This window comes from Shinella sp. Sh6, from assembly GCF_055392685.1.
The window spans coordinates 3,431,934-3,605,000 of sequence record NZ_AP044005.1 but is presented as its reverse complement, the minus strand read 5'-3'; the positions used below and the strand labels follow the sequence as shown (position 1 = coordinate 3,605,000).

Annotated in this window: 148 protein-coding genes, 1 tRNA gene, 3 pseudogenes and 1 riboswitch (2 of these 153 running past the window's edge); of the genes and pseudogenes, 70 read left to right on the top strand and 82 right to left on the bottom strand. The window is 66.1% G+C overall.

Annotation, left to right across the window (positions count from 1 at the left end; all coding sequences use genetic code 11):
- The 3 genes from hrpB to ACZ5TO_RS17195 form a co-directional block, all read left to right on the top strand.
- Positions 1-1,085, top strand: partial view of an ATP-dependent helicase HrpB gene (hrpB, locus tag ACZ5TO_RS17205; protein WP_464798958.1) — the final stretch only. The gene continues 1,384 nt to the left of window position 1, outside the view; only the last 1,085 of its 2,469 coding nucleotides appear in the window; its start codon lies beyond the left edge, outside the window; it ends in the stop codon at positions 1,083-1,085.
- An 18-nt stretch (positions 1,086-1,103) separates the two neighbouring features.
- Positions 1,104-2,405: an ActS/PrrB/RegB family redox-sensitive histidine kinase gene (locus ACZ5TO_RS17200; protein ID WP_464798957.1), complete on the top strand. Its 1,302-nt coding sequence runs from the start codon at positions 1,104-1,106 to the stop codon at positions 2,403-2,405.
- A 76-nt stretch (positions 2,406-2,481) separates the two neighbouring features.
- Complete coding sequence (locus tag ACZ5TO_RS17195; protein WP_464798956.1) at positions 2,482-3,051, top strand: ActR/PrrA/RegA family redox response regulator transcription factor; 570 nt, start codon at positions 2,482-2,484, stop codon at positions 3,049-3,051.
- 10 nt (positions 3,052-3,061) lie between these two features.
- Here the strand turns inward: ACZ5TO_RS17195 and ACZ5TO_RS17190 are convergent, their stop codons facing one another.
- Positions 3,062-3,592: an MmcB family DNA repair protein gene (locus ACZ5TO_RS17190; protein ID WP_464798955.1), complete on the bottom strand. Its 531-nt coding sequence runs from the start codon at positions 3,590-3,592 to the stop codon at positions 3,062-3,064.
- 373 nt (positions 3,593-3,965) lie between these two features.
- Here ACZ5TO_RS17190 and ACZ5TO_RS17185 point away from each other — a divergent pair, with 373 nt between their 5' ends.
- On the top strand, positions 3,966-4,628 hold the full coding sequence (locus tag ACZ5TO_RS17185; RefSeq protein ID WP_184145583.1) for a L,D-transpeptidase: 663 nt from the start codon (positions 3,966-3,968) through the stop codon (positions 4,626-4,628).
- A 201-nt stretch (positions 4,629-4,829) separates the two neighbouring features.
- On the opposite strand, the gene ACZ5TO_RS17180 is transcribed toward ACZ5TO_RS17185, so the two are convergent.
- The 3 genes from ACZ5TO_RS17180 to ACZ5TO_RS17170 form a co-directional block, all read right to left on the bottom strand.
- Positions 4,830-5,759, bottom strand: coding sequence for an IS110 family RNA-guided transposase (locus tag ACZ5TO_RS17180; RefSeq protein ID WP_464798050.1), 930 nt, complete (start codon positions 5,757-5,759; stop codon positions 4,830-4,832).
- Positions 5,760-5,981: 222 nt separating this feature from the next.
- Positions 5,982-8,150 (bottom strand): malate synthase G, encoded by a 2,169-nt coding sequence (locus ACZ5TO_RS17175; protein ID WP_464798954.1) that lies wholly within the window; start codon positions 8,148-8,150, stop codon positions 5,982-5,984.
- A 126-nt stretch (positions 8,151-8,276) separates the two neighbouring features.
- Complete coding sequence (locus ACZ5TO_RS17170) at positions 8,277-10,283, bottom strand: hydantoinase/oxoprolinase N-terminal domain-containing protein (protein ID WP_464798953.1); 2,007 nt, start codon at positions 10,281-10,283, stop codon at positions 8,277-8,279.
- A gap of 124 nt (positions 10,284-10,407) precedes the next feature.
- Between ACZ5TO_RS17170 and ACZ5TO_RS17165 the strand changes: the two genes are divergently transcribed.
- Positions 10,408-10,959 carry a hypothetical protein gene (locus ACZ5TO_RS17165; RefSeq protein WP_464798952.1) on the top strand — a complete coding sequence of 184 codons (552 nt, stop codon included), beginning with the start codon at positions 10,408-10,410 and terminating at the stop codon, positions 10,957-10,959.
- Here the strand turns inward: ACZ5TO_RS17165 and ACZ5TO_RS17160 are convergent.
- From ACZ5TO_RS17160 to hslV, 4 genes are all read right to left on the bottom strand, one after another.
- The gene (locus ACZ5TO_RS17160) at positions 10,904-12,313 is read right to left on the bottom strand and encodes a cytochrome P450 (RefSeq protein WP_464798951.1); all 1,410 of its coding nucleotides are present in this window, start codon (positions 12,311-12,313) and stop codon (positions 10,904-10,906) included. The genes ACZ5TO_RS17165 and ACZ5TO_RS17160 overlap by 56 nt on opposite strands.
- Positions 12,314-12,366: 53 nt before the next feature.
- Complete coding sequence (locus ACZ5TO_RS17155; protein WP_184145588.1) at positions 12,367-13,314, bottom strand: DUF1402 family protein; 948 nt, start codon at positions 13,312-13,314, stop codon at positions 12,367-12,369.
- Between the two features lie 170 nt (positions 13,315-13,484).
- Complete coding sequence (gene hslU / locus ACZ5TO_RS17150) at positions 13,485-14,792, bottom strand: ATP-dependent protease ATPase subunit HslU (RefSeq protein WP_184145589.1); 1,308 nt, start codon at positions 14,790-14,792, stop codon at positions 13,485-13,487.
- Positions 14,793-14,901: 109 nt separating this feature from the next.
- A complete protein-coding gene (gene hslV, locus ACZ5TO_RS17145) occupies positions 14,902-15,462 on the bottom strand; it encodes an ATP-dependent protease subunit HslV (RefSeq protein ID WP_184145590.1) in 561 nt (186 codons plus the stop codon).
- A gap of 172 nt (positions 15,463-15,634) precedes the next feature.
- On the opposite strand from hslV, the gene hisB reads away from it, so the two are divergent.
- Genes hisB through coaA form a run of 7 tightly spaced genes read left to right on the top strand, consistent with a single transcriptional unit; the run spans position 15,635 to position 20,196 of the window.
- Positions 15,635-16,228, top strand: a complete 594-nt coding sequence (gene hisB / locus ACZ5TO_RS17140) for an imidazoleglycerol-phosphate dehydratase HisB (RefSeq protein WP_184145591.1) — start codon at positions 15,635-15,637, stop codon at positions 16,226-16,228.
- A gap of 20 nt (positions 16,229-16,248) precedes the next feature.
- Positions 16,249-16,719 carry a DUF2628 domain-containing protein gene (locus tag ACZ5TO_RS17135; protein WP_464798950.1) on the top strand — a complete coding sequence of 157 codons (471 nt, stop codon included), beginning with the start codon at positions 16,249-16,251 and terminating at the stop codon, positions 16,717-16,719.
- Positions 16,720-17,361 carry an imidazole glycerol phosphate synthase subunit HisH gene (gene hisH / locus ACZ5TO_RS17130; protein WP_464798949.1) on the top strand — a complete coding sequence of 214 codons (642 nt, stop codon included), beginning with the start codon at positions 16,720-16,722 and terminating at the stop codon, positions 17,359-17,361.
- 1 nt (position 17,362) lies between these two features.
- Positions 17,363-18,097: a 1-(5-phosphoribosyl)-5-[(5-phosphoribosylamino)methylideneamino]imidazole-4-carboxamide isomerase gene (gene hisA, locus ACZ5TO_RS17125; protein WP_464798948.1), complete on the top strand. Its 735-nt coding sequence runs from the start codon at positions 17,363-17,365 to the stop codon at positions 18,095-18,097.
- The gene (gene hisF / locus ACZ5TO_RS17120) at positions 18,094-18,870 is read left to right on the top strand and encodes an imidazole glycerol phosphate synthase subunit HisF (protein WP_464798947.1); all 777 of its coding nucleotides are present in this window, start codon (positions 18,094-18,096) and stop codon (positions 18,868-18,870) included. Before hisA ends, hisF begins: the two co-directional genes overlap by 4 nt.
- Before the next feature lie 10 nt (positions 18,871-18,880).
- Entirely contained in the window at positions 18,881-19,201 is a 321-nt protein-coding gene (locus tag ACZ5TO_RS17115; protein WP_184145596.1) for a phosphoribosyl-ATP diphosphatase, read from the top strand.
- Positions 19,201-20,196, top strand: a complete 996-nt coding sequence (gene coaA / locus ACZ5TO_RS17110) for a type I pantothenate kinase (protein WP_184145597.1) — start codon at positions 19,201-19,203, stop codon at positions 20,194-20,196. Before ACZ5TO_RS17115 ends, coaA begins: the two co-directional genes overlap by 1 nt.
- A 5-nt stretch (positions 20,197-20,201) precedes the next feature.
- Here the strand turns inward: coaA and ACZ5TO_RS17105 are convergent, their stop codons facing one another.
- The 4 genes from ACZ5TO_RS17105 to ACZ5TO_RS17090 form a co-directional block, all read right to left on the bottom strand.
- Complete coding sequence (locus ACZ5TO_RS17105; protein ID WP_464798946.1) at positions 20,202-20,825, bottom strand: alpha-ketoglutarate-dependent dioxygenase AlkB family protein; 624 nt, start codon at positions 20,823-20,825, stop codon at positions 20,202-20,204.
- Positions 20,826-21,338 (bottom strand): peptidoglycan-binding protein LysM, encoded by a 513-nt coding sequence (gene lysM, locus ACZ5TO_RS17100; RefSeq protein WP_464798945.1) that lies wholly within the window; start codon positions 21,336-21,338, stop codon positions 20,826-20,828.
- 107 nt (positions 21,339-21,445) lie between these two features.
- Positions 21,446-21,880, bottom strand: coding sequence for an alternative ribosome rescue aminoacyl-tRNA hydrolase ArfB (arfB, locus tag ACZ5TO_RS17095; protein ID WP_464798944.1), 435 nt, complete (start codon positions 21,878-21,880; stop codon positions 21,446-21,448).
- A 115-nt stretch (positions 21,881-21,995) separates the two neighbouring features.
- Positions 21,996-23,606, bottom strand: coding sequence for a phosphoenolpyruvate carboxykinase (locus ACZ5TO_RS17090; RefSeq protein ID WP_464798943.1), 1,611 nt, complete (start codon positions 23,604-23,606; stop codon positions 21,996-21,998).
- A 315-nt stretch (positions 23,607-23,921) separates the two neighbouring features.
- On the opposite strand from ACZ5TO_RS17090, the gene ACZ5TO_RS17085 reads away from it, so the two are divergent.
- The 12 genes from ACZ5TO_RS17085 to trxA all read left to right on the top strand — a co-directional run bounded on the left by ACZ5TO_RS17085 (position 23,922) and on the right by trxA (position 41,439).
- Positions 23,922-24,650, top strand: a complete 729-nt coding sequence (locus ACZ5TO_RS17085) for a response regulator transcription factor (RefSeq protein ID WP_184145602.1) — start codon at positions 23,922-23,924, stop codon at positions 24,648-24,650.
- A gap of 147 nt (positions 24,651-24,797) precedes the next feature.
- Positions 24,798-26,528 carry a sensor histidine kinase gene (locus ACZ5TO_RS17080; protein ID WP_246434348.1) on the top strand — a complete coding sequence of 577 codons (1,731 nt, stop codon included), beginning with the start codon at positions 24,798-24,800 and terminating at the stop codon, positions 26,526-26,528.
- The gene (locus tag ACZ5TO_RS17075; protein ID WP_464798942.1) at positions 26,525-26,980 is read left to right on the top strand and encodes an HPr kinase/phosphorylase; all 456 of its coding nucleotides are present in this window, start codon (positions 26,525-26,527) and stop codon (positions 26,978-26,980) included. Before ACZ5TO_RS17080 ends, ACZ5TO_RS17075 begins: the two co-directional genes overlap by 4 nt.
- A gap of 150 nt (positions 26,981-27,130) precedes the next feature.
- Entirely contained in the window at positions 27,131-27,532 is a 402-nt protein-coding gene (locus ACZ5TO_RS17070; protein WP_184145605.1) for a PTS sugar transporter subunit IIA, read from the top strand.
- A 15-nt stretch (positions 27,533-27,547) separates the two neighbouring features.
- Positions 27,548-27,820: an HPr family phosphocarrier protein gene (locus ACZ5TO_RS17065; RefSeq protein ID WP_184145606.1), complete on the top strand. Its 273-nt coding sequence runs from the start codon at positions 27,548-27,550 to the stop codon at positions 27,818-27,820.
- A gap of 96 nt (positions 27,821-27,916) precedes the next feature.
- Positions 27,917-29,317 (top strand): adenosylhomocysteinase, encoded by a 1,401-nt coding sequence (ahcY, locus tag ACZ5TO_RS17060; RefSeq protein ID WP_464798941.1) that lies wholly within the window; start codon positions 27,917-27,919, stop codon positions 29,315-29,317.
- A gap of 294 nt (positions 29,318-29,611) precedes the next feature.
- Entirely contained in the window at positions 29,612-32,062 is a 2,451-nt protein-coding gene (locus ACZ5TO_RS17055; RefSeq protein WP_464798940.1) for a sensor histidine kinase, read from the top strand.
- Positions 32,063-32,067: 5 nt separating this feature from the next.
- Positions 32,068-33,564 carry a tRNA (adenosine(37)-N6)-threonylcarbamoyltransferase complex ATPase subunit type 1 TsaE gene (gene tsaE / locus ACZ5TO_RS17050; protein WP_464798939.1) on the top strand — a complete coding sequence of 499 codons (1,497 nt, stop codon included), beginning with the start codon at positions 32,068-32,070 and terminating at the stop codon, positions 33,562-33,564.
- 13 nt (positions 33,565-33,577) lie between these two features.
- A complete protein-coding gene (locus tag ACZ5TO_RS17045) occupies positions 33,578-34,312 on the top strand; it encodes a nucleotidyltransferase family protein (RefSeq protein ID WP_464798938.1) in 735 nt (244 codons plus the stop codon).
- Positions 34,309-37,485, top strand: a complete 3,177-nt coding sequence (gene addB, locus ACZ5TO_RS17040; protein WP_464798937.1) for a double-strand break repair protein AddB — start codon at positions 34,309-34,311, stop codon at positions 37,483-37,485. The genes ACZ5TO_RS17045 and addB overlap by 4 nt, the downstream gene beginning before the upstream one ends.
- Positions 37,478-41,023 carry a double-strand break repair helicase AddA gene (gene addA / locus ACZ5TO_RS17035; protein WP_464798936.1) on the top strand — a complete coding sequence of 1,182 codons (3,546 nt, stop codon included), beginning with the start codon at positions 37,478-37,480 and terminating at the stop codon, positions 41,021-41,023. The genes addB and addA overlap by 8 nt, the downstream gene beginning before the upstream one ends.
- Before the next feature lie 95 nt (positions 41,024-41,118).
- Positions 41,119-41,439, top strand: coding sequence for a thioredoxin (trxA, locus tag ACZ5TO_RS17030; RefSeq protein WP_184145613.1), 321 nt, complete (start codon positions 41,119-41,121; stop codon positions 41,437-41,439).
- 53 nt (positions 41,440-41,492) lie between these two features.
- Here the strand turns inward: trxA and ACZ5TO_RS17025 are convergent, their stop codons facing one another.
- The 14 genes from ACZ5TO_RS17025 to ACZ5TO_RS16960 all read right to left on the bottom strand — a co-directional run bounded on the left by ACZ5TO_RS17025 (position 41,493) and on the right by ACZ5TO_RS16960 (position 55,721).
- Positions 41,493-42,836 carry a bifunctional folylpolyglutamate synthase/dihydrofolate synthase gene (locus ACZ5TO_RS17025; RefSeq protein ID WP_464798935.1) on the bottom strand — a complete coding sequence of 448 codons (1,344 nt, stop codon included), beginning with the start codon at positions 42,834-42,836 and terminating at the stop codon, positions 41,493-41,495.
- A gap of 1 nt (position 42,837) precedes the next feature.
- On the bottom strand, positions 42,838-43,743 hold the full coding sequence (gene accD, locus ACZ5TO_RS17020; RefSeq protein WP_464798934.1) for an acetyl-CoA carboxylase, carboxyltransferase subunit beta: 906 nt from the start codon (positions 43,741-43,743) through the stop codon (positions 42,838-42,840).
- Between the two features lie 39 nt (positions 43,744-43,782).
- On the bottom strand, positions 43,783-44,622 hold the full coding sequence (gene trpA, locus ACZ5TO_RS17015; protein ID WP_184145616.1) for a tryptophan synthase subunit alpha: 840 nt from the start codon (positions 44,620-44,622) through the stop codon (positions 43,783-43,785).
- A 4-nt stretch (positions 44,623-44,626) separates the two neighbouring features.
- Positions 44,627-45,847, bottom strand: a complete 1,221-nt coding sequence (gene trpB / locus ACZ5TO_RS17010) for a tryptophan synthase subunit beta (RefSeq protein ID WP_184145617.1) — start codon at positions 45,845-45,847, stop codon at positions 44,627-44,629.
- Complete coding sequence (locus ACZ5TO_RS17005) at positions 45,844-46,518, bottom strand: phosphoribosylanthranilate isomerase (RefSeq protein ID WP_464800414.1); 675 nt, start codon at positions 46,516-46,518, stop codon at positions 45,844-45,846. Before ACZ5TO_RS17005 ends, trpB begins: the two co-directional genes overlap by 4 nt.
- 70 nt (positions 46,519-46,588) lie before the next feature.
- On the bottom strand, positions 46,589-47,350 hold the full coding sequence (locus tag ACZ5TO_RS17000) for a M48 family metallopeptidase (RefSeq protein WP_464798933.1): 762 nt from the start codon (positions 47,348-47,350) through the stop codon (positions 46,589-46,591).
- A gap of 192 nt (positions 47,351-47,542) precedes the next feature.
- The gene (locus ACZ5TO_RS16995) at positions 47,543-47,980 is read right to left on the bottom strand and encodes a DUF2852 domain-containing protein (protein WP_464798932.1); all 438 of its coding nucleotides are present in this window, start codon (positions 47,978-47,980) and stop codon (positions 47,543-47,545) included.
- Between the two features lie 128 nt (positions 47,981-48,108).
- Entirely contained in the window at positions 48,109-49,398 is a 1,290-nt protein-coding gene (gene phaZ / locus ACZ5TO_RS16990; protein ID WP_464798931.1) for a polyhydroxyalkanoate depolymerase, read from the bottom strand.
- Positions 49,399-49,558: 160 nt separating this feature from the next.
- Positions 49,559-50,290 (bottom strand): SDR family oxidoreductase, encoded by a 732-nt coding sequence (locus ACZ5TO_RS16985; RefSeq protein WP_464798930.1) that lies wholly within the window; start codon positions 50,288-50,290, stop codon positions 49,559-49,561.
- An 81-nt stretch (positions 50,291-50,371) separates the two neighbouring features.
- A complete protein-coding gene (locus ACZ5TO_RS16980; protein WP_184145622.1) occupies positions 50,372-51,346 on the bottom strand; it encodes an ABC transporter permease in 975 nt (324 codons plus the stop codon).
- A 35-nt stretch (positions 51,347-51,381) separates the two neighbouring features.
- Positions 51,382-52,935, bottom strand: a complete 1,554-nt coding sequence (locus ACZ5TO_RS16975; RefSeq protein WP_464798929.1) for a sugar ABC transporter ATP-binding protein — start codon at positions 52,933-52,935, stop codon at positions 51,382-51,384.
- Between the two features lie 100 nt (positions 52,936-53,035).
- Positions 53,036-54,022: an ABC transporter substrate-binding protein gene (locus ACZ5TO_RS16970; protein ID WP_184145624.1), complete on the bottom strand. Its 987-nt coding sequence runs from the start codon at positions 54,020-54,022 to the stop codon at positions 53,036-53,038.
- Positions 54,023-54,232: 210 nt separating this feature from the next.
- Positions 54,233-54,679, bottom strand: coding sequence for an RbsD/FucU family protein (locus ACZ5TO_RS16965; protein WP_464798928.1), 447 nt, complete (start codon positions 54,677-54,679; stop codon positions 54,233-54,235).
- A 22-nt stretch (positions 54,680-54,701) separates the two neighbouring features.
- Positions 54,702-55,721 (bottom strand): aldo/keto reductase, encoded by a 1,020-nt coding sequence (locus ACZ5TO_RS16960; RefSeq protein ID WP_464798927.1) that lies wholly within the window; start codon positions 55,719-55,721, stop codon positions 54,702-54,704.
- Between the two features lie 177 nt (positions 55,722-55,898).
- Here ACZ5TO_RS16960 and ACZ5TO_RS16955 point away from each other — a divergent pair, with 177 nt between their 5' ends.
- Positions 55,899-56,777 (top strand): GntR family transcriptional regulator, encoded by an 879-nt coding sequence (locus ACZ5TO_RS16955; RefSeq protein ID WP_464798926.1) that lies wholly within the window; start codon positions 55,899-55,901, stop codon positions 56,775-56,777.
- Between the two features lie 19 nt (positions 56,778-56,796).
- On the opposite strand, the gene ACZ5TO_RS16950 is transcribed toward ACZ5TO_RS16955, so the two are convergent.
- Together ACZ5TO_RS16950 and gabD are read right to left on the bottom strand one after the other, a co-directional pair.
- The gene (locus ACZ5TO_RS16950) at positions 56,797-57,597 is read right to left on the bottom strand and encodes an aldolase/citrate lyase family protein (RefSeq protein WP_464798925.1); all 801 of its coding nucleotides are present in this window, start codon (positions 57,595-57,597) and stop codon (positions 56,797-56,799) included.
- A gap of 61 nt (positions 57,598-57,658) precedes the next feature.
- Complete coding sequence (gabD, locus tag ACZ5TO_RS16945; RefSeq protein ID WP_464798924.1) at positions 57,659-59,110, bottom strand: NADP-dependent succinate-semialdehyde dehydrogenase; 1,452 nt, start codon at positions 59,108-59,110, stop codon at positions 57,659-57,661.
- A gap of 120 nt (positions 59,111-59,230) precedes the next feature.
- On the opposite strand from gabD, the gene ACZ5TO_RS16940 reads away from it, so the two are divergent.
- Entirely contained in the window at positions 59,231-59,824 is a 594-nt protein-coding gene (locus ACZ5TO_RS16940) for a nitroreductase family protein (protein ID WP_464798923.1), read from the top strand.
- Positions 59,825-59,866: 42 nt separating this feature from the next.
- Here ACZ5TO_RS16940 and gyrB read toward each other — a convergent pair whose 3' ends face one another.
- The 6 genes and pseudogenes from gyrB to ACZ5TO_RS16910 form a co-directional block, all read right to left on the bottom strand.
- Complete coding sequence (gyrB, locus tag ACZ5TO_RS16935) at positions 59,867-62,299, bottom strand: DNA topoisomerase (ATP-hydrolyzing) subunit B (RefSeq protein ID WP_184145631.1); 2,433 nt, start codon at positions 62,297-62,299, stop codon at positions 59,867-59,869.
- Between the two features lie 135 nt (positions 62,300-62,434).
- Positions 62,435-62,815 (bottom strand): helix-turn-helix domain-containing protein, encoded by a 381-nt coding sequence (locus tag ACZ5TO_RS16930; RefSeq protein ID WP_184145632.1) that lies wholly within the window; start codon positions 62,813-62,815, stop codon positions 62,435-62,437.
- A pseudogene (locus ACZ5TO_RS16925) lies at positions 62,812-63,156 on the bottom strand (Smr/MutS family protein); the annotation flags it as partial. The gene ACZ5TO_RS16930 and the pseudogene ACZ5TO_RS16925, both read right to left, overlap by 4 nt.
- A 119-nt stretch (positions 63,157-63,275) precedes the next feature.
- A pseudogene (locus tag ACZ5TO_RS16920) lies at positions 63,276-63,378 on the bottom strand (Smr/MutS family protein); the annotation flags it as partial.
- Positions 63,365-64,480, bottom strand: a complete 1,116-nt coding sequence (gene mltA / locus ACZ5TO_RS16915) for a murein transglycosylase A (RefSeq protein ID WP_464798922.1) — start codon at positions 64,478-64,480, stop codon at positions 63,365-63,367. The gene mltA and the pseudogene ACZ5TO_RS16920, both read right to left, overlap by 14 nt.
- A gap of 11 nt (positions 64,481-64,491) precedes the next feature.
- The gene (locus ACZ5TO_RS16910; RefSeq protein WP_184145635.1) at positions 64,492-65,193 is read right to left on the bottom strand and encodes a Tim44/TimA family putative adaptor protein; all 702 of its coding nucleotides are present in this window, start codon (positions 65,191-65,193) and stop codon (positions 64,492-64,494) included.
- A gap of 143 nt (positions 65,194-65,336) precedes the next feature.
- On the opposite strand from ACZ5TO_RS16910, the gene ACZ5TO_RS16905 reads away from it, so the two are divergent.
- Both ACZ5TO_RS16905 and secB read left to right on the top strand, forming a co-directional pair.
- Positions 65,337-65,795 carry an FxsA family protein gene (locus ACZ5TO_RS16905; RefSeq protein WP_464798921.1) on the top strand — a complete coding sequence of 153 codons (459 nt, stop codon included), beginning with the start codon at positions 65,337-65,339 and terminating at the stop codon, positions 65,793-65,795.
- 71 nt (positions 65,796-65,866) lie between these two features.
- Positions 65,867-66,343 carry a protein-export chaperone SecB gene (gene secB / locus ACZ5TO_RS16900; RefSeq protein WP_184145637.1) on the top strand — a complete coding sequence of 159 codons (477 nt, stop codon included), beginning with the start codon at positions 65,867-65,869 and terminating at the stop codon, positions 66,341-66,343.
- 80 nt (positions 66,344-66,423) lie between these two features.
- Here secB and dnaQ read toward each other — a convergent pair whose 3' ends face one another.
- Genes dnaQ through ACZ5TO_RS16875 form a run of 5 tightly spaced genes read right to left on the bottom strand, consistent with a single transcriptional unit; the run spans position 66,424 to position 70,013 of the window.
- Positions 66,424-67,128, bottom strand: a complete 705-nt coding sequence (gene dnaQ, locus ACZ5TO_RS16895; protein ID WP_464798920.1) for a DNA polymerase III subunit epsilon — start codon at positions 67,126-67,128, stop codon at positions 66,424-66,426.
- Complete coding sequence (coaE, locus tag ACZ5TO_RS16890; protein WP_464798919.1) at positions 67,128-67,718, bottom strand: dephospho-CoA kinase; 591 nt, start codon at positions 67,716-67,718, stop codon at positions 67,128-67,130. Before coaE ends, dnaQ begins: the two co-directional genes overlap by 1 nt.
- Complete coding sequence (locus tag ACZ5TO_RS16885; RefSeq protein WP_464798918.1) at positions 67,715-68,575, bottom strand: shikimate dehydrogenase; 861 nt, start codon at positions 68,573-68,575, stop codon at positions 67,715-67,717. Before ACZ5TO_RS16885 ends, coaE begins: the two co-directional genes overlap by 4 nt.
- On the bottom strand, positions 68,568-69,167 hold the full coding sequence (locus tag ACZ5TO_RS16880; RefSeq protein ID WP_464798917.1) for a Maf-like protein: 600 nt from the start codon (positions 69,165-69,167) through the stop codon (positions 68,568-68,570). Before ACZ5TO_RS16880 ends, ACZ5TO_RS16885 begins: the two co-directional genes overlap by 8 nt.
- Before the next feature lie 24 nt (positions 69,168-69,191).
- Positions 69,192-70,013, bottom strand: coding sequence for a pyruvate, water dikinase regulatory protein (locus ACZ5TO_RS16875; protein WP_464798916.1), 822 nt, complete (start codon positions 70,011-70,013; stop codon positions 69,192-69,194).
- Between the two features lie 406 nt (positions 70,014-70,419).
- On the opposite strand from ACZ5TO_RS16875, the gene hemE reads away from it, so the two are divergent.
- The 8 genes from hemE (at position 70,420) to ACZ5TO_RS16835 (ending at position 79,195) form a co-directional block, all read left to right on the top strand.
- The gene (gene hemE, locus ACZ5TO_RS16870) at positions 70,420-71,454 is read left to right on the top strand and encodes a uroporphyrinogen decarboxylase (protein WP_464798915.1); all 1,035 of its coding nucleotides are present in this window, start codon (positions 70,420-70,422) and stop codon (positions 71,452-71,454) included.
- The gene (gene hemJ / locus ACZ5TO_RS16865; protein WP_464798914.1) at positions 71,451-71,990 is read left to right on the top strand and encodes a protoporphyrinogen oxidase HemJ; all 540 of its coding nucleotides are present in this window, start codon (positions 71,451-71,453) and stop codon (positions 71,988-71,990) included. The genes hemE and hemJ overlap by 4 nt, the downstream gene beginning before the upstream one ends.
- A gap of 186 nt (positions 71,991-72,176) precedes the next feature.
- Entirely contained in the window at positions 72,177-73,442 is a 1,266-nt protein-coding gene (rho, locus tag ACZ5TO_RS16860) for a transcription termination factor Rho (protein WP_184145645.1), read from the top strand.
- A 120-nt stretch (positions 73,443-73,562) separates the two neighbouring features.
- Positions 73,563-74,888: a tRNA uridine-5-carboxymethylaminomethyl(34) synthesis GTPase MnmE gene (mnmE, locus tag ACZ5TO_RS16855; RefSeq protein ID WP_464798913.1), complete on the top strand. Its 1,326-nt coding sequence runs from the start codon at positions 73,563-73,565 to the stop codon at positions 74,886-74,888.
- Between the two features lie 69 nt (positions 74,889-74,957).
- On the top strand, positions 74,958-76,844 hold the full coding sequence (mnmG, locus tag ACZ5TO_RS16850; protein ID WP_464798912.1) for a tRNA uridine-5-carboxymethylaminomethyl(34) synthesis enzyme MnmG: 1,887 nt from the start codon (positions 74,958-74,960) through the stop codon (positions 76,842-76,844).
- On the top strand, positions 76,841-77,476 hold the full coding sequence (gene rsmG / locus ACZ5TO_RS16845; RefSeq protein ID WP_464798911.1) for a 16S rRNA (guanine(527)-N(7))-methyltransferase RsmG: 636 nt from the start codon (positions 76,841-76,843) through the stop codon (positions 77,474-77,476). The genes mnmG and rsmG overlap by 4 nt, the downstream gene beginning before the upstream one ends.
- A gap of 11 nt (positions 77,477-77,487) precedes the next feature.
- Positions 77,488-78,282: a ParA family protein gene (locus ACZ5TO_RS16840; protein WP_464798910.1), complete on the top strand. Its 795-nt coding sequence runs from the start codon at positions 77,488-77,490 to the stop codon at positions 78,280-78,282.
- Between the two features lie 22 nt (positions 78,283-78,304).
- A complete protein-coding gene (locus ACZ5TO_RS16835) occupies positions 78,305-79,195 on the top strand; it encodes a ParB/RepB/Spo0J family partition protein (RefSeq protein WP_464798909.1) in 891 nt (296 codons plus the stop codon).
- A 15-nt stretch (positions 79,196-79,210) separates the two neighbouring features.
- Here ACZ5TO_RS16835 and holA read toward each other — a convergent pair whose 3' ends face one another.
- From holA to leuS, 3 genes are read right to left on the bottom strand one after another with little or no spacing between them, the layout of a single operon-like run.
- The gene (gene holA, locus ACZ5TO_RS16830; protein WP_464798908.1) at positions 79,211-80,245 is read right to left on the bottom strand and encodes a DNA polymerase III subunit delta; all 1,035 of its coding nucleotides are present in this window, start codon (positions 80,243-80,245) and stop codon (positions 79,211-79,213) included.
- 7 nt (positions 80,246-80,252) lie between these two features.
- Complete coding sequence (locus tag ACZ5TO_RS16825) at positions 80,253-80,777, bottom strand: hypothetical protein (RefSeq protein ID WP_464798907.1); 525 nt, start codon at positions 80,775-80,777, stop codon at positions 80,253-80,255.
- Entirely contained in the window at positions 80,764-83,394 is a 2,631-nt protein-coding gene (gene leuS, locus ACZ5TO_RS16820) for a leucine--tRNA ligase (protein WP_464798906.1), read from the bottom strand. The genes ACZ5TO_RS16825 and leuS overlap by 14 nt, the downstream gene beginning before the upstream one ends.
- Before the next feature lie 171 nt (positions 83,395-83,565).
- Between leuS and ACZ5TO_RS16815 the strand changes: the two genes are divergently transcribed.
- Positions 83,566-84,225: a YggS family pyridoxal phosphate-dependent enzyme gene (locus tag ACZ5TO_RS16815; protein ID WP_464798905.1), complete on the top strand. Its 660-nt coding sequence runs from the start codon at positions 83,566-83,568 to the stop codon at positions 84,223-84,225.
- A 122-nt stretch (positions 84,226-84,347) separates the two neighbouring features.
- Positions 84,348-86,246: a propionyl-CoA synthetase gene (locus ACZ5TO_RS16810; RefSeq protein WP_464798904.1), complete on the top strand. Its 1,899-nt coding sequence runs from the start codon at positions 84,348-84,350 to the stop codon at positions 86,244-86,246.
- A 169-nt stretch (positions 86,247-86,415) separates the two neighbouring features.
- Here the strand turns inward: ACZ5TO_RS16810 and ACZ5TO_RS16805 are convergent, their stop codons facing one another.
- Entirely contained in the window at positions 86,416-87,117 is a 702-nt protein-coding gene (locus ACZ5TO_RS16805; RefSeq protein ID WP_464798903.1) for a DUF1013 domain-containing protein, read from the bottom strand.
- 233 nt (positions 87,118-87,350) lie between these two features.
- Here ACZ5TO_RS16805 and acs point away from each other — a divergent pair, with 233 nt between their 5' ends.
- Complete coding sequence (gene acs / locus ACZ5TO_RS16800; protein WP_184145656.1) at positions 87,351-89,306, top strand: acetate--CoA ligase; 1,956 nt, start codon at positions 87,351-87,353, stop codon at positions 89,304-89,306.
- 270 nt (positions 89,307-89,576) lie between these two features.
- Here acs and ACZ5TO_RS16795 read toward each other — a convergent pair whose 3' ends face one another.
- On the bottom strand, positions 89,577-89,774 hold the full coding sequence (locus ACZ5TO_RS16795; RefSeq protein ID WP_464798902.1) for a DUF1674 domain-containing protein: 198 nt from the start codon (positions 89,772-89,774) through the stop codon (positions 89,577-89,579).
- Between the two features lie 138 nt (positions 89,775-89,912).
- Between ACZ5TO_RS16795 and htpX the strand changes: the two genes are divergently transcribed.
- The 4 genes from htpX to purH all read left to right on the top strand — a co-directional run bounded on the left by htpX (position 89,913) and on the right by purH (position 95,793).
- Complete coding sequence (gene htpX / locus ACZ5TO_RS16790; RefSeq protein ID WP_464798901.1) at positions 89,913-90,878, top strand: zinc metalloprotease HtpX; 966 nt, start codon at positions 89,913-89,915, stop codon at positions 90,876-90,878.
- A complete protein-coding gene (locus tag ACZ5TO_RS16785; RefSeq protein ID WP_464800413.1) occupies positions 90,869-92,284 on the top strand; it encodes an RsmB/NOP family class I SAM-dependent RNA methyltransferase in 1,416 nt (471 codons plus the stop codon). Before htpX ends, ACZ5TO_RS16785 begins: the two co-directional genes overlap by 10 nt.
- A 114-nt stretch (positions 92,285-92,398) precedes the next feature.
- On the top strand, positions 92,399-94,081 hold the full coding sequence (locus tag ACZ5TO_RS16780) for a heparinase II/III family protein (RefSeq protein ID WP_464798900.1): 1,683 nt from the start codon (positions 92,399-92,401) through the stop codon (positions 94,079-94,081).
- A 101-nt stretch (positions 94,082-94,182) separates the two neighbouring features.
- Positions 94,183-95,793, top strand: a complete 1,611-nt coding sequence (gene purH, locus ACZ5TO_RS16775) for a bifunctional phosphoribosylaminoimidazolecarboxamide formyltransferase/IMP cyclohydrolase (RefSeq protein ID WP_464798899.1) — start codon at positions 94,183-94,185, stop codon at positions 95,791-95,793.
- A 52-nt stretch (positions 95,794-95,845) separates the two neighbouring features.
- Here the strand turns inward: purH and ACZ5TO_RS16770 are convergent, their stop codons facing one another.
- Both ACZ5TO_RS16770 and ACZ5TO_RS16765 read right to left on the bottom strand, forming a co-directional pair.
- On the bottom strand, positions 95,846-97,231 hold the full coding sequence (locus tag ACZ5TO_RS16770) for an MFS transporter (RefSeq protein ID WP_464798898.1): 1,386 nt from the start codon (positions 97,229-97,231) through the stop codon (positions 95,846-95,848).
- A gap of 82 nt (positions 97,232-97,313) precedes the next feature.
- Positions 97,314-102,092: an NAD-glutamate dehydrogenase gene (locus ACZ5TO_RS16765; protein WP_464798897.1), complete on the bottom strand. Its 4,779-nt coding sequence runs from the start codon at positions 102,090-102,092 to the stop codon at positions 97,314-97,316.
- A gap of 273 nt (positions 102,093-102,365) precedes the next feature.
- Between ACZ5TO_RS16765 and pdxY the strand changes: the two genes are divergently transcribed.
- Both pdxY and ACZ5TO_RS16755 read left to right on the top strand, forming a co-directional pair.
- Positions 102,366-103,241, top strand: a complete 876-nt coding sequence (pdxY, locus tag ACZ5TO_RS16760; protein WP_464798896.1) for a pyridoxal kinase PdxY — start codon at positions 102,366-102,368, stop codon at positions 103,239-103,241.
- A gap of 98 nt (positions 103,242-103,339) precedes the next feature.
- Positions 103,340-103,984 (top strand): carbonic anhydrase, encoded by a 645-nt coding sequence (locus tag ACZ5TO_RS16755; RefSeq protein ID WP_184145664.1) that lies wholly within the window; start codon positions 103,340-103,342, stop codon positions 103,982-103,984.
- 63 nt (positions 103,985-104,047) lie between these two features.
- On the opposite strand, the gene ACZ5TO_RS16750 is transcribed toward ACZ5TO_RS16755, so the two are convergent.
- The 3 genes from ACZ5TO_RS16750 to ACZ5TO_RS16740 all read right to left on the bottom strand — a co-directional run bounded on the left by ACZ5TO_RS16750 (position 104,048) and on the right by ACZ5TO_RS16740 (position 106,478).
- A complete protein-coding gene (locus tag ACZ5TO_RS16750; RefSeq protein ID WP_184145665.1) occupies positions 104,048-104,869 on the bottom strand; it encodes a lytic murein transglycosylase in 822 nt (273 codons plus the stop codon).
- A 185-nt stretch (positions 104,870-105,054) separates the two neighbouring features.
- A complete protein-coding gene (locus ACZ5TO_RS16745; RefSeq protein WP_184145666.1) occupies positions 105,055-106,089 on the bottom strand; it encodes an aspartate-semialdehyde dehydrogenase in 1,035 nt (344 codons plus the stop codon).
- A 113-nt stretch (positions 106,090-106,202) separates the two neighbouring features.
- Positions 106,203-106,478, bottom strand: a complete 276-nt coding sequence (locus ACZ5TO_RS16740; protein ID WP_464798895.1) for a hypothetical protein — start codon at positions 106,476-106,478, stop codon at positions 106,203-106,205.
- Between the two features lie 86 nt (positions 106,479-106,564).
- Here ACZ5TO_RS16740 and ACZ5TO_RS16735 point away from each other — a divergent pair, with 86 nt between their 5' ends.
- Entirely contained in the window at positions 106,565-108,454 is a 1,890-nt protein-coding gene (locus ACZ5TO_RS16735; RefSeq protein WP_464798894.1) for an MFS transporter, read from the top strand.
- Between the two features lie 55 nt (positions 108,455-108,509).
- Here the strand turns inward: ACZ5TO_RS16735 and ACZ5TO_RS16730 are convergent, their stop codons facing one another.
- From ACZ5TO_RS16730 to ACZ5TO_RS16710, 5 genes are all read right to left on the bottom strand, one after another.
- The gene (locus tag ACZ5TO_RS16730) at positions 108,510-109,205 is read right to left on the bottom strand and encodes a phosphatase PAP2 family protein (protein ID WP_464798893.1); all 696 of its coding nucleotides are present in this window, start codon (positions 109,203-109,205) and stop codon (positions 108,510-108,512) included.
- Positions 109,206-109,320: 115 nt separating this feature from the next.
- Positions 109,321-110,433, bottom strand: coding sequence for a 3-isopropylmalate dehydrogenase (leuB, locus tag ACZ5TO_RS16725; RefSeq protein ID WP_184145669.1), 1,113 nt, complete (start codon positions 110,431-110,433; stop codon positions 109,321-109,323).
- 97 nt (positions 110,434-110,530) lie between these two features.
- Positions 110,531-110,911: a RidA family protein gene (locus ACZ5TO_RS16720; RefSeq protein WP_464798892.1), complete on the bottom strand. Its 381-nt coding sequence runs from the start codon at positions 110,909-110,911 to the stop codon at positions 110,531-110,533.
- Between the two features lie 4 nt (positions 110,912-110,915).
- Positions 110,916-111,521, bottom strand: coding sequence for a 3-isopropylmalate dehydratase small subunit (gene leuD, locus ACZ5TO_RS16715; protein ID WP_184145671.1), 606 nt, complete (start codon positions 111,519-111,521; stop codon positions 110,916-110,918).
- 149 nt (positions 111,522-111,670) lie between these two features.
- On the bottom strand, positions 111,671-111,919 hold the full coding sequence (locus ACZ5TO_RS16710) for a hypothetical protein (RefSeq protein WP_184145672.1): 249 nt from the start codon (positions 111,917-111,919) through the stop codon (positions 111,671-111,673).
- Positions 111,920-112,026: 107 nt separating this feature from the next.
- Here ACZ5TO_RS16710 and ACZ5TO_RS16705 point away from each other — a divergent pair, with 107 nt between their 5' ends.
- Positions 112,027-112,938: an HpcH/HpaI aldolase/citrate lyase family protein gene (locus ACZ5TO_RS16705; protein WP_464798891.1), complete on the top strand. Its 912-nt coding sequence runs from the start codon at positions 112,027-112,029 to the stop codon at positions 112,936-112,938.
- A complete protein-coding gene (locus ACZ5TO_RS16700; protein WP_184145674.1) occupies positions 112,935-113,141 on the top strand; it encodes a DUF1737 domain-containing protein in 207 nt (68 codons plus the stop codon). Before ACZ5TO_RS16705 ends, ACZ5TO_RS16700 begins: the two co-directional genes overlap by 4 nt.
- A gap of 138 nt (positions 113,142-113,279) precedes the next feature.
- On the opposite strand, the gene ACZ5TO_RS16695 is transcribed toward ACZ5TO_RS16700, so the two are convergent.
- Positions 113,280-113,714, bottom strand: a complete 435-nt coding sequence (locus ACZ5TO_RS16695; RefSeq protein ID WP_184144925.1) for a metallopeptidase family protein — start codon at positions 113,712-113,714, stop codon at positions 113,280-113,282.
- Between the two features lie 356 nt (positions 113,715-114,070).
- Here ACZ5TO_RS16695 and ACZ5TO_RS16690 point away from each other — a divergent pair, with 356 nt between their 5' ends.
- Together ACZ5TO_RS16690 and bfr are read left to right on the top strand one after the other, a co-directional pair.
- A complete protein-coding gene (locus ACZ5TO_RS16690) occupies positions 114,071-114,382 on the top strand; it encodes a (2Fe-2S)-binding protein (RefSeq protein ID WP_184144924.1) in 312 nt (103 codons plus the stop codon).
- The gene (gene bfr / locus ACZ5TO_RS16685) at positions 114,348-114,833 is read left to right on the top strand and encodes a bacterioferritin (RefSeq protein ID WP_184144923.1); all 486 of its coding nucleotides are present in this window, start codon (positions 114,348-114,350) and stop codon (positions 114,831-114,833) included. The genes ACZ5TO_RS16690 and bfr overlap by 35 nt, the downstream gene beginning before the upstream one ends.
- Positions 114,834-114,975: 142 nt before the next feature.
- On the opposite strand, the gene ACZ5TO_RS16680 is transcribed toward bfr, so the two are convergent.
- From ACZ5TO_RS16680 to obgE, 10 genes are all read right to left on the bottom strand, one after another.
- Positions 114,976-115,503, bottom strand: coding sequence for an RNA pyrophosphohydrolase (locus ACZ5TO_RS16680; RefSeq protein ID WP_464798890.1), 528 nt, complete (start codon positions 115,501-115,503; stop codon positions 114,976-114,978).
- A gap of 9 nt (positions 115,504-115,512) precedes the next feature.
- Positions 115,513-116,703: a divergent polysaccharide deacetylase family protein gene (locus ACZ5TO_RS16675; protein ID WP_464798889.1), complete on the bottom strand. Its 1,191-nt coding sequence runs from the start codon at positions 116,701-116,703 to the stop codon at positions 115,513-115,515.
- 73 nt (positions 116,704-116,776) lie between these two features.
- The gene (locus tag ACZ5TO_RS16670) at positions 116,777-118,099 is read right to left on the bottom strand and encodes a S41 family peptidase (protein WP_184144920.1); all 1,323 of its coding nucleotides are present in this window, start codon (positions 118,097-118,099) and stop codon (positions 116,777-116,779) included.
- Positions 118,089-119,519 (bottom strand): murein hydrolase activator EnvC family protein, encoded by a 1,431-nt coding sequence (locus tag ACZ5TO_RS16665; RefSeq protein WP_464798888.1) that lies wholly within the window; start codon positions 119,517-119,519, stop codon positions 118,089-118,091. The genes ACZ5TO_RS16670 and ACZ5TO_RS16665 overlap by 11 nt, the downstream gene beginning before the upstream one ends.
- 114 nt (positions 119,520-119,633) lie before the next feature.
- Positions 119,634-120,116: a 23S rRNA (pseudouridine(1915)-N(3))-methyltransferase RlmH gene (gene rlmH, locus ACZ5TO_RS16660; RefSeq protein WP_184144918.1), complete on the bottom strand. Its 483-nt coding sequence runs from the start codon at positions 120,114-120,116 to the stop codon at positions 119,634-119,636.
- Between the two features lie 48 nt (positions 120,117-120,164).
- Positions 120,165-120,623: a ribosome silencing factor gene (rsfS, locus tag ACZ5TO_RS16655; protein WP_184144934.1), complete on the bottom strand. Its 459-nt coding sequence runs from the start codon at positions 120,621-120,623 to the stop codon at positions 120,165-120,167.
- A 51-nt stretch (positions 120,624-120,674) separates the two neighbouring features.
- Positions 120,675-121,280 (bottom strand): nicotinate-nucleotide adenylyltransferase, encoded by a 606-nt coding sequence (locus tag ACZ5TO_RS16650; RefSeq protein ID WP_184144933.1) that lies wholly within the window; start codon positions 121,278-121,280, stop codon positions 120,675-120,677.
- A gap of 37 nt (positions 121,281-121,317) precedes the next feature.
- Entirely contained in the window at positions 121,318-122,598 is a 1,281-nt protein-coding gene (locus ACZ5TO_RS16645) for a glutamate-5-semialdehyde dehydrogenase (RefSeq protein WP_464798887.1), read from the bottom strand.
- Positions 122,591-123,760 carry a glutamate 5-kinase gene (gene proB, locus ACZ5TO_RS16640; RefSeq protein ID WP_464798886.1) on the bottom strand — a complete coding sequence of 390 codons (1,170 nt, stop codon included), beginning with the start codon at positions 123,758-123,760 and terminating at the stop codon, positions 122,591-122,593. Before proB ends, ACZ5TO_RS16645 begins: the two co-directional genes overlap by 8 nt.
- Before the next feature lies 1 nt (position 123,761).
- Positions 123,762-124,766 (bottom strand): GTPase ObgE, encoded by a 1,005-nt coding sequence (obgE, locus tag ACZ5TO_RS16635; RefSeq protein ID WP_464798885.1) that lies wholly within the window; start codon positions 124,764-124,766, stop codon positions 123,762-123,764.
- An 85-nt stretch (positions 124,767-124,851) separates the two neighbouring features.
- On the opposite strand from obgE, the gene ACZ5TO_RS16630 reads away from it, so the two are divergent.
- The gene (locus ACZ5TO_RS16630; RefSeq protein WP_464798884.1) at positions 124,852-125,712 is read left to right on the top strand and encodes an endonuclease/exonuclease/phosphatase family protein; all 861 of its coding nucleotides are present in this window, start codon (positions 124,852-124,854) and stop codon (positions 125,710-125,712) included.
- Positions 125,713-125,745: 33 nt separating this feature from the next.
- Here the strand turns inward: ACZ5TO_RS16630 and ACZ5TO_RS16625 are convergent, their stop codons facing one another.
- The 4 genes and pseudogenes from ACZ5TO_RS16625 to rplU form a co-directional block, all read right to left on the bottom strand.
- Positions 125,746-126,336 carry a GNAT family N-acetyltransferase gene (locus ACZ5TO_RS16625; protein ID WP_464798883.1) on the bottom strand — a complete coding sequence of 197 codons (591 nt, stop codon included), beginning with the start codon at positions 126,334-126,336 and terminating at the stop codon, positions 125,746-125,748.
- Positions 126,333-126,965, bottom strand: a complete 633-nt coding sequence (locus ACZ5TO_RS16620) for a GNAT family N-acetyltransferase (protein WP_464798882.1) — start codon at positions 126,963-126,965, stop codon at positions 126,333-126,335. The genes ACZ5TO_RS16625 and ACZ5TO_RS16620 overlap by 4 nt, the downstream gene beginning before the upstream one ends.
- Before the next feature lie 127 nt (positions 126,966-127,092).
- Positions 127,093-127,362, bottom strand: a complete 270-nt coding sequence (gene rpmA, locus ACZ5TO_RS16615; protein WP_184144911.1) for a 50S ribosomal protein L27 — start codon at positions 127,360-127,362, stop codon at positions 127,093-127,095.
- A gap of 88 nt (positions 127,363-127,450) precedes the next feature.
- Positions 127,451-127,762: pseudogene (gene rplU / locus ACZ5TO_RS16610) on the bottom strand (50S ribosomal protein L21); the annotation flags it as partial.
- 339 nt (positions 127,763-128,101) lie between these two features.
- Here rplU and ACZ5TO_RS16605 point away from each other — a divergent pair.
- The 4 genes from ACZ5TO_RS16605 to ACZ5TO_RS16590 all read left to right on the top strand — a co-directional run bounded on the left by ACZ5TO_RS16605 (position 128,102) and on the right by ACZ5TO_RS16590 (position 131,716).
- Positions 128,102-128,191 (top strand) — tRNA-Ser (locus ACZ5TO_RS16605).
- A gap of 115 nt (positions 128,192-128,306) precedes the next feature.
- Complete coding sequence (locus tag ACZ5TO_RS16600; RefSeq protein WP_464798881.1) at positions 128,307-129,929, top strand: ABC-F family ATP-binding cassette domain-containing protein; 1,623 nt, start codon at positions 128,307-128,309, stop codon at positions 129,927-129,929.
- 51 nt (positions 129,930-129,980) lie between these two features.
- Entirely contained in the window at positions 129,981-130,445 is a 465-nt protein-coding gene (locus ACZ5TO_RS16595) for a hypothetical protein (RefSeq protein ID WP_464798880.1), read from the top strand.
- A gap of 65 nt (positions 130,446-130,510) precedes the next feature.
- Entirely contained in the window at positions 130,511-131,716 is a 1,206-nt protein-coding gene (locus tag ACZ5TO_RS16590; RefSeq protein WP_464798879.1) for a TIGR03862 family flavoprotein, read from the top strand.
- On the opposite strand, the gene ACZ5TO_RS16585 is transcribed toward ACZ5TO_RS16590, so the two are convergent.
- Positions 131,713-132,504, bottom strand: coding sequence for an IclR family transcriptional regulator (locus ACZ5TO_RS16585; protein WP_184144897.1), 792 nt, complete (start codon positions 132,502-132,504; stop codon positions 131,713-131,715). The genes ACZ5TO_RS16590 and ACZ5TO_RS16585 overlap by 4 nt on opposite strands.
- A 152-nt stretch (positions 132,505-132,656) precedes the next feature.
- Between ACZ5TO_RS16585 and ACZ5TO_RS16580 the strand changes: the two genes are divergently transcribed.
- The 8 genes from ACZ5TO_RS16580 to ACZ5TO_RS16545 are packed head-to-tail and all read left to right on the top strand — an operon-like array spanning position 132,657 to position 140,847.
- Complete coding sequence (locus ACZ5TO_RS16580) at positions 132,657-133,790, top strand: substrate-binding domain-containing protein (RefSeq protein ID WP_464798878.1); 1,134 nt, start codon at positions 132,657-132,659, stop codon at positions 133,788-133,790.
- A 21-nt stretch (positions 133,791-133,811) separates the two neighbouring features.
- Positions 133,812-135,320 (top strand): sugar ABC transporter ATP-binding protein, encoded by a 1,509-nt coding sequence (locus tag ACZ5TO_RS16575; protein ID WP_464798877.1) that lies wholly within the window; start codon positions 133,812-133,814, stop codon positions 135,318-135,320.
- On the top strand, positions 135,317-136,282 hold the full coding sequence (locus ACZ5TO_RS16570) for an ABC transporter permease (protein ID WP_464798876.1): 966 nt from the start codon (positions 135,317-135,319) through the stop codon (positions 136,280-136,282). The genes ACZ5TO_RS16575 and ACZ5TO_RS16570 overlap by 4 nt, the downstream gene beginning before the upstream one ends.
- A complete protein-coding gene (locus ACZ5TO_RS16565; RefSeq protein WP_464798875.1) occupies positions 136,279-137,220 on the top strand; it encodes an ABC transporter permease in 942 nt (313 codons plus the stop codon). The genes ACZ5TO_RS16570 and ACZ5TO_RS16565 overlap by 4 nt, the downstream gene beginning before the upstream one ends.
- Positions 137,217-138,152 carry an amidohydrolase family protein gene (locus tag ACZ5TO_RS16560; protein ID WP_464798874.1) on the top strand — a complete coding sequence of 312 codons (936 nt, stop codon included), beginning with the start codon at positions 137,217-137,219 and terminating at the stop codon, positions 138,150-138,152. Before ACZ5TO_RS16565 ends, ACZ5TO_RS16560 begins: the two co-directional genes overlap by 4 nt.
- Entirely contained in the window at positions 138,145-139,458 is a 1,314-nt protein-coding gene (locus ACZ5TO_RS16555; RefSeq protein WP_464798873.1) for an alanine racemase, read from the top strand. Before ACZ5TO_RS16560 ends, ACZ5TO_RS16555 begins: the two co-directional genes overlap by 8 nt.
- Before the next feature lie 28 nt (positions 139,459-139,486).
- Positions 139,487-139,831 (top strand): RidA family protein, encoded by a 345-nt coding sequence (locus ACZ5TO_RS16550; RefSeq protein WP_184144890.1) that lies wholly within the window; start codon positions 139,487-139,489, stop codon positions 139,829-139,831.
- 2 nt (positions 139,832-139,833) lie between these two features.
- Complete coding sequence (locus ACZ5TO_RS16545; RefSeq protein ID WP_464798872.1) at positions 139,834-140,847, top strand: succinylglutamate desuccinylase/aspartoacylase family protein; 1,014 nt, start codon at positions 139,834-139,836, stop codon at positions 140,845-140,847.
- Here the strand turns inward: ACZ5TO_RS16545 and ACZ5TO_RS16540 are convergent.
- On the bottom strand, positions 140,837-142,024 hold the full coding sequence (locus ACZ5TO_RS16540; RefSeq protein ID WP_464798871.1) for a hypothetical protein: 1,188 nt from the start codon (positions 142,022-142,024) through the stop codon (positions 140,837-140,839). The two genes, ACZ5TO_RS16545 and ACZ5TO_RS16540, sit on opposite strands and share 11 nt — an antisense overlap.
- A gap of 248 nt (positions 142,025-142,272) precedes the next feature.
- On the opposite strand from ACZ5TO_RS16540, the gene purU reads away from it, so the two are divergent.
- Positions 142,273-143,157, top strand: coding sequence for a formyltetrahydrofolate deformylase (gene purU, locus ACZ5TO_RS16535; RefSeq protein ID WP_184144887.1), 885 nt, complete (start codon positions 142,273-142,275; stop codon positions 143,155-143,157).
- A gap of 184 nt (positions 143,158-143,341) precedes the next feature.
- On the opposite strand, the gene ACZ5TO_RS16530 is transcribed toward purU, so the two are convergent.
- The 5 genes from ACZ5TO_RS16530 to ccmA all read right to left on the bottom strand — a co-directional run bounded on the left by ACZ5TO_RS16530 (position 143,342) and on the right by ccmA (position 146,479).
- The gene (locus ACZ5TO_RS16530; protein ID WP_464798870.1) at positions 143,342-143,950 is read right to left on the bottom strand and encodes a DsbE family thiol:disulfide interchange protein; all 609 of its coding nucleotides are present in this window, start codon (positions 143,948-143,950) and stop codon (positions 143,342-143,344) included.
- Positions 143,947-144,114, bottom strand: a complete 168-nt coding sequence (gene ccmD, locus ACZ5TO_RS16525; protein WP_184144885.1) for a heme exporter protein CcmD — start codon at positions 144,112-144,114, stop codon at positions 143,947-143,949. The genes ACZ5TO_RS16530 and ccmD overlap by 4 nt, the downstream gene beginning before the upstream one ends.
- The gene (locus ACZ5TO_RS16520; protein ID WP_464798869.1) at positions 144,111-144,881 is read right to left on the bottom strand and encodes a heme ABC transporter permease; all 771 of its coding nucleotides are present in this window, start codon (positions 144,879-144,881) and stop codon (positions 144,111-144,113) included. The genes ccmD and ACZ5TO_RS16520 overlap by 4 nt, the downstream gene beginning before the upstream one ends.
- A gap of 91 nt (positions 144,882-144,972) precedes the next feature.
- Entirely contained in the window at positions 144,973-145,632 is a 660-nt protein-coding gene (gene ccmB / locus ACZ5TO_RS16515) for a heme exporter protein CcmB (RefSeq protein WP_464798868.1), read from the bottom strand.
- A 205-nt stretch (positions 145,633-145,837) separates the two neighbouring features.
- On the bottom strand, positions 145,838-146,479 hold the full coding sequence (ccmA, locus tag ACZ5TO_RS16510; protein WP_464798867.1) for a heme ABC exporter ATP-binding protein CcmA: 642 nt from the start codon (positions 146,477-146,479) through the stop codon (positions 145,838-145,840).
- Between the two features lie 267 nt (positions 146,480-146,746).
- On the opposite strand from ccmA, the gene acnA reads away from it, so the two are divergent.
- The 3 genes from acnA (at position 146,747) to ACZ5TO_RS16495 (ending at position 151,071) form a co-directional block, all read left to right on the top strand.
- Positions 146,747-149,440, top strand: coding sequence for an aconitate hydratase AcnA (gene acnA, locus ACZ5TO_RS16505; protein ID WP_464798866.1), 2,694 nt, complete (start codon positions 146,747-146,749; stop codon positions 149,438-149,440).
- Positions 149,441-149,602: 162 nt separating this feature from the next.
- Complete coding sequence (locus ACZ5TO_RS16500) at positions 149,603-150,358, top strand: DUF1223 domain-containing protein (protein WP_184144880.1); 756 nt, start codon at positions 149,603-149,605, stop codon at positions 150,356-150,358.
- Between the two features lie 338 nt (positions 150,359-150,696).
- The gene (locus tag ACZ5TO_RS16495) at positions 150,697-151,071 is read left to right on the top strand and encodes a DUF2794 domain-containing protein (RefSeq protein WP_184144879.1); all 375 of its coding nucleotides are present in this window, start codon (positions 150,697-150,699) and stop codon (positions 151,069-151,071) included.
- Positions 151,072-151,274: 203 nt separating this feature from the next.
- Here ACZ5TO_RS16495 and ACZ5TO_RS16490 read toward each other — a convergent pair whose 3' ends face one another.
- The 3 genes from ACZ5TO_RS16490 to ACZ5TO_RS16480 form a co-directional block, all read right to left on the bottom strand.
- A complete protein-coding gene (locus ACZ5TO_RS16490) occupies positions 151,275-151,826 on the bottom strand; it encodes an N-acetyltransferase family protein (protein WP_464798865.1) in 552 nt (183 codons plus the stop codon).
- A gap of 83 nt (positions 151,827-151,909) precedes the next feature.
- A complete protein-coding gene (pyc, locus tag ACZ5TO_RS16485; protein ID WP_464798864.1) occupies positions 151,910-155,368 on the bottom strand; it encodes a pyruvate carboxylase in 3,459 nt (1,152 codons plus the stop codon).
- 114 nt (positions 155,369-155,482) lie between these two features.
- The gene (locus ACZ5TO_RS16480) at positions 155,483-156,223 is read right to left on the bottom strand and encodes a helix-turn-helix transcriptional regulator (protein WP_184144876.1); all 741 of its coding nucleotides are present in this window, start codon (positions 156,221-156,223) and stop codon (positions 155,483-155,485) included.
- Between the two features lie 298 nt (positions 156,224-156,521).
- Here ACZ5TO_RS16480 and ACZ5TO_RS16475 point away from each other — a divergent pair, with 298 nt between their 5' ends.
- Positions 156,522-158,279: a glucan ABC transporter ATP-binding protein/ permease gene (locus tag ACZ5TO_RS16475; protein WP_464798863.1), complete on the top strand. Its 1,758-nt coding sequence runs from the start codon at positions 156,522-156,524 to the stop codon at positions 158,277-158,279.
- Between the two features lie 5 nt (positions 158,280-158,284).
- Here the strand turns inward: ACZ5TO_RS16475 and ACZ5TO_RS16470 are convergent, their stop codons facing one another.
- Entirely contained in the window at positions 158,285-159,457 is a 1,173-nt protein-coding gene (locus ACZ5TO_RS16470; protein ID WP_464798862.1) for an OpgC family protein, read from the bottom strand.
- 24 nt (positions 159,458-159,481) lie between these two features.
- On the bottom strand, positions 159,482-167,962 hold the full coding sequence (locus ACZ5TO_RS16465) for a glycoside hydrolase family 94 protein (RefSeq protein WP_464800412.1): 8,481 nt from the start codon (positions 167,960-167,962) through the stop codon (positions 159,482-159,484).
- A gap of 403 nt (positions 167,963-168,365) precedes the next feature.
- Positions 168,366-168,582, top strand: a riboswitch (cobalamin riboswitch).
- A 98-nt stretch (positions 168,583-168,680) separates the two neighbouring features.
- Here ACZ5TO_RS16465 and ACZ5TO_RS16460 point away from each other — a divergent pair.
- Both ACZ5TO_RS16460 and metH read left to right on the top strand, forming a co-directional pair.
- On the top strand, positions 168,681-168,896 hold the full coding sequence (locus ACZ5TO_RS16460; protein ID WP_464798861.1) for a hypothetical protein: 216 nt from the start codon (positions 168,681-168,683) through the stop codon (positions 168,894-168,896).
- 82 nt (positions 168,897-168,978) lie between these two features.
- The gene (metH, locus tag ACZ5TO_RS16455; RefSeq protein WP_464798860.1) at positions 168,979-172,767 is read left to right on the top strand and encodes a methionine synthase; all 3,789 of its coding nucleotides are present in this window, start codon (positions 168,979-168,981) and stop codon (positions 172,765-172,767) included.
- A 6-nt stretch (positions 172,768-172,773) separates the two neighbouring features.
- Here the strand turns inward: metH and ACZ5TO_RS16450 are convergent, their stop codons facing one another.
- A protein-coding gene (locus ACZ5TO_RS16450; protein ID WP_464798859.1) for a YeiH family protein crosses the window boundary here: on the bottom strand, positions 172,774-173,067 show its 3' end. 741 nt of this gene lie beyond the right edge of the window; the window shows 294 of its 1,035 coding nt (coding positions 742-1,035); the start codon falls outside the window, past its right edge; the stop codon is at positions 172,774-172,776.

Below are 173,067 nucleotides of genomic sequence, written 5' to 3'. Positions count from 1 at the left end.
TCGATATAGAGGAGCGACTGCGGCGCTTTACCGGCGAGCGCGGCGAGCGGGCCGAGGCGGCGCGGCGGCTGGCGCAACGCATGGCGGACGGCTTCGGCAAGTCGGCATCCGCATCAGCAAGCGCGCCCGGCGCATTGCTGATGCATGCCTTTCCGGACCGCGTCGCCCTGCAGCGCGGCGGGCGGGGGCGCTTCGTCATGGCCAACGGGCGCGGCGCCGAGCTACCGGAGACCGAGCGGCTGGCCGGCGCCGAGATGATCGTCGTCGCCGACCTCACCGGACAGGCCGGACGCCAGCGCATCCTTGCCGCCGCCGAGATCGACCGCGCGGCGGTGGAAGCCGGCCTTGCGGACAATATCGTGCGCGAGGACCAGTGCGTCTTCGACCGGGCGAGCCGGCAGGTGCGGGCGCGCCGCGTCGTCCGGCTCGGCGCGATGATCCTGGAGGAGACACCGCTGCCCCGGCCGGCCGGGCCGAAGGCGGCCGCGGCGCTTGCCGACGGCGTGCGCCAGCTCGGCCTGCAGGCCCTCTCCTTCTCGCGCGAGGCGGCGCAGTTGCGCGACCGCATCGGTTTCCTTCACCGCTCGATCGGCGAGCCTTGGCCGGATACGAGCGAGGCGGCACTGCTGGCGCGGCTCGGCGACTGGTTCGTGCCGTTCCAGGAGAACACGCGCGGCCTCGACGATGTTTCCGCCGCAAGCCTTCACGAGGGGCTGATGGCGCTGGTGCCCTACGAGGCGCAGCGCGATCTCGCCCGCCTCGCGCCCACCCATTTCGAGGCGCCGACGGGCCAGCGCCATCCGATCCGCTACGACGGCGAGGAGCCGGTGCTGGCGATCCGCGTGCAGGAGCTCTTCGGGCTGAAACAGCACCCGGCCGTCGCGGGCGGACGCCTGCCGCTGCTGCTGGAGCTGCTCTCGCCGGCGCACCGGCTCATCCAGACGACGCGGGACCTGCCGGGCTTCTGGGCGGGTTCGTGGCGGGACGTGCGGGCGGACATGCGCGGGCGCTATCCGAAACACCCCTGGCCGGAAGACCCGGCCGCGGCCATGCCGACCACGCGCGCCAAGCCGCGCGGCACCTGATCAACGAAAGGGCGAGAGATGACGGGCTATCAGGACATCGACTTCGAGGGCACCGGCCGGCGCCTGCGCCTCGAAACGCTCATCCGCCTGCGCTGGCTGGCAGTGGCCGGGCAGACGATCAGCGTCCTCGTCGTCGCGCTGTGGCTGAAATTTCCCCTGCCCTGGCTGCCGGCGGCGGTGCTGATCGCGCTGCTGGCGGCGGTGAACTTCTTCCTCGCCATGCGCTTTCCGCCGGCCCACCGGCTGACGCCGACGTCGGCCTTCCTGCTGCTCGCCTTCGACCTCTGCCAGTTGACGGCGCTGCTCTTCATTACCGGCGGCCTTGCCAATCCCTTCGCGCCGCTCGTCTGCGTGCCGGTGATCATCTCCTCCTCGCTGCAGCCGATCCGCCTCAGCCTGCCGCTCGGCTTCCTTTCCTTCATGGGCATCACCGCCCTTGCCTTCACGCCGTTTCCCCTGCCGTGGTTTCCCGGCACGCTGCTCGTCGTCCCGCCGATCCTGACGGCCGGTTTCTGGTTCGCCATCGTCTCGACCACGGCCTTCGCCGCCTTCTATTCCTACCGCGTCTCGCGCGAGGCGACCGAGCTTTCCAACGCGCTGCAGGCGACGGAACTCATCCTCCAGCGCGAAAAGCACCTTTCGCAGCTCGACGGGCTGGCGGCCGCCGCCGCGCACGAGCTCGGCACGCCGCTCGCCACGATCAGCGTCGTCGCGCGCGAGATGGAGCGCGAGCTCGGCAGCGACGACCGCTTCCGAGAGGACGTGCAGCTCCTGCGCAGCCAGAGCGAACGCTGCCGCGACATCCTGCGCCGGCTCACCACGCTCTCCACCGAGGAGGAGGCGCACATGCGCGTGCTGCCGCTCTCCTCGCTGATGGAAGAAGTGCTGGCGCCGCACCGCGAATTCGGCATCCGCCTCAACCTCGTGGAAAACGGCGAGCGGGAGAACGAGCCGGTCGGCAACCGCAATCCCGGCATCCTCTACGGTCTCGGCAACCTGCTGGAAAACGCCGTCGACCATGCCCGCGAGGAAGTGACCGTCACCGTCAGCCACACGCCGGAGCGCGTCAGCATCGTCATCGAGGACGACGGCGACGGCTATGCGGCCGATATCCTCCAGCGCATCGGCGATCCCTATGTCACGCGGCGCCAGAAGGACGACCGGGCCGGGGGCCTCGGCCTCGGCCTCTTCATCGCCAAGACGCTGCTGGAGCGCTCGGGCGCGAAACTGACCTTCGGCAACCGCACCGGCGACCGGCCGGGCGCGCGCGTCTCAGTCGATTGGCCGCGGGCGCGCATGGAAGCCAGGGGCGCAAAATGACTTTACCCGCCCTATGTAAAGGGCGATAAGCTGATCCCGATCAAGAATGGACGAAAATCCGCCGCGGAAGATGACAATGGCAGAAAATACCGAACCGCATACGGCCGCCGACGAAATCGGGCCGGATCCCTCGCTTCTCCTCGTCGATGACGACGGACCGTTCCTGCGCCGCCTTGCGCGCGCCATGGAGACGCGCGGCTTTGCCGTCGACACGGCCGAATCGGTCGCCGAGGGCATCGCCAAGGCCAAGACCACCCCACCGAAATACGCGGTCGTGGACCTTCGGCTCGGCGACGGCAGCGGCCTCGACGTCATCGCCGCCATCCGCCAGCGCCGTGACGACACGCGCATCATCATGCTGACCGGCTACGGCAATATCGCGACGGCCGTGAACGCCGTGAAGCTCGGCGCGGTCGACTACCTCGCCAAGCCGGCGGACGCCGACGACATCTTCGCCGCGCTGACGCAGCGGCCGGGCGAGAAGGTGGAACTGCCGGAAAACCCGATGTCGGCCGACCGCGTGCGCTGGGAGCATATCCAGCGCGTCTACGAGATGTGCGACCGCAACGTCTCCGAGACGGCCCGCCGCCTCAACATGCACCGCCGCACGCTCCAGCGCATCCTCGCCAAGCGCGCACCGAAGTAACGGGGCCCGATCAGGCCGGCTCGTCGCGCCGGCCGGAGACGATGGCCGAGATATCCGGGCCGTCGCGCCGGGCATCCATCGAGAATTCGGCAAACAGCAGCCGGCCCGCGGCAACACGGGCGAAGGCGAAGGTCACGGCCTTGCGCGTCGGCGCCGGCAGCTTGTGCTCGGGCGCCTCGCGGATGATGTGCGCGCCGTAGCCGTCGGAGAGGATGAGGCCGCAATCTTCCGGGAAGATGTCGAGCGGCACGTCCTTGTGCGTGGCGAAGAACAGGCGGTCCGAGTGGCGGCGATAGTCCGGCCATTTGCGGTCCACGCGAAAATCCTCGATCGACGTCTTGATCTCGACGATCCAGACCTCGCCCTTGTCGGAAAGGCTGATGAGGTCGGCGCGCCGGCCGCTCGCCAGCGTCAGTTCCGGCAGCACGGCATGGCGCATCTCCATCAGCATGCGCTGCACGCCGCGGCGCACCATCATGGCGCGGTCGGACTGGCGGCCGTCGATCAGCGGATTGTCGTTGTGGAGCGAAACGATCGTCATGGGAAACCTCGGCGAATCGCATTCTATCGCGAAACGGGCCAGCGGCCGGGCAAAAGTTAAGGACGGGCGGCGGCAAGCTCGGCGTTCAAGACTCTATTAACCGCGCGGCAAGCTTCCTGTGCGGCTTCGGGCCGGCGGGCGGCAAGGCCATTGAACGGCCGGCGGCGGCGTGCTTGGCATGGATCGGGCGCGGCGAGAAGCGGCAGGCGGCCGGGCATTGCTGTTGCAAAAAAACACTTCCCCGGCTTTTTGCTTCAACGCAAGCCCATGCCGCAGCGCACGCGCTTGCATTGATCGGTTTAATCGAAAATAAACCATGATCGATGAAAGTTCTGCGTCACGGAACTTCTTAATTCCTTATCAAGAGAATCTCATGCGCTTCCGCAATGCCCTCCTTCTGTGCGGCCTCGCTGCGGCCGTCACGCTCGCCGGTTGCTCTTCCTCTTCGACCTCCCTTCCGGGCGAAAAGGTGGCGACGAATGCCATCTTCACATCGGAATACGGCCCTGTTGAGGACAACGGCTACGCCCTGCCGGCGATCCCGATCAACAAGGTGAACACCAAGTTCCACCGCCAGATCGTCGATTACGCGACCAAGGAAAAGCCCGGCACGATCATCGTCAACACGCCGAACCGCTTCCTTTACTACGTGCTGCCCGGCGGCAAGGCCGTGCGCTACGGCATCGGCGTCGGCAAGTCCGGCTTTGCATGGCAGGGCGAGGCCTATATCGCCTGGAAGCAGGAATGGCCGACCTGGCACCCGCCGAAGGAAATGGCGGACCGCAAGCCCGACGTCGCCCGCTACGTCAAGGACGGCATGGGCCCGGGCCTGAAGAACCCGCTCGGCGCGCGCGCCATGTATCTCTTCAACGACAAGGGCCAGGATACGCTCTTCCGCCTGCACGGCACGCCGGAATGGGCCTCCATCGGCACGGCCGCCTCCTCGGGCTGCATCCGCCTGATGAACCAGGACATCATCGACCTCTACAAGCGCGTGCGCCCCGGCCACGATGCCCGCGTCATCGTCCAGCAGTAAGCGGACGGCAACGCTATCGTTCATAAGGCCGCCGGTCACTCCGGCGGCCTTATGCTTTGGTGCGATGCCCCTCATCCCGCTGCCGCGACCTTCTCCCCGCAAGCGGGGAGAAGGAGGATGGAGCGAAGGCTTCCCTAAATTCGCGAGGCCGTGCGGCACGTCCCTTCGCCCCGCTTGCGGGGAGAGCGACTGTCTTTGTGGTCAAGCGTTTTTCCATGGTTTACCGTCGCGGATGATTGCGTTGAGGATGGTGAGGAGTTTTCGCATTGTCGCGACGATGGCGACGATCTTCGGCTTGCCGGCAGCCACGAGCCTGTCGCGGAAAGCCTTGAGGACCGGGTTGTGACGGGACGCCACGAGGGCGGCCATGAAGAGCACGGCGCGCACCTTGCCGCGACCGCCGCCGATGAAGCTCCTGCCTCGCCATTTGCCCGATTGCCGCGTGAACGGCGCGATCCCCGCCAGTGAGGCGATCTGGCGCCGATCGAGCGTGCCGAGTTCGGGCATCTCGGCAATCAGCGTGCGGGCGGTGGTCGGCCCGACACCCGGCACAGACGTCAGAAGCGCCTCGCGCACCCGCCACAAGGGCGACTTGCGAATACGGCCGTCGAGCTCGTCGTCCAGGCTTGCAAGTTCGTGCCGGAGCGCGGCAAGCAGGCGCTTGATGCTCTTCTGTGTCTCCTTCGTCTGCGCCATCCGTGCCCGGTTCTCTTCCGCCGTGATCATCTGCACGATCTGGCGGCGGCGCGACACGATGGCCGAGAAGGCTTCACTCTCCTCATCGCGCAACGGCCGGATATCCGGTTTCGTCGCCGCCACGAAGGCTGCGATCACCGCCGCGTCGATCGGGTCGGTCTTGGCACGTTTGCCCAGCGCATTGGCATAGGAACGAACCTGCGCCGGATTGACCACGACAACGGCAAGGCCGGCCGATGACAGGCCCGCAGCCGCAAGCATCTCGTAACCGCCGGTCGCTTCCAGCGCCACGACATCGGCCTTTGCCTCTCGCAGCCGGGTGATCAGTCCATCCACGCCGGCATGGTCGTTGCCGACAAGGAAACTGTCACCGGCCGGAAGAACATGCACATCCAGCCGGTCCTTCGAAACATCAATGCCAACGATCACGTCCATCCTGTCCCATCCTTGCCTAAGCGGGCTTCGCATGCGCGAGCGGCCCTGGCGACTGTTCGGGTTCGATGGAACGGCGGATGAAGACCCAGGCTCTCCCACGGGCTTGGTGTCCCAAAGGTGCTGCGGTCTCTCATCCGCCACCGCAATCGGCAGTACAACGCCAATCCCGGGCAAAGGGAAGTTACAAAGGTGCCGGCAGGCGGATGAGGGGCAGCTACTCTTTCAGCCCTCGGCAGCCTTCAGCTCCAGCCGGCGGCGGTGCAGGACCGGCTCGGTGTAGCCGTTCGGCTGCTCGCGGCCCTTGAGCACGAGGTCGAGGGCGGCCTTGAAGGCGATCGACGTGTCGAAATGGCCGGCCATCGGGCGGTAGAGCGGGTCGCCGGCATTCTGGCCGTCGACCACCGCGGCCATGCGCTTCATCGTCTCGACGATCTGGGCTTCCGTGACGACACCGTGGTGCAGCCAGTTCGCCATGTGCTGGGCGGAAATGCGCAGCGTCGCACGGTCTTCCATCAGGCCGACATTGTTGATGTCCGGCACCTTGGAGCAGCCGACGCCCTGGTCGATCCAGCGCACGACATAGCCGAGGATGCCCTGCGCATTGTTGTCGAGCTCGCGCTGGATCTCCTCCGGCGTCCAGTTCGGGCGCACGGCGACCGGCACCGACAGGATGTCCGACAGCTTCGCGCGCGGGCGCGAGCGCAGCGAGGCCTGCACGGCGGCGACATCGACCTTGTGGTAGTGCGTCGCATGCAGCGTCGCCGCCGTCGGGGACGGCACCCAGGCGGTGTTGGCGCCGGCCTTCGGATGGGCGATCTTCTGCTCCAGCATGGCGGCCATCAGGTCGGGCATGGCCCACATGCCCTTGCCGATCTGCGCATGGCCGGAAAGGCCGCATTCGAGGCCGATATCGACGTTCCAGTTCTCGTAGGCGGAAATCCAGGCGGCCTGCTTCATGTCGCCCTTGCGGATCATCGGGCCCGCTTCCATCGAGGTGTGGATCTCGTCGCCCGTGCGGTCGAGGAAGCCGGTATTGATGAAGACGACGCGGTCCTTGGCCGCACGGATCGCCTCCTTGAGGTTGACCGTCGTGCGGCGCTCCTCGTCCATGATGCCCATCTTCATCGTGTTCGGCGCCATGCCGACGGCGGCCTCGACGCGGCCGAAGAGCTTGGAAGCGAAGGCGACCTCTTCCGGCCCGTGCATCTTGGGCTTGACGACATACATGGAGCCGGCGGGCGAGTTCTTGCGGCGGCCGTTCGGGCCGACGTCGTAAAGGGCGATCAGCGCCGTGACCATCGCGTCCATGATGCCTTCCGGCACCTCGTTGCCGTCGCGGTCGCGGATCGCCGGATTGGTCATCAGGTGGCCCACATTGCGCACCAGCATCAGCGAGCGGCAGCGCAGCGTGAAGGTCGAGCCGTCCGGCGCGGTGTATTCCCGGTCGGGATTGAGCTTGCGCGTGAAGGTCTTGCCGCCCTTCACGACCTCCTCGGAAAGGTCCCCCTTCATCAGGCCGAGCCAGTTGCGGTAGACGACGACCTTGTCCTCGGCATCGACGGCGGCGACGGAATCCTCGCAGTCCATGATCGTCGTCAGGGCCGATTCGATCACGACGTCGGAGATGTGCGCCGCGTCGTCCTTGCCGGTCGGCGTCGAGGCGTCGATGCGGATCTCGATATGCAGGCCGTTGTTGCGCAGGAGGACATGCGTCGGCGCGGCGGCATCGCCGAGATAGCCGGCGAACTTCGCCTCCTCAGCAAGGCCGGTCTTGCCGCCGCCCGTGAGCGCGACGACCAGCTTGCCGCCGTCGACGGAAAGACCCGCCGCATCGCGCCAGGAGGCGCCGGCGAGCGGCGCGCTCTCGTCGAGGAAGGCGCGTGCCCAGGCGATGACCTTGGCGCCGCGCCTGGGGTTGTAGCCCTTGCCCTTTTCAGCGCCGTCCGTTTCCGCAATGGCGTCCGTGCCGTAAAGCGCATCGTAGAGCGAGCCCCAGCGCGCATTGGCCGCGTTCAGCGCATAGCGCGCGTTCATGACCGGAACGACGAGCTGCGGGCCGGCGACGACGGCGATTTCCGGGTCGACGTTCTGCGTCGTCACCTTGACCTCGCCCCCTTCCGGCAGGAGATAGCCGATCTCGCGCAGGAACGCCTCGTAGGCCGCCATGTCGGACGGCGCGCCGTTCTTGCGATACCAGGCGTCGATCTTTTCCTGCAGCGTGTCGCGCTTTGCCAGCAGCGCGCGGTTTTCCGGCGCGAGGTCGTGCACGATGGCGGAGAAATCGGCGAAATAGCGCTCGGCATCCACGCCGGCGCCGGGAAGGGCCTCATTGACGAGGAAATCGTAAAGGGCGCTGTCGATCGAAAGACCGGCTTTTTCGGTATAGGTCATTTGAAAAGGCTCCGAATGGCGGGACGAAGGGGGAGTATCCCGAATGGTCCCACTTTCCGGAGCTTTCACGCATAGTCAATTCGGCATTAGCATAAAGAATTTATTCCGACCGGGATAAAATCGTACTTATGCCTCTTCCGCAATACGCGGCCGGCCGCTTGCCGTTGCCCGGAAACGGGCCTCGATGAGCTTGCGATGACCTTTGATCTCCGGCGCGTCGATTTCCTCCGACAGGGTGACGACCGGCTCGTCCGCGCCGCTCGCGCGGGCCGAGGCGAGCGCCGCGGCCATCGCCCGTTCCCTTGCGACGGAGAAGGCTTCGGCCTCCTCTGGAAACCGCACGCTCTCTCCCCCGCCGGCAACGACGAAGACGTCCTCCTCCGGCATGGTCACGAAGGTCGTGACGACGGAGCGCACCTGGCCGACCACAGCGCCGACGGCATTGGCGACGCCGGCATCGGCCGGAATGGCCGGCTCGGCGCCCAGCATCGCGGCGATTGCCGGATAATAGACCGGCGCCGACGCGCCGAGGCCGACGAGCGGCCGGTCGAGCGCGATGGAGAAGCGTACGATGCCCTCCACCCGATGCAGCGCATGGTCGACGGAAACGGAATTGGTGGGATCGATCGCCCCTACCCCGTCATCGGCAAGACAGGCGGAAAGGACCGCATCGGCCGACTGGCGGGTGAGCCGGTCGACGATGAGGCGGGCCATCGTTTCCGGCCCGTCGGCGACCGGATGACCGGAACCGTCCTTGGAGCGGGCGGCGATCTCGATGCCGAGGCGGGCCGCGACCGCATCCCATTGCCCCTGCCCGCCGAGCACATGCATGGCGTCGGACGGCGTGACGGCGCAGATATGGACGAGGCCGCGCGCGACGAGGCGGTCGAGCGTGACGCGCTGCAGCGTGCTGACCAGCAGCCGGTCCAGCGGCAGCGGAACGGCGCCGATCTTCTCATAGAGCGCCTGCTCATGCGGCTGGAGGCCGCTTGCCAGACGCTCCGGCACGCCGGTGCGCACGGCGAAACGCCCGTCGTAACGGCCGAGATGCGGCGCGCGCAACTGGCGCTCCAGCACGGGCACGATGGCCTCCGGATGCAGCGCCGAGGCAAGGCTGAGCGGCATGAAGCGGCGCGGGCCGAGATCGATCCTCGCCGCAAGGCCGCGGTCGTCGATGCGCACTTCCGAATCGCCGCCGAGGCCGAAGGTGCGCATGGCGACGGCTTCCACCATGGTGCGGTAGCCGCCGACGACGGCGCCGTCCGCATCGAGCTTCGGCCGCCCGCCGTCGAGCACCGCCACGTCCGTGGTCGTGCCGCCGATGTCGGAGACGACGGCGGCGTCGAGCCCTGTCAGGTGGCGCGCGCCGACGAGGCTTGCCGCCGGGCCGGACAGGATCGTCTCGATGGGCCGGCGCCGCGCTTCGGCTGCGGAGATCAGCGCACCGTCGCCGCGCACCACCATCATCGGCACATGGATGCCGCGGCGGTCCAGGAAGTCCTCGCAGGCGCCGATCAGCCGGTCGATCATCGAGACGAGGCGGGCATTGAGCAGCGTCGTCAGCGCGCGGCGCGGGCCGCCGAGCCGCGAGGAAAGCTCATGGCTGCAGGTGACGGGAAGCCCGGAGACCGCGCGGATACGGTCGCGCACCGCTTCCTCGTGCGCCGGGTTGCGCACGGCGAAATAGCCGGCGACGGCAAAGGAGGAGACGGTCTGTGACAGGGTCGGCAGGGCTTCCTCGAGCGCCGTCATGTCGAGCGGCGTTTCGGTGCCGTGCACGTCATGGCCGCCGGGAAGGAACAGCACCGGATCGTTGCCGAGCGCCTCGCCAAGTCCGTCGCGCCTGAGATCGTCCGGCGCAAAGCCGATCATCACCAACCCGGCCCGGCCGCCCTGCCCTTCCACCAGCGCGTTGGTGGCGAGCGTCGTCGAAAGGGAGACGAGGCCGATGGCGGAGACGGGCACGGCCGCCTGCGAAAGCACCGCCTCGACCGCGCCGGAAATACCGACGGCAAGATCGTGACGGGTGGTGAGGGCCTTGGCGCGGGCGACGACGCCCACCGTTTCGCTGTAGAGCACGGCGTCCGTATAGGTGCCGCCGGTATCGATGCCGAGTAATAAATGGTCTGCCACGAGAATTCTTCCGGAGGTCCCGCCGTCTCTTTTCAAGGCGGGTCTACAATTGTGTTATTGCATGTCCAGGCCGATTGCCACCGTTCCAACGGCGACATCTGCGGTGAAGAGCGAGGAACTTTCCGTGAACGATCTGCGCGACCGAAAGCCGCTTGCGGCAATGGGCCTGCTGGGTGCGGCGTTTCTCGCCTGCATCCTGCCCGCCCATGCCGAGGAAGAGGGCGAAGAGCAGTACAGGGCGCAGATCCCGGCCGTCTCCATCTACAAGGCGATGCTGGACGCCAACAAGCAGACGGGCTGGGTGCAGTTCCGCAGCTTCGCCGGCCGGCAGCTCATCTATTTCACGGCGCTGCAGACCATGCATTGCCGGCTGTCGGAAATCCGCTACTCGATCAACGACGATACGCTCGACAAGCGCTTCCCGCTTGCCGCATGCGACCCGGAGCTGCCCTTCAACCTGCCCTCCGACGATACGCAGAACTGGCTCTATCTCGGCCTTAAGCCCGGCGAGGCGAAGACCGTCGCCGTGCAGGCGGTCTGGGACGACGGCAGCGGCAGCGAGATCGTCGTCTACCAGCCGTGCAGGAACCCCGAAGCGACCTGCGCGGCGATCAGGACCATCAAGAAATCGAAGAAGCGGGCCGACGAGCCGTCACCCTCAACGCCAGCCCGTTAGCCGGCTGCGTCGTCAGGCGCTGCACCGGCCAGGGGCGCGTCTCCTCCGTCATGTCGAAGCGGAAGCGGTGCATCAGCACGCCGAGCGCGATGATCGCCTCCTGCATGGCGAAGGTCGCGCCGATGCAGATGCGCGGGCCCGCGCCGAAGGGCAGGTACTGAAAGCGATGGATGGCATCGCGGTTTTCCGGCAGGAAGCGTTCCGGCATGAAGGCGCGGGGCTTGTGCCACAGCGCCTGATGCCGGTGCAGCGTCCAGGGCATGACGAGGATGGTGACGTCCTTCGGGATCTCCACCGTCTCGCCGGAGGGGCTGGTCCAGACATCGTCGGCAATGGCCGCGCGGTTGATCGAGGGGGCCGGCGGATAGAGCCGGAGCGCCTCCTCGAAGGCGGCGCGCGTCCAGGGCATCCGGTCGAGCCAGTCCACCGGATCGGCGCCGCTTTCGAGCACCCCGTCGATCTCCTCTTCCATCGCGTCGCGCACATGCGGGCTGTTGGCGACGCAAAAGAGCGTCCAGGCGAGCGCGCGGGCCGTCGTCTCGTGACCGGCGCCGATGAAGGTGAGGATATTGTCCTCCACCTCCTCGACGGTAAGACCGTCGGGGCCTGCGGCTTTCAGCAGAAGGGTCAGGAAATCGGCCGGCGCGTTCTCGCCGTCCGCATCGAGGCGGGCACGGCGCATGTCCATCGTGTTGCGCACGATGCGGCGGAATTTGGCGAGCACCCGCATGCCGCCGAGACGCGTGAGGCGCGGCACCCAGCCGGGCGCGCGCAGGAGATCCATCGGGTCGACGCGGCCCATCGTATGCAGGAGATCGTCGACGTCGTCGGCAAAGCTGTTCGATTCGGTGGCGATCTCGCCGGAAAACAGCGTCTCGGAGAGGATGGCGAAGGCAAGCTCCGTCATGTCGTTGCCGATGTCGAAGGTCCTTCCCTCCGCGCCCTCGTATTTTTCGGCATAGGACTGCGACTGGGCCAGCATCTGGTGGGCGAAGCCCCTCGCGTGGCGCGGCGTGAAGATCGGTGCGACGGCCTTGCGCGAGCGGCGCCAGACCGCGCCTTCCGCCGTCAGCAGCCCGTCGCGCAGGATCGGCCGCAGCACGAGCTGGCGCACCACGGCCATCTTGTAGTTGGCGGCATTGTCGACCAGCACATGCCGGATGAGGCCGGGATCGTTGACGATCAGCGTCTTCTCCGTGAAGAAGCTCGTCATGATCCAGGGCAGCGTGTAGGAGGGCTCGCCCCACAGCTCCAGCGGATTGCGGAACACCGTGCGGATGATCTCGAGCTTCGACGGCGGCACCGTGCGCGGGACCGGGGCCGGCGGCTCGAAGGGCTCGGGGCGCACATCCATCGTCTTCTCCTTTCGACCGATGCGCCAAGCGTGCACCGGCAGGAAGGCGGAAGTTAGAGCAGCGAGCGGAGCTCTTCCAGCTTGTCGTTGATCAGCCAGCCGTAATAGTTCTCTTCCGGCCAGGTCGCCTCGCCGGCCGCGCGGCGCGCGGCAAAGGCAGCCGCACGCGCATCGGGATTGCCGATATTGTAGAGCGTCGCCGTCAGGCCGGGATTCTTCGAGATGTCGACGCCGGCGATCTTCCGGTAGGCATCGATCGAGCGGCGTATCGCGGCGGCCATGTAGGCAAGTGACGTGTCGGGATCCATGATCGCCTGGTAGACGCCCGCCGCGTCGTTCTCGTCGAGCCGGTCGTAGCCGGAGATGCGGGCGACGTCGTCGGTCAGCGTCAGCGCCGTCAGCGGGTTGATCTGGCCGAGGCCGAAGGTCTGGCCGGCATAGAACGGCTGGAAGAACACGGCGCTGAAGCGGTTGTCCGGGAAGGACGTGCCGCCGACGCTGTGGCCGCGGAACGTCCGGTTCCAGACGCCTTCGCGGCAGGTCCACAGCGCATAGGACCCCTTCTTGCCGGCGCAGGCGGCAAATTCGGGCCGGGCGAGGAAATCGCCGATCGATTCGCCGTCATAGGCGAAGCGGAAATTGCCGGTGTAGGACGCCGCCTTCACATAATAGCTCTGCAGCCGGTCGTAGGCGTCCACATTGTAGGTGTGCTCGCCGACGATGGCGCCGACCATGTGGATCGGATCGATGCCGTACTTTCCGGCGACCGACTTGATCTTGCCGGTGAGCTGCCGGTCGTTGGCCAGGAGGTCGCGCACCTTCTCGTATTTCGCGTCGAAGGAGGTCCTGCCCGCCTTGGTGCGGCGCACGGAGGCACCGGGGATGGCCGGCTGCTCGGCATTGCGGTTGCCGGCGGGCACCACGTCGACCGCCAGCGCCGCGGTCTGGCTCTGGATCAGGAGGGCGGCTGCAAGGGCAAGCGCAGAAAGGAGCTGTCGCACGGTTCCGGTTCCGTCTGGTCAAAAGGTCGGCGATGGCGATGCCGGACAATCGTGTCGGAATGATGCCGGGCGCGGCAAAGGCCTAGGCCGCGCGGCCTTTCCTGTCGAGAGGCCACGCCATCAAAAATCCGGCACCGGCGGCCGCAAAGCGGGCCGCCGGTGCGGAAAGGTCACAGGATATAGCGCGAAAGGTCGGTGTTGGCCGCGAGCGCGCCGACATGCTGGCGCACATATTCGGCATCGACGACGAGCCGGTTGCCGCCCTTGTCCGGCGCCTCGAAGGAGATCTCGTCGAGCACGCGCTCCATCACCGTCTGGAGACGCCGCGCGCCGATATTCTCGACGCTGGCATTGAGCTGCACGGCAACGTCGGCAAGCGCATCGATGCCGTCCTCGGTGAAGTCCAGATCGACATTCTCCGTCGCCATCAGCGCCTTGTACTGGCGGATGAGGCTTGCTTCCGTCTCCGTCAGGATGCGGCGGAAGTCCTCCTTCGTCAGCGCGCGCAGCTCGACGCGGATCGGCAGGCGGCCCTGCAATTCCGGCAGGAGGTCCGAGGGCTTGGAGACATGGAAGGCGCCCGAGGCGATGAAGAGGATATGGTCCGTCTTCACCGGCCCGTATTTCGTGGCGACCGTCGTGCCCTCGACGAGCGGCAGGAGGTCGCGCTGCACGCCCTCGCGGGAGACGCCCGCGCCCATGCCGCCGTCGCGCGCGGCGATCTTGTCGATCTCGTCGATGAAGACGATGCCGTCGTTCTCGGCCGAGCGGATCGCCTCGCGCTGGATCTGCTCGTTGTCGAGCAGCTTGTCGGATTCGTCGTCGATCAGGAGCTTGTAGCTGTCCTTGACGGTGGTCTTGACCTTCTTCGTGCGCCCGCCCATCGCCTTGCCGAACATCTCGGACAGGTTGAGCACGCCGATATTGGCGCCCGGCATGCCGGGGATCTCGAAGCCGCCGGGCATACCGCCGGTATCGGCGACGTCGATCTCGATCTCCTTGTCGTCGAGCTCGTTGCCCCGCAGCTTCTTGCGGAAACTGTCGCGCGTCGCCGGCGAGGCGGTGGCGCCGACGAGGGCGTCGAGCACCCGTTCCTCGGCGTTCATGTGGGCCTTGGCCGTCACCTCGGTGCGCTTCTTCTCGCGCACGAGGCCGATGCCGACCTCGACGAGGTCGCGCACGATCTGCTCGACGTCGCGGCCGACATAGCCGACCTCGGTGAACTTGGTGGCCTCGACCTTGACGAAGGGCGCACCGGCAAGTTTCGCAAGGCGGCGGGAGATCTCCGTCTTGCCGACGCCGGTGGGGCCGATCATCAGGATGTTCTTCGGCATCACCTCGTCGCGCAGGTCCGGCTCGAGCTGGTGACGGCGCCAGCGGTTGCGCAGCGCGATGGCGACAGCGCGCTTGGCATCGTGCTGGCCGATGATGAAGCGGTCGAGTTCGGAGACGATCTCGCGGGGGGAAAAGTTCGACATGGATTTTCCGTTTCTGGCAACGGTCCCGGGCCATGGTCAGCGCCGGGCCGTCCCGTTCTGATTGTTCGTCCTGTCCGCCGGTCCGCCCGAAGGCACGGACCGGACGGGCTCAGCGGTCGGCGTCCAGCGTCTCCACCACGACATTCTGGTTGGTGTAGACGCAGATGTCGCCGGCGATCTGCATGGCCCTGCGCGCGATCTCCTCGGCCGACTTGTCGGTGTCCATCAGCGCGCGGGCCGCAGCATAGGCATAGTTGCCGCCCGAGCCGATCGCCATGGTGCCGTGTTCCGGCTCCAGCACGTCGCCGTTGCCGGTGAGCGCCAGCGTGACCGACTTGTCGGCGACCAGCATCATGGCTTCGAGGCGGCGCAGGTACCGGTCGGTCCGCCAGTCCTTGGCAAGCTCCACGGCGGCGCGCATCAACTGGTCGGGATATTGCTCGAGCTTGGCTTCGAGCCGTTCGAGCAGCGTGAAGGCATCGGCGGTGGCACCGGCAAAGCCGGCGATCACGTCGCCCTTGGCAAGGCGGCGGACCTTGCGCGCATTGCCCTTCATCACCGTCTGGCCAAGGCTCACCTGGCCGTCGCCCGCCATCACCACCTTGCCGTCCTTGCGGACGGTGATGATCGTCGTGGCGTGCATGGAAGCGTAAGGATTGTGTTCACTCATTCGATAGACCTCTGGGGCCCGATCGGGCCGGTTGCCGCCGGCGCGGCGGCGTCGTCGGTTCCTATGTAAGCAGCGCTTGCGCAATTGCAAACGGGTGGAGACACTGGCCTTTTCGCGGCGGCCCTGTTAAGGAGCGGCGGTTAAATTGCCGGAGAAACCCCAAGGGAAACCGATGAGCCGCACAGCCAGCGTTTCGCGCAAGACCAACGAGACCTCCGTTTCGGTCACCGTCGACATCGACGGCACCGGCACGTCGACGATTTCGACGGGCGTCGGCTTCTTCGACCATATGCTCGACCAGCTCTCGCGCCATTCGCTCATCGACATGGAGATCAGGACCGAGGGCGACCTTCACGTCGACGATCACCACACCGTCGAGGACACCGGTATCGCCATCGGCCAGGCCATCGCGAAGGCGCTCGGCGACCGGCGCGGCATCACCCGCTACGCCTCGCTCGACCTTGCCATGGACGAGACGATGACGCGCGCCGCGGTGGATGTCTCCGGCCGGCCGTTCCTCGTGTGGAACGTCGCCTTCTCGGCGCCCAAGATCGGCACCTTCGACACGGAGTTGGTGCGCGAATTCTTCAACGCGCTCGCCCAGCATGCCGGCATCACGCTGCATATCCAGAACATCTACGGCGCGAACAACCATCATATCTCGGAGACCTGCTTCAAGGCCGTCGCACGCGTGCTGCGCACCGCGACCGAGATCGATCCCCGCCAGGCGGGCCGCGTTCCCTCGACGAAGGGTTCGCTGGCCTGAGGGCATAGCTGGAGGCCGTCATGGCCACGTTCCTCGTTCTGATACCGCCGGGCGGCAGGCCCGGAGACGAAAGAGCCCGCTTCGTCCGCGACCGTTTCTCCTGGATCGCCTTTCTCCTGCCGGTCCTCTGGCTGCTCTGGCACCGGGCATGGCTCGCCGCCGCACTCGCCTTCGCCGTCCAGGCGCTCGGCCTTGCCGCTGCCGGCCATCCGGCCTTCGGCCTTGCGGGCGCCGGCCTCTGCCTTGCCACCCATAGTCTCGTCGCCCTCGAAGGCCCCTCGATGGTCGTGGCCACCCTCACCCGCCGCGGCTGGACGGTGGATGCGGTGATTGCCGCCGGGGACCGCGGGACCGCCGAAGAGATTTACGACATGGAAACCCCGGCCGGCGAGGCGGAGGCGCGCGAGCGCGCCCTTCTGCCGGCATCCGAAACCTCCCCGCGCCGGCACGCTCCCATGCTCGGCCTCGTCGGTTTCAAGGAAGGACGCTAGATGCGCGTTGCAATCATCGACTACGGCTCGGGCAACCTGCGCTCGGCCACCAAGGCCTTCGAGCGCGCCGCCCGCGAGGCCGGCATTCCGGCCGAAATCGACCTCACCGACAAGGCCGAGCGCGTCGCAACCGCCGACCGGATCGTGCTGCCCGGCGTCGGCGCCTATGCCGACTGCCGCCGCGGCCTCGATGCCGTGCCCGGGATGGTGGAGGCGCTGCGCGAGACGGTCGAGAAGAAGGCCCGCCCCTTCCTCGGCATCTGCGTCGGCATGCAGCTCATGTCCTCGCGCGGGCTGGAAAAGACCGTGACCGAGGGCCTTGGCTGGATCGAAGGCGACGTCGTCCTGATGTCGCCGAACGATCCCACCCTGAAGATCCCGCAGATCGGCTGGAACACGCTCGACCGCAAGCGCGCCCACCCGCTCTTCGACGGCATCCCGGAAACGCTGCACGCCTATTTCGTGCATTCCTATCACCTCGCCGCCAAAAAACCGGAAGACGTGGTCGCGACCGTCGACTATGGCGGGCCGATGACGGCCTTCGTCGCCCGGGAGAACAAGGCCGGCGCGCAGTTCCATCCGGAAAAGAGCCAGACGCTCGGCCTTTCCCTCATCACCAATTTCCTGCGCTGGAACCCCTGACATGATCCTCTTTCCCGCCATCGACCTGAAGGACGGCCAGTGTGTTCGCCTGAAACTCGGCGACATGGACCAGGCCACCGTCTACAATCCCGACCCGGCCGCGCAGGCGAAAGCCTTCGAGGACCAGGGCTTCGAATGGCTGCACGTCGTCGACCTCAACGGCGCCTTCGCGGGGGAAAGCGTCAACGGCGCCGCCGTCGACGCCATCCTCAAGGCGACGCGGAACCCGGTGCAGCTCGGCGGCGGCATCCGCACGCTGGCGCATATCGAAAGCTGGCTTGCCCGCGGCCTTTCCCGCGTCATCCTCGGCACCGTCGCCGTGCGCGACCCGGCACTCGTCATCGAGGCCTGCAAGGAATTCCCCGGCAGGGTCGCCGTCGGCATCGACGCCAAGGGCGGCAAGGTCGCCGTCGAAGGCTGGGCGGAGGCCTCCGAGCTCGGCGTGATCGAGCTTGCGAAGAAGTTCGAAGGCGCGGGCGTCGCCGCGATCATCTACACCGATATCGACCGCGACGGCATCCTGACGGGCATCAACTGGGCCTCGACGCTGGAACTTGCCAACGCCGTCTCCATCCCCGTCATCGCCTCCGGCGGCCTTGCCTCGATGGACGATATCCGCCGCCTCGTCGCCCCCGACGCCCGCAAGCTGGAAGGCGCCATCTCCGGCCGCGCGCTCTATGACGGGCGCATCGATCCCGCCGAAGCGCTGGCCCTTATCCGGGGAGAGGCAGCATGACCCTCAAGGCCCGCGTCATCCCCTGCCTCGACGTGAAGGACGGCCGCGTCGTCAAGGGCGTCAGCTTCGTCAACCTTATCGATGCCGGCGATCCGGTCGAATCGGCCAAGGCCTACGATGCGGCCGGGGCTGACGAACTCTGCTTCCTCGACATCACCGCCTCTTCCGACAACCGCGACACGATCTTCGACGTCGTGGCGCGCACGGCGGAGCATTGCTTCATGCCGCTCACCGTCGGCGGCGGCGTGCGCACGGTCGCCGACATCCGCAAGCTCCTGCTTGCCGGGGCCGACAAGGTGTCGATCAACTCGGCCGCCGTCGCCAATCCGGATTTCGTGGCGGAAGCGGCCGACAAGTTCGGCAACCAGTGCATCGTCGTCTCGATCGATTCGAAGAAGGTCTCGCAGGAAGGCGAAGAGGACCGCTGGGAGATCTTCACCCATGGCGGGCGCAAGCCGACCGGCATCGACGCCGTCGCCTTCGCGGAGAAGATGGTGGAGCGCGGGGCGGGCGAACTGCTGCTCACCTCCATGGACCGCGACGGCCAGAAGGGCGGCTACGACATCGCGCTGACGCGCACGATCGCCGACCGCGTGTCCGTGCCGGTCATCGCGTCCGGCGGCGTCGGCAATCTCGACCATCTCGTCGAGGGCGTGCGCGACGGCCATGCGACGGCGGTTCTCGCCGCCTCGATCTTCCATTTCGGCACTTATACGGTGGGCGAAGCCAAGCGCTACATGGCCGACCACGGCATTGCCATGCGGCTCGACTGAGGAGATCACGATGACCGATTTCACCCTTGCCGATCTCGAGCGCATCGTCGAGGCCCGCGCGGCGGCCGACCCGTCGGAAAGCTGGACGGCCAAGCTTGTCGCCGCCGGCCAGCCGCGGGCGGCGAAAAAACTCGGCGAAGAGGCGGTCGAGACCGTCATCGCGGCCATCGAGAACGACAGGGCGGCGCTGACCGGCGAAGCCGCCGACCTCCTCTATCACCTGATGGTCGTATTGAAAATCGGCGGCATCCGGCTACAAGATGTGCTGGGAGAGCTGGAAAGACGCACGGGCCAATCGGGCATCGCGGAAAAGGCCAGCCGGAAGAGCTGATGATCCAGGCAGTGCGTGACAAGGACCAGGCGGATATTCCGGACGATTACGGCAACCGCGACTATTCCCCCTACCGCTTCTTTTCGGCCGAGGAATGGGCGCATTTCCGGGCCGACACGCCGCTGACGCTGACGGAGAACGAGGTGCAGCGCCTGCGCTCCCTCAACGACCCGATCGACCTCGACGAGGTGCGGCGCATCTATCTTTCGCTCTCGCGCCTGCTTTCGGCCCACGTCGAATCCTCGCAGATGCTCTTCGAGCAGAGGAAGCAGTTCCTCAGCCTCTCCGACGAGGCCAAGACCCCCTTCGTCATCGGCATCGCCGGCTCCGTCGCCGTCGGCAAGTCGACCACGGCGCGCATCCTGATGGAACTCCTCTCGCGCTGGCCTTCCAGCCCCAAGGTCGATCTCGTGACGACCGACGGCTTCCTCTATCCGAACGCCGTGCTCCAGCGCGAGAAGATGATGGACCGCAAGGGCTTTCCGGAGAGCTACGACATCGGCTCGCTGCTGCGCTTCCTCTCGGCCATCAAGGCCGGAAAGAAGGACGTCAAGGCGCCGGTCTATTCGCACCTGACCTATGACGTGCTGCCGAACACCTTCCGCACCGTCGACCGGCCGGACATCCTGATCTTCGAGGGCATCAACGTCCTGCAATCGCGCGACCTGCCGGCGGACGGCAAGATCGTGCCGATGGTCTCGGACTTCTTCGATTTCTCGATCTATATCGACGCGGAAGAGACGCAGATCCACAACTGGTATGTCGAGCGTTTCATGCGCCTGCGCGAAACGGCCTTCCAGAACCCGGATTCCTACTTCCACCGCTATGCGACGATCAGCGAGACGGCGGCGCTGGCCATTGCCGAAGGCCTCTGGCACAACATCAACCTGAAGAACCTGCACCAGAACATCCTGCCGACGCGCCCGCGCGCCGACCTGATCCTGCAGAAGGGCCGCAACCACCTCATCGAGACGGTGGGCCTGCGCAAGCTCTGAGCCGGCTATGGATTGACCCGGCGCAGCGTGAGGTTGATGCGCCCGCCGTTCTTCAAAAGCGTCGAGGTGCCCGGATAGATCCGGTCGACGCCATGGAAGATCAGCCGGCTTTCCCCGCCGAAAACGAAGACGTCGCCGCTCGAAAGGCGGAAGGACCGTGTCGGGTCGCTGCGTGAAACACCACCCACGCGGAACAGGCACTGGTCGCCGAGCGAGACGGAGACGACGGGTGCCGCGAACTCATTCTCGTCGCGGTCCTGATGCAGGCCCATCTTCGCGTCGGGATCGTAGAAATTGACAAGGCAGGCTTCCGGCGGCTTGTCGTAGCCGGAGACCGCGTCCCACAGCGCGAGCAGCGGATCGGGAATGGCCGGCCAGGGGCGGCCGGTTTCGGGATGCGTCGGCTGGTAGCGGTATCCGCCGTCCTTGTCCGTCACCCAGCCGAGCGATCCGCAATTGGTCATGCGGACCGACATGGGCTTTCCCGTCTTCGGCATGCGCGGCATGAAGAGCGGCGCCTCGGCCACAACCGCGCGGATCGCGGCGACGAGGGCCTCCTGTGCCGCCCGGTCGAAACGGTCCGGGAAGTAGCGCAGCCCCGGGGCGAGGCCGCGCTCGGCCGGTGTCACTTACGCTTCCGCCAGATCCGGGATGCGCAGCACCTGGCCGGGATAGATCTTGTCCGGATGGGAAAGCATCGGTCGGTTGGCGTCGAAAATCACCGTATGCTTGGCGCCCTTGCCCTTGCCGTAGTGGGCCTCGGCGATCTTCCAGAGGTTGTCGCCCTTCTTGACGGTGTAGAGCACCGGCTGCCTGGCGGGCGTCGCGGCCTTGACGAGCTCGGTCATGTCCGCCTGGCCGAGCTTGAGGCCGGAATCGGGCGCGACGACCTTGAGGTCGGCGGCTTCCACCTTGGAGATGCCGAGCGTGTTGCCGACGGCGATGACGGCCTTCTCGAAGGCCGTCTGGTCGGCCACCACTCCCTTCAGCACGCATTTGTCGCCGTCGACGGAGACCTCGACGTTCTGGGTGCCGAGATCGAAGGAATCGAGTTCCTTCTTCACCGCCTCGGCTTCCGGCGGCTCGTCGTCGCCGATGCCGAGTTTCTTGCCGGCGTTCTTGATGAAGCTGAAGAGACCCATGGCTTACCTCCCTGGTTTCCTGATCCGTTTTCCGGACTAAAGCAGAGCCTTCCTGCAAAGGGAAGGCATCGTTTCATTCCCATCCATAAACGGCCAAGTTGCGGCAGTCATTCGCCGTTCGGCTTGGCGCGCATGCGCTTGACGTCGGACCGGCCGGATTTTGCCTTGAGCCGGCGTTCGATCGAGCCTTTCGTCGGCTTGGTCTTGCGGCGCGGCGGCGGAGGCGGCTCTGCGGCCTTGAGGATCAGTTCCTTCAGCCGCTCGCGCGCATCCTCGCGGTTGCGCTCCTGGCTGCGGAAGCGGTTCGCCTCGATCATCAGCACACCGTCCTTGGAGACCTTGCGGCCGGCAATCTTTTCCGCATTCGCCTTGACGCGCTCGCTGAGCGACGGCGAATTGCGCAGGTCGAAGAAGAGCTGGACCGCCGTCGAGACCTTGTTGACGTTCTGCCCGCCGGGACCGCCCGCCAGCACGAACTGCTCGGTCAGTTCCCAGCCGGCGATCGTGATCGCGCCGCTGACGTAAAGAGGATCGCTGGCCATGGAATTTCCTTTCCCGGCCGTTTTAGGGGGGCGGACTGCAAACGGGAAGCCGTCCGCCGGAACGAAAAACCCGGCCTCAGGGAGACCGGGTTTCACGTGAATCATTACCGAAACCTTACTCGGCGGCGATCTTCAGGCCCGGGGCGGCATCGCGCACGCCGCCGTCCACATGGTCCTCGAACTTCTCGAAATTCGCGATGAACATGTCGACCAGCTTGCGGGCTTGCCGGTCATAGGCCGCACCGTTTGCCCAAGTCGAGCGGGGATCGAGGATCTTCGTGTCGACGCCCGGCACCGAGACCGGCACCTGGAAGCCGAAATTGTCGTCGCGGCGGAAGAGCGCGTCCTTGAGCGACCCGTCGAGAGCGGCGGCAAGCAGGGTGCGCGTCGCCTTGATCGGCATGCGGCGGCCCTCGCCGTAGGCGCCGCCGGTCCAGCCGGTGTTGACCAGCCAGCAATCGACGCCGTGCCCGGCGATAAGTTCCTTCAGGAGGTTGCCGTAGACCGTCGGGTGGCGCGGCATGAAGGGTGCGCCGAAGCAGGTCGAGAAGGTGGCTTCCGGCTCGGTCACGCCGCGTTCCGTGCCGGCGACCTTGGCGGTGTAGCCGGAAAGGAAGTGGTACATGGCCTGGTCGGGCGTGAGCTTGGCGATCGGCGGCATCACGCCGAAGGCGTCGGCCGTCAGCATGATGATGGTCCTGGGATGCGGCGCGCGGCCGGTCTCGCTGGCATTCGGGATGAAGTGCAGCGGATAGGCGCAGCGGGTGTTCTCCGTCAGCGAACCGTCGTTGAAGTCCGGAACGCCGCTAGCGTCGAGCACGACGTTTTCGAGCACGGTGCCGAAACGCTGGGTCGTCGCGTAGATTTCCGGCTCGGCCTCGGCCGACAGGCGGATCGTCTTGGCGTAGCAGCCGCCCTCGAAGTTGAAAATGCCGTTTTCGCCCCAGCCGTGCTCGTCGTCGCCGATCAGCGTGCGCTTCGGGTCGGCCGAGAGCGTCGTCTTGCCGGTGCCGGACAGGCCGAAGAAGACGGCTGCGTCGCCGTCCGGGCCGACATTGGCCGAGCAATGCATCGGCATGACCTTTTCCGCCGGCAGCAGCCAGTTGAGCACCGTGAAGACCGATTTCTTCATCTCGCCGGCATAGTAGGTGCCGGCGATCAGCACGATGCCGCGGGTGAGGTCGCAGGCGATCATCGTCTCGGTGCGCGCGCCGTGGCGGGCAGGATCGGCCTTGAAGGTCGGCAGGTCGATGATGGTGAGCTTCGGCGCGAAACCGGCAAGGTCCTTCTCTTCCGGGCGGATGAGCAGGTTGCGGATGAACAGCGAATGCCAGGCAAGTTCCGTGACGACGCGGGTCGGCAGGGCATAGTCCGCATCGGCGCCGCCGACGAGGTCCTGCACGAAGAGGTCGCGGCCGGCCGCATGGGCCAGCATGTCGGCGTGGAGCGCGTCGAAATGCGCGCGCGACAGGGCCTTGTTGTTGTCCCACCAGATGGCGCCGTCGGTGTTTTCGTCGCGAACGACGAACTTGTCCTTGGGCGAGCGGCCGGTGTGCTGGCCGGTCAGCGCGCGAAGGGCGCCGTGGGCGGTCTTGACGGCCTCGCCGCGGCCGAGCGCCTCTTCGTAAAGGGCCTCCGCTGCAAAATTGTACCGGACCGTGCCGTCGGTGTGGATGCCCATTTCGGTGAGCCCGAGAGCGGGATTGCGAACGCCAAGTTCCTGCATGGTCCAGTTTTCCTCCGTGGACGAAGACCCGGTGAAGTTTTGCGGAAGCTAATGCGCAATTGTTGCAAAAACAAGAGAGGAATCAAAATTAGGCAATGATATCAATTAATTAATCGATTTAAATACTTGTCTTACTTTTTTAATCGGTTGAATAATCGATTTAAAAGTGACTCGAAAAGCCGCCCTGAAACGTCTCCCTTTATCTTCGCCACAATTTGTTCCACCTTTACCCCCAGGGAAGGCGCATCATTCCTCCAGGACAGGAACTCGGATCCGAGGTCGGGAAAGGCGCCTATGAATATGGAGACAAGCAGGATGCAGACGATCGCACTCGTAGACGACGACCGGAATATCCTTACATCCGTGTCGATCGCCCTTGAGGCGGAGGGCTACAAGGTCGAGACCTACACGGACGGCGCGTCCGCGCTCGACGGCCTTCTCGCCCGCCCGCCGCATCTTGCGATCTTCGACATCAAGATGCCGCGCATGGATGGCATGGAGCTTCTGCGCCGGCTGCGCCAGAAGTCGGACATCCCGGTCATCTTCCTCACCTCGAAGGACGAGGAGATCGACGAGCTGTTCGGCCTGAAGATGGGCGCCGACGACTTCATCACCAAGCCGTTCTCCCAGCGCCTCTTGGTCGAGCGCGTCAAGGCGATCCTGCGCCGGGCCTCGAACCGCGAGGCCGCCGCCTCGGGGGCCGCCACCGGCGGCGCGAAGGCGGGGGAAGTGGCGGCGCGCTCGCTGGAGCGCGGCCAGCTCGTCATGGACCAGGAACGCCATACCTGCACCTGGAAGGGCGAGCCGGTGACGCTGACCGTTACCGAATTCCTCATCCTCCATTCGCTCGCCCAGCGTCCCGGCGTCGTCAAGAGCCGCGATTCGTTGATGGACGCGGCCTATGACGAACAGGTCTATGTCGACGACCGCACCATCGACAGCCACATCAAGCGGCTTCGCAAGAAGTTCAAGATGGTCGATACCGACTTCGACATGATCGAAACGCTCTACGGCGTCGGCTACCGCTTCCGCGAGACCGCCTGAGGCGCGATTTTTCTTGCAAGGACCGCGGCGGGGGTGCAATGCCGCGGTCGGCGGCGGCTGCCGCCCGCTTGAAGGATAACCCACTTGCTGCAGAACGTGCCGGAAAGGGATGGAGACGATAGCGAGGGCCGGCCCGCGCCGCGCTCGCTGCGCCGCCGCTGGACCCATCCCTTCACGCTGGCCCGCCGCATCTTCGGCAACGCCGTCTTCTCCAGCCTGACGCGCCGCATCCTCTTCTTCAACCTCGTCGCGCTCGTCGTGCTCGTCTCGGGCATCCTCTACCTCAACCAGTTCCGCGAAGGCCTGATCGACGCGCGCGTGGAAAGCCTTCTGACCCAGGGCGAAATCATCGCCGGCGCCATCTCGGCCTCGGCGACGGTCGACACCAACTCGATCACCATCGATCCGGAAAAGCTGCTGGAGCTGCAGGCCGGCCAGAGCATCACGCCGCTGCCGAACGACGAGGACCTCGAATTCCCGATCAATCCCGAGCGGATCGCCCCGGTCCTTCGCCGGCTGATCTCGCCGACCCGCACGCGCGCGCGCATCTACGACACCGACGCCAACCTGCTGCTCGATTCGCGCCACCTCTATACGCAGGGTCAGGTGCTGCGCTTCGACCTGCCGCCGGTGGATCCCGAAAGCCCGAGCCTCGTCGACCGGCTGAATTCCTGGTTCAACCGCATCCTCCAGCCGAGCAACCTGCCGCTCTACAAGGAAGCGCCCGGCGGTGACGGATCGATCTATCCGGAAGTGATGAACGCGCTGACGGGCGTGCGCGGCGCCGTCGTGCGCGTCAACGACAAGGGCGAGCTGATCGTCTCCGTCGCCGTACCCGTGCAGCGTTTTCGCGCGGTGCTCGGCGTGCTGCTGCTATCGACGCAGGCGGGCGACATCGACAAGATCGTCCATGCCGAGCGCCTTGCCATCATGCGCGTCGCGGGCGTTGCCGGCCTCGTCAACATCGCGCTGTCGCTGCTCCTCTCCAGCACCATCGCCAATCCGTTGCGCCGGCTTTCGGCGGCGGCGATCCGCGTGCGCCGCGGGGCCAAGGAGCGCGAGGAGATCCCCGACTTCTCCGTGCGCCAGGACGAGATCGGCAATCTTTCCATCGCGCTGCGCCAGATGACCAACGCGCTCTACGACCGCATCGACGCCATCGAGAGTTTTGCCGCCGACGTCAGCCACGAACTGAAGAACCCGCTGACCTCGCTGCGCAGCGCCGTGGAGACGCTGCCGCTCGCCCGCACGGACGATTCGAAGAAGCGCCTCATGGACATCATCCAGCATGACGTGCGCCGCCTCGACCGCCTGATCAGCGACATTTCCGACGCTTCGCGCCTCGACGCCGAGCTTGCCCGCTCGGATGCGCGCACCGTCGACCTCGAAAAGCTGCTCGGCGACCTCATCGACATTTCCCGCCAGGTGAACACCCGCAAGAAGCCCGTCGTCCTCGACTTCGTCGTCGACCGGAAGGACAATCCGAAGACGCGGTTCGAGGTCAGCGGCTACGAGCTGCGCATCGGCCAGATCGTCACGAACCTCATCGAGAACGCCCGTTCCTTCGTGCCCGATCCCGGCGGGCGCATCGTCGTGCGCCTGTCGCGCGGGCGCGGCGACCGCTGCCTCATCCAGGTCGAGGACAACGGACCGGGCATCCAGGCCGAGGATATCGACCGCATCTTCGAGCGTTTCTACACGGACCGCCCGGCGAGCGAGGGTTTCGGCCAGAATTCGGGCCTCGGCCTTTCCATCTCGCGGCAGATCGCCGAGGCCCACGGCGGCACGCTCAAGGCCGACAACGTCGTCGACAAGAAGACCGGCGAGATGCTCGGCGCCCGCTTCACCCTCTCCCTTCCCGCTGGCCCGCAGAAATGACCGGCCCCGCCAACGTGCACGGAACGGCGATCGTCATCGGCGAGACGGGGCTTCTGTTCGTCGGCCCCTCGGGCGCCGGCAAGAGCGCCGTGGCGCTCCACTGCATCATGGAGGCGCGCTGGCGGGGGCTGTTTTCCGCCCTCGTCAGCGACGACCAGGTGCTGGTGACGGAAACGGACGGGGAGTTCGTCGCCCGGGCGCCGGCCAGCATTGCCGGCCTTCTGGAAGTGCGCGGGGCGGGCATCGTCAGGATGGCGACGGTGGAGACGGCGGTGTTGCACCGGGCCATCCGGCCGATCGAGCCGCCCTTTGCCGAGCGCCTGCCGCCGGAGGGCGAAACCGCCGAAATCCTGCCCTCGCGCAGCCTGCCGCTCACCCGCCTGCCGCTCTTTGCCGGCTGCACGGCCTTCGCGACGCTTGCGGCCCTTCACCCGGAAATCCTGAAAAGCTGACCGCAAAAGCCCCGGCAAAACACGAAATCGGCCATTTTGGGCTTGCACTTGGCCTTTTCATTGACAAGATGGCCTCCCCAACGGTGGACGGAATTGTTGCATTGCGGTATTCCACCGGCCGTTTGAGTTGGGAAACTGGAGCGTCTGCTGATGATCGGACTGGTGCTTGTCACCCATGGCAAGCTGGCGGAGGAATTCCGTCACGCCCTTGAACATGTCGTCGGTCCGCAAAAGGCGATCGAGACCGTCTGCATCGGCCCCGAGGACGACATGGACCAGCGTCGCCAGGATATCCTGGAAGCGGTCATGAAGGCCGACCAGGGCCATGGCGTCATCATCCTCACCGACATGTTCGGCGGCACGCCGTCGAACCTTGCCATCTCGGTCATGACCGGCGAGGGCATCGAGGTGATCGCGGGCGTCAACCTGCCCATGCTGATCAAGCTCGCCGGCATCCGGGGCGAGAACGACATGGAGAAGGCGCTGGTCGACGCCTCCGAGGCCGGACGGAAATATATCAACGTGGCAAGCCGCGTTTTGAGCGGCAAGTAAGGTCTTCTGCCCTCCATGACCGCCTCGAAAGAGCTTCTCATCATCAACAAGCGCGGCCTGCACGCCCGCGCCTCGGCGAAATTCGTCCAGACGGTCGACGGCTTCGACGCGGAAGTCACCGTCTCCAAGGACGGCATGACGGTGGGCGGCACCTCGATCATGGGCCTGATGATGCTGGCCGCCAGCCCCGGCTGCAGCGTGTTCGTCACCGCGACGGGGGCTGAGGCGCAGGAAGTGCTCGCCGCCCTCGACGCGCTGGTGGCAGACCGCTTCGGCGAGGAGATGTAGCCTTCCGTTAATATAAGGATATAAAGACTTCTTTATGTCCGGTTGCTCCAGCGGGCATTTCCTGATAGGAAGCGCCATCACGACTGGAGATTTTTGATGACCACCACGCAGGACTACCACGTCGCCGATATCGGGCTTGCCGATTTCGGCCGCAAGGAAATTCAGATCGCCGAGACCGAAATGCCGGGCCTGATGGCCTGCCGCGAAGAGTTCGGCGCCGCAAAGCCCCTCAAGGGCGCGCGCATCACCGGCTCGCTGCACATGACCATCCAGACCGCCGTCCTCATCGAGACGCTGGTCGCGCTCGGCGCCGAGGTCCGCTGGGCCTCGTGCAACATCTTCTCCACGCAGGACCATGCCGCCGCCGCGATCGCCGCCGCCGGCATCCCGGTCTATGCCGTCAAGGGCGAGACGCTGACGGAATACTGGCAGTACACCGACAAGATCTTCCAGTGGACCGACGGGGGCCTGTCCAACATGATCCTCGACGACGGGGGCGACGCCACCATGTACATCCTGCTCGGCGCACGCGCCGAGGCGGGCGAGAACATTCTGGTGAACCCGGGCTCGGAAGAAGAGGAAATCCTTTTCGCGCAGATCAAGAAGCGCCTTGCCGCTTCCCCGGGCTGGTTCACGAAGCAGCGCGACGCCATCAAGGGCGTGACGGAAGAAACGACCACCGGCGTCAACCGTCTCTACCAGCTCCAGCAGAAGGGCCTCCTGCCCTTCCCGGCGATCAACGTCAACGATTCGGTCACCAAGTCGAAGTTCGACAACAAGTACGGCTGCAAGGAATCGCTGGTCGACGGCATCCGCCGCGGCACCGACGTGATGATGGCCGGCAAGGTCGCCGTCGTCTGCGGCTATGGCGACGTCGGCAAGGGCTCTGCGGCATCGCTGCGCGGCGCCGGCGCCCGCGTGAAGGTGACGGAGATCGACCCGATCTGCGCCCTGCAGGCGGCCATGGACGGCTTCGAGGTGGTTCAGCTCGAAGACGTCGTCTCCTCGGCCGATATCTTCATCACCACGACCGGCAACAAGGACGTCATCCGCATCGAGCACATGCGCGAGATGAAGGACATGGCGATCGTCGGCAATATCGGCCACTTCGACAACGAGATCCAGGTCGCCGCGCTCCGCAATCTCAAGTGGACGAACATCAAGCCGCAGGTCGACATGATCGAGTTCCCCAAGGGCAACCGCATGATCCTGCTCTCGGAAGGCCGCCTGCTGAACCTCGGCAACGCCACCGGCCATCCGTCCTTCGTGATGTCCGCCTCCTTCTCCAACCAGGTCCTGGCGCAGATCGAGCTCTTCACCAAGGGCGATGCCTACAAGAACGAGGTCTACGTCCTGCCCAAGCAGCTCGACGAGAAGGTCGCCCGCCTGCACCTCGCCAAGCTAGGCGCAAGGCTCACGGAACTCTCCGAGGAGCAGGCCGGCTATATCGGCGTGACGCCGCAGGGCCCCTACAAGGCTGAACACTACAGGTACTGATCCTTACCCGGATTATCCACAACATCTAGAGGCGGCGCGCTTGACACGAGCGCGCCGCCTCTTTTTTGGCCCCGTCCCTTCCCGACGATTCGGGAAGCAGGTATCGTTTAAGACATTGATTCGGCGGAAAGATGCGGACCCTTCGCGCCGAATTGGGATGTCTTGTCGATCAGGCGGCAAACGGACGGAGACATACCGGGGATGATGGCGGAAGAAAAACGAGGCCGTTCCGGGCAGGCTTTTGGCATGCCGGAACGGGAATGCGCGCATTCGCTCGCGCTGCAAGATGGCTTTATGGTTAACAGATGGTTTACAGGCGGCAGGCGCCGTCTCGTATCGGCACTTTCGGCCGGCTCGGCGCTGGCCCTGCTTGCCGGCCCGGCCCATGCGAGCGGCCATCTCGCCACACCGGAAATCGTCACCGGCTCCATGCTGCTCGGCGTGATGTCGGCGGCGATGGTCTCCGCCATCTGGATGATCCGCCAGCGCGGCCGCATGGAAGCGGAGAACCGCGGGCTGAAGGCGCACCTTTCCGAGGCCCGCCACGACATTTCCCGCCTGCAGGCCCTCATCGGCGACAAGAACCGCCGCATCGTCGTGTGGGACGGGCTTTCCGGCAAGCCGGAATTCCTCGGCCAGCTTCCGCCGGAGACCGGCGCCCCGCAGGCCGACCGCGATTTCCTCGCCTTCGGGCGCTGGATGAAGCCGACATCGGCCGCCGAGATCGAACGCGCCGTCGAACGGCTGCGCTCGCAGGCCCAGAGCTTCGACCTCGTCGTGGAAACGAACCGCGACGAGGTGCTGGAGGCGCAGGGCCGCGTTTCGGGCGGACAGGCCTTCGTGCGCTTCGTGGCGCTCAACAACCTGCGGGCGGAAGCCGCCGGGCTGAAACTCGAACGCGACCGGCTGGTCGCCGCGCTCACCACGCTGCAGGGCCTTCTCGACCAGATCGACCTTCCCGTCTGGCAGCGCGGCGCCGACGGTGCGCTCGCCTGGGTGAACGAGGCCTATGCCGAAGCCGTCGAGGCGAAGGATGCCACTGAAGCCGTGCGCGAGAGCCGCGAGCTGCTGCCAACCATCGCGCGCGAAAAGATCCGCGCCACCGCGACCTACGACACGCCGTTCCGCGACAAGATTTCCACCGTCGTGCGCGGCAACCGCGGCTTCTTCGACGTGGTCGATACGCGGAGCCCGACGGGCTCGGCCGGCATCGCCGTCAACGTCTCCGATGTCGAGGCCGTGCGCGAGGAGCTGGCCCGCACGCTGAAGAGCCATGCCGAAACGCTCGATCACCTGGCAACGCCCGTCGCCATCTTCGACGGCGACCAGCGCCTGCAATTCTACAATCAGGCCTTCCAGCGCATGTGGGAGGTCGACACCGCCTTCCTCGAGGGCAAGCCCGGCAACGGCGAGCTGCTCGACCGCCTGCGCGCCGCCGGCAAGCTGCCGGAACAGCTCAACTGGAAGCAATGGAAGGAAAACGCCCTTTCCGTCTACCGCGCCATCGACACGCAGACCGACCTCTGGCACCTGCCGAACGGCCAGACGCTGCGCGTCTTCGCAACCGCCCGCCCGCAGGGCGGCGCCACCTGGGTCTTCGAGAACCTGACGGAAAAGGTCGACCTCGAAACGCGTTACAACACGCTGGTGCAGGTGCAGGACGAGACGATCGACCACCTGGCCGAGGGCGTTGCCGTATTCAGCCCGGACGGGCGCATCCGCCTCTCCAACCCGGCCTTCCGGGCGCTCTGGGGCATCAGCGAGGCCGAGGCGAAATCCGGCACGCATATCCGCGCCATCGAGCAGGCCTGCGCGCCTTCCTACGACAAGCCGGACGGCTGGAAGCGTTTTGGCCACATGATCACCAGCTTCGATGACGAGCGGCCCTCCTGCCAAGGCGTGCTGGAGCTGCGCACCGGCCTCGTGCTCGACTATGCGGTCATTCCGCTCTCCAACGCGCAGACGATGCTGACCTTCGTCAACATCACCGACAGCGTGCGCGTCAGCCGGGCACTCACCGAGAAGAACGAGGCGCTGCGCAAGGCGGACGCCCTGAAGAACGATTTCGTCCAGCACGTCTCCTACGAACTGCGCTCGCCGCTCACCAATATCATCGGTTTCGCCGATCTCCTGAAGACGCCGACCATGGGCGAGCTCAACGACCGGCAGGCCGAATATGTCGACCATATCGCGACGTCCTCGGCGGTGCTGCTCACCATCGTCAACGACATCCTCGACCTTGCGACCGTCGATGCCGGCATCATGGAACTCGACTATGCCGACATCAACCTGACGGACCTGCTCGACGACGTCTCCATGCAGTTCGCCGACCGGCTGCACGACGCGCAGGTGACGCTGGAGATCACCGCGCCGGACAATCTCGGCACCATCGTCGCCGACCAGCAGCGTCTCAAGCAGATCCTCATCAAGCTCCTCGCCAATGCCGCGAATTTCGCCCCGGCGGGCAGCGCCATCGGCCTTCGCTGCTGGCGCGAGGGCGCCGATCTCGTCTTCACCGTCTCCGACCGCGGGCCGGGCATTCCGCAGGACGTGCTGAAGACGGTGTTCAACCGCTTCGAAAGCCACGGCCGCCATGGCGGCGCGGGCCTCGGCCTTTCCATCGTCGAGAGCTTCGTGAGCCTGCACCACGGCACCGTCACCATCGACAGCCACGAGGGGCGCGGCACCGAGGTCACCGTGCGCATCCCTTCCGCGACGATGACGGCCTTCGCGGCAGCGGAATAGGACCCATGGCGCTCGACGTCTTCCTTGCCGACGAGGCCGCTACCCTCCGCTTCGGCGAGGACATGGCGCTCGCCGTGCGGCGCGGCGACTATCTCGCGCTCAACGGCGATCTCGGCGCCGGCAAATCGACCTTCGCCCGGGCGCTGATCCGCGCCATCGCCGACGATGCCTTCCTCGAAGTGCCGAGCCCGACCTTCACCCTGGTGCAGAGCTACGACCTCCGGATTCCCGTCGCCCATTTCGATCTCTACCGCATCGCCGACGCGGCCGAGATCGACGAACTCGGCTTCGACGAAGCCCTTTCCGACGGCATCTGCCTCGTCGAATGGCCGGAAAAGGGGTTTGGCGCGCTGCCGGCGGACGGGATCGCCCTCACCTTCACGCAGGAGGGCGAAGGACGGCGCGTCACCGTCGACGGGCCGGAACCGGCGCTCGCGCGCATTCGCCGCTCATTATCGATCCGCGCCTTCCTGGAAAAAGCCGGCTACGGCAATGCGGCGCGCCGCCACCTCACGGGCGACGCCTCCGTGCGAGCCTATGAACATATCCATGCCGGCGGGGACCGCTTCGTGCTGATGGATGCGCCGCGCCATGCGCCGGGGCCGATCCTCGCCCACGGCAAATACTACCAGCAGATCGCCCATATCGCGGAGGACGTGAAACCGTTCATCGCAGTCGGCCGGCATCTCGTCTCACGCGGCTTGCGTGCGCCGGCCATCCACGCGACGGATATCGACGCGGGCATCCTGCTGATCGAAGACCTCGGCAGCGACGGCGTGCTCGACGCAAACGGCGCGCCGGTCGCCGAGCGCTACCGCGAAAGCGCCGCCTGCCTTGCGCATCTGCACGGGCAGGCCTTCGAGCGCGACCTTCCCGTGGCGGACGGCATCGTCCATCCTGTGCCGGACTTCGACCGGGATGCGATGCAGATCGAGGTCAGCCTTCTCACCGACTGGTACCTACCCTTCAAGCGCGGCACGCCGGCAAGCGAGGAGGAGCGCGGCGCCTATATTGCCATCTGGGACGGGCTGATCGAGAGCCTCGGCGGCGCCGAACACAATCTCCTGCTGCGCGACTTCCATTCGCCGAACATCATCTGGCGGCCGGAAGCCACCGGCACCGACCGGGTCGGCATCATCGATTTCCAGGATGCGATGATCGGGCCGTCCGCCTATGACGTCGCCTCGCTGGTGCAGGATGCGCGTGTCGACATGCCGGACGGCCTCGCCGAGGGCGTTTTGGTGCACTATCTCGCCCTTCGCGAAAAGCAGGGCGGCTTCGACCGCGAGCGTTTCCTGCGCGACTGGCACGTCATGGCGGCGCAGCGCAACTGCAAGCTCGTCGGCATCTGGGTGCGGCTGATGCAGCGCGACGGCAAGCCCGGCTACATGCGCCACATGCCCCGCACCTTCCGCAATCTCACCCGGGCGCTCTCCCATCCCGACCTCGCCCCCTTGCGCGCATGGTGCGAAAAGGCTGGAATCCTCGCGACCGAATCATGATCGCGAGCGCCCGATGAAGATCGAAGACGCCATGGTGCTGGCCGCGGGCCTTGGAACGCGCCTGCGCCCCATCACCGACACGATGCCCAAGCCGCTGGTGCCTATCGCCGGAAAGGCGATGATCGACTACGGGCTCGACGCGCTGGCCGAAGCCGGCGTGAAGCGCGCCGTCGTCAACATCCACCATTTCGCCGACCAGATGAAAGCGCATCTTTCGCACCGCAGCGCGCCGGAAATCCTCCTGTCCGACGAGACGGACCGGCTGATGAATTCCGGCGGCGGCCTCGCCAAAGGCCTGCGACTGCTTGGCGGCGGCCCCGTGCTGGTGATGAACGCGGATCTCTTCTGGATCGGCGAGAAACCCGGCGAAAGAACCAACCTGCAACGGCTTGCCGAGGCCTTCGACCCGGCGCGGATGGACATGCTCATGCTCTGCGTGAAGCTGGAGGACACGACGGGCCACAACGGCAAGAAGGATTTCTCGCTCGGCGAGGACGGCCGCCTCACCCGCTATGCCGAAGGGCTCGGCACGCCGGTCGTCTATGCCGGCGCGCTCGCCCTGATGCCGTCGCTCCTCGACGACGCGCCGGACGACGCCTTCAACCTCAACCTCTATTTCGACCGCGCCATCGCGGCAGGCCGGCTCTTCGGCCTGATGCTGGAGGGCCACTGGATCACCGTCGGCACGCCTGAGGCGATCGGCGCGGCGGAGGCGGTGATCGGCGCCTTCCGCGAGGCGGCGGCGTGACGGGCTCCCGGGGCGGGCGCATCCTGTCGATCCCCGCGAGCCTGCCCTTCCTGAAGACGGTTGCGGCAAGCCTCATCAAAGGCCGGCTGGTGCCCGGCTTCAGCTACGACCCTGCCGACCCGCTGGCGCTTTCGGACGTGACGATCTACGTGCCGACGCGGCGCGCGGCGCGCGTTCTGCGCTCCGACTTCGTCGACCTTCTCGGCGGGCGCTCGGCCATCCTGCCCGTCATCCGCGCGCTCGGCGAGACGGACGACGACGCCGGCTTCTTCGACGAGGTGGCGCCCGCGCTCCTCGACATGGCCGAGCCGCTTTCCGGCCCGACGCGCCTCCTGGAGCTTGCCCGCCTCGTGCTCGCCTGGCGCAACCGGCTGCCCGCCGCCGTCACCGCCGTCCATGCCGAAAGCCCGCTCGTCGCGCCCGCAAGCCCCGCCGATGCGGTCTGGCTTGCCCGCAACCTCGCCGAGATCATCGACGCGATGGAGACGGAGGAGCTCGACTGGTCGGCGCTCGAAGCGCTCGACACCGCCAACCATGCGCTCTGGTGGCAGCTCACCGCCGAATTCCTGAAGATCGCCAGCGACTACTGGCCGGCGCGGCTCGCCGAGCTCAACCGCTCCTCTCCGTCGCTGCGCCGCAACGCGACGCTGCATGCCGAGACGGAGCGCTATCGCCACGCGCCGCCTGCCGGGCCCGTCATCATCGCCGGCTCGACGGGCTCCATTCCCGCCACCGCCGGGCTCATCGCGGCGGTGGCGAACCTGCCGAACGGCATCGTCATCCTGCCGGGGCTCGACCGATTCATGTCGGACGCCGACTGGATGCTCGTCGGTCGTCAGGACGGCGCCGGCAAGGCGGATGCGGCCGCGCGCAGCCATCCGCAATACGGCCTCCACCGCCTGCTCGCGCGCATGGGCTGCACGCGTGACGACGTGGAAACGCTCGGCGATCCGCCCGAGGCGCTGGAATACCGCGCGAAGATTCTCTCCAGCGCCTTCCTGCCGACGCAGGCGACGGCCGGCTGGGGCGAGGTACGCGGCACGCTCGATCCGCAACGCATGGCGGCCGCCTTCCGCGACGTCTCGCTGGTGGAGGCGGCAAACGAGCGGGAGGAGGCGCTTTCCATCGCGATCGCGCTGCGCCTCGCGCTGGAGGAGAGCGAGGACGCACAGGCCGCGCTGATCACGCCCGACCGCAAGCTCGGCCGGCGCGTGGCGGCGGAGCTTGCCCGCTGCGGGATCGAGGCGGACGATTCGGCCGGTACGCCGCTGCTCTCGAGCCCGCAGGGCACGCTCCTGCGCCTCCTTGTCGAGGCGGCGTTGCGCCCCGGCGACCCGGTGCCGCTCGCCGCGCTGCTGAAGCATCCGCTGGCCCGCTTCGGCCTTTCCGCCGATGACAGGCGCGCGGCCGTTGCCGCGCTGGAACTGACGGCGCTGCGCGGCGGCACCGCCGAGATCGACATTTCCACGCTCGAACCCCTGCTGGAGGCGGCGCTCGCCAAACAGGCGGAGGACCGCCATCCGCCCGTCTGGCGCACGGCGCTGCCGGAACCTTCGCTTGCCCTTGCCCGCGATCTTGCGCGCCGGGTCGCCGCCGCCGCCGAGCCGCTGGCCGGCGTGCTGGTCGGGCAGAGCCGGACGGGACGGCGCCTTTCCGGCCGGCTCGCGGTCTCCGACTGGGCTGAGCGGACGGGGCGGGCGCTGGAGGCCGTCGCGATGGACGAGCGCGGCGACCTAGCGGCGCTCTGGTCCGGCGAGGCGGGCGACAGCCTTGCGAACCTCCTTGCCAGCGTGATCGCCACGGACGGCGAGATCGAAGCCGACGGGCCGCAATGGTGCGATATCGTCGAGGCGCTGGCGGCGAGCGAGAGCGTCAAGCCGCGCGCCATGCGCCATCCGCGCGTCTTCATCTTCGGCGCGCTGGAATCGCGCCTGCAGAGCGTCGACACGGTGGTGATCGGCGGGCTCAACGAGGGCACATGGCCGGGACAGGCGGCAAACGACGCCTTCCTCTCGCGCGTCATGAAGATCGACATCGGCCTCGAACCGCCGGAACGGCGTATCGGCCAGCTCGGCCACGACCTGCAGATGGCCGCCGGCGCGCCGAAGCTGATCCTCACCCGCGCATTGCGCAGCGGCACCGCACCGACCGTCGCCTCGCGCTGGCTGCAACGCCTCCTCGCCGTCGGCGGGCCGGCGCTGGCCGAAGACCTGCGGGCACGCGGCAGGGAACTTCTCGGCTGGGCGAATGCCGTGGACGAGAGCGCGAGCGTGCCCACCGCCCGCCGCCCCGCGCCGCACCCGCCGGCCGAGCTGCAGCCGAGGAAATATTCCTTCAGCGAGATCGGGCGCCTGCGCCGCGACCCCTATGCGATCTATGCCCGCCATATCCTTCGGCTCGACCCTATCGCGCCCTTCAACCTCGATCCTGGACCGGCCGAGCGCGGATCGCTCTATCACCGGATCGTCGACCGCTTCGTGCGCGAGGAGAGGACCGGCGAGCCCTTCGCCGTCATCGGCCGCATCCTCGGCGAGGAATTCGACGCGGCGCGCCTGCCGCCGCATATCGATGCCGTCTGGCGGCCGCGCTTTGCCGCCGTCGCCCGTGCCTTCGTCGAGTGGCATCTTGCCCGCGCCGGCGAGATTCGCGAGAGCCTGACGGAGGTGCCGGCCTCGCTCGATCTTTCCGTCGCCGGCATCCGCCTCACCGGCATTGCCGACCGCATCGACATCCTGCCCGACGGCAGGGCGGACATCCTCGACTACAAGACCGGCAGCACGCCCTCGCCGAGGGTGGCGCACGCGCTGCTCGACCCGCAGCTCGCGCTGGAGGCGGCGGCGCTCCGCCGCGGCGCCTTCCGCGGACCGGGGATTCGTGAGCCGGCGAACCTTCTCTATGTGCGCCTCAAGCCCGGCCATCGCTTCAAGCCCGAGCAGGTCAACAACGAAGAGGCGAAATCCGCCAATGCGACGCCGAAATCCGCGCTGGAGCTGGCGGAGGAAGCGCTGGCGGAACTGGAAAAGCTGCTGACGGGGCTGATCGAGGGCCGCTTCGGCTTCGCATCCCGGCTCATCCCCGAAAAGGAGCGCGACTATGGCGGCGAATACGACCATCTGGCGCGCGTCGCCGAATGGTCGTCGGCCGAAGAGGGCGAGGAGAGCGACGATGCTTGACGAGGAGCGCCCTGCCTCCGCCGATCCGGCTGCCTGGTTGAGCTGGACGTCGCAGAAACAGGCGACGGCCTCCGATCCCGGCCGCTCGGCCTGGGTTTCGGCCAATGCCGGCTCGGGCAAGACCCATGTGCTGACGCAGCGCGTCATCCGCCTGCTGCTCGCCGGCTGCCGGCCCTCGGCCATCCTCTGCCTCACCTATACCAAGGCGGCGGCCTCGGAAATGTCGAACCGCGTCTTCGAGCGGCTGGCCGAATGGGCAACGCTCTCCGACGCGGAATTGTCCGGACGCGTGGCCGCCATCGAGGGCAAGGCGCCGGACCTCTTCAAGCTCGCCGAGGCGCGCCGGCTCTTCGCCCGGGCGCTCGAAACGCCGGGCGGCCTGAAGATCCAGACCATCCACGCCTTCTGCGAGGCGCTGCTGCACCAGTTCCCGCTGGAGGCGAACGTCGCCGGGCACTTTTCGGTGCTCGACGACCGGGCGGCGGCCGTGCTCCTCGCCGATGCCCGCCGCACGCTCCTGACCGCCACGGCCAGCGAGGATGACGCGGCGCTGGCCGACGCCTTCGCCACCGTGCTCGACATCGCCGACGACACCGGGCTGGAACGGCTGATCTCGGAGATCGTCGCAAGCCGTGGGCCGATCCGCGACTTCCTCGACGGTGCCGCGAAGGCGGGCGGCGTGGACGCCGTTCTGCGCCGGGAAACCGGGCTCGACCCGCAGGAGACGGCGGAGGATATCCTTGCCGCCTTCTGGCCGCTCGACGGGCTGCAGGGCGACGTGCTCGAAGCCTATCTCTCCGCTGCCGAGACATTCGGCAGCGACACGGTGAAGACATCGGCGGCCGGTTTCCGCTCCGCAAGCGGGCTCACCGATGCCGAAGCGCGCCGCACCCTGCTTCATTCCCTGTTCTTCACGAAGGACGGGGCACCCAGGAAGATCGGCACCGCCTTCTTCTCCGCCGCGTTAAAAAAGCAATTCCCGCATTTCGAAACGCCGCTTCTCACCGCACAGGCCCATGTGATCGCCTGCACCGACCGGCTACGGCGGTTTCGCATGTATGAGGCGACGCGCGCGGCGCTCACCATCGCCGAGCGGCTGATCGGCGATTACGAGGACCTGAAGCGCACGCGCAGCCTGCTCGACTTCGACGACCTGATCGACCGCACGGCGCGGCTCCTGACGCGTGACCGGGTGAGCGCCTGGGTGCACTACAAGCTCGACCAGGGCATCGACCATATCCTCGTCGACGAGGCGCAGGACACGAGCCCCCGGCAATGGCAGATCGTCAGGGCGCTGACCGACGATTTCTTCGCCGGCGAAACGGCGAGGGTCGCCGGGCGAACGATCTTCGCCGTGGGCGACGAGAAACAGTCGATCTACTCCTTCCAGGGCGCCCGGCCGGAGCGCTTCGCGGAAGAAGGACGCGAGGTCGCGCGACGCACGCGGGCGGCCGAAGCCGTCTTCAGCCCCATCCGGCTCCTTCTCTCCTTCCGCTCGACGCGGGACGTGCTTTCGGCCGTCGACCGGGTCTTCCTCGATCCCGCCAATGCGCGCGGCCTGTCGCCGGACGGCGGCGAGATCGTCCATGCCTCCAACCGCGGGCGCGAGCCGGGCGCGGTCGACATCTGGGACGTGATCGCCGCCCCGCCGGGCCTCGACGAGGAGGACTGGACAGCGCCCTTCGACGCGGTGGCGGAAGAGGCGCCGATCAACGTTCTCGCCCGGCGCATCGCCGATACGCTCGCCGCCTGGATCGGCCGCGAGACGGTGACGGAAAAGGGCGAGGCGCGGCCGATGGAGGCCGGCGATATCATCGTGCTGGTGCGCAAGCGCGACGCCTTCGTCAATGCACTGACGCGCACCCTGAAGCAGCGGCATAACCTGCCCGTCGCCGGTGCCGACCGGCTGGTGCTGACCAAGCACATCGCCGTGCAGGACCTCGTGGCGCTCGGCCGCTTCGCCGTCCTGCCGGAGGACGACCTGTCGCTGGCCGCGCTCCTGAAAAGCCCGCTCTTTTCCCTTGACGAAGATACCCTCTTCGACCTTGCCGCCCGGCGCGGCGCGCGCCAGAGCCTGTGGGCGCGGCTGCGCGAGACGGCCGAGCTCGCCTCCGTCGTCCGCCGGCTGGAGGAAATCCTGCGGGATGCGGAAGGCCAGTCCGTGCACGATTTCTACGCCCGCATCCTCGGAGCCGGCGGCGGGCGGCGGGCCTTCCTCGCCCGGCTCGGCACGGAGGCCGGCGAGATCATCGACGAGTTCCTGACCTTCGCGCTGGACCAGGAGGAGAACGGCCTTCCGGGCCTGCAGGCCTTCGTCTCGACGCTGGAGCTGGAAGCCCCGACCGTCAAGCGCGAGCAGGACAAGGCGCGCGGCGAGATCCGCATCATGACGGTGCATGCCGCCAAGGGGCTGGAGGCGCCGGTCGTCTTCCTCGTCGACGGCGGGGCGAAGCCGTTCAGCCACAGCCACATGCCGCAGTTGCGCTTCCTCGCAACGCCCGGCCTTGCCGGCGGCCTGCCGGCCTGGCTGCCGCTCAAGGATTTCGCCAATGCGCTGACCGAGGCGGACGCCGAGCGCATCAAGGCCGGCGCGGAGGAGGAATATCGCCGGCTGCTCTACGTGGCGATGACCCGCGCGGCCGATCGGCTGGTCGTCTGCGGCTATCGCGGCAAGCAGGAAAACAAGGACACCTGGCACCAGATGATCGCCGCGGCGCTTTCGGCCGACGCGGAACGCTGCATCGCGACGACCTTCTCGACGCGCAGCGAGAGCTGGCAGGGTTTCGCCTGGCGCGAGGCGGGTGCGGCAACGGCGGGCGAGGTCACGGCGGCGGCCGTTGCGGAGAAGCCGGAGGTGCAGCTTCCCGAAGCGCTCGGGCGGCCGCTTCCCCCGCAGCGCGCGCTACCGCGGCCGCTCAGCCCCTCGGGTGCGGCGGCGGTGATCGAGACGGATGCGGCGGACCTTCTCGTGCCCTCGGCGCTCTTCGGCAGGAAGGGCGGCGCCCCCGGCGCCGGCCTTGCGTTGGAGCGCGGGCGCATCCTCCACCGCTTCCTGCAGGTGTTGCCGGCCTTCGATCCCGCGGAACGGCCGGCGGCGGCGCGGCGCTATCTCGAGCGCGCGGCCGCAGCCTGGCCGGAGAGCGCGCGGGCCTCGCTGGTTGCAGCCGCGCTTGCGGTGATCGACGACGGGAACCTTGCCGCGATCTTCTCGCCGGCCGCGCGGGCGGAAGTGTCGATCATGGGCACGCTGCGGCTTGGCAGCCGCGAATTCGCGGTGTCGGGCCGCATCGACCGGATGGTGGTGACGGACAGCGCCGTGGAGATCGTCGACTTCAAGACGAACCGCGTGCCGCCCGCCTCGCCCGGCGACATCCCCTTCGAGCACCGGGCACAGCTTGCGATCTACCGGGCGATCCTCGGCCCGCTCTATCCGGACAGGGAAATCCGCTGCGGGCTGATCTATACGGAGGCGGCGAAAACCTACTGGCTGGAGCCTGCCCGGATGGACGCGAGCCTTGCCGAACTCACGGCAAAGTGAGATACCGGACGGGACGATCCGCTATCGGCCGGGGTTGAAACCGGGGGCCGGCGGCATCACATTTCAGGTAACAATCACCGTTCAAGGAGAGCCTCATGGCTACCGTAAAAGTCGACCAGTCCAATTTCGAGGCCGAAGTGCTGAATTCCGCGGAGCCGGTCGTCGTGGATTTCTGGGCCGAATGGTGCGGCCCGTGCAAGATGATCGCGCCCGCCCTGGAAGAAATCTCCTCGGAGCTTGCCGGCAAGGTGAAGGTCGCCAAGCTGAACATCGACGAGAACCCGGAACTGGCCGCCAAGTTCGGCGTACGCTCGATCCCGACGCTCGCCATGTTCAAGGGCGGCGAAGTCGCCGACATCAAGGTCGGCGCCGCGCCCAAGACGGCCCTCTCTTCCTGGATTTCCAGCGCCGCCTGATCGACCGGAACCGGACCAGATCAAGCCCGGCCTCGTGCCGGGCTTTTTGTTTGTCAGGTCGGCGGCGTGCCGTTGTCGGCAAGGACGTCGCCGACGAGGTAGAGCGAGCCGCCGATCAGGATGCGCGGCGGCACCGCGTCTTCGGCGGTGATGCGGCCGATCTCGGCAAGGGCGTCGGCGACCGACGACAGGGGCTCGACGTCGAGCCCGGCGCGGGCGGCATCGCCCGCCAGCGCCACCGGGTCGAGCCCGGCATCGGAGCCGCGGATCGGCACGGTGAAGACCCGCTCGGCAAGACCGCCGAATGGCTCGAAATAGCCGACCGGATCCTTCGTGTTGATCATGCCCGTGACGAGGAAGAGCGGACGCGCATCGCGCTCCTCGAAACTCGCCATGGTCTCGGCGATCACCTGGCCGGCGCCGGGATTGTGGCCGCCGTCGACCCAGATCTCGCTGCCGCGCGGGGCAAGCCGCGCCAGGGCGCCGTCCGTCAGCCGTTGCAGGCGGCCCGGCCATTCGACATGGGCAAGGCCGATTTCCATAGCATGCTCTGTAACCGCAAGGCCGGCCGCCTTGACCGCGCGGATCGCCGCGGCGGCGTTGGCATATTGATGGCGGCCCGGCAGGCGCGGCAGGGGCAGGTCGGCAAGGCCGAACTCGTCCTGGTAGACGAGGCGGCCATATTCCTCATGGGCCATGAAATCCTGGCCGTAAACCGTATAGGGGCAGCCGAGCCGCTCGGCGGTCTCGATCAGCACGTCGCGGGCGGCATCCTCCGTCTGGAAGCCGATGACGACGGGCACGCCGCGCTTCATGATGCCGGCCTTTTCGGCGGCGATCAGCTCCACCCGGTCGCCGAGATAGGCCTGATGGTCGAGCGAGATCGGCATGATGATGGAGACGGCGGGATGCGGAATGACGTTCGTCGCGTCGAAGCGCCCGCCAAGGCCGACCTCGATGACCGCGACATCCGCCGGATGCTCGGAAAAGAGCAGGAAGGTGACGGCCGTCAGGATCTCGAAGACGGTGATCTTCTGCCCGCCATTGGCCGCCGCCACGCGGCGCACGGCATCGGCAAGGACCGCGTCCTCCACGAACTGCCCGCGCCCGCCCGCAACGCCGAGGCGGTAGCGCTCGTGCCAGTTGACGAGATGGGGCGAGGTGTGGACGTGGACGGCAAGGCCCGCCGCTTCGAGGATCGAGCGGCAGAAGGCCGAGACCGAACCCTTGCCGTTGGTGCCGGCCACATGGATGACCGGCGGCAGCTTGAGGTGCGGATCGCCGAGCGCGGCGAGCAGCCGCGTGATGCGGTCCAGCGAAAGATCGAACCCCTTGGGATGGAGCGCGAGAAGCTTCTCGATCTCCGTTGCCGCTTCGCTGGCCGCTACGCTTACCATCTCACTGGGCCGCGATGGCGATGACGTCGTTCGTCGCCGGGGCCGCAGCCGCCGGCTTCTTCATCAGGATCTTCAGAAGGCGGGCGAGCGTATCGGGAATGTCATGGCGCTTGACGACCATGTCGACCATGCCGTGCTCCTGAAGGTATTCCGAGGTCTGGAAGCCCTCGGGGAGCTTTTCGCGGATGGTCTGCTCGATGACGCGCTTGCCGGCAAAGCAGATTTCCGCGCCCGGTTCGGCAAGATGGATATCGCCCAGCATGGCGTAGGAGGCCGTCACGCCGCCCGTCGTCGGGTTGGTGAGAACCACGATATAGGGCAGGCCCGCTTCCTTCAGCATCTCCACGGCGACCGTGGTGCGCGGAAGCTGCATCAGCGAGAGGATGCCTTCCTGCATGCGCGCACCGCCCGAGGCGGGGAACATGACGAGCGGGCACTTTTCCGCGATGGCGCGCTCGAAGGCCTTGATGATCGCCTCGCCGGCGGCGATGCCGAGCGAGCCGCCCATGAAGGCGAATTCATGCACGACGGCGACGAGCTTGACGCCGCGCACCTTGCCGACGCCGGCGACGATCGTGTCTTCCAGCTCCGTCTTGGCGCGGCTGTCGCGCAGGCGATCGGTGTATTTCTTCGAATCGCGGAACTTCAGCGGGTCCTGCGCCACCTTCGGCTGCTGCAGGGCCTCGTAGACGCCGTCGTCGAAGAGGTCCCGGAGGCGGGCCTTCGCCGGCATCTTCATGTGGTAGCCCGAGGCCGGGATGACCCACTTGTTCTCCTCGAGATCGCGGTGGAACACCATCTCGCCGGTTTCCGGGCACTTGATCCAGAGGTTTTCCGGTACATCCCGGTTGGGACGGCCAAGCATCGAGTTGATCTTCGGCCGAACGTAGTTCGTGATCCAGTTCACGGTCTAGACTCCCGTTCCAATCGTTCCCATGTGGGAACTTTACTCCGCCGCCGCAAGGCGCGACGCACGCACGCCCGATGCGAGGCTCATGACCAGCGTTTCGACACCGGCGACGGTGGCGGCGCTCGCCTTGCCGTCCGCCGTCAGGCTGGAGGCGATCTGGTTGACGATGGCGGTGCCGACGACGACGCCGTCCGCCGAGGCGCCGATGGCCCGCGCATGCTCGGCCGTCTTGACGCCGAAACCGACGCAGACCGGCAACCCGGTGTGGGCCTTGATGCGCCCGACCGCGCTGCCGATCACCGACGGATCCGGCAGGGCCGAGCCGGTGATGCCGTTCATCGAGACATAGTAGACGAAGCCGGAGGTGTTCTTCAGCACGGCCGGCAGGCGCTTCTCATCGGTGGTCGGCGTGGCAAGACGGATGAAGTTGATGCCCTTTGCGACGGCCGGGATGCACAGCTCGTCGTCCATTTCCGGCGGCAGGTCGACGACGATAAGGCCGTCGATGCCGGCTTCCAGCGCATCGTCGAGAAAGCGGTCGACGCCGTAGATATAGATCGGGTTGTAGTAGCCCATCAGCACGATTGGCGTCGCGTCGTCGTCCTTGCGGAAGTCACGGGCCATCTGCAACGTCTTGGCGAGCGTCTGGCCGCCGGCAAGCGCCCGCTGGCCGGCAAGCTGGATCGCCGGGCCGTCCGCCATCGGGTCGGAGAAGGGCATGCCGAGCTCGATGACGTCGGCGCCGGCCTTCGGCAGCGCCTTCATGATCTCCAGCGAGCTGGCATAATCCGGATCGCCGCCCATGAAATAGGTGACGAGCGCCGGGCGACCTTCTGCCGCGAGATCCGCGAAGCGTTTGTCCATGCGTGCGGTCATAGTCTCAAAGCTCCATGCCGAGGATCTTGCCGACGGTGAAGATATCCTTGTCGCCGCGGCCGGAGAGGTTCATCACGATGATCTGGTCCTTGCGCATCTTCGGCGCGCGCTTGATCACCTCGGCGACGGCATGGCTCGGCTCCAGCGCCGGGATGATGCCTTCGAGCTTCGTCAGGAGCTGGAAGGCTTCCAGCGCCTCGTCGTCCATGATCGGCACGTATTCGGCGCGGCCGGTATCGTGCAGCCAGGCGTGCTCGGGGCCGATGCCGGGATAATCGAGGCCGGCGGAGATGGAATGGCCTTCCTTGATCTGGCCGTCCGCGTCCTGCAGCAGGTAGGTGCGGTTGCCGTGGAGGACGCCCGGGGAGCCGGCAGTCAGCGAGGCGCAATGCTCCTCGCCGTCGAGGCCCTTGCCGCCCGCTTCGACGCCGACGATCTGAACGTCCTTGTCGTCGAGGAACGGGTGGAAGATGCCGATGGCGTTGGAGCCGCCGCCGACGGCAGCGATTACCATGTCCGGCAGGCGGCCTTCGGCGGCGAGGATCTGCTCGCGGGCCTCCTGGCCGATCACCGCCTGGAAATCGCGCACCAGCTCCGGATAGGGATGCGGGCCGGCGGCCGTGCCGATCAGGTAATAGGTGTCGTCGACATTGGTGACCCAGTCGCGCAGCGCCTCGTTCATGGCGTCCTTCAGCGTGCCGCTGCCGGCCGTGACGGGCTTCACCTCGGCACCGAGCAGCTTCATGCGGAAGACGTTCGGCGCCTGGCGCTCGACGTCCGTCGCGCCCATGTAGACGACGCAGGGCAGGCCGAAGCGGGCAGCGACGGTGGCCGAGGCCACGCCATGCTGGCCGGCGCCGGTTTCCGCGATGATGCGCGTCTTGCCCATGCGCCGGGCAAGCAGGATCTGGCCGATGCAGTTGTTGATCTTGTGCGAGCCGGTGTGGTTCAGCTCCTCGCGCTTGAAATAGATCTTCGCGCCGCCGAGATGCTGCGTCAGGCGTTCGGCATAATAAAGCGGGCTCGGGCGGCCGATATAGTGGGCGCCGAGGTCCTTCAGCTCCGCCTGGAAGGCGGGATCGGTCTTCGCCTTGTTCCACTCGGCCTGCAGGTCGAGGATCAGCGGCATCAGGGTTTCGGCAACGAAACGGCCGCCGAAGATGCCGAAACGGCCGTCCTCGTCCGGGCCTTCGCGGAACGAATTGAGGTTGATTGGCTGGTTCACGTATCGCTCCCTGCGGCGGCGGCCTCGAATTCCGCCTTTCGTGCCGCTTCAAAAAACGCTTCCATCAGGCCGGGGTCCTTGACGCCCGGTGCGCTCTCGACGCCGGAACTGACGTCGATGCCCGGTGCGCCGGTGAGCCGGATGGCTTCGGCGATGTTATCCTTGTTCAGCCCACCGGAAAGCATGTAATCGACGCTTCCGTCAAGCAGATGCATGAGTTTCCAGTCGAAGGAGACGCCATTGCCGCCCGGAAGCTCGGAGCCCGCCGGCGGCTTGGCATCGAAGAGGAAACGGTCAGCGATGCCGATATAGGGATCGACCCTCTTCAGGTCGTCCGCCTCGCGCACCGAAAAGGCCTTCATGACGGGCAAGCCGTAGACCGCCTTGACTGTCAAAAGCCGCTCCGGGCTCTCCTTGCCGTGCAGTTGCAGGATATCGGGCGAAACCTCGTGGACGATCTCATCGAGCAGGTCGCTGTCGGCATCCACGGTGACGGCAACGACCTTCGCACGGCCGCGAATGCGCGCAGCAAGGCGGCCCGCGTCGGACGGCTCGATATTGCGCGGGCTTTTCGGAAAGAAGATGAAGCCGATATGGCTCGCGCCGAGCGCGACCGCCCTGTCGACGGCCTCCTCGGTCTTCAGCCCGCAGATCTTGATGTCCAGTCTCATGGCGGAGGAAGTTGCACGAATCACCGGAAGAGTCGAGCCGAAAGACGGCGGCAATAGGTCCGTCGCCGCCTCAGCCGAAATCCACGGCATGCAGCAGGCTGCCGTTGCGCTTCAGCCAGCGCTTGGCCTCCTCCGTCGCCGGGCAGAGCCTTTCGCAGAGCGCCCAGAAGGCAGGGCTGTGGTTCATTTCGGTGAGATGCGCCACCTCATGGGCGGCGAGATAGTCGATGACATGGGGCGGGGCCATGGCGATGCGCCAGGAGAAGCTGAGCGCGCCATCGGCCGAGCAGGAGCCCCAGCGGCTGCGCGTATCGCGCAGCGTCAGGGATTTCACCTTCCTGCCGCTGCGGCCGGTATGGACGGCGACGAGCCGTTCCAGCTCCAGCCGCGCCTCTTTCTTGAGGAAATCGCAGATGCGGCGGGGGATGCTCTCCTCCATGCCACCGACACGCAGCACCGCCTCGTCGTCGACGACGACGGCCTCCGTCAGCCCGCGCAGCCGGCCCGTCGCCTCGATGCGGTGGGCGACGCCGCGGATCATCACATAGCCGCCGTCGGCCAGTTCGTTCGTCGTGCGGAATTTCGCAAGCTTCGTCATCAGCCAGCCCTGATGGCGGTCGAGGAAATCGCGGATGTCGCGCTCGGCAATGCCGTTCGGCACCGTCATGCGCAGCGCCCGGCCGCCCGGCTCGATGCGCAGCGTCAGGCGCGTCGCGCGAAAATCCCGCCGGATAGTGAGCGGCAGGCGCCGGCCGTTGACGTCGATCTCGCGCCTCTCCGGCGGAGGCGGCGTCTTCAGGGCCTTTCGGGGCTTGCGAAGGGACGGGAACATGCTGCCTTTCATAGCCGATTCGATGACGGCTGAAACGCTTCAACGAAAAACCGGCGCGGGAAGGCGCCGGTTGATCTTCCGTGGTTGCCCGCTTCCCTCTCCTCGTCATGGTCGGGCTTGACCCGACCATCCATGCCGCGGGTGAGGCGGTGGATCCTCGGGTCAAGCCCGAGGATGACGGAGAGGGCGGGATTAGTTCGCCGGGAAACCCGGGACGTCGCCTTTGCCTTCGGCCCGGCGTTCGCGCATGAAGCGGTCGAACTCCTCCTGGTCCTTGGCGCGGCGCAGTTCGCGGACATAGGCGTCGAATTCCTCGCGCATCTCGTCCAGCTTGCGGCGCTCCTCGTCGAGGCGGGCGAGCTCGGCGTCACGCCAGTCGTCGAAGGCACCATTGCCGGTGGCGTTGCGGAAGGGATGACGGCCGCGACCGCCGCGGAACCTGCCGCGGCAGGAGGCGAACATGCCGTCCATGGTGTCGTTGGCGTCTTTCTTGAAGGTTTTCAGGCGGTCGCCGAAGATGATGTAGGCAAGCATGGCAAGGCCGAGCGGCCAGAACACCACGAAGCCCAGCACCATCAGGGCGATGGTCGCAGGCGTCCAGTCCGGACGGATCAGTGCTGACTGGTTCATGTGCAATCTTCCTCACGATCGGCGGAAACCACCCCGGTTTCCGGTGAATCCGATGTGGGCAGAGCGCCGGGCACGTTCAAGGCAAGACGCCCGGAATTCGGGCAAGTGCCTGAAACGGGCCCGGAAAATCAGGCGGCGCTGCCGGCCTTGCCGCCCCTGATGACGCGCGGCGCCGGCTTTGCCTTGCCGGTGCGGGCATGCTCCTCGATGAAGGAGAGGATGCGCGGGGCGATCTCCTTGCGGAAGCGCGAGCCGTTGAAGACGCCGTAGTGGCCGACATCGGGCTGCATGTAGTGCAGGCGCATGTGATCGGGGATGTTGGTGCAGATGGTCTGCGCCGCCTCGGTCTGGCCGACGCCGGAAATGTCGTCGTTCTCGCCCTCGACGGTGAGCAGCGCCACCTTGCGGATCGCCGTCGTGTCGACGGGGCGGTCGCGGTGCATCATCTCGCCCTTCGGCAGGGCGTGGCGCATGAAGACGGTCTCGACCGTCTGGAGGTAGAATTCGGCCGTCAGGTCCATGACGGCGAGATATTCGTCGTAGAAGTCGCGGTGCTTCTCCGCCGCGTCGCCGTCGTTCTTCACCAGATGGGCGAAGAACTCCTTGTGGGCGATGACGTGGCGGTCGAGGTTCATCGACATGAAGCCGGAGAGCTGCAGGAAGCCCGGATAGACCATGCGCATGAAGCCGGGCTGCGGCCACGGCACGGGCATGACGACATTGTCGCGGAACCACTCGATCGGCTTTTCCTTGGCGAGCTGGTTGACGGCGGTCGGGTTGATGCGCGTATCGATCGGCCCGCCCATCAGCGTCATGGTGGAGGGCGAGAGCGGATCGTTGTCCGCCTCCATGACAGAGACGGCGGCCAGAACCGGCACCGCCGGCTGGCAGACGGCGATCACATGGGTATCCGGCCCCAGCGCATGCAGCATCTCGATGACGTAGTCGATATAGTCGTCGAGGTCGAAGCCGCCTTCGGCGAGCGGCACCATGCGCGCGTCGACCCAGTCGGTGATGTGCACTTCCGCATGGGGCAGCAGCGCCTCGACGGTGCCGCGCAGGAGCGTCGCATAGTGGCCGGACATCGGCGCGACGATGAGGATCTTCGGATCGTTGCGGTGGCCGGCCGGCAGACAGCGCTCGAAATGGATGAGATTGCAGAAGGGCTGCTGCCAGACGATCTTCTCGTGCACCGAGACCGTCCTGTCGCCGATCACCGTCTCGGAAAGGCCGAATTCCGGCTTGCCGTAGCGCCGGGTGGTGCGCTCCAGCACCTCGAAGCCGGCGGCGACGGTGCGCCCGAAATAGGTGTGCGACAGCGGATTGAGCGGGTTTCGGAAGGCGATGCGCATCTGGTCGGCCATGGCATGCCAGGGGGCCATGGCGGCATGATTGAATTCATAGAGCTGATAATACATCGGACGCGTATCCCATTTTCCGGTGCGGGGCCTTGCGCCCCCTGCACCGCCTTCACCCGGTTTCCGCAGATGCGAAAAGAGTAAGCATCTTTTCGCTGCGTGGCAACATGCCACACCGCCATCCTAGTCCTGCGGACCTTTCGCGAACATGAACGCGCCGTCAGCCCGTCCAGCCGCCGTCGATGACATAGGCCTGGCCGGTCGTGTAGCTGGCGCCGGCAAGGTGCACCGCGAGATCGGCGACCTCCTCGGGGGTGCCGATGCGGCCCATCGGCTGGCGGGATATGAAGGCGGCGCGGGCGGCATCGTAGTCGCCGCCGGCCCGCATGCGGTCCTGCAGCGAGGGGCTTTCCACGGTGCCGGGGCAGATGGCGTTGCAGCGGACGCCCCTGGCCACATAGTCGGCCGCGACGGACTTGGTGAGGCCGATGACGGCCGCCTTGGTGGTGCTGTAGGCGAAGCGGTTCGGCACGCCCTTCACGCTGGACGCGACCGAGGCCATGTTGATGATGGCGCCGTCGCCGCGCTCCAGCATGCCGGGCAGCACGGCCTGGATGGTGCGCACCATGGCGAGCACGTTGAGGTTCCAGGCGAAGGCAAGGTCGTCCTGCTTCATGTCGAGGATCGTGCCGCCGTGCACGACGCCGGCGCAGTTGAAGAGCACGTCGATCAGGCCGGCTTCGCCGATGACGGCGGAGACGGCCGCGTCGTCCAGCACGTTGAGGATGCGGGTGGCGATGCCGCTCTCGTCGGCAAGGCTCGCGAGGGCCCCCGCGTTGATATCCGTGGCAAGCACCGTCGCGCCGGCGCGCTGGAAGGCGAGCGCGGATGCCCGCCCGATGCCCTGCCCCGCCGCCGTCACCAGAACGGTCTTGCCTTCGAGATTGCTCATGATGTCACTCCAGTCTGCGCATGATGGCCTCGAAAGGCCGGATTCGGCCCGCGGGTATCCCCGCAGGCGATGGGTTTCGTTCTAACGGGTTCCGCGGCGGCGCAACTGGTCGAAATAGACGATGACGATGATCAGCAGGCCCGTGATGATGCGCTGCCAGAACGAATTGACGTTGAGCAGGTTCGCGCCGTTGTTGATCGTCGCCAGGATGAAGGCGCCGAGGAGCGGCCCGTGCACCGAGCCGACCGCGCCGAACAGGCTGGTGCCGCCGATCACCGAAGAGGCGATCGCCTGGAGTTCCCAGCCTTCCGCCTGCGTGGCGTTGCCGATGCCGATGCGCGAGGCGAGCAGCACGCCGACGAGGGCCGCGCAGGTGGCCGAGAGGATATAGGCGAGATAGATCGTGCGGTTGACGTTGACGCCGGAAAGGCGCGCCGCCTCGCTGTTCGAGCCGACCGCGAAGAGATAGCGGCCGAAGCGGGAGAGGTGCAGGTAGACGAAGGCGGGGATCGCCACCAGGATCACCATCCAGAAGAGGCTCGGCACGCCGAGGAAATCGGCCCGCGAGAAATTGGTGAAGCCCTCGTGGCTGATCGAGATGGTCGAGCCGTTGGTGATGAGCAGGCCGATGCCGCGCAGCGAGGTCAGCGTCGCCAGCGTGATGATGAAGGGCGGCAGGCCCATGCGCACGATGCCGAAGCCGTGGAAGGCGCCGATGGCGACGCCGATCAGCAGCGTCAGGAGGATCGAGAGCCACAGCGGCACCCCGGCCTGCAGCAGCCAGGCGACGATGACGCTGGTGAAGCCGACGATCGCACCGACCGAAAGGTCGATGCCCGCCGTGATGATGACGAAGGTCTGGCCGACCGCCAGGATCGCCGTCATCGCCCCTTGGCGCAGGAGGTTCGAGATGTTGTTCGGCGACCAGAAGGCATGGGTCGCAAGGCCGAGCGCCAGCCATAGCGCCAGAAGAAGCCCGAGCAGCGTGAGTCCGAGCAGGATGTTCGTTCCCTTTTTCGGCGCCGGTGCGCTTTCCGTGGTGGTTTCCACGCTCATGTGTTTCTCCCTCTTCTTTTTCTTTGCGCGGCGGCTCAGGCGCCGATGGCCTGGGTCAGGACGTCCTCATGGGAAGCGGCCCGGTGATCGTGGCTGGCGACGAGCCGGCCGCCGCGGAAGACGTGCAGCCGGTCCGACAGTTCGTAGACTTCCGGCAGGTAGGACGAAATGAGGATGATGCCGGCGCCCTGTCTCAGGAGTTCGCCGAACAGGCGGTAGATCTCCGCCTTGGTGCCGACGTCGACGCCCACGGTCGGCTCGTCGAAGATGAAGAGGCGGGCGCCGTGGCTCAGCCACTTGCCGATGACGATCTTCTGCTGGTTGCCGCCGGACATGGCCGAGGCGAGCACGGCCCGCGACGGGGTCTTGATGGCGAGGTTGCGGATCTGCCGGTCGGCGTTCTCCGCCTCGTCGCGGCGGCGGATCACCGGCCCCGAACTCAGCCTGCGGAAGACCGGCAGGTTGATGTTGAGGCCGATCGGCAGGTTGAGGCAGAGCCCCTGGTCGCGGCGGCTTTCCGGCGCGAGCGCGATACCGAGGTCCATGGCCGTGCGCTCGTTGGGGATGGCGACCTTCTTGCCGTCCCAGAAGATCTCGCCCGCGGTGACGGGCTGGCGGCCGTAGAGGCCGAGCGCGAATTCGCTGCGCCCCGCGCCGATGAGACCGTAGAGGCCGACGATCTCGCCCGACCGCACCGAAAGGGAGATGTCCTCGAAGCCCGGCCCCGAAAGGCCGCGGGTCTCGACGATCACATCGCCGGCCGGCACCTTCTCCTTGTGGTAGATCTGCTCGATCGAGCGGTTGATCATCAGGGCGATCAGCTCGTTCTCGTTCGTCTCGCCGATGAGGCGCGTGCCGACATGGGTGCCGTCGCGCAGCACCGAGACGCGGTCGGCAAGCTCGAAGACCTCTTCCATGCGGTGGCTGATATAGACGATGGTGACACCTTCCTCGCGCAGCCGGCGGATGAGCCGGAAGAGCTGGGCCGATTCCTGGCGCGTGAGATAGGCGGTCGGCTCGTCGAAGATGAGGAAGCGGATGCCGCGCATGGCGGCCCGTGCCGTCGCGACAAGCTGCTGCTGGCCGATGGTGAGGCTGCTGAGCACGGCGGCGGCGGGAAGCTGGAAGCCGAGATCGTCGAGAACGGCCTGGGCGGCGCGCTCCATGGCGCGCTTGCGCATCAGCCCGTTGCGGTTCAATTCGTCGCCGAGGAACATGTTGGCCGCGACCGAAAGGTGCGGGCAGAGCACGACCTCCTGGTGCACGGCATTGATGCCGCGGGAAATCGCCTCGGTCGGCGTTGCAAGCTGCACGGGCTTGCCGCACCACAGCACCTCGCCGGCCGTGCGGCGGATGACACCGGTGAGCAGCTTGATGAGGGTGGACTTGCCGGCGCCGTTCTCCCCGACGATGGCGTGGATCTCGCCGGCAAGGAAGGTGATCGTCGCCGGCTTCAGCGCCTCGACGAAACCGTATTTCTTCTGCAGGCCGCGCATTTCGAGGATCGGGGCGCCCCGCGGCACCGTTTCGGATTCGGCGAGCTTGGCCTCGTCCTCATGCCGGTGACTTAGCTCCTGAAGGCTGCTCATCGCCCTCTCCTCCCTGACTTAGACGGCCTGACTTAGACGGAAAACGTCCGCCCGGATCATGCGGCCCGGGCGGGTGATCGTCAAACGTGACCCGATGCGATCAGATCTTCGGGTTGAGAAGCGCGTCGATCTTCGGGTCGGACATGTTGTCCTTGGTCACGAGGTTCGCGCCGGTGTCGACGAAGGCTTCGACCTTCTCCTTCTTGGAGGCGGCGAGCGCCGTCTTCACGCCGTCGTAGCCCATGCGGTAGGGGTCCTGCACGACGAGGCCGGCCAGCACGCCTTCCTTGAGGAAGCCGACCGTCTTTTCATCCGAGTCGAAGCCGATGACCTTGATCTTGTCGCCGAGCTTGTTCTCCGCGATCGCCTGGCCGACGCCCTGCGCCATGATGAGGTTGGAGGCGAAGACGCCGACGAGGTCGGGATTGGCGGTGATGAGGTCGGTCATCATGTTGAGGCCGGTGGTGGCCTGACCGTCCGCATACTTGTCGGCAACCACTTCGAGGCCCGGATACTTGGTCTTGACCTGGTCGAGGAAGCCTTCGCGGCGCTGGTCGAGCGATCCGACGCCCGGAAGGCTGGTGATGATGGCGATCTTGCCCTCTTCCTTGCCGGTCGCGGCCTTGATGGCGGCGGCAAGGCCGTCAGCGGCGATGCGGCCGCCCTGGACGTTGTCGGTCGTCAGGAACGAGGTGAAGGCCTTGGAATCGGCCGCCGAGTCGATGCCGATGATCGGAACGGACTTGGCCGCCTCGTCGACCGGCTTGCCGAGCGCCTTGAATTCCGTCGGCGAGATGACGACGGCGGCAGGGCCGCCGGCCACGGCGTTTTCAAGGATGCTGATCTGGCCGTTGATGTCGGATTCCGACTGCGCGCCGAGTTCCGGCACGTTGACGCCGAGGTCCTTGCCGGCCTGGCGCGCACCGGCGAGCACGATCTGCCAGTAGAAGGACGTCGTGTCCTTGACGATGATCGGGATGGTGACATCCTGAGCCATGGAGGCGGCAGGGGTCATGGTTGCGAGGACTGCGGCACCTGCAAGCGCGGTGAAGGCGCGGCGGGTCAGAAGCGATCTTACAATGCTCATTTATGTTCTCCTCTCAGGTGCTTCCTGTCCTCCTTTGGGGATCGGGTTGCAGGAAGCGGACAACTCGATCTTTTATCGATAAAAAACATTTCTATCGCAGGCTACACCCGCTCCTTTCGCTTGGCAAGCGGGTGGATTCTCGAAAAAACGCTGTCTTTACAGGCATTCCCGTCCATTCGCACCGTCCTCCCAAACGGTGGCCGCCGGGGTTCAGACCCGGTGGACCTCCTGCGGAAGCACGACACCTTTCTTCAAAATGAGGTTGCCGTAAAGCCGGAATTCCGTCGTGGCGACGATAACGGCCGCTGCCTTCGCCCGCTCGTAGAAGGCAAAGCGCTCCAGCGAATGGACGGTGAAGTCGCCCGCCAGCCGATGGACGAGATCCTGGAAGGTGGCGCAGACCTCCGGCACCGCCGCCGGATCCCCCACCACCTCCATGCGCCAGGCGGCCTCGGGCACGAACGTGTCGAGCGGCATGTGCGCCAGCACCGCCTCTGTCATGGCGACGGCATCGACACCATCCGCGCGGATGACGTCCGGGCCGAGAAAGCTCGACGGGAAATTGGCGTCGGCGATGACGATCTCGTCGCCGTGGCCCATGGTTCTCAGCGCATGCAGGAGATCCGGACCGAGCAGGGGGTGAATGCCTTTCAACATGCGGATACGATCCTCCTCGAAACTATTGCCGGACGGCGTCGAGCCCCAGTTCCGGCGCGACCAGCGTGTGGGGCTCGAAGGCCGGGTAGATGTCCGCCGGCAGCGGCTCTCGCGCGAGCGCCATGTTGCGGCCGAGGCTGTCCGGCCTAGCCGTGCCGATCAGCACCGAGGCGACGGCCGGATTCTGCAGCGGAAACTGCAGGGCGGGCGCGGCGAGCGGCACGCCCCTCTCCCGGGCGATCTCCACCATCGCGCCGACCTTGCCGGCGATCTCCGGTGTTGCCGGCATGTAGTCGAAGTGGGCGCCCGCCACCGGGCCGGTCGCCAGGATGCCGGAATTGAAGACGCCGCCCACGACGAGCGAGGTCTTCTTGCGTTCGCAGAGCGGCAGGAGCTCGGCGACGGCCGAGCGGTCGAGCAACGTATAGCGGCCGGCAAGCAGGATGCAGTCGAGATCGGCCTGCCGCAGCACGTCGAGGCAGACCGGCACCTCGTTGACGCCGAGGCCGTAGGCGCGGATCGCGCCCGAGGATTTCAGCGCATCCAGCGCCTTGAGGCCCGAATCGAGCAATTGGCGCAGATGGAATGCATTGCGCTCGGCGCCGTGCGTATAGACGCCGATATCGTGCACATAGAGGATATCGATGCGGTTGAGGCCGAGGCGGGCATGGCTGAGCTCGACCGAGCGCATGATGCCGTCATAGCTGTAGTCGTAGCGCACGTCGAAGGGCAGCGGATCGACATAGCCGTAGTCCGGCACCTTGTCGTCGGCGACCGGAACCATGATGCGGCCGACCTTGGTGGAAAGCACGTAGCTTCCCTTCGGCTTCCCGCGCAGGAAATCGCCGGTGCGCCGTTCGGCAAGGCCGAAGCCGTACCAGGGCGCCGTATCGAAATAGCGGATGCCCTCGTCCCAGGCGGTCTCCAGCGTCGCCATCGCAATCTCGCGCGGGCAGGCCCGGTAAAGCCCGCCCAGCGCCGCGGTGCCGAAACTGAATTCGGTCACGGCAAGGCCCGTCGTCCCGATGGTCCGCGTCTTCATGCTTCCTCCCGGCCGGCGTCCTCTCACCGGCTTTTTGTCTTTTATCGACAATAGACAGAATGCCGTCAATGGGTAATATGAAGGAAGGAGGAAACGGGAGAATGACGGGAACGGCGCGTCTGGTCATTTGCCCGGTCAGCCATTAAGGGACGCGAACCCCAACAACCGGCGGCACCCATGGCCAAGCAGAACAACGTCTTCAAGGATGCCTTCAATCGCTGCGTGAAGCTTCTGGAGCAAACGGCGAGCCTGCCGTCCGAGCCGGAGCTCGGCGCCGCGCTCGGCGTCAGCCGCACAACCGTGCGGGCAATCCTGACCCGGCTGGAGGACGTCGGCCTGCTCGCCTGGGAGAAGCGGCGTAAGATCGTGCTGCGCAAGCCCGTGCCGGCCGACTACTTCCCGACGGAAGAGACCGATTCCCTCTCGGAGATCATCGAGCGCAGCTTCATGCGCCGGATCCTTGCCGGCGGGGCGCAGCCGGGCATGCAGATCAACGAGCTGGAGCTTGCCCGCGAGATCGGCATCGGCACCACGAGCGTCCGCGAATTCCTCATCCGTTTCAGCCGCTTCGGCCTCATCGAGAAGCGGCCGAACAGCCATTGGGTGCTGAAGGGTTTCACCCGGGAATTCGCATTGGAGCTGACGGAAGTGCGCGAGATGTTCGAGCTGCGCTCGGCCGCCGCCTTCGCCCACCTGCCGGAGGACCATCCGGCCTGGCGCGAGCTCGACGCGATCGAGGCCGTGCACCATGAGATCCTCGCCGATATCGAGGCCCGCTATCCGGATTTCTCCGAGCTCGACGAGCGCTTCCACCTCCTGGTGCATCGCGCCTCGAAGAACCGCTTCATCGTCGATTTCTACGACGTGATCGCCATCGTCTTCCACTACCATTACCAGTGGAACAAGACGAATGCCCGCGCACGCAACGCCCGGGCTCTGGAAGAGCATCTCGCCTATATCGCCGCGTTGCGCTCGCGCGATGCGGCCGGCATCGAGACCGCCTGCCGGCAGCACCTGAAATCCGCGCGCGAGACCCTGCTGCAATCGATCAACTGACCGCTGCGGTGCCGGCGGCTCAGTAGCCGCCGCCGGAGCCTGTCGCCGGCGCCTCGCCGAGGAAGCGTCGGCGCAGGTCGTCCACCGCCGCAACCAGACAGTTGACGTCGGTGCCGATCGCCATGAAATCCGCGCCGAGATCGCGATAGACTTCCGCCTGCGCCAGCGAGACCGTCATGATTCCCCGTGCCTTGCCGTGGGCCTTGATCCGCGCGAAGGCGTGGGTGACCGCTGCCAGCACCTCCGGCGCGCCGGGGTTGCCGAGATGACCCATGTCCGCGGCAAGGTCCGAGGGGCCGATGAAGACGCCATCGACCCCGTCCACGGCGGCGATCTCGTCGATCGCGGCAAGGCCTGCCCGGCTCTCGACCTGCACGATCAGGCAAATCTCCGCATTGGCGGTCGTCACATAGTCCGGCACGCGGTTGAAATCGCTCGCCCGGCCGAGCCCCGCGCCGACGCCGCGGATACCGTGCGGCGGATAGCGGAGCGCGCGCACCAGCGCCTCGGCCTGCGCAGCCGATTCGACCATCGGGATCAGGAAGGTCTGGGCGCCCTGGTCGAGCAGTTGCTTCAAAAGCCAGGCCTCGCCCATCGGCGGGCGCACCATGGCATGGGCCGGCGCATGGCGGAGCGCCCCGATCTGCGCGCCCATCGACGGCAGGTCGTTGGGCCCGTGCTCGCCGTCGATCAGCAGCCAGTCGTAGCCGCTGGTCGACAGGATTTCGGCCGCATAGGCGCTGCCGAGCGCCACCCACAGGCCAAGCTGGAACCGGCCTTCGGCAAGGGCGGCCTTGAAGGCATTTTTCGGTGCTGCCACGATCTTCCCCTCGAAATGAAAAGCCGGCCGGAACGCCCGGCCGGGTCATTGCAGAATTGCCTCAGGCGATGCCGCCGAGGCAGACATATTTGATCTCGGTGAATTCCTCGATGCCGTAGCGCGAGCCCTCGCGGCCGAGACCGGAGAGCTTTACGCCGCCGAACGGGGCTTCCGCCGTCGAGATGAGGCCCGTGTTGACGCCGACCATGCCGTATTCCAGCGCCTCGGCGACGCGGAACACCCGCGACAGGTCCTTGGCGTAGAAATAGGAGGCAAGGCCGAATTCCGTGTCGTTCGCCTGTGCGATGACGTCGTTCTCGTCCGAAAAACGGAAAAGCGGCGCGACGGGACCGAAGGTCTCCTCGCGCGTCACCGCCATGTCCTTGGTCACGTCGGCGATCACCGTCGCCTCGTAGAAGGTGCCGCCGAGCGCATGGCGCTTGCCGCCGGAGATGACCCGCGCGCCCTTCTTCACCGCGTCGGAGACATGCTCCTCGACCTTGTCGAGCGCCGCCTGGTCGATGAGGGGCCCAAGCACCACGCCCTCGTCGAAGCCGTTGCCGGTCTTCAATTTGCCGACGGCGGCGGCGAGCTTTTCGGAGAAGGCGTCATAGACGGCGTCCTGCACATAGAGCCGGTTGGCGCACACGCAGGTCTGGCCGTTGTTGCGGAACTTGGCGATCAGCGCGCCTTCCACCGCCGCGTCGAGATCGGCATCGTCGAAGACGATGAAGGGCGCATTGCCGCCGAGCTCGAGGCCGAGCTTCTTGATGGTCGGGGCGCATTGCTTGTAGAGTTCCGCGCCGATCTCCGTCGAGCCGGTGAAGGTGAGCTTGCGCACGATGGGATTGGCCGTCAGTTCCGCGCCGATCTCGCGGGCCGAGCCCGTGACGACCGAGAAGAGGCCGGCGGGAAGGCCGGCGCGCTCGGCGAGCACGGCGATCGCGATGGCGGAGAAGGGCGTCTGCGAGGCGGGCTTCAGCACCATGGCGCAGCCGGCGGCAAAAGCGGGGCCCGCCTTGCGGGTGATCATGGCGTTCGGGAAGTTCCAGGGTGTGATCGCCGCGACGACGCCGACCGGCTGCTTCATGACGAGGATGCGCTTGTCCTTCTGGTGGCCGGGCACGATGTCACCGTAGAGGCGGCGGGCTTCCTCGGCGAACCATTCGACGAAGCTCGCGCCATAGACGATCTCGCCGGTGGCCTCGGCAAGCGGCTTGCCCTGCTCCGCCGTCAGGATGCGGCCGAGATCGTCCTTGTTCTCGATCATCAGCTCGAACCACCTGCGCAGCACGCCGGCGCGTTCCTTGGCCGTGCGGGCGGCCCAGCCCTTCTGCGCCTCGGCGGCGGCCTCGATGGCCTCGCGCGTCTCCTTGCCTCCCAGTTTCGGCACATGGCCGATCAGCTCGCCCGTCGCCGGGTTCGTCACCGCTATGCCGGCACCATCGGCTTCGATCCAGCGCGTGCCGACAAGGGCCGCCTCCCGCAACAGGCTCGGGTCTTTGAGGTTCATCGCATCTCTCCCATTTTCGCAATGCCGTTCCAAGACGTGTCCAAGCGGTTATATTGCCTGCGCCGCCCCTTCGACAATGGCGTCGAAGGCCGGGCGGCGACAGGAAATTCGAGGCTTGCAATGACCGAGACGACCGGCCGTATCGCCGACCACCCCATAGACCCCATCTTTCTCGACCGCTGGTCGCCCCGCGCCTTCACGGGCGAGGCCATGCCGCACGAGACGCTTCTTTCGCTGTTCGAGGCCGCGCGCTGGGCGCCTTCGGCCGCCAACGGCCAGCCCTGGCGCTTCATCTACGGCCATCGCGGCACCGAGGCCTTCGACCGGATCTACGCCACGCTGGACGAGGGCAATCGCCGCTGGGCGGACAAGGCTTCCGTCCTCGCCGTGATCGTCTCGCAGACCCACCGCAAGAGCGCCGACGGCGAGATGCGGCCCGCCTATACCCACGCCTTCGACACGGGTGCCGCCTGGGCCTGCCTCGCCCTCCAGGCGATCCATGCCGGCTATCACGCCCACGGCATGGGCGGCATCGACCGCGCCAGAGCCATGGAGGTGCTCGGCATTCCGGAAGGTTTTCGCGTGGAGGCGGCCGTCGCCATCGGCAAGATCGCCCCGAAGGAGACCCTGCCGGAAGACCTGATGAAGCGCGAGGTGCCGAGCTTGCGCAAGCCGGTTACGGAGTTCGTTTCGGAAGGCCGCTTCGCTTCCTGAGCCGGCTAGCAAAAAGAAAGCCGCCTTTCGGCGGCTCTCTCGTCAGATGTCGAGGTTGGCGACGCTGAGGGCGTTTTCCTGGATGAAATCGCGGCGAGGCTCCACCTCGTCACCCATCAGGCGGGCAAAGAGGCCGTCGGCATCGGTCGCATCCGTAACCTTCACCTGCAGCAGCGAGCGGACGTTCGGGTCGAGCGTCGTTTCCCAGAGCTGCTCGGCGTTCATCTCGCCGAGGCCCTTGTAGCGCTGCATGGAGAGGCCCTTGCGGCCGGCGGCGAAGATCGCATCCAGCAGGGCGCGCGGACCGGTGATCTCGGTCTGCCCGTCCTTGCGGCGCAGGACCGGCGGCATCGCATAGGTTTCCTTGAGGCGGGGAGCGAGCTGGTCGAGATGGCGCGCGTCGGACGAGCCGATCAGCGCCATGTCCAGATGGGCGAATTCCTTGACGCCGCGCACCATGCGCTCGAAGCGCAGGCCGCCATCCGCCGCGACGGAGCCCTCCCAGCCGCGTTCCGTCTCCTCGGCGATGAGGTCGAGGCGGCGGGCGACTTCCTGCGCCATCGCCGCATAGCCTTCGCGGTCGTGACTGAGCTCGAGGTTCAGCGCGCCGGCGATCGCCGCCTGCTCGACGATGGAACGGTTGTAGCGAGAATGCAGGCCATCGAGCAGCGTGCGCAGGCGCAGCGCGTCCTGGATCAGCTCGAGGATATCCTGGCCGGCACGCACCTCGCCGGAGGAAAGCTCCAGCGCCGCATCGTCGAGGCCGGCGCCGATCAGGTAATCTTCCAGCGCCTTCTCGTTCTTCAGGTACTGGCTCGATTTGCCGCGCGAGACCTTATAGAGCGGCGGCTGGGCGATATAGAGATGGCCGCGCTCGATCAGCTCCGGCATCTGCCGGAAGAAGAATGTGAGCAGCAGCGTGCGGATATGGGCGCCGTCGACGTCGGCGTCCGTCATGATGATGATCTTGTGGTAGCGCAGCTTGTCGGCGTTGAACTCGTCCTTGCCGATGGAGGTGCCGAGCGCGGTGATCAGCGTGCCGATCTCCTGGCTGGATAGCATCTTGTCGAAGCGCGCCCGCTCGACATTGAGGATTTTCCCGCGCAGAGGCAGGATGGCCTGGTTCTCCCGCGAGCGTCCCTGCTTGGCCGAACCGCCGGCCGAATCGCCCTCGACAAGGAAGACTTCGGACTTGGCCGGGTCGCGCTCGGAGCAGTCTGCGAGCTTGCCGGGAAGCGAGGAGATGTCGAGCGCGCCCTTGCGCCGCGTCAGTTCGCGCGCCTTGCGGGCGGCCTCACGCGCCGCGGCGGCCTCGACGACCTTGCCGACGAGCGTCTTCGCATCGGCCGGATGCTCTTCCAGCCAGGTGGAGAGCGCCTCATTGACGAGGCTTTCGACGACCGGGCGGACTTCGGACGAGACGAGCTTGTCCTTGGTCTGCGAGGAGAACTTCGGATCCGGCACCTTCACCGAGAGAACGGCGGTGAGGCCTTCACGGCAATCGTCGCCGGTCAGCGAGACCTTTTCCTTCTTCATGATGCCGGTGGTTTCGGCATAGGAGACGACCTGGCGCGTCAGCGCGCCGCGGAAGCCCGCCATATGCGTGCCGCCGTCGCGCTGCGGGATGTTGTTGGTGAAGCAGAGCACGTTCTCGTGGTAGCTGTCGTTCCACCACATGGCGACTTCGACGGTGATGCCGTCCTTCTCGCCACGAATGGCGATCGGCTTTTCGACCAGCGGCTTCTTGGCGCGATCGAGAAAGGCGACGAAGGCTTCGAGGCCACCTTCGTACATCAGCTCGTCCTGCCTGATGTCCGAATGGCGGCGGTCGGTAAGGAGGATGCGCACGCCGGAATTGAGGAAGGCGAGCTCGCGCAGGCGATGCTCCAGCGTCGCATAGTTGAATTCGATGTTGGAGAAGGTGTCCGTCGAGGGCAGGAAGGTCACTTCCGTGCCGGTCTCCCCACCCGCCTCGCCCGTCACCGCCAGTGGGCCGTCGGCAACGCCGTGCGTGAAGCTCATCTCGTGGATCTTGCCGGCGCGGCGGATCTTCAGCTTCAGCTTGACGGAAAGCGCGTTCACCACCGAGACGCCGACGCCGTGCAGGCCGCCGGAGACCTTGTAGGAATTCTGGTCGAACTTGCCGCCGGCATGGAGCTGGGTCATGATGACCTCGGCCGCCGAAACGCCCTCTTCCTTGTGGATGTCGGTCGGGATGCCGCGGCCGTTGTCCGTCACCGTGACCGAACCGTCCGCATTGAGCGTCACCGTCACGATGTCGGCATGGCCGGCCAGCGCCTCGTCGATCGCGTTGTCGACCACCTCGTAGACCATGTGATGCAGGCCCGAGCCGTCGTCGGTATCGCCGATATACATGCCGGGGCGCTTGCGCACCGCATCGAGCCCCTTCAGGACCTTGATCGAATCTGCGCCATACTCGGCCGGGCCGTTTTCGGTCTCGGGTGTGTCAGTCATTCAAACGTCTTTCCAGGGTTCTCACGGAAGGCGGAGAAGCCAGGCGAATCACGGCTTTCCGGGTCTTTCGAATATAGGGATTTTGCCCTCAAGTTCCAAACCGCAGAGCAGGCAAACACGGCAGAAATCCGGGGATCAACCGGGTTTTACCCGGTTATTGCACGCTTTTTCCAGAATGCCGGCAAGACGGCGCACCGTCTCGGGCGGAAGGCTTGCGATTTCGGCCGAAAGCCGGTTGGCGAAGGCCGTGTATTCCGGCGGCAGGCCGGCAGTATCGACCACGACGCGCGGGTCGGAGATCTGCGCGATGCGCAAGAGTTCCTCGGCCTCGTCCCAGATGACGTTGAAGTACCCGGCGACGCGCTGGAGGAAATCGAAGCTCGGCATGCCGCGCTTGCCGTGCTCCAGCGCCGAGAGATAGGCCGGGCTGACGCCGAGGGCCTTGGCCATCTCCTTCTGCGAGACGCCCTTGCGGTCGCGCAGGTGCCGCACGGCCTTGCCGAAGGGCGTCGTCATCGCTTCTCCCCCGGCTGGCGGGCGAGCCGCACGTAGAGCGCGCCCTCGCCGCCGTGGTTGCGCGCCGCCGGCTCGTAGGAGGAGATCAGCGGGCGGAATTCCGGCAGGGCGAACCAGAGCGGCACCGCCCGCTTCAAGGCGCCGTCGCTGCCGAGCGACGTGCCCTTGCCGGTGATGACCAGCACATGGCGAAGGCCCCGCTCGTGCGCCTTGATGAGGAAGCCGAGCAGGAAGCCGTGCGCCTCGCTCTGGATCATGCCATGCAGGTCGATGCGTGCCTCAAGGGCAAGCCGCCCCTTGGCGATCTTGCGCTTGACGGGACGCTCCAGCGGATGGTGCCGGGTCTCCTTGCCGCGGCCGACGGTGAGCGCGATGCCTTCGGAAACCGGCTTGCCGGCCTTTGTCTTCGTCGGCTCCGGCGCCTTTTCCTCCTCGACCTTCTCGGTGAAGGCGGCTTCGAACTCTGTCAGCGCATCGAGCTTGCCGGGCATGGCCCGCGTGCTGCGCGCCACCTTGCCCCAGAGGATGCGGTCCTCGCTCGAAAGCGCCTTATCCCTGGGCATGGAGATAGCGCTCCGCCGCAGCGCGCGGGATGAGGATATGGAAGGTCGCCGCGTTGCGGACATGGCCCGCCAATGCGCCTGCCGCATCGCCCGATCCGGTGAAGATGTCGCCGCGGGCCGGGCCGACGATGGCCGTGCCGGTATCGAGCGCCAGCATCAGCCGGCGGAAGGGCTTTTCGCCGTCCATGTGGGTGAGTGTCTCGCTCGAAATGAAGAAGGGCAGGCCGAAGGTGTGGATTGCCCGGTCGACCGCGAGCGAGCGGCCGGCAACGAGCGGCACCTTGGCGGCGGCAATCGGCCCGAGCGCGCCGTCGTCGACCGCGGCCTCCTTGAAGAAGATGAAGGAGCGGTTGTGCCAGAGCACGCCGTCCACCTGATCCTCATGCTGCGCCAGCCAGTCGCGGATCGAGGCCATGGAGACGGTCGCGGCATCGATCTCGCCGCGGTCGATCAGCAGCTTGCCGATGGCGGAGAAGGGATGGCCGGATTTCGCCGCATAGGTGATGCGCCTTACCGATCCGTCCGGATAGACGAGCCGCGCCGCGCCCTGCACATGGGCAAAGAACACATCGACCTTCGAGCGGGCATAGGCGATCTCCAGCCCACGGCCGGCAAGACAGCCACGCTCGATCTCGCCGCGGTCGGGATGCTCGACGATCTTGCCATCCCTCTCCAGCCCGAACGCGTAGCCCGCCGGAAAGCCGGCCGGGCGGTTGATGTCGTCGATGTCGACGAGATCGTCGGGGCGGCGATAGAAGGGGTAGCGGTACTCCGCGTCCGGCGCCGCCTTCACCGCCACTTCCGGCTCGTAGAAGGCGGTGACGAAGCCGCCGGAGCCGTCCGTCTTCTCGATGCGGAAGGGCACGCAATGGGTCTCGAAGAAGGCACGCACCGCGCCGGCGCCTTCCGGCTTTTCCACGTCTGCCGCATCCAGCAATACCAGAAGCTCGCCGGCGGTGATGCCGAGCGAGCCTGTCCTGTAGGGCTTGACGGTGCGGATATGCGCGCGGCAGCGGGCCATCGCCGCCAGAAGCGGCGTCGGATCGTCCTCGTCCCAGCCGGGAAGCGCCGAAAACCGGGCCGGAACCAGGCGGTAGTCCATGGGAGCCTCGCTCAGCCTTCCGACTCGGTGGCGATCAGCTTCCAGTTCGGATCGCGCGAGCGGATGTCGCGGGCGAAGGTCCAGAGATCATTCACCTCCGCGACGCTTTCGGCATCGCCCTCGACCAGCGCGCCGGCCTTGTCGTAGGTGGCGGAAATGAGCTGGCTGACGATGCGCAGCGTGACATTCGCCTCGCTGTCCTTGACCTCCGCGCCGACGATATCGGCCTTCTCGATGCCGACGAAGCTGGAGCGCACGACCTCGCCCTTGCTCTCGCGCTCGGAGATCGCGGCATCGAAGCCTTCGTAGACCTCGCGCGACAGAAGGTTCTTCAGCGCCTTGCGATCACCGTCGGCGAAGGCGACGACGATCATCTCATAGGCCATGCGGGCGCCGGCGACGAATTCCTTCGGGTTGAAGGAGGGGTCGGCCTTGACGATCGCACGGAGCTGGTCGTTGAGCGGCGTTCCGGCCGGGGCGAAGCTGTCGACGGCGGCGAAGGGGTTCTCCTCCTCGTCCGCATCGCGCCGGGGCAGGGTCACCACCTTGCCGCGGTCGGCCGAATCGGCCGGCTCGACCGTTTCGCGCTTGGAATAGGGATCGAAGGGCGGGCGCTCGCTGCCGGTGCGCCGGCCGAGCACGCTGCGCAACTGCAGGAAGATGACCACCGCAGCCACGAGGAAGAAAATCGTTACGAAATCGAATGAGCCCATTATGATCCGCTGCCGGTTTCTGTTTTTTGTTCCTTTCCATATAGTCCGCAAAGCCGGATCATTCAAATAGCGATCCTGCGAATAGGACGAAGGGTCTCGGGGGGCGGTATCGGGCGGCGCGAATCTGTGCGACACTCGCAGCCATGCCGAGACGCCTTCTTGCCTTCTTCTTCCTCGTCCTGCCGCTTGCGGAAATCGCCTGTTTCATTCTCGTCGGGCGGCGCATCGGCCTTCTTGCGACACTTTCGCTGGTGGTCCTCTCGGCCTTTGCCGGCCTCTTCCTGATGCGCATGGCCGGCTTCGGCGCGCTGGCAAGGCTTCGGCAATCGGGCCGGGACGGCCAGGCGCCCGGCAAGGAACTGGCCGATGTGACGATGATCTTCATCGCCGGCGCCCTGCTCCTCGTGCCCGGCTTCCTCAGCGACGTCATCGGCCTTGCGCTTCTCCTGCCGCCGGTGCGGCGCTTCCTCTGGAACCGGCTGGTGCGCAATGTCGTTGTCGTGGATATCGGCGGCGTGCCGCCGGGCCAGGCGCCGCAAACCGGGCCGCAACGCACCATCGACCTTGACGAAGACGACTTCCATCGCGACGGTCCGCGCTGAGGGCCCAGGGTTGTAAGCCCCCGGCCGAAATGCTAGATGGCCTGACTTTCCAGAGTCCCGAGGATATCTCCATGACCGACGCAGCCACCGAGAACAACGCCGCGAGCCCTTCGCTCAATATCCTGGCGCAGTATGTGAAGGATTTTTCCTTCGAAAATCCGGGTGCGCCGCGCTCGCTTCAGGCCCGTGAAAACGCGCCGGCGATCAATATTAGCGTCAACGTCAACGCCAACCCGCTCTCCGACACGGACTTCGACGTCATCCTTTCGCTGAACGCGGAAGCCAAGGACGGCGACAAGATGCTCTTCAACGCCGAGCTCGCCTATGGCGGCGTCTTCCGCGTCACGGGCTTCCCGCAGGAGCACATGCTGCCGGTCCTCTTCATCGAGTGCCCGCGCCTGCTCTTCCCCTTCGCCCGCCAGATCATCGCCGACGCCACCCGCAACGGCGGCTTCCCGCCGCTGATGATCGACCCGATCGACTTTGCCCAGATGTTCACCCAGCGCATGGCCGAGGAACAGGTCAAGGCAAAGGTCCAGGCCAACTAAGCCCAACGGCATTCCAGACAACGACGCCCGGTCACGATGTGGCCGGGCGTTTTCTTTTGTCGATGGATCGTGAGCCGGATTCAGGCGCCGTATTTCGCCCAGATCGCCTTCGCGCCCATCTTCTCCACCATGGCGGCATGGGCAGCGCGGTCCTCCTCCGAAAGCCGGGGCGCGAGCGGACGCGGACGCGCGCCGAGCGGCAGGACGACCTCGTCTTCCACCTCGACCAGCGTCTTCCGCCCGGCTTCGGCCGTGCCGAGACCGAGGGCCGCCTGCCGGCCGCCGATCATCTCGATATAGACCTCGGCGAGCAGTTCGGAGTCGAGAAGCGCGCCGTGATGGGTGCGGCGGGAATTGTCGATGCCGTAGCGCCGGCAGAGCGCGTCGAGCGAATTCGGCCCCATCGGATGCTTGCGGCGGGCGAGCGCCAGCGTATCGGTTACCCGGTCGGGCGCCACCGGCGGCAGGCCGATCCGCTCGAATTCGGCATTGATGAAACCCATGTCGAAGTTGGCATTGTGCGCCACCCAGCGGCCATCGCCGAAGAAATCGACGATTTCCTGCGCAACGTCGGCGAAGGAGCGCTTGTCCTGCAGAAACTCGTCCGTGATTCCGTGCACCGCGAGCGCATCGGGGTGCACCTTGCGGTCGCCGGGGTTGATATAGATGTGCAGGAACCGGCCGGTCGGGAAATGGTTCTCCAGTTCCACGCCGCCGATTTCGATGACGCGGTCGAGCTTGCTGTCGAGGCCCGTCGTTTCCGTATCGAAGATGATCTCGCGCATCAGACTTTCCGTTCCGTCAGCTTCCCTACGATCTCTTCCACCTGTTTGCGCGCCGCTTCAAGCCCCTTTCCGGTGTCGATGAGGAAATCGGCCCGGCGGCGCTTTTCCGCATCCGGCATCTGGCGCGACAGGATGAGCCGGAATTTTTCCTCCGTCATGCCGGGCCGGGCGAGCACGCGTTCCCGCTGGATCTGCGGATCGCAGGTGACGACCACCACCTTGTCCACCCGTGCCTCGCCGCCCGTCTCGAAGAGCAGCGGGATATCGAGGAGAACGAGGGGAGAGCCGTTCCGGCGCTCGGCTTCGAGGAAGGCCTGTTCGCGTGCCCGCACCAGCGGATGGATGACGGCTTCCAGTTCCGCGAACCGTTCCGGCGCGCGGGCAAGCGCGGCGGAAAGCGCCTTTCGGTCGATCACACCATCGGCCAGCGCCTCGGGAAACAGGGACGCGACGGGCGCCACGGCATCCGTCCGGTAAAGATCGTGCACCGTCGCATCGGCATCGTGAACCGGCACGCCGAGACCCCCGAACATGGCGGCCGTCGTCGACTTGCCCGTTCCGATCGATCCGGTGAGGCCGAGCACGATCATCCGTGCGCCTCCATGTCGGCAAGGATGATGTCACGCAGTGCCGCATCGACCTGCGGCCGCACGCCGAACCATTTCTCGAAGCCGGGCACCGCCTGGTGCAGCAGCATGCCGAGACCGTCGACCGTGACGAAGCCCTGGTCGATAGCCTGGCGGAGAATGGGCGTGACGAGCGGCACATAGACGATATCGGTCACCACCGCGCCGCCGGCAAGCGGCGAGAAATCGATGGCCGGCGCCGGCGCACCGTCCATGCCGAGCGACGTGGTGTTGACGAACAGGCCGGCGTCCTTCGTCACCTCCCCGAGCGCTTCCATGGGATGGGCGTGGACCTTCGGCCCGAAGCGGTCGGCAAGCTCCTGCGCCCGCGACATCGTGCGGTTGACGACGTGAATTTCGCCGACACCCCGGTCGCGCACCGCCTGGATGATCGCCCGGCTGGCTCCACCCGCACCGAGGATGACGGCGCGGCCCGTCCTGTTCCAGCCCGGTGCCGCGGCATCGAGATTGGCAAGGAAGCCGTAGCCGTCCGTGTTGGTCGCATGAAGGCGCCCGTCCTCCAGCCAGAGCGTGTTTGCCGCGCCGAGCTCGGCGCTGAGTTCGTCCGGCCGGTCGGCCAGCGTGAACGCCGCCTCCTTGTGGGGGATGGTGACATTGCCGCCGACAAAGCCGGATTCACCGCTCTTCAGCCGGGATATGAAGCCGGCGAAATCCTCGGGTGCGACGGCCTGCCGCGTGTAGGACCCGGCAAGGCCCGCCTTTTCTAGCCAATGGCCGTGGATCAGCGGCGAGCGCGAATGCTTGATCGGATAGCCGACGACGAAGGCGTGGCGGGCGGATGTTTCACGTGAATCATGCATCGATGGCACCGAGATTACGAAGTTTGGCCAGCAGCGGCAGGAGCGGAAGGCCGAGAATGGTGAAATAGTCGCCGTCGATCCGCTCGAAGAGCTGCACGCCCTCGCCTTCAAGCTGGTAGGCGCCGACGCTTGCCAGCACCCGCATTCCGACACGGGCAAGATGGCGATCGACGAAATCCTCCGAAAGCGGCCGCATTGTCAGGCGGGCGATGGACACATGGTTCCACAGCGTTTCACCGTCGCGGACGAGCGCGACGCCGCAGTTCAATTCATGCGTCCGCCCGGACATGGAGAGGAGATGGGATTTCGCCTCCGCCATGTCGGCCGGCTTGTGGAACACGCGTCCTTCCAGCGAAAGCGTCTGGTCGGAACCGATGACGAGGGCGCCGGGATTGCGCCCGGCAACGTCCCGCGCCTTCTCCACGGCCAGCGTCTCGGCCACCTCCTGCGGCGTCGGGTTTCGCTCCGACAGGGCCGCCTCGACGGCACGCTCGTCGATGGCCGCGGCTTCGGCCGAAAAGGCGAGGCCGGCATTTTCCATCAGCATGCGGCGGAAAGGGCTTTGCGAGGCAAGGATCAGCGGCGGCGTCATGACGATCTCCATTCGCCTTCCGCGTTAACGGAGCTTGGGGCGAAGAGCAACGATAGCGGCGGCCGTTTCCTCGATGGAGCGGCGCGTGACGTCGATCACCGGCCAGTTGTTGCGCGAGCAGAGCGCCCTTGCATATTTCAGTTCCTCGGAGATTTGCGCGCGGTCGATATAATCGTCGCCGCGGAAATCCTGAGTCTGGCCGAGCACGCGGTTCTGCCGGACCTGGGCGATCCGGTCTGTCGTGGCGACAAGGCCGACGATCAGCGGCCTTACCGCTGCCGAGAGCCGCTCCGGCAGCGGCACGCCCAGCACGATCGGCACGTTCGCGGTCTTGATGCCGCGGTTTGCAAGATAGATGCTGGTCGGCGTCTTGGAGGTGCGGCTGATGCCGATCAGGATCACATCCGCCTCATCGAGATCGGCCGGCAATTGCCCGTCGTCATGGTCCATCGTGAAATTCAGCGCCTCGATACGCGCGAAGTAATCCGCATCCATCACATGCTGCGCGCCGACCCGCCGGCGCGAGGGCGCACCGAGATAGGACTGGAAAAGATCGATGACCGGCTCCAGCACGGAAACGCAGGGCACGCCCATTTCCCGGCAGCGCTGGTCGATGATGCCCGAAAGTTCCCGGTCGACGATCGTATAGAGCACGATGCCCGGCGCCCCGTCGATGGCATCGAGCACCGGCATGAGCTGCCTGCGGTTGCGGATCAGCGGATAGACATGCTCCAGCGCCTGCGAGGACTGGAACTGCGCCGCTGCCGCCCGGCCCGCGGCGATCAGGGTTTCGCCCGTCGAGTCCGATATGAGGTGCAGATGGAAGTAGTTTCTGGTGCTTTCCACAATATCCTCCGCCCCCTGTTGATGGCCCGGGAGAACCGGGAGCTAAAAACGGGACGGGGCCGGAGGCAAGAGGATAAGTGCCGACTTTTCCACAATCGGCAAATGGCGGGAAAGCGATTCACCACCCATGTGGATAAGACTCGCGGTCACGGCAAAGTGTCGCGCCTTCCCACAGCCTGTCCACAGGAAGCGGCTTTCCCGACCGCTTCGAACCGTCTTGATTCCAAAAGGAGAATCCGGTTTTCCGAGTTTTCACTTCGCAAAAGCCGATTGCCGGTCGCCTTTTCCCGGTCCCTCGTGCTTCTGCCGGGATTTTGTGGAAAGGATTTAATCCTTGATAGTCACCGACTCTAAGAAATAGAAACCTTTTCAAAGAGATTATTTCTTTATTGGGAGAAGCCCCCGCGTGTCTGAGAAAAGCCGGAAGATCGTCGAGGTCCTGAACGGGAAGACGGTTTCTCCCCCTCCCCTCTGGCTGATGCGTCAGGCAGGCCGTTACCTGCCGGAGTATCGGGCAACGCGTGCGGAGGCGGGAAGCTTCCTCGATCTGTGTTATTCGCCGGAGCTGGCGACGGAAGTGACGCTCCAGCCGATCCGCCGCTACGGCTTCGATGCGGCGATCCTCTTCTCCGATATCCTCGTCATCCCCGATGCCCTGAAGCGGAACGTGCGCTTCGAGGAAGGCCATGGACCGCGGCTCGACCCGATCGACGTCGACGGCATTCTCGCGCTGAAGGAGGACGGCGTTCTGGATCACCTCCGGCCCGTCATCGAGGCGGTCGGGCGCATTCGCGAGGCATTGCCGGATGAAACGGCGCTGCTCGGCTTCTGCGGCGCGCCCTGGACGGTGGCGACCTACATGATCGCCGGCCACGGCACGCCGGACCAGGCGCCGGCGCGGCTCTTCGCCTATCGCGAGCCGAAGGCCTTCGCCCGCCTTCTCGATGTGCTGGCCGATCTTTCGGCCGACTATCTCGTGGCGCAGATCGATGCCGGCGCCGATGCCGTGCAGATCTTCGATTCCTGGGCGGGCGTGCTCGGCGAGACGGAATTTGCCGACTATGCCCTCCGCCCCGTTCGGCGCATCGTCGATTCGGTGAAGGCACGCCGGCCCGGCGCCAAGATCATCGCCTTCGCCAAGGGCGCGGGCCTTCTCCTCAAGTCCTACCGGCAGGAGACGCGCGCCGATGCCATCGGCCTCGACTGGTCGGTGCCGCTGTCCTTCGCGGCCGAGCTGCAGAAGGACGGCCCGGTGCAGGGCAATCTCGACCCGATGCGGGTGGTGGCGGGAGGCGTCGCGCTCGATACCGGCGTGGATGCGATCCTTCAGGCGCTCGGCAACGGCCCCCTCATCTTCAATCTCGGCCACGGCATCACGCCGCAGGCCGATCCCGATCATGTGACGCGCCTCGTCGCGCGGGTGCGTGGGGAAAACCCGTGAGCGAGAAACAGACGGGCGCGGGCGCCGGGCGCCGGGCGCAGATACGGGCGGCGATCGCCATCGCCGTCTTCGCGCTGGTTGCCCTTCTCGTCATCCTCCATCCGCCGGAAGACCCCGTATCGTGGATCAAGGCGCTCCACGTCGTTGCCGTGATTTCCTGGATGTCCGGCCTTCTCTACCTGCCGCGGCTCTTCGTCTACCATACCGACGCGCCGGCCGGTTCGGCCCTTTCGGAAACCTTCAAGGTGATGGAAAAGCGGCTCTACCGGGTCATCATGCAGCCCGCCATGGGCCTTTCCTGGCTGCTCGGCCTTTATCTAGCCTGGTCCGTCTATGGTTTCCAGGGCGGTTGGCTGCATGCCAAGCTCGCCTTCGTCGTGCTTCTGACCGGCGTGCATCAGTTCTACGGCCGTGCCGTGCGGGCCTTTGCCGAAGACCGCAACACCCGCACCGGCCGGCAATGGCGCATCTGGAACGAGGCGCCGGCGCTGCTGATGGTCCTCATCGTCATCATGGTGATCGTCAAGCCGTTCTGAGGCCATCCGCGACAAATCGGACGAAATGCATCGCCCCCCTTGCGGGCCTCGGCCGGAATCGCTATTTTCCGCCCATCTCATCTTCATGGCATGTGTATTCGTTCAGTGGACTGCACCGAATCCCGCGCAGTTCGTCCTTGACCCGCACGCCTTTCCCCACCCGATGACCCGCAGCATGGACCATTCATGGCCGAAATGAAGCTACAAGACCTCAAGAACAAGACTCCGACCGACCTCCTCGCCTTTGCCGAATCGCTCGAGGTCGAGAACGCGAGCACGATGCGCAAGCAGGAACTGATGTTTGCCATCCTCAAGATGCTGGCCTCGCAGGATGTCGAAATCATCGGCGAAGGCGTCGTGGAAGTGCTGCAGGACGGTTTCGGCTTCCTGCGTTCGGCCAATGCGAACTACCTGCCGGGCCCGGACGACATCTACATCTCCCCCTCGCAGATCCGCCGCTTCTCGCTGAAGACCGGCGACACGGTGGAGGGCCCGATCCGCGGCCCCAAGGAAGGCGAGCGCTATTTCGCCCTCCTCAAGGTCAACACGATCAATTTCGACGATCCGGAAAAGATCCGCCACAAGGTCCATTTCGACAACCTGACGCCGCTCTACCCGAACGAGCGCTTCAAGATGGAGCTCGACGTCCCGACGTCGAAGGACCTTTCCCCGCGCGTCATCGACTTGGTGGCGCCGCTCGGCAAGGGCCAGCGTGCGCTGATCGTCGCGCCGCCGCGCACGGGTAAGACGGTTCTCCTGCAGAACATCGCCCATTCGATCACCGCCAACCATCCGGAATGTTACCTCATCGTCCTTCTTATCGATGAGCGTCCGGAGGAAGTGACGGACATGCAGCGCTCGGTGAAGGGCGAGGTCGTCTCCTCCACCTTCGACGAACCGGCGACGCGCCACGTCCAGGTCGCCGAGATGGTCATCGAGAAGGCTAAGCGCCTCGTCGAGCACGGCCGTGACGTCGTCATCCTGCTCGATTCGATCACCCGCCTCGGCCGCGCCTACAACACCGTCGTTCCGTCCTCCGGCAAGGTGCTGACGGGCGGTGTCGACGCCAACGCCCTCCAGCGTCCGAAGCGCTTCTTCGGCGCGGCGCGGAATATCGAGGAAGGCGGCTCGCTGACGATCATCGCGACGGCGCTCATCGATACCGGCAGCCGCATGGACGAAGTGATCTTCGAAGAGTTCAAGGGCACCGGCAACTCGGAAATCGTGCTCGACCGCAAGGTCGCCGACAAGCGTATCTTCCCGGCGATGGATATCCTTAAGTCCGGTACCCGCAAGGAAGACCTGCTCGTGCCGCGCCAGGACCTGCAGAAGATCTTCGTGCTCCGACGTATCCTGGCTCCGATGGGCACGACCGACGCGATCGAGTTCCTCATCGACAAGCTCAAGCAGACGAAGAACAACGGCGACTTCTTCGACTCGATGAACACCTGATTAAGGCATCGCCAACGCCTTTTCCATGGTCCCGCCGACGAGGCGGGGCCATTTTCGTTTGATCCACCACTATCGATTCTTGTCCGAAACGACAGAATCGGTTCGTATCCGGAACGCCAGATGACGCACGGCTCGGACACAATCTTCGCGCTTTCGAGCGGCGGCCTGCCGTCGGGCGTGGCGGTTGTCCGCATAAGCGGACCCGCGACGCGAAATGCCTTGGTTTCTCTCTGCGCAGGCGTTCCGGCGTCCCGCCGCGCTACGCTACGCCCGATTCGGTCCCGGAACGGTGAGGAGCTGGATAAGGGCCTTATCCTCTTTTTCCCCTCTCCGAATTCCTTCACGGGTGAAGACTGCGCGGAACTCCAGATTCATGGCGGGCGGGCGACCGTGCGCGCCGTCCTGGCGACGCTGGGGGAGTTGGAGGGACTGCGGCCGGCTGAGGCGGGAGAATTCTCCCGGCGGGCCTTCCTGAACGGTCGCATGGATCTCGTCGAAGTGGAAGGCCTCGCCGACCTGATCGCCGCCGAGACGGAGATGCAACGCCGGCTGGCGGCTGAACAGGCCGCCGGCGGTCTCTCCCGCCTTTACGATTCGTGGGCGAAACGACTGACCCATGCGCGGGCAATGATCGAGGCGGAGTTCGATTTTGCCGATGAAGACGATGTACCGGGTTCCGTTGCTGCGTCGATCTGGGACGACATGCGCGTCTTGCAGAAGGAAATCGTTAACCATCTGGACGAAGGCCGAATTGGCGAGATCGTTCGCGATGGTTTGAAAGTCGTCATCGCCGGCCCGCCGAACGCCGGAAAATCCAGTCTTCTCAATTACCTTGCGCGTCGGGAGGTCGCCATCGTCACGGACGTTCCCGGGACGACACGTGATGTTCTCCACGTCGATCTCGATCTTCTCGGTTTTGCTGTCCGGCTTTTCGATACGGCGGGCCTGCGGGAGACGGAGGACGTGGTCGAGCGCGAGGGCATTCGACGGACTCAGCTCTCGATGGCGGAAGCGCATCTCGTCCTTCTATTGTCGGATCGACCGGACGAGGATTGGTTGGCGCTTACTCGCGGCTATGAAGGTCCGATCATTCGAGTTCTGACGAAATCCGATACGCGAGTCACGGCGTGGCCTTCCGTTCATTCCAATGTTATGATTTCGACAAGGACGGGAAGTGGCATTGACGATCTGCTTAGAGCTGTCGCGGGTTATCTTCCGAATATCGAGGTTGGAAGTGCGTTGGCCCTGCCGACACGGCAGCGGCACATGGAGAGCTTGGCGGAAGCCCGGATCCAGATCGAGCGGGCCCTTGGATGTGTGGATGGACTGGATATTCAGTCCGAGTATCTTCGCTTGGCGGGACAGGCTCTTGGACGCGTGACGGGTCGGGTTGATGTCGATAATCTGCTCGATATCATCTTCTCGGAATTCTGCATTGGCAAATGATTCACGTGAAACACTACAACGCATGCGAGTCGAAGCGAGCGTTTCACGTGAAACAGGTGGAAAAATAGAATGAGCAACTTTACCTATGATGTCGTTGTCATCGGCGGCGGTCATGCGGGCGTTGAAGCTGCGGCCGCATCGGCTCGTTGCGGCGCCAAAACCGCGCTCGTAACGCACAAGGCGGCGACGATCGGCGTTATGTCGTGCAATCCCGCGATTGGCGGGCTTGGAAAAGGTCATCTCGTCCGCGAGGTGGATGCGCTGGATGGTTTGATGGGTCGGGTCGCGGATCGGGCCGGTATCCAGTTCCGTTTGCTCAACCGACGCAAGGGACCGGCCGTACGGGGGCCGCGGACGCAAGCCGACCGCAAGCTTTATCGCGAGGCGATGCAGGAGGAGATTACTGCCATCGCCGAGCTCGATGTCATTGAAGGCGATGCCTTCGATCTCAGCTTTGAGGATGGAAGGGTTGCGGGCGTTATCCTGAAGGATGGAAGGCATCTGGCTTGCCGCTCTGTGGTGGTCACGACCGGTACCTTCCTGCGGGGCCTCATTCATATCGGCAACGAAAAGATTCCCGCCGGCCGCGTCGGTGAAGAGCCCTCGCTTGGCCTCTCCGCGACGTTCGAGCGTCTTGGCCTTCGTCTCGGCCGTTTGAAGACCGGGACCCCGGCCCGCCTGGATGGCCGCACGATCGACTGGCAGTCGGTCGGCAGGCAGGCTGCGGATGAGAACCCGGTTCCCTTTTCCTTCCTGACGGATCGGATTACCACGCCGCAGATCGAATGCGGCGTGACCCGGACGACGCCCGCCACGCATCGTATTATCGAGGAGAATATCGGCAAGTCGGCCATGTATTCCGGCCAGATCGAAGGTGTGGGTCCGCGTTATTGCCCTTCGATTGAAGATAAGATCGTAAAGTTCGGCGAGCGGGATGGCCATCAGATTTTTCTCGAGCCCGAAGGGCTGGATGATCCGACCGTCTATCCGAACGGTATCTCCACCTCCCTGCCCGCCGACGTGCAGGATGCATTCATACGGACGATCCCCGGCCTGGAGAAGGTCACCATCCTTCAGCCGGGCTATGCGATCGAGTATGACCATATCGACCCGCGCGAGCTCTGCGCTACCCTCGAAGTCAAACGGCAGCCCGGCCTGTTTCTTGCCGGGCAGATCAACGGCACAACCGGTTATGAGGAAGCCGCGGCCCAGGGTCTGGTCGCCGGCCTGAACGCCGCGCGTCGCGCCGCAAACATCGATGGTCATATCTTCAGCCGGACGGACAGCTATATCGGTGTGATGATCGACGACCTGACGTCGCGAGGCGTCGCCGAACCCTACCGCATGTTCACCTCTCGCGCGGAGTACCGCCTTTCCCTGCGCGCAGACAATGCCGATGTTCGCTTGACGCCGCTAGGGATGGTGTTGGGTCTTGTTGGCGCGGATCGCCGGCAGCGTTTTTCGGCATGGTCTTCCGAGATGGATGCCGCGCGAGACCGACTTCGCTCCCTGCAACTATCGCCGAACGAAGCCGCCAGTCACGGGATTCAGATCAACCGCGACGGCGTGCGGCGCAGTGCTTACGACTTGCTTGCCTACCCCGCCATCGATTATGCGCGCCTGGCCGAAATCTGGCCTGTGGAGTTGAAAGCCTTCTCGTCTCGCACATGTGAGGCCATCGAGATCGAGGCGGGATATGCGGTTTACATGAATCGGCAGGAAACGGATATCGCCGAGGCGCGCCGGGAAGAGGAACGCCGTATCCCGGACGATTTCGATTTCAGCATGCTGCCGGGCCTTTCCATTGAACTGCGCCAGAAGTTGACGACTGTACGGCCTGCCAACCTCGCGCAAGCGGCACGTATCGATGGGATGACGCCGGCGGCCTTGACCCTTCTCCTGGCCTATCTCAAGCGATTGCCACTTGAGCAATCTCGCCGGGTCGCAACCGCATGAATTCCCTTCCCCGCGAGTTGAGCGCCCTGGATGTTTCACGTGAAACGATGGGACGGCTTGAAACCTTTATCGCGCTTTTTCAGAAATGGGCGAAGGCGATCAACCTCGTCGCGCCATCGACGCTTGCCGAGGCATGGAAGCGGCATGTCGTCGACAGCATGCAGATCTATTCGCTGCATCCCGGCCCGCGAACCTGGGTCGATCTTGGCAGCGGCGGCGGTTTTCCCGGGATCGTGACCGGGATTCTTCTTGCCGGTAAAGGGGCTGGCTGGGTTCATCTTGTCGAGAGCAACAACAAGAAGGCGGCATTCCTTCGCACCGCCATTCTCGAAACCGGCGCCCGCGCATCCGTCCATGCGATCCGGATCGAGGATGCACCGGCGGAGATCCAGCGTTGCGACGCCATTTCGGCGCGAGCTCTCGCCGATCTCGATCTATTGATGCAGTTTGGCCTGCCTTGGGCCGAGCAGAACCCTTCGCTCCGCTTTTTCCTGCACAAAGGCCGGGATTACCAGCGCGAGGTCGATAAAGCGCTTGGTCGGTGGAGATTCGATCTGGTAAAACATGCCAGCATCGTCGAGCCCGACTCCGTTGTGCTCGAATTGTCGAATCTTTCGCGCAAACTCCAGTGAACGGCACGTCCATGATAGGCGAGAAGAACCGGATCATCACCATTGCGAACCAGAAGGGCGGCGTCGGCAAGACGACGACCGCGATCAATCTGGCGACTGCGCTTGCCGCAATCGGCGAACGCGTCCTGATCGTCGATCTCGATCCGCAGGGCAATGCCAGCACCGGCCTCGGCATCGACCGGCGTAGCCGTGAGCTTTCCTCCTACGATCTTATGATCGGCAGCCATGGCGTTGCCGAGACGGCGCTGGAGACGGCGGTTCCGAACCTTTCCATCATTCCGTCCACCATGGACCTTCTCGGGATAGAGATGGAGATCGCGCAGCAGAGTGATCGCGTCTTCCGCCTCAAGCGCGCCCTCGCCTCGGCCGAGGCGCTGTCTTACTCTTACGTTCTCGTCGATTGCCCGCCGTCGTTCAATCTCCTGACAATGAACGCGCTTGCGGCGGCGCATTCCGTTCTCGTGCCGCTCCAGTGCGAGTTCTTCGCGCTCGAGGGCCTGAGCCAGCTTCTGGAAACCGTCGACCAGGTGCGCCGGACGGTCAATCCGTGCCTCGATATCCAGGGTATCGTGCTGACGATGTTCGATTCGCGCAACAACCTGGCCCAGCAGGTCGTCAACGACGTGCGCACCCATCTCGGCGAGAAGGTCTACCACACACTCATTCCGCGGAACGTGCGCGTTTCCGAGGCGCCGTCCTACGGCAAGCCGGCCATTCTCTACGACCTCAAATGCGCCGGAAGCCAGGCCTATCTTCAGCTCGCTTCCGAGGTGATCCAGCGTGAAAGGCAGCGGAAGGCTGCGTAAACCGTATCCGTGAGTAGAACCGATGACTGACGACAACTCCAAGCGGCGCCTTGGCCGTGGCCTTGCTGCCCTGATCGGTGAAATGGACCAGCTTCCTGCTGCCGATATCGGCACCCGATCGGCCGTCAACCCGGACCGGCTGGTGCCGATCGAATTCGTCGGCCGCAACCCGCGCAACCCGCGCCGCTATTTCGACGAATCGGAACTGCAGGATCTGGCGTCCTCTATTCGCCAGCACGGCATCGTCCAGCCTGTCGTCGTTCGCACCACGGCCGACAATCGCTTTGAGATCATCGCCGGCGAGCGGCGCTGGCGCGCTGCCCAGCTTGCCGGCCTTATCGAGATTCCCGTGATCATCCGGGATGTCGACGACCGGACGGCGCTGGAGATCGCCATCGTGGAAAACGTCCAGCGCTCGGACCTCAATCCTCTGGAAGAGGCGATGGGGTACGAGCTGCTGATCGCCGATCACGGCTATACGCAGAACGATCTCGGCGAGATCATCGGCAAGAGCCGCAGTCACGTCGCCAACAGCCTCCGTCTTCTGAAGCTGCCGGAGCCGGTGCGTGAAATGCTTGCCTCGGGCACGCTTTCCGCAGGCCACGCCCGTGCGCTCATTCCCACGTCCGATCCCGTGGCATTGGCGCGGTCGATCGTCGCCAAGGGCATGTCCGTGCGCGATGCCGAGCGTCTCGCGCAGAACGACATAAGGGCGCAGAGCGATCCGGGCCTGGGTCAGGCATCGCGGAAGGAAGAGAAGGACGCCGATACCGTGGCGCTGGAGCGCACGCTGTCCGACGTTCTCGGCCTTGACGTGACGGTCAATCACAAGGGTAGCGGCGGCCACCTGAAGATCGCCTACAAAACCCTGGAACAACTGGAAGAAATCTGCCGGCTCCTTGAGCGGAGATAATCTCCTTAGCCGGATTCAGCGGCGAGCGGATTGAAGAACGGTCGCCAGCATCGTCTGCATGGCGATGGTATCCTCCAGGGCCGGCCGCTGCCGGCTTTGCAGGATGGCGGCCTGGAGGCGCTGGGTTTCACGCCGGATGGCGGGGCCGGTCCAGGTTCTCAACGCATTCTCGACGATCGGCTTGCGGCGGAAATGCAGGTGCCGCCCGAGGCTCGCCATCGCCTGCGCGGCGGGCAGGCGCTTCTCGTCCATCTCGGCGCGCATCAACTCCAGGAGCTGGAACTGCCTGAGGCAGCCCTGCAATACCAGGAAAACCGGGGTCTTGGACGAGACGATCTTCTGGATTGCATGGAGAAAGCCGTCCCGGTCCCCCTTGAGAATGGCGTCGACAGCGTCGTCCGTCGAAATTGCGCTGGCATCCCCGACGATCTCAGCAACATCCTGCTCCTCGACCATTTCCTTACCGCGGCAATAGAGAGCGAGCTTGCGCACCTCGTTACGCGATGCGAGGCGGTCACCGCCGATCGTTTCGACCAGGCGCTCGCGCGCGGCGGGGGAAATCCTGAGATTCTCGGCGGAAAGCTCCTGATCGATCAGTGCCTGGAGGGCGCGGCCGTCATCGGCATAGCAGGGGATCGCGACAGCGGCGGAGATGGATTCGGCAGCCTTGCGCAGGGCGGCGCCCTTCTTGAGGTCCCCCGCCTCGATGATGAGCGTAGAGGGGCCGGCCGGCATGCCGGCAAGGATATCGAGGCCGTCGGAAAGACCCTTCTCGCTGCCGGCGTTGCGAATCCAGATAAGGCGCTCGCCGCCGAAAAGACCGATGGCGTTCATCTCGTCGATGAGCCGGCCCGGTTGGCTACCGATATCGCCGGCGTCGAGCTTTACGACGGAGAAGGCATCGTCGAGGGCAACGCCGCTTGCTGCCGCCAGTGCCGCCGCGCGCTCGGAAACCAGGCCACGGTCGGGGCCGTAGATGAGAAAAAGCCGCACGGGCAGCGGCTTCCGTTTCAGGAAAGCGTCGAATTCGTGCGACTTGACTTCCGCCATGGCCGGATCAGCGACGGGCGAGCGCCGCCGCCACGTCCGCACGCACGAACTCGGCCGCTTCGCGCGCCGCCCGCTCCTCGGCCTCGCGGATGGCACGAAGCTTGGCGAACTGCTGCGCCGGGAAATCGACCATGGCCGAGGCCGTCCGTTTTCCCGAAGCCAGCGTTTCGCCGGTGTCGGCGCGGGCAAGGTTGTAGTCCGCCGAAACGATGATGCGGCCGGCACGCATCGTATCGCTCGCAACGTCGGCGAGGACGCCGAGCGACCGGCTGGTGACGTGGAGTTCCAGGCGATAGGCCGCGTTCTGCGGCTCGCCGGCGCCGCCCCCGAACAGGAAGACGAGCTGGTTGCGGACCTGCTGTTCCACGCGGTCGTCTGCTTCCGAAATGGAAACGGACGCGAGCTTGTCCTCCACCACGCCGGGCGTGGAATAGAGCGGCCGTACCTGGCAGCCGGCGACAGCGCCGAGAATGGCGATGCCGGCTATCGTCTTCACAAGCCGCGAGAAGCCGGTTCCGTCAGACAACAACATTCACGATCCTCTGCGGTACGACGATGATCTTCTTGGGACGCTGGCCGCCGAGTGCGGCCTGAACCGCCTCGAGCGCGAGCACGGCCTCTTCGACCGCACTCTGGTCCGCGTCGCGGGCGATTGTCAAATCGGCGCGCTTCTTGCCGTTGATCTGCACCGGCAGCGTGATCTCGTTCTCGGCGACCAGCCGTTCGTCATAGGCCGGCCAGCCCGAGGTTGCCACGAGGCCTTCGCCGCCGATCTCGCGCCAGCATTCTTCCGAAAGATGCGGCGTCATGGGCGCGACGATGCGGATCAGAATGCCGACAGCTTCCCGCAGCGCGCCCGCAAGCTCGGGCGAGGCCTTGCCGGAGGCCGCCGTCGCCAGCGGAGCGGCGAGCGCGTTGACGAATTCGTAGATGCGCGCGACGGCCTTGTTGAAGGCAAGCTTGTCGTAGTCCGCCTGCACCGCCTTCAGCGTCTTGTGCGCGGCCTGCGAGACGGCAAGCGCCTCGCCTTCCGTGCCCGGGCGGCTTTCGGCGGCCTTGAGGGCGGGAGCGGCTTCCGAAACGAGGCGCCAGACGCGCTGGACGAAGCGGTGCGCGCCTTCGACGCCGGCTTCCGACCAGATCACGTCACGGTCCGGCGGGGAGTCGGAGAGCACGAAGAAGCGGGCGGTATCGGCGCCGTAGGAGGCGATGATATCGTCCGGATCGACGACGTTCTTCTTCGACTTCGACATCTTCTCGATGGAGCCGATGGCAATTTCTTCGCCGGATTCGAGATGGGTTGCGCGGCGCTGGCCATCCACTTCCTCGATACGGATTTCCGCCGGCATCACCCATTCGCGCTTGCCGTCGATGCTGCGGCTATAGGTCTCGTGCACGACCATGCCCTGCGTGAAGAGGCCCTTGAAGGGTTCCTTCAGGTCGAGATGGCCGGTCGCCTGCATGGCGCGGGTGAAGAAGCGCGAATAGAGAAGATGCAGGATCGCATGCTCGATGCCGCCGATATACTGGTCGACGGGGAGCCAGGCATTGGCGGCCGCCGGATCCGTCGGGGCATCTTCCCACGGCGCGGTGAAGCGGGCGAAATACCAGGACGAATCGACGAAGGTGTCCATCGTGTCCGTCTCGCGGCGGGCATCCTTGCCGCAATGCGGGCAGGCGACGTGCCGCCAGGTCGGGTGGCGGTCGAGCGGATTGCCCGGCTTGTCGAAGGTAACGTCGTCGGGCAGCTTCACCGGCAGGTCCGCCTTCGGCACGGGAACCACGCCGCAAGCCTCGCAATGGATCACCGGGATGGGGCAGCCCCAGTAGCGCTGGCGCGAGATGCCCCAGTCGCGCAGGCGGAAGTTCACCTTGCGCTCGCCCACCGGCGCATTGCCGAGCGTTGCGGCGGTGAGGCGCCTTGCGACCTCCTCGAAGGCTTCCTCGGTGGAAAGGCCGTCGAGGAAGCGGGAATTGATCATCACGCCGTCGCCGACATAGGCCTCGTCGCCGGTCGCGAAGGTGGCGGCATCCGCTTCCTTCGGCATGACGACGGGCACGACCGGCAGGTCGTATTTGCGGGCGAAGTCGAGGTCGCGCTGGTCGCCGGAAGGGCAGCCGAAGATGGCGCCCGTGCCGTAATCCATCAGCACGAAGTTCGCGACATAGACCGGCAGCTCCCAGCTCGGATCGAAGGGGTGGCGGACGCGGATGCCCGTATCCATGCCCTTCTTCTCCGCCGTTTCGAGGGCGGCGAGCGAGGTCCCGGCGCGGCGGCACTCCTCGCAGAAGGCCATGATCTCGGGGTTCCTGGCGGATGCATCCTTGGCCAGCGGATGATCGGCGGAAATGGCGAGGAACGAGGCGCCGAACAGCGTGTCGGGACGGGTCGTGTAGACCGTCACGTCCTTCTCACCCGTCAGGCCTGCGCCGTCGGAGACTTCCCAGCGCACCAGCATGCCCTCGGAGCGGCCGATCCAGTTCTTCTGCATCAGCCGGACCTTTTCCGGCCACTGGTCGAGCGCTTCCAGCGAATCCAGCAGGTCCTGGCTGAAATCGGTGATGCGGAAGAACCACTGCGTCAGCTCGCGCTGTTCGACGAGCGCGCCCGAGCGCCAGCCGCGACCGTCGATCACCTGCTCGTTGGCAAGCACCGTATGGTCGACCGGGTCCCAGTTCACCTTGGACTGCTTGCGGTAGACGAGGCCCTTTTCCAGGAAATCGAGGAAGAGGTACTGCTGGCGGTGGTAATAGTCGACGTCGCATGTAGCGAATTCGCGCGACCAGTCGAGCGACAGGCCCATGGACTTGAGCTGCTTGCGCATCGCCGCGATATTGTCATAGGTCCAGCCCTTCGGGTGGACCTTGTTCTGCATGGCGGCGTTCTCGGCAGGCATGCCGAAGGCGTCCCAGCCCATCGGGTGCAGCACATTGTAGCCGCGGGCGCGCTTGTAGCGGGCGACGACGTCGCCCATCGCGTAGTTGCGCACATGGCCCATGTGGATGCGGCCCGACGGATAGGGGAACATCTCGAGGACGTAGTACTTCTCGCGCGGGTCGTCGTTCCTGGTCAGGAAGACGTTCTCGTCGTTCCATTTTGCCTGCCAGCGGGGCTCGGCATCGCGCGGATTGTAACGTTCGGTGGCCATGTCTTTGATGTTCCGGGGGTCTTTTGGGAGTCTTGGCGGGCGGTCCGCCCATGCGAATATGGTGCCGAGACCTTCATCATGAAACCGCCGAAGCGTCAAGTTTTCCGGGCTGCGCTTGGCAAGCGCCGCCGATTTCGCTAGTGCGGGAGAGGATTTCGACGGAGAGGGACCATGGATTTGCAGGATCGTCTTGCGGACGTTCGCAGCCGGATCGCCAAGGCGGCGAAGGAAGCCGGCCGGCAGCCGGATGCCGTCACGCTCGTGGCCGTGTCGAAGACCTTCGACGCGCAGGCGATTCGCCCCGCGATCGCCGCCGGCCAGCGCGTCTTCGGCGAGAACCGCGTGCAGGAGGCCGAGGGCAAATGGCCGGAACTGCGCACCGGGACGAAGGGCATCGAGCTGCATCTGATCGGCCCCCTGCAGTCCAACAAGGCCGCCGAGGCCGTCGCGCTGTTCGACGTCATCGAGACGGTCGACCGCGAGAAGATCGCACGGACGATCGCCGCCGAGATGACGAAGCAGGGCCGCGCGCTCCGGCTCTATGTGCAGGTCAATACCGGGCTCGAGCCGCAGAAGGCTGGGATCGCGCCGGACGACACGGTCTCCTTCGTCGCCTTCTGCCGGGAGGAGCTCGGCCTTGCGATCGAAGGGCTGATGTGCATTCCGCCGGCGGACGAGAATCCCGGGCCGCATTTCGCGCTGCTCGCCAAGCTCGCCGCACGGTGCGGTCTCGACCGGCTGTCGATGGGCATGTCCGGCGATTATGAAACGGCCGTCGGCTTCGGCGCGACGAGCGTGCGGGTCGGCTCGGCGATCTTCGGGTCGCGCTGACACTATTTTTCCGCGCGATTTTCGCCTCAGGCTTTCGTCTGGCTTTGCGGAAAGCCCGCCCTCTCCTATTCTTCCCGTCGAGGAGCCGGCCGCTTGCGGCCGGGCGCATGCGGGAGGAAGCAATGCAAGGGACCTATGCCGAGATTTATCGCGCCTGGAGGGACGACCCCGACGGGTACTGGGCGGAGCTGGCGCGGGACATAGACTGGTTCACGCCGCCGTCGCGGATTTTCGACGGCAATGACGGCGTCTACGGCCGCTGGTTTCCCGACGCGGCGGGCAATACCTGTCACAACTGCGTGGACCGGCATGTGGCGGCGGGCCGCGGTGATACGACGGCCCTGATCTACGACAGCCCCGTGACGGGCCGGAAGGCGCGCTATAGCTATGAAGCGCTTCTGGCGCAGGTGAACGCGATGGCGGCGGTGCTCGCCGACGCGGGTGTCGTCAAGGGCGACCGCGTGATCGTCTACATGCCGATGATCCCGGAAGCGATCTTCGCCATGCTTGCCTGCGCGCGCATCGGCGCGATCCATTCCGTGGTCTTCGGCGGTTTCGCCGCCAGCGAGCTTGCGGCGCGCATCGACGATTCGGCCGCAAAGCTGGTTGTCACGGCAAGCTGCGGCGTGGAGCCGAACCGGGTGGTGGCCTATAAGCCCCTGCTCGATGCGGCCATCGACCTTACCCGCAACAAGCCGGAGCGCTGCCTCGTCCTGCAGCGGCCGGAGCTTGCGGCAGACCTCGTGCCCGGTCGCGATGTCGATCTCGGGCAGGCGCTTTCGGCGGCTGCGGGGCGTATGGTGCCCTGCGCGGCGCTTGCGGCCACCGATCCGCTCTATATCCTCTATACATCCGGCACGACGGGACAGCCGAAGGGCGTCATCCGCGACAATGGCGGGCATATGGTGGCGCTCGCCTGGACCATGCGCGCGCTCTACGGCGTGGAGCCCGGCGAGGTCTATTGGGCGGCGTCGGATATCGGCTGGGTCGTCGGCCATTCCTACATCGTTTATGCGCCGCTGCTCAACGGCAGCACCACGGTGCTCTACGAGGGCAAGCCGGTCGGCACGCCCGATGCCGGGGCTTTCTGGCGCGTGGTGGAGGAATACAAGGTCTCGGTCCTCTTCACCGCGCCGACCGCCTTCCGCGCGATCCGCAAAGAGGATCCGGAAGGGCGCTTCGTGAAGCGCCACGACATTTCCAGCCTGAGGGCTCTCTTCCTTGCCGGCGAGCGGGCCGATCCGGATACGATCCGCTGGGCGGAGGCGGTGCTGGGCGTGCCGGTCATCGATCACTGGTGGCAGACGGAGACGGGCTGGGCGATCGCCGGCAATCCGCTCGGGCTCGGCGCGCTTCCCGTCAAGCACGGTTCGCCGACCGTGACCATGCCGGGCTACGATCTGCGGGTGCTGGACGATGCCGGCCATGAGGTGCCGCCCGGCACGCTCGGCAATATCGCGCTCCGCCTTCCCCTTCCCCCGGGGTGCCTGACGACGTTCTGGAATGCCGACGAGCGCTTCCGCTCGGCCTGCCTTTCGGAGTTTCCCGGCTATTACAAGACGGCCGATGCCGGCTATGTCGACGAGGACGGCTATGTCTTCGTCATGGCGCGCACCGACGACATCATCAATGTCGCAGGCCACCGCCTGTCGACGGGGGCGATGGAGGAGGTCTGCGCCAGCCATCCCGACGTTGCCGAATGCGCGGTCATCGGCGTCGCGGATGCCGTGAAGGGCCAGGTGCCGGCCGGTTTCCTCGTGCTCAAGAGCGGTGTTTCACGTGAATCATCGGTGGTGGAGCTGGAGGTGGTGGGCCTGGTGCGCGATCGCATCGGTCCGGTTGCGGCCTTCAAGACGGCGATCTGCGTGAAGCGCCTGCCCAAGACACGGTCGGGCAAGATCCTGCGCGGCACCATGCAGAAGATCGCCGACGGGCTCGACTGGAAGATGCCCGCGACCATCGACGATCCGGCGATCCTCGACGAGATCGCAGGGGTCCTGTCGGAGCGGCGGATCGGTTGAGCAAGAAAAAACCCGGCCGAAGGGCCGGGTCGGGTAGGCAGGCAAAACCCGCCAGCTTCTCCTCCGTCATGGTCGGGCTTGACCCGACCATCCACGCCCCACCTGCGGCCTGGATCCTCGGCTCAAGGCCGAGGATGACGGCAGAGTGCGGGGCGGGCGGGAGCCCCCCTCAGAACTGGTCGTCTTCGTCGTCGTCCGGCGTGGAGGACTTCAGCGACTTCAGCTTGGCGAAGACGGCGTCGGCATCGATTTCCTTCTCTTCCTCGCGGTCGGTGCTGTAGGGCAGCTTTTCCGTTTCCTGCGCGGATTCGAGCGTGGCACCGAGCTCGGCGGCGGTCGGCAGCGGACGGCCCTTCGATGCGCGTTCGACTTCGAGGTCGAGGTCGATCTGCGAGCAGAGGCCGAGGGTGACGGGATCCATCGGCGTCAGGTTCGCCGAGTTCCAGTGAGTGCGTTCGCGGATCTGCTCGATCGTCGACTTGGTGGTGCCGACGAGACGCGAGATCTGCGCATCCTTCAGTTCGGGATGGTTGCGCACGAGCCAGAGGATGGCGTTCGGGCGGTCCTGGCGCTTGGAGACCGGGGTGTAGCGCGGGCCCTTGCGCTTGGATTCCGGCACGCGGACCTTGGGTTCGGAAAGCTTCAGCTTGTGGGCGGGGTTGGCTTCGGCGCGGGCGATCTCCTCGCGGGAGAGCTGGCTGGTCGAGATCGGGTCGAGGCCCTTGATGCCCTGCGCCGATTCGCCGTCGGCGATGGCCTTCACTTCGAGGGGATGCAGCTTGCAGAACGTGGCGATCTGGTCGAACGACAGCGCCGTGTTGTCGACCAGCCAGACCGCTGTCGCCTTTGGCATGAGAAGCTGTTGAGCCATGGATATAATCCTTCTGTCCGTCCGCGCCGGTGTCGCGGGCCGTGGGGTGTAACCACTATATTTCCGGGAATTCGGCCCTCTATAACCTCACTGTCTCAGAAATGCAATTCTTCAAGCGCAAATGACCTTTTGTCTAATTGCCCGGGGGGCCTGACCTGTTATGTATGGCGACGGAGCCGCGTGGGGCCGGAGGAGATCGGCCTTGCGCCTACATGCGCAGTGAGGAGGAAACCATGTCCGCAAAGACCTATCCGGTCCTGAAATCCGCGAAAAGCCGCGCGCTGATCGACAATGCCACCTACCAGAACTGGTATCGCGAGAGCATCGAGAACCCGGAGCGTTTCTGGGACAAGCACGGCATGCGGATCGACTGGTTCAAGCCCTATACCAAGGTCAAGAACACCTCGTTCAACGGCAAGGTCCCGATCAAGTGGTTCGAGGACGGCATCACCAACGTTTCCTACAACTGTATCGACCGGCACCTGAAGGCGCACGGCGATCAGGTCGCCATCATCTGGGAAGGCGACAACCCCTATATCGACAAGAAGATCACCTATAACGAGCTTTACGAGCACGTCTGCCGCATGGCGAACGTGATGAAGAAGCACGGCGTGAAGAAGGGCGACCGCGTCACCATCTACATGCCGATGATCCCGGAAGCGGCCTATGCGATGCTCGCCTGCGCGCGCATCGGCGCCATCCATTCCGTCGTCTTCGGCGGCTTCTCGCCGGATGCGCTGGCCGGCCGCATCGTCGACTGCGAATCCACCTTCGTCATCACCTGCGACGAGGGCGTGCGCGGCGGCAAGCCGATCCCGCTCAAGGAGAATACCGACACGGCGATCGACATCGCCGCCAAGCAGCACGTCATCGTCGACAAGGTGCTCGTCGTGCGCCGCACCGGCGGCAAGACCGGCTGGGCGCCGGGCCGCGACATCTGGTACCACAAGGAAGTGCTGACGGTGCCGCGCGATTGTCCGCCGGCCCGCATGAAGGCGGAGGACCCGCTCTTCATCCTCTATACGTCCGGCTCGACCGGCAAGCCGAAGGGCGTGCTGCACACGACGGGCGGCTATCTCGTCTATGTGTCGATGACCCACCAGTACGTCTTCGATTATCACGACGGCGATATCTACTGGTGCACGGCCGATGTCGGCTGGGTGACCGGCCATTCCTACATCGTCTACGGCCCGCTCGCCAACCGCGCGACCACGCTGATGTTCGAGGGCGTGCCGAACTTCCCCGATGCCGGCCGCTTCTGGGACGTGATCGACAAGCACAAGGTCAACATCTTCTACACCGCGCCGACCGCGATCCGCGCGCTGATGGGTGCGGGCGACGAGTTCGTCAAGCGCTCCGAGCGCACCTCGCTGCGCCTGCTCGGCTCCGTCGGCGAGCCGATCAACCCGGAAGCCTGGGAATGGTACTACCACACGGTTGGCGAGGACCGCAGCCCGATCGTCGATACCTGGTGGCAGACGGAGACCGGCGGCATCATGATCTCGCCGCTTCCCGGCGCGACGGACCTCAAGCCGGGCTCGGCGACGCGGCCCTTCTTCGGCGTCAATCCGCAGATCGTCGATGGCGAGGGCAAGGTGCAGGAGGGTGCTGCCGATGGCAACCTCTGCATCGTCGACAGCTGGCCCGGGCAGATGCGCACGGTCTACGGTGACCACAAGCGCTTCGTCGAGGCCTACTTCTCCACCTACAAGGGCAAGTATTTCACGGGTGACGGCTGCCGGCGCGACGAGGACGGCTATTACTGGATCACCGGCCGCGTCGACGACGTGCTCAACATTTCCGGCCATCGCCTCGGCACGGCGGAAATCGAATCGGCGCTCGTCTCGCACCATCTCGTCTCGGAAGCGGCCGTGGTCGGCTATCCGCACGGCCTCAAGGGACAGGGCATCTATTGCTACGTCTCGCTGATGGCCGGCGAGGAAGGCACCGACGCGCTCCGCCAGGACCTCGTCAAGCATGTGCGCAAGGAGATCGGCCCCATCGCCACGCCGGACAAGATCCAGTTCGCCCCCGGCCTGCCGAAGACCCGCTCCGGCAAGATCATGCGCCGCATCCTGCGCAAGATCGCCGAGGACGATTTCGGCTCGCTCGGCGACACCTCGACACTCGCCGATCCGGCCGTCGTCGACGACCTGATCGCCAATCGCCAGAACAAGGCAGCCGACTGACCGGCGCCCCAGGGAAAACGAAACGGCGGCCATCGGCCGCCGTTTTCATTTGAGGGTGTGTGTGGTCCACTCCAGTAAGCCGGCCCTGCCCTCCACTCCCTCCGCCGTCATCCTCGGGCTTGACCCGAGGATCCATCTCCACGGTGTACCGGTTGCCTGGATGGTCGGGTCAAGCCCGACCATGACGACGGAGGGAGCGAGGAAGGGAGAAGAGGAAGACGAAGGCGCGGAGAAACGCCGGGGGAACGGAATCCTGAGCCGGATTCCTTCTCAGAAGTCGATCGCCCGGCCCTTGATCTCCCAGTCGCCGAAGCGGGCCGGGTCCTCGCCGCCGCGGCCGCCGATCTCCGGCGCCCGCTCGACGGGCCTTGCGGCCTTGCGGCGCTCCTCGGCCTCCTGCAGCGCGCGCTGGGCGGCGGGCGAAAGGATCTTGCGGCCGTCGGAATGATTGTCGTTGTCGTTCTGCATGAAAATCGGCATCCTGTCCGGATATTGAAGAATTCCTGCCTGCTTCCCATCATATAGGAGCGTGACGGCGCTGTGGAAAGCGCTGATTCACGTGAAACATATGCTTGACACGCACAATCCGACAGGAGCCGAAACCGCATGAACCTCGTTCGCACAGCCATGCTTCTCGCCGTCATGACGGCGCTTTTCATGGGCGTGGGCCTCCTCATCGGCGGCAGGGGCGGCATGATGATCGCCTTTCTCGTCGCGGTGGCGATGAACTTCTTCTCCTACTGGAACTCCGACCGGATGGTGCTGTCCATGTACGGCGCCAAGGAGGTCGATGAGCGCTCCGCACCGGAATATTACGGCATCGTGCGCGATCTCGCCCAGCGGGCCGGCCTTCCGATGCCCCGCGTCTTCGTCATCAACAGCGACCAGCCGAATGCCTTCGCCACCGGCCGCAACCCGGAAAACGCCGCCGTCGCCGCCTCAACCGGCCTTCTCAACGCTCTCTCCTACGAGGAGGTGGCGGGTGTGATGGCGCACGAGCTCGCCCATGTGCAGAACCGCGACACGCTGACCATGACGCTGACGGCGACGCTCGCCGGCGCGATCTCCATGCTCGCCAACTTCGCCATGTTCTTCGGCGGCGGGCACAGCCGCGAGAACAACAATCCGCTCGGCTTCATCGGCGTGCTGATCGCGATGATCGTCGCTCCCTTCGCCGCCATGCTGGTGCAGATGGCGATCAGCCGCACGCGCGAATATTCCGCCGACCGGCGCGGCGCGGAGATCTCCGGCAACCCGCTGGCGCTCGCCTCGGCCCTGCGGAAGATCGCCACGGCCGCCGGCCGCATCCCCAACGAAGCGGCCGAGCACAATCCCGCGACGGCGCATATGTTCATCATCAATCCGCTCTCGGGCGAGCGTATGGATAACCTGTTCTCGACCCATCCGGACACGGAAAACCGCATCGCGGCGCTGCAGGAAATGGCGCGCGGGATGCAGGCCCGCTCGACGGAACCGGTCCGGGCTGATAATCCGTCACGCAAATCGCGCTCCGTTCCGACGACCGGCTGGGGCCGCGGTGGTTCCGAACCGCCCAAAGGTCCCTGGTCTTGAACGACGACACGCAGAAGAAAAGAACGCATCCGAAACACCGCCCCGGCAGGGGCCCGAGGCCCGTTGCCGATGCGGCCGCCGGCCATCCGGAAAAGCCGGGCCTGCGTGCCCGCCAGGCCGCCGCGAAGATCCTTGCCGCCGTGGTGGACCGCCGGACACCGCTCGACGGCATGCTGGACCTCGAGAACGGCAACCCGGCCTATAAACAGCTGAACGATGCCGACCGGGCGCTGGTGCGCGCCATCCTCAACACGGCGCTGCGTCATCTTCCGCGTATCGAGGCGATCCTCGACACGCTCGTCGGCACGCCGCTGCCGGAGGGCGCCCGGGCTCTCCACCATGTCCTGACGGTCGCCGCCGCGCAGATCCTCTATCTCGACGTGCCGGATCATTCCGCCGTCGACCTTGCCGTCGAGCAGGCGCAGATCGACCCGCGCAACCGCCGTTTCGCCAGCCTCACCAATGCGGTGTTGCGCCGGCTGTCGCGCGAAAAGGGTGCGCATCTCGATGCGACCCATGTGGTTTCCGTCGTCCCCGCCTGGTTCCATGAGCGGCTCGTCGCCATCTACGGGCGGGAGCATGCGGCGCGCATCGCGCAATCGCTGCTCGAACCCTCCGCCATCGACCTCACCGTCAAGTCCGATCCCGAGGGCTGGGCCGCGCGGCTCGGCGGGCTCGTCCTGCCGACGGGTTCTGTCCGCCTTCCCGCCGGCTCGGGCGCCATCCCGGCGCTCGAAGGCTTCGAGGCCGGCGAATGGTGGGTTCAGGACGCCGCCGCAAGCCTTCCGGCAAAGCTGTTCGGCGATCTTGCGGGAAAGCGCGTCGCCGATCTCTGTGCAGCCCCCGGCGGCAAGACGGCGCAGCTTGCGCTTGCCGGCGCCGACGTCACCGCGCTCGACCAGTCCGGCAATCGCCTGAAGCGGCTCATCGGCAATCTCGACCGGCTCGGCCTCTCCGTTACGGCGGTCGAAGCGAACATGGCGGACTATCGGCCCGACGCTCTTTTCGACGCGGTGCTGCTCGATGCGCCCTGCTCCTCCACCGGCACGATCCGCAAGCATCCGGACGTGCTGTGGACCAAGGGGCCGGAGGATATCGAAAAGCTCGCGCGCCTGCAGGAGCGGCTGCTGCGCCATGCGCTGACGCTGGTGAAGCCCGGCGGCGAGCTGGTCTTCTCCAATTGCTCGCTCGATCCCGCCGAAGGCGAGGAGATGGTCACCCGCGTGCTGGCCGACCATCCGTCCTGGCATGTCGTGCCCGTCGATCCCGCCGACTGGCCGGGGCTGGAAGCGGCGATCTCCCCGCGCGGCGAGTTCCGCACCACGCCCGCCATGCTGCCGGCGACCGAGGGCCATGCCGGCGGCCTCGACGGCTTTTATGCCGTTCGGCTGAAGAACGGCGGCTGAGTGGAAAATTCCCTCCCGGATCTGGCCGCCGTCATCAACAGTCCATCGGCAGGCGGTGAATTGACGCCGCTCCTCTCCTCGGCCTACCTATAGGCAAGGAGGCACTCGTTAACCATGCAGCTTTCCGATCGGCAGCGGCTTCTCTATCTGTATCTGCGTGAGGGTTGGCGCCGGTTCTCGCGAAGGCTCGCCGTGGGCCGCATCAGTGCCTTGCGCTTTTCCGGCGGCGCGCCGGACCGCCTCGTCGTCGCGCCGACGGACCTGCATCCCGCCGATTCCTTTGCCGGCGAAGAAATTGTCGGCGGCCGCTTTCCGCTCGCCGGCCGCGTTCTCGAATGCGACGGCGAATCGCCCTTCGCGCTGGAGCTTCCGTCCGAGGAATTCGCCGTGCGTCTCCATTCCTTCGGCTGGCTGCGCCACCTGCGGCTGGTCGATCCGGAAAAGGCCGCGCATACCGCCCGCTTCATCGTCGACGACTGGCTGCACAGCCACGGCCGCGTCATCGGCGGGCTCGCCTGGCGGCCGGACGTGGCGGCGCAGCGCATCATCGCCTGGCTTTCCCACTCGCCCGTCGTGCTGAAGGATGCCGATTATCCCTTCTACCGCCGTTTCCTGAAGAGCCTCGCCTTCCAGGTGCGGTACCTGCGCCATGTGGCCGATACGACCCGCGACGGGGAGCCGCGGCTGCGCGTGCGCATCGCGCTCGCCATGGCCTCAATCGCCATGCCGGCGTCCGGCTCCAGGATGCGGCGGGCCGCGCGCCACCTTGATGAAGAGCTCGACCGGCAGATATTGCCCGACGGCGGCCATTGTTCGCGCAATCCGCGCGCCGCGCTCGATCTCCTGCTCGACCTGCTGCCGCTGCGCCAGACCTATGTCAATCTCGGCCACGACATGCCGGCGCAGCTCATCCCCTCCATCGACCGGATCTATCCGGCGCTGCGGTTCTTCCGCCACCAGGGCGGGGAACTCGCGCTCTTCAACGGCGCGACCTATACGCTGGCGAACGAGCTGATGTCGGCGCTGCGCTACGACGAGACCGGCGGGGCGCCGTTCAAGGCCCTGCCGTCGATCAATTACGACCGCCTCGCCGTGAAGGACACGGTCGTGCTGATGGATACCGGCCGGCCGAAATCCGTCGACCTTTCCGCGACCGCCGCCGCCGGCACGCTCTCCATCGAGATGTCCTCCGGGCGCAACCGCTTCATCGTCAATTCCGGCCGGCCGCGCTTTGCCGGCGAGGCGCTGCGGCAGATGTCGCGCACCACGGCCGCCCATTCCGTCGCGACGCTGAACGATAGCTCCTCCTCGCGCATCTCGACCTCCCGTTTCCTCGGGCCGATCGTCATCGGCGGCGTCAGCAAGGTGGAGGTGGCGCGGACCGAGCGGGAATCGGGCGCCGACGGGATCACCGCCACGCATGACGGTTATCTCGAACGGTTCGGCCTCCTCTACGAGCGAGATATCCTCATCGCTGCCTCGGGACGGGAAATCCGCGGGCGGGAGCGTTTCTTCAAACCGGCCGATCCCTCGGCTCCGCCCGGCGCCGGAACGGCGGTCGTACGCTTCCATATCCACCCGACCATCCAGCTCTATCGCGCCTCGGACAACGAGACGCGGCTGGTGGCGCCGGACGGCGAGGTCTGGGCGCTCATCTGCCTCGACGTGCCGGTGGAGGAGGAAGAGGACGTCTTCTTCGCCGATCCGTCCGGCATCCGGGCCTCGCGCCAGCTCTCCCTCACCATGCCGCTTGCCGCCCTGCCGGAGGTTCAGTGGTCGCTGGTGCGCCAGCGCTGAGATTTCCCGGCGCTTCGCGGTTTTCTCGCGGCGGCGGCTGTGATAACGGGGCGCATGACCATCCCGCCCCTCCTCCCCGGGGCACCAGAACGGAGCGTCCCATGGCCGTCATTTCCAAGAAAATCCCCGCCCCCGATCGCGTTGCCCTGCGCACCGCGCTGCTGTCGGTGTCCGACAAGGCGGGCATCGTCGATCTCGCCCGGGCGCTCGCCGCAAAGGGTGTGAAGCTGCTGTCGACCGGCGGCACGCACAAGGCGCTTCGCGACGCCGGCCTCGATGTGACGGACGTTTCCGAGGTCACGGGCTTTCCGGAGATCATGGACGGGCGCGTCAAGACGCTGCATCCCTCCGTGCATGGCGGGCTTCTGGCGATCCGCGACGATGCCGAGCATGTCGAGGCGATGAAGGCGCACGGCATCGGCGCCATCGACCTTGCCGTCATCAACCTCTATCCCTTCGAGGAAGTGCGCGCCAAGGGCGGCGACTATCCGACGACAGTGGAGAACATCGATATCGGCGGCCCGGCGATGATCCGCGCGGCGGCCAAGAACCATGCCTATGTGACGATCCTCACCGATCCGGCGGATTATGCCGCGCTCATCGAGGAGCTTGCCGAGGGTTCGACCTCCTATGCCTTCCGCCAGCGCATGGCGGCGAAGGCCTATGCCCGCACGGCGGCCTATGACGCGGCGATCTCCAACTGGTTCGCCGAAGCGCTCGACATTTCCATGCCGCGCCACCGGGTCCTCGGCGGCGTCCTGAAGGAAGAGATGCGCTACGGCGAGAACCCGCACCAGAAGGCGGGCTTCTACGTCACCGGCGAGAACCGCCCGGGCGTTGCCACGGCAACGCTGTTGCAGGGCAAGCAGCTCTCCTACAACAACATCAACGACACGGACGCCGCCTTCGAGCTGGTCGCCGAGTTCCTGCCGGAGAACGGCCCGGCCTGCGCGATCATCAAGCATGCCAATCCTTGCGGCGTCGCCACCGGCAAGACGCTGAAGGAGGCCTATGCCCGGGCGCTCGCCTGCGATCCGGTCTCGGCCTTCGGCGGCATCATCGCGCTCAACTCGACGCTCGACGGCGAGACGGCGGAGGAGATCGTCAAACTCTTCACCGAGGTCATCATCGCGCCGGATGCGGACGAGAAGGCCCGGGCGATCATCGCCGGCAAGCCGAACCTGCGTCTCCTCGTCGCGGGCGCCCTGCCCGATCCGCGCACGCCCGGCCTTTCCGCCAAGACGGTCTCCGGCGGCTTCCTCGTGCAGGGCCGCGACAACGGCATGGTCGAGGACCTGGAGCTGAAGGTCGTCACCAGGCGCGCGCCGACGGCGCAGGAGCTTGAGGACATGAAGTTCGCCTTCAAGGTCGCCAAGCACGTCAAGTCGAATGCCGTCGTTTATGCCAAGGACGGGCAGACGGCGGGCATCGGCGCCGGCCAGATGAGTCGCGTCGATTCCGCCCGCATCGCCGGGCTGAAGGCCGAGGAGGCGGCCAAGGCCATGGGCCTTGCCGAGCCGCTGACGCGCGGCTCCGCCGTCGCCTCGGAAGCCTTCCTGCCCTTCGCCGATGGCCTCCTCTCGGCGATTGCCGCGGGCGCCACGGCGGTGATCCAGCCGGGCGGCTCGATGCGCGATGCGGAGGTGATCGCCGCCGCCGATGAGGCGGGCGTTGCCATGGTCTTCACCGGCATGCGCCATTTCCGCCACTGAGCCGGAGTCTTCGCCGGTGTCGAAGCGCCCCGCTTGCGGGGCGTTTTGCGTTTCAGGCCTCGACCTTGGCGGCCGGATAGGGTGTGCGCAGGAGGAGCAGGAAGCCGGCGAGAAGGAAGACGACGAGCGCCATCATGCCGAGCCGCGCCGAGCCCGTGGCGCTGGTGACGAGCGCGACGGAGAGCGGGGCGAGGAAGGACGTCGCGCGGCCCGAAAGGGCATAGAGGCCGAAATAGCGGCCGGCCTCGTCGGGATGGACGCTTCTTGCGAGATAGGAGCGCGCGGAGGCCTGCACGGGGCCGAAGGCGAGGCCGATAAGGAGGCCGTAGAGGATATAGGCCTTTTCTGCGGCGGTGCCGAAAAGCCCGCCGGAATCGGCCGTCGGCAGGGGAATGAGCCCGAACAGGGTGAAGCCCGGGCCGGTGGAGACAATGCCGACGGTCGCGACCGTCAGGCAGACGAGGCTGATGACGACCACGCTCTTCGAGCCGAGGCGCGCGTCCAGCCGGCTGGCATAGAGGCAGCCGCCGATGGCGACGACATTGAGGATGATACCGTAGACGCCGAGTTCGAAGGTCTGCCAGGCGAACATGCCGGCCGCGAAGGTGCCGCCGAGCGCCAGAAGGCCGTTGACGCCGTCCTGGTAGATCATGCGCGCCACGAGGAAGCGCAGGATGCCCGGCTTGTTCCTGAGATCGCGGAGGGCTGCGGAAAGATCGGTGAAACCGGCGCGCACGGCGGCAGCGATCGGCAGGCCGCGGCTCTGGTCCGGCGTGAAGAAGAACATCGGCAGGATGAAGACGAAATACCAGACGGCCGAGATCGGCCCGGTGATGCGCGCATCCTCGCCCGTCGCCGGATCGAGGCCGAAGAGCGGGGGAATGCCGATCGCCGTCCTGCCGGTTTCGGGGTTGGCGGACAGCAATGCCACGACCGCGATCAGCACGATCATGCCGCCGAGATAGCCGAGGCCCCAGGCGATGTTGGAGATGCGTCCCGTCTCGGCCGGGCTGACGAGCCGCGGCATCATGGAATCGTTGAAGACGATGGAGAATTCCGCCGCCACGGTGGCCAGCACGATCATCGCCATGGCGAAGACGAGGCTGCTGCCGGGCGCGGCGTTCCAGAGGGCGAGAAGCGAGAGGATCTTTATGACGGCAAAAGCCGCGATCCAGGGTTTTCGCGCGCCGGAGGCGTCGGCGATGGAGCCCATGATCGGGGCAAGAAGCGCGATGACGATGCCGGCGATGGTGAGCGTGTAGCTCCAGGCGGCCTGTCCGGCGGCGGGATCGGCCGCCAGCCGCGAGACGAGATAGGGCCCGAAGATGAAGGTGGTGATGACCGTGAAGAACGGCTGCGCCGCCCAGTCGAACAGCATCCAGCCTGCAATGCCGAGGCGGCTTGCGCGCGGCTCCCGGCCTTCCGAAACACCCGTCATCGCCCCTCCCGTCGACAGGGCGATCGCGCCCGTCCTCAGCCGGCTAACGGAGCGTTCCGCCCGTCAGCCGGCCGGGACTGTGTCATTTCGCCCTTTCCTGCGCAAGGTCGCTGAGGATGCCGGCGGCGACGGAGACCTTGGCGAGGGTCGCCTCGCCCCCTTCCGTCAGCGCGGAGAGGTTCGCCGTCACCCGCGTGAGCCGTCCCTTCTCCGCCTGCTGCCAGGCGGCAAGCGGCGCCTTGTCACCCTTGTAGCGGGTGAGGATGGCGGTCGCGAGGTCACGGCGCGCATTGGCGATGTCGGTGAGGCTGCGCTGCAGGGCGAGCGCTTCGTAGAGATCGCCCGTCGGGATACGGCTTGCGGACGACAGCAGCCGGCCGATGTTCAGCGCGGCGCTGATGCCGGCGAAGGTCTGTGCCGTCTTGCCGAGGCTGTCGCCGGTGGCGCTCGCGATCAGCATGACCTCCGGCACGAAGGTCAGCATGGAGAGCGTGGCGATCTCTTCCGCCAGCTCCGTCGGCACGCCCTCGTCCTCATAGGCATGGGCCTTGCGGCGGGTCTCGTCGGCGGCGGCCTCCGAGACCAGCGTTGCAAGGTTCGGGCGGAGCTGCTTCAGCGCCTGCCTCAGCTTGTGGATCGCCTCGCTCATCGGGCCGGACACGGCGCCCGTCGTCAAAAGCAGGCCGGTGACGGCGGCGTAGATGCGGCCGATCTCCTCGTAGAGGTCGTTCTGCACGGAGCCGGACACCACGTTGTCCAGCGCATCGACGCCGGCATAGAGCGCTTGCAGGCCGTAGCCGTCGCGGGCGATGACGGCCGCCTTCACGGCGTCCGCCGGGCCGAAGCCGGTGCCGTCGGTGAGCGTGGTGACGAAGGCCGGCCCGCCGCGGTTGATCACCTCGTTGGCGAGGATCGTCGCGATGATCTCGCGGCGCAGGCGGTGCGAGCGGATGTCATCCGCATAGGCCTTCTGCATCTTGGCCGGGAAATAGCCGGTCAGCGTCGGCTCGAAATAGGGCTCGTCCGGCAGGCTCGTGTGGACCAGCTCGTCGAACAGCACCAGCTTGGCATAGGAGAGCAGCACGCCGATCTCCGGCCGGGTCAGCGGCTTGCCGGCCTGGTAGCGCTCGGCAAGCGTGCGGTCGTCGGGCAGCGTCTCGACCTTGCGGTTGAGCTGGCCGGCGGCCTCCAGCCGGTCCATCAGGCGCGTCAGCGGCGCGCGATTGGCCGCGCCCTGCTTTTCGGTGAGCGAGATCGCCAGCGATTGCAGGTAGTTGTTGCGCAGCACGAGATGGCCCACCTCGTCCGTCATCGAGGCGAGCAGCACGTTGCGCTTGGCGCGCGTCAGCCGCTCGTCGCGCATGGCCGAGGCGAGCGCGATCTTGATGTTGACCTCGACGTCCGAGGAATTCACGCCGGCCGAATTGTCGATGGCGTCGGAGTTGCAGCGCCCGCCCTTGAGGCCGAAGGCGATGCGGCCGCGCTGCGTCACGCCGAGGTTGGCCCCTTCGCCGATCACCTTGGCCCGCACGTCGTCGGCGACGATGCGGATCGGGTCGTTGGCGCGGTCGCCCACCTCCGCGTCCGTCTCGTTCTGGCCGCGGATATAGGTGCCGATGCCGCCGAACCAGAGAAGATCGACCGGCGCCTTCAGGATCGCCGTCATGATTTCGAAGGGGGTGGCCTTGGCCTTGTCGATGCCGATGGCGGCCATCGCCTCCGGTGTCAGCGTCACGGATTTCTCCGTGCGCGGGATGATCATCGCGCCCTTGGAGAGCACCGAGCGGTCGTAGTCCTGCCAGCTCGAGCGCGGCAGGTTGAACATGCGGCGGCGCTCGGCGAAGGACGTATCGATATCCGGGTTGGGATCGATGAAGATGTCGCGGTGGTCGAAGGCGGCGATCAGCCGGATCTTGCGCGACAGCAGCATGCCGTTGCCGAAGACGTCGCCCGACATGTCGCCGACGCCGGCGACGGTGAAGGGCGTCTTCTGGATGTCGATGTTCATCTCGCGGAAGTGGCGCTTGACGGTTTCCCAGGCGCCGCGGGCGGTGATGCCCATCTTCTTGTGGTCGTAGCCGGCCGAGCCGCCCGAGGCGAAGGCGTCGTCGAGCCAGAAGCCGGCTTCCTGCGCAAGGCCGTTCGCTGTGTCGGAGAAGGTTGCCGTGCCCTTGTCGGCGGCGACGACGAAATAGGGATCGTCGCCGTCGAGCCGCACCGTATCGGCCGGCGGCACGACGTCCTGGCCGACGATATTGTCGGTGACGGAAAGCAGGGTGCGGATATAGGTCTTGTAGGCCTCGGTGCCGGCCTTGAAGACTGCCTCGCGGCTGCCGCCGGCGGGAAGCTGCTTGGGATAGAAGCCGCCCTTGGCGCCGACCGGCACGATGACCGCGTTTTTCACCTGCTGCGCCTTGACGAGGCCGAGCACTTCGGTGCGGTAGTCCTGCGCGCGGTCGGACCAGCGAAGGCCGCCGCGGGCGACCTTGCCGAAGCGCAGGTGCACGCCCTCGACCTCCGCGCCGTAGACGAAGATCTCGCGGAAGGGCCGCGGCTCGGGCAGGCCTTCGAGCTGCTTGGGATCGAGCTTGATCGCCAGCGTCTTGCGTGGCTTGCCGTCGGCATCGTGCTGGAAGTAGTTGGTGCGCAGCGTCGCGCCGATGGCGTTGACATAGCGGCGCAGGATCCGGTCCTCGTCGAGGCTCGGCACCTTGGTCAGCGCCTCCTCGATGGCGGCCGAGAGCTCGGTGGATTTCTTCTCCCGCTGCCGTTCGGAGAGTTTCGGGTCCAGCCGCGCGTCGAACAGGCGGAAGAGATCGGCGGCGATCGCCGGGTACTTGTTCAGCGTATCGGCGATATAACCCTGCGAATAGGCGATGCCCGTCTGGCGCAGGTAGCGCGAATAGGTGCGCAGCGCCATGATCTCACGGGCCGAAAGGCCGGCGGCGAGGATGAGGCGGTTCAGCGCGTCGTCGTCCACCTCGCCGTGCCAGGCGGCAAGGAACGCCTCCTCCAGCATCGGGCTCAGCTTGGGATTGATCTCCAGCCCCTCGCGTTGCTTTAGTTCCATGTCGTGCAGGATGACGCGGCGCTCGCTGCCGTCGGGATCGGTGAGCATCAGGACGTGCGTCTGCTCGCTGACGACGTTGAAGCCGAGGTTTTCCAGCAGCGGCACGCGCCGCGACAGCGAGACCGGCTCGCCGGCATGGAATATCTTCAATTCGACCGTGCTCGGATCGGTGTTCCAGGCCTTGCGGTAGAAGGCGATGCGGATCGGATTCTCCGCCGTCGCCGTGGTGATGAGGGCAAGGTCCGCATGGGCCTCGGTGGGCGTGAAGTCCTCCTGGTAGCCGCGGTCGGTGACGAGCCGCACGCCGTCGGGATCGGACAGCGCCTCGAAGCGGTCGGTCCAGCGCGTCGCGATCTCGCGCACGGCCTGTTCGAGCTTTGCCTGCGGAATGCGCGGCGTCTTGCCGCCGGATCGGCCGATGATGAAGTGGACACGGGCAAGGCCGCCTTCCGGGAAGGCCGGGTAATAGGCCGAGACGCGGCCGTCGTAAGCCGACTTCAGGAAATTGCCGATCTTCTCGCGCACGTCCGAATCGTACTGCTCGCGCGGCACGTAGACGATGACCGAGACGAAGCGGTCGAAGCGGTCGATACGCGGCAGCACGCGGATACGCGGCCGGTCGGAGAGCTCGTTGATCTGCTCGCAGAAGGTGGAAAGCAGGCCGGTGTCGATCTGGAAGAGATCGTCGCGCGGATAGGATTCCAGCGTGTTGATCAGCATCTTGCCGGAATGGCTCTTCGGGTCGTAGCCGAAATGCTCGACGACGGCCTCCACCTTGGAGCGCAGGAGCGGGATCTGCCCGGCGGCATGCGTATAGGCGGTCGAAGTGAAGAGGCCGACGATGCGCAGCTCGCCCACCACCTTGCCCTTCTCGTCGAAGCGTTTCAGGCCGACATAATCCATATAGGCCCGGCGGTGCACGAGGGACTTCACGTTGGCCTTGGTGACGATGAGGAAATCCGGGCCTTCGAGGAATTCGAGGATTTCCGGCGTCGTCGTCACGGCGTCCTTGCCGAGGCGCAGCACGCGCACGTCCGGATCGGAGAGAATGCCGAGCCCCTCGCCGCCGCGTTCCACCGTGGCGGCCTCGCCCTTGCCGGAATAAGTGTATTCCCGCATGCCGAGGAAGGTGAAGTTGTTGCCGCGCAGCCAGTCGAGGAAGGCGAGCGCCTCGCCCTTGCCGGGCTTGTCCTTGGCGTAGCGCTCCATGTCGGCCATGGTGCTGCCGAGCTTTTCCAGCATGGCGGGCCAGTCGTCGACGGCGAGATGGACCTGGTCCAGCACGGTCTTCATGCGCTCGACGAGCGAGGCGGCCTCGCCCGGCGAAAGCTCGGACAGGTGGATCTCGATATGGCTGATGCGCTGGGCGGGATCGCTCTCCTCGTCCGGCGAGAAGAGCTTCGGCGCCTCGCCCGGCGCCACCACGAGGATCGGATGGACGGCAAGGTGGATGTCGCGGTGCGTGCTCGTCACCTCGCCCATCACCGAATCGTAGAGGAACGGCTGGTTGCGGTCGGTGACGGAAAGGATCGAGACGGGCTGGCCCTGCGGCGCCACCTCCGGCAGCGTCGTGACGGTGACGCGCGGCTCGCTGCCGTCGAAGGCCTCGATCTCGGCCATGGCATGGGCGGCGGCGGCGGCCAGCATCTCGCCGGTATAGTGCTCGATGTCGTCCTTGCTGGCCCGCCCGAAAAGAATGTCCGGGTTCAATGTCCTTGCGCCGAGGGCGGCTGCTGCGGCCTTTGCGGCCTCGATGTGTTTTTCTCGTTTCACGTTGGTCCTGGCACCCATGGAATTCTCCCTCGAATCCGATGCCGGGACGTTAGCAGAAGAAAAAACACCTGCAGCGAAATTTGTGATTTTCCGAGAAAATTCAATCGATTTTGTCCAAAACAGGTCAGTTCTACTGTCGTTTCGTCGTGAATTTCCTGTTTTTTCGTCGAAAAGCAGCCCGAAACCGGCCGAAGCCTCTCGGAGGCACTTGTCGGGATGGGCGTTCGATGCCGCGGGCGTTGACAGGAATGAGCCGCCTTGCGATCACTCGGCCAGGAAAGGGAGCCGGCTATGAACGAGAGCGACAAGGGCACGGTCATCGTGATTTCGAGCCATGTGGTGCGCGGCACGGTGGGCAACCGCGCCGCCGTCTTCGCGCTCGAAACGCTCGGCCATCCGGTCTGGGCGCTGCCGACCGTCATCCTGCCCTGGCATCCCGGCCACGGCCGGTCGACGCGGGTGCCGGTCTCGGCCGAGGATTTCGACGCGATCGTCTCCGACCTTATCCGCGCGCCCTGGCGCGGCGAGGTGAAGGCCGTGCTCTCCGGCTATCTCGGCAGCGCCGCGCAGGCGCGTTCCGTGGCCCGGCTGGTGGAGAGCCTTCGGGCCGACAATCCCGACCTGCTCTACATGTGCGATCCCGTCTGCGGCGACGACCGCGGCCTCTACGTGCCGGAGGAAACGGCGGCGGCGATCCGCGACAGCCTCATTCCGCTCGCCTCGGTGGCGACGCCCAACCGCTTCGAACTCGCATGGCTTGCCGGCGCGCCGCTGGAAACCAATGCCGCGATCATGGAAGCGGCCCTGTCGTTCGGCCCGCCGCGCATGCTCGTCACCTCCGCCCTGCCGATGATGGCGGGCAGCACGGGCAATCTTTATCTCTCCGGCACCGGCGCGCTGCTCGCCGAGCACCGCATCGTGCCGAACCCGCCGAACGGCACGGGGGACCTGCTTTCGGCGATCTTCCTCTCCCGCCTGATGGAAGGCCTGCCGGAGGAACGCGCATTGATGACGGCGACGGCCAGCGTCTTCGAGATCGTCGCACGCACGGCAAAGCGCGGCGCCGACGAGCTGACGCTGGAGCAGGACGCCTCCAGCATTTCGACGCCCATGGCCATGGTGCAGATGCGCCGGCTGATGCATCCCGGCCAGATCCGCCGGCGCTGAACGATCCGGTCTTGCGCCGTGCCGCCCGGAATGGTTTATGCGGAAAGCCGGATGGAGCCTCGTCCGGCGGATCGTCCGCACGGGAGTATTCCGACGCCATGAACCGCTTTCCCGATCGTCTCATGAATGGCTACCGCAACTTCATGTCCGGCCGCTATGCCGAACAATCGGCGCGCTACCGGGCGCTGGCCGAGACGGGCCAGAAACCGAAGACGCTGGTGATCGCCTGTTGCGATTCCCGCGCCGCGCCGGAGACCATCTTCGACTGCGGGCCGGGCGAGCTCTTCGTCGTGCGCAACGTCGCCAACCTCGTGCCGCCCTATGAGCCGGACAGCCAGTTTCACGCCACCTCCGCCGCCCTCGAATTCGCCGTCCAGTCGCTGAAGGTCAGCGACATCGTGGTGATGGGGCACGGGCGCTGCGGCGGCATTTCCGCCGCGCTCGACCCCGATGCCGAGCCGCTCTCACCCGGCGACTTCATCGGCCAGTGGATGGGCATGCTGAAGCCCGTCGCCGAGCAGATCCAGGGCGCCGAGCTCCTGACCAAGGCGGAGCGCCAGCGCGCGCTGGAGCGCGTTTCCATCCGCAACTCGCTCTCCAACCTCAGGACGTTCCCCTGTGTCCGCATTCTGGAGGAGAAGGGCCGCCTGCAACTGCACGGCGCCTGGTTCGATATCTCCAGCGGCGAATTATGGATCATGGACGCCAAGACCGGCGATTTCCTGCGGCCGGACGAAATGTAAAACCCGGCCTGGTTTCCCCGGCCGGGCTCATCTTCGATAGAGGGTCGTGCCCGCCTTCGGCGGTCAGCGGCCGTCGATTTCCGCGCCGATGATGGCGATGGCGCGCTGGTAGACGCTGGCCGCATTCCAGCCCTGCAGGGCGGCGAAGTTCGGCTCGCCCGGCTGGTAGCCGGCACCGGCGCTCCAGCCGTGGCCGCGCAGGAAGTTCGCCGTCGAGGCGAGCGCGTCGGCCTTCGAGCCGACGAGGTCGATATGGCCGTTGCCGTCGCCGTCGGCGCCGTATTTCAGCACGTTGACCGGCAGGAACTGGGTCTGGCCGATTTCGCCATGGGCCGCGCCGCGGGCCGTGGGGCTGAGAATGCCCTTCTGCACGAGCTGCAGGGCCGCGTAGAACTGGTCGGTGAAGTAGTCGGAGCGGCGGCAGTCATAGGCGAGCGTGGCGACGGCCGAGAGCGTGTGCTCCTTGCCGAGGAAGCCGCCGAAGCCGGTCTCCATGCCCCAGATGGCGAGCAGCGGGCCGGCCGGAACGCCGTAGCGGCTCTCGATGCGGGCGAAGAGGGCGGCGTTCTGCTGCTTCAGGCTCTTGCCGCGGCGAATGATCGTCGGGCCGCCGCGCTTCTGCATGAACTGGTCGAGCGAGAGCTTGAAGCTCTTCTGGCCGCGGTCGGCGCGGATCGTCGCGCGCGCATAGCCGATATTGGAGAAGGCCTTGTCCAGCGTCGAGCGGCTGATGCCGCGGGCGGCCGCCTCGCCCTTGAATGCCTCGGCCCAGGCCGGAAAACCGCCCGCGTCGTTGCCGCACCTGGCAGCTTCGGCAGTTGCCGGAACCGCTGCCGTGGCGATCATTACGGCCAGCACCTTGGCCACGCTCTTTGCCATGCCCATGAAAAACCCCGTGATCCTTGTCTTTTGCGCTGCGGGAGCTGCCGCGCTCCCTGTCCTGCGTCGTCGCTGCAAAGCGAAGTCCCGATTGTCCTTTGACGGAACAACCGGGACTTTTATTTAAAACCGATTAACGGATCGTTGCCACATTTGTGAGGAAGCGTGGAAATTCTCCGTCCCGCCCCGGATCAGGCGGCCTGCTTCTTCGCCTTGATCAGGCCGCGGGCGATAAGCAGTTCCGCGATCTGGACGGCGTTGAGGGCGGCACCCTTGCGCAGGTTGTCGGAAACGACCCACATGTTGAGGCCGTTCTCGACCGTCGCGTCCTCGCGGATGCGCGAGATGTAGGTGGCGTCCTCGCCTGCCGATTCGTACGGCGTGATGTAGCCGCCGTTCTCCTGCTTGTCGATGACCTGGCAGCCCGGCGCCTCGCGCAGGATCTCGCGGGCCTCGTCGGCGGTGATTTCCTTCTCGAACTCGATGTTGACCGATTCGGAATGGCCGATGAAGACCGGAACGCGCACGGCCGTGCAGGTCACCTTGATCTTCGGGTCGAGCATCTTCTTGGTCTCGGCCAGCACCTTCCACTCTTCCTTCGTGTAGCCGTCTTCCATGAACACGTCGATGTGCGGGATGACGTTGAAGGCGATGCGCTTGGTGAACTTCTTCGATTCGATCGGATCGGCGACGAAGACGGCGCGGGTCTGGTTGAAGAGCTCGTCCATGCCGTCCTTGCCGGCGCCGGAGACCGACTGGTAGGTCGACACCACGATGCGCTTGATCGTGGCGCGGTCGTGCAGCGGCTTCAGCGCGACGACGAGCTGGGCGGTCGAGCAATTCGGATTGGCGATGATGTTCTTCTTGGTGAAGCCGGCGATGGCGTCGGGGTTCACTTCCGGAACGATCAGCGGCACCTCGGCGTCGTAGCGCCAGGCCGAGGAGTTGTCGATGACGACGCAGCCCTGCGCGCCGATCTTCGGCGAATACTTCTGCGAGACCGAGCCGCCGGCCGACATCAGGCAGATGTCCGTGTCGGAGAAATCGTAGTTCTCGAGGTTCTGCACCTTCAGCGTCTTGTCGCCGAAGGAGACCTCGGTGCCGATGGAGCGGCTGGAGGCGAGCGCGACGACTTCGTCGGCCGGGAAACCGCGTTCGGACAGGATGTTCAGCATTTCACGGCCGACATTGCCGGTCGCGCCGGCGATTGCGATCTTGAAACCCATGTCTAAAGCTCTCTTTCTCTGTCTCTCCGCGGGTTCAGGAGGTAAAACCCGCCGGCCGAAGCGCGGGTTTCGGTCCCCGGCCATACCGGGGAGAGAGCGGTGGGCCAGAGACGTCAGACGGTTTTCGTCGTCGTTTTGGCCGTTGTTTTGGAAATCGATACGCAATGGCGAACCCGTCCGGCGTTGAAGGCCGGAGCGATCATGCGGGCGATGGCGATCCCAAGGCGGTACATGGCGGTTCCTTTGCGTGCGTGCTGAATACGCTCATCTGCCGAAGAGTCAAGCCTTGCGTGGAGGGGAAACCCGCCCGCGACAAAAGTCGTACGCCGAAAGTCATAAGCCCAAAGCAGCGCTGCTTTCGCCGCGCGAATTCTGACATCTTCCGCCAAGGCGCACCCTGTCCGGCGTTTTCGGGAGAAACTCCGGACCTCTCCGTGGGGCTGCCCGACACGCCGTTTTTGTGGAGGACAATCAAATGGCAAATGTTTCGACCGTGGGCAGCGCAAAGGCGGCGCCCATGACGAGCGAGCAGAAGAAGGTGATTTTCGCCTCCTCGCTCGGCACCGTCTTCGAGTGGTACGATTTCTATCTTTACGGTTCGCTGGCGATCTATATCGGCGCCACCTTCTTCAGCCAGTATCCGGAAACGACGCGCAACATCTTCGCGCTGCTCGCCTTCGCCGCCGGCTTCCTCGTGCGCCCGTTCGGCGCGCTGGTGTTCGGTCGCCTCGGCGACCTCGTCGGGCGCAAGTACACCTTCCTCATCACCATCCTGATCATGGGCATGTCGACCTTCATCGTCGGCCTCCTGCCCGGTGCCGCCACGATCGGCATCGCCGCGCCGATCATCCTGATCGCGCTGCGCATGCTGCAGGGCCTGGCGCTCGGCGGTGAATACGGCGGTGCCGCGACCTACGTCGCCGAGCATGCGCCGGACGGCCGGCGCGGCTACTTCACCTCCTGGATCCAGACCACGGCGACGCTCGGCCTGTTCCTGTCGCTTCTCGTCATCCTGGCGGTGCAGTTCGCCCTCGGCAAGGAAGACTTCGCCGCCTGGGGCTGGCGCATCCCGTTCATCGTCTCGGTCGTCCTGCTCGGCGTGTCCGTCTGGATCCGCATGAAGATGAACGAATCACCCGCCTTCCAGAAGATGAAGGAAGAGGGCAAGGGCTCCAAGGCACCGCTGACGGAAGCCTTCGGCCAGTGGCGCAATGCCAAGATCGCGCTTCTGGCGCTCTTCGGCGCCGTCGTCGGCCAGGCCGTCGTCTGGTATGCCGGCCAGTTCTACGCGCTGTTCTTCCTGACGGGCGTGCTGAAGGTCGACGGCCAGTCGGCCAACATCATGGTCGCCATCTCGCTGGCGATCGGCACCGGCTTCTTCGTCTTCTTCGGCTGGCTGTCGGACAAGATCGGCCGCAAGCCGATCATCATGGCCGGCCTGCTGCTCGCCATGCTGACCTACTTCCCGCTGTTCAAGGCCCTGACCTGGGCCGGCAACCCGGCGCTCGCCGAGGCGCAGGATACGATCCGCGCGACGGTCACCGCCGCACCGGGCGACTGCAAGTTCCAGTTCAACCCGACCGGCACGGCGAAGTTCACGACGTCCTGCGACATCGCGACCTCGTTCCTGACCCGCAACTCCGTGCCCTACGACGTCGTCACCACGGCGGCGGCCGGCACGCCCGCAACGGTCCAGATCGGCGACAAGATGATCGCCAGCTACGATGCCGTCGCGGCCGGCGACCAGGCCAAGGGTCTCGACGCGGCGTTCCAGAAGCAGACGAACATCGCGCTCCACGACGCCGGCTATCCGCTGGTCCGCGGCGCGGCGAAGGTTCCGGACTCCAAGCTCGACGCCTTCGTCGCCGCCAATCCGGAGCTCGCTCTGGATGCGGCCGCGATCCGCTCCGGCGAGAAGGCCAGCATGCCCGCCGCCGATCTCGTCGCCGGCAAGCTGCTGACGGCCGACGAAGCCAACGGCGTCACCGACATGGCCGTCTACACGATTGCCGGCGGCGGTGCCTACACCATGGTCGCCGACCCCGCCAACGTGAACTGGGTCACGATCATCGCCGTGCTGACGGTCCTCGTGATCTACGTCACGATGGTCTACGGCCCCATCGCCGCACTGCTGGTCGAGCTCTTCCCGACCCGCATCCGCTACACCGGCATGTCGCTGCCCTATCATATCGGCAACGGCTGGTTCGGCGGCCTGCTTCCGGCCATGGCCTTCGCCATGAGCGCGGCGGAGGGCGATATCTACTACGGCCTGTGGTATCCGATCGTCTTCGCAGGCATCACGCTCGTCATCGGCCTTCTCTTCCTGCCGGAAACGAAGGACCGCGACATCCACGCCATGGATTGATCTCCCCCTTCCGATCCGTTCATGGCGAACCGGCCCGCGTTAACGCGGGCCGGTTTTATTTCGGCTTGCCGGAAAGCGCCTTCGGCAACGGCCAGCCGCGCGCGTCGAAGCGGAAGAGCCAGTCCCGGCGGGCGAAGAGGAAGGCGACGGCGATCGCCGTCCACAGGCCCAGCAATAGACCGGCGGCGACATCGCTCGGATAGTGCGCGCCGAGGATGACGCGCGAGACGCCGATCGCCAGCGCGCCGGCAAGGAAGAGCGGGCGCAGCCGCGGAACCAGCATGGAAAAGGCGCCGAAGAAGGCACCCACCGCCGCCGAATGGCCGGAGGGGAAGCTGGCATAGAGATTGTCATAGGCAAAGGGCGTCAGGCTGTAGGCGCCGAGATCGGCGAAAAGCTCCGGCCGGGCGCGCCCGACGATCAGCTTGGCGAGGTGCACGAGTGCGCTCGTCGCGCCGATGGTGAGGAAGAAGTAGAGCGACAGGCGCGTTACGGACCGTGCCCGGCCGGCGGCCGTTCCGTTGCCGAGCGCCCGATGGACGACATAGGCGAGGATGACGAGGACGCCGGAGCCGTAGATCATCCAGCGGAAGGTGCCGAAATCGGTGATATGCGCATTGAAGGCGACGATGGCGCCGGGAAGACCCTGGGCGTGCCGGGAGATGGCGGGATCGAAGGGAACGAGCGCCGCGAGGAGGACGACGGTGGCGGCGAGGATCCAGAGCGAGGAGGTCGCGAACGATCGGTTCATAGGCATTCCTTGAAAAGGCGTGGCTTCCATGTGTCGGAAAAAGCCGGCTTTTCAAGGGAGGTGAACGAAAAAGGCTCCCGGACATGCCGGGAGCCTCGCTGTCCAATAAGCCGGTTCAGGCCGAGAGTTTCCGGAAGGCGGAAAGGATGGTGTCGCCCATTTCCGAGGTGCCGACCTTGCGGCAGCCTTCGGCCATGATGTCGCCGGTGCGCACGCCGCTGTCGAGGACTTCGGCGATGGCCTTTTCAAGGTTGTCGGCTTCCTTGACCATGTTGAACGAGTAGCGCAGGCACATGGCGAAGGAGGCGATCATGGCGATCGGGTTGGCGATGCCCTTGCCGGCGATGTCCGGCGCCGAGCCGTGCACGGGCTCGTAGAGTGCCTTGCGCTGGCCGGTCTTGGCATCCGGGGCGCCGAGCGAGGCGGACGGCAGCATGCCGAGCGAGCCCGTCAGCATGGCCGCGACGTCGGAGAGCATGTCGCCGAAGAGGTTGTCCGTCACGATGACGTCGAACTGCTTGGGCGCGCGCACGAGCTGCATGCCGCCGGCATCGGCCAGCATGTGCTCGAGCTGCACGTCGGAATAGCTGCGCTTGTGCGTTTCCGTCACGACCTGGTTCCAGAGAACGCCGGACTTCATGACGTTGCGCTTTTCCATCGAGCAGACGCGGTTGTTGCGGGTGCGGGCGAGCTCGAAGGCGACGCCGGCGATGCGCTCGATCTCGTAGGTGTCGTAGACCTGGGTGTCGATGCCGCGCTTCTGGCCGTTGCCGAGGTCGATGATCTCCTTCGGCTCGCCGAAATAGACGCCGCCCGTCAGCTCGCGCACGATGAGGATGTCGAGGCCTTCGACGAGCTCGGGCTTCAGCGAGGAGGCGTTGGCAAGCGCCGGGTAGCAGATGGCCGGGCGCAGGTTCGCGAAGAGCTTCAGGTCTTTGCGCAGGCGCAGGAGGCCGGCTTCCGGACGGACTTCATAGGGAACGGCATCCCATTTCGGGCCGCCGACGGCACCGAACAGCACGGCGTCCGCCGCAAGCGCCTTCTCCATGTCGCCTTCCGAGATCGCCGCGCCATGGGCATCGTACGCACAGCCGCCGACGAGGCCTTCGTCGGTCTCAAAGCCGGCGCCGAGTTCGGCGTTCATATAGGCGATGATCTTGCGGACTTCCGCCATGGCTTCCGGGCCGATGCCGTCGCCGGGCAGGAGGAGGAGGGTACGCGCTGTCATGGGATTTTCCTTGATGTCACGGAAGGGTTGCGCGCTTCTTAGCGCAACTTCCGTTCAAGGAAAATCATTCGAAGGAAAGATTTTTGCGCAGGTCCGCTCAGCTTTGGCGCAGCGCCGTGACCTCGATCTCGATCAGCATTTCCGGCCGGATCAGGCCGCAGACCACCATGGTGGCGGCGGGGCGGACCGTGCCGAACGTCTCGCCGAGAATCGGGAAGACACGGGTCGCGAAGGCGGCGTCGGTCACATAGTAGTGACAGCGCACGACATCGGAAAAGGAAAAGCCGGCCTCGTCCAGGACCTTGCCGATGGTGGCCAGGCAGTTGCGCGTCTGGTCCTCGACGCTCTCCGGCATGGTCATGGTGGCATAGTCGTAGCCGGTCGTGCCGGACACGAAGCACCAGTCGCCGGAAACGACGGCGCGCGAATAGCCCGCCGTCGCTTCGAATGGGGAGCCGGACGAGATCAGCCGGCGCATGGCCTTACGCCCAGGGGCGGGAGGACGCGGTCTTCTTCTCGAAGCTGTCGATGGAGGTCGCCTTTTCCAGCGTCAGGCCGATGTCGTCGAGGCCGTTCAGCAGGCAGTGGCGGCGGAAGGCGTCGATCTCGAAGCCGATGCGGCCGCCGTCGGGGCCGGTGATTTCCTGGGCTTCGAGGTCCACGGTCAGCACGGCGTTGGAGCCGCGGCTGGCGTCGTCCATCAGCTTGTCGAGGTCCTCGGGGCTGACGACGATCGGTAGGATGCCGTTCTTGAAACAGTTGTTGTAGAAGATGTCGGCGAAGCTCGTGGAAATGACGCAGCGGATGCCGAAGTCGAGCAGCGCCCACGGCGCATGCTCACGCGAGGAGCCGCAGCCGAAATTGTCGCCGGCCACCAGGATCGTGGCGTTCTGGTAGGCGGGCTTGTTCAGCACGAAATCCGGGTTCGGCGTGCCGTCCTCGTTGTAGCGCGCCTCGGCGAAGAGGCCCGTGCCGAGGCCGGTGCGCTTGATCGTCTTGAGGTAATCCTTCGGAATGATCATGTCCGTGTCGATATTGACGACGGGAAGCGGCGCGGCGACGCCGGTCAGCTTGACGAACTTGTCCATGCGGAAACCCTCGGAATGCGGTGATGTCGGTTGCTGAAGCGTTTAGAGCAGTTTTCCCGGGATTTGAAGGGAAAACTTGCCGATGGGCCGCAAACGCAGCCGCCGGGCGCGAAAAACGCCCGGGTGTCCCTGTCGGAATGAAGCCTCTCTCAGAGGTCGATGATCGTGCCGCGGCCGTCGTTCCAGATGCGCGGCTCGCGCTGGCCGGGTGCCCGGCGATCGTTGCGGGCGGTCGCACGCACGGGAGCCGGCTGGAGCTTTGCGGCAAGCATGGAGCCGATCATCAGCACGGAAACGATGCCGGCGATGGCAAGGCCAACGGAGGCGGCGAACAGGAACGTCGCGCCGGCGATCATCATGGCGAGGATGGTGAAGACGATGGAGCGGATACGCTGCATTTTGATTTGCCCTTTCTCTGAGAGCAATGTGGGGGTCGATTTTGTCCATTGCAAGGCCGAAATCGCCGGTGCTTGCCGGCTGCGGCAAAGCGCGGCACAAAGGGGGGATGAACAGGACACCGCACCACCACCCGCTTCGCCTTCGCCGCTCCGTGCTCAGCGTTCCCGCCGCCAACGGCCGGGCGCTCGCCAAATCGAGGACGCTCGATTGCGACGCGATCATCTTCGACCTGGAGGATTCCGTCCTGCCGGAGAAGAAGGCGGAGGCGCGCGCCGCGCTCGTTTCGCATTTTGCCGCGCTCGACCGCACGTCCGGCCGCGAGCATGTCATCCGCATCAATCCGCTCGACGGGCCGGACGGCGCGCTCGACCTCGAAACGGTGCTCGCCTGCATGCCCGATGCGGTGCTTTTGCCGAAGGTCTCGGAGCCGCAGGACGTGCTCACTGTCGCCGACTGGCTTTCCGAGGCCGGGGCGGATGACGGGCCGCGCCTGTGGGCGATGATCGAAACGGCGGCCGGCCTCCTCAACCTTGCTGCCATCGCCGAGATCGGCCGCACTCATGGCGGCCGGCTCGACTGCTTCGTCGTCGGCCTCAACGACCTGCGCAAGGAAACCGGCATCGCCGACATGGCCGGCCGTCCCTTCCTCGTGCCGCTGCTGCTTCAGGTGGTCGTCGCCGCGCGCGCCTCGGGGCTCGACGTCGTCGACGCCGTCTTCAACGACTTTTCCGACGAGGACGCCTTCGAGGCGGAATGCCGGCAGGCCCGCCAGATGGGGTTCGACGGCAAGATGCTGATCCATCCCGTGCAGATCGAGGCGGCCAACACGGCCTTCGGCGTGACGGAGGCCGAGGCCGCCGAGGCGCTCGCCATCGTCGCCGCCTTCGCCGCGCCGGACAATGCCGGCAAGGCCGTCGTCAATATTGCCGGCCGCATGGTCGAAAAGCTCCACGCCGACCAGGCCGGGCGCCTGCTCGCTAAGGTCGACCTGATCAACGAGAGAAAGACGAAAACATGAAAGTCTACCGCTTCCTGACCGCCCCGGACGATGCCTCGTTCTGCCACAAGGTGACGCTGGCCCTCAACAAGGGCTGGGACCTGCACGGCTCGCCGACCTATGCTTACAATGCCGAGGCCAAGGTCATGCAATGCGGCCAGGCCGTGGTGAAGGACGTTCCGGGCAAGGAGTATACGCCGGATATCAAGCTGTCGGAACAGTGAGGGCGTTTAAGCCAGCTCTCTCCCTCCTCCGTCATCCTCAGGCTTGACCCGAGGATCCAGCTGCCGCAACGGCGATGGATGGTCGGGTCAAGCCCGACCATGACGATGGATAGGTGGCCTGGCTTGGTTACGCCAGTCTCAGCCCGCCGCGATCTCCGCGCTCGCCTCGATGCGCTCCATGTCGTCGTCGGACAGGCCGAAATGGTGGCCGATCTCGTGGATGAGGACGTGGGTGACGATATCGCCCAATGTTTCCTCGTTCTCCGCCCAGTAGTCGAGGATCGGGCGGCGGTAGAGGGTGATGCGGTTGGGCATCTCGCCGGTTTCCACGGTGAAGCGCTCGCTGATGCCGCGGCCCTCGAAGAGACCCAGAAGGTCGAAGGGCGTTTCCAGCGCCATGTCCTCGAAGACGTCGTCGCTCGGGAATTCTGCGATCTCGATGATGAGGTTGCCCGTCAGCGCACGGAACTCCTCCGGCAGGTGGCCATAGGCCTCCAGCGCCAGGGATTCGAACGTGCTGATGGTCGGGGCATGGCGGTTGCGCCAATCCTCGCTCTGGTCAATGCGGGCCATGGGCTCTCCTTTGCCCGTCATATAGACGATTTCAAGGGTTTTTCGAGGGATGAATTTGCATGGCGGGCCTCGATTCGGCACGGAGGCCGGGCGGGCCATGGTGTCTTCAGCGAAAAGACGGGGCGGCGGAAGCGGGTTATGCAACAAAATGTGATCGGTCAGTTTGACGCAGTTGCCCATGGATGATCCGGAGGAAGCAGGACTGTAACACCATGAAAAGACGATCTTTTTATTCAAGATTAGAACCGCTCTAAAAAGATCGGTCAGCAGGGCTGACCTGTTCATTCTTGACACCGAAGGTCTTCTTTTGCTTAATCCCGGAAACTCAGTGCTTTGCGTATGACAGGCAAGTCGAAATGCTCGTTTGCAGTTGCAACTTCATCACCGAAAAGGAAATCGTCGACACGATCAACGGCCTCCTCGACGAGGACTGTTGGCAGCTCATCGTGCCCGCAAAGGTCTACCACGCGATGCAGAAGCGGGGCCGCTGCTGCGGCTGTTTCCCCAATGTGGTGGACATCATCATCCGCACCACCGAGCAGTACCACGCCCGCCGTGACTCGACGGATGCCGAGATATTTGATTTCATGACCCGCCTCAAACAATTCCATGAAGAAAACAGGAGAGCGGATCTTGAAAGGCGACAAAAAGGTCATCGAGCAGCTTAACGAAGCGCTCTATCTCGAGCTGGGTGCTGTCAACCAGTACTGGCTCCACTACCGCCTTCTCGAGGACTGGGGTTACACGCTTCTCGCCAAGAAGGAGCGCGCCGAGTCCATCGAAGAGATGCAGCACGCCGATAAGCTCGTCGCCCGCATCATCTTCCTCGAAGGCCATCCGAACCTGCAGACCGTCGCGCCGCTGCGCATCGGCCAGAACGTCAAGGAAGTGCTGGAAGCCGACCTTGCCGGCGAATACGACGCGCGCACGGCCTACAAGAAGTCGCGCGATATCTGTCACGACGCCGGCGACTACGTCACCATGAAGCTCTTCGAGGAGCTGCTGGCGGACGAGGAAGGCCATATCGACTTCCTCGAAACCCAGCTCGACCTGCTCGGCAAGCTCGGCGAGGAAAAATACGGCCAGCTCAACGCCGCGCCGGCCAACGAAGCCGAATAAGCTTCGGCAACCTTCAATGCGGAAATCCCCGGCCTTGCCGGGGATTTTTGTTTCAGCCGAGGCGGCGAACACCGCTGGTGTTGTGGAGTCTGGATCCTCGGGTCAAGCCCGAGGATGACGGCAGAGGGGTCGGGCCGTTCCTTCACGGTGCCAGGTGGGCGAAGGCGGCGACGACCTCTTCGTAGACCTTGCGCTTGAAGGAGACGATCAGTTCGGGCAGGTCGCGCATCGGCTTCCATTCCCAGGCGTCGAATTCCGCCGTATGGCCGCCCGGCGGCGGGTTGATGGCGATCTCGCTTTCGGGACCCTCGAAGCGGAAGGCGAACCAGCGCTGCGTCTGGCCGCGATATTTTCCCTTGAGGCCGATGCCGACGAGATGGGCGGGCAGGTCGTAATTGATCCAGCGTCCCGCATCGGCGAGAAGCGAGACGCTTCTCATGCCGGTCTCCTCGTAGAGCTCGCGATAGGCGGCCTCCAGCGGATCCTCGCCCTTGTCGATACCGCCCTGCGGCATCTGCCAGAGCTGCGGCGAGCCGTCATATTCGGAATTGCCGACGGGTATGCGCCGGCCGGCCCAGACCTTGTTGTCCGCGTTCAGCACCATGATGCCGACACAGGGGCGGTAGGGCAGGTCCTCGGCCCGAACCACCTTGTCCTTTTCCTTGCCCATCGAATGTTCCTATTTCCTGGCGGGGACGGCCGCGAGCGATGCGACGCCGACGATCTCGATGCCGCGGCCGCTTGCTTCCTCGCACCATTCGCGGATCGCGTCCACACTTTCGTCGAAGGCGGAGGCGATGCCGATCGCCGTGCCGTTGCGCCGTGCGATGCGCTCCAGCTCGTCGAGCTTCTTCAGCACGGCCGGGCGCGAAAGCTCGCCGTCGAGCTGGAGATCGGCGAAGGCGTGCGGTGCCTCGATGGCGCCGGCCACGGTGCCGGAAAGCGACTGGGCCGAGCTGCCGTCGTCGAGGAAGAGGAGGCCGCGGCTGGCAACGTCGCGCATCACCGGCTCCAGCGCATCGGCGTCGGAGAGGAAGCGGCCGCCCATGAAGTTCACGATACCGGTATAGTTGGTGATCTGCGCCATGGCCCGGTGCAGCTCGGAAAGGTTCTTCGCCGTGCCGGCGTCGGTGCGCAGCGTATAGGGGCCGGGATCGGTCTGCGGGTAGTCGAAGGGCTCCAGCGGCATCTGCAAGAGGATTTCGTGGCCGCTGCGGCGCGCCTCCTGCATCCAGCGCGGCAGGCTGTTGCCGCTCGCGGCGAAGGCCAGCGTCACCTCGCCCGGAAGGTCGCGGATGGCGCGCTGCGTGCCCGTCTGGCTGAGGCCGAGCCCGCCGACGACGATGGCGACCCGCGTGCCGCGCGCGCCGGACCACGGCCGGGCGTACTGGTCCATCGGCCGCGTGCCGTCGAGGCCGATGACCGGGATCTTGCCCTCCGGCGTCTCTTCCAGCAGGTCGTCGTTGGGGAAGGCGGCGGTGCGCGGGTCCTGGCCGACGCGGCTCGCTTCGATGACGAGCGGCCCGTCGCCGTCGCGGGCGCCCGGCCTATAGGTGCGCACCACATTGCCGTCGTCGGTCAGCGTCTCGCGGACATTCGCGCCGGAAAGGCCGTTGGCGCGGCGCACGCCGTCCTTCGCCTCGGCGGTCTTGAGGTCGGCCTTGTCAGTTCCGGCCGTCTCGCTGGCCGGAAGATCAAGCGGTGCCGTGGCAAGGCCGCTCGGCGCCAGGGCGGTCCAGGCGGAAAAGCCGAGAAGGCCGGCGGCAACGAGGGAAAACACGACGGTGCCGGCGGAGAACCGCGAGGGTCCCGACGGTCCTGGCCTTGCCTTGCGGTCCTGGCCGAGAGGTGCGTGAATGTCTGTGCCCAAGGTCAGTCCGCGCCGGCCGGAGGGTGCATGGGAAAACGGGGCCCGCCTTGTGGGCAGGCCCCGTGATTTCGGCTTACTTCTTCAGTTCGGCCTTTTCCGGATTGGCCGGGAAGGACGGGTCCGTCTTCTGGCCGCGCAGCAGTTCCAGCGCGTACTGGAGCTGCACATCGTCCTTGGCTTCCGGCGGAACGTAGGCGGACGAGCCGGAGCCCTGGTCCGTCTCGCTCTGGCCTTGGATATGGCCGCGCAGGCTGGATTCGCCGGCGGTTTCCAGCTTGCCCTGAAGCTCGGGCGGCAGCGGCTGCTCGACGGTGATGTCCGGCGTGATGCCGGTGCCCTGGATCGACTTGCCGGACGGCGTGTAATAGAGCGCCGTCGTCAGGCGCAGCGCGCCCGCATCGCCCATCGGGATGATGGTCTGGACGGAGCCCTTGCCGAAGGAGCGCGTGCCGACGACCGTGGCGCGGCGAAGGTCCTGCAGGGCGCCGGCGACGATTTCCGAAGCCGAGGCCGAGCCGCCGTTGACCAGCACGATCACCGGCTTGCCGTCGACGTCGTCGCCCGGCGTCGCGTTGAAGCGGCGGGTCTCGTCCTCGTTGCGGCCGCGGGTCGAGACGACCTCGCCGCGTTCGAGGAAGGCGTCGGAGACGTTGATCGCCTGGTCGAGCAGGCCGCCGGGGTTGAGGCGCAGGTCCAGCACGTAGCCCTTCAGCTTGTCGGCCGGGACCTCTTCCTTGATCTTGGCGATCGCGGCTTCGAGGTCGTCATAGGTCTTCTCCGTGAAGGAGATGACGCGCAGATACCCGACATCCCCCTCGACGCGGGACTTGACCGCCTTCACGGCGATGATGTCGCGCATGATGGTCAGCTCGATCGGCTTGTCGGCGCCCTTGCGGATCAGCGTCAGCTTGATCGGCGTGTTGACCGCGCCGCGCATCTTCTCGACCGCGTCTTCCAGCTTCAGGCCGCGCACGTCCTGTCCGTCGATCTTCGAGATGAAGTCGCCGGCAAGAACGCCCGCGCGGGCGGCCGGCGTGTCGTCGATCGGGGTGATGACCTTGACGAGTTCGTCCTCCATCGTCACCTCGATGCCGAGGCCGCCGAATTCGCCGCGCGTCTGGGTGCGCATGTCCTCGGCGTCCTTGGCATTCATGTAGGAGGAATGCGGGTCGAGCGAGGTGAGCATGCCGTTGATGGCGTTCTCGATGAGCTGTTCTTCGTTCGGCGGGGTCACGTACTGGGCGCGCACGCGCTCGAAGACGTCGCCGAAGATGGAAAGCTCGCGATAGGTCGACGAGCCCGCGGCTTCGGCCGGCTGCGTGACGGTATTGATGACAGTCATGGCCGTGGCACCCATGAGTGCACCGACAATAACAAGTGAAGCCTTACGTATCATTGCGTGCCTTTCCAGAATCTCTTGCGGACCACCACGGCCGGGAATCAACCGGTTTTCCGTTCTTTCGGAATTCAATGTAAAGTGTCGGCTTGTCCGTTTCCAGCGTCAAAGCGTTGACACTCGCGACCCTTTTTTCACCCATCACGGCAAGCGGCTCGCCGGCCACGACGAATTGACCCTCCCGCACGTTCACCCTGTCCATGCCGGCAAGGACGAGATGGTAGCCCTCGCCCGCGTTCAGGATGATCATGCGCCCGTAACTGCGGAATGTGCCGGCAAAGACGATCCATCCGTCCGAAGGTGCCGTGACGAGCGCGCCGGGATTGGTCGCGAGCGTCACGCCCTGCGAATCATGGCCGGTGCCGTCCGGCTCGCCGAACTGGCGAAGGACGTCTCCTGCCGCGGGATAATCGAGTTTTGCCTGCAGTTCGGAGAATTCGTATGCTGGAGCAATGCGGTTTTTGTCGGGCACGGACTGGCGCGCGAGCTCGCGTGCCTTCTCGCGTTCGGCGTCCGTCTGGTTCTGCCGTTCGGCTTCCTTCGCGCGGGCGATCGCGGCGGCCTCGCGCACCGAGCCGATCTCCTGCTCCAGGCTGCCGATCAGGCCTTCGAGGCTGGTGGCGCGGCCGGCAAGTTCCTCCGCCCGGCGCCGTTCGGCTTCGAGCGTGCGGCTGTTCTTTTCCGTCAGCGCCTCGTTCCCGGCGATCAGCAGCTCGGAGCGCTTCTCCTCCTCGACGCGCGACTGCATCGCCGAGGCAAGCTCGGCGCGCTCGCTGTCGATCCCGGCCTTCACCGTCATCAGGTCCTTGAGGTCGGCGACGAGCTCGTCCGTCTCCTTGCGGATGCCCGGCACGACGGCGCCGAGAAGGATGGCGCTGCGCACGGAGGACAGCGCGTCCTCGGGCGTCACCAGCAGCGCCGGCGGCGGGTTGCGGCCCATGCGCTGGAGGGCGGCGAGCACTTCGGCAAGAAGGCCGCGGCGCTCGTGCAGCGAGGCGCGCACGGCCGCCTCGCGGTCGCGCATGCCTTCCAGCCGCTTCTCGCCGTCGAGGATCTTCTGCTCCATCTCCTTGCGGAGCGCGGCGGACTTGACGATCGCATCGCGCAGCGACTGCTTCGTCTTCTCCAGTTCGGCGATCTCGGCTTCGAGCTGTCTCGTCTTTTCCGAGGAGACGGTGATGGACTGGGAGAGGGCTTCAAGCTCGCGGCGCGTGCTGTCGCGGCGAAGGGCGAGCGCGGCGACGGGGTCGGGTTCGGCCCGCGGCAGCGAGCCGGTCTTTTCGAGCGCGACATCGCCCTCGTCCTGCCCGGCGGCAAGGGGATGGGAAACGAGCGCCAGCGCCAGGACGGCCGAGAGCAGCGCCGGCCGCAACAGGCGGCCTGCCCCCTCACCCCGACTGGCTGTGCCGGCTTTTTCCATCGTTCCCCGACCGTTCGTCACCCGCTCTATGCTGATTTGGCGATTTCGCCAAGAAACAGCGCCGAAAATACGGCTCATCCTGCCGCTTCGGGCTTGCGCGGCGGTGACGTTCCGTCAAACGCGGTGATAGGGGTGGCCGGACAGGATGGTGACGGCGCGGTAGAGCTGTTCGGCAAGCAGGATGCGCGCGAGCTGGTGCGGCCAGGTCATCTTGCCGAGGCAGAGCGTGGCGTCGGCCCGCTCGTAAAGGGAAGGGTCGAGCCCGTCGGCCCCGCCGATGGCGATCATCAGGTCGCGCTTGCCCGCATCGCGGAAGCCGGCGAGAAGATCGGCAAAGGCGGGGGAATCGAGCGATTTGCCGCGCTCGTCGAGCAGGATCAGCACGGCGCCGTCGGGCAGTGCCTTTTCCAGCATCGCCGCTTCCTCGCGCTTGCGCGTCTCGGCATTGCCGGCGCGGCTCTCGCCGACCTCGGCCATCCTGCCGAGATCGAGGCCGACGGCGGGGCCGGCCTTGGCGAAGCGGTCGATGTAGCGGGCCGCAAGCTCCTTCTCAGGGCCGGCCTTCAGCCGTCCAACCGAAAAAAGTCCAACCCGCATTGCCCGCGATCCTGCCCGTTTCCTGCCGGACAGGTGCCCGGCGCATGTTCAGTGTACGGTGCCGTCCTCGATCTCGGGAGCCGCCCACATCCGTTCGATGTTGTAGAACTCCCGGATTTCCGGCCGGAACACATGGATGATGATGTCACCTGTGTCGATCAGCACCCAGTCGCCCGCTTCCAGGCCCTCGACGCGGGCATTGCCCAGGCCTTCGTCCTTGATGTCGGTGATGAGGTGATCGGCGATCGCCATGACATGACGGTTCGAGCGTCCGGATACGACCACCATGTAGTCGCCGAGCGCCGATTTGCCGGCAATGTTGATGGTGACGATATCTTCTGCCTTGGAGTCCTCGAGACTTGCGAGGACCAGTTGAAGGGCACGGTCGGCGGCATCGTCGCTGCGGCCCGCGCTCCTGGAGAAAACGCCAACGACGTTCCCCTTTGCGTGCACTGTTGTCAGGTTCGTTCCTTTCTTTACCAGAACAGCACGTCCGTACCGGCAAATGCTGCCGGTACCTACTAAATGTAGGCACCGATGGGTATCAGTTTCAAGACGTCACTTCTGAGGGATGGTTTTCTCTAGCGCCTGGTGCCGCAGCGCCGTGGAACTCAGCGCCGAGCGCGGCCCGTGGATGAAGGTCCAGGCCGGCGCCCTGCGGCCCGGCAGGGACATCGCGTCCTCCTCGTCGATGCGGGCATAGTCGAAGGTCTTGGCCATGCGCGAGGAGAGGTAGGAGAGCGTCGAGCCCGGCCGGTCGATGACGGCGATGGGGAAGGTGCGGGCGATCTTCTGCCAGTTCTGCCAGCGGTGGAAGGTGCCGAGATTGTCGGCGCCCATGATCCAGACGAAATGGACGCCGCGGTTCAGTGCCTGCACGCGCTCCAGCGTCTTTGCCGTATAGCTCTGGCCGAGGCGCTTCTCGAAGGCCGTCACCCGGACGCGCGGATCGGGCGCGATTTCCTCGCTGAGACGGATGCGCTCGGCAAGCGGGGCAAGTTCCCTGTGGTCCTTCAAGGGGTTGCCAGGCGTCACCATCCACCAGAGCTGGTCGAGGCCGAGCCGGCGCAGCGCCGTTTCGGCAACGAGCGCATGGCCCTGGTGCGGCGGGTTGAACGAGCCGCCGAACAGGCCGACCGCCATGCCCTTCTCGACATGGGGCATTCTCAGATAGCGCTCTGCGACAGCGTCCCGCGTCACCTCAGGGCCGCACCTGTCCGGTGCCGCGCACCCGGTACTTGAAGGAGGTGAGCTGCTCGACGCCGACGGGGCCGCGCGCGTGCATCTTGCCCGTCGCGATGCCGATCTCGCCGCCCATGCCGAATTCGCCGCCGTCGGCGAACTGGGTGGAGGCGTTGTGCACGAGGATCGCCGAATCGATCTCGCCGAAGAAGCGCTCGACGACCGCCGGGTCCTCCGCGATCACGGCTTCCGTATGGGCCGAGGACCAGCGGTTGATGTGCTCGATCGCGCCGGAAATGCCGTCGACCAGGGCGACGGAGACGATGGCGTCGAGATATTCCGTCGACCAGTCCGCTTCCGTCGCGGGCACGAGACCCGCGATGCGGGCGCGGATCTCGTCCGTCGCGCGCACCTCGCAGCCGGCGGCGCGGAGGCTTTCGACGAGCGGGGCGAGGTGCGTCTCCGCGACGGCGCGATCGACGAGCAGCGTTTCCATCGCGCCGCAGACGCCCGTGCGGCGCATCTTGGCGTTGACGACGATCTCCTTCGCCATGGCGAGGTCGGCGGATTTGTCGACATAGATGTGGCAGAGGCCTTCGAGATGGGCGAAGACCGGCACGCGCGCCTCGCTCTGCACGCGGGCGACGAGGCTTTTCCCGCCGCGCGGCACGATGACGTCGATGGCGCCGCCGAGGCCGGACAGCATGGCGCCCACGGCGGCGCGGTCCGTCACCGGCACGTACTGGATCGCGTGCTCCGGCAGGCCGGCGGCCTTGAGGCCGGCGACGAGGCAGGAATGGATAGCCTGCGATGAATTCACGTTGTCCGATCCGCCGCGAAGGATCACGGCATTGCCGGCCTTGAGGCAAAGCGCCCCGGCATCGGCCGTCACGTTCGGTCGGCTCTCGTAGATGACGCCGATGACGCCGAGCGGTGTGCGCACGCGCTCGATGTGCAGGCCGTTCGGCCGGTCCCATTCGGCGATGACGTCGCCGACCGGGTCCTTGAGGCCGGCGATGTCGCGGATCGCGCCGGCGATACCCTCGATGCGCTCGGCCGTCAGCGTCAGCCGGTCGAGGAAGGAGGCCGCGACCCCGCTTTCCCGCGCATGGGCAAGGTCGAGGGCATTGGCGGCAAGGATCGTGTCGCGGTTCGCAAGGATTTCCGCGGCCATGGCCTGCAGCGCCCGGTTCTTCGCCTCCGTCGTGGCGGTGGCGAGCGGCCGGGCGGCGGCGCGGGCATTGCGGCCGATTTCGGCCATCAGCGCGTCGATGTCGGTGGTCTTCACCTGGTCAAGCATGGCTGGCATCCCTTGCGCGCTCGCCGGCCGGCGCGGCAAGCCCGGTCACGACGAGATCGTCCCTGTGCACCATCGCGGCGCGGCCGGCATGGCCGAGGATATCGGCGATCTCCGCGGATTTCTTCCCGGCGATCAGCCGCGCCTCGTCGGCATCGTAGCCGGCGAGCCCCCGGGCGATCTCGCGCCCGTTCGCACCATAGATCGAAACGGTGTCGCCGCGCGAAAAGCTGCCCCAGACGCCGCGCACGCCGGCGGGAAGCAGGCTCTTGCCGGCGGCAAGCGCCGTCTCTGCGCCCGCATCGATCTCGATGCGGCCGGCCGGCTGGAGCTGCCCGGCAATCCAGGTCTTGCGTGCCGTCACGGGCGAACCGGACGGCGCGAACCAGGAAGAGCGAGCGCCTTCCTCGATGGCGCTGAGCGGATGGTCGACCTTGCCGGAGGCGATGATCATGGCGCAGCCGGCGCCCGTCGCGATCTTGCCCGCGTCGATCTTGGTGCGCATGCCGCCGCGCGAGAGTTCCGAGGCCGCGCCGCCCGCCATCGCCTCGATCTCCGGCGTGATCGCCTCGATCGTCTCGAGGAAGCGGGCGTCGGGGTCGAGATGGGGCGGGGCCGTGTAGAGCCCGTCGATATCGGAGAGCAGGACGAGAAGGTCCGCGCCCGTCATGGTGGCGACGCGTGCGGCGAGGCGGTCGTTGTCGCCGTAGCGGATCTCGGTGGTCGCGACCGTGTCGTTCTCGTTGATGATCGGCACGGCGCCGAGCTTGAGGAGCTGGCTGATCGTCGCGCGCGCGTTGAGATAGCGGCGGCGCTCTTCCGTATCGCCGAGCGTCAGCAGGATCTGGCCGGCGACGATGCCGTCCGCCGACAGGCTTTCCGACCAGGCGCGGGCAAGCGCGATCTGGCCGACGGCGGCGGCGGCCTGGCTTTCCTCCAGCTTCAGCGTGCCGGCCGGCACCTTCAGCACGGAACGCCCGAGCGCGATGGCGCCCGAGGAGACGACGAGCACGTCGGTGCCGCCGGCCCTGAGCGCCGCGATATCCCGGCAGATCGCCTCGAGCCACGCCTTCTTCAGCCCCGCCGCCCGGTCGACGAGCAGGGCGGAGCCGATCTTGATGACGATCCGGCGGTGTTTTGCCAGCGGTCTGCGATGCTTCGTCATGTCACTCGCCGGTGCCTTCGGGATCGGTGATGACGGTGCGCAGTGCGCGGAGCGTCTCGGTCATGCCGATGCCGGCGACGGCCGAAAGCTGCAGCGGGGTCTTGCCGCAAGCCTTCGCCAGCGCCTTGGCCTTCTTCTTGAGCTCGTCCGCGTCGACCACGTCGATCTGCGACAGGGCGACGATCTCCGGCTTGTCGGTGATGCCCTCGCCGTAGGCCTCCAGCTCGTGGCGCACGGTCTTGTAGGCCTTCGCGACGTCCTCTTCCTGCGCGGAGACGAGATGGAGGAGCACGCGGGTGCGCTCGACATGGCCGAGGAAACGGTCGCCGAGGCCGACGCCCTCATGCGCGCCCTCGATGAGGCCTGGAATGTCGGCGATGATGAACTCGCGCCCGTCGATGGTGGCGACGCCGAGGTTCGGGTGCAGCGTCGTGAAGGGATAGTTGGCGATCTTCGGCCGGGCGCGGGTGCAGGTGGCAAGGAAGGTCGACTTGCCGGCATTCGGCAGGCCGACGAGGCCGGCATCAGCGATCAGCTTCAGCCGCAGCCAGAGGGTCTTCTCCTCGCCGGCAAGGCCGGGATTGGCCCAGTTCGGCGCCTGGTTGGTCGAGGATTTGAAATGCGCGTTGCCGAAGCCGCCGTTGCCGCCGGCGGCGAGCTTGAAGCGCTGGCCTTCCGTCACGAGGTCGACGATCAGCGTCTCGTTGTCTTCCTCGAAGATCTGCGTGCCGACCGGCACTTTCAGCGTCACGCTGGCGCCGTTGGCGCCGGTGCGGTTGCGGCCCATGCCGTGCGTGCCGATCGAGGCCTTGAAATGCTGCTGGTAGCGGAAGTCGATCAGCGTGTTGAGACCGTTGACGGCCTCAACCCACACGTCGCCGCCGCGCCCGCCGTCGCCGCCGTCCGGGCCGCCGAATTCGATGAATTTTTCGCGGCGGAACGAGACAGCCCCTGCCCCGCCGTCGCCGGACCGGATATAGACTTTTGCTTCGTCCAGGAACTTCATCGGCTCGCCGTTCGCTTTGTTCGTGTGGTCATGCTCGTTTTGCCGTCTTCGATACAGACGCTTCCGTAAGAGGTCAAAGACTATCGTGAAATTCGTCAGCTACAACGTCCAGTACGGCATCGGCCTCGACGACCGCCTCGACCTGCCCCGCATCGTCTCGTCCATCCACGGCGCCGATATCATCGCGCTGCAGGAAGTCACCCGCAATTTCCACCGCAACGGCCATGTCGACATGGTGGCGGAACTGCGCACGCTCCTTGCCAACCACTATTCCGTCTACTGGCCGGCCTGCGATCTCGATGCGGGCTCGGCCATCGAGAAGGGGCGTGTCGTCAATCGCCGCTTCCAGTTCGGCAACATGATCTTCTCCCGCTGGCCGATCCTGTCGTCGCGCCTCATCCCCCTGCCCCGCACGCGCACGCTCGACAAGCTCAACCTGCAGCGCGGCGCGACCGAGGCGGTGATCGAGACGCCCGGCGGGCCGATCCGCGTCTATTCCGTGCATCTCGACCACGTCCACCGCGACGAGCGCATCGCGCAGATCCGCTATCTCAAGGACCGCGCGCAGCTCTACGCCTTCGAGGGCGGGGCGATCTCCGGCGCCCACGAGTTCGGCCTTGCCGAGCCGCCGGTGCCGCAGGACTACGTCCTGATGGGCGATTTCAACATGGTGCCGGAATCGCCGGAATATTGCGAGATGGTCGGCGGCGTGGACGGGCTCTACGGCCGCCAGATCCGCGCGACCCATCCGGTCGATGCGATCGCCGGACTCGGCAAGCGGCACGCCGCAAGCTTCAGCTGGATCAACCCGCAGGACCATGCCGACCGCCTCTTCCTCGACTATTGCTTCCTCAGCCACGGCCTCGTGGAACGGCTGACGGATGCCTGGGTCGACGAGACCGCCTTCGGCTCCGACCACATGCCCGTGTGGTTCGAGCTGTCGTGAGCGGCGGGGCGGATCGCTCCGCCCCGGCCGTTTTCAGTGCCGCGGCATTGCCGGGCGGAAATCGCCCGGCTCCAGCCGCGTCTCGATATGCGGGACCATCGCGCCGCGCGCGACGCAGAAGGTCTCGCTGCATCCCGTGATGCGGAACCCCGCCTTTTCCTGCACCCGCAGCGAGGCGAGGTTGTCGGCGAAGACGCCGGAGCGGATTTCCGTGCCCGGCATGCGCATCAGGAAGCGGCCCGTTGCGGCCCGGACCGCCTCGCTCATGTAGCCCCGCCCCCAGTAGAAGCGGTTCAGCCAGTAGCCGAGATGCCACTCCCGGCCGCGCCACTCGAAGGCGACGCAGCCGATATGGACGTCGTCGCCGGCGGTGATCGCCAGCGTCCAGTCCTCGCTGAGATCGGTGGCGACGAGTGAAAGCCATTCGCTCGCGTCCTGCCGGTCATAGGGGGCGGGCACCCGCGCCAGCATGCGCGAGACGGCGAAGTCGTTCAACGACCGGGCGATGGCGTCCGCATCGGCAGGCCGGTGCGGGCGCAGGGTGAGGCGCGCCGTCGCGACGGTCGGCGCGGAGCCGGGGCCGGAAGCATGCCGGCGTTCCGCCGGAGCCTGCAGGACGTTCATCGCAGGCCTCCCCAGCTCTTCAGCGAGACCCAGGTCTTGCGGTCGAGCCTGTACCATTCGACCGGGACCATGCCGCCGCCGGCGATGCTCTGGACCATGCCGGTCGCCTGGAACTGGAAGCCGCACTTCTGGATGACCCGGCGCGAGGGGATGTTCATGACCCGGCAGCGCGCATCGATCTGCTCGATGTCGCGGGTGCGGAAGACCATGTCGATCAGCGTGTGCGCCGCTTCGGTCGCATAGCCCTCGTTCCAGTAGGGTTCGCCCAGCCAGTAGCCGAGTTCGACCGTGCGTCCGTCCTCGTGCGGCTCGATCCCGCAGCAGCCGAGGAAGGCGCCGTTGTCGGCTTTGGTAATGGCATAGACGCACTTGCCAATCGCGCCGGCGCGTGTGCGTCGCACGAAATCGGCGGCATCCGCGACCGTGTAGGGGTGCGGCATGCGGGCGACCATGTTGGCGATGTTGGCGTTGTTGGCGAGATGGGCAAGGGCGTCGATGTCGTCTTCGTGCGGGGCTCTCATAACGAGCCTCTGCGACAGCAAGATCGGGCAATCGGTCCTCGGCCGTTCCGGCCTCAGTCTTTCCTTGGGAGACCGGGATTGGTCTTCCCGCATGAGTTCGGTCTGCATGGCTCGTTCCTCCAGAGCAAAAAGGGGAGATAAGGTCTTGCCTCATCTCCCCTTTTGTCTTGCAGGTCCGAAACCTGTGGCGTCAGCCGGGTCGATGAGACGCCGGCTGTTTTAGAGCGCTACCGGCTTATTCCGCTGCTTCCGCTTTCGGCATTACGGACACGTAGACGCGACCGTTGGCCTTCGTACGGAAATTCACATTGCCAGCCGTAAGGGCGAAGATCGTGTGATCCTTGCCGAGGCCGACATTGGCACCGGGATGCCACTGCGTGCCGCGCTGGCGCACGATGATGTTGCCTGCGATGACGGCTTCGCCGCCAAACTTCTTCACGCCAAGGCGCTTGGACTCGGAATCGCGACCGTTGCGCGAGGAACCGCCAGCTTTCTTGTGTGCCATGGGAGTTCTCCTTTACCTGTCCGGATTATTCGGCTGCTGCTTCGGCAGCGGCTTCAGACTTCTTGGAAGCCTTCTTTGCCTTGCCGCCGGCGGCTGCGATGTCGATGATGCGGACGGTCGTGTTGTGCTGACGATGACCGCGCGAGCGCTTGGAGTTCTGGCGGCGGCGCTTCTTGAAGGCGATGACCTTCTTGGCCCGGCCATGCTCGACGACTTCGGCGGTCACGATGGCGCCTTCGACGAAGGGCGCGCCGATCGTGGCGTCGGCGCCGACGCCGACCATCAGCACTTCGGTGAATTCGATCTTTGCACCAGCGTCGCCGGACAGCTTCTCAACCGTCAGGACGTCGTTGGCGGCCACGCGGTACTGCTTACCGCCGGTCTTGATGACTGCGAACATTTTATATCCTTTCATGTTCGTGCCGGCTCTTTGCCCCGAAGGACAAGGCCGTCTTTTTGTCAGTCGCGAAAATGACGATGCATTGGCGCACCGCCGGCTCAAACGGTTCCCTGCGGGCAACGCTTGCCAAAGACAAGGTGATGCGGCACAAAGAACCAGCGTCGCGGCACGGGTCGGGCCCATGCCACTGCACCTTGCGCAATAGGTGAGGCGATGAAAACTGTCAAGGACATTTCCGTCACCATGACAAATAGATGGCGTTTCCGCACGCCAGCCCCCTTGCAAGCCCGTCCCACACCCGCTATGTACCGCCCGCGCTGAAAAGCGCCGACCCGATGCGGAGAGGTGGCAGAGAGGTCGAATGCACCGCACTCGAAATGCGGCATACCTGCAAGGGTATCGTGGGTTCGAATCCCACCCTCTCCGCCATATCCTTCTTTTCCAAACCTGCTGTCCGATTTAGCGGCTTTCCTTCGGGGAGCGCATGGACTTGACGCGCTGCGTCGTGTCATAGGGCGCGGATCGTCACGAGGCCCGGCTTTTCATGATCCGCATCGAGAATATCAGCAAGTCCAACAGCCACCGCATTCTCTATATCGAGGCGTCCGCCGCGCTGAACCGCGGGGAGAAGATCGGGCTTGTCGGGCCGAACGGGGCGGGCAAGACGACGCTTTTCCGCATGATCACCGGGCAGGAGCAGCCGGACGAGGGGCAGGTCTCTGTCGAGAAGGCCGTCACCATCGGCTATTTCAGCCAGGATGTCGGCGAGATGGCCGGGCGGAGCGCCGTTACCGAGGTGATGGACGGGGCGGGGCCGGTGAGCTCGGTCGCCGCCGCGCTGCGCGAACTGGAAGCGGCGATGGTCGATCCGGACAAGCTGGATGAGATGGATGCGATCATCGAGCGCTACGGCGAGGTGCAGGCGCGCTACGAGGAGCTCGACGGCTACGGGCTGGAGAGCCGGGCGCGCGAGGTGCTGGCCGGCCTCGGCTTCAGCCAGGAGATGATGGACGGCGACGTCGACAAGCTTTCGGGCGGCTGGAAGATGCGCGTGGCGCTCGCCCGCATCCTCCTCATGCGGCCGGACGTCATGCTGCTCGACGAACCGAGCAACCATCTCGACCTCGAAAGCCTGATCTGGCTGGAGCAGTTCCTGAAAGGTTACGAGGGTGCGCTGCTGATGACCTCGCACGACCGCGAGTTCATGAACCGCATCGTCACCAAGATCATCGAGATCGACGCCGGCTCGCTCACCACCTATTCCGGCGACTACGGTTTCTACGAGCAGCAGCGCGCGCAGAACGAGAAGCAGCAGCAGGCGCAGTTCGAGCGCCAGCAGGCCATGCTCGCCAAGGAGATCAAGTTCATCGAGCGGTTCAAGGCGCGCGCCTCCCATGCCGCGCAGGTGCAGAGCCGCGTCAAGAAGCTCGACAAGATCGAGCGCGTCGAGCCGCCGCGCCGGCGCCAGACCGTGATGTTCGAGTTCCAGCCGGCGCCGCGCTCGGGCGAGGATGTCGTCAACCTCAAGAATGTCGGCAAGGTCTATGGCAGCCGCACGATCTACCGGGATTTCAGCTTCCTCGTCCGCCGCAAGGAGCGCTGGTGCGTGATGGGCGTCAACGGCGCTGGCAAGTCGACGCTGCTGAAGCTCGTTGCCGGTGCCGCCGATCCGGATGCCGGCAGCGTGACGATCGGGGCGAGCGTCAAGGTCGGATACTTTGCACAGCATGCGATGGATCTGCTCGACGGCGACCTCACCGTCTTCGAATGGCTGGAGCGGGAGTTCCCGCGCGCGGGGCAGGGACCGCTGAGGACGCTTGCCGGCTGCTTCGGCTTTTCCGGCGACGACGTCGAGAAGAAGTGCCGGGTGCTGTCCGGCGGCGAGAAGGCGCGGCTGGTCATGGCGGCGATGCTGTTCGACCCGCCGAATTTCCTGATCCTCGACGAGCCGACGAACCATCTCGACCTCGACACGAAGGAAATGCTGATCAAGGCGCTTTCGGACTACGAGGGCACCATGCTCTTCGTCTCACACGACCGCCGCTTCCTCGGCGCGCTGTCGAACCGCGTTCTGGAGCTGAACGGCGAGGACGTCCATCAGTATCCGGGCGGCTACAGCGAATATGTCGCGCAGACCGGCCAGGAGGCGCCGGGCCTTCACGGCTGATGCGCCTGCCGCCGTTTCGGGCTATGAAAGGCCGAACGGCGGAGGGGACGGATGGACCGGAAGAAACCGCTTTACCGCAGCGTCAACACGCGGACCCATGGCGTGCATCATGGATCGGGCGGCGACTATCGCTGGTCGCGCCGGCGTGAGGACCGCGCGCATGCGGGGGCCATGGGCGGCAATTCCCGGCGCGGGCTGGATTATACGCCGCTCTTCAGGTTCCTGCTGTCGCGGGTCGGTGAGGACTGGGATGCCGTCCATGCCGAGGCGGTGGCGCGGCTCGACAGGGCGGAGCCGATCTTCTGGCTGGTCGCGCGGTCCGAGGCCGAGCGGCAGCCCTTCGTGCGGATCGGCGAAAGCTCCTATTATTCCGGCCTCCATGTCGACGAAGACAACCGGCTGCGACTGGTCGATCCGATGCTTCGCGTCGAGGACATGGAGCCGGCCTGCGCCTGCTGCACGCACACGTTCAACGGTGTGCCCTTCACGCGGAAATACGTGCCGCCGGGCGACTGAGGCGCTGGCATCGGCCCTTCGGGCGCTCTATGAGGACGGCGGAGAGTTTCGAGGTAAGAGGCGGCATGGGCAAGCGGATCGGGATCGTCGGCGGCGGGCCGGCCGGGCTGATGGCGGCAGAGGTGCTGTCGGCGCGCGGCCATGCCGTCACGGTGCTGGAGGCGATGCCGACCATCGGCCGCAAGTTCCTGCTCGCCGGAAAATCCGGCCTCAACATCACCCATTCGGAAGCCCATGAACGTTTCGCCACCCGCTTCGGCGCGGCGAGCGGGCGGCTTTCCGCGGCGCTCGATGCCTTCACGCCCGAGGATGTGCGCATCTGGGCGGCGGGGCTCGGGACCGGGACCTTCGTCGGCTCGTCCGGCCGGGTGTTCCCGACCGTCATGAAAGCCTCTCCCCTGCTTCGGGCCTGGCGGGTGCGGCTGGAGACGCAGGGCGCCGATATCCGCGTGCGCCACCGCTGGACGGGTTTTGCGCCGGAGGGATTGCGGGTCGAGACACCGGCGGGCGAGGTGACGATGGGCTTCGACGCGGTATTGCTTGCGCTCGGCGGCGCGAGCTGGCCGCGGCTCGGCTCGGATGCTGCCTGGGTCGGATGGCTCGCGGACCGGGGCATCGATATCGCGCCCTTCCGTCCGGCCAATTGCGGTTTCGATGTCGATTGGTCGGCCTTCTTCGCGGAGAAATTTGCAGGCGCACCGGTCAAGGGCGTCGTCGCGTCTTCGCCGGCCGGGGTCATTCCCGGCGAGTTCGTCATTTCGCACACGGGCGTGGAGGGCAGCCTGATCTATGCCCACGCCGCGGCGTTGCGCGACCGGCTGGAGGGGGAAGGCAAGGCGACCTTGATCCTCGATCTGGCACCGGGGCGAACCGCCGAGCGGCTGGCGGCGGATCTCGCGCGGCAGGGCGGCAAGGCGAGCCTTTCGACGCGCCTGCGCAAGGGAGCGGGGCTCGACGGTGTCAAGGCGGCGCTGCTGCGCGAAAGCCGGCCCGATGCGGCGCGGCTTTCGCCGGACGCATTGGCCGCCGCGATCAAGGCATTGCCGCTTGCCCTCCTTCGGCCGCGGCCGATCGATGAGGCGATCTCTTCGGCCGGCGGCGTCCGTTTCGACGCCCTGGATGAAGGCTACATGCTGAAGGCGCTGCCGGGCATCTTCGCTGCGGGCGAAATGCTCGACTGGGAAGCGCCGACCGGCGGCTATCTGCTGACCGCCTGCTTTGCCACCGGCCGGGCGGCCGCCGAGGGCATGGATCGCTGGCTATCCAGCTAGGCGAGGACCCGCTTCGCGCCCGTCGGTGCCTGGCCGAGGCGGGCGGCGGCGGCCTTCAGGCAGTCGAGGTAGCGCTCGCGGTTGGCAAGCCCGTCGGCGCGCGGGGCGACGAGGCAGAGCGTTGCGGCCGCGTGGCCTTCCTCGCCCATCACCGGCACGGCGAAGCAATGGGTGAAGCTGTCGACGATGCTGTTGAAGGTGAAGAAGCCGTCCGCATCGGCCCGCCGCACCTCGGCGAGGAACTGCGCCGAATCGAGCCATTTGCCGTCCGGCAGGCGGAAATCCTGCGGGGGAATGAAGGCAAGGATTTCCTCGTCGCTCATATGCGCGACGAGAAGGCGGCCGGAGGCCGTCCACGGGATCGGCACGGACTGGCCGATGTCGGTGGAGATGCGGAAGGGGCGCGCGCCCTCGCGCATGCGCACCACCGTGTATTTGTTGCCGTCCAGCATGCAGAACTGCGCGGTCTCGCGCGTCTCGTCGGCCAGCCAGTCGAGCGCGGCCTCGCATTCGCGCGTGAAGTCGAAATGGTTCTCGTAGGCCGCGCCGAGGAAATAGAGCTTGCGGCCGAGATAGACGCGGCCCTCGCCGCCGGAAAATTCCAAAATGCCGTTGCGCAGCAGCAGGTTGACCAGCTCGTAGACTGATGAGCGCGGCGCGCCGATCTGCGCGGCGATCTCGTTCGGCTTCAGCGCCTGCCGCTTCTGGCGCAGGAAGTCGAGGATCTCGAAGGCCCGGTCGAGCCCGCGGGCCCGCTTCGCCCCTGCTTCGTCCGAAATCGCGTCCATTTCCATTCCTTCCCTGTCTTCGCCCAACTTCTCCCGCCGCCGGAAGCGTCTGTCAATCCGCCGGATCCGACGCGGCGTGAACGAAATTTCGGCACCCCCCTTGCGGGGCGGAAAAATCGGCATAAGATCGCGTCGTCCAGTATAAAGATCATATGTACATTATATTGGACAAAGACGGATGGCAAGCCCGTTCCTGCTGCCGCAATGAAAAGGGGATCACCATGAAGAAATCCGCAAATACCGCCTCGCTGCGCAGCCGCCTCCTCGCCGGTGCCGCTGCCGCCGCGACCCTTCTCGCCTTCAGCGCCGGCACGGCTTCGGCCGCGGCGAACTGCATCAAGGGCGACCGCAAGGCGCCCTATACGATCGGCTGGGCGAACATCTATTCCGTGCCGACCTGGATGAAGCAGACCGAGGGCACGATCTCGGCCGAGGTGGAGGAGCTGAAGAAGGCCGGCCTCGTGAAGGATCTGATGATCACGGACGCGCAGGGCAACGCCCAGACGCAGATCCAGCACATCCAGTCGATGATCGACGCCAATGTCGACGCCATCGTCGTCATCGCCGGCTCGTCCAACGCGCTCGACCGCGTCATCTCGGATGCTTGCGACAAGGGCATCGCCGTCGTCAACTTCGACAGCCTCGTCAACACCGACAAGGTGACGGCGAAGATCAACACCGATTCCGGCGAATGGGGTGCGGGCGCTGCCAAGTGGCTCTCCGACCAGCTCGGCGGCAAGGGCAAGATCATCGTCATGAACGGTCCGGCCGGCATCTCCGTCAGCGACGACCGCCGCAAGGGCGCCCAGCCGGTGCTCGACGCCAATCCGGGCTTGGAGATCATCACCGAGACGAACACCGAATACAACGTCGCCCCCGCGCAGGAAGCGATGACGAGCCTGCTCTTCGCCAATCCGGAGATCGACGGCGTGCTCTCGCTCGGCGGCGCGCTTTCGGCCGGCTCCGTCATGGCCTTCGACCGCCAGGGCCGCGACCAGGTGCCGATCACCGGCGAGAACGCCCGCCAGTTCCTGGAACTGTGGAAGGAAAAGGGCCTCAAGGGCTGGGCCACCATGCAGCCGAACTGGCTCGGCGCCCTCTCGGTCTATACCGCCGTGCAGGCGCTGGAAGGCAAGGACGTGCCGGCCTTCGTCAAGGTGCCGCTGCCGGTCATCGACGACAGCAATATCGACAGCTACCTTGCCCGCGCCGACCAGTTCCCGGCCGACGGCTACATCTACTCGGACTACGACCAGGCGCTGTTCGACAAGCTGCTCGCGCAGTAAAAGCCCGCAAAGGACGCCGCCATGACGGATGCAACGCCCCTGCTGGAAGCCCGGCAGGTGTTCAAGGGGTTCTTCGGCAATCCCGTTCTCAAGGGCGTGGACATCGCCCTTCGGCCGGGCAGGGTTCACGCCCTGCTCGGCGAGAACGGGGCCGGGAAATCCACATTGATCAACCTCCTGTCCGGCGCGCTCCAGCCGGACAGCGGCGCCATCCTCGTGGACGGCCGGCCGGTCGGGCGCTTCAGCCCGGCCGCCGCCCGTGCGGCCGGCATCGCCGTGGTGCAGCAGGAACTCAGCCTGACGGCGGACCTTTCCATCGCCGAGAATATCGGCCTCGGTGCCTTTCCGCGCCGCTTCGGCCTCATCGACTATACCGCGCTTCATCGCGGCGTTCGGGAGGTCTGCGACCTGGTGGGCCTCACCGAACCGCTCGACATGCCCGTCGCCGATCTCGCGCTCGGCCGCCGGCAGATGGTGGAGATCGCCAAGGCGCTCTACCGCAAGCCGCGCGTGCTCATCCTCGACGAGCCGACCTCCTCGCTTTCCGCCCACGAGGCCGGCATCCTCGCGGGCCTCATCGGGACGCTGCGCGACCGCGGCACGGCGCTTCTCTATATCTCCCACCGCCTCAACGAGGTGCAGGCGCTCTGCTCGCATGTCACGGTGCTGAAGGACGGCGGCGTCACCGCCGACCAGTCGCTCGACGGCATCGACGGCGAGGGGCTGGTGCGCCTGATGGTCGGCCGTAAGACGGGCGATCTCTTCCCGCCGCGCCCCGCGCCTTCCGCCGGCGCGCTGCGCATCAGCGTCGAGGGCTTTTCCGCCGGCCTCGTGCGCAATATCGGCTTTTCGGCTCGCGCCGGCGAGATCGTTGGCATCGGCGGGCTGGTGGGGCAGGGGCAGGAAGACTTGCTGCTCGGCCTCTACGGCGCCATTCCCGCCGGGGCCGCGGAGGCGGAGGTCTGCGGGAAACCCGGTCTTCCCGCCCATGTCGGCGCAGCCAATGCCGCCGGCATCGTCTATGTGCCGGCCGACCGCAAGCACGAGGGGCTGGTGCTGCCCCATTCCATCGCCTCGAACCTCATCCTGCCCTCGCTCGGCCGGCTTGCGCGCGGGGGCCTGCGCGACCGCGCAGCCGAAACGGGACTGATCGCCGATCTCGCCCGGCGGCTGACCATCAAGGGCGACGTCGCCCGGCCGGTGCAGGCGCTTTCGGGCGGCAACCAGCAGAAGGTGGCGCTCGCCAAGTGGCTGCCGCTCGATCCGGCTGTCCTGCTTCTCAACGACCCGACCCGCGGTGTCGACATCGAGACCAAGCGGGAAATCTACCTCATGCTGCGCGCCTTCGCCGCCGAGGGCCGGCTCGTCATCCTCGCGAGCTCCGATACGCCGGAGCTCGTGCATCTCTGCGACCGCGTCGTCGTCCTACGCGAGGGCGAGGTCGCCGCGCGGCTTTCCGGGGATGCGATCACCGAGGAGGCCATCGTCGGCGCGGCCATGGGCATCGACAGAAAGGGAGCGGCCGCATGAGCGCTGTTTCGTCCACCGGCTGGCTCTACGGCGCCATCCAGAAGCGCCGCAACCGCGGCCTCGGCGGCCTCTATCTCGTCGTCGCCGCCTTCCTCATCCTCTATGTCCTGCTCTTTCCCGGCATCCTCTCCGTCGGCGGCTTTTCCAAGTTCACGCAGAACTGGTTTCCGCTCGCCCTCGTCACCATGGCGCAGGCGCTCCTGATGCTGAACGGCGGCATCACGCTCGCCATCGGCCCGCTCGTCAGCCTCGGGGCGGTGATTGCGGCGACCACGATGGAAGGTGTGTTCGGTGTACCGGGCGGCTTTCTCGCCGTCGCGCTCGCCGGCCTTGCCATCGGCGCGGTCACGGGCGTCATCGTCGCGCATCTCAGGCTGCCGGCGATCATCGTCACGCTTGCCGGCTCCTTCATCATCACCGGCGTCGCGCTGATCCTCCTGCCGCGTCCGGGCGGCTTCATCCCGGACTGGCTTTCGAATGGGCTTGCCGGCCATACGCCCGTCGCCTTCCTGCTGCTCGTCGTCATCCTCCTCGGCTGGAAGGCGTTCCTTGCGACGCCGCTCGGCCTCGGCATCTATGCGGCCGGCGACAACCCGGTCGGCGCTTTCCGCTCCGGCGTGCCGGTCGAGCGGGCGAAGGTCGTCGCCTTCGCGCTCTCCGGCCTGCTTGCCGCGCTGGCCGGCCTCTTCGTCGCCGCGCAGACCGGCTCGGGCGACCCGATCATCGGCACGCCCTTCACGCTCAACTCCATCGCCGCGGCCGTGCTCGGCGGCGTCGGCTTCCTCGGCGGCAAGGGCACGATGCGCGGGGCGATCTGCGGCAGCCTGCTGCTCTCGGTCATGATCAACGTGATGTTCTTCCTCGGCTTCCCGCCGGTCGCGCAATATGTGGCGCAGGGGCTCATCATCGTCGGCGCCGTCGCGGTGCCGGAACTTCTCGGTGCCTGGAGGGCAAGGCGATGAACGCTGTCAGATCCCTGTTCCGCAACCCGCCGCTGCTCACCTTCGTGCTGGTGGCCCTCGTCTGGCTCGTCGCCAGCCTCATGCTGCGCGGCTTCGGCGCCTACGGGCACCTGCGCTACCTTCTGGAGCTTGCCGCCGTCATCGGCATCGTCGCGGCCGGGCAGACGCTCGTCATCCTGATGGGCGGCATCGATCTTTCCGTCGGCGCGGTCATCACCGTGACGGCGATCCTGCTGCCGCTCCTCTCGCCTGCCTGGGACCCAACCGGCCTTGCCGGCATCGTGCTGGCGCTCGCGATTGCGACCGGCATCGGCGTTCTCAACGGTGCGGGCGCGGCCTATCTCCGCGTGCCGCCGATCATCATGACGCTCGCCATGGCGACCTTCCTTCAGGGTCTTCTCGTCATCGTCGCCGGCGGCAGCGCGGTCACGGTCAGCAATCCCGCCGTCATCCTGCTCGGGCAGGCCCGGCCGTTCGGCATCCCGGCCGGCGTCATCCTCTGGGTGGTCGTCTCGGCGGCGGTGCTGCTCCTCATCCACCGCATGCCGATCGGCGCGCGGTTCCTGGCGCTCGGCGCCAATCCGCTCGCCGCCCGGCTTTCCGGCGTCAGCGTCACGCGCAACACGCTGATCCTCTATGCGCTTTCCGGCTTCTTCGCCGGTCTTGCCGGCATCCTCGTCCTCGGCATGAACCGGCAGGGCTATGTCGGGATCGGCGACCCGTACCTGCTCACCTCCATCGCGGCGGTCGTGCTCGGCGGCACCTCCATCCTCGGCGGGCGCGGCACCTATGCCGGCACCATTCCCGGCGCCATCCTGCTCGTCACGACCACGGCGCTGATCACCGTCGTCAACGCCTCGCCCGGCTGGCGCTCGATCATGTTCGGCACGCTGATCCTTGCGCTGCTGCTCGTTTCCGGCCGCGAGGCGCGGCGATGACAGGCCGCTACGACGGGCCGGTCATCGACCCGCACCATCATCTCTGGGACCTCTCGCTCCGCCGCCATCCCTGGCTGGAAAAGGCGCGGAACGATGGCGGCGAGATGGTCTATGGCAGCCTCGCGCCGATCCTGCGCGACTACGGCGTGGAGGATTACCGGCGGGATGCCGAAAACCAGAACGTCGTCGCCACCGTGCATGTCGAGGCCGGCTGGTCCGACGCCCATCCGCTGGAGGAAAGCCGCTGGCTCGGCGGCCTCGACCGTTCCTCCGGCATCGCGAAGCGTTACGTCGCACGCGTGCCGCTCGACAGTCCCGATGCGGCGCGTCTGATCGAGGCGGAGGCGGCCAACCCCAATGTCGCCGGCATCCGCGATATCGTGAGCTGGCACCCCGAGCCGGGCAAGAGTTTTGCACCGCGCCCGCACCGCATGGCCGACCCTGCCTGGCGGGCTGGCCTTGGCCGTCTTGCTCGCCACGGCCTCGTCTTCGACCTGATGCTCTATCCCTGGCAGATGGACGAGGCCGTGGACCTCGTGCGCGTCTTTCCCGAAACGCTTTTCGTGCTCAACCACGGCGGCAGCCCGGCGGACCGGACGGCGGAGGGCATGGCGCTGTGGCGCAGCGGCCTTCGCGCCCTCGGCCGCGAGCCGAACGTGCGGCTGAAGATCTCCGACCTCGTCGCCTACGACAACGACTGGACGCCGGAAAGCCTCGGGCCCGTGATTACGCATTGCCTCGAATGCTTCGGCCCGGCGCGCGCCATGTTCGCCAGCGATTTCCCGGTCGCCGGCCTTCATGCCTCCTTCGACGGGGTCTATGCCGTATTCCGCGACCTCGCCGCGCCGCTCTCGCCCGACGAGCAGCGCGCCATCTTCTTCACCACCGCCGACGAGACCTACCGCCTCGGGATGGGAGAAAGCCATGTCTGACCTTCATGCGACCGCAACCGGCATTCCGCTGATCGACGACCGTATCCGCGGCTTTCCGACCGGCCATGCGCCCTTGCCGCTCGATGCCATCGGCGGCAAAGGCTGGAAACCCTATGACGGCAGGATGGCCCTGCCGCTGATCTCGCTCGACGAGCAGGCCTTCGCCGGCAATGTCGGGCAGATGATGGCCTATGTGAAGGATCGCGGCGTCGAGATCGCGCCCCATGCCAAGACGCCGATGTCGACGGCGCTCTCCGGCGCGTTGCTTGCGGCCGGCGCTTGGGGCACGACGGTCGCCGATATCCGGCAGGCCGCCGTTCTCCTCAAGGCGGGCCAGCGCCGGCTGATCCTTGCCAACGAGATCGGCGGCCCTGCCGCCGCCCGCCGCCTCGCCGCGCTTCTGTCCGGTTACCCCGAGGCCGAGGTGCATGTCTTCGTCGATTCCCTCGCGCTCGCGGAGGCCCTGCGCGCCGCCTGGGCGGAGCGGACGGACCTGCCGCCGCTCGGCATCCTGGTGGAATTCGGCGCCGGCCGCGCCGGTGCGCGCAGCGTTGAAGCGGCGGAGGCCATCCTTGACGCAATCCTTGCTGCCGAGACGGCAACCTTCCGGCTGACCGGCATCGCCGCCTATGAGGGCGCGGCTGCTACCGCGGACGCGGACGAGACGCTGCGGCGGATCGACGGGCTGATGCGGATGACCGCGGCCTTCCTGCCGCAGGTGCGCGCCCGTATCGGCAAGGAACGTCCGCTTCTCGTGACGGCGGGCGGGTCGGTCTTCTTCGACCGAGTGGTCGAAGGGCTTTCCGCTGCTGTTGCGGCTGATCCCGATTGCCGGCTGGTGCTGCGCAGCGGGGCGATCTTCTTCCACGATCACGGCATCTACGAGCGCGGCCTTGCCGGGCTCGACGCGCGGCAGGGTTTTAGCTTCGGCGGTGCGATCCATTCCGCCGCGAAGGGTTTCCGGCCGGCGCTGCGCGTCTGGGCCGAGGTGCTATCGCGGCCCGAGCCCGGGCTTGCCATCTGCGGCATGGGCCTTCGCGACGTCGCGATGGACCAGGGCTTGCCGCGGCCGCTGGCGCTCTACCGGGACGGCGCGCGCCTTGCCGATCTCGCCGGGGCCGAGGTGCAGCGCCTCAACGACCAGCACGCCTTCGTGACGGTGCCGGCCGGCATCGACGTTGCCGTCGGCGACGTGGTGGAGTTCGGCATCTCCCATCCCTGCACCTGCCTCGACCGGCACGCCATCCTCTACGGCCTCGACCCGGACCATGCGGTCACGGCGGCCTATCTCACCAGCTTCGGCTGATCCTCCCCATGAAGAAAGGAAACCATCCATGATCCAGCGTTACCAGAAGGGTTCGCGCATGAGCCAGGCCGTCAGCCATGGCGGGCTCGTCTACATTGCCGGCCAGGTCGCGGAAGACCGCAAGGCCGGTATCGAGAGCCAGACGCGCGACGTGCTCGGCAAGATCGACGCCCTTCTGAAGGAAGCCGGCACGGATCGCTCGAAGCTCCTCGCCGTGAATGTCTTCCTGCCGGCCATCGTCGATTTCGACGCGATGAACGGCGTCTACGATGCCTGGATCGATCCGGCCAATCCGCCGGCCCGGGCCTGCGTCGAGGCGCGCCTTGCCGATCCGGACCTGCGCGTCGAGATGACCGCTGTCGCGGCGCTCTGACCATGCACAGCGGCCTCGTCAACCCGATCGATCTTGCGGCGGACGGCCGGCAGGCCGGGCATCTCGCCATTCCCTATTCGGTCGACCGCTCGCCCTACTACCAGATCCGCATTCCCATCCTGCGCCTGAAGAACGGCGCGGGGCCGAGCCTCCTCCTGATGGCCGGCAACCACGGGGACGAATATGAGGGCGAGCTCCAGCTCGGCCGGCTGATGCGCTTGCTCGATGTCTCGAAGATCCGCGGCGCCGTCACCATACTGCCGATGGCGAACCTGCCGGCGGTGATGGCGGCGAAGCGCTGCTCGCCCTTCGACGGCGGCAATCTCAACCGCGCCTTTCCCGGCGATCCCGCCGGCCCGCCGACGGCGCGGCTCGCCCATTTCCTCGAGCACACGCTTTTCCCGGCCCACGATGCGGTGCTGGACCTTCATTCGGGCGGCACCTCCATGGCGCATCTTGCCTGTACGCTGATCGAACGGCAGGCCGATAGCGCGCGTTTCGAGCGCTCCGTCGCGCTGATGCGGGCGATGGGCGCGGCCCACGCCTTCATCGCCGACAACGGGCCGGCGGCGCCGACCTCGATGGGCGCGGCGGGTAGGGCGGGCACCATCGGCCTTTCCGGTGAGTTCGGCGGGGGCGGCACGGTGACGCCGGAGAGCATGGCCTTCACCGCGGCGGCGATCGACCGGCTGCTGATGGCGCTCGGCATTGCGGACGCGCCCGTCCTCTCGCGGGAAACTCTCCCGCGGCCGCCCGCCCTGCAGCTTCTTTCGCTCTCGCGGCACAGCCAGGGCATCTATGCGGACCGGCGCGGCTGGTTCGAGCCGGCGGTGCCGCTCGGTGCGCGGGTTGCGGCCGGCGACCTTGCCGGCCGGTATCACGACCTCGAACGGCTGGAGCAGCCGGAGGAAGAGCTGCGCTTTGCCGAGGGCGGCATCGTCATCTCCCACCGGCTGCACACCGACAGCCAGGCGGGCGACTGCCTGATCCAGGTCGCCGAGCCGATCAGCGGCTGATCGCCGCGACCGCCTCGCGCACCCAGTCGAGGCGCTTTGCCGGGATGAGGCCGTAATTGTAGAAGTTCACGCCGTCGGCGCCCGCGTCGACGGCGTTTTTCGTGCGGGCGGCGAGGATGTCCGGCCCGTCCACCTCCGGATAGAAGACACGAAGGCCGAGGCCGAGGAACCTGTCCGGACCGAGCAGCGCGCGGCCGGTGCGGATGACATCGCCGACGGCCTCCGGCGTCATGTCGTAGCAGCAGAGGATCGCCCCGTCGCAGAGCCTGCCGACCGCCGCAAGGTCGACGCCGCCGAGCCAGCCGTCTTTCAGGTCGATCAGCACGATGCGCGTTGCCGGATCGGCCGCCGCCTTGATCTCGCCGATCAGGCTCGTCACCGGCTCGCTGCGCCAGGAAAGGAAGGCATGGAGGTCCGGGTGGTCGCGGAAGGCGTCGATGCCGGCATCCGGGAAATCGGGGAACTGCCTTTCCGGCACGGCGCGCTCGCAGAGTTCTGCAATGAAGCGGGCGACGGTCCTGCGTGCGCCCTCGACCGGGACGCCGGCCTTTTGCGCGCGCGCGGTGCAATGGTCGCAGAAGCAGAGCGAGAGCAGGAAGTCGTCCTCGGCATTGAGGCCGACGCCGTCCTTTTCGTGGTGGTACTCGTGCGCAAAGCCCATGAAGTTCGGGCTCTCCAGCTCCAGCATGTCCGGCTTGTAATTCGTCGTGATATCGCGGACGAGCGTGACGACATAGTCGCGCGCCGCCGGGCTGGAGGGGCAGAGATTGTAGTGGTTGGCATTGCCGAAGGCGTTGCGGGTGACGTGTTCGGGATGGAGCATGCCGAGGCGCGTGTTGTGCAGGCAGACCGTCCAGCAGGAGACCTTGAGGCCGGTTTCCGCCCGCGCCTTCGTCAGCGCGTCCAGCATGTCGCCGCGCTCGGCGACGTTCCGCGCCATCAGCGGGCGGATCGCCTTTCCCTGCCAGAGCGTTTCGTCGGGGCGGAAATAGACCGTGCCGTCTTCCGGGAAATAGGCTTTCTGCGCGGGGCTTCTCGGCTGGAGGAAACGGCCGGCATGGTAGGAGCTCGCAAGGCTCACCGTATTGAGGCCGGCGCGGCCGGAAAGGTCGGCGGTAAGCGCCGCAAGTCCCTGGTCCTGAACGTCCCAGGGATAGGTCCACATGGAAAGATGCATGGCGTGCTCCCGTCGAATCTGTCCATTTTATAGAACATGTGTCCATAATAGTGTCCAGCACGATTTTCACCGGAAAGGCCCGTTGGCATTTTCGATGCACTGAATGTCGCGAACCGGAAGGATTCGCGACAAGAGGCAGCGTAGCTTTTCGCCATTGCAGGGGCTTGCGCAGGGGCAAGCGGCCTGAAATATGCGCCACAGGGGATCGCCGGCCCAGCCGCCGTCGGCCGAACGCGAGAAGAGAACCGATGAAGAGCCATGTGCTGACCGTAACGTGCAAATCGACCCGCGGCATCGTCGCCGCGATCACGGGATATCTCGCCGAGAAGGGGTGTTACATCTCCGACTCGTCGCAGTTCGACGACCTGGAAACGGGTCTCTTCTTCATGCGCCTCACCTTCCTTTCCCAGGAAGGCGTGCCGGAAGAAGATATCAAGGCGGGCTTTGCCCCCGTCGCCAAGCCCTTCGGCATGACCTGGCGCTTCAACGACAGCGACGAGCGCATGAAGGTGCTGCTCATGGTCTCGCGCTTCGGCCACTGCCTCAACGACCTGCTCTACCGCTGGAAGATCGGCGCGCTGCCGATCGACATCGTCGGCGTCGTCTCCAACCACTTCGATTACCAGAAGGTCATCGTCAACCACGACATCCCCTTCTACCACATCAAGGTGACGAAGGAGAACAAGCCGCAGGCCGAAGCCCGCCTCATGGAGGTGGTCGAACAGTCCGGCGCCGAGCTCATCGTGCTCGCCCGCTACATGCAGGTCCTGTCCGATGCCGTCTGCAAGAAGATGTCGGGCCGCATCATCAACATCCATCACTCGTTCCTGCCGTCCTTCAAGGGCGCCAACCCCTACAAGCAGGCCTTCGAGCGCGGCGTGAAGCTGATCGGCGCGACGGCGCACTATGTGACGGAAGACCTCGACGAAGGCCCGATCATCGAGCAGGACGTCGCGCGCATCACCCATGCGCAGTCGGCGGAGGATTATGTCTCCATCGGCCGGGACGTGGAAAGCCAGGTGCTTGCCCGCGCCGTGCACGCCCACATCCACCACCGCGTCTTCATGAACGGCAACAAGACCATCGTCTTCCCGCCGAGCCCCGGCAGCTACGCGTCCGAGCGCATGGGCTGATCGGGGGCGGAAGCCCTCGCTGACGGCCAGGCGACGCCCAGCCCTCCGTCGTCATGGTCGGGCTTGACCCGACCATCCATGCTCCGAGCACGTCTGTGGATCCTCGGGTCGAGCCCGAGGATGACGAAGGCGGTGAGGGAAATTTCAATAAGCTGAGGCCGGCGGAGACGCCGGCCTTTTCATATCAGGCGGCGGGCTTGCCCAGCGCCTTCTCGATGGCTGGATAGAGGCCTTCCGTGAGGCTCTTGTCGTCGAAGGGGCCGACGCGCTTGTAGAGGATCGTGCCGTCCGGGCCGACGAGGTAGGATTCCGGGATGCCGTAGACGCCCCAGTCGATCGCCATCCTGCCGGCCGGATCGAGGCCGATGGCCGAGAAGGGGTTGCCGAGCTCGCCGAGGAAGCGCAGCGCGTTCTCCGCGCCGTCCTTGTAGTTGACGCCGACGACGGTGATGCGCGGGTCCTTCGCGAGCTGCAGGATGACGGGATGCTCCTGCCGGCACGGCACGCACCAGGACGCCCAGAAATTGACGAGCGTCAGCTTGCCCCTGGCGGTTTGCGTCGTCAGGGCCGGAACGGGCGCGCCGTCCTTCGTCACGCCGGCGAGCGGGTCGAGGTCGCGCCACGGCGCCTTGGTGCCGATCAGCGCCGAGGGGATTTCGGAAATGTCGCGGCCGGAATTGAGCTGCGTCCAGAAGATCAGCGCAAGGGCGATGAAGACGACGAGCGGCAGCGCGGCAAGGACGATGCGCATGCGCGTGCCGCCGCCTGCGGCATTGCCTTCGCTCTTGCTCATTGCGCGGCCTCGCTCCGGTCGGACCGGCGACGGATGCCGGCGGCTTCAAGCTGCGCCAGCTCGCGCTGGCGGGCGCGGTGGTCGAGCCAGACCCAGGCGACGAGGCCGAAGCTGACGGCGAAGGCGGCGATGTAGGAGACCGCGACGTAGAAGGTGTGGCTCATGCGGCGCCTTTCTTGCGGCCGGCGGCGCGGGCGGCATGGCGGCGCAGCACCGCGATGCGCCGGCGCAGAATTTCGTTGCGCATGGCGAGGATGTGCAGCGTGAAGAAGAGCAGGGTGAAGGCGACCGCCATGATGAGAAGCGGGTGCAGGAATTCCGGATCGATGGTCGGCCCGCCCATCCTGACGACGCTCGCCGGCTGGTGCAGCGTGTTCCACCATTCGACGGAGAATTTTATGATCGGGATGTTGACGAAGCCGACGAGGATGAGGACGGCGCTGACCTTTGCCGCCCGTGCCGGATCGTCCATGGCGCGGTTGAGGGCGATGAGGCCGAGATACATCAGGAAGAGCACGAAGACGGAGGTGAGCCGCGCATCCCAGACCCACCATGTCCCCCACATCGGCTTGCCCCAGAGCGAGCCGGTGACGAGGGCGAGGAAGGTGAAGCCGGCGCCGATGGGGGCTGCGGCCTTGGCCGAGACGTCGGCGAGCGGATGGCGCCAGACGAGCGTGCCGAGCGCGGAAAGCGCCATTACCGTATAGCACATCATGGAGAGCCAGGCGGCCGGCACATGCACATACATGATGCGCACCGTCTCGCCCTGCTGGTAGTCGCCCTCCGTCGTGAAGGAGAGGTAGAGCCCGGCCGCGAAGAGACAGAGCGTCAGCCCGGCAAGCCACGGCCAGAGGAAGGCGACCAGCGCCAGGAACCGCGTCGGGTTGGCGAGGTCGCTGAATTTGCGGATGGCAAGGCTCGGTTCGCTCATGGCTGCCCTTCAACGTGACGACTGGTTCTTTAACGTGTCAGGCCCGCCTCTTCAATTGATCTGCCGCAATCACATTGCCGCAGCCGGTCCGTCAGTCGCTCGAAAGGCGAAGGGCCGCGGCCGCGGCCAGCGGGCCGATGACAGCGAAGAACAGGTTGAGCGCGATCAGAATGAGGAAAGGCGGCAGGAAAGGGGCGGGGTCCTCGATGGCCGCATAGACCGCGCTCACCCCGAAGATCAGCACGGGAATGGCGAGCGGCAGTACGAGGATGGAGACGAGCAGGCCTCCGCGCGGCAGCGCCACGGCAATCCCCGCCCCCGCCGCGCCGATGAAGGTAATGGCGGGCGTGCCGGCCAGCAGCGTCAGCGCCGTCGCGCCGATCGCCACCTCGTCCATGTTCATGAAGAGGCCGAGGAGCGGCGAGGCGATGACGAGCGGCAGGCCGGTCGCGATCCAGTGCGCGACACACTTGACGAAGACCGTCAGCACCAGCGGCGTCTCCTGCATCAGGAGGAGGTCGAGCGAGCCGTCCTCGCGCTCGGCCTGGAACAGCCGGTCGAGGCCGAGAAGGGCGGCGAGCAGCGCGCCGATCCACAGGATCGCCGGGCCGATGCGGGAGAGAAGGTTGAGGTCCGGCCCGACGCCGAAGGGAATGACGGCGACGACCGTCATGAAGAAGAGGACACCGATCAGCGCGCCGCCACCGGCACGGACCGAGAGTTTCAGGTCGCGAAGGAGGAGGGCGATCATGCTTGCGCCTCCGGGCGAAGCGGATTTGGCTTACCCCCCTCTGCCCTGCCGGGCATCTCCCCCTCAAGGGGGGAGATTGGCTGGGAGGGCCGGCATTTCCCGGTTTTCAAGGTTTGCGTTTGGCGGGGCTTCGCCGCTTGCCAATCTCCCCCCTTGAGGGGGAGATGCCCGGCAGGGCAGAGGGGGGTGGCTACTTGCACGCCCATCACCAAATCTCCTCCGCCACCCCGGCAAACCCCGTCATCCTCAACTCCTGCACGCCTTCCAACCCAAGCGGCTGGTGCGTGGCGGCGATGGCGATGCCGCCGCGGGCAAGGTGGGCGGTGACGAGGCCGGCGAACATGTCTTCCGCAGCGGCGTCGAGCGCGGCGGTCGGCTCGTCGAGGATCCAGACGGGACGCCAGGCGACCAGCAGCTTGGCCATGGCCATACGGCGCTGCTGGCCGGCGGAAAGGTAGCCGAAGGGAAGATGGGCGATGCCGCCGAGGCCGACCGCCTCGACCGCCTCCTCGACCGGGACGCCCGTGCCGCCGGCCATGTCGCCGAGGAAGGTCTTCCAGAAGGAGAGGTTCTCCTCGACGGTGAGCTCCCGCTTCATCGCGTTGTGGTGGCCGAGATAGTGCGCGGCCTCGCCGAGGCGCTCGACCGGGTGCGGTGCAGCAAGGAGTTTCGCCGAGCCCGAGCGGGCCGGCAGGAGGCCTGCCAGCACGCGCAGCAGCGTCGACTTGCCGGAACCGTTCGGGCCCTTGACGACCAAGGCTTCGCCGCCGGCGATTTCAAAGGCGATATCGCGGAAAATCAGGTCCTCGCCGCGCGTGGCGCTCAACCCCTCGGCGACGAGCCGCATGATGCTTCACTTTCCCTTTACGACCTTGGTCGCAATGCAAAAAAATTGTCCCGATTTGCGCGAACGCGCTCTGGATCGTTCCTTAGAAATTATCTATAACGCCCGCAACACGCCAGCGGTCGGCGTGAATTTCATCCAAGCGCCGAACACGGGAATGATTTCCGCGTACGGACAGCGGAAATGGCCGCACCCGCATCCCATTCGCGCTAAACGCGCACGGGCGTTCGTACGTCAGCTTTCTGGCGACCAGACGGAACGGGGTATAAAGTGTCCAAATCCCTAGACAGTTTCAATTGTCGTTCGACCCTCACGGTCAACGGCACCGACTATGTGTATTACAGCCTGCCCAAGGCTGAAGCGAACGGCCTTGCCGGCGTCTCGAAGCTCCCCTACTCGATGAAGGTGCTTCTTGAGAACCTGCTGCGCTTCGAGGACGGCCGCTCCGTCACGAAGGACCACATCCTCGCCGTCGCCGAATGGCTGACGAACAAGGGCACGGTCGAAAACGAGATCGCCTATCGCCCGGCGCGCGTTCTGATGCAGGACTTCACCGGCGTTCCCGCCGTCGTCGACCTTGCGGCCATGCGCGACGCGATGGTCTCGCTCGGCGGTGACCCCGAGAAGATCAACCCGCTCGTTCCCGTCGACCTCGTCATCGACCACTCCGTCATCGTCGATGAGTTCGGCACGCCGACCGCCTTCGCCCGCAACGTGGAGCTGGAATACCAGCGCAACGGCGAGCGCTACCGCTTCCTGAAATGGGGCCAGCAGGCGTTCAAGAACTTCCGCGTCGTTCCGCCCGGCACCGGCATCTGTCACCAGGTCAATCTGGAATATCTGGGCCAGACCGTTTGGACCAAGGAAGAAGACGGCGAGATCGTCGCCTACCCGGATACCTGTGTCGGCACGGACAGCCACACGACCATGATCAACGGCCTCGGCGTTCTCGGCTGGGGCGTCGGCGGCATCGAGGCGGAAGCGGCCATGCTCGGCCAGCCCGTTTCCATGCTCCTGCCGGAAGTTATCGGCTTCAAGCTGACCGGCAAGCTCAAGGAAGGCGTGACGGCGACCGACCTCGTGCTGATGGTCGTGCAGATGCTGCGCAAGAAGGGCGTCGTCTCCAAGTTCGTCGAATTCTTCGGCCCCGGCCTCGACAACATGACGCTCGCCGACCGCGCGACGATCGGCAACATGGGCCCGGAATACGGCGCGACCTGCGGCTTCTTCCCGGTCGATGCCGAAACCGTCAACTACCTCACCATGTCCGGCCGCGAAGAGCAGCGCATCGCCCTCGTCGAAGCCTACTCCAAGGCCCAGGGCATGTGGCGTGACGGCGACGGCTCCGACCTCGTCTTCACCGATACGCTGGAACTCGACCTCGGCGACGTCGTGCCGTCCATGGCCGGCCCGAAGCGCCCGGAAGGCCGCATCCCGCTGGAAAACATCGCTTCCGGCTTCGCCGCGTCGCTCGAAAACGACTACAAGAAGCCGGGCCAGCTCGCCAACCGCTATGCCGTCGAGGGCACGGACTATGATATCGGCCACGGCGATGTCGCCATTGCCGCCATCACGTCCTGCACAAACACGTCCAACCCGTCGGTGCTGATCGCCGCCGGCCTGCTTGCCCGCAACGCGGTCGCCAGGGGCCTGAAGACGAAGCCGTGGGTGAAGACCTCGCTTGCACCGGGATCGCAGGTCGTTGCCGAGTACCTTTCCAAGTCGGGTCTGCAGACCGACCTCGACAAGCTCGGCTTCAACCTCGTCGGCTTCGGCTGCACCACCTGCATCGGCAATTCCGGCCCGCTGCCGGCGCCGATCTCCAAGACGATCAACGACAAGGGCCTGATCGCCGCGGGCGTGCTCTCCGGCAACCGTAACTTCGAAGGCCGCATCTCGCCGGACGTGCAGGCGAACTACCTCGCCTCGCCGCCGCTCGTCGTCGCCTATGCGCTCGCCGGCTCGGTCCAGAAGGACCTCACCACGGAACCGCTCGGCGAAGACCGGGACGGCAACCCGGTCTACCTCAAGGACATCTGGCCCTCCTCGAAGGAGATCCAGGAGTTCATCATGAAGTACGTCACGCGTGAGCTCTATGCCACGAAGTATGCCGACGTCTTCAAGGGCGACGCCAACTGGCAGGCCGTGCAGGTGCCGGCGGGCCAGACCTACGCCTGGGACGACCAGTCGACCTATGTGCAGAACCCGCCCTACTTCGTCGGCATGGGCAAGGTCGGCGCGGGCGTTTCCGACATCAAGGGCGCGCGCGTCCTCGGCCTCTTCGGCGACAAGATCACGACCGACCACATCTCGCCGGCCGGTTCGATCAAGGCGGCTTCGCCCGCCGGTGCCTACCTCATCGGCCACGGCGTCGGCGTTGCGGACTTCAACCAGTACGGCACGCGCCGCGGCAACCATGAGGTCATGATGCGCGGCACCTTCGCCAATATCCGCATCCGCAACCACATGCTGGGCCCGAACGGCAAGGAAGGCGGCTACACGATCCACTATCCTTCCAAGGAAGAGATGTCGATCTACGACGCGGCCATGAAGTACAAGGAGGAGGGCGTTCCGCTCGTCATCTTCGCCGGCGTCGAATACGGCAACGGCTCCTCGCGCGACTGGGCGGCCAAGGGCACGAACCTGCTCGGCGTCAAGGCCGTGATCGCGCAGTCCTTCGAGCGCATCCACCGCTCGAACCTCGTCGGCATGGGCGTCATCCCCTTCGTCTTCGAGGAGGGCACGACCTGGGCGACGCTCGACCTCAAGGGCGACGAGCTGGTGACGATCGAGGGCCTGGAAGGCGACATCAAGCCGCGCGAACGGAAGATCGCCAAGATCACCTATTCCGACGGCACGGTGAAGGACGTTCCGATCCTCTGCCGCATCGATACGCTGGACGAGGTCACCTACGTCAACAACGGCGGCATCCTGCAGACGGTTCTGCGCGATCTCGCCGCCTGATCCCTTTCGGGTTTGAAATGCACGATGCCGGGGCCCTCCAGCCCCGGCATCGTTCGTTTCCGGGCCGCAAGGCTCACTCCATCGTGACTTCCCGTTGAAGCGGCAAGGGCGTATGACGGCTGGAAAGGCTGGCCGCAGCGCCGCGCTTCATTGGAAATGACCATGCCGAGACCGTACATACCGGAATGTCTGGCGATCCTGCTGACGCTGGGCGCCGGCACCGCCCATGCGCAGGAATCCATCGAGCCCAAGGGCGTGGTCGAGCTCTTCACCAGCCAGGGCTGCTCGTCCTGCCCGCCCGCCGACAAGGCGCTGGAGACGCTGGTGCGCGAGGGCGACGTCGTGGCGCTCTCCTATCACGTCGACTACTGGAACTATCTCGGCTGGGCGGACACGCTCGCCTCCAAGGACAATACCGACCGGCAATATGCCTATGCCCGCATGTTCGGCCGCAACGGCGTCTACACGCCGCAGGCCGTGCTGAACGGGCGCGAGCACGTCAACGGCGCCGATCTATCCGGCATCCGCACCCGCATCGACGCCCTGTCCGGCGAAGGCAAGGGGCTGAAGGTGCCGGTCGTGGCCGAGGTGAAGAACGACGAATTGCGCATCCGCGTCGGCCCCGGCGAGGGCAAGGCCAATATCCTCATCGCCTATTTCGAGCGCGAGCACCGGATCGATATCGACAAGGGCGAGAACCGCGGCAAGACGGTCGACTACTGGCATGCGGTGACGGACATGGAGACGATCGGCATGTGGGAAGGCAAGGAGACCAATCTGGTGCTTCCGGCCGACATGCTGAAGAAGAAAAAGAAGGCGGGCGGCTGCGCCGTGCTGCTGCAGCGCATGAAGAGCGCCGATACGCCCGGCGCGATCCTCGGCGCGACGGTCCTGTCCGGCGGGCCGTCGGCGCTCTGAAAGTATTTTCAAGGGAGGTCCGGTCCGGCTTCCTCGAGGGGCTGGGGCTTGAGGGTTCGAAGAAACACGGACCGGACCGGGACGAAGCTGCCGGCAACGGAATACAAGGCAACCTCGACAGACGCTTGCCGTACCGAACCGGATTCCGCGTGAGGCGGGGGCAGGCACGGCGGCGACGGGCGGACTTTCCCTTTAAATTTGGGCGTCGGTTTGTCTGAAATGCGGCGGAACGGATTTTTGCGGGAAAGGCGCCGTTCGCCGCCTGTCCGCCCGCCTTGCATTTCGCCGCCGCTCAGGCACACTGTCATCGAGCCGTCACAGGAAGGTGCGGAGTTTAGATGACAGATCAGCCGGATTTGCAGGCGTCCAACGTCGTGGTCGACCTCAAGGAATACCGCAGCAGCAAGGATCCGCTGCCGGTGACCTTCCATCGGCGGGAACTCGACGCGATCCTGTGGGTCTACGGCCGTATGGTCGGCGAGGGCGAATGGCGCGACTACGCCATCGACCACCTGCGCGACAGGGCGGTCTTCTCCATCTTCAAGCGCTCCGGCGAAATGCCGCTCTATCGCGTCGAGAAGAACCCCAAGCTCGCTGCCAGGCAGGGCGCCTACAGCGTCATCAACCAGCACGGCACCATCCTGAAGCGCGGCCACGAGCTGAACCAGGTGCTGAAGGTGTTCGACAAGGTGCTGCGCCTCGTCGAGACGTGAGACGCTTCCGGCGGCAACACCGTCTGCCTCAACTCCACCATCCCCTCCGTCGTCATGCTCGGGCTTGTCTCGAGGATCCATGCGCCGCCGCGGATGAGGCGTGGATGCTCGGATCAGGCCCGAACATGACGGAGGAGAGGGCAGAAGCAGGGACAGGGAGCAGGCGCCGACGGGGGGGCGCGGTGCGTTCGGCGGCCCCGACCCTATCCCATCGTCCCCGGATAGATGTCCATCGGCGGCTCCGTCTCCGCCCCGTCGCCGAGCGCGCGCTGCATGAAGACCGTATCCAGCCAGCGGCCGTGCTTGAAGCCGGTTGCCGTCAGGCGGCCGCTGTGCTCGAAGCCGGCGGCGGCGTGGACGGCGATGGAGGCGGGGTGCGCCCCGCCGATCACGGCCACCATCTGGCGAAAGCCGAGGTCCGTGGTGCGGTGGATGAGCTCGGCCAAGAGCGCCCTGCCGATGCCCTTGCCGCGGGCTTCCGGCGCCAGATAGACGGAATCCTCGACGAGCCAGCGATAGGCCGGCCGCGTGCGGAAGGCCGAGGCATAGGCGTAGCCGAGGATGAGCCCCGTCTGCTCCACCGCGACGATATAGGGATAGCCCTTGCCGGTGATCGCCGTAAAGCGCGCCGCCATCTCGTCGAGCGAGGGCGGGTCGATCTCGTAGCTTGCGACCCCGTTCAGCACGGATTCGCGGTAGATTTCGGTGAAGGCGGCGATATCGCCCGAAGCGGCGGTGCGGATGACGAAGCGCATGGAAAGCCTGCGTTCTCATGGAAATACGGGATGGGGTTCGTCCCATCCCATATCCGTTTCCCGCTTTCAAGCCGCCGGCCGGCTCAGGCGCCGTAGACGATCAGGAGGTCCTTGGCGTCGATCTGGTCGCCGGCGCGCACCAGCACCTCGGAGATCATGCCGTCCTTCTCGGCGTGCAGCGCCGTCTCCATCTTCATCGCCTCGATGGAGAGCAGCACGTCGCCGGCCTTGACCGTCTGGCCGGCCGCGACCGAGACCGTCGAGATGACGCCCGGCATCGGCGCGCCGAGATGGGCGGCGTTGCCGCTGTCGGCCTTGCGGCGCACGGCCGAGGTGGCCGCGCGGTTGCGGTCCGGTACCTTGATGAGGCGCGGCTGGCCGTTCAGCTCGAAGAACACCTTCACCATGCCCTTCTCGTCCGGCTCGCTCTTGGCCTGATGCAGGATGACGAGGGAGACGCCCTTTTCCAGCTCCGGCTGAAGCTCCTCGCCCGGCCCAAGCCCGTAGAAATAGGCCGGCGTCGGCAGCACGCTGACCGGGCCGTAGGTATCGACGGCCATCGCATAGTCGGTGAAGACCTTGGGATACATCAGGTAGGAGGCGAATTCGAAATCGTCGACCTTGCGTTCCAGCTTGTCCTCGATGGCCTTGCGTTCGGCATCGAGATCGGCGGGCGGCAGCAGCGAGCCCGGCACGGCCGTATAGGGTTCTTCGCCCTTCAGCGCCTTCTTCTGGAGAGCCGCCGGCCAGCCGCCCGGGGGCTGGCCGAGATCGCCGCGCAGCATGGAGACGACCGAATCCGGGAAGGCGATGTCCTTGGCCGGGTTCTCGACGTCGGCGACCGTCAGGTCCTGGGAGACCATCATCAGCGCCATGTCGCCGACCACCTTGGACGACGGCGTCACCTTGACGATATCGCCGAACATCTGGTTGGCGTCGGCATAGGCCTGGGCGACCCGGTGCCACTTGGTTTCGAGGCCGAGCGAACGGGCCTGTTCCTTGAGGTTGGTGAACTGGCCGCCCGGCATTTCGTGCAGGTAGACTTCCGATGCCGGCCCCTTGAGGTCGCTTTCGAAGGCGGCGTACTGGAAGCGCACGGCCTCCCAGTAGAAGGAGATGCGGCGGATCCATTCCGGATCGAGGCCCGGATCGCGCTCAGTGCCCTTCAGCGCCTCGACGATCGAGCCGAGGCAGGGCTGGGATGTGTTGCCGGAAAGCGCGTCCATCGCCGCATCCACCACGTCGACGCCGGATTCGACGGCGGCGAGCACGGTCGCGGCGGCGATGCCCGACGTGTCGTGCGTGTGGAAATGGATCGGCAGGTCCGTCGCCTCGCGCAGCGCCTTGAAGAGCACGCGCGCGGCGGCGGGCTTCAAGAGCCCCGCCATGTCCTTCACCGCGATCATGTGCGCGCCGGCCTTTTCCAGCTCGCCGGCAAGGGCGGTGTAGTATTTGAGGTCGTATTTCGGGCGGGCGGAGTTGAGGAGATCGCCGGTATAGCAGATCGCCGCCTCGCAGATGCGGTTCTCCTCGGCGACGGCGTCCATCGAGACGCGCATGTTGTCGACCCAGTTGAGGCAGTCGAAGACGCGGAAGACGTCGATGCCGCCTTTGGCCGCCTGCCGGACGAAATACTTCACCACATTGTCGGGATAGTTCTTGTAGCCGACGCCGTTCGCCCCGCGCAGCAGCATCTGGAGAAGCAGGTTCGGCGCATCCTCGCGGATGCGGGCAAGGCGCTCCCATGGGTCCTCCGTGAGGAAGCGCATGGAGACGTCGAAGGTCGCGCCGCCCCAGCATTCCAGCGAGAAGAGCTGCGGCAGGGCCCTTGCATAGGTGCCGGCGATGCGGGCGATGTCATGCGTGCGCATGCGGGTCGCCAGCAGCGACTGATGGCCGTCGCGCATCGTCGTGTCGGTGAGGAAGACCCGGCTTTCGCCGCGCACCCATTCGCCGAACTTCTTCGGGCCGAGTTCGTCGAGCTTCTGCTTGGTGCCGGCGGGAATATCGCCGTTGATATAGGGCACGACCGGCTTTGCCACGTCCGCCGGCGGCTTCGGACGGCCCTTGGCCTCCGGGTGGCCGTTGACGGTGACGTCGGCGAGGTAGGTGAGCAGCTTCGTCGCGCGGTCCTGGCGCTTGACCTGCTGGAAGAGCTCCGGCGTCGTGTCGATGAAGCGGGTGGTGTAGCTGTTGTTGCGGAAGGCCTCGTGGCCGATGATCGCTTCGAGGAAGGTGAGGTTGGTCGCGACGCCGCGCACGCGGAATTCGCGCAGCGCCCGGTCCATGCGGTTGATCGCTTCCAGCGGCGTGCTGCCGGAGGCCGTGACCTTCACCAGCAGCGGATCGTAGTAGCGGGTGATGTAGGCGCCGGTATAGGCGGTGCCGCCGTCGAGGCGGATGCCGAAGCCGGCGGCCGAGCGGTAGCCGGTGATGCGGCCGTAATCCGGGATGAAGTTCTGCTCCGGGTCCTCGGTGGTGATGCGGCACTGGAGGGCATGGCCGTTGAGACGGATATTCTCCTGCGCGGGGACGCCCGATTCCGGCGTGCCGATGGCGTAGCCGTCGAGGATGTGGATTTGCGCCTTGACGATGTCGATGCCGGTCACGACTTCCGTGACGGTGTGCTCGACCTGGATGCGCGGGTTCACCTCGATGAAGTAGAACTTGCCGGTGTCGGCATCCATCAGGTATTCGACCGTGCCGGCGCCGATATAGTCGGTCGCCTTGGCGATCTTCAGCGAATAGGCGGCGAGCTCCTGGCGCTGCGCATCCGAAAGATAGGGCGCGGGCGCGCGCTCGACGACCTTCTGGTTGCGGCGCTGGATGGAGCAGTCGCGCTCGAAGAGGTGCACGACATTGCCGTGCGTGTCGCCGAGGATCTGGCTTTCGACATGGCGGGCGCGCTCGACGAGCTTTTCCAGATAGACCTCGTCCTTGCCGAAGGCGGCCTTGGCCTCGCGCTTGGCCTCCGTCACCTCGCGGATGAGGTCCTTCGGGTCGCGGATGGCGCGCATGCCGCGCCCGCCGCCGCCCCAGGAGGCCTTGAGCATGACGGGGTAACCGATCTCGGCGGCAAGGCGGTGGATCTCCTGCTCGTCATCCGGCAGCGGCTCGGTGGCCGGCACGACCGGCACGCCGACGGAGATGGCGAGGTTGCGCGCCGCCACCTTGTTGCCGAGCTGGCGCATGGTGGCCGGGCGCGGGCCGATGAAGGTGATGCCGGCGGCATCGCACGCATCGACGAATTCCGGGCTTTCGGACAGAAGGCCGTAGCCGGGGTGGATGGCGTCGGCGCCGGAGAGCTTTGCGACGCGGATCACCTCTTCGATGGAAAGGTAGCTCTCGATGGGGCCGAGGTCGCGGGCCAGATGCGGGCCGCGGCCGATCTGGTAGCTCTCGTCCGCCTTGAAGCGGTGCAGCGCCAGTTTGTCCTCCTCCGCCCATATCGCAACCGTTTTGAGCCCCAGTTCATTGGCCGCGCGGAACACGCGGATGGCGATTTCGGAACGGTTGGCGACAAGGATCTTGGAAATGGGCAAGTCGAACTCCTCAATGACCTGGAAACGGGAAATGCTGCACCCGCGAAGAGATTATTAGCGGGTAATTTCCAAAGTTCAATTTTGCTTTCGTCGTCGGCGAGAAGATTTGCGCCGTCAGGAAACGAGGCCGAGGCGGAAGGCGATGGCCACGGCATGGTGGCGGTTGCGCGCGCCGAGCTTTTCCTGCAGCCCGTTCATGTACCAGTCGACGGTATGGCTGGAGATGCCGAGCACCCGGCCGATATCCGGCGAGGTCATGCCCTCGGCGAGCAGGCTGAGGGCCTCCATTTCGCGGCGCGTCAATTCCACGTCGACCACGGCCGAGAGCCGGGCGGCGGCCTCCGGGTCGGCGACATGGATGAGCTTCCAGTAGAGCCGCCGCGCGATGCTCTCGAAAAGGCCGAGCTCGACGCCTTCCAGATCGACCGGCTTGCCGCCGAGGCTGAGGCTGCCGACAAGGCCGCGCCGGCCGTGGACCGGGAAGATGTAGCCGTCTTCCAGCCCGTTCTGCCGCGCATCGACCATCATGCGCTCCATGCGCTTGCGATGCGGGCTCGAGCGGAACACGCTGAGCGTATCGCGCCAGCGGAAGCCGGCCTGCGCATGGCCGAGATAGCGCACGGTCGGATCGATCTGCATATAGCGCTTGCGCAGATAGGTTTCCGGCCAGCCCTCGGGCCAGCGCCCGGCGAGAAGCAGGCCCGAAAGGCTCTCCACCGGCTTCGGCGCCTGGGTGAGCCAGTAATATTCGAAGCCGCAAAGCGTCAGCAGACGCTCGAATTCGGCCGTCGTCTCTTCCCGGCCGCGCAACTCGTCGATCAGTGCAAGGAATTGCACCAGCAAGTTGATCTTCATATGCCCCGCGCTTGATCGCTTTGTTTAACCAACTGATAAAGCTGAACCCGGCCGGATCCCGGCCCAAGCGCCCCACTCATTTCCCCGCCTTACAATTGGCAGGATCGCATGGTGAAAATCAATCGGTTTGCGCGAATGAGCGGGGTGAATTCGGCAAATCACGCAAGATTTCATCCGCGTCACGAAATTTGCTTGACCCGGAAGAACTTTTGCCGCTTCCGCTGATTACTACCGCAGCGAAGGGACGAAGGTGCTCGCTGCACCGCATAACAGGTATTGCCGGAAAGGCTCCATTCTCGTGTCTTTGTATCAGGTTTATGCAAGAGCCCTCAGCTATCTCGCCATCTACAAGCTTCGTGTCGGACTGGTCGTCGCCGCCAACGTCGTGCTGGCCGTGATCACCATCGCCGAGCCGGTGCTGTTCGGCCGTATCATCGATGCCATCTCCAACAAGGGCGACGTCACGCCGATGCTGCTCATGTGGGCGGGCTTCGGCCTCTTCAACACCATCGCCTACGTGCTCGTCGCCCGCGAGGCCGACCGGCTGGCGCACGGGCGCCGCGCGAGCCTCCTGACGGAGGCCTTCGGGCGCATCATCTCCATGCCGCTCGCCTGGCACAGCCAGCGCTGCACGTCCAACGCGCTGCATACGCTGCTGCGGGCTTGCGAGACGCTGTTCAGCCTGTGGCTGGAATTCATGCGCACGCACCTTGCCACGGCCGTCGCGCTTACCCTTCTGATCCCCACCGCCTTTTCTATGGACTACCGGCTCTCGCTGGTGCTCGTCGTCCTCGGCGCGCTCTATGTCCTCATCGGCAAGGTGGTGATGAACCGCACGCGCGAGGGACAGGCTTCGGTGGAGAGCCATTACCACACGGTCTTCTCCCATGTGTCGGACTCGATCAGCAACGTCTCGGTCGTGCACAGCTACAACCGGATCGAGGCCGAGACGCGCGAGCTGAAGCGCTTCGCCGAGCGGCTGATCAACGCGCAGTTCCCGGTGCTCGACTGGTGGGCGCTCGCCAGCGCGCTGAACCGCATGGCCTCCACCATCTCCATGATGACGATCCTCGTCATCGGCACGGTGCTCGTGCAGCGCGGCGAAATCCGCGTCGGCGACGTCATCGCCTTCATCGGCTTTGCCGGCCTGCTCATCGGCCGCCTCGACCAGATGAAGGCCTTCGCCACGCAGATCTTCGAGGCGCGCGCCAAGCTGGAGGACTTCTTCACGCTGGAGGACGCGGTGAAGGAACGCGAGGAGCCGACGGATGCCGGCGAACTGGGCGAGGTGAAGGGCAGGGTCGAATACCGCAATGTCAGCTTCGACTTCGCCAATGCCACGCAGGGCGTGCGCGACGTCTCCTTCACGGTGGAAGCGGGCCAGACCGTCGCCATCGTCGGCCCGACGGGCGCCGGCAAGACGACGCTCGTCAACCTCCTGCAGCGCGTCTACGAGCCGCAGTCCGGCCAGATCCTCATCGACGGCGTCGATATCTCCACGGTGACGCGCAAGTCGCTGCGCCGCTCCATCGCCACCGTCTTCCAGGATGCGGGCCTGCTCAACCGCTCGATCTCCGACAATATCCGCCTCGGCCGCGAGGGCGCGACGGAAGAGGAGATCGTGGCGGCCGCGGAAGCGGCGGCGGCGAACGACTTCATCACCTCGCGCCAGAGCGGCTACGAGACCCATGTCGGCGAGCGCGGCAACCGGCTTTCGGGCGGCGAGCGCCAGCGCATCGCGATTGCCCGCGCCATCCTCAAGAACGCGCCGATCCTCGTGCTCGACGAGGCGACCAGCGCGCTCGACGTGGAAACGGAGGCGCGCGTGAAGGCGGCGATCGACCAGCTCCGCCGCAACCGCACCACCTTCATCATCGCGCACCGCCTCTCGACGGTCCGCGAGGCGGACCTGGTGATCTTCATGGATCACGGCCAGGTCGCCGAGATGGGCACGTTCAACGATCTCAGCCAGAGCAACGGCCGCTTCGCCGCTCTGTTGCGGGCGAGCGGCATCCTGACGGACGACGACGTGCGCAAGAGCCATACGGCCGCCTGATCGTCCTATCGCCGCGTGCGATCGTGCTCCTTGACCGGCAGGGCCTGAAGGCCCTGCCGGTTTGCGTTCCGGCTCATGACGGCCGCCTGCCAGTCGAGATAGCGCGCATAGGCGAAGTGCAGCGCGATGCCGAGAAGGACGTAGGCCGTGCCGAACAGCGGGTCCTTGCCCGTCACGAACAGGAGGACCTGCCCGATCATCGCCAGGATGGTGCCGAAGATGAAGATGGCGAGCGAATGGCGGCCCACCGCGACCAGCGGATGGGAAAGCGGCAGAGCGGCCCAGCGGGAGAGCGCCGGGATCGTCGCGAGAAGATAGGCGCCAGCCAGCACATGGACGAGCCGCGGCGCCGACAGGAAGGTCTTGTCGAAGCCGGTCAGCACCGCCGGCAGCCCGAAGGAAAGGTCGATGCTCCACCAGGAGAAGACGACCCAAAGCATCGAAATCATCAGGTAGGCGGCCGAAAGGGCAAGGAGGACGGCATTGCGGGCAATGCCCTTCGCCTTTGCCCGCAGCATGCCGGTAAAGCCGATGACGAAGAGGAACTGCCAGGAGAGCGGGTTGAGGAACCAGTAGCCGTCATCGAGGAAATTCGACGGGGCGATGCGCCAGATACCGGCGCAGAGCCAGAGCGTGCCCGAGACGGCAAGAAGCAGCGCGGCGCTCTGCCGGTAGAGCCAGAGGAAGCCCGGCAGCATCAGGAACAGCACGGCATACATGGAGAGAATGTTGTTGTAGCCGAACTGGTGGCCGAGCAGCACCATGCTGACGACGCCCTGCTCCGTGCGGTCGACGACGGCGCGCAGGTTGATCTCCGACAGGAGGTCCTGCCGGCCGAACCACAGCGCCCTGCCCGCGAAGATGGCGAAGGTGATGATGCTCGTCATGATGTGGGCGACATAGAGCGTCAGCGCCCGGCGCAGGATGCGCAGCGTCACGGCAAGGCGTTCGCCTATCCGAAAGCGCGATCCGTAGGCGAGGCCGACCGACATGCCGGAGATCAGCACGAAGGCCTCGGCCGAATCGGAAAAGCCGAAATTCTTGGACGTCAGGTGTTCCAGGTACTGGCCCGGAACGTGATTGACGAAGATCGTCAGGAGGGCGAAGGCCCGGAAGACGTCGAGGCGCGTGTCGCGTTCCCGCGGCACGCTGCCCGTCAGTCCAGTCTTGTCTGTCATGGCACTCTCATCCACATGGGTGGATCAGAGCAAATAGCCCTCGTTTGAAGATTTGATGACGGAGCCGTTCACGCTTGCCCGCCATCCGCCTTCCTCCGCGCGGTCGACGCGGATGGAAAGCTTCCTGCCGTCGAGCACGAGCGTTGCGGTATAGCCGTCCCACGCCGACGGCAGGACCGGATGGACGAAGAGGCGGCCGCCTTCCTTGCGGATGCCGAGGATGCCCTCGACGGCCGCGCGGTAGAGCCAGCCGGCCGAGCCCGTATACCAGGTCCAGCCGCCCTGCCCCGTGCGCTCGCCTTCGCCGTAAACGTCGGCGGCGACCACATAGGGCTCGGTGCGGTAATGCTCGGCGTCTTCCTTCGTGAGCGCGTGCCGGACCGGGTTGAGGAGGTCGAGGCATGCCCATGCGTCGTCGCCACGGCCGAGGCGGGCGAGCGCCAGCACCACCCAGGTCGCGGCATGGGTATATTGCCCGCCGTTTTCGCGCACGCCCGGCGGATAGGCCTTTATGTAGCCCGGGTCCTGCCGGGTCTCGCTGAAGGCCGGGGTGAACAGGCGGATGATACCGTTCTCCCGGTCGACGAGGTTCGCCATCACCGCATCCATCGCCTGGCGCGAACGCTCCCCGTCGCCCTCGCCGGAAAGCACGCTCCAGCTCTGGGCGATGGAATCGATGCGGCATTCGCCGCTTTCGGACGAACCGAGCGGCGTGCCGTCGTCATAGTAGCCGCGGCGATAGTAGCTGCCGTCCCAGCCGGCCGTCTCCAGCGCCTCCTTCAGGCGGCCGGCATGATTTTCCCACGCTTCGGCATGCGCATGGTCGCCGCGCTCGCGGGCGATCGGCGCAAAGCCGCGCAGCGTGCCGGCAAGGAACCAGCCGAGCCAGACGCTCGTGCCGCGGCCGGCTTCGCCGACGCGGTTCATGCCGTCGTTCCAGTCGCCGCCGAGGATGAGCGGCAGGCCGTTCTCCCCCGTCCGCAGGATCGCAAGATCGAGCGCGCGGGCGCAATGGTCGTAGAGCGAGGCGTCCTCGGGCGAGCGGCCCGGCTTGAAGAAGGAATCGTGCTGGCCTTCGGCAAGCGGCTGGCCCTCGATGAAGGCCAGTTTCTCGTCGAGCATGGCATGGTCGCCGGTGACGCGGCAGTAGCGCTCGACCGCATGGGCAAGCCACACCACGTCGTCGGAGATCATGGTGCGAACGCCCGCGCCCGTATCCGGCAGCCACCAGTGCTGCACGTCGCCTTCGACGAACTGGCGCGCGGCCGCGTTGAGGATCTGCCTGCGGGCAAGCTCGGGCCGGTGGGCGACGAAGGCCAGCGTATCCTGCAACTGGTCGCGGAAGCCGTAGGCGCCGCTTGCCTGGTAGAAGGCCGTGCGGGCCATGATGCGGCAGCCGAGCGCCTGATAGGGCAGCCAGTCGTTGACCATGCGGTCGAGCGCCGCATCCGGCGTCCTGACCTGGAGCGTGCCGGTGAAGTCCTGCCAGAAGGCGCGGACCGCGGCCATGACGGCGTCGAAATCCGCCGCGCGCGCCTTTTCGGCAAGGGCGCGGGCGCTGTCGGCATCGGCCGTATCGCCGAGCACGAAGACAAGCCCCCGTTTTTCGCCCGGCTTAAGCGTGATGTCGACGGCGAGCGCCGCGCAGGGATCGCCGATGCCGTCGACGGCGCCGGAAAGCGCCTGCCCCGTGGCGAGGGCGGCCGGCAGCACGATATCGCCCGTGCGGCCGATGAATTCGCGGCGCCTTGCGGTGAAGCCGGCAAGCGGCGCATCGACGGCGAAGAAGCTGGTGCGGCCGGCAAAGTCGAGGCTGTAGGGGTTGGTCGCAAGGAGCGCGCCGCTCTCCTCGTCATGGCTCGTCAGCACGAAGGGCGCCGTTTTCGCGGGATTGTTGCCGAGCACCCATTCGACATAGCCGTAGACGGAGAGGCTGCGTTCCGTGTCGCCGGTGTTCTTCACCACGAGGCGGGAATATTTCACCGGGTCCTCGGGATCGACCGTCTGCACGAGGTCGAGTTCGATATCGTCCTCCCAGCTCCGGAAGGCCGTATAGCCGAGGCCGTGCCAGGTCTCGAACTTCACCGACGGCTTGCGCGAGAGGGCGGCGAACGGCGTCATCACGGTGCCGCGCCCGCGGTCCTTCACGTAGAAGGCCTCGCCGGGGCGGTTGATCACCGGGTCGTTGGTCCAGGCTGTGAGCTGGAAATCGCGCGAATTGCGGCTCCAGGTGAAGCCGCCGCCTTCGGCCGGGACATGGAAGCCGAAATGCGGGTTGGCGATGACGTTGATCCACGGATGGGGCGTCGCCTCGCCGCCGCGAAGGCGCACGGCATATTCGCGCCGGTCGGCATTGAAGCCGCCGAAGCCGTTCCAGAAGGAGAGCCCCTCGCCGTCGACGGCAGCGGGCTCGCCGGCCGGGGCGGCAAGCCGCGACAGGTCGGCAATGGGCTCCTCCTCGCCGCGGGGCGTTGCAAAGAGCGAGACGGTGCGGGCGATCTGGTCGGCAAGCGAGCCGTTGCGGGCATGGAAGACGGCGCGGGCCGTCGCCAGCAGCGCCTGCCAGGTGGAAACCTCCATCAGGTCGCGGCGGACCGTGAAGACATGCTGGCGCACGCCGTCGGACTGGCCGCGCATGCGCAGGTTCTCGCACATCTGGTCGAGCGTGTGCTGCATGTCCTGCGCATAGGAGGCGGCGCGCTCGTTGAGGATGACGAGGTCGGCGGTGACGCCCCGGTGACGCAGGTATTCCTGCGCGCGCAGCGCCTCGCGGGCGACGTCCAGGTCGATCTCGTCGTTGATGCGCAGGACGAAGATCGGGAAATCGCCGGAGATGGCGAGCGGCCAGAGCGCCGATTGCGGGGCAAGCCCCGTCTCGATCGTGCCGGCATCGGCGCGAAGGTGCATGTCGGGGTAGGTGAGGTAACGGCCGAGCGTCTGGAAGCTCGCCGCCTCCTGCGAGGTGACGCCGACATGGCGCATATGCACCTGCGAGCGCGTCCAGGCATGGATCATTTCATGGTTGAAGGTGTCGGGGTGGCGGTAATGGTCGATGGCCGCGTCCACCTCGGCGCGGCTCGGGGCAGCGATGGTCCAGAAGATGACCTTGACCTTCTTGCCGGCCGGAACGCGCACGACGCGGCGCAGCGCCATGATCGGGTCGAGCGTGAAGCCGTCCGTGCCGGAAAGCTGCACGCCGGGATCGAACGCGGCGGCGGTCGTCAGCGAGCGGCCGCGGCCGATGAAGCGCCGGCGGTCCGTCTCGATCTCGGTGCGGCGCGAAGGGCCGGCATTGTCGACGATGAGGTGGGCGACCGCCATGTCCGGCTCGTTCGGATTGCGCTTCTGGCGCTCGGCGCGCACGACGTCGCCGCGCTTGCCGATCTCGGTGCGCACGAACATCTTCGAAAAGAGCGGATGGGCGTTGTCGGCGTCGTCCGTGGCGATGACCGGCTCCATGTAGGAGGTCACCTCGATGAAGCGGTCCTCCGGGCCGGTGTTGAGCAGCGTCAGGCGGCGGCCCTCGGCGTCGTGCTCGGTGGCGACGATCACCTCGACCTCGCTCGTCAGCGTGCCGACGGTCTTGACGAATTCGGCCTTGTCGTCGCCGAACTGGGTCTTGGTCTCCTCGCCCTCGGCGCGCTTCGGCTCGGCGGTGGCGGACCACCAATCGCCCGTCACCGTGTCGCGCAGGAAGAGGAAGGAGCCCCAGCGGTCTTCCGTCGGGTCGGGCTTCCAGCGCGTGACGGACTGGCCGTTCCAGCGGGAATACCCGGCGCCAGTCGCCGTGAGCATTACCGAATAGTGGCCGTTGGAGAGGAACACGGCCTCGCGCTCGCGGGAGATCGGGTCCTTGAAGATGCGGATTTCCGGGCGAAGGAGGTCGGCCTGCGTGCTGCCGACGGTTTCCGGCTCGCGCTTGGCGTTGATGATCGGGATGTCGCGCGGCGCTTTTTCCTGAAGCAGGAGCTCGGCGGCCTCGATGACGGGGTCGGCATGGAAGCGCTCGCGCAGCGCCCCGTTGAAGACGACGTTGGCGACGGCAGCGATCGACATGCCGTGATGGTGCGCCATGTAGTTGCGCACCACGGCGCAGGTCTTGCCCTCCGGCACGCGGGTCGGGGTGAAGTCGACGGCATCGTGGAAGCCGTAGACGCCGAGCGCGCCGAGCTTGCGCAGGCGTTCCAGGTTGTCGAGCGCCTCCTTCGGCGCATATTGCGCGGCGAGCAGCGAGGCATAGGGCGCGATCACGGCGTTCTGGCCGAGGCCGCGCTTGAGGCCGAGCGTCGGCACGCCGAAATTGGTGTACTGGTAGGTCAGCTCGTGGTCGCGGGCGTTGAAGGCGGCTTCCGAGATGCCCCAGGGCGTGCCGAGGCGGCGGCCGTGGTTCATCTGTTCCTTGACCACAAGGTTGTTGGTCTGGTTGAGGATGCCGCCCTGCCGCTCCTGCATGACGAGCGGCGGCATCAGGTATTCGAACATCGAGCCGGACCAGGAGACGAGCGCCCCGCGCGAGCCGACCGGAACGACCGGGCGGCCGAGCTTGTACCAGTGCTCGGTGGGCAGGTCCCCCTTGGCGATGGCGAAGAGGCTGGTGAGGCGGGCTTCGGAGGCGAGAAGGTCGTAGCAGGCCTCGTCGAGCTCGTTGGTCTCGACGCGATAGCCGATGGAGAGCAGGCGCCGCTCCGGACGGAACAGGAAGCCGAAATCCATCGAGAAGGCGATGTCGCGCGCCCGGTCGCGCAGCACGACGAGCCGGTCGCGCAGGTGCTCGATGCTGCCGAGGTCGAAGACGCTGTCGGCGATATGCGCCTCGCAGGTGGCGACCAGCGCGCCCGCCCACTTGGCAAGCTCGCCGCTCTCGGCCGACTTGATCTCGTGGTCGAGGTTGACGATCAGCTTGTTGATGTCGCGCGCGAGCACGGAGAGGTTGATGACGCGGATGGAGGCGAATTCGTGCTCGCGCTTGACGGCGGCGAGCGCGTTCTTGAAGCCGGCGATGCGCTCCTCGACGAGGCGGCGGAGCGGGCGCACGGTCTTGCGGTCGTCCGGAAGCTGCTTCAGCGTCTCGGAAAGGATCGCGGCGACGTCGCCGATTCCGTCGAGGCTGCCCTGCAGGTGCGCCGAGGGGGCTTCCGCCCATTCGCGGCACATGGAGGAGACGGCGATGAGGTGGCCGGCGAGGTTGCCGCTGTCGACCGCCGAGACATAGCGGGGACCGAGCGTTTCCAGCGTGTTGGTGCGATACCAGTTGAAGAGGTGGCCGCGGTATTTCGGCATGCCGTCGATGGTGGCGACGGTCTGCTCGAGGCGGCGGACCGTCTCCTCGAAGCTGATCCAGCCGAAATCGCGCGCCGAGATGACCGAGAGCAGGTAGACACCGATATTGGTCGGCGAGGTGCGCTCGGCGAGCACCGGCTGCGGCGTTTCCTGGAAATTGTCCGGCGGCAGGAAGTGCTGCTCGGCGGTGACGAAGGTCTCGAAATAGCGCCAGGTGCGGCGGGCGTATTTACGAAGTTCCGTCGCGACATAATCGGAGACGACGAGCTGGTCCTCCGTCTCGGCCGTCTGGCTGACATACCAGGCGATCATCGGAGAGAGCACCCAGACGAGCGCGAAGGGAACGCCGATGAAGGGCAGGCCCGTCTTGGAGATCGTTGCGAGCGCCACGGAGAAGACGGCGAGCGCCGGGGCCTGCCACATGGACTTGTAATGGGCGAGGATGCCGCCGCGGGCGGCGCTGTCGGCCTGCGCGGCCGTGCGCCATTCGAGCATCAGCTTGCGGCTGACGAAGGTGCGGTAGAGCGAGCGCACGATGGCGTCGGCCATCAAGGCCGCCGAATGGGCGATGAAGACGATGCGCAGCGCGACCTGCGCATTGGCCGCGCGGATATCGGAAAGCACCCGGTGCACATGGGCGCGCGCGACGATGTCGCCGCGGCGCGGCATGATGCCGGAGATCAGCGAGAGCGTCGGGGCGACGAAGAGCAGGAAGATCAGCACGAGCTGCCAGATGAGCGCCTGGCGCGGCTCCATGTAGTACCAGCCCATGACGGAGGCGACGAGCCAGCCGATGGGGATGAGGCTGCGGCGCAGGTTGTCGTACATCTTCCAGCGGCCGAGCATGGGAATGCCGCTCGACGGGCCGAAGAGATAGGGCAGGAGCTGCCAGTCGCCCCGCGCCCAGCGATGCTGGCGCGAGGTCTCGACGCCGTAGCGGGTCGGGAAGTCTTCGACGAGCTCGACATCCGTGACGAGCGCGCAATGCGAGAGCGAGCCTTCGAGCAGGTCGTGGCTGAGGACGGCGTTCTCGCCGATGCGGCCCTTGACCGCGGCCTCGAAGGCATCGACGTGGTAGAGGCCCTTGCCGGTGAACGTGCCTTCGCCTGCAAGGTCCTGGTAGACGTCGGAGACGGTGAAGACGTAGGGGTCGACGCCGCGGTCGGCCGAAAAGATGCGCTGGAAGGTCGAGGCTTCCTTGCCGGTCGTCAGCGACGGGGTGACGCGCGGCTGGAGGATGGAGTAACCGGCGGTGATCTCGCCGGTCGCCTCGTCGATCACCGGGCGGTTGATCGGATGGTGCATCTTGCCGACGAGCTTGGTCACGGCATCGCGCATCAGGCGCGTGTCGGAATCGAGCGTCATGACGTATTTGACGTCGGCCGGCACGATGTTGGCGCCGGGCAGGAAGGTCGTGTCGCCGTCGCCGCGCAGCAGAAGGTTCAATTCGTGCAGCTTGCCGCGCTTGCGCTCCCAGCCCATCCACGCGCCTTCGGACGGATTGTAGAGCCGGCGGCGGTGCAGGAGGTAGAAGCGGGTGCGCCCGTCATAGGCGTAGCGGGCCGAAAGGGTCGCGATCTCGCGCTTGGCATATTCCAGCACGTCGATGTCGGCGGGCGTCTCTTCGCTCTGGCTGTCGGCCCAGTCGCTGACGAGCGCGAAATAGATCTCGCCGCGCGGATTGGCGAGGTAGTGGACTTCCAGGTTGCGCACCAGCTCGTCGACATGGTCGCGCTTGGAGATGAGACAGGGCACGACGAGCAGCGTGCGCGCATCCTCGGGAATGCCGTCCTTGAACTCGTAGCCGACGAGGCGCGAGGGTGTGACGAAGAAGGTCACGAGCGTGTTGAAGAGTCCCGTCGCGCCCTCGGAGGCCGGCAGCGCGAAGAGGATCAGCATGATCAGCCACGCGCCGTTCGGAATGTCGAGCTGGTCGAGGAAATAGTAGACCGCGATCATCGCCAGCAGCGTCAGCACGACGTTCGGGCCGGCGACGGCGAGCCAGTCGAGCTTGCGCGTGAGGCGCACGACGCGCTGGACGATGGAGGGGCGGTAGCCGATGCGTTTTTCGAGGAGCTTGCGCTTCTTGCCGACGATGAAGGCGGCGACATTGGCCTCGTAGTCGGGATCGTCCGCGTTCGCCGCGGCGTCTTCCTCGACCATGGCGAGCGCGGTCTCGGTGACCTCCAGCTCGCTCTTGCCCGAGCGGCGGGCGAAGCGCTCGATGGAGTTGCGGTACTTGTTGCGCGAGCCGAAATCGAGGTCGCTGTAGTCGGAGCGCCGGCGCAGCTCCTCGTCGAGGCGGCTGACGCTCTCGAACCAGACGGGCCATTCCGCATCGTCCACCGTGCGCAGGCTCTTGATGAGCGAGCTCATCGTCACGTTGCCGGAGGACAGGCGATTGTTCTCCGCGACGATCAGTTCCTCGAGGTCGCTGCCGCGGCTCTCGATCTTGCGCTCCAGCCACTGGATGACCGGGCCGGAGGCCTGCAGGCCGTCGCGCAGGCGGTAGAGAAGCTGGATGACGAAGGTGTTGTCGGCAACGAAGCCTTCCATCGAGCGCAGATAGGCGATGCCCTTGTCGGGATCGTTGAGGCGCACCAGCTCGTCGGCCACCTCGTTGGCCTTGAAGCGCATCTTGCGCGAGCGCTCGACGCGGCTCGAAATGCGCCTGAGGTTCTCCAGAAGCACGAAGCGCACGAAGGAGGGCAGGGCCCACAATTCGCCGATCTTCAGCGCGTCGACCCGCTGGAAGCCCTGGACGAAGGCCGTCAGGCTCTCCTGCGAGACGCTGCTGTGGGTGTGGGCGACATAGAGCCAGGCGAGCGCCAGCGTGCGCGGGATCGTCTGCCCCTCGACCGCGATGGTCGGAAGCTGGCGGTAGAAGCGGCGGGGAAAGTCGCGCCGGACCTCCTGGATCGCCTCTTCGATGACGTAATAGTTGTCGAGCAGCCATTCGGCGGCCGGCGTGATCTGGGCGCCCGCCTCCACGTCCTTGGCGGTCGCCTGGTAGACGCGGAAGATCTCCTTCTCGTTCTCCTTGTGCCGCGGGCGGAACTCGAAGGGATAAAAGCCCGGCAGGCTCGCCGTCTTCTCGCGCGCAAGCGCTTCGCCGCAATCGGCCAGCTCCTCCAGCGTCAGATAGGTGGCGCGGATCGAATCGTTGTAGTCGATCTGCTTGGCATCGGCATCGCGCGGAGCTTGCGGCGTGTTGTGAAGGGGCATGTTTCTGATTCTGGATCCGGCCATGTCGAGCCATCCGGCGGCGGCCTTTGCGCCGGTGGGTTTTTCGCGGGCAGGGTTCATCTTGGTGCCGCGGTCAGCCATGACGCCACGCAGCACCTCGAAGAGGCGGGTGGAACGGACATGGCTCACGCGACACGCTCATTGGCATCCTGGCCGCGTGGTGCATGAAAACGGCATTTTTTAGCCACAAGGACAGAGACTTGCAACATGTCAGCGGGGTCTGGCGGCGCAGCATGGGCCCTCATCTGCGGTTTTGGTGAATCGCCGTCCATTCCTGACAGGACGCAAGGCGAGGCGACGGCCTTTTTCAACGCCGGCGCGGGGAGAAAAGTTCCGGCCGTGGAAAGAAAAAGGCGGCAGTTGACTCCCGTTCGCGGCCGGGCCAGTCTGCTGGCGTCAGGGTCTTCCGAGTCGAAACGGCTCGGAGGCTAAGAGGGAAGCCGGTGCGATGCTCCGCAAGGAGCGGCAAGGCCGGCGCTGCCCCCGCAACTGTGAACGGCGAGCTTCTGTCGCTTGATGCCACTGGTGGAAACACCGGGAAGGCGAGACGGACGCGATGACCCGCAAGCCAGGAGACCTGCCCTGACGCATTCGTAACGTCCATGGGCGGGGTGTCCCAAGGGTGCGCTTGCTTCGCCTTCGGCGGAATTCCAGCAGCGTGCGTCCGGTCATCCCCCAATTTTCGATTGGGGAAGAAATGTTTGCATTCACCGAAACCAGTCCTTCCGGCACCGGCAGGCCGGAATCCGTCTTCATCTGGTGGCTGCTCTGGCAGCCGCGCGGCGCCGACCTTGCCGTCGAAGCGCTGAAGGAGGTCCAGAAGCTCGCGCGCTGCAGGAACGCCGATCCGGACATCGCCCGGCTCAAGGCACTCTTCGCCTCGCTGGCGGGGGCGGACGGGCCGGCGCACTAGGTCAAACGCATAAAGACATATTGACATAAAGATATCTTTATGTGAACTCCGGTGCAGTATCGCCTGCACCGGAGGATTTCCCATGGCCGAATCCCACCTGGACAGCCTGTTCGGCCCCGAACAGCCGCGCCGCGACGGACGCGAGATCCGCGCCGCGCTCGAAGCCGCCGCCCGCGAGCGCATCCTGGTGCTCGACGGGGCGATGGGCACCGAGATCCAGACGCTGAAGCTCGTCGAGGAGGATTTCCGGGGAACGCGTTTCGGCGATTGCGCCTGCCACCAGCAGGGCAACAACGACCTCCTGACGCTGACCCAGCCGGCGGCCATCGAGGATATCCACTACCGCTACGCCCTTGCCGGCGCGGACATCCTCGAAACCAACACGTTCTCCTCCACCGCCATCGCGCAGGCCGACTACGGCATGGAGGCGATGGTCTATGAGCTGAACCGCGACGGCGCGCGCCTTGCCCGCCGCGCGGGCCTGCGCGCCGAGCAGAAGGACGGCCGGCGCCGCTTCGTCGCCGGCGCGCTCGGCCCGACCAACCGCACCGCCTCCATCTCGCCGGACGTCAACAATCCCGGTTACCGGGCCGTCACCTTCGACGATCTGCGCCTCGCCTATGCCGACCAGCTTCGCGGCCTCATCGACGGCGGCGCCGACATCATCCTGATCGAGACGATCTTCGACACGCTGAATGCCAAGGCGGCGATCTTCGCCACGCGCGAGGTCTTCGAGGAAAAGGGCATCCACCTGCCGGTCATGATTTCCGGCACGATCACCGACCTTTCCGGCCGCACGCTCTCCGGCCAGACGCCGGAAGCCTTCTGGAACTCGGTGCGCCATGCCGAGCCCTTCTCCATCGGCCTCAACTGCGCGCTCGGCGCCAATGCGATGCGCGCGCATCTGGCCGAGATCTCTTCTGTCGCGCAGACCTTCGTCTGCGCCTATCCGAATGCCGGCCTGCCGAACGCCTTCGGCCAGTACGACGAGAGCCCGGAGGAGATGGCCGCGCAGATCGAAGGCTTCATGCGCGACGGCCTCGTCAACGTGGTCGGCGGCTGCTGCGGCTCGACGCCGGACCATATCCGCGCCGTCGCCGAGGCTGCCGCCCGCCACAAGCCGCGCGGAATCCCCGATATCCCGCGCCGCATGCGGCTCTCGGGCCTCGAACCCTTCACGCTGACCGAAGCCATTCCCTTCGTGAACGTGGGCGAGCGCACCAATGTCACGGGCTCGGCGAAATTCCGCAAGCTGATCACCGCCGGCGACTATGCGGCCGCGCTCGATGTCGCGCGCGACCAGGTGGCGAACGGCGCGCAGATCATCGACATCAACATGGACGAGGGCCTGATCGATTCCGCGAGGGCAATGACGGAGTTCCTGAACCTCGTCGCCGCCGAGCCGGACATCGCCCGCGTGCCGGTGATGATCGACAGCTCCAAATGGGAGGTGATCGAGGCGGGCCTGAAATGCGTGCAGGGCAAGCCGCTGGTCAACTCAATCTCGCTCAAGGAGGGCGAGGAAGCCTTCCTGCACCACGCCAAGCTGGTGCGCGCCTACGGCGCCGCCGTCGTCGTCATGGCCTTCGACGAAGAGGGCCAGGCGGACACGAAGGCGCGCAAGGTGGAGATCTGCGCGCGCGCCTACAAACTGCTCACCGAGGTCGCCGGGCTTGCCCCGGAGGATATCGTCTTCGACCCGAACATCTTCGCGATCGCCACCGGCATCGAGGAGCACGACAATTACGGCGTCGACTTCATCGAGGCGACCGCCGAGATCACCGCCGCCCTGCCGCATGTCCACGTTTCCGGCGGGGTCTCCAACCTCTCCTTCTCCTTCCGCGGCAACGAGCCGGTGCGCGAGGCCATGCACGCGGTCTTCCTCTATCACGCCATCCAGGCGGGCATGGACATGGGCATCGTCAATGCCGGCCAGCTCGCCGTCTACGACACGATCGAGCCCGAACTGCGCGAGGCCTGCGAGGACGTGGTGCTGAACCGCATGCCCAAGGCCGGCGGCACCGCCACCGAGCGTATGCTGGAGATCGCCGAGCGCTTCAAGGGCGCCGGCGCCCGGGAGGCCAAGGAGCGAGACCTTGCCTGGCGCGACTGGCCGGTGGAAAAACGGCTGGAGCACGCCCTCGTCAACGGCATCACCGAATTCGTCGAGGCGGACACGGAAGAGGCGCGGCAGAAGGCCGAGCGCCCGCTGCATGTCATCGAGGGGCCGCTGATGGCCGGCATGAACGTCGTCGGCGACCTTTTCGGCGCAGGCAAGATGTTCCTGCCGCAGGTGGTGAAGTCCGCCCGCGTGATGAAGCAGGCCGTCGCCGTGCTGCTGCCCTACATGGAAGCCGAAAAGCTCGCCAATGGCGGGGGCAGCGAGCGCCAGAGCGCGGGCAAGATCCTGATGGCGACCGTCAAGGGCGACGTCCACGACATCGGCAAGAACATCGTCGGCGTCGTGCTCGCCTGCAACAACTACGAGATCATCGACCTCGGCGTCATGGTGCCGGCGACGAAAATCCTCGAAACGGCCCGCGCTGAAAACGTCGATATCATCGGCCTTTCCGGGCTCATCACGCCCTCGCTCGACGAGATGGCGCATGTCGCCGCCGAGATGGAGCGCGAGGGCTTCGACATTCCCCTCCTCATCGGCGGGGCGACGACGAGCCGGGTGCATACCGCCGTGAAAATCCATCCGCGCTACAGCCAGGGCCAAGCCGTGCATGTCAACGATGCGAGCCGTGCTGTCGGCGTCGTCGGCGCGCTCCTGTCGCCGGAGGCGAAATCCTCCTATGTCGAGCGGCTGAGGGCCGAATACCGCAAGGTCGCCGAGGCCCACGCCCGCAGCGAGGCCGAAAAGCAGCGCCTGCCGCTTGCCAAGGCGCGCGCAAACGCTTTCCGGCCGGACTGGGCGGCCTACCAGCCGAAGACCCCGTCCTTCCTCGGCACCCGCACCTTCCAGGACTGGGACCTTGCCGAGCTCGCCCGCTATATCGACTGGACGCCCTTCTTCCAGACCTGGGAATTGCGCGGCGTCTATCCGAAGATCCTCGACGACGAGAAGCAGGGCGCGGTCGCCCGCCAGCTTTTCGACGACGCGCAGGCCATGCTGGAGAAGATCATCGCCGAAAAGTGGTTCACGCCCAAGGCGGTGGTCGGCTTCTGGCCGGCGGGCGCCGTCGGCGACGATATCCGCCTGTTCACCGACGAGGCTCGGGACGAGGAGCTTGCGACCTTCTTCACGCTGCGCCAGCAGCTCACGCGGCGCGACGGCCGGCCGAACCTCGCCATGGCCGATTTCGTCGCGCCGGTGGAGAGCGGCAAGGCGGATTATCTCGGCGGCTTCGTCGTCACGGCCGGCTTCGGCGAGATCGCCATCGCCGAGCGCTTCGAGCGGTCGAACGACGACTATTCCTCGATCCTCGTCAAGGCGCTGGCGGACCGTTTCGCCGAGGCCTTCGCCGAGCGCATGCACGAATATGTGCGCAAGGAACTGTGGGGCTATGCGGCAAACGAGGCCTTCTCGCCGACCGATCTCATCGGCGAACCCTATGCCGGCATTCGCCCCGCCCCCGGTTATCCGGCCCAGCCCGACCACACGGAGAAGGAAACGCTCTTCCGCCTGCTCGATGCCGAGCGCGCCATCGACGTGCGGCTGACGGAGGGCTTTTCCATGTGGCCCGGTTCTTCCGTCTCCGGCCTCTACATCGCCTCGCCCGAGAGCTACTATTTCGGCGTCGCCAAGGTGGAGCGCGACCAGGTGGAGGATTATGCCCGCCGCAAGGGCATGAGCGTGCCGGAGGTGGAACGCTGGCTCGGCCCGGTGCTCAACTACATGCCGGCGCCGCAGGAGGATGCGGCCTGAGAAAGCTCAGGCCGTCGCAAGGTTCAGGAGCAGCACCATCGCATAGCTGGCGACGGCGAGGACGGCGAGCGACAGCACGACCGTCGCCGTGACCTTCGGCCCCGCGCGCATCACGCGGGTGAGGTCGATGCCGAGCCCGAGGGCGGCCATGGAGAGGATCGTCAGGACCGTTGCGGCCTTGCCCATGATCGCCGCCAGTTCCGCATCGATGAGGCCGACGCTGCGGGCGGCCAGCATGGCGAGGAAGCCGAGGATGAACCAGGGCACGAGCCGGTGGAGCGCCGGCCGGCGCCCGCCCGT

What these genes read in the sequence shown, in the direction of transcription:
- ACZ5TO_RS17200 (WP_464798957.1), top strand. Translation starts at nt 1,104, where the DNA reads ATGACGGGCTATCAGGACATCGACTTCGAGGGCACCGGCCGGCGCCTG.
- ACZ5TO_RS17195 (WP_464798956.1), top strand. Translation starts at nt 2,482, where the DNA reads ATGGCAGAAAATACCGAACCGCATACGGCCGCCGACGAAATCGGGCCG.
- ACZ5TO_RS17190 (WP_464798955.1), bottom strand. Translation starts at nt 3,592, where the DNA reads ATGACGATCGTTTCGCTCCACAACGACAATCCGCTGATCGACGGCCGC.
- ACZ5TO_RS17185 (WP_184145583.1), top strand. Translation starts at nt 3,966, where the DNA reads ATGCGCTTCCGCAATGCCCTCCTTCTGTGCGGCCTCGCTGCGGCCGTC.
- ACZ5TO_RS17180 (WP_464798050.1), bottom strand. Translation starts at nt 5,759, where the DNA reads ATGGACGTGATCGTTGGCATTGATGTTTCGAAGGACCGGCTGGATGTG.
- ACZ5TO_RS17175 (WP_464798954.1), bottom strand. Translation starts at nt 8,150, where the DNA reads ATGACCTATACCGAAAAAGCCGGTCTTTCGATCGACAGCGCCCTTTAC.
- ACZ5TO_RS17160 (WP_464798951.1), bottom strand. Translation starts at nt 12,313, where the DNA reads ATGGATGTGCGCCCCGAGCCCTTCGAGCCGCCGGCCCCGGTCCCGCGC.
- hslU (WP_184145589.1), bottom strand. Translation starts at nt 14,792, where the DNA reads ATGTCGAACTTTTCCCCCCGCGAGATCGTCTCCGAACTCGACCGCTTC.
- hslV (WP_184145590.1), bottom strand. Translation starts at nt 15,462, where the DNA reads ATGAGTGAACACAATCCTTACGCTTCCATGCACGCCACGACGATCATC.
- hisB (WP_184145591.1), top strand. Translation starts at nt 15,635, where the DNA reads ATGAGCCGCACAGCCAGCGTTTCGCGCAAGACCAACGAGACCTCCGTT.
- ACZ5TO_RS17135 (WP_464798950.1), top strand. Translation starts at nt 16,249, where the DNA reads ATGGCCACGTTCCTCGTTCTGATACCGCCGGGCGGCAGGCCCGGAGAC.
- hisH (WP_464798949.1), top strand. Translation starts at nt 16,720, where the DNA reads ATGCGCGTTGCAATCATCGACTACGGCTCGGGCAACCTGCGCTCGGCC.
- hisA (WP_464798948.1), top strand. Translation starts at nt 17,363, where the DNA reads ATGATCCTCTTTCCCGCCATCGACCTGAAGGACGGCCAGTGTGTTCGC.
- hisF (WP_464798947.1), top strand. Translation starts at nt 18,094, where the DNA reads ATGACCCTCAAGGCCCGCGTCATCCCCTGCCTCGACGTGAAGGACGGC.
- ACZ5TO_RS17115 (WP_184145596.1), top strand. Translation starts at nt 18,881, where the DNA reads ATGACCGATTTCACCCTTGCCGATCTCGAGCGCATCGTCGAGGCCCGC.
- coaA (WP_184145597.1), top strand. Translation starts at nt 19,201, where the DNA reads ATGATCCAGGCAGTGCGTGACAAGGACCAGGCGGATATTCCGGACGAT.
- lysM (WP_464798945.1), bottom strand. Translation starts at nt 21,338, where the DNA reads ATGGGTCTCTTCAGCTTCATCAAGAACGCCGGCAAGAAACTCGGCATC.
- arfB (WP_464798944.1), bottom strand. Translation starts at nt 21,880, where the DNA reads ATGGCCAGCGATCCTCTTTACGTCAGCGGCGCGATCACGATCGCCGGC.
- ACZ5TO_RS17090 (WP_464798943.1), bottom strand. Translation starts at nt 23,606, where the DNA reads ATGCAGGAACTTGGCGTTCGCAATCCCGCTCTCGGGCTCACCGAAATG.
- ACZ5TO_RS17085 (WP_184145602.1), top strand. Translation starts at nt 23,922, where the DNA reads ATGCAGACGATCGCACTCGTAGACGACGACCGGAATATCCTTACATCC.
- ACZ5TO_RS17075 (WP_464798942.1), top strand. Translation starts at nt 26,525, where the DNA reads ATGACCGGCCCCGCCAACGTGCACGGAACGGCGATCGTCATCGGCGAG.
- ACZ5TO_RS17070 (WP_184145605.1), top strand. Translation starts at nt 27,131, where the DNA reads ATGATCGGACTGGTGCTTGTCACCCATGGCAAGCTGGCGGAGGAATTC.
- ACZ5TO_RS17065 (WP_184145606.1), top strand. Translation starts at nt 27,548, where the DNA reads ATGACCGCCTCGAAAGAGCTTCTCATCATCAACAAGCGCGGCCTGCAC.
- ahcY (WP_464798941.1), top strand. Translation starts at nt 27,917, where the DNA reads ATGACCACCACGCAGGACTACCACGTCGCCGATATCGGGCTTGCCGAT.
- ACZ5TO_RS17055 (WP_464798940.1), top strand. Translation starts at nt 29,612, where the DNA reads ATGGTTAACAGATGGTTTACAGGCGGCAGGCGCCGTCTCGTATCGGCA.
- tsaE (WP_464798939.1), top strand. Translation starts at nt 32,068, where the DNA reads ATGGCGCTCGACGTCTTCCTTGCCGACGAGGCCGCTACCCTCCGCTTC.
- ACZ5TO_RS17045 (WP_464798938.1), top strand. Translation starts at nt 33,578, where the DNA reads ATGAAGATCGAAGACGCCATGGTGCTGGCCGCGGGCCTTGGAACGCGC.
- addA (WP_464798936.1), top strand. Translation starts at nt 37,478, where the DNA reads ATGCTTGACGAGGAGCGCCCTGCCTCCGCCGATCCGGCTGCCTGGTTG.
- trxA (WP_184145613.1), top strand. Translation starts at nt 41,119, where the DNA reads ATGGCTACCGTAAAAGTCGACCAGTCCAATTTCGAGGCCGAAGTGCTG.
- ACZ5TO_RS17025 (WP_464798935.1), bottom strand. Translation starts at nt 42,836, where the DNA reads ATGGTAAGCGTAGCGGCCAGCGAAGCGGCAACGGAGATCGAGAAGCTT.
- trpA (WP_184145616.1), bottom strand. Translation starts at nt 44,622, where the DNA reads ATGACCGCACGCATGGACAAACGCTTCGCGGATCTCGCGGCAGAAGGT.
- ACZ5TO_RS17005 (WP_464800414.1), bottom strand. Translation starts at nt 46,518, where the DNA reads ATGAGACTGGACATCAAGATCTGCGGGCTGAAGACCGAGGAGGCCGTC.
- ACZ5TO_RS17000 (WP_464798933.1), bottom strand. Translation starts at nt 47,350, where the DNA reads ATGTTCCCGTCCCTTCGCAAGCCCCGAAAGGCCCTGAAGACGCCGCCT.
- ACZ5TO_RS16995 (WP_464798932.1), bottom strand. Translation starts at nt 47,980, where the DNA reads ATGAACCAGTCAGCACTGATCCGTCCGGACTGGACGCCTGCGACCATC.
- phaZ (WP_464798931.1), bottom strand. Translation starts at nt 49,398, where the DNA reads ATGTATTATCAGCTCTATGAATTCAATCATGCCGCCATGGCCCCCTGG.
- ACZ5TO_RS16985 (WP_464798930.1), bottom strand. Translation starts at nt 50,290, where the DNA reads ATGAGCAATCTCGAAGGCAAGACCGTTCTGGTGACGGCGGCGGGGCAG.
- ACZ5TO_RS16980 (WP_184145622.1), bottom strand. Translation starts at nt 51,346, where the DNA reads ATGAGCGTGGAAACCACCACGGAAAGCGCACCGGCGCCGAAAAAGGGA.
- ACZ5TO_RS16975 (WP_464798929.1), bottom strand. Translation starts at nt 52,935, where the DNA reads ATGAGCAGCCTTCAGGAGCTAAGTCACCGGCATGAGGACGAGGCCAAG.
- ACZ5TO_RS16970 (WP_184145624.1), bottom strand. Translation starts at nt 54,022, where the DNA reads ATGAGCATTGTAAGATCGCTTCTGACCCGCCGCGCCTTCACCGCGCTT.
- ACZ5TO_RS16965 (WP_464798928.1), bottom strand. Translation starts at nt 54,679, where the DNA reads ATGTTGAAAGGCATTCACCCCCTGCTCGGTCCGGATCTCCTGCATGCG.
- ACZ5TO_RS16960 (WP_464798927.1), bottom strand. Translation starts at nt 55,721, where the DNA reads ATGAAGACGCGGACCATCGGGACGACGGGCCTTGCCGTGACCGAATTC.
- ACZ5TO_RS16955 (WP_464798926.1), top strand. Translation starts at nt 55,899, where the DNA reads ATGGCCAAGCAGAACAACGTCTTCAAGGATGCCTTCAATCGCTGCGTG.
- gabD (WP_464798924.1), bottom strand. Translation starts at nt 59,110, where the DNA reads ATGAACCTCAAAGACCCGAGCCTGTTGCGGGAGGCGGCCCTTGTCGGC.
- ACZ5TO_RS16940 (WP_464798923.1), top strand. Translation starts at nt 59,231, where the DNA reads ATGACCGAGACGACCGGCCGTATCGCCGACCACCCCATAGACCCCATC.
- gyrB (WP_184145631.1), bottom strand. Translation starts at nt 62,299, where the DNA reads ATGACTGACACACCCGAGACCGAAAACGGCCCGGCCGAGTATGGCGCA.
- ACZ5TO_RS16930 (WP_184145632.1), bottom strand. Translation starts at nt 62,815, where the DNA reads ATGACGACGCCCTTCGGCAAGGCCGTGCGGCACCTGCGCGACCGCAAG.
- mltA (WP_464798922.1), bottom strand. Translation starts at nt 64,480, where the DNA reads ATGGACTACCGCCTGGTTCCGGCCCGGTTTTCGGCGCTTCCCGGCTGG.
- ACZ5TO_RS16910 (WP_184145635.1), bottom strand. Translation starts at nt 65,193, where the DNA reads ATGGGCTCATTCGATTTCGTAACGATTTTCTTCCTCGTGGCTGCGGTG.
- ACZ5TO_RS16905 (WP_464798921.1), top strand. Translation starts at nt 65,337, where the DNA reads ATGCCGAGACGCCTTCTTGCCTTCTTCTTCCTCGTCCTGCCGCTTGCG.
- secB (WP_184145637.1), top strand. Translation starts at nt 65,867, where the DNA reads ATGACCGACGCAGCCACCGAGAACAACGCCGCGAGCCCTTCGCTCAAT.
- dnaQ (WP_464798920.1), bottom strand. Translation starts at nt 67,128, where the DNA reads ATGCGCGAGATCATCTTCGATACGGAAACGACGGGCCTCGACAGCAAG.
- coaE (WP_464798919.1), bottom strand. Translation starts at nt 67,718, where the DNA reads ATGATCGTGCTCGGCCTCACCGGATCGATCGGAACGGGCAAGTCGACG.
- ACZ5TO_RS16885 (WP_464798918.1), bottom strand. Translation starts at nt 68,575, where the DNA reads ATGCATGATTCACGTGAAACATCCGCCCGCCACGCCTTCGTCGTCGGC.
- ACZ5TO_RS16880 (WP_464798917.1), bottom strand. Translation starts at nt 69,167, where the DNA reads ATGACGCCGCCGCTGATCCTTGCCTCGCAAAGCCCTTTCCGCCGCATG.
- rho (WP_184145645.1), top strand. Translation starts at nt 72,177, where the DNA reads ATGGCCGAAATGAAGCTACAAGACCTCAAGAACAAGACTCCGACCGAC.
- mnmE (WP_464798913.1), top strand. Translation starts at nt 73,563, where the DNA reads ATGACGCACGGCTCGGACACAATCTTCGCGCTTTCGAGCGGCGGCCTG.
- mnmG (WP_464798912.1), top strand. Translation starts at nt 74,958, where the DNA reads ATGAGCAACTTTACCTATGATGTCGTTGTCATCGGCGGCGGTCATGCG.
- rsmG (WP_464798911.1), top strand. Translation starts at nt 76,841, where the DNA reads ATGAATTCCCTTCCCCGCGAGTTGAGCGCCCTGGATGTTTCACGTGAA.
- ACZ5TO_RS16840 (WP_464798910.1), top strand. Translation starts at nt 77,488, where the DNA reads ATGATAGGCGAGAAGAACCGGATCATCACCATTGCGAACCAGAAGGGC.
- ACZ5TO_RS16835 (WP_464798909.1), top strand. Translation starts at nt 78,305, where the DNA reads ATGACTGACGACAACTCCAAGCGGCGCCTTGGCCGTGGCCTTGCTGCC.
- holA (WP_464798908.1), bottom strand. Translation starts at nt 80,245, where the DNA reads ATGGCGGAAGTCAAGTCGCACGAATTCGACGCTTTCCTGAAACGGAAG.
- ACZ5TO_RS16825 (WP_464798907.1), bottom strand. Translation starts at nt 80,777, where the DNA reads ATGTTGTTGTCTGACGGAACCGGCTTCTCGCGGCTTGTGAAGACGATA.
- leuS (WP_464798906.1), bottom strand. Translation starts at nt 83,394, where the DNA reads ATGGCCACCGAACGTTACAATCCGCGCGATGCCGAGCCCCGCTGGCAG.
- ACZ5TO_RS16815 (WP_464798905.1), top strand. Translation starts at nt 83,566, where the DNA reads ATGGATTTGCAGGATCGTCTTGCGGACGTTCGCAGCCGGATCGCCAAG.
- ACZ5TO_RS16810 (WP_464798904.1), top strand. Translation starts at nt 84,348, where the DNA reads ATGCAAGGGACCTATGCCGAGATTTATCGCGCCTGGAGGGACGACCCC.
- ACZ5TO_RS16805 (WP_464798903.1), bottom strand. Translation starts at nt 87,117, where the DNA reads ATGGCTCAACAGCTTCTCATGCCAAAGGCGACAGCGGTCTGGCTGGTC.
- acs (WP_184145656.1), top strand. Translation starts at nt 87,351, where the DNA reads ATGTCCGCAAAGACCTATCCGGTCCTGAAATCCGCGAAAAGCCGCGCG.
- ACZ5TO_RS16795 (WP_464798902.1), bottom strand. Translation starts at nt 89,774, where the DNA reads ATGCAGAACGACAACGACAATCATTCCGACGGCCGCAAGATCCTTTCG.
- htpX (WP_464798901.1), top strand. Translation starts at nt 89,913, where the DNA reads ATGAACCTCGTTCGCACAGCCATGCTTCTCGCCGTCATGACGGCGCTT.
- ACZ5TO_RS16780 (WP_464798900.1), top strand. Translation starts at nt 92,399, where the DNA reads ATGCAGCTTTCCGATCGGCAGCGGCTTCTCTATCTGTATCTGCGTGAG.
- purH (WP_464798899.1), top strand. Translation starts at nt 94,183, where the DNA reads ATGGCCGTCATTTCCAAGAAAATCCCCGCCCCCGATCGCGTTGCCCTG.
- ACZ5TO_RS16770 (WP_464798898.1), bottom strand. Translation starts at nt 97,231, where the DNA reads ATGACGGGTGTTTCGGAAGGCCGGGAGCCGCGCGCAAGCCGCCTCGGC.
- ACZ5TO_RS16765 (WP_464798897.1), bottom strand. Translation starts at nt 102,092, where the DNA reads ATGGGTGCCAGGACCAACGTGAAACGAGAAAAACACATCGAGGCCGCA.
- pdxY (WP_464798896.1), top strand. Translation starts at nt 102,366, where the DNA reads ATGAACGAGAGCGACAAGGGCACGGTCATCGTGATTTCGAGCCATGTG.
- ACZ5TO_RS16755 (WP_184145664.1), top strand. Translation starts at nt 103,340, where the DNA reads ATGAACCGCTTTCCCGATCGTCTCATGAATGGCTACCGCAACTTCATG.
- ACZ5TO_RS16750 (WP_184145665.1), bottom strand. Translation starts at nt 104,869, where the DNA reads ATGGGCATGGCAAAGAGCGTGGCCAAGGTGCTGGCCGTAATGATCGCC.
- ACZ5TO_RS16745 (WP_184145666.1), bottom strand. Translation starts at nt 106,089, where the DNA reads ATGGGTTTCAAGATCGCAATCGCCGGCGCGACCGGCAATGTCGGCCGT.
- ACZ5TO_RS16735 (WP_464798894.1), top strand. Translation starts at nt 106,565, where the DNA reads ATGGCAAATGTTTCGACCGTGGGCAGCGCAAAGGCGGCGCCCATGACG.
- ACZ5TO_RS16730 (WP_464798893.1), bottom strand. Translation starts at nt 109,205, where the DNA reads ATGAACCGATCGTTCGCGACCTCCTCGCTCTGGATCCTCGCCGCCACC.
- leuB (WP_184145669.1), bottom strand. Translation starts at nt 110,433, where the DNA reads ATGACAGCGCGTACCCTCCTCCTCCTGCCCGGCGACGGCATCGGCCCG.
- ACZ5TO_RS16720 (WP_464798892.1), bottom strand. Translation starts at nt 110,911, where the DNA reads ATGCGCCGGCTGATCTCGTCCGGCTCCCCATTCGAAGCGACGGCGGGC.
- leuD (WP_184145671.1), bottom strand. Translation starts at nt 111,521, where the DNA reads ATGGACAAGTTCGTCAAGCTGACCGGCGTCGCCGCGCCGCTTCCCGTC.
- ACZ5TO_RS16710 (WP_184145672.1), bottom strand. Translation starts at nt 111,919, where the DNA reads ATGCAGCGTATCCGCTCCATCGTCTTCACCATCCTCGCCATGATGATC.
- ACZ5TO_RS16705 (WP_464798891.1), top strand. Translation starts at nt 112,027, where the DNA reads ATGAACAGGACACCGCACCACCACCCGCTTCGCCTTCGCCGCTCCGTG.
- ACZ5TO_RS16700 (WP_184145674.1), top strand. Translation starts at nt 112,935, where the DNA reads ATGAAAGTCTACCGCTTCCTGACCGCCCCGGACGATGCCTCGTTCTGC.
- ACZ5TO_RS16695 (WP_184144925.1), bottom strand. Translation starts at nt 113,714, where the DNA reads ATGGCCCGCATTGACCAGAGCGAGGATTGGCGCAACCGCCATGCCCCG.
- ACZ5TO_RS16690 (WP_184144924.1), top strand. Translation starts at nt 114,071, where the DNA reads ATGCTCGTTTGCAGTTGCAACTTCATCACCGAAAAGGAAATCGTCGAC.
- ACZ5TO_RS16680 (WP_464798890.1), bottom strand. Translation starts at nt 115,503, where the DNA reads ATGGGCAAGGAAAAGGACAAGGTGGTTCGGGCCGAGGACCTGCCCTAC.
- ACZ5TO_RS16670 (WP_184144920.1), bottom strand. Translation starts at nt 118,099, where the DNA reads ATGATACGTAAGGCTTCACTTGTTATTGTCGGTGCACTCATGGGTGCC.
- ACZ5TO_RS16665 (WP_464798888.1), bottom strand. Translation starts at nt 119,519, where the DNA reads ATGGAAAAAGCCGGCACAGCCAGTCGGGGTGAGGGGGCAGGCCGCCTG.
- rlmH (WP_184144918.1), bottom strand. Translation starts at nt 120,116, where the DNA reads ATGCGGGTTGGACTTTTTTCGGTTGGACGGCTGAAGGCCGGCCCTGAG.
- ACZ5TO_RS16650 (WP_184144933.1), bottom strand. Translation starts at nt 121,280, where the DNA reads ATGCCCCATGTCGAGAAGGGCATGGCGGTCGGCCTGTTCGGCGGCTCG.
- ACZ5TO_RS16645 (WP_464798887.1), bottom strand. Translation starts at nt 122,598, where the DNA reads ATGCTTGACCAGGTGAAGACCACCGACATCGACGCGCTGATGGCCGAA.
- proB (WP_464798886.1), bottom strand. Translation starts at nt 123,760, where the DNA reads ATGACGAAGCATCGCAGACCGCTGGCAAAACACCGCCGGATCGTCATC.
- obgE (WP_464798885.1), bottom strand. Translation starts at nt 124,766, where the DNA reads ATGAAGTTCCTGGACGAAGCAAAAGTCTATATCCGGTCCGGCGACGGC.
- ACZ5TO_RS16625 (WP_464798883.1), bottom strand. Translation starts at nt 126,336, where the DNA reads ATGAACGTCCTGCAGGCTCCGGCGGAACGCCGGCATGCTTCCGGCCCC.
- ACZ5TO_RS16620 (WP_464798882.1), bottom strand. Translation starts at nt 126,965, where the DNA reads ATGCAGACCGAACTCATGCGGGAAGACCAATCCCGGTCTCCCAAGGAA.
- rpmA (WP_184144911.1), bottom strand. Translation starts at nt 127,362, where the DNA reads ATGGCACACAAGAAAGCTGGCGGTTCCTCGCGCAACGGTCGCGATTCC.
- ACZ5TO_RS16600 (WP_464798881.1), top strand. Translation starts at nt 128,307, where the DNA reads ATGATCCGCATCGAGAATATCAGCAAGTCCAACAGCCACCGCATTCTC.
- ACZ5TO_RS16595 (WP_464798880.1), top strand. Translation starts at nt 129,981, where the DNA reads ATGGACCGGAAGAAACCGCTTTACCGCAGCGTCAACACGCGGACCCAT.
- ACZ5TO_RS16590 (WP_464798879.1), top strand. Translation starts at nt 130,511, where the DNA reads ATGGGCAAGCGGATCGGGATCGTCGGCGGCGGGCCGGCCGGGCTGATG.
- ACZ5TO_RS16585 (WP_184144897.1), bottom strand. Translation starts at nt 132,504, where the DNA reads ATGGACGCGATTTCGGACGAAGCAGGGGCGAAGCGGGCCCGCGGGCTC.
- ACZ5TO_RS16580 (WP_464798878.1), top strand. Translation starts at nt 132,657, where the DNA reads ATGTACATTATATTGGACAAAGACGGATGGCAAGCCCGTTCCTGCTGC.
- ACZ5TO_RS16575 (WP_464798877.1), top strand. Translation starts at nt 133,812, where the DNA reads ATGACGGATGCAACGCCCCTGCTGGAAGCCCGGCAGGTGTTCAAGGGG.
- ACZ5TO_RS16570 (WP_464798876.1), top strand. Translation starts at nt 135,317, where the DNA reads ATGAGCGCTGTTTCGTCCACCGGCTGGCTCTACGGCGCCATCCAGAAG.
- ACZ5TO_RS16565 (WP_464798875.1), top strand. Translation starts at nt 136,279, where the DNA reads ATGAACGCTGTCAGATCCCTGTTCCGCAACCCGCCGCTGCTCACCTTC.
- ACZ5TO_RS16560 (WP_464798874.1), top strand. Translation starts at nt 137,217, where the DNA reads ATGACAGGCCGCTACGACGGGCCGGTCATCGACCCGCACCATCATCTC.
- ACZ5TO_RS16555 (WP_464798873.1), top strand. Translation starts at nt 138,145, where the DNA reads ATGTCTGACCTTCATGCGACCGCAACCGGCATTCCGCTGATCGACGAC.
- ACZ5TO_RS16550 (WP_184144890.1), top strand. Translation starts at nt 139,487, where the DNA reads ATGATCCAGCGTTACCAGAAGGGTTCGCGCATGAGCCAGGCCGTCAGC.
- ACZ5TO_RS16545 (WP_464798872.1), top strand. Translation starts at nt 139,834, where the DNA reads ATGCACAGCGGCCTCGTCAACCCGATCGATCTTGCGGCGGACGGCCGG.
- ACZ5TO_RS16540 (WP_464798871.1), bottom strand. Translation starts at nt 142,024, where the DNA reads ATGCATCTTTCCATGTGGACCTATCCCTGGGACGTTCAGGACCAGGGA.
- purU (WP_184144887.1), top strand. Translation starts at nt 142,273, where the DNA reads ATGAAGAGCCATGTGCTGACCGTAACGTGCAAATCGACCCGCGGCATC.
- ACZ5TO_RS16530 (WP_464798870.1), bottom strand. Translation starts at nt 143,950, where the DNA reads ATGAGCAAGAGCGAAGGCAATGCCGCAGGCGGCGGCACGCGCATGCGC.
- ccmD (WP_184144885.1), bottom strand. Translation starts at nt 144,114, where the DNA reads ATGAGCCACACCTTCTACGTCGCGGTCTCCTACATCGCCGCCTTCGCC.
- ACZ5TO_RS16520 (WP_464798869.1), bottom strand. Translation starts at nt 144,881, where the DNA reads ATGAGCGAACCGAGCCTTGCCATCCGCAAATTCAGCGACCTCGCCAAC.
- ccmB (WP_464798868.1), bottom strand. Translation starts at nt 145,632, where the DNA reads ATGATCGCCCTCCTCCTTCGCGACCTGAAACTCTCGGTCCGTGCCGGT.
- ccmA (WP_464798867.1), bottom strand. Translation starts at nt 146,479, where the DNA reads ATGCGGCTCGTCGCCGAGGGGTTGAGCGCCACGCGCGGCGAGGACCTG.
- ACZ5TO_RS16500 (WP_184144880.1), top strand. Translation starts at nt 149,603, where the DNA reads ATGCCGAGACCGTACATACCGGAATGTCTGGCGATCCTGCTGACGCTG.
- ACZ5TO_RS16495 (WP_184144879.1), top strand. Translation starts at nt 150,697, where the DNA reads ATGACAGATCAGCCGGATTTGCAGGCGTCCAACGTCGTGGTCGACCTC.
- ACZ5TO_RS16490 (WP_464798865.1), bottom strand. Translation starts at nt 151,826, where the DNA reads ATGCGCTTCGTCATCCGCACCGCCGCTTCGGGCGATATCGCCGCCTTC.
- ACZ5TO_RS16480 (WP_184144876.1), bottom strand. Translation starts at nt 156,223, where the DNA reads ATGAAGATCAACTTGCTGGTGCAATTCCTTGCACTGATCGACGAGTTG.
- ACZ5TO_RS16470 (WP_464798862.1), bottom strand. Translation starts at nt 159,457, where the DNA reads ATGACAGACAAGACTGGACTGACGGGCAGCGTGCCGCGGGAACGCGAC.
- ACZ5TO_RS16465 (WP_464800412.1), bottom strand. Translation starts at nt 167,962, where the DNA reads ATGCCCCTTCACAACACGCCGCAAGCTCCGCGCGATGCCGATGCCAAG.
- ACZ5TO_RS16460 (WP_464798861.1), top strand. Translation starts at nt 168,681, where the DNA reads ATGTTTGCATTCACCGAAACCAGTCCTTCCGGCACCGGCAGGCCGGAA.
- metH (WP_464798860.1), top strand. Translation starts at nt 168,979, where the DNA reads ATGGCCGAATCCCACCTGGACAGCCTGTTCGGCCCCGAACAGCCGCGC.